Genomic DNA, 205,401 nt, shown 5'->3' with positions numbered 1-205,401 from the left:
ATCCGCGATGCAATGGACTGGAGAGACGCTTCCCTGACCAGATGCACGGTCTACTCCAAAGCCATCATGGCCATACTTCAAGCTGCGACTCCAGCTGCACCATACACGCTCGCAGCTGCTTCGGATTCAATTCTGGCATGGGCCTCCTTGGATACTGCATGCTGGTCCTTCGCACGCTGGCAGCTCGTGGATCTATTCGCCACGTATGGGCCGGAGGAAGTTGTGCAGCACTTGGTTGACCGTTACGTGACCGGGCCATTTACGATCGCGCCCCCGGATAGCCGATTGATTGGTCTTGTGGCCGCTCAACTCAAGGTGGCGATCGGTTCAAGCGCCCCCAATGTGGAGCTGCCCTCCCCTATCCATGGCCACACGGATGAACTTTCCGCGCTGGTGCAGCCCTACCCCTGCACGGCGCTTTTCTTCTACTCAAGCACTTGCGACCATTGCCACGAGCAGATGCCATTGCTCAATGAGCTCTTCACCCGCTTCAATGGCAAAGGGCTGAACATCATCGGCATAGCCATCGACGATGATGAGGCTGAATTCCGCTCGAACATAGCCGAGCGAGGCCTGCTCTTCCCTTGCTATTCAGAGCTGCGCGGATGGGGATCTCCGGCTGCCAAGGCTTTCGCCGTGCGCGCTACCCCCTGGTTCGTGGTGCTCAGCCGCGAGGGGCGCATCCAAGCGAAGCCGCACGATGCGCGTGAACTGCAAGACCTCCTGCCCGGATTACTCCCCTAGAGATAGCACCCACGCGCTGAAATTGACCGGCCATTCCAACAAAGCCGGCCGGTTGCCGAAAATGCCGAATACTGTAGAGCCAGAGCCGCTCATGGCCGCATGCATCGCACCTGCCCTGAGCAGGCGATCGATGGCGAAGGCGATCTCCGGATGCTTGCGGCTTACAACCTCCTCCATGGTGTTCGGAGCTGAGGAACGCCACTCGCTCATCGGCCTGTTCTGAATCGCTTCATCGAGGTGCGCAGATTTCCCGGTGGGTGTGATCATCGAGAACGCTTCGCCAGTTGGAACGTGGATGCCAGGATTCACCAAGTAGATCCAGTGCCGCCGGAATTCGACTGAGACCGGGGTCAGCAGCTCGCCCCGGCCCATGGCCAATTGCGCTCGATTGTTCAAGAAGAATGGGCAGTCGCTGCCCAGGGCTGTGGCCATTTCCAGCATCTCTTCGCCCGTAAGGGCAAGACCGAGAAGCTTGTCCATCAACAACAGCGCATTGGTTCCATCGCTGCTGCCGCCTCCCAAGCCTGCACCAGCCGGAATCCGTTTATGCAGATGCATCCTGAGCCCGGGCAACGAACGGCGCTCAGCCACCAACGCATGTGCACGAACAACAAGATCATTCCGTGCATCACCTGCTAAAGGCACACCTGAGCGCCCGAAACGAAGACCTCCAGGACCGACGCTCTTGTCGGCGATTGCCTCCAAGGCATCGCAGAGCGGAATCGGCACAAGCACGCTCTCGATGTCGTGATAGCCATCCGGGCGCTTACGAACCACGTTCAGGCCCAGGTTCACCTTAGCTTGAGGGAAAACGATCATGCCTTGCTGGAAGTCGGTCCGAAGGTACCCGTGGCGCATGAGCCCCATCCGACCATCCTTCTACCTTCGTCCGCCCAAAGCCTGAGCGCATGGAGACATTCCTCGAATTCGAGAAACCCATTCAGCATATCATCGAGCAGATGGATAAGCTGAGAGAGGTATCCGCACAAGGCAATGTGGATGTGACCGCCACGCTGAAGGACCTGGAGAAGAAGCTGCGGGAGACGCAACAGTCGATCTACGCCAAACTCACGCCATGGGAGCGCGTGCAGGTCAGCCGGCACCCGGATCGGCCGTACACGTTGAAATACATCGACCACCTTTCCGACGGCAGTTTCATTGAGCTGCACGGGGACCGCACCGTGAAGGATGACAAGGCCATGGTCGGCGGCTTCGGGCTCATGAACGGCCGGACGGTGATGTTCATCGGCCAACAGAAGGGCATCAATACCAAGATGCGGCAGTACCGGAACTTCGGCATGGCCAACCCGGAGGGCTACCGGAAAGCGCTTCGCCTGATGAAGCTCGCAGAGAAGTTCAACAAACCAGTGGTCACGTTCATTGATACCCCAGGCGCCTTCCCTGGGCTGGAGGCCGAAGAGCGAGGGCAGGGAGAAGCCATCGCCCGCAACCTCTTCGAGATGGTGCAGCTGCGCGTGCCGGTGATCTGCGTGATCATCGGTGAAGGCGCGAGCGGCGGCGCGCTGGGCATTGGTGTAGGGGACAAGGTGCTCATGCTCGAGAACACCTGGTACAGCGTGATCTCACCTGAATCGTGCAGCTCGATCCTCTGGCGGAGCTGGGATTTCAAGGAGCAAGCGGCCCGAGCGTTGAAACTCACAGCGGAGGACATGCTCGCGAACAAGCTTATTGATGGCATCGTGAAAGAGCCTCTTGGGGGCGCTCACGCCGATATTGATGAGGCCTGCCGCTTGGTGAAAGCCGAGGTGAACAAGCAGCTCGACAAGCTCCTGAAAGTCTCACCCGAGAAGCTCGTTGAACGGCGCATCGCCAAGTTCTGCAACATGGGCGTTGTGCTGAAGGCCAAAGGCCAGAAAAAGGCCAAGGCCTAGCGGTTCAACTGCAGCAGCACTTGGCTGATGGGGTGCGGGGCCGGCAGTGTGCTCACAATGGTGCCGAGCAATGGATCAAACGCGATGGCGGTGTTCCCGGTTGCGGCGAGCACCGCACCGCTAACGGGGTCGAAGGTTAGCCCATGCGCCGGGAGTCCTGGCAGGATGGGCGTTGCCGCTGCTGATGGATAATCGAAGCGATGAATGCCACTGGCGAGGCCGACCGCATAGAGCCCGCCATCCACGCGCGCTGCACAACGCATCTCGTCACCGGGGAAGACTCTCATGGTGAAGGCTCCGCCGAGCGTTGCGCTCACCTCCTGGATCACACCGCCCGCAGCCGTGTTTCCGAAGAGCAGGAAGCGCTGGGCATCGACCGCGAAGAGCGCTACAGCCCGCGCATCGGAACTGAACTGGGCGAGCACCGCGCCCGATGAGCCGCCCATGCGCACCAACGAGCTCTGCTGAGCGACCTGGTCGAATGCAGCGCAAACCACAGCATCACCGATGGTCGCAACCGCATCGCCTGCGCATCCAACTGGAAGTGCGGCCGTGAAAGCCGCCGCACCATCCAATGTGAAGCCGCGCACCACGCCATCAGCGCCGCAGGCGAAAATCCGGTCAGCTTGCATATCGCGGGACAAACAGGTGAAGTACTGCGGCCAGAGCCCTGGATTGGGCATGATCGGACTCATGGCACCCGTGGAGATCCGCCTGCGCTCCAACGGGGCGGCCGCAGTGCCCGCCGTGAAGAGGTGGTCGAGGCCGACGGCGGCACCTGAGAATTCCGAAAGGCCGGCGAAAACAGAAGCTCCGCCGATGCTGTCGATCCGAGTGATGATGCACGGTGGTGGGCCTGTGGCAAGCGGCACCAGGAACATGGACCGCACGCGCAATGGTGCGGCCTGCACGGTGATGCTCACGAAATCGCGTGCATCGTTCGTGCCGTCGCTGGCGATGGCGGTAATGATGCAGGGGCCCGACTCAATCCGCTCGCTGAGCAGCGGTAGATCGATGCTGAACTCACGGGATAGCGCACCGATGGTGACCGTGACGGAAGGGGTCACGGGCACTCCGTCCACATCTGCCAGCAGCACGGAGACGCTTTGCACACCAATGTCATCGCTCACTGACAGGCCCACTGTGAGCGTATCCGGAATGCCCACGCTGAAACCGGCACCAGGGCTGGTGATGCGAACGGTCGGCGGGCTGGAGTCCTTGTCCTTGCGGCATCCTGATGCCAGTACCGCTGCGCAAGCCGCCAGCACCATGCATTGTTGATAGCGCATGCCCGCAAGATACCGGCTGGCTGCGCGGAGCGGATGCGTGAAAGAAATTCTCAACAGCCTGGAATGTTGATCCAATGGCGGATCAGTGTTGATACTTCACCCGCCAAGGGTGGTCACCGCGGCTACTTTTGACGCCCTTCCGCCCAGGCGTGGGACGCGACCTCGACGGCGCGGCTCCTCTCCCAAGCGTCAACATACAGGACCATGGCCGACCTCTCACCTTCGCGCACGCAAGGCCGATTGCGTGGTGGCCCAAGACGCGATTCGTCCTCCGCCCTGCTGGCCTCCGCGCTGGAAGCTGGCAAACTGCCGCCACAGGCACCCGAGCTTGAGCAGGCCGTACTCGGCGCGCTCATGCTGGAGCGCAACGCGGTGAATGAGGCCATTGACATCCTGCAGGCGGAGAGCTTCTATGTGGAAGCGCACAAGCGCATCTTCAACGCGATCCTGGAACTGTTCCGGAACGATCAGCCCATAGACATCCTCACGGTCACCGAAGAGCTCAAGAAGCGCGGGGAGCTCGATGCGGTGGGCGGCGCTTTCTACATCAGCCAGCTCACCAGCAAGGTGGCCAGCAGCGCCAATGTCGAGTATCACGCGCGCATCATCAGCCAGAAGCACATCCTGCGCGAGCTCATCCGCATCAGTGCCGATACCACGCGCGATGCCTACGACGACAGCGCCGATGTCTTCGACCTGCTCGACAAGGCCGAACAGGACCTCTACGCCATCACCAGCGGCAACCTCAAGCGGAACTATGAGCCGATGAGCGACCTGATCCAGGACGCCATCGCGAACATTGAGAATGCCAAGAGCAAGACCGGGGGCGTGAGCGGCGTGCCCACCGGTTTCACCAACCTCGACAAGCTCACCGCCGGCTGGCAGCGCAGCGACATGGTGATCGTGGCGGCCAGGCCGGCCATGGGAAAAACCGCTTTCGTCCTCAGCATGGCGCGCAACATCGCTGTGGAGCATAAGAAGGCCGTGGCCGTGTTCAGCCTGGAGATGAGCAGCACGCAGCTCGTCACCCGTCTGATCGCCAGCGAAGCCGGCATCAGCAGCGAGAAGCTCCGCAAAGGCGAGCTGAACGATCAGGAATTCGCCATCCTTCACCAGCACATCGCGCGCCTCACCAACGCGCCGATCTACATCGACGACACGCCTGCCCTCAACATCTTCGAGCTGCGCGCCAAGGCACGCCGCCTCAAGAGCCAGCACAATGTCGACCTCATCATCATCGACTACCTGCAGCTCATGACCGGCGGGGGCGACAACCGTGGCGGCAACCGTGAGCAGGAGATCAGCAGCATCAGCCGCAGCATCAAGAGCATCGCCAAGGAGCTTGATATCCCCATCATCGCCCTCTCGCAGCTGAGCAGGGCGGTTGAAACACGGGGCGGCGACAAGCGCCCCATGCTCAGCGACCTGCGCGAATCGGGCGCCATTGAGCAGGACGCCGACATCGTGTGCTTCCTGTACCGCCCCGAGTACTACAAGATCTATGAGGATGAGCACGGCAGCACCATGGGCATCGGCGAGGTGATCGTGGCCAAGCACCGCAATGGCGCGCTCGATACCGTGCGCCTGCGCTTCATCCCTGAACTCGCCAAGTTCGCCGACTTGGACACCATGCCGGGTAACTTCGCCGTTGATGGCACGGGATCGGACGGCGGCGCATTCCGCACCGTTACCCGGCCCAGCCGCATGAACGATGATTTCGGCAACGACGATCAGGACGCTCCTTTCTAGCAGGCCAACCGCGCTCCTGCTCGCCTTGGCCCTTGCGCTTCCGGCGCTGGCCACCAAGCTTCTCATCCCTATGGATGACTCGCAGCGCGACCACTTGAAGGCCTATGGTGTCGCGTATTGGACCCTCCAACGCGATGTGCCGGTGGAATGGCTGCTCAACTACCGCGGAGGCAGCTTCCTCATCGAGCATTTCCAGGTGATCGAGCAAGAGCTCAAGGTGCGGGGCGTCACCTTCCAGGTGATCGCCGACGCCCAAGCCATCGCGATCCTCAATGAGATCGCCGACCCTGAGGTGAACATGGAGGCCGTGAAGCTCGAGAAGGCGCCCAAGATCGCCGTGTATGCTCCGGAGGGCTTTCAGCCGTGGGACGACGTTGTGGCGTTAGTGATGAAGTATGCCGAGATCCCTTACGAGCGCATCTACGATCCGCAGGTTATCGCTGGCGTCCTGCCGAAATATGATTGGCTGCACCTGCATCACGAGGACTTCACCGGCCAGTACGGCAAGTTCTACGGCAGCTACAGCAACGCGCCCTGGTACCGGGCGCAAGTGGAGGAGAGCGAGGCCATGGCTGCCCAGCTCGGCTTCGCGAAGGTGAGCCAGATGAAGCTCGGCGTGGCCCTGAAGATCCGCGACTACGTTGCCGGAGGCGGCTACCTCTTCACCATGTGCTCCGGCACCGACAGCTACGATATCGCCCTTGCCGCGGAAGGCGTCGATATATGCGCCTCAGAGTTCGATCACGACCCCATCGACCCCGCCTGCCAGAGCAAGATCGATTTCCATCGGAGCCTCGCCTTCCGCGACTTCAAGCTCATCACAGACCCGATGATCTATGAGTTCAGCGACATAGACGCCACCGATATCCACGGGCGAATCGGCCAGCCCCGCGATTTCTTCACCCTCTTCGACTTCAGCGCCAAGTGGGACATCGTCCCCACCATGCTCTGCCAGAGCCATGAGCAGGTGGTGCGCGGTTTCATGGGACAGACCACGGCCTTCCGCAAGGATCTCGTGAAGCCAGGCATCACCGTGATGGGTGAGAACAAGGCGCAAGGCACCGTGAAGTACATCCACGGTGAATTCGCGTTGGGGCAATGGACGTATTACGGAGGCCATGACCCGGAGGATTATCAGCACATGGTCGGCGACCCGCCCACCGACCTGAGCCTGCACCCGAACTCCTCGGGCTATCGGCTCATCCTGAACAACATCCTCTTCCCTGCGGCGCGAAAGCGCAAGCAGAAGACCTGAGCGGCTGAGCACCGGCGCTACCTTCGGGACCTTTTCCATGGAACTGGACCCTCTCACCGCCATCTCCCCCATCGATGGCCGCTACCGCGACCGCACCCGCCAACTGGCGCAATGGTTCAGCGAGCAAGCCCTGATGCGCTACCGATTGCGCGTCGAACTCGAGTACTTCGCCTTCCTGTGCGAGCTTCCCTTGCCCGAATTGGCAGGCACCTCACTCGCCAAATTGAAGCCCGTGCAGGAGCGCGTGGCCAACCTGAGCACCAGCGATGCCCAGCGCATCAAGGACATCGAGAAGGTGACCAACCACGATGTGAAAGCAGTGGAGTACTTCCTGAAGGAACGGATCGACGAAGCCGGCCTCGGCGCACAGAAGGAGTTCGTTCACTTCGCCCTCACCAGCCAGGACATCAACAACACGGCCCTGCCGATGATGCTGATGGACTTCCTCCGGCAGGGATACCTGCCGGCGATCACCGCTGTGCGCGATGCGCTGCATGGCCTCGCGCTCGAATGGTCGCAGGTGCCCATGCTCGCACGCACCCATGGCCAGCCTGCATCCCCGACCCGGCTGGGAAAAGAGCTGCAAGTCTTCGTGGAGCGCATCGATCATCAGCTGCGCTTGTTGAACGATGTCCCCTTCAGCGGGAAATTCGGTGGCGCCACCGGCAACTTCAACGCGCATCACGCAGCCTATCCGGAGATCGATTGGGTGGCGCGCGCCGATGAATTCCTGGAGAAGCGGTTGAGCCTGAAGCGCCAGCAGTTCACCACGCAGATCGAGCACTACGACCACCTCGCAGCGCTCTTCGACGCGATGCGCCGCGTGAACACCATCCTTACGGACCTCTGCCGCGACGTGTGGCAGTACGTGAGCCTCGATTACTTCCGTCAGCGCACGAAGGCAGGGGAGATCGGAAGCAGCGCCATGCCGCACAAGGTGAATCCCATCGACTTCGAGAATGCTGAAGGGAACCTAGGCCTGGCCAATGCGCTCTTCGGGCACCTCAGTGAGAAGCTGCCCATCAGCCGCCTGCAGCGAGACCTTACCGATAGCACGGTGACACGGAACATCGGTGTGCCCATGGCCCATACCATGCTCGCCATCGACAGCATCCGCAAGGGACTCGGCAAACTGCTCCTGAACGAAGAAGCCATCGCGCGCGACCTCGATGCCCAATGGCCGGTCATCGCCGAAGGCGTGCAGACCATCCTGCGGCGAGCCGGCTACCCCCAACCCTACGAGCGCCTAAAGGAACTCACTCGGGGCAAGGAGCGGGTCACCGCAGCGGACATGCGCGCCTTCATTGACGGCCTCGATGCGGCAGAAGACGTGAAGGCGCGACTGCGCGCGCTCACTCCCCGCAACTACACCGGCATCGACTTGCTGGGCCGTGTGATGCCGTGATGCAATCCGTGCTGCGCCTGGAGCGTTGGACCCACATGCCGTTCCGCCGAGCAAGGATTCCGCGTCGCTGGCCGTTCACCATCCTCGTGATCATCGGCCTGGGCGTTGCGCTCCTTGCGGTATGCGACCGCGTGGTGCGCGGCGAAGCCCGAGGGCATCTGTTCGATTCCGTTGATCACGTTCCCTTGAACGAGGTGGGCCTCGTGCTGGGCACCACGCACCGCGGGCGCGGAGGCGGCGGCAATCCCTATTTCAACCACCGCATCACCGCAGCAGCCGATCTCTTCCGCGCGGGCAAGGTGCGCTACCTGCTCGTGAGCGGCGACAACGGCACGCTCAGCTACAACGAGCCGCGCGAGATGCGTCGCGCCTTGATGGCCGCCGGCATCGATAGCTCCCGCATCGTGCTCGACTTCGCCGGATTCCGCACCCTCGATTCGGTGGTTCGCGCGAGAGAGGTCTTCGGTCAGCAGCGCTTCACCGTGATCAGCCAGCGCTTCCATAACGAACGCGCGGTCTATCTCGCCAGGCGCATGGGCATTGAGGCCGTGGGCTACAACGCCAAAGACCCGGGCACGCCGCGCGGCGTGCGCGTTTGGATCAGGGAGCGTCTTGCCCGCGTGAAGGTCTTCATCGACCTGATGGCCGGGACCGGTCCGCGCTATCTTGGAGATCCGGTGCCTTTGGAACAGCCGATGAACAGTGATTCAGCAGCTGTTCGGGCGAACGACTCGACCTTCACCCTTCAACCAGCACCGTGAAGCGCGGATCGAGCGGGTCGAGGGCATTCATCCACTCATCCAGAACAACAGGGCCGCGCTGCGCGATGAACGGCAGCGCGCTCAACCGGCGCTCCTGCAATGCGCCTGCGGGGAAGAGCTCCGCTAGGATGCGATCGAGCCGCTGCAGCTGAATCGCCTCCTTGCGCCTGAGCGCACGGTCGATCCTGGCCTGCAACCCCTCAAGCGCCCGTTGCATGCGCACATGCGCGGATCCAGCGCTCTTCCTGAGCGTTGGATCCGCCTGCATCGCCTTGCGATGCATGGCATCGGCGATCAATTGGAGCGAAGCGGCCTCTGGCGTGAGCAGGGCATCCGCTCCAGCGGCTGCCCTGGCCAGGGCCGTGCGCAACTCATGGTCCGGCTGGAACAATCCGCCGAGATCGAGTTCGAGATCAGCCCTGAGCCGATCCGCTTTCGCGGAGAGCAAAGCGGCACTCGTGCGCAGCAGCACGGCCGGCATGGGCACGCGCACGGCGTGGAAGAGCCATTTCAATTGCATCCAATACGCTACCTCACCGCCACCACCGATATATGCGATGTTCGGGAGCACGGTCTCCTGATAAACAGGCCGCAACAGCACATTGGGCGAGTAGTCCTGCGGGCGGAGCTCAAGGTCGAGCATGAGCTCTTCCGCGGTGAAGCGCGGTCCTCCATCGAGCACCTGGAAAGCATCGGCAGCTGCTTCGATCCGCGAACGATGGCCCGGCCGGAGATGGAAAAGGTTGATGTCCCGTGCATGGGCCTGCGGCGCATAGCGCTCCTTCAGTTGCGCGTCAGCGTAGTCCACCGAGCGCTTGGCGATCCCGTTCAGGATCTCTTCCCGCATCACCGGCACGAAGAGCTGCTTGAGCGCACGGTCATCGCCATCGATGATCACCAGCCCGAAACGGCCGAAGAGCGCATGCGCGAAGCGCCTCGTCGCTTCGGTCAAGGTGCGGCCTTCGCGGTAACAGGTGCGCAGCAACTCGCACAACGAACCGGCTTCAGGACCTGAGCCCAGCAACAAGCAGGCTTCATCCACAACAGGCCCGATGCCCTTCAATTCCAACCGGCCGACAGCGCCGTGCGCAGGCCCCGGCCAGTGCAGCTTCCGCTCTCCGAACCAGGCATGATCGATCTCCGCACGGTCGTGATCCTCGCTCGCCATCCAGAAGATGGGCACGACCGCCCTGCCTAGCATTGATTCCGCCTCTTGGGCAAGGCGAATCGCGTTCAGCAGTTTGAATGGGACATAGAGCGGACCGAGGAAGAGGCAGAGTTGATGGCCGGTGGTGATGGTGAGGGTATCCGCTTGCGCGAGCCGGTCGATATTCGTGGAGACCAGGCCGCTGATGTCGATGCCCGCGTACTGCTTGCGCAGCGCGGCCACGAGCGCCGAACGCGCAGCGGGATCGAAGCGACGGGCCTTCGCCGCGGCCGAAAGGCCCTCGCGCGTGGCAGGGAACTCCTGGAAAGCGCGAAGGAATCCATCACCTGCCGCGTGATCCAGCACGAGTGGCGCGAAGCGTTGCGTGGCTGCATAGGGCAGTCGATGGATCGTCATCGCGGTAAAAGTAGATGCGCATCGCCCGGCTACTTTCGGCGGATCAAACGCCCTTGCCCCCCATGCCCATCCGCATGACCCCCGACCGTCCCAGCGGCGGCAACTCGCGCAGCAACATACCCAGTTACGGCCCTCGCAGGGGCGGTGGCGGTGGAACTGGCGGGATCGGCGGCGGATTGATCGGCGCCCTGCTGCCCTTGCTTTTCCGCAACCCCAAGCTGCTTCTCATCGGCGCGGTGATCATGGGGATACTCTGGCTCGTGGGCGGCCTCGATGGCTGCGGCGGAATGATGCAGCAGCAAGGCAGCGGCGACCTGCTCTCCCAGCTCACGCGCGGCGCCACGCTCGATCCCGCCGAGTACGACAAGGCGGAAGTGCATGAGCCGCTCGCGGACAATGTGAAGAACCCGCTGCCGGAGCGCGTCTCGCTCGAGCGCTTCGCACCGCCGCGCCTGAACCAAGGGCAGCAAGGGAGCTGTGTGGCATGGGCCAGTGCCTACGCCGCGCGCAGCATCATCCACAATCAGGCTACGGAAGCGGCGCCGAGCAAGGCATCAGCCTTCAGCCCGAGCTTCATGTACAACCGCATCAAGATCGAGAACAGCGATTGCCAGGGCAGCTATCTCAACCGCGCCATGGACGATATGCTGAAGCGCGGCGCCGTGCCTTACAGCGCCTTCGCTTACACGGATCAGAGCTGCAACGAGCGGCCGGACCAAGGGCTGGAGCAGCAAGCCGCTCGCTACCGGATCAAGGGCTCCCAGCGCCTCAGCCGCAGCGCGGATCCGCAGAGCGGCGTGGACCTGCTGGCCATGAAGCAGTACCTCGCCCAGGGCTCTCCCATCGTGATCGGCATGATGGTGGGCGGCAGTTTCATGCAAGGCATGGAGGGCCGCGACCTGTGGCAACCCACGCAGCAGGACACGCGCATGCAGGGCTTCGGCGGCCATGCCATGTGCGTGATCGGCTACGACGATTTCAAGCAAGGCCCCAACGCACCGGGCGCCTTCCAGATCATGAACAGCTGGGGGCCTGAATGGGGCAAGAACGGCATCGCGTGGGTGCCCTACGATGCCTTCGACTACTTCACCAAAGAGGCCTTTGCGGTCTATCCCATGGGCGAGAGCGCGGAGGCGAAGCCTGACCGATTCGACATCCGCTTCGGTCTGGCCGTTGTGAATGACGAAGGGATCGCCACCGGTGCATACATCGCGCTGGAGCATCGTGGCGGGCGCGTTTTCCGCACCAGCTCACCTATCCCGAAGGGCACTCGATTCAAGATCGAAGTGACCAACAACCAGGAGTGCTACACCTACCTCTTCGGCGAAGAGACCGACGGCAGCACCTACACGCTCTTCCCCTATACGCCCAAGCACAGCCCTTATTGCGGCACCACCGGCATGCGCCAGTTCCCCAAGGACCATAGCCTCACCGCCGATGAGGCGGGCAGCATGGACGTCATGGCGATTTTAGTGAGCAACCAGCCGTTCGATTACCCGGCGATCACCAAGCGCATGAATGAGAACGGCGCCAGCGGCCTTGATGCACGGCTTGTTGATGTGCTCGCCAGTGAACTGCTCAGCGCGGACCAGCCGGCTTATGCCGATGGGGAAACGATCGGTGCCAAGGCGGATGCAAGTTCGAACGCGCTGGCCATCGTACTGGAGATCGAGAAGCGCTGATGCCCCACGGCTAACTTGCCGCGTGCGCTTCCTGCTCCTATTCATCGGCCTGATCCTTTTCCGCACACCGGGATCGGCGCAGTTCGCCGGTCCATTCCAGATTCCGGCACAAGGCGATGCCACTCTGATCGCCCACTACAGCGGATATATGCAGATGCGCACCACGGAGCGTGGCATGCCTCTGAATGTGAACGCCATGGCCTTTGATCGGAACCGCACGCTCTGGCTGGCCCTTGAGGATGGCTTGCTGCGCTGTGAAGGCGATCGGCACACCCTGTACCAGCACGCGCGCGCTGACAGCACAAGCCTGCCCAACAACTCCGTGACCGATGTGCGCGAGGCGCCCGACGGCGGCATCTGGGTGGGCACGCAATCCGGCATGGCCCGGCTCGATCCGGCCACAGGCCGATTCAGGCGCTTCCGCATCGGAAGTGACTCACTGAATCCTGTGCTGGCGAACCGGTTCTGGCAAGTGGCGCCCATGCCCAACGGCAGCGCCATCGCACTGACCGAGGAAGGCGTGTTCAGGGCCTTTGCCAGCGGCGCGTTGGAACCGATCGCCGATCACCCGTCCTATGCGCGCCGATCGGAATCGCACAACCGTCTCCTTCCGGACCGGCAGCCCGATGCCGTGCTCGTTGCCGCACGCGAAGGCATCTTCCGGATCAGCTCAAGCGGGGCGGTAGAGCCGGTGTTGCTCCTCAAAGACCTGTTCGATGGTGCGCCCCAGCAGATCATCTGCCTCACCTGGACCAGTGACAGCACCTTGGCCTGGTTCGACAACCGGTCCCGGTCATTCATGGAACGCGACCCGCGCGGCGGCACCCGACGCTTCGATGCTGGAGAACTGCTGCGTGAAGGGGAGGCTTTGCGTGGTTTCCGGAAAGGTCCGCACGGGGAGTGGTGGGTGTGGAACTGGAGCGGCTTGCTCCGCGTGGGCAGCGCGGACCACACCCGAACCGTTGCCGTGTTCAGTGATCGGAGCACGGCTTTAGGAACACCGGGCTCCCTCGCCATCCGATCAGCTGCCATGGATGATGAGGGCCGGTTCTGGTTGGTCGGTTCTCATGGCGCGCTGGCCTTGGTACCCGCCGATCCCCGTATCGAACGATTCATGAACGACGCATGGGACCAGGACCACACCACCCTCTGCGCGCTGGAATCACCCGATGGTGGCCAATTGGTAGGCACATACAGGGCTGGTGCGTTCTTGCACGGAGAGGGCTCCGAATGGCGCCAACTCCTCCAGCGCCGACCTCGGCGCGGACCGCAGCACATCCACGGGGAGAACACGGTTACAGCGATCAAGCCATCTGAGAATGGCGGCTACCTCTTCGCCACCTACCATGGCATACATGCAACGGATGCCTCACTGAGCCGATGGGTCCACCGCGATGACCTCGAAGCGCTGAATCCCTTGCTCACCCGCGCGCACTTCATGGACCTGGTTCAGGACCGCGATGGCTGGTGGTGGGCAGCCTCGTGGCGCAAGGGCCTGTTCCGGTTCAACCCTTCGCTCGGCGTTTGCGAGCAGCTTGTGCATGACCCTTCGGATCCTTCGAGCCTACCCATAGACCGATTGCTCTGCCTGCTTGCCGATCGGGAAGGGAATATCTGGATCGGCTGCAACGATGGAGGAGGGCTCTGCCGCTACCGCCGCGCCACCAACGACTTCGAGCGGATCGCCTTGGATCCCGGCGATGCCTTGGGCGAAGCTTTCGGCGTGGTGCGCGCGCTTGCCCAGGATCAAGACGGAGCCATTTGGGTAGGCACGCATAAAGGAGGACTCGCCCGCTATGATCCAGCCACGCGCCGCACCGAGGTGTTCGACCGGGAGCGAGGCGTCCCCGGTGATCTCGTGCGGGCCATCGTGGCCGATGAACGGCTGGGCCTCTGGATCGGAGGCACCGGGGGGATCGCCAAATGGAACCCGGAGCAGCGCGTCTTCCAGCGGCTCGACTTCGGGGTGCAATGGAGCGATGAGATCAATGGCATGCTGCTGTCGCGGGCCGCACGCTCACTGCTGGTGCTCAATGGTCCCGAAGTGGTGCGGGTGAAGATGCTTGACCCGGCACCGGCCAAGCCGCTGACCGAGCCCCGGCTCACCGCAGCGCATGTGAATGGGCAGTCCGTTGCAAGCGCCATGAGGCTGCGGCTCATCGAGGGCCGCGACCGGATCGCGGTCGAATTCGCGCTGAATGACCCGATCCGCGCGCAAGGAGCGCGGGTGTCATGGCGGCTCACCGGCCGCGATTCTGCCTGGACCGATTGCCTCGGCTGCCGCAGCGCCACCTTCGGGGATCTGCCCAGCGGTGAATACGGCTTCACGGTCCGGGTGCTCGCTGATGATGGTGCGTGGTCCGCTCCAGTGACCCTCCTTCAATTCGAGGTGCACCCGCCGTGGTGGTCCACGTGGTGGTTCAGGCTAAGCGCCCTCATCGCGCTCGCCATGGCATCAACGGCCGGGTTCCGCGCTTACATGCAGCAACGTCTGCGCAAGGAGCGCGAGCGCTTCGAACGCGAGCAGGCGGTGCTGCGCGAACGGGAGCGCATCGCCAGCGACATGCACGACGATCTGGGTGCCGGCCTGAGCGGCTTGAAGCTCCGCAGCGAGATGGCCTTGCGCACCGAGAAGGATCCCGCCAAGCGCGAGCAGCTGGCATCGCTGGCCAACAGCGCCGGCGAGATCATCACCAGCATGCGCCAGATGATCTGGGCCATGGATCAGGACCAGGGCAGCGTGCAGGACCTGCTCGTTTACGCCACCAATTACGCGCGCGGCTACTGCGACCAGAACGGGCTCCGTTTCCGATACGAGGCCCATGGCCGACTGCCGGATGCCGCCCTCACCACACAGCAGCGGCGCAACCTCTTCCTTGTGCTGAAGGAAGCGCTGCACAACGTGGTGAAGCACGCCCATGCGAGCAGCGTGAGCCTATCAGCCGAATGGGACGCCGGTCTCCGCATCACGATCATTGACGATGGCATCGGCCTGCCCAACGCCGCCGATCAGGGCACCGGAAACGGCATGCGCAACATGCGCAAACGAATGACCGACCTCGGCGGCAGCATCGACATGCAATCCGGGCAAGGCACCACCATAAGGCTGCATGCACCGCTCGCCCCCACCCCTAACCTTCGTTCTATTGTTGGCCGCTCCTGAGGCCAAGAGATTTGCAGCATGACCGAGACCGCATCCATCCGGGTGAGCATCGTTGAAGATGACAGCACCATCCGAGAGACGCTGCGCTCCCTTTTCCTATTCGAGGAGGGCATGGAGCCCTTCACCTTCCACAGCACCGCTGAGGATGCCCTGCTGCGCATGAAGGACCAATGCCCCGATGTGGTGCTCATGGACATCAACCTGCCCGTCCAGAGCGGCATCGACTGCGTGAAGCAGCTCAGCCAGCGCTGCACGCGCACGCAGTTCCTCATGTACACGGTCCACGACGATGACCAGCGCGTCTTCGAGGCACTGAAAGCGGGTGCCAACGGCTACATCCTCAAGAGCAGCACGCCGGATGAGATCATCGCTGCCGTGCGCGAGCTGCAGGCAGGCGGCGCACCCATGAGCGCGCATGTCGCCCGGCGCGTGGTGCAGCAATTCAGGCCGGCCGTCGCGGGCGGCGCAACCGACGACGCCCTGAGCGACCGCGAACGCAAGGTGCTGGAACTGCTTGCTGAGGGCCTGCTCTACAAGGAGATCGGAGAGCGCATGGGCATCACCACCGGCACGGTGAAGCAGCACATCCACCGCATCTATGGCAAGCTTCACGTGCAGAACCGCACCGAGGCGGTGAACCGGTATTTCGGGCGATGAATCCGCTTCGCTGCGCGATCCTGCCTGCGCTGCTCCATCTGATCCCAGCGGCTTCGGCCGAGCAGGCCCCCTCCCGGAGCATGCGTGCGCTGCCGCCTTTCGCCGATGCGGTGATCGACCGGCAGATGCAGCGCATCCTCCATCAGATGGATGCCTTCCATGGCGACAGCGCCATCATGCTGATCAATGGCGCTCTGGCCCAAGTGAAAGCGGCCGAGCATCCTGAAGTCGCGCATTACCTGCTCGCCTACCGCGCCGAAGTGCTTTACTACGAGGGCCTCTTCAACGAGGCCATGCGCGACCTGAACGAGGCCGAGCGCCTCGCGCACCAGCTCCAGGACAGCACATTGATCTCGAATGCCTACAACCTGAAAGGCCTGCTTCACGAGAACATCCAGGACAGCCAGGAAGCCCTGCCCTACCTGCGCCTGGCGCTCCGGTGGTTCCCGCAAGCGCCGGCTGCGCGCTATCCGGTGTCCGAGCTGCACCACATCCACGGTAATCTCGGCAGTTACCTGAACACGCTGGGCCATCGCGACAGCGCCCGGTACCATGCGCGATTGAGCCTACGGCTGGCCGAAGAAGCAGGGGCGGCGCGCGCCACGGCCGTGGCCTGGTGGGCATTAGGCAACATCGCCTTGAAAGCGGATGAGCCGGATTCAGCGCTGGCCTTTCACGACCGCGCATGGTCCATCGCCGATTCAGCGCGCGATCACGACATCGGCGTGGATGCGCTCGTGGGGCGATGCATGGCGCTCGCCGAGGCTGGCCGAGCCAAAGAAGCACGAGCAGCGTTGGACCTCGCGCGCAGCTACCTCGATGCGCATAGGCATCAGATAGGCCTGGTGACCCAGCGCAATTTCGAGCGCCAAGCGGCGCGCGCCTTTGAGCGCATCGGCGAGCTCGCCCAAGCCTTGGGCCATCTGGACGAATGGCACCGGATCGACAGCACGATCGCCGCCAACAACATCCGGTCAGCGCTCTCCACCCAAGCCGAGCTCCTGCGCGCCGACAACGACCTTGAGGTGGAGCGCATCGAGCGGGAGCGCGTAGCGGCCCTTCTCGTGGGCGAAACGCGCAACCGGCAACTCGCGATCATCGTCAGCGCACTCGCCCTGCTGGCCATCACCAGCGTCTATCTCATCCTGAACGCGAGGCTGCGCCACCGCAGACGCATGGCCGAACTGCGCGCGGAACGGGAGCATCAGGAGCGCACCATCGCGGAGCTCCGCGTGCGCGAGCAGGTGAGCCGCGACTTGCACGACGACCTGGGCGTGGGGCTCAGCGCGCTGAAGCTCCGGAGCGAGATGGCCCTGCAGCAAGGCCGTGCCGATGGGATGGCGCCGCTGCTTCGCGAACAGGCCAGCTCGGCGGAGGAGCTCATCGCCAGCATGCGCCATATCATCTGGGCCTTGCAGGATGACCAAGGCAGCCTCGACGACCTCGTGGCCTATATCGCAGCGCATGCGCGGGCCTACCTCGATGCCCACGGCATCGCGATCGAGGTGCACGCGCGCACCATGCCCGACCGCATGCTCACCACCCAAGAGCGCCGCAACCTCTTCCTCATCGTGAAGGAAGCCCTGCACAACGTGGTGAAGCATGCCGAGGCGAGCCGCGTCCAGTTGCATCTCGAATGGCGCGATGGGCTCACGATCGACGTGGCCGATGACGGCCGGGGCATGCAACCGCAGCGTGAGCATGGGCACGGCCTGATCAACATGAGGAAGCGCGCGGAGATGATCGGGGCTTCCATCGGTTTCTCGGCGGGCCTCGATGGCCGGGGCACCTCGCTTCGGATGCAGGCACCGCTGGCTGAACGAAAGTTAGCTTGATAGGCACGACGCATTCAGCCACCTTCGCCTCGTGGACGACACCATCACCCTCCGGATCGTCGAGGACGACGAGCGAATCCGGGAGCTGCTCACCGCAGTGTTCCTGGCCACGCCCGGCATCGCCATCAAAGGCGCGCATGGCTCGGTGGAAGAGACGCTCGCGCTGAACGGCACTGGAGCCACCGATGTGGTGCTCATGGATATCAATCTGCCGGGCCTGGACGGCATCGAGGGCGTGCGCGAGTTGAGCCAGCGGTGGCCGAGCACCCAGTTCCTCATGTACACCGTGAACGACACCGATGACAAGGTCTATGAGGCCTTGAAGGCCGGCGCGAACGGCTACCTGCTGAAGAACTCATCGCCCGACCAGATCGTGCAGGCGATCCGTGAGGTGAGCTCCGGTGGGTCGCCCATGAGCATGAGCGTGGCCCGGCGCGTGGTGAAGCACTTCAGGCCCGCTCCAGCGGAAATGCATCCGTTGAACGCGGAACTGAGCGCGCGCGAATTCGAGGTGCTGGAACTGCTTGCCCAAGGGCTGCTCTACAAGGAGATCGCCGCAAGGATCGGCATCACGGAAGGCTCCGTGAAACAGAACATCCACCGCATCTACGGCAAGCTGCATGTGGTCAACCGCACGGAGGCCGTGAATCGCTTCTTCGCGCGGTGAAGGATTCCTCTACTTTTCGGCCATGCGCCGCGTTCTGCTCATTCTGCTCACTGTTTGCGCTGCAGCCCAGTTCATTCGTCCCGATACGAAGGCCCCGGACACGGACTCCTCGCAGGACTTGATCTCCCTTACTCAGCCGAATGAAGAGATCGCTGGCCTTCTGCGCACCGCTTGCTACGACTGCCACAGCAACGAGACGCGATACCCATGGTACGACCGGATCACCCCGGTGAATTGGTGGGTGCAGCATCACGTGAACGAGGGACGCGAAGAGGGCAACCTCTCCGTGTGGGCCACCTTGAGCGAAAAGCACCGCGCGCACTTCGTGGACGAGGCCGCCGAGCTGATTGAAGCAGCTGAGATGCCCCTCCCCTCCTACACGTGGATGCACGGCCACGCCCGCCTCGACCAGCGGCAGCGCAAGCTGCTCATCGATTTCTTCCAATCACTGCCCGAAGCCGCGATCGAATGGCGCAAGGGCAAGCGGAAGCCCGAAGCGGAGGAGGCTCACTGAACCACCTCGGCGCGCAAGTCGTGCTCGTTCGCTTCCGTGATCCGCACCTCGGCGAAATCACCGATGCGCAAATGCCCGGCGCTCGTGGGTATCAGCACCTCGTTGTCCACCTCGGGTGAATCGAATTCGGTGCGGGCGATGTAGTGGCCGCCCTCGGCCTTGTCCACCAGCACGCGGAAGGCCTTGCCCACCTTGGCCTGATTGAGCTCCAGGCTGATGCCGCCCTGCAGCTCCATGATCTCCTGCGCGCGATGCTCCTTCACGTCCTTGGGCACATCGTCCTCGAAGGTGTGCGCGTGCGTGTCCTCCTCATGGCTGTATGTGAATGCGCCCAGGCGGTCGAAGCGCATGCGTTCGACCCAGCGCAGGTTGTCGTCGTGATCGGCCTGCGTCTCGCCGGGGAAGCCCGCGATGAGCGTGGTGCGGATCGCGATGCCGGGCACTTTCTCCCGGATGGTATCGACTAGCGCTTCCGTCTTCTCCTGCGTGATGCCACGCCGCATACGGGTCAGCATCCGCGTGCTGCCGTGCTGCAGCGGCATGTCGAGGTACTTGCACACGTTGGAACGATCGCGCATCACATCCAGCACGTCCATCGGGAAGCCCGAAGGGAACGCATAGTGCAGGCGGATCCAGTCGATGCCGTCCACATCGCTCAACCGGGCGAGGAGCTCATCGAGGTTGCGCTTCTTGTACAGGTCGAGGCCGTAGTACGTGAGGTCCTGCCCGATGAGGATCAGCTCCTTCACGCCTATCGCCGCCAGTCCCTTCGCGTTCGCCACCAATTGCTCTACGGGCGTGCTGATGTGCTTCCCGCGCATGAGCGGGATGGCGCAGAAGGAGCACTTGCGGTCGCAGCCCTCGCTGATCTTGAAGTAGGCGAAGTGGGCAGGCGTGGTGAGCAGCCGCTCCCCTACCAGCTCATGCTTGTAATCGGCTTTCAGGGTCTTGAGCAGCCGGGGCAGGTCGCGCGTGCCGAACCAGGCGTCCACCTGAGGGATGCCATCCTTCAACTCTGTTCCATAGCGCTGGCTGAGGCAGCCGGTCACGTACACCTTTTCCACCAGCCCTTCATCCTTGGCTTTGGCGTAGCTCAGGATGGTATCGATGCTCTCTTGCTTCGCATTGTCGATGAAGCCGCAGGTGTTGATCACCACCACGTTGTGGTCGCCGGCATCGCTCTCATGATCCACCGCGATGCCACTGGCCTTGAGCTGCGCCATCATCACCTCGCTGTCGAAGGTGTTCTTCGAGCAGCCGAGGGTAATGACGTTGACCTTGGTGCGCTTGAGTGTGCGGGCCTTCATGGGCGCGCGAAGCTACCCCATGGGCTGTTCAGCACGGATGGCTCAGACGAAGGCCGTCTTGAACCACTCCTGGAATTTCGCACCTAGCACGGGGGCGGGCTTCATCTCGCCATTGGCGGCAGCAATGATGCCCATGATCCACATGACGAGCACGAGGATGAGACCCAAGCAACCCACGATCCAACCCAGGATCGGGATGATGGAAATGATGCTCATGGCCACGGAGCTGATCAGGATGCCCAGCCCTTGGCGCAGATGGAAGGCACCAAGCTCTGTCTTCTTGCCTTCCTGGTTGTGCAGGATCAGGGCAATCACGAAACCGACCAAGGAGAGGTAGGCCACGATGGCCACGGTCTTATCACCGCCGGCGGGAGGAGTTGCAGGACTGGCTTGATTGCTTTCCATTTGAACGCGTTAAGGGTTGGGCCGAAGATAGGTGCGCTTTCCTATCAAGGTGAGCCGTTCAGGTTGCCTCCCGTGATGCTGAGCCATCCGGCTCCTCATCGGGCTCTATCTTGGAACCCGAACCAAACCATCAACTCTAGAATGGACAATGTGAATGCACCAGGCAAGGACTGGCTCACTTCATTGCTGCTCTGCCTCTTTCTGGGCGGCCTCGGGGTGCACCGCTTCTACACGGGCCATACCGTGATCGGCATCGTTCAATTGCTCACGCTCGGCGGCTGCGGCATCTGGTCGCTCGTAGACCTGATCATGATCGCCGTCGGCAGTTACAAGGATGCCAACGGCAACGCCCTCATCAAGAAGTAGCCGCCTTATCCGCGCGCTTACCATCGCGGCGCTCATCGGAATCCCGATCGCGCTCGCGTTGGTGCCGTTGGATCTCATCAGTTCAGGCCCGACGCTCTGCCTGTACAAGCGATTCACCGGCGCGGACTGCATGGGCTGCGGAATGACCCGCAGCGTGGTATCGCTGTTCCATTTGGAACCCGGCGCCGCTTATGAATTCAACCGCGGGATCATTGGCGTGGCGCCGCTGCTCCTTTGGCTCTGGGCCAAGGAGCTATTGAGGAACCTGCGCTTGCTGAGCGCCGATATGCGCCTCCCTGCCAAAGCCGCAACAGCGCGACTCAATCCTTGAACAGCGCCTCTACGAAGGCCCGCTTCTCGAAGACCTGCAGATGGTCGATGCCCTCGCCTACGCCGAGGTACTTGATGGGGATGCTGAACTGGTCGCTGATGCCGATGGCCACGCCACCTTTGGCGGTGCCATCGATCTTCGTGAGCGCCAACGCCGTGACATCCGTGGCCCTGGTGAATTCCCTGGCCTGCTCGATGGCGTTCTGACCTGTGCTGGCATCGAGCACGAGCAGCACTTCGTGCGGGGCATCGGGCACCACCTTGCGCATCACGTTGCGCACCTTGGTGAGCTCGTTCATCAGGCCCGCTTTGTTGTGCAATCGGCCGGCGGTATCGATGATGACGACATCCGCACCCTTGGCCCTGGCGCTCTCCACGGCATCGTAGGCCACGGCGGCAGGGTCAGCGTTCATGCCTTGTTGCACCAGCGCTGCGCCCACGCGCTCACTCCAGATGCGCAACTGGTCCACAGCCGCCGCGCGGAAAGTGTCCGCAGCCCCCAGCACCACGCTCTTGCCCTCCTTCTTGAAGGCGTTGGCCAGCTTGCCGATGGTGGTGGTCTTGCCCACGCCGTTCACCCCCACCACCATGATCACGTAAGGCTTGATCGCGTCATCCACCGGTGCCGGGTCCTTCATGAGCGCGGCGATCTCTTCGCGAAGCAGGGCATTCAGCTCACCAGCGCCCACGTACTTGTCGCGCTTCACGCGCTCCTCAATGCGCCTGATGATCCGCAGGGTGGTGTCCACGCCCACATCGCTGCCCACGAGCACCTCCTCGAGCCGATCGAGCACCTCATCATCCACGGTGCTCTTGCCAGCGATGGCGCGCGTGATCTTGCCGAGGAAACCTTCGCGAGAGCGCCGCAGCCCGCTATCAAGCGCTTGCTTCTCCGCGGCTTGTTCCGCAGCCTCCTTCTTCTTCCCGAACAATCCGAATAGCGCCATCGTGGTGGTCCTGAACTCAGAAGGGCCTCGCAAGCGGAGGCCCTTCAGGCAATGGGTTCGGTGAGGATTACTTCGTGCTGGCGAGCTTGTCGGCCTCGTCGCTGGGCACCACCTGCTCCACGAAGGAGTATCCGCCTGTTTCCTTTTTCACCATGCGGATGACCTTGGTGAAGGTCTTGGCATCCGCTTTCTTCAGGGTAGCAACGGTCTTCTTAGCCATGATTCACGCGCCGCAGCGCTGGTTTGGGTAGATTGTGTAAGGCGAAGGAGCGGCTTACTTGATCTCTTTATGAACGGTCACTTTCCGGAGGATCGGGTTGTACTTCTTCAACTCGATCCGCTCGGAGGTGTTCTTCCTGTTCTTGGTGGTGATGTAGCGGCTGGTGCCGGGCAGGCCGGACGTCTTATGCTCGGTGCACTCGAGGATCACCTGCACGCGGTTGCCTTTCGATTTCTTGGCCATGGCTCAGTGGTGTTCTTGGTTCAAGCGGCGAGATAACCCTTCGCCTTGGCGCGCTTAAGGGCCTCGGCCAAGCCGATCTTGTTGATGGTGCGCATGCCCGAGGTGCTTACGCGAAGGCTCACCCACTTCTTCTCTTCAGGCAGGAAGAACTTCCGATCCTGGAGGTTGGGCGCGAAGGTGCGCTTGGTCTTGATGTTCGAGTGCGACACCTTGTGCCCAACGGTGACCTTCTTCCCGGTGATTTGGCAGACTTTCGACATGGCGTTCTGAATTGCGGGGCGCAAATCTAGGAGGATTGTTGGAAGATGCGGGCAGTGGGTTGAAGGTTGTTGTGTTGTCTACAAATCGCTCGGCTGGTTGAAGGTTGAAGGCAGCAAGAAAGGTGGGGGGTTGCACGGGCCAAATCAACCCTGAACCTACCCGCAATCAACCTGCACCCGAGCCATTAGGATTAATCTAAAACCCTCTTCAACAGGAACTTACGAAGCAAGTTCAGGGCAGCCAAGGCACTGCGCTTAATGACAAGGTCGCGGGTGCCAGGGAGATAGACTTTGGCCGCTTGCACGCCATCTGGGCCTGCCACCGCCATCCAAACGGTGCCCACTGGCTTCTCCTCAGTGCCACCATCCGGCCCGGCCACCCCGCTCAGGGCGATGCTCCAATCGGTCTTCAGTGCCTCGCGGACTCCTTGGGCCATGCGCTCCACTACGGGTTGGCTCACTGCCCCGTTGAGCTCCAGCATGTCGCTGGGAATGCCGAGCTCCTCCATTTTCACGGCATTGGCATAGCTCACCACCCCGCCGATGAAATAGGCTGAGCTGCCGGGGACGCTGGTGATCAGATGGCTCACATATCCACCGGTGCAGCTCTCTGCGGTCGACAAGGTGTGCCCATTCTCCTTCAGCATGCGCCCCACTACTTGCTCGAGGCGCTCCTCGCCCTCGCCGAAGATCAGCTCGGGGATGAGGCGGTAGAGCTGGTCGGCCTTTTGCGCGACACGGTCGCGGGCGCCGGAGGGATCGTTGTTCGCGTAGGTGCTCAGGCGCAGCTTCACCAAGCCGGGGCTTGGGAGGTAGGCCAGCTTGATGCCCTCATCGGCCAGGCTGTCCTCCCAGGCGGAAATGCGCTGCGCGAGATGGCTTTCACCCAAACCCGTCGTGAGTATGGTCCGATGCACGATGGATGGGGGATCGAAGACCCGGCGCAGTTCGGGCAATACGTGCTTCTCCATCATGGCCTTCATCTCGTAGGGCACACCGGGCATGCTTACGAAGACACGGCCTTCCTTGCCGAACCACATGCCGCTGGCTGTGCCGCGATCGTTCGGCACCACCGTGCAAGACTCCGGCAGGTCGGCCTGGGCCAGGTTCACCTCCAAGGGCTCTCGGCCGATGCTCCGGAAAAAGCCAGCGATGGCCGCCTCGATGTGCGGGTGCCGGACAAGCCGCGTGTCGAAGTACTCGCAGAGCACCTGCTTGGTGATGTCGTCCTTGGTGGGGCCCAGGCCGCCAGTAAGGAGCACCACATCGGCGTTGGAGGTGGCCAGCGCCATGAGGATCGCCTCCCTATCATCTCCGATTACGCGCACGCGCACCGGACGGATACCGATGAGCGAGAGCTGCTCGCCCATCCAGCCGGCGTTGGTGTTCATCGTCTGGCCGATGAGCAGCTCATCGCCGATGGAGATGATCTCAGCGGTGATCTCCAAGGAAGGACTCATCGCTGCGCCTCCGGATAGCCGAACAGCACCTGTTTATCCAGCCGGGTCACCGGGCCCAGCCTCTCCAGCACCTTGAGGTCCACGGCGCCTTCTTTTCCGATGACGCAATACGTGAACGGCCGGCCCTTGATCTCCTTGTCAAAGAAGCCCTTCATGTCCTCGATGGTGATTGAAGGGATGCGCTCATAGGAGAGCTTCCGGATGTCGATATCGATCCCGCGGCGCCGAGCCGCATCCCAGCTCCAATAGATGTTCTCCTTCGTGATCCGGGTGCTGGCGATCACCTTGAGCGCGCTTGCCTTGGCTCCTTCGAATTGCTCGATCGCCATGGGCATCTCGTTCATAAGCGCAAGCATGGCGTCCACGGCATCATCGAGCTTATCCGCCTGTGTGCCGATGAAGGCACGGACATAGTGCGCCTCCTCTTTCTTCGCTGGCGACGTATAGCTGGCGCTGGCGCCGTAGGCCAGTGCCTTGGCCTCGCGGATCTCCTGGAACACGATGCTGCTGAGGCCGCTGCCGAAATACTCGTTGAAGAGGGAGGCGTAGGGCATCTTCGCTGCATCGAAGGGTCCGGCCTTGCTCACGAGGAACATCTCCGCCTGGATCATATCATGCTCCGCGAAGAGAACCTTGCTCTTGGTGGTGGGCAGTTCCGGAAAGGCGCGCGGCTTGGGGATCTCCTTCACAGCACCGATGGCATGAACGCCTTCGATCAGACGCGCCGCTTCATCGGCACCCATGCGGCCGTAGTAGAACACGCTGTGCTGGAACCCGCACAGGCCCCGGATGCGCTGGATGAGTTCATCGCTCGTGAGTCGCGCCAATCGCTCATCGGGCACGACGGTGTTGAACGGTGAATGCTCCCCGACGCGGGCGTGGTTCACCAGCGCGCTGGTGATGCTGCCCTTGTTCTTCAGTTCATCCTGCCTGGCCTTGCGGATGTCCGACACGAGATTGCGCAGGGCTTCATCATTCGGCTGCGCATCGGCGAGCAGGTTCTCCAGGATTCCGAGCCCCTTGGGCAGATTGCGCTCCGAGCCGGTCAAGGTCACGTAGCAACGATCATCGCCGACGAACACATCGATGGCGAGGCCGAGCCTGAACAGGTCCTTCTTGAAGTCCGAGGGTGAGCGACCGGAGGTGCCCAGATAGGGCAAGTACTCCAAGGCCACTTCCAGGAGCGGATCGTGGTTGGTGCCCATCTCCAGGATGTACCTCAGGCTGAACAAGTCGTTGGTGGGGTTCTTCACCACGGCCAACGGGATCTTCCCGCGCAGCTGCCGATGCTCGATGGCCTTGGTGTAATCGATGAACTCCGGTTCGAGCGTGGCGCTCGGCATCTTCTCCCACTCCTTCCTCCATGCGCTCATTCCATCGCGCTTGATGTCAATGGGCGTGATCTTCGGCTTCGCCACATGGTGGGCGTCGCGCCGCTCGCCGGTGCGCTTGTACACGCCCACGTAATTGTCGATCAGGCGGGTCCTTGCGAAATCCATGACCTGCTGCTTCGTGATCCCGCGCATCCGCGCATGAAGGCCCACTTCATCCTTCCAATCCTTGCGCAGGATGAAGGCATCGGTCATGGCCGAGGCCCGCCTGCTGTTGCTCTCGTTCCAGTAGCGCACCTGCCGCTGCTCAAGGTCGGTCACCACGGCATCGATCAACCAATCGTCGAAATCACCGCGCTTCAGCCGTTCGATCTGCAAGAGCAGCAGGTTGCTCACCTCATCGAGCGACTGGCCAGCCTTCGCCTTGCCGAAGAGCCCGAACTCCGAGTAATCCGTTTGCACGGTCGATGTCGCTGAGGCCTCCAGCACCTGCTGGCTTTGCACGAGGCCCAGGTCGATCAGGCCAGCCTGACCATTGCTCAGGATGCCTTCGATCAGCGTGATCATTATCGGGTCAGCGGAATCATATCCATCAAAGCGCCACGCGAGCTGCACCCATTCCGCATCCGGCCCATGGACCTCGGCCATCTCAGGCCGCTGGCGCGGAGCGTCCACCTTGAAGGTGAATTCCGGCGTCTTGCCCCGCTCCCATCCTCCGAAGTGCTTATCCACCATGGCGATGGTGCGGTCGTAATCGATGTCGCCGGCCAGGATCACAGCCATGTTATTGGGCACGTACCATGCATCGAAGAAGGCATGGATCTTCTCCATGCTGGGGTTCTTCAGGTGCTCTCCCCTGCCAATGGTGGTCTGGGTGCCGTACGGATGCAAGGGATAGAGCAGCTCGTTCTTCTTGGCATAGGCCTGGCGCGCATCGTTGTCCTGCCCTTTATTGAACTCCTCGTACACGGTCTCCAATTCGGTGTGGAAGAGGCGCAGCACGCACTCCTGCATCCGTTCGCTCTCGATCGCCATCCACCGCTCCAGCTCGTCGCTCGGGATGTCGTTGATGTACACCGTGCGTTCCGTGCTGGTGTATGCATTGGTGCCGCGCGCGCCGAGCTTCTTGATCATCTTGTCGTACTCGTTGGGCACGGCGTAGGCCGCGGCGAGCGTGCTGAGGCTGTCGATGGCGCGGTAGATCCGCTCGCGCTCGCCCTCATCCCGCGACCAGCGCCTGCGCTCGTACGCATCGCTGATCTGCTTCAGCAACGCGCTCTCCTTGGCCCAATCGCTGGTGCCGATCCGGCTTGTTCCCTTGAAGAGCATATGCTCCAGGTAATGCGCGAGGCCCGTGGCATCCCCTGGATCGTTCTTGCTTCCGGCGCGCACGGCGATGTTGGTCTGCACGCGCGGCGCATCGGTATTGCGGCTCAGCCACACCTGGAGGCCGTTGTCGAGGGTGTAGATGCGCGCCTCGAGCGGATCGCCGGGGACACTCGTGTAGGCATACTTCTTCTGGGCGCTGGCGCCGAAGCCGATCAACGACGCGAGAAGCAGGTGACGGAATCGCATGAAGGGGAAGTTGGGGCGGTGAAGTTGTCGAAAAGGGCGGACCGCTGGCGCCCTACCCGTGCATGGTGGGCGCTTTCCCATAGCGGCGCACCACAGCAGCCTCGTAGGCGAGGAATTCCTTCCAGCGCAGGTCCACGTCCACGCGGCCGCCGTACTGCCGCGCGAAACCGATGAACGTTGCATAGTGGCCGGCCTCGCTTTCCATCAGCGCACGGTAGAATGCACGGAGCTCTTCATCCGGGCACTCCTCGGCGAGCAGCTTGAATCGCTCGCAGCTGCGCGCCTCGATCATGGCGCTGAAGAGCAAGCGATCCACCAGGCGCTCCTCACGCGAGCCGTCCTTGCGCACGAAGGCCATCAACTCATTCACGTAATCGTCCTTGCGCTCAGGGCCGAGCACCCAGCCGCGCGCATGGATGCGCTCCACGACTTGGCGGAAGTGGTCCAACTCCTCCTGCGCGATCCGCATCAGCTCAGCCACCAGAGCGCTGTTCTCCGGGTAGCGTGTGATCATGCTGATCGCATTGCTCGCTGCCTTTTGCTCGCACCAAGCGTGATCGATGAGCAACTGCGCGAGGTCGTTCTTCACGAGTTCCGCCCAGCGCGGGTCGGTGGGGAGTTGGAGGCCGAGCATGGCGCGAAGTAAGGGCGGGGGATGAAAGCGCGGAGCCCCGCATGCCGTGCGGGGCTCCGATCCCAGGGCGGCTACTTCGTGGTATCGCGGTGGCGGCGCTGCTTGCCGCGCTCTTCGCGCTGCGCATTCAGCGCTTCCCACTTCGCGAATTGCTCCGCGGTGAGGATGGCCTTCATCTCCGCTTGGTGCCTTTCGCGCTTGGCTTTCATCTCCGCGCGCATGGCTTCGCGCTTCGCTTCCTGCTGCGCGCGGCGTGCCTCTGCATCCTGGGCATGGGCCAGGTGGAGCGCATTCACCTTCGCCGCCTGCTCCGGGGTGAGTTCGAGCACCGTGGTCAGGCGCTCTGTACGAACCTTGGCCATTTCCTCAGGGTTCCTCTTCACCTTGTCCTGTGCTGAAAGCGATGCCGAGAAGAGCAGCACCGCAGCGATGATCGTGGTCCGCATGATCGTGTTGGTTTGCGGCTGTGACGCCTTCGCGTCAGCTTGGTTCAAACACCGGAGCGGCCGTTAACAGCGATTGGCATTCAGCCCTTCCAAACGAACTCTGCATCCGGGACATCCCAGGATTTCCCCGATCGGTCGCTAACGACCACCCCCACGCGGAACCGGGTGCCGACCGGCAGATTCGAGACCATCGCCTTCATCGATTCCGTCAGCGCGGGCTCCTTGCCAGTCAGCCCGGCATCTTTCCCCTGGCAATCCCTCACACAGAGGCGCAGCGAGACGATGCGGGCGCCGGGCACGCAGCCCACGAGGTCCACGGTCTTCACCGTGCTCCATTGCGCCGCAGTGATGTCACCGCCGGATTTGCCAGCGATGCGGATGGCGGGCGGGCCGCCATCGAGTGCAAGGGCGCGCGGCTGAGAAGGCGTTGCGAGGAGCACAGAAGCAAGAGCGAGCATGAGCGTGTTCATGGGATTGGGTTTGCCAGGAAATGCGAGCGCCGCGTTGAGGTAACGCGGCGCTCGGAGCGAAGGGCTGCAACGTTCAATCCCGCTTGCAGCGGATGCTCATGCCCACGTTGTTTCCGTGCTCACCGGGAGACACCCAAGCGCTGTCAGCATGGATCATGCGCCAATAAGAGAAGCTCTCATCGACCGATTCACTGGTCCAGAAGCTGGCCTCATTGCCCATGTTGAAGCTGCCGTTGGTGAAGTGCGCACCGCCCGGGCGTGCCGAGAATCCGATCTGATCGGTCGCGCCAAAGTTGGGCGCATTCCACAGGCCAGTGCCCTCTTGCAAGGTGCCCATCTCCTTCAATTTACCACCCGCCACTTCGGCCCCGCCGAGCACGGACTCGAGTCCATCCCAATCAGCCTGAGTGGGCACGTGCCAGCCGGCAGGGCACACGTTCCGGGGATCGCTCACCGTGTAGTGGTTATAGAGCTTCCCGAAGTTCGCCTCGTGCGCCGAGTTGTTATCGTAGTGCCGCCATGCGCCGGTGCTGAGGTTGTACCACTGCATGTTGTCCTGCACGTTGGGAATCGGATCGCCGTTGCGGTACCTGCTGGTGCGAAGATTGGAGCTCATCCATTCCTGACCTCCGAAACTGATGGTGCCATAGATATTGCCGTCCACATCCGTCACTGTGCCCGTTGCGACCTGGAAATCGCAGGCCTGCACCATTCCGAGGTTCATGTTCGGTGCTGTTATGGCAACCGTGATGGGATCCGCCCAGCTCACGCCGCCCAAATCTGCCGCAGCGATGGTGGCCGAACCTTGGCACGTGACGAAGCTGAAAAGGCCATTGTTGCAGAAGATCGGGCTGCCATTCACGAGCACATAGGCCGTAGCGGCCGGCAGGCCCTGGCAGTTGATCACGGTGCCAGTAACGGTGGATAGCACAGGTGAACTGATCGCCACGGGCGGTATCACGCCACCATTCGGGAATGGCCCGACTGTTTGGGTATGCACTACCTCCGAGCTGCCAGCGCACTGGAGAGAAACGGTCATGGTGAGCGGGGTGCTATTGATCACCATGCCGCCATAGTGCCCAGTGGTGCTTGTTTCGAAATCCGCGTAGCCATTCGAGTTCGCGAAGCGGACAACCGCGCCTTGCACCGGATTACCCTGGGTGTCGATTACTTGGCCTTGGATCGCGCTGCCACTGCCGGGCACGTCGAAGTTCCATATGCTGAAGTGCGGCACATCGGCCTCGTACTGTCCATTCACCAGATTCGCTTGGCCCTCGAAGGTCCAGTAGCCCAAGGCCAGATCGTAATGCCAGAGATCGATCGCAGGCGCGGCTGAAGCGGATTGCGACGGGGCCATCGGAAGGCGCACATTCGCCATGGCGCCGGGCGCCAGATCGAGTTTCGTGCCGCTGCCATCGGCAAGCTCAACGGCCACCATGCCGAAGGTGACCAAGGGCATGGCTTCACCGGACTTGGCGCCCAGCAGCATGCCGGGCATCTCATAGGAAACACCTTCGCTGGTAGGGTCGATGTAGTTGAGGAAGACCTGCACCGGTCCGGAGTAAGGCTGGCCATATCGCGTGAAACCGCCTGTGCCGAAGGCGATGCGCGCGCCTTCAAGCTCTACCGTGCCTCCTGTGCTGCTCTGCACCGTGCCGGCGAGGTTGCGCGCGAGCAGATGGATGCGCACCACGTTGCCGCCAGGCACAGGCAAGAAGGATCGTGAGCCGGTAAAGAAGCCTTGCTTGGAGACCCGCACGGAGCCCATCCGCTGATAGGCCCGGATGCCTTGCAGCACGAAGGCACCGTTCTCATCGGTCAAGGTGCTCTCATTCCCATAGCCCGCCTGGACCAGGGCATTCGCAACAGGAATGCCTCCTTCGTCCAGCACTTGGCCATATACCGTTACCGAGGTGGTGCCACCCATGTCGATGTGGTGCCGCGGCATCCCTGGCATCGCTGCATCCGGGCCTTCGCCGGTGAGGTCCTTGCGGCATGAGACCAGCGCGACAACTGCGATCAAGGCGAGGCTGAAAGCCTGTTTCATGGCAATGGGGGGTTTGGCGGAACGAATCTATCCATCTGGAACACGCAGAGGACGCGCCTCTGGTTGGGTGCGCTGCCCAGTTAATGAACGGCGGAGATGGTACAGGCTGGGGAAGGCGCGCCTATCCAACGAGTCGCCAACAGCTCTGACGAACATAACGGGCAGCGGATGCCTCAGGCGGCGCGTCAGGGCATGGATGCACCATCTTTCGAGCGAAACCGAACATCATGCTCAACGCCTTACGACCCCACTTGCTTTTGGCCACCCTTTGCCTCATCATCCCGCCTGCCGCAAGCGCCCAGCTCGCCGATCACCTCTACGGATTGCACAATCCGAGCAGCGGTGTGTTCCGCTTCGCGCGAATGGAGCTGGCCACCGGTGAGGTCACGGAACTGGAGCCGTTGCAGATCACAGGAGTTGGCAGCGCAGCCAGCAGTTGCGTCGATGTTGCGGCCGGGCGCTACCTCTTCAACACGGGGCAGCAGCTCTTCACGCTGGACCCGCTTAACCAGGCGCCAATGGTCTCGGTCAGCTACCCGTTGCCATCGAGCACCCGCTTCTATGGCATGGCGCACAACCCATGCGACGATGCGCTCTACGGCGTGCTGAATGCGGGCGTCGGCTACAACGTCTTCGCGCGTTACGATCGCGCCAGCAACACGTTCACGGAGCTGGTCGACCTCGGCGACGACTTCGGGTACAGCCTGGGTGGCATGAGCTACATCGACCCACAGGAGCAGCTTTACGGCCTTGAGCATGGAGGACGGATCCTCGGCATCGACATCATTGGCTCGGAGCTCATCTACGACACGCCCATCGTTAACCTATCCGGTGAGGTCTTCGGACATATCGCCTTCGATTGCGCGCTTGGCCGCGTCATCGGCACCTCGTACGGACAGACGCCGAAATCAGGCGCTGCGAAATGGGTGAGCATGGTCGACCCGCTCACGGGCATCGTCACGCACCTTGCGAGCATGTACACGCAGGACGCGCTGATGAAGCCTGCCCTCACAGGATCGTGCATCGACCAGAACGGCGGCGTCTTCTACTGGGGCGGCATGGATGCACAGTGGGTGGGCGCGAGCACGAGCAATGGCGAGATCACGTACAGCGCTACGGCCACCAGCCCGCAGACGCTTTACGCGGTGGAGCATTTCTCTGAATGCGAATGCACGACCACCGGGGTGGAAGAAGCGAACGAGCATTCTGGCCTCGCATACCCGAACCCTGCCGCACGCGCGATCACCTTGCTCGGCGCGCCTCCAGGCTCAGACCTGTCATGGTCAGATGCCTGCGGGCGAATCGTCCGAGTGCCGATGCGACGTACAGCGGACCGCGTCGACTGCGATGTTGCCGCACTAGCGCCAGGAGGCTACGTGGTGCGAGCCACGGCTGGACAATGGTGGCGCGTTCAGGTTATGGATGAGCACTAACTCAACCCGCTGATCACTCCGTTCGCGTCGATGGCTTCCAGCAGTTGTGGTCCAGACCAACATAGGCAGGATGCCGGTGCGACCGTCAGCTCAGGCCGCTGATCACGCCGTTGGCGTCGATGTCCATATGCTCGGCGGCGGGCACCTCGGGCAGACCGGGCATGCGCACGCAAGGGATCGTCCTTAGCTTCGTAATGTCCAATCCCCACGGTCATGCGCAGACGATCGGTGATACTGGCATTGCTGCTCAATGCATCAACCCAAGCCCAATCCCCCACGCTCGACTGGACGGAGACCATTCCCAATGTGACGACGCCCGGCGATTACCCATCCGTGGGATCGGCTGACGGATCCTCGGATGGCACGCTGTACATCAGCGGCGGATCGAACGGAGCCTTCAACATCGTAGGCGATACCCTCGTGGGGCAACACTACGTGGCTCGCTTCGATACATCTGGAACATTGCTGTGGGCGAGGACCGCGCTCACAGGCAAGGTCGCCGCCGCGGGGTCAGACGGGGTGTACGTGGCAAGCAAGTTCACCGGCACCCTGAACTTCGGCGGCACCACGCTCACGGCCACAGGATCGGATGCGATCATCGCTCGCTTAGATGTGAACGGCCAGCCGCTGTGGATCCGGCAGATGGGCGGCGCCGGCAGCGATGGTGCGACGGACATCGCCGTGGACGGTCTTGGGCGCGTGCATGTCAGCGGTTATTTCCAGGGCACTGCCGCCTTCGGCGCCACGAACCTCATCGCCACGCATGACAGCACCGGCTTCCTCGCCACCCTCGATGCGAACGGCAATTTCCTCTGGGCGGCGCGGGTGGGCGGCGTGAGCAATCCCCTGCCCTGGCAATCGAAGGCCGTCGCGATAGCGTGCGATGCCACCGGGAACACCTACGCGGCCGGTGTATTCGATGGCACGGGCACCTTTGGCTCATTGAACCTCACTGCCTTGCAGGCGGACGATGTGTTCCTGGCCCGTTTCGATGCGAGCGGCACCTGCACCTGGGTGCAGCAGATGGGCGGCGACGCCAATGCAGTGACCGGCTTGGGCCTGAACTCCGGCAGTGGCATTTACCTGTGCGGCATGTACACCAGTGCCACGGCCACCTTCGGGAGCACCACACTGCCGAACGCGAACACCGGGAATACGGACATCTTCCTCACCTACTGCGATGCCAGCGGTGCTCCGCAATGGGCCCAAAGGCTTGCCGTGAATACCCTTGGTGAAACTGCCTCCAGCCTCTCGGTGGACGCAGCTGGCAACGCATGGATCTGCGGAGATCAACTCGCGACTTCCGATTACGGCAGCATCACATTGGTAGGCAGCGGAATGTTCCTCACGGAAGTTGATCAGACCGGCGCGTTCCTGCAGGCCGCACGGCTCACATCGGCCTACGTAGCGACGCACACGCTCGGGCCGGAAGGCGGGCACTACGTGTTCGGACAATTCTTCACTGACTGGTTCGATGCCACGGATTCGACCTTGGTTGGTGGGCTGACACCGGCCTATGAAGGCTACCTGGCCCGTTACCATGAGAGCATCTCATTCCAGTGGCTCGCACGTTGCGGCGTTCATCGAGCCACGTACGATGGAATGTCGGACATCGCAGTGGATGATCTTGGCAACAGTTATGTCGGCGGTCACTTAAGCACCAGCGCGATCGTGTGCGACGATACACTCGTGGTGGGGATCGACAAAGTCGCGCTGATCGTGGGCGAGCGCGATCCATCGGGCGCATGCGTATGGACCCGTCTTATCCGGACCACCCAACCGTTCGGATTGAACACCGAAGCGCGCATCACCGGCATCGCTCGCGCGGCGAACGGCGACGTCGTGATCGCTGGCCATTTCCAAGGCATGCTCGACTTCGGTGGGGCCAGCCTGCAGACCCAAGACGGCAAGGACCTTTTCGTAGCTCGATACGACATGAACGGCAATCTGCTTTGGGCACATAGCGAGGGCAGCAGCGGGAATCAGGAAGCGACCAGCGTGGAGGTGGATGCCGCAGGGAACGTGATCGTGGTCGGCACGTTCACCGATGCGTTCACCATCGGCGGAACCACGCTCACCAGTGCTGGTCTGAGCGATGGCTTCATCGCGAAATACAACCCAGCGGGCACCAGCTTGTGGGCCCAGGCCTTCGGCGGAACCAGCTGGGATGCGGCCGGACGCGTGGCTTGTGACGCTGCGGGCAACATCCATGTCACCGGCCAGTACACCACCGCCTGCAGCTTCGGCCCCATCACGGTGAACGGCACCAGCGATCGCGACCTGTTCGTGGCGAAATACAATGGCGCCGGCACGCCTCAATGGGCACTGGGCAGCACCGGGTCAGCGTGGAAGGAAGGCGTGGATGTCGCCGTGGCTGCCTCGGGTCAGGTGATCTTCTGCGGATGGCATACAGGCATCACCACCGTGGGCGGCAGCACGCTCACAGGTGACCCTTCCAGCAATTACGCGGTGGTGGGCAGCATCAACTCCAACGGCAGCCTTCAATGGCTCAAGCAGTTCACTTCAACCCTGGGCAGCACGGGCGGCAGCCTGTCGATCCGTCCCGGTGGAGAATTGGTGCTGGCAGGTACGTTCTCCACCGACATCAACCTGGATGGCACCGTCGTAGCCGGTGGGATCGGCGTCATGGACCTGTTCATTGCCGGTCTGGAACCCACGGGTGACGTGGTCTGGTCGCAAACAGCCATCGCCACGAACGCGCTGGACGTGGTAGGTGGCGCGGTGGCCGCTGATGCTCAACACGTCTTTGTCGCAGGGGGCTTCGGCACTTATTCATTCGACCCCTCCTTCCCCGTGCCCGGCACGGTCACCTTCATGCCCGGCGACCCGTCTTCGCTGCGTTCGGCGCCGAACGCACTCGACGGCTTCATCGCGAAGTACACGATCCCCCAGTCCGTGGGCATCGCATCGCCCGATATGGGCTTCGCACTGGCCCTCTTCCCCAATCCGGTGGAGGATCTCCTCACCATCGCCTCTCCGATGCCGACCGACGGGAACGCCCCTATCGTCGTGCGCGACCTGTCAGGAAGGGAGGTGAAGGTGACGACCGAACGATCGGGCCGCATGATCAACGTGGATGCCGCTGGATTGGCGGATGGGGTCTATTCCATCACATTGCACACTGCACAGGGAACAGGCACGACCCGCTTCGTGAAGCGTTGAGCACCCGATCCCGCGTGCCCGTCCCTCTCAGCTCAACCCGCTGATCACGCCGTTGGCATCGATGTCCATGTGCTCGGCGGCGGGCACTTCCGGCAGACCGGGCATGCGCATGATCTCGCCGCAGATGGGCACTACGAAGCCGGCGCCGGCACTGATCTCGATGTCGCGCACGGTGATGCGGAAGCCGGTGGGCGCGGCGCGCAGCTCCTTGTTGTCGCTGAAGCTGTACTGCGTCTTGGCCATGCAGATGGGCACGTTGTTAAGCCCGAGCTTGTCGATGCGGCGCAATGCGGTCTCGGCATCGCCGCTGTAATCCACGCCATCGGCGCGGTAGATCTCCTTCGCGATGGTCGCGATCTTGTCCTTGATCGAGAGGTTCAGGTCATACAACGGCTTGAAGTCGCTCTTGCCTTCCTCGATCACGCGGAGCACAGCGGTCGCGAGATCGGTCATGCCGTCTCCGCCCTTCGCGAAGCCCTGCGCGAGCATCGCCTCGGCGCCACGTTCGGTGCAGTACGCCTTGACCATGTCGATCTCCTCGGGCGTGTCCGTGGGGAAGTGGTTGATGGCCACCACCGCCTTCACGCCGAACTTGGCGATGTTCTCGATGTGGCGGCCCAGGTTGGCGAGACCGGTCTTCAGCTTGTCGGGCGCGGCGGTGTTCACCTCCTTCACGTCAACCCCGCCGTGATAGCGCAGGGCGCGCACCGTGGCCACGATCACTGCGGCAGCCGGCTTCAGGCCCGCAGCGCGGCACTTGATGTCGAAGAACTTCTCGGCGCCCAGGTCAGCCCCGAAGCCCGCTTCAGTGACCACGTAGTCCCCGAGGCTCAGGCCCATCTTTGTGGCGAGGACGCTGTTCACCCCTTGCGCGATGTTGGCGAAGGGACCTCCATGCAGGATCGCCGGATTGCCTTCGAGCGTCTGCACCAGGTTCGGCTTGATGGCGTCCTTCAGCAGGATGGCCATGGCGGCCTCGGCCTTCAGGTCGCGGGCATACACCGGCGTGCGGTCCCAGCGCTGGCCCACATAGATGTCGCCGAGGCGCTTCTTAAGGTCCTCGAAAGAGGTGGCCAGGCACAGGATCGCCATCACCTCGCTCGCAGGCGTGATGTTGAATCCATCCTCGCGCGGCACTCCGCCGTTCACGCCGCCAAGCCCGATGGTGATCTTCCGCAGGGCGCGGTCGTTCATGTCCATCACGCGTTTCCAGGCGATGGTGCGCGGGTCGATGCCCAGGGATCGCTTGCGGTTCTGCAGGTTGTTGTCGATGAGCGCCGCGAGAAGGTTGTTGGCCTTCTCGATGGCGCTGAAGTCTCCGGTGAAGTGGAGGTTGATGTCCTCCATGGGCACCACTTGCGCATAACCGCCGCCGGCGGCGCCGCCCTTCATGCCGAAGACCGGACCGAGCGAAGGCTCGCGCAGCACCACCACGCTCTTCTTGCCGAGCTTGCTCAGCCCTTCGTGCAGGCCGATGCTGGTGGTGGTCTTTCCCTCTCCTGCGGGTGTCGGGCTCACCGCGGTGACGAGGATGAGCTTGCTCTTCGCGAGCCTCTTCTCGTCGATGAGGTTGATGGGGAGCTTCGCCTTGGTGCGGCCGTAGGGCTCGATCACTTCCGGGTCGATCCCGAGGTTCTTCGCGATCTCAGCGATTGGCTTCATCCGCGCGGCTTGCGCGATCTCGAGGTCGGTGGGGAAGGGCATGGGGAAGACTGGAAGTTGCTCCTTCGTTCCGCTCGGAGTGACCGTGTGAAGGAGGTATGAAATGAATCGGGACCGGTCGAAGATCGCAATCGCCCTCACTCGTGCAACTGCACCCCGAATCCCGCGCTCTGAAGATCTACCCAGAAGCCCGGATAGCTCTTGGTCACCACCTGCGGATCACTGATGATGATGGTGCCGAGTTTCAACGCCAAAGGCGCAAGAGCCAACGCCATGCGGTGATCGTGGTCGGGGTCGAAAGGCGCGTCCACCGGATGTGTGATGCCCTCCTTCACCGCGAACGCGCCATCGGCGAAGGCGGCGTCACCTCCCATGCGTTGGATCGCATCGGCCACGGCTTGCAGGCGATCGGTCTCCTTCACGCGAAGGTTGTCGAGGCCGGTGAGCACCGCAGGCTGGCCCAGCGCGGCCAAGGTGAAGGCCAGCGGCTGGAAAAGATCGGGCACCTGCTTCAGGTTGCGCGGGAGCTCCTCCCATGTGCCGGGTGATGCGCGATGGCTGATTCGCGCGCCTGCATCGGTGAATTGGGTTTCCACCCACGGCGCCCAGAGCTGTTGCGCCTCGCGATCGCCTTGCATGGTGTCGTCGGTGAGGCCTTGCAGCACGAGCTCGCTGCCGGGACAGAGCGAGACGATCTCGCACCAGAATGCAGCGCTGCTCCAATCCGGCGGCACGGTGATCGGCGCGGGGATGTAATCACCGGGGTCCACGCGCACGCCATCGAGCTCCAGCCGCGGATAGACGCCGAAGTGCGCGAGCATCTTGAGCGTCATGTGCACGAAGGGCTCGCTCAGCCGCGTACCGGTCCAGCGCAGGGTGAGGCCCTCGTGCATGCGCGGCGCGATCATGAGCAGGGCGCTCAGGTATTGGCTGCTGATGGGGGAGTCGAAGCGCACCTCTCCGCCTTTCAATGCCCGGCCGCGCACGCGGAAACCCTCGGGCACGCGCTCGATGTCGGCGCCGAGCCGCTGCAGCGCATGTACCAGATCATCGTGCGGCCGTTCGAGCAATCGCGGGATGCCGGTGAGCACGTGCTCTTCCCCTTCGCGCACGCTGGCCCAAGCGAGCAGGAAGCGGAAGGTGGTTCCGCCTGCCCCGCAGTCCATCACTACGGGTCCCTCGCTGAGCAATTCGCGCATCACCCGCGTGTCGTCGCCGTCACTTAAGCCGCTCACCAGGTCCAGGTCTCCGCAAAGCGAAGCCATGAGCAAAGCGCGGTTGCTGATGCTCTTGCTGCGGGGCAGGGCGATGCGGGCGCGGATGGTCGCGGATGGGCTTGTGATGGTAATGGAAGGCATCGGCGGCAAAGTTGGACCTCAGCCCCGGACCAGCAGCCGGTAGTGCTCCAGCGCTTCGTGCACCTGCGCGGCAGTGATCGCCGCATCGACCTGCGCGCTGCCTATGCCCGTGAGCAGCGTGAAGTGGAACTGACCGCCGGAGTTCTTCTTGTCGTTGCGCATGAGCTCGATGATGCGGTGGTGCTCATCGCCCTGCAAGGCGAAAGGCCTGTAAAGCGAGAGCAGGTGCGCGGCGATCCGGTCGTTGTCCGCGCGCGGCAGCAGGCCCTGCCGCCAGCTGAGCCAGGCCTCGCAGATCATGCCCATGGCAACGGCTTCGCCGTGCAGCAGCGCACGCTGCGGGCTCTCCCAGGAGTATGCCTCGATCCCGTGCCCGATGGTATGCCCGAAGTTCAACAGCTTGCGCATTCCGCCCTCGCGGGGATCCTCTTTCACCACTTCGGCCTTGATGGCCGCGCTGCGCTCCACCAGCGGCGTGAGCGCATGCAGGTCGTGCAACGGCGCTTCGCGCAGCGCTTCGTAGTGGGATGCATCGCGCACGAGGCCGTGCTTGATCATCTCGGCCACGCCATTGAGCAGCTCGCGTTTGCCCAAGCTCTTCAGGAAGGGCACGTGCACATACACGCCCATGGGATCATGGAACACGCCCACCACGTTCTTCACGCCGCCGAGGTCGATGCCCGCCTTGCCGCCGATGGCCGCGTCGACCATGCCCATGAGCGTGGTGGGCACATGCATGCATCGGATGCCGCGCTTGTACGCGCCAGCGATGAAGCCACCGAGATCGGTGACCACGCCGCCGCCCAGGCAGATCAGCAACGCCTCGCGATCGGCAGCGCGCGCGGTGAGGTGCTGCCAGATGTCCTGGCACACGGCCAAGCCCTTGCTCGCTTCCCCTGCCGGCACGCCGATGGTCTCCGCTTCGCGCAGGCGCGGCGAATGGGCCAGCAGTTCCGGCAAGCAGTGCCGAAGGGTGTTCTCATCGCCCAGGATGAAATGCGCGCTGGCCTCAGCCTCCTTCACATCTTGGTCGAGGGCGCGCAAGGCACCAGCGCCAAGCGCCACCGGATGGCGCCCGGCATCCATGACAATTGCTTCCACGCGCTTCGGGACCATCTCTACTTTTGGCCGCCCTTCAGCAAAGCCTTCCGGCCAAAGGAACGAAGGAAGCCCTCATGCCGTCCACGGCCCCTGCGCCTCCCATCTCGGTCCCCGATCTCGGCGATACGCGCATCGCGTTCCGTCAGTACACCGATCGCGGCCTGCTTCGCGCCTACTGGCTCTTCCGCATCATCGGCATCCCCTGGCTCAACGCCACCGGACGCGTGCTCACGCAAGCAGCCCTTGCGCTGCGCCTTCCGATCGGTTGGGCGGTGAAGGCCACGCTCTTCAAGCACTTCTGCGGTGGGGAGACCATCGATGAGAGCCTGCTCACCGCGCAGAAGCTCGGCGATGTGGGCGTCGGCACCATCCTCGATTACAGCGTGGAAGGCCAGGAGGACGACGATTCATTGGATCATACTTGCGACGAGATCCTGCTCACCATCGCGGCGGCCAAGCAGCGCACGGACATTCCCTTCAGCGTATTCAAGGTCACAGGCCTATCGCCCACGGCGCTGTTGGAGAAGATCAGCAGAAACGACGCGCTCAGTGCGGATGATGCGCACGAATGGCAGCTGGTGCAAGGACGGGTGGAACGGATCTGCCAAGCCGCGCACGATGCGGGCATCCCCGTGCTCATCGATGCCGAGGACAGCTGGTACCAGCCCGCGATTGATGCACTGGCCACGCGCATGATGGAGCGCTTCAATAAGGAGAGCGCCATCGTGTTCAACACCATCCAGCTCTACCGCCACGACCGGCTCGCCTTCCTGAAAGCCTCCTTCGCCGCTGCCGAGAAAGGCGACTACCACCTCGGCGTTAAACTGGTGCGCGGCGCCTACATGGAGAAGGAGCGTGACCGCGCGGCGGAAAAGGGCTACCCCTCTCCCATCCATGCCGACAGGGCCGCAGTGGACCGCGACTACGATGAGGCCTTGCGCTTCTGCGTGGCGCACATCGATCGCATGGCCGTGATGGCCGGCACCCACAATGAGCAGAGTTCCCTGTTGCTCGCGCGGCTCCTTGAAGAGCATGGCATCGCGCGCCACGACCGCCGCGTATGGTTCGCGCAGCTGCTAGGCATGAGCGACAACATCAGCTACAACCTGGCCGAAGCCGGCTACAAGGTGGCCAAGTACGTTCCCTACGGTCCGGTGCGCGCCGTGCTGCCCTACCTGATCCGCCGCGCGCAGGAGAACACCAGCGTGGCCGGGCAGATGGGAAGAGAGCTGAGGCTGATCGTGGCCGAAAGGAAGCGCAGGATGAAGGGCTGATGCCCGCCCTGTTCGCTCTCATCTGAACTGCAGCTCATACAGCTTCCTGTACGCGCCTTCCTGCGCCAGCAGCTCCTGGTGCGTGCCCTGCTCGATGATGCGGCCCTTATCGAGCACAAGGATGCGGTCAGCGTGCTGCACCGTGCTGAGCCGATGGGCGATCACGATGCTGGTGCGACCGCTGGTGATGCGCTCGGTGGCCTGCTGGATCAATTGCTCGCTGAGGCTGTCCACGCTGCTCGTGGCTTCATCGAGCACGAGCACGGCGGGCTTATGCACCGCCGCGCGGATGAAGGCGAGCAACTGGCGCTGGCCGGTGCTGAGGATGCCGCCGCGCTCGCCCACTTCGGTGTCGTAGCCCTTGGGCAGTTTCAGGATGAAGTCGTGCGCGCCCACTTCCTGCGCGGCCATGATCACCTCCGCACGGGTGATGGCCGGATCGCTCAGCGTGATGTTGTTGTGGATGGTATCGCTGAAGAGGAAGACATCCTGCAGCACCACGCTGATGGCGCGCCGCAATTCGCTCAGCTTGTATTCGCGGATGTCAGCGCCATCGAGATAAACGGCGCCCTTCTGATAATCGTAGGCACGGCTCAGCACGTTCACGATGCTGCTCTTTCCGCTGCCGGTGGCGCCCACGAGCGCGATCATCTGGCCCGCCTTCGCCTCGAAGCTGATATCGCGCAGCGCCCAATGCTCTTCTTCAGCCGAAGCCTCATCGGTGTAGGCGAACCACATCCCATCGAAGCGGATGTCGCCGCGCAGTCCGTCGACGCTCAAGGCCCCCTCGTCCGATAGGCCGGCATCCGTATCGAGCACCTTCATCACGCGCTCGCTGCCCACCATGCCCATCTGGAGCACATTGAAGCGGTCGGCCAGCTGGCGGATGGGCCGGAAGAGCATGTTGATGAAGAGGATATAGGCGAAGACATCACCAAGCGTGGCGAAGCCAGCCAGCACATCCTTCACGCCCCACCACACGAGGAAGCCGAGCGAGATGGCGCTGAGGATCTCGACAACCGGGAAGAAGATGCTGTAGGCGAGCACGCTGCGGATATGCGCCGCACGGTGCTCTTTGTTGATGGCCTTGAACTTCTCGTACTCCTGCTGCTCTCGCCCGAAGACCTGCACCACCGCCATGCCCTGTATGTGCTCCTGCACGAAGGTGTTGAGCCGCGCCACCTGCGTACGCACATCCTGGAAGCTCTTCTGGATGCTGTTCTTGAAGATGTTGGTGCTCCAGAGCAGCAAAGGGATGGGCACCATGCTGAGCAGCGCGAGCTTCCAGTTCACCACGAACATCACGGCCACCACCACGACGAGCTTCAGGATATCGCCCATGATCATGAGCAGCCCCTGGGAGAAGATGTCGTCGATGGTCTCGATGTCGCTGATCACGCGCGTCACCAGCTGGCCGATGGGCGTGCGGTCGAACCAGCGGAGCTTGTTTCCGATGATGCGGGCATAGAGCTTCTGCCGAAGATCGAAGGTGACGGCCTGCCCCAGCCAGGCGGTCCAGTAGGCCTGGTAGAACTGCACGATGGTCTCGATCACGAGCAGGGCCATCACCACGAGGGTCACGATCCACAGGCCGCGTGCATCGCCGGTAAGGGCGTAGTCATCGATCATGTCGCCCATGAGGAGCGGGCGCACCACGCCGAGCACCGCCAGGAAGATGGTGAGGGCGAACGTGGTCCAGAACAGCGCGCGGTAGGGCTGCGTGAACGCGAACACGCGCCCGAAGAGCTTGCGGTCGAATGCCTTGCCTTGTGCGGTGGAGCTCATCCCTGAAGTGGGCCGCGAAGATGGCTCGGCAGGAAGGGATACACGACATGCTCGAGGTAAAGCCCGCAGGCCGGCGCGCTCCGCCCGGCCTCATGCCTGTCCTTGGCGGCAAGCACCTCGGCCATGTGGCTGGCTGGCTGCTGGCCCTTGCCGATGCGCATGCTGGTGCCCACGATGGCGCGCACCATGTTGCGCAGGAAGCGATCGGCCTTGATGCGGAACACGTACCCGTTCGGTGCTTCGGCCCACACGGCTTCACGCACGTCGCAGATGCTGGTCCTCACATCGGTGCCCACCTTCTGGAAGCTGCTGAAGTCGCGCGTGCCGATGAGGGCCTTGCATCCTTCGTTCATCGCCGCCACATCAAGGGCGGGCCTCAGCTGGTGCGAAAGGTCCGTGAGGAAGGGATCCTTCTCCCGGTGGATCCGGTAGCAATAGCCGCGCTCCGTGGCGCTGAAGCGGGCATGCGCATCGTCGGGCACGGCGATCACGCGCTTCACGGCGATGTCGTCCGGCAGCAAGCTGTTCAGGCTGTACATGAAGCGATCATCCAGCGGCGCGTCGCTGGGCCCGTCGAAGTGCAGGAAGAACTGCGTGGCATGCACGCCGGTGTCGGTGCGGCCGCAACCGACCGCGTTCACCTTGTGCCGATGCAGCGCGAATTGCAGCGCGCGCTCAACTTCCGCCTGCACGCTGGGCGCGTCGGGCTGCCGTTGCCATCCGCGATAGGCCGTGCCGCAGAAAGCGATCTCGAGGAAATAGCGCGGGAGGATCTCCATGCAGGGCGGGGCGAAGGTATTTTCACGCTACTGCTTGAATGAGTCGAGGGTGGAGGGTTGAAGGTTGAGCTCGCCCACGTCAACCCTCAACCTGCCTTCGCTTCAACCTCCAACCTTCAGCCATCTTCGCCCCATGCCCCGCATCGGCCTGCTCTCCGACACCCACGGCTGGCTCGATCCGCGACTTCAGGATCACTTCGCCGAATGCGATGAGATCTGGCACGCCGGCGATATCGGCGATCTCAGCGTGACCGATGAACTGGCGAAGCGGAAGCCCCTGCGCGCGGTATGGGGCAACATCGACGATGTGAAGGCGCGTTCGACGTTTCCAGAGCACCAACGTTTCACGCTGGGCGGCGCGCGCGTCTGGATCACGCACATCGGCGGGCGCCCGCCGCGCTACGACCGTGCGGTGATCGACGAGCTGCGCCGCGACCCGCCGGACCTCTTCATCTGCGGGCATTCGCACATCCTGCTCGTGCAATTCGACCCCAAGCTGAATTGCCTTTACATGAACCCCGGTGCCGCTGGCCGGCATGGATGGCATACCATGAGAACGGCCATGCGCTTCACCCTCGAAGGCGGGAAACCGAAGGACCTGGAAGTGATCGAATTGGGGAAGCGCGGCGCAGCTTGATGTTCAGCGCAGCATGCTGAAGTGCCCACGGTACTCCTTCGCGTAGGCGCCCCACTCCTTCACGCGCGCCCAGAAAACGAACACGCTCGAGCTATACCCCGAGCCATCCCAGCCCTGCTCAGGATCATTGGTGCGGAAGACCTCGTTGCCCCAGCGGTCCCATATGGCCAGCTCATACTCGCGCGCACCCACCACGCTCGGGCGCCAGGCCTCGTTCTTCCCGTCGCCATCGGGCGTGAAGGCGGTCGGCGCATAGAAGAAATGGCCGCTCACGATCACCAGGCGCGCGGTGCTGTCCATGCAGCCATGCTCGGTGGTCACGATCTGCGTGATGGTGTACTGGCCGGGATCGGCGAAGGAGTGCGCGAAGGCTGAATCCGTCACTTCTTCACCTTCAATGGCGTAGAGCCACTCTGCAGCGAGCGAGCTGTAATCGGCGACCTCGATGCGGGGATCCATGATGCTCACCTCATCGGGCAGCGCCGTGAAGGCCGCAACGGGCTTCGGGAACACCTCGACCGCACCGGGCTTGTTGCGCGTAACGGTGGCCACGCAGCCGGTGCTGGTGCTGGCCGTGAGCGAGACCGAATAGCGCCCGGGATCCTGATAGATGTGCACGAGGGCTTCTGCCGTGGCGGTCGTTCCATCGCCGAGGTTCCAGAGCAAGGAATACGGTGTGGCGGCGGTGACCAATGCGTTGAACGGGAATTCCGCGCCCACGCAGGCCAGCGATCCATTGGTGAAATCGACCGTAGGCATCGGGAATACCGTCACCGAATCGGTGTAGCTCGCGGTGCAGCCGAACTCGGTCATGGTCAGCGTCACCGGGTAAGTGCCCACCTCCGGGAAGATGCCTTGCACGTTGAGGCTCGTTGATGCGTTCGGGAATCCGCTCAGGCCAAGATCCCAAGCAACGGTCGCGCTGCCTTGCGATCCGCTGGCATTCAGCAATGCCACTTCACCGGGACACCGGATCGGCGGGCGCAGGAAGAAGACCGGCGGTGGCAAATGGGCATCGAAGACACGGATGGCCGTATCGGCGCAAACGGGGCCATTCTGCGCGATCAGCGTCACGGCGTGGTAGCCAGGCACCCCATAGATCCAGGATGGCGACTCCTGCGAGCTGACATCCGCCGCAGTCCCTGGCTCACCGAAGTCCCATTGGTAGCTCGCGGCATCGACGCTCTCGTTGGCGAACGTGAAGCCGAGCGTATCGCAGAAGCTGTCCTGCTCAGCGAAGGCGGCGACCGGTTGCGGGTGCACTTGCAGGTTGGCGCTGAAGGTGCCGCTGCAGCCGAACTCGCTCACGGTAACGGTGACCTGTTGCGCGCCGATGGGCTCGAACTGCACGGTCGGCGCAATGCTCTGCGCGGTCTGGGGTGATGCGCCTGGGCCGAAGCTCCATTCGATGGTGGGCGCTATGCCGATGTTGCCCGCAAGGAGGAAATAGATTTCCTGCGGCCCGCACAATGGGGGCGGCACCGTGAAGGTGGGCTGAAGCGAAGGTGCTACGAGATAGTCGGCAACCGTGGTATCGGCGCAGGGAGCGCCCGGATTCGCGATCAACGTGACCGAGTAGGTGCCTGGCGCCGGATAGGTATAGCTCGGTTGCTGCGCGGTGCTCACATCAAGGGTGGTCGAGGGATCGCCGAAATCCCAAAGCCAGAACTGCCCGCCGATGCTCTGGTTGCTGAACGCCTGCGTGAGCGAGCAGGCTTGTCCAGGGCCTTGCGCAGCGATGATCGCGCTCACCGCCGCATTGCAAGGCACCACGCGGAACATGAAGTCGCGGCGGGAAATGCCCAAGAGGCTGCCATCGCGGAATTCGCTCACGCATACGCCGACCGTGAAGGTTCCTTGCAGCGTCGGGTGCACCGTTAGGACCCCGGTGGCGGGATCGATGGCGATGGGCGGCGCGCTGTTGATCGGATTGGCGCCGGAGTAACCGGCAGCCCAACTCACCGGATCGTAGGGCGGTGGTCCGGCCAGAGGAGCGGGATTGATATTATCGGCGCCTTGGAAAGGTGAGCAGAGCCCGTACACGAGCTGATCCCCATCGGGGTCGGTGGCGCTGTGGTCGAAGCTCATGTCCTGATCGAGGCACAGCGCGATGGGCGGATAGTCGTTGAAGCGCGGTGAGCTGTTCACATTGCTCGGCGGACCTGGGATCGAAATGGTGCAGGTAAGGCCCTGCTGGCCCGACAGGTTCACCATGGCCGGCGTGCGGCAGCAGCGCTGATAGCTGATCGTGTAGCCCCCTGGCGTAGGAGGAAGCGTGAATGTGTGGATGTAAACGGTGGTGCGGACGCATACGCTCGGGGGCGCCGTGAGGCAGGGGTCGTTGAGCGTGACCGGCACTACGGTCTCCCCCGGATCCGAAACGACGACATCGGTGAACAAGGCCCCATTGGCCGTGAACACCGCGATCTGCGCGCTGGCATCGAATGCCGTGTTATTGGTGTTGTCGGGGCCGCAATCGCGATAGAGCCGCAAGGTGACCTGATACTGGTTCCCGCCGAGGTGGTCGTAGTACATATCCCCGCCGATGATGTGCGTTGCCCATGCTGAACCGGCCATAGCGCATGCCAGAGCGCTGGTAGCGAATCGGTGCAGGGTGCGCATCATGGGATTCAGTTCACCATCAACGCAAAATCGTCACATGGCCGCTGTACTCGCGATCGTCGCTCAGGTACAGGACGTAGTAGTAGGTGCCATCTGGAACACCATCACCGCGCCATGTGTTCTTGTAGTTCAGCGTATCGTAAACCTTGTTGCCCCAGCGGGAATAGATGGTGAGCTCATTCGGGTAGTACTGCACATTGCTGATCTCGAAGAACTCATTGGCGCCATCGCCATTCGGGCTGAAGACGTTCGGGATCACGATGGGCCCGCCGAGCACCTCGTACATCATGCTAGCCTGGTCGCTGCATCCATCGGCTGTGGTGATGGTGAGCACCACCTCATAGTTGCCGGGCCAGCCGCCATTCCAATTCGCGATGGGGTCGGATGGCGCGAACACGCTGCCTTGCATGGCCCAATTCCAGTTGGTGATCACACCGCCATTGGGCGAGCTGGTATCGGTGAACACCACCGAGGTGCCGATCTGCTGGGGAGGCAACGGGTCGGCGATGAAGCTCGCGTCCGGGAGGCCATAATTCACCACATTGTCCGTGTAGAAGCCCGTGCATCCGTTCTGGGCCACGATCACCGTGACCTCGTGCGTTCCGGGCCCTGGGAACTGAACGGTAACGATGCTGTCCGTACTGGTCTCCGGCACGCTTCCGCTGCCCAGCTGCCAAAGGATGCTGGCACCCGCGTTGAAATCGCCTTCCGCCACCAGTGTTACGGGGTCATTGCCGCAGAAGGGCGGCGGCGGAATGATCACCGGCGATGGCGCCAAGTACAAGTCGTAGTTCACCACGATGGTATCAGCGCAAGTGGTTCCCGGATTCGCGATCAGGGTCACCGCATAGGTCCCTGGCCCGCTATAGCTCCAAACCGGATTCTGTTCCGTGCTGGTATCGAGGTCGCTGTTCGGATCGCCGAAGTCCCATTGGAATTCAGTGGCGCCAACACTGTTGTTCACGAACTGCACGCTCAAGCCTTGGCAGAACTCTGTCTGCTCCTGGATCGCAGACACCACCGTAGCATCGCAGGCCACCACTTTGAAAAGGAAATCGCGCCTGGTCTCGGTGAGCAGCTCACCGTTCCTGAACTCCTGCACGCGCACCCCAACGTTGAAGACGCCCTGCAGCGTAGGCGTAAGAGTGAGCAAGCCTGTAACCGGATCGATGGTGATGGCCGGGTCCGAATCGATCTGGTAGTTCTCATCGTAGCCCGCATCCCAAGGCACCGGATCGTAGGGCGGCGGGGCAGGCGGATTGGGTTGAGGTGCCCCGGCGGTTGCGCCATTCAATGGGTTGGCCAGCGAATACACGAGCGAATCGCCATCGGGATCGCTGGCGCTGTGGTCGAACGCGAGCGGCAGGTTGAGGCACAAGGCCACGGGAGGCAGCTGGTTGAAGCGCGGTGAACTGTTCACCGGCACGCTCGATCCGGGTATCCGGGTGGTCACGGTGATGCCGAGATCACCGGGACCGATCAGGTTCTCGATGATGCCCGTCCGGCAGCACCGCTGGTACGTGAGTATGTATCCGTTATCCGTCAGCGGCAGGTTGAAGGTCCCCGTGTACGAGGTGGACTCGATGCAGACATTCGGGGGCAAGGTGAGGCACGGAGATTCCAAGACAACGGGCACGACGGTGGCGCCCGGGAAAGAAAGCTGTTGGACTTGGAGCAACGAGAAATTCACCCCGTCGAACACCCCGATCGCGGCCTGCGCATCAAAGTCAACGGTCGCATCGCAATTGCGGTAGAGCTTCAGCGTCACGTTGTAGAGCCCACCGCCAAGATGGTCGTAGTACAATTCGCCGCCGATGATGTGGGTGGCGTTCACAGTGGGAGCTGCGAATAAGGCTAAGACCAGAACGCTAAGGAATCGATTCATGTTCATTCGACAGGTTCAGGGCCGCCGGGGTTGCCTGCCGGAGCTTGACCGGTGGTGAAGGTAGCGGAAGCCGTCCAAAGCTCAGCCCACGCATCCTCATCGAGCGGCTCAAAACGGCCATCGGTGCACGAAAGCATCTCAGCGATGCGAAGCTGCTCCGGATAAGGGGCCTGGTTCACCGCATGCCGCACCAGTCGACTGCCCACTCGCTGGACCTCCACGAAGTCCCGTGGCCCGTCGATCCGGTAGTAGTGCGCACCGCCCACCAGCTTCCTGAAGGCGGGGAAGCCCCAGAGGCCGATCCTATCTTCCGCCGCCATGGAGCATTTCCTTGATCGTTTAGCAGGCTTGCTCCTGGAGCACCATCACCGCGAATTGGATAGGGTGCTGGTCGTGCTTCCCAGCCGAAGGTCCGCCTTGCACCTGCGAAAGTACCTGGCCAAAAGGTCCGGCCACGCCCTTTGGAGCCCCGAAATGCTCGATCCGGGCGCTTTCCTGGAGCGCGTATCGGGCTGGCGGAAGGGCAAACCGGCTGACCTGCTGCTGGCGTTGCATCGTTGCCATCAGGAACTGGCCGGACCTTCTGCCCAGTCCTTGGTCGAATTCCTGGAGTGGGCGCCCACTACCCTGCGAGACTTCAGCGAGATCGATAACCACTTGCTCGACCTGGGAGACTTCTACCGCGATCTGCGCAACTATCATGAAATCGAGGAATGGAGCCTGCGCACAACTGAACCACTCTCCGAATCGCAGCAGCAAGCGGTGCAGCGCTGGGCCGAGACCAGAGAACTGCATCTGCGATTCGCCGAAGCCATGGCCGAACGCGGCTTGGGTACCGCAGGAACCATCGGGCGCGAAGCCGAGCGCAAGGCCAACATGCCCGATTGGCAATCGCCATGGGACATGGTGTGGGCCGCCGGCCTGAATGCCTTGGAGCCATCGCTGAAGTCGGTGCTCCGATCACTTCGAGAACGCAGCAAGCTTCGCGTCTGCTGGGATGCGGACACCTTCTATCTCGACAATAGCGACCATGAAGCGGGGCGATTCCTGCGTGAATCGATCAAGGCCTTGGGCCAAGGCGAAATCAGCGTTTCCGAAACGATCACAGGCGGAAACCGGAACGTGCAGCTCGTGTCCCTGCCGGATCGCATGGCCATGTGCCGATATGCGGCGCATTGGGCCGCGCAACTGCCGCCCCATGAACGAGACCAAGCCGCGGTCGTGCTCGCCGATGAGCAACTGCTGCTCCCCTTGCTTCAAGCGATGCCCAGCGACATCGGCCCCATGAACGTCTCCATGGGCGTGCCCGTGCAAGCACTCCCCTTGCACGGCCTTGCCGATCGATTCCTCCGGTACCACTTGCAAGCCGGTGGCCGTGTGCGAACCGATGAACTTACAGCCCTGCTCAACCATCCGTTGCTTCACCAAGGTGAAGCAACCAGCCGATTGGCGGCAGCGTTGACCAAGGACGGATGGCCGAGCCTGGATGCCTCACAAGCCCATGCCACGCTGCAAGAGTCCAGGCTCCCGGAAGCGGCGCTTGCTGCACTCAGTCCCACTTCGAAGGATCCTGATGCGCTTCTTCAGGCGTTATTCCGCTGGGTTGCCGCTGTCCGGCCAGATGACGCCTTGGCACGTGAGCAGGCCTACCACATGGCGGTGCTCCAGCGCGAGCTGCGCCTGGCCATGCAGCGCAACGAGGCGAATACCGCCACGCCAAGGGACATCATCACGGCCCGGGAAAGATTGATCGGTCAGGCGCGCATCAGCTTCTTCGGCGAGCCGTTGCGCGGCCTGCAAGTCCTAGGTGTGCTTGAGACTCGCGCGCTGTCATTCAAGCACGTGCTGCTCGTCGGAGCATCGGAGGGCATCCTGATCGGCCAGGACGGAACCCAGAGCTGGATTCCCTTTGACCTCAGGCGCCATTTCAAGCTCCCTTTGCGCGCGGATTCCGAAGCGGTCTCCTCGTATCATGTGCATCGGCTGCTGCAAGGTTCGGAGCATTTCATCATGGCCCATGCCCCGGCACCCGATGGCAGCGGATCCCCAGCGCGCTTCATGGAGCAATGGGAGCATGAATTCGGTGCTTCTTCGCGTATAAGCCTTTCCCGCAGGGTCGCCGCTGCGGGAACGCGATCGCATGCGAGGCCTGAACCCATCATCCGGAAGGATGCCAGGGTCATCGAACGCATCCAAGCGCTGATCGCCAGAGGTATCTCGCCCACGGCAATGGCCACCTGGCTGAGGTGCCCCATGGATTTCCACGCGAAGTACATCCTTGGGATCAACGAGCAGAAAGAAGTCGACATCGGGTTCGGTGATGATGTACTGGGCACAGCCGTTCATCATGCTGCCGAACGCATCTACAGTGGCTGGCTGGGTATCCCGTTGAGCCGGGAGCGGCTATTGGAGGCCGCACAGGGCGCTGATGAGCATGTGCGCACTGCCCTGGCCCGGTATTACCCGTTGGAAATGATCGAATCCGGCAGCTCGATGCTCCGCAGTTCCATGGCCGCTGCAGCCTTGCGCAGGGTGCTGCGTGCAGAAGCCGACCGGGCAGCGCTCGAAAGGACAATCCCTGTGGCGGTGGAGCACGAGATGAGCGCGGAACTGAGACCTGGCACCCGCATCAGGGGCATGGCCGACCGATTGGAGCGACGGGACGGCGTCCTCTGCGTGCTAGACATCAAGACTGGATCCTTTCATCATTCGAAAATACAGATGAAGGAACTGAGCCGAGGGCAGCTCTCGGCAGGGAAGCAACAAGCACTGCAGCTAATGATCTACGCTTCCTTGGCGCTTCATGGCGATGAATCGATCGACTCGGTGCAAGCGGGCATCATCCCATTGCGCCACAGTTCCCTGACCGATGCCGCTTGGCTGGACCTCGAAGGCAGCACCCTCATCAATCGAGCTCAGCTGACCAGGATCGATGACCTGCTCCTTGAACTGATCAAGGAGATGCTCGACCCGGACATACCCATCTCGCATGACCCCTCCAGCTCCTACTGCCACTGCTGCATAACCTGAGCAAAGAAACAGGGGGCCGAAGCCCCCTGTTCCCTCAGAATCCGATTGAGCGGACTACCGGTAAACGATCTTGTGCGTCGAGGTTTCCCCGTTGCGCTTAATCTTCAGATAGTAGACGCCGTTGCTCATGCTGGTGAGGTCCATCTCCTTACGGTAGGTTCCCTCGAAGTTGCGAAGCATGTCGTTGAAGACAACCTGGCCCAAGGCATTGACCACCTCAATCGTCACATCCGTCGCCGAGCCGACCGAGAAGGAGAAGGTGAACTGGCCATTGTTGGGGTTAGGGAGGATGCTCACGCTGCCATCCTCTTCGGCCGTGGCCAAGCCCTTATAGATGCTGCCGGTTACATCGCGGCCACCGAGCGAGATGTAATAGTCCGCGTTGTTCACTGCTTCCGCGGTGAATGCATCGTTCACGATCTCGAACTCACCCTTGCCGGTCACAGGCAGCGTAGCGATCACGGTTTCACTGCCCGCAGCCAAGGATGTCTCCAGTTCCATGAGCGGGAGCATTCCAAAGCCAGCATAGACCTGATAGTTGAACGCGCCGTGCTCGCGCACGGCCCCGCTCTTCGCCAGCGGCAGGAACTGCGCAGGAGCTCCTGCTTGGGTCAGCGTGCCCAAGCTCGCACCGGAATTGCGGTCCCAGCGCACGGCGAACACGATGCTGGAAACGATGCCATTGAAATTCTCCGTTGGGCGAATGCGCACTTCGAGCTTATCGCCGTTGCGGAAAAGGCCGATGTCGACCGTGCCTTGCGATGCGGCCGGTGCGATGGTGGCAGCGGCGATCATCGCGGTGAGTGCGGAGCGTAGTTTCATTTGGGAACGGATGAGTGTGTTGGCTGTCAAGTGGTAAAGCCGCCGCAAGATAGGTGAGTGCTTCATAGGCTGCAAGCTCTTGATGAAGCCGAAATGCTGACAGATTATGAAACCCCTTGGAAACCGAACAGGGGCCCTTTGGAAAGGACCCCTGCGCGGTAAACCTGCAAGGAATGATTGGAACCAGCCCAAAGTCAGGAAGAACGACCTTGGTTGGGAAGAAGACGGTGCCCGGCCGAATGGGTTGCCGGTGCGCCTGGAAAATTCAGGGTACGAACTTGTAGCCCACCCCTCTTACGGAGTGGAAGTGCCTGGGAATCCGGGAGTCCGGCTCGAAGTACTTCCTGAAGGCTACAATGAAATTGTCGATTGTCCGAGTGGTCGGGAAGACATTATAGCCCCAAACTTTCCGCAGGATCTCCTCCCGAGAGACCACCTCACCCGCCTTTTCAACGAGCAGTCGCAAGAGCAAGGCTTCACGATAGGTGAGCTGATAGGTGGTCCCATTCGTGCCCACAGCTTCGAACGCCGTGAAATTGATGCTGCCGCCACCGAATGTGAAAGTGTCCAGACCTTCCTTCTGATGAGCGCCCGTTCGGGCAACAAGCTTCCCCAATCGGAGCAGCAGTTCGGTCAGGTCGAAAGGTTTGCCCAGATGATCATCCCCGACGCGAAGTCCGCGGATCCTATCATCAGTCGCCGTGCGGGCAGTAAGGAAGAGCACGGGCACCTTATTCCCTTCCAACCTGATCGTCTCGATCACATTGAAACCATCGATTCCAGGCAGCATCACATCCATGATCACGGCATCGAAATGCGCCCCGCGCAGGCGCTCCAGTGCCTCTGGGCCTGTTTGCGCCGCTGTGACCGCGTAGCCCTCCAATTCCAGGTTCAGCCTGAGCGTGCTCCTGAGCGTGGGCTCGTCCTCAACCAACAGGATGCGCGCATTGGCCATGCCGCAAAGATGGTCCGGCACGGCCTACCGGAAGGCAGGTACTTTTGGCGCATGGCGTTCACCGTGCAACAAGCCGAGCAAGCGAATTCTCTCGGCGGAAAGACCCTCGTATCACACTTGGGCATTCGCTTCAGCGTGGACATGAGCGGCCACCTTTGCGCCACCATGCCTGTTGACTGGCGCACGGTGCAGCCCATGGGCCTGTTGCATGGCGGTGCCACTGCTGCCCTGGCCGAGACCTTAGGAAGCGTTGGCTCTGCGCTGATCGTAGGCGTGGAAGGCAAGGACACCGTTGGCATAGAATTGAACGTGAATCATCTGAAGGGCGTCCGCTCGGGCATGGTGACCGCCACCGGCGATCTGCTGCATAAGGGCCGGACCACGCATGTGTGGGACATCAAGGTAAGGAATGAGGCCGGAGAACTTTGTGCTGCATGCCGTCTCACCAACCTGATCATCGAACGGCATTGACCGGTACCGCGCTGATCGATGAGCTGATTCGCCGCAAGGCCACGTTCGCTGCTTTCCGGCTGCCCGGGGAAGATGCGCGCGCCTACGTGCAGCACAGCGCGGAATTGCAGACACCGCATCCAGGCCAGCAGTGCTTCGTGCTTGCTCCGTTCGACCCGGCCGAAGGACCCGTGCTCTGCATCAATCCGGACATAGTCCTTGCGATCGATGAAGACCGTGCGACTCTGAGCGGAATCGCGGAACGAACCGACGGACGAGAGCATACGCTGGTCCGCGGCCTTGATCGCGCAGGATACCGCAACGCGGTAGCGCAGTCCATCAACGCGATCCGAACCGGTCACCTGCAGAAAGTGGTGCTAGCCAGGACCATCGCAACAGAATTGGGCCACGTGACGACAGGGGCCTTGTTCCAAGCCGCATGCGCCGCTTACCCATCGACCTTCGTTGCCTTGGCGCGCACCAACCGCTTCGGAAAATGGCTCGGCGCCACACCGGAACGCTTGATCAGCGCTGAAAGGAACCGGATAGAAGCGGACTCCCTTGCCGGCACCTTGCCCGCTTCCCTCGCTCCAGGAACCGCGGAGGCTTGGGGCGAAAAGGAGCGCGAGGAGCAGCGGATCGTCACCGCAGAGATCGCCGATTGCCTGCTGGCTAACGGGGCCCGCGAAGTGCGGGTGGATGAACCGGCTGTGAAACGCTCTGCGAACCTGGCGCACCTTCATACACGGATCACGGCGATCAGTGAACAGCAAGACGCGCTTCGCCTCGCTGCGGCCCTGCACCCCACACCAGCAGTTGGCGGCAAGCCCGCTTCCGAGGCCTTTGAGCAGATCCGTGCACTGGAACCAAGGCCCCGATCGCTGTACGCTGGCTATTGGGGTCCGGTGGAGGCGGAACAGGCTCACCTCTTCGTGAACATCAGATGCATGGAGATCGCCGGACAGAGCGCATTGGTTCATGTCGGCGCAGGCATCACCGGCTCTTCGGACCCCGAAGCCGAGTGCAACGAAGTGGAGCTGAAGGCACGATCCTGGCTCAGCTTGATCGAAGAGCTCGGCAACCGCCGGTAGCTTAGGCGCCACAATCAGCATGACGACATCTGATCACCCAGCCGCTGCGGAACTCGCGCGGCTCTGCTTGGCCAAGGGCATCCGCCACGCGGTGATCAGCCCTGGATCGCGCAGCGCCCCGCTGGTAGTCGCCTTCAGCAAGCTTGAGGGCATGCAGTGCCTGCAGGTCATCGATGAGCGCAGCGCGGCCTTCTTCGCTCTGGGCATGGCGCAGCAGCTCCACGCTCCGGTCGCGATGATCTGCACCAGCGGCAGCGCCGTCTTGGATTATGGTCCCGCGATCGCTGAGGCTTTCTATCAGCGCGTGCCGTTGCTGGTGATCACAGCCGATCGACCGGAGGAATGGGTGGATCAGGGCGAAGGGCAGGCCATCCGCCAACAAGGCGTGCTTGCGCTGCACATGAAGAAGAGCGTGCAGCTGCCGAGGCTCGCAAGCGATGATCTGGCTCGCTGGCATTGCGGTCGCTTGATCAACGAAGCCATCGACGCCACGCTCCTCCCCGTTCCCGGTCCGGTGCATGTGAACGTGCCCTTCGCAGAACCGCTGTACAACACTGTCGATCACGTCGGGGATACGAAAGTCATCGCACAGGTGATGACCGAGCCCTTCATCCTGCCTGAGCATGCGCGCTGGCTCGTCGGCCAATTGAGCTCCTGCAAGAAGGTGATGGTGCTGGCGGGCCAGGGCATCTGGAGCGAAGGCTTGAAGAAGCAGCTCATGCAGCTCGCCTCCTTGCCGCAGGTGACCGTGATGACCGAGGCCACCAGCAACCTGGACGATGCCGCCTTCATCACCTGCATCGACCGCGCGATAGAAGGCGTCAATGCCGCGAATGAACCTGACCTTAAGCCGGACTTGCTGATCACGTTCGGCGGGGCCGTGGTGAGCAAACGCATCAAAGGCCTCCTGCGCGCATGGAAGACCGCTCAGCATTGGAACATCGACCTCGGGCAGCGCCATTACGACACCTATCAGAGCCTCACGCACGATATCGCGGTCTCTCCCGAGGTTTTCTTCGCGCAGCTGACCGGAAGCGTGATCGGCGGCGAGAGCATCTATGGCGAGGCGTGGCGCATGGTGGATGACCGGGAAAGAAGGAAGCACGATGCCATCCTCAGTGATACGCCTTGGTGCGACCTGAAAGCCTTCGAGGCCATCCTTGCGCGGATCCCCGAGGGCAGCGATGTGCACCTGGCCAACAGCACGCCGGCGCGTTACGCGCAGCTGTTCGACCGAAAGCCTGGGCTGCGCTGGTTCAGTAACCGCGGCACCAGCGGCATCGATGGCTGCACGAGCACGGCGGTGGGCAGCGCCTTCGCTTCGCAGCGGCCCACCACGCTGATCACGGGCGACACGGCCTTCCTCTACGACAGCAATGCCTTCTGGAACGCGCACATCTCCCCTGCCTTGCGCATCATCATCATCGACAACGGCGGCGGCAACATCTTCCGATACATCGAAGGGCCGGACACGCATCCCGAATTGCTGAAATGGTTCGAGGCGCCGCACGGCCGCGATCCGCTCGCGCTGGTGAAGAGTTACGAGCTGCCGTGGATGGAAGCGAAGGATGAAGGCGCGTTGCAGAGAGCGTTGGAATGGCTCTATGGCGAGCACATTAAGCCTGGAGTGCTTGTGGTGCGCACGGATGCGGAGCTGAGCCCGAAGGTGCTTCGGGAGTATTTCAAGAAGCTGCGCGCTTGAGATGGCTGACCTGAAGCACTGGCTCTCCGCCTTCCGCCTGCGCACGCTGCCCTTGGCGGTGAGCAGCATCATCGTGGGCAGCGTATTGGCCTTCGACTTCGAGTATCGGACAGGGCCGGGGCACTTCTCGGAATCCGTGCTCACCCTCGCCCTCCTCACCGCCATACTCCTGCAGATCCTGAGCAACCTTGCCAACGACCTCGGCGATCATCAGCACGGCACTGATAATGCCGAACGAGTCGGGCCACAGCGCGCGGTGCAGAGCGGCGCGATAACGCCCGCGCAGATGAAGCGCGCGATGATCGTCTGCGGCGCGCTCGCGTTCACTTCCGGCATAACGCTCATCGTCACGGCTCTCGGCTTCTCCGTCACCACGCTAGCCTTCCTGCTGCTGGGACTGCTCGCCATCAGCGCTGCGGTGAAGTACACTTTCGGCAGGAATCCGTACGGCTATGCCGGCCTAGGGGATCTGAGCGTCTTCCTCTTCTTCGGCATCGTGGGCGTGTGCGGCACCGTGTTCCTGCACGCGAGGCATATTGAGCCCATCATCCTGTTGCCCGCCATCGCTTTCGGCTGCTTCAGCGCAGGCGTGCTCAACGTGAACAACCTGCGCGACATCAAGAACGACAAGGCCAGCGGGAAGATCACCATGGCCGTGCGCCTCGGTTTCGATGCCGCCAAGGGCTACCACGGAATCCTCATCGCCAGCGGCCTGATCGCCCTGATCGCATTCACCGCGCTCACTTTCCGCGCGATGCCGCAATGGGGCTGGTTGATCACCCTGCCTGCACTCGGCACCCACCTGCGCAGCGTCCTGCGCGCGCATGATCCCGCCTCGCTCGACCCGCAGTTGAAGAAGCTCGCGCTCACCACCTTCTTCATGGCGCTCGCCTTCAGCGCCGGGCTTATCCTTGCGGCATGATCAAGGCGCGCTGGATCGAACGCACGCTGAACCCGCGCTTCGAGCTCGGCACGTCGAAAGGCCCCATCCATGCGCGCACGGTCTGGTACCTGATCGCTTGGAATGAAGAAGCCCCGGAGCTGAAAGGCATTGGCGAGGCCGCACTCTTCCCAGGCCACAGCAAGGAATTCCCTGCCGACGTGAAACTGAAGCTCACCGAGCTCTGTGAGCGCACCGACAACTGGGCACGACGCACGATGACCGACCTCGTGGATGCTCCGAGCGTCCGCTTCGCCGTGGAGCAATGCCTGCGCGACCTGGAAGCGGGCGGCACCAAGACGCTCTTCCCCTCCGAATTCACGCTGGGCCGAAGCGGCATCCCCATCAATGGCCTCGTCTGGATGGGCGACAGATCCACCATGAAGCAGCGCATCCGCGAGCAGATCGAGAGCGGTTGCACCACGGTGAAGATGAAGATCGGCGCCATCGGCATCGACGATGAACTCGCTTTGCTGAAAGGAGTCCGGCAAGAATTCAGCGCCAGCGACATCACCTTGCGCGTGGATGCCAACGGCGCCTTCAATGCCCGGCAGGCCCCTGAAGTGCTCAAGCGGCTGGCCGAGCTCGAGGTGCACAGCATTGAGCAACCAGTGCCTCCAGGGCTCTATGAAGTGATGGAGGAATTGTGCGCCACCACACCGGTCCCCATCGCCCTTGACGAGGACCTGATCGGCCTGAACACGCGCGACGCCAAGGTGGATCTGCTGGACCATGTGAAGCCGCAGTGGATCGTGATCAAGCCGAGCCTGGTCGGCGGCTGGGGCGCGGCACGTGAATGGATCGAATTGGCGCAGGCACGCGGCATCGGCTGGTGGATTACATCAGCCCTCGAGAGCAGCATCGGTCTGAATGCGATCGCGCAATTCACCGCAACCTTGAACGTGAGCTCTGCGCAAGGACTAGGGACTGGCAAGGTGTACACGAACAACATCCCTTCGCCCTTGATCGCTGAGAAGGGCTTCCTGCGCTACCGTCCAGAAGAGGCCTGGGACCTATCGATGCTCGACTGATGGCCGCGCGCGCATCTTATCCTTCCATCGTCAAGGCTTTCGAGCGCATCACCGTCGATGGCATGAACCTATCGGGCCTCGACTACTACCGCATCGTGGACAAGCTGCGCGAGAAACGCCGGACAGACTGGCACAGTGAGGTGCTCAACACCTTGCTCCACCTCGTGCTGAAGCGCGGAGGGCTGCCAGCAACAACGAGCGGCACCACCGGTCCGCCGAAGCGATTCAACATTCCCCGCCGCGACCTGGTGCTGAGCGCGCGGCTAACAGGCGCCACCTTCGACCTGCGGCCTGGCGACCGTGTGCTCCATTGCCTTCCGAGCGAGTTCATCGCTGGCAAGATGATGCTCGTTCGGGCCTTCGCGCTGGGACTCGACATCCACCTCATCGACCCGCGCGGTAGCGTCCTTGACAATCTGGAAGTCCAGGACCAATTCCGTTTCGTTGCGATGGTGCCGCTGCAATTGCACCGCGCAATCCAGCAGGACCGTGCGCGCGTGGAACGGCAGTTCGGGACGATCCTGCTCGGCGGAGGCCCTGTGAGCGAGGCATTGATGGAAGACACCCGCACGCTCGATGCACGGGTTTTCCAGAGCTACGGCAGCACCGAGACCGTGACGCACGTGGCCTTGCGCCCATTGAACGGGCCGGCGCAGGAGGACCATTTCACGGCGCTCGGCGCATGCCACTTCGCCCGCGACCCGCGCGGCTGCCTCGTGGTGTACACCCCGCATCTCACCACTGAACAGCACGTTACGAATGACCTGGTGGAGCTGATCGACGACACCCGTTTCCGCTGGCTCGGACGCATCGACAACGTTATCCTGAGCGGTGGCAAGAAGATCTTCCCCGAGCAGCTCGAGGCGAAGACGGCGGGCGCCATCCCCTACCCGCACTACTTCACCCATGTGCCAGACCCCGTGCTCGGCCAAGCCGTGATGCTCGTGCTCGAGACCGAACGGCCACAGGAGGAAGTGATGCCCGAAGTTCTTGAGAAGGTCATGGAAGTGCTCCATCCGCACGAATGGCCCCGTCGCGTGCAGGCCCTGCGGCGCATCGCAAGGACGGAGAGCGGGAAGGTCATTCGTGCTCGGTAGTCGATCTTGCCAGCGAAATCGAGAGCAGCATGATCGTCCGCATCGTGAAAATGACCTTCGCACCATCGAACGCCGAGCGTTTCCTGGAGCTTTTCGATTCGTGGAAGCCCCGCATCCGGGCCTTCCCCGGCTGCACGCACCTCGAGCTGCTTCGCGACACCAGCGACCCGCGCATCTTTTTCACCTACAGCCACTGGGAGAGCCCGGAAGACTTGGAGCGCTACCGCACCAGCGATGTTTTCAGCGAAGTATGGCCCACCGTGAAGCCGCTCTTCGCCGCGCCCACCGCAGCCTGGACCGTTGACCGGATCGCCCACCTGCCCTGAGTCGCCTTGCTTTTGCACGATCTTCGCCCGGCCCCGACCCAAATGCACCGCATGACCCGCATCGGCACCCTGCCCCTGCTCTTTCTGCTCAACGCACCGCTCATTGCGCAGCGCAGCGCCGAGGACCACCTCCTCGCCGCCCGCGCCGCCTATGAGATCGATTCGCTCGACATCGCCCTGGCGCATGCGGATAGCGCTTTGAAGCAGGATGCGTCGCTGGATGGCGGCCTTAAATTCCGCGGCGACATCAAGCAGCGTCAGCGCAATTTCCACGGGGCGCTTATGGACTACGCCAAAGCCGAGAAGCTCGACCCCGACAACCCACGCCTGTATGTGAGCCGCTCGGCCGTTCACATCACGCAAGGCAACCTGAAAGAAGCCGTCCGCGATTGCGACCGCGCCATCGACCTCGCCCCCCGAAGCTGAAGGCCGAGCATGCCGAGGCGCTCTTCCTGCGCGGCGTGGTGCGGGGCGAGCAATTCAAGGAAGAAGCGGGGATCGCCGACCTCGAGCTAGCCATGCGGCTGAACCCGGACATCCCCGGCGGCTGGATGAGCCTGGGCGTGCTGCAGTTCGAGAACAAGCAATACGATGCGGCCATCGCCACCTTCACGCGCGTGATCGAATCCGACGACCCAGAGAAGCGCACGGCTTACTTCTACCGTGCCGACTGCCATTATGCCAAGCGCGACAAGAACGCCGCATGCCCTGATTTCAGGCGCTGCGCAGAGATGGGCGACAAGGATGCGCAATTCGTGGTGCGCAACTATTGCATGACGGATGCGGAGGAGATCCGAAGAAGCCGCGCAAGCAGCGCAAGTCGGTCATCGAATTCTGACCCTTCGGTAATGAAGGAGCGCCGGGAGCAATTGCTCCCGGCGCTCCCGTTTCTTGTCCTTCCTCAGGCGGCCTTCGCCTCCCAAACTTCCTCGGATACGCGCTTCAGGCCCACCAGATGCTCCACCCAATTGCGTCCGGCCTCGCGGGCACGTCGGGCGGCATCGGGCAATCCCGCGAAGTCACCCTGCCAAAGCTCAACGCGTGTTCCATCGCCATCGGGGATCAGATGAAGATCCACTGTGGTATGGCTCGCAGGCTCATCGGGCAATTTGCTCGCCGGGCTGTATGTGGTGTAGCGAAGGCGCTCAGTCGGCTGCACGGCCATGATCGTGCCCTTGGCCACCAGCGTCTGGTCGCCGCTCTCCTCACGCACGAACCACTGCACCGGCATTCCGGGACGCAGTTCGCAGCAAGGCATCGCGCCCATGTACAGACGGGCCAATTTCGGATCGGTCAGTGCCTTCCACACCGCTGCCGGAGGAGCATCGACCAGCAAGGTGCGCAACACATTGGTTTCGGGGTCTTGGATGTTCATGATGCGGGCGGCGCGGCAGGTACCGTGCCATAAGGAGAACGCCGGGCACCCCGGTTAGTTTCATGCTCACTCTGTTAACGAAGCTCAACAAGGGCTGACAGGTTGGCGCGCGCATGGTTGAACCCAGGGACCGGTGCCTTGTAACCAGGGACCGGGCAGCTATCTTGATTCACTCGCGTGACTGTTCCTGACCCGACAATCTCGAGCGGACAGCTGCCATTCCGCGGAGCAGGTCCGTTGAACGGACAGTGGACCATGCCATGGATCTTTGCCGCATGGCCGAGCGGCTCAAGGAGATGTTCAATGCCGTCTATTTCGCGAGGCTAGCGAAGGAGGCAGAAGCGGTGTATCCGCCGTTCAAGCGGGCCACCTTCTTGAAAGAGGCTCAGCAAGGCAACGAAGCGCGCGAGCTGAACGCCAGGATGCGCCACGCGAGTATCACGCTGCGCACCCATCTCCCCACTGACTTCCGCAAGGCGGTGAAAGTGCTCAAGGACTTGGCACCGCGCATGCCCAAAGGCTACACCGCGCTGCTCTATCCGGACTTCGTCGGTCAGTTCGGCCAGGAAGATCCTACGTTCTCGCTTGATGCCCTGAAGTACTTCACCTCGTTCGGATCCTCCGAATTCGCCGTGCGCGAGTTCATCCGCCGCGATGTGAAGGGTACGTTGAAGGTGATGCGCACCTGGGCCGAGGATGAGAACGAGCACGTGCGGCGTTTGGCCTCCGAGGGAAGCCGGCCGAGGTTGCCATGGTCGTTCCGGCTGGATGCCGTGCTGAAGGACCCGAAGCTCACCACGCCCATCCTTGAACGACTGCGTGCCGATGATTCGCTGTACGTGCGCAAGTCCGTGGCCAACCACCTGAACGACTTCAGCAAGGATCACCCGGCCTACATGGTCGATGTGCTCCGGTCGTGGGACCTGAAGCACCCGCATACCGCCTGGATCGCCAAGCACGCCAGCCGCACGCTCATCAAGGCCGGCGACCCTGCAGCGCTCGCGCTCTTCGCGTTCGACACCAAGGTGAAGGTCCGCGTGGAGGATCTCACGCTTTCATCGAAGCGCATCATGCTCGGCGATGCACTCGAATTCTCCTTCACCGTGATCTCCGAAGCCGCACGGGCGCAGCAACTCATCATCGATTACGCTATCCACTACCGCAAAGCAAGTGGCGGCACCTCGAAGAAGGTCTTCAAGCTGAAGGAGGTCGAACTTGGACCACGCGCCTCGCACAGGTTCACCAAACGCCAGCGCATCGTGGACTTCAGCACACGGAAGCACTACCCGGGAGAGCATGTGGTGGAGATACTGGTGAACGGAAGGGAACGTGTGAGCGCTGCTTTCTCCCTGTCTTGCTGAACGGCCGCTCAAAAGCAGCAACTATGAGGCGCCATTCCCCCGAGCTTTACGCACCATCATCGATACCATGAAGTATCCGATCCTGCTGCTCATCGTGGCGCTCACGGCCTGCCAGACACCCCACCGCACCGACGACCCCGCCGAGTTCCTCCGCCGCCATGTGGAGACCGGGCTCTGCAACCCGGTGTTCATCGAGGGCGACAGCTTGTGGACCATCGAGGAGCGCATGAAGCACTACGGCGTGCACGGCGTCAGCATCGCGGTGATCGACAGCTTCAAGATCGCCTGGGTGAAGAGCTACGGCGTGATGGACACCATCACGAAGCAGCCGGTCACGGACAGCACGCTCTTCCAGGCCGCGTCCATCAGCAAGCCGGTATTCGCCATGGCCGCGTTGAAGCTGGTGGAGCAAGGCGCACTGCAACTTGATGCCGATGTGAACACCCAGCTCACCTCGTGGAAAGTCCCGGAGAACGCATTCACCGCCACGGAGAAGGTGACCTTGAAGCGCCTGCTGGGCCATGTGGCGGGGACAACGGTGCATGGCTTCGCTGGGTATCGCAACGGGGACCCACTGCCCACGTTGGTCAACATCTTGAATGGTGAAGCACCCGCGAACTCACCGCCTGTGGTCGTTGATCAAATACCTGGAACAGCATGGCGCTACTCCGGCGGCGGCTATTGCGTGGCTTCGCAACTGATCCTCGATGTGAAGGGCGGGGCGATCCCTCAACACATGCACGACCTGGTGCTCGCCCCGCTAGGCATGTCGCGCAGCACCTTCGAGCAGCCCTTACCGGAGCGCAAGGCACATAACGCGGCTAGCGGCTACGTGCCCGATGGCTCCATGACCGTGGGCAAGTGGCACGTGTATCCGGAGATCTCGCCCGATGGCCTGTGGACCACAGCGACGGACCTCGCGCACTTCGTCATCGACATGCAGAAGACCCTCGCGACCGACAGCGGCAAGGTGCTGCTCCGCGCGACCGCCCTGCAGATGGTCGAACCACTGCTGGAACCACATGGCGGTGTCGGGTTGATGATCGATGAGCGGAACGGTGAGCGCTACTTCGAGCATGGCGGTTGGAACGAAGGCTTTTGCGGCCAGATCGTCGGGCATCTGAAGAACGGCAAGGGCGCGGTGATCCTCATCAACGCCAACCAACCGGCCTTCATGGGCGAGGTGATGCGGTCCATCGCACGCGCCTATGACTGGCCGGAGTACATTCCGCAATACAAGGAGGTGCCGATGGACGCCGCAGCGCTGACGGCCCTGACCGGGCGTTACAAAGGCGGCAACGACAACATGGTCACCATCGCGCTGCGAAATGGAAAGCTGTTCCGCGAGCCGCTGCGCGAAGCGCCCACCGAGCTGGTGCACATCGGTGAAGGTGTGTTCGTGAGCCGGATGGACGAGCGTCGCCGCCGATTCGTGGCGGACTCCACCGGCAGCATGACGCTGCGTGTGAGCGATGGAGAGGACGGCGAAGTCCTGTCGACGCTTCCGCGCATGAAGGACAACGAGTTCGTGCCATTCGAACTGGTACAACGCGGCCAACGCGATGCGGCCCTGAAAGCTTACGCCGATCTGCTGGCCGCGGACCCCAACGACGAAGCCGTGAACGAACAGCGATTGAACGTATTCGGCTACGAGCTGATGAACACCGGCAAGGTCGAACAGGCGCGGGATCTCTTCTTCATCAACATGAAGCTCTACCCGAAGAGCTCCAACGTGTACGACAGCTACGCCGAGGCCTGCCTGAAGCTCGGCGACAAGCGCGAGGCGCTGATCCACTACAAGCGTGCGGCGCAGATGGACCCGAACAACGCGAATGCGGCGATCATCGTCGCGGACTTGGAGCGCGAAGGGATTATAATCGAATAGACCCGCCGGTCAGACCGTAGGCTTCAGGTCGTACACCTTGCGGATGGCCATGAATTCCTTCTCCATGTCCAGGCCAAGGTCCTTCAACTGACCGGTGCGCACGTCGAAGACCCAGCCGTGGATCATGGGCAGGCGTTCCTTGTACCAGCGCTTCTGCACGTGGTCCAGCTTGATCACGTTCATACACTGCTCCAACACGTTCAGTTCCACCAAGCGGTCGAAGCGTGCACGCTCATCCGTGATGGCATCCAGCTCGGCCATGTGCAGGCGGTACACGTCGCGCAAGGTCTGCAGCCAGTTGTTCAGCTGGCCCATGTCGCTCGGCTCCAACGCGGCCTTCACCCCGCCGCAGTTGTAGTGGCCGCAGATCACGATGTGCTTCACCTTGAGGTGCTCAACGGCGTATTGCACCACCGCGTTCACATTGCCATCCAGCGGCACCACCTGGTTGGCGATGTTGCGGTGGATGAAGACCTCGCCGGGCTTCAGGCCCATGAGGTCTTCTGCGGTCACCCGGCTATCGCTGCAGCCGATGTAGAGGAACTCCGGATGTTGCCCTTGGGCCAGCTTTTCGAAATAGGCCGGATCAACGGACAGCTTGTCGGCCACCCATTGCTTGTTGTTCTCGAAGACTTGCTTGTAGAGGTCCGTGGTCATGCGTTCATGAATTGCGTTCGTGCTGGCTGGTGGTCGTGGCGGCATGCTGGCTGAACGCGCGCTCCATGCGCTTGTCGGGTATCAACCAGAGGAAGGCCACGAGACCAAAGGCCGAGAAACCGATCCAGGGCGAGACCCACCACGCCGCGGCCAGTCCGATGGCGTACACGACCAACGAGGCCTTGCCTTTCACATCGCGCCCCAAGGCTTGCGTGAAGGCGCTCTGCGGACCGTGGTGCACGGCGAGTTGGAGTTGCAGGATGTAGTAGGCCATGGCACAGAGCAAGAGGTTGGTGCCATAGAGCATCATGGGGATCCGCGCGAATTCGTTCTCGCCCATCCACGCGGTGGTGAATGGCAGGATGGAAAGCCAGAACAAGAGGTGCAGATTGGCCCAGAGCACACCACCCGTGACCGAGCGCGCCGCTTGGAAGAGGTGGTGATGGTTGTTCCAATAGATGCCCACGTACAGGAAGCTCAGCACGTAGCTGAGGAAGACGGGCCATAGGGCCATGATCGCTTGCCACGTGGGCTCCTTGGGCACTTGCAGCGCCAACACCATGATGGTGATGATGATGGCCAGCACACCATCACTGAAGGCCTCCAATCGGCTCTTGTGCATGACGCCAAGGTATTCTTCAGGATCCGATTTTCAGCGGCGGAGCAACTTGAACGCGATCGCGCGGCCAATCTTCTGAAAGATCGCCAGGTCGATCCACACCAACGCGAAGCCTTCGAGGATGGATCGGATCGTCCCTTGCGCTCAATCGTTCACCAGCACGGTCTTGCCCACGCTGCGCTCACCAAGCTCCATGGCTGTGAGCAGTTGCACAGCGCTATGCATGGGCGCCACACGACCGATCAACGGTCGAAGGGCACCACGGGTCGCGAGGTCGGCGAGTGCCAGCAGGTCGGCGCGGCGCACAGCGGTGATCAGAGGGCGGTGCTTCCGGTTGCGGAACGGGTTCAAGAGAAAGGCGCCGAGCAGGTTGGCGGGTTTCGGGTTCAGGTCGAGGAAGACACCCTTATCGGAGAGCATCGCCATGGCTTGCGCGGTTCGCAGTGCTCCCGGTGTGTCGAAGATCACGTCGTATCCGTTCGGAGCACGGTGCTTCGCTTCGTCCGTGGAATGGATGATGCGGTCGCAACCGAGCTTGGCCGCGCTGTCTGTTTGCTCGGCGCGGCATATGCCGGTCACCTGCGCACCCAGCGCCTTGGCCACCATCACCACGAACTGACCCACGCCGCCGGTGCAGCCCACCACCAGAACATGCTGGCCGGTGCGCAGATGTGCCTTGTCCTTCAGCGCTTGCAAGGCGGCTACACCGGCTTGGGGAAGGCAGGAGGCTTCTTCGAACGTGATGCCTTCGGGCTTCTTCACCAGCAGGTCGGCTTTGGCGATGGCGAGCTCGCCGAAGCTGTTCGCGGAACTGAAGCCGATGTAGCCGAAGACCGCATCGCCCGCTTTCAGCTCGGAGACGCCGGGGCCAACGCGCTCCACGATGCCAGCCACATCGGAGCCCATGCCCTTCGGCATCCGCCGACCGGTCATGATCTTCATCTCCCCCTGACGCACCTTGATGTCCACCGGATTGATGGATGCGGCCTTCACGCGGACGCTCACCTCACCATCGGCAGGGATCGGTTCTGGCAGCGTACGCCACTCCATCACCTCTGGACCGCCATAACGGTCGTAACGTAGTGCGTGCATGGTTCAGAAGTGGGGGTGCGTATTGCCAGCCTGTTCCAAGGGCACAATGTCCTGGCTCACATCCCAATGCTCCACGATTCGGCTTTGCGCATCCAGGCGGAAGATGTCGATGGTGACGTTGGTGAATCCCTCCTGCTGGTAGTGCACATGGGCGAAGACGAGATCCCCGCTGGCGATGGTGCGTTTCACCACGTTGCGCAGGCCGCCCAAGTGCTGCAGGAAGCCGTGCAATGCCTCGCGACCGTCAGGTACTCCATGGTGGTGTTGGATGTAGGTATCGCCGATCAGATCGCTCAGCAGTGCCGTGTTACCCCCGTTGAACACCTCGTCGTAGAGGCGGCGGACGTTACGGACGTTGGCTTCCACGCGTTCGGCCGTCACATCCAGTTCGCCCTGGCCACCTCCGTTGGTCATGTGGCGGGCCACCTCGATGGGCACCTGTTGCAGGGCATCCCAGTGCTCCTTGATCTTGCCGTTCTCGATGCGCCAGATATCGGCACCCACGAGCGGCAGGTTGCCTAACGGATTGGGGGCGGTGTACACGCAGTGATGGGCCACGAGGTCGCCCTGTGCCACCCAGCGGATGGGCTTCCATGCGAAGCTGAAGTCGCACATCTCCTCCACATGCGCGCGGCCGTCCTTGGCCCATGGGTTGTGCTGGATGAAATCGTCGTGGAAGCTCTTGGCCACGGCGGGCTTGTCCTTCCAGATCAGGATGTCGTCCATGGCGTCGAGCGCCAGGTGCAGGTTCTTCGTTTCGTTGGGTGTCATGGTGATCGTTTTCGGTGGTGCGAAACTTCTACCTTGGTCCGATCCACACAAGTAGTCACTGGATCGTGATATAGTCATGAAAACAGGAGTAATAACGCCTACAAAGGGAAAGAAGAGTGCAGCCATTCCAGAAAAAAGTTCCGCACTCGGTCCGGACCAGTGCCCGGTGACCTTCACGGTGGGCTTCATCGGGGGTAAATGGAAGCCGGTGATCATCCATCTGATCCGCAAAGGCGCGAACCGTTTCGGCGTGCTTCAGCGAGCGATCGATGGCATCAGCAAGCAGATGCTGACGGCCCAACTGCGCGAGTTGGAGAACGATGGCCTCCTTTCGCGGACGATCTTCCCGGAGATACCGCCGCGTGTGGAATACGCCATCACGCCGCTGGGGGAGAGCTTGCTACCCGTGATCGATGCCATGAGCAAGTGGGGGCTCAAGCAGATGCAAGAGCCGCGCGGAAACAAGCGGAAACGATGAAACGCTTGTGATCAGGCGATCTCCAGATAGTGGACAGCTTCCCCATTCCTGTCCAAGTTGTCGTACAGGCCCATTTGCGGGAAGAAGCGACGATCCGGTTCGGGTCCTCTTCAAGAGAGACCAGATAAGTGTACCCTGCCAATATTTCCACAGAGCGCTTACCTGCTGAGAGGTCCATGCCTCCGGTTCGTGGTGTTCTGCAATGAGCGGCTGGGGTTCGTCCGGCGCCAATTCCCGGGCTTGAACAGCGCAAATCTGGGAGGCGAGCTTCCATGATCTGGGCCGTCGACCCAAGCACAGGATCGCGCTCATAGCCGCATAGGTCATGATCTCGAAGGCCAAAGGCCTCCGATGTTCACCGCCGCAGCAATTTGAACGCAATTCCGCGGCCCATCTTTTGAAAGATCGCCAGATCGATCCACACCAACGCGAAGCCTTCGAGGATGTGGACCTTGTCGTCGCCGCCCAGATCGATGGCGTCGGCGAAGCCCACCGCCTTCACCAGCTCACGCACGGTGGCCTTGGCCGCATCGCTGCCCCCCGCCATGAACATATCGGCCACCTTATCGCCGTAGCGCACATCGGCGAGGTTCTCCCAGCCCGTGCAATTGAAGACCTTCACCACATCACCGCCTGCGCGTTTCAGTGCATCGAAACCGGGACTGGTCCCAGGCGCACCGGCCATGTTGGTGGCGTCCATCACCAGCTTGCCGGTAAGCACCGAACCAAGCGATGCGGCGAGGTCCACCACGACTTTGCCCGGCGTGGCGATTAGCACGGCATCACCGGCTTTCACCGCATCCGCGATCGGCATCACGCGGGCGCCGATGCCTTGGGCCCACACACGTGTCTCTTCGTCGTTCGGGTTGCGGGCGCCGATCAGGATGTCATGCCCGGCGGATTTCCATTTCTCCGCAAGCGTGCCGCCGATGTTGCCGGCGCCGATGATGGTGATGTTCATGGGTGCTGTAGTTCGTTGACGGTTGTTCGTTGTCAGTGGGCCTTCGATCGGCCTTCGTAGCTGACCCCAAAGGTCCACAACAGATCCTCGTACGTGTTGCGCTGCTGCACCACGCTTTCGTAGCTCCAGTTCACGGCCTGGCGCAGGGCGAAGCCCTTCTTCAGTGGGATGCTGAGTGCCGCTTCCACGTGGGCACGCAGGTTGTTGGCATCGCTTACGGACGGCTGCACCCACGCTTCGTATTGCAGGCGCATGACACCTTCCAGCAATTTTTGTTCGCCATAAACGCGGCCGGTGATGCGCCAAGTCTCCAGTTCGGCACTGGTCAGCTCCGGCCGCTCGCGGAAGAAGGCCGTACGGAAGCGGTTCGACTCGTAGGTGCCCGTGGCCGAAAGCTTCAGGAGCTGTGCGTTCTTCCGTAGCAACACGTACGTGATGCCCGGGCCCACCTGTGTGCGGTGGTCGATGCCGCGCTGATAGCTCTGCTGATACCACAACATGAGATAGGGATAGAGCCGGGCCCGCGGGTTCGCGTAAACGAAGTTGCGCCAGATGCCCTCGCCCAGTGTCTGCCTGTAGAAGAAGGTGCCGTACTGGTAGTTGAGCGCGCTCTTGAAGCCCCAGCGCTCCTTCACATGGGCCAGCTCACCCGTCCCCAACAGCATGAACTGCTCCACGTTGCCGCGCAGCCAATTGCCGGTGGCGCTTACCCGATACTGCCAGCGCAGCGTGTCCACTTCGCTGAGCTGGGCGCGTCCGGCACTGCTGAGCGTGAGAAAGCCGATGACAAAGAGCACGCGCATGGATCAATCCAGGTAACCATCCACGGGTTGGAGCTTCGCGGGTAGTTCCGTTTCCCCAAGCAGCTCGCGCAGGTCGCGCTCAATGGTGTTGCACAACGCGGTCAATGGCACGTCGGTGATGCGCCCCTCAAAGGGATCCTCGTTCACTTCCCCCACCTTGCCGATGATGGCGAAGACGAAGCTGATGATGAGCGCCACGGGGACCACCACCCAGCCGATGCCCATGCGCTCCAGATCGGCCACCAGGCAGAAGGGCAGCAGAATGACAAAGACCTGTAGGAAGAGCCGCGTGAAGAAGTGGTACTGGCGCAGCAGTGGCGTGTTCTTGATGCGCTCGCAGCCGCCCTGGTAGTTGGCCAGCGCGAGCAGCTGCCCCTCCATCTGGAAGCTGTCGAAGCCGCCGAGCGTACCGTCCGCCATCGCGCGGTAGATCCGCTGTCCGATCAGCTGCATCACCACATTCGGCTTGTTGGCCGCCGCGTCCACCGTGGCACGCTCCTCTGCTGGCATCAGCGCCATTACGGGCGACCAGTCGCTCTGCCCCCGCAGGTGTAGGCGCAAGGCATGGCTCCAAGCGATCACCTTCCACACCATCTCCCGCTTGAAGGCTTCGCTGCGCGCGCGATCGAAGTTGGGTTGGTGGGCGTGGCTGTCCGTGAAGGTGATGATGAGCCGCCCCAGCACCCGTGTGCTGTTCACGATGCCGCCCCACAGCGTGCGCGCCTCCCACCACCGGCCGTACGCGCTGTTGTTGCGGAAGCCGATGAAGATGGCCAGCGCACCGCCCAGCGTGGCGGCGATGCTGAAGGGCAGTGCCACCAGCGGCTCCCACCGGTGCAACACGTAGGCCGCCGCCGCCGCGATCAGCGCCAGCAGCAGTTCGCCCTGCACGTAGGACAGCACCTTCAGCGGATCGAAGCGACGTTTGATGATCATGGTCGGAACATTCACCACAGAGACACAGAGGACACGGAGAAATGCGACGGCCTCACTGGCCTGCGCCCTCTGTGTCCTCTGTGCCTCTGTGGTAATTGCATTTCAGGCCCCGAGCGCCTCAATCACCATGCGGGCCGTGGCCGAGCCGCTGAACTGCTGCTGGCCGGTGATCAGGCGACCATCGCGCACGGCGAAGGCCTTGAACATCCCGCCGGTGATGAAGTTGGTGTTGGGCAGCTTCCGCGCCTCGGTCTCGATCCAGAAGGGCTGGATGCGCTGGCCCACGAAGTTGTCCGCGAACTGCTCCTCGGCATCGGCGAAGCCGGTCCAGGTCTTGCCGTCCACCAGCAGCTTGCCATCGGCGGTCTTCGCCTTCAGCAGGATGCAGGTGGCGTGGCACACGATGCCCACCACCTTCTTCGCCTCGTGGAAGTCGACCACCAGCTTGTGCAGCGGCGCGTTGTCGATGAAGGTGTACATGGGGCTCTGGCCGCCGGTGAGGAACACCGCATCGTAGTCAGCCACCTTGATGGCGCTGATGGGGCGGGTATTCTTCACCAGTTCGGCGTGCTTCGCGCTCTTCTTGAAGCCGAGGCTGAGGATGTCGGCTGCGCTGTAGCCGCTCTCGTGCTCGGGGTCGCTGAAGCCGTCGGCCTCCAGATCGCCGCCGTCGGGGCTGAAGATGTCCACCTGATAGCCCTTCTCCACGAACTCCCAATAAGGGTGTGTGAGCTCGGCCCACCAAAAGCCGATGGGCCACCCGGTCTGCTTGCTGGTGGATGCGTTGGCGGCGATGAGGGCGATGCGCTTGGGCTTCGCGGGGTCGATGAGGTTGAGTGCTGCGCTCATGGTCTTCGTTGGATTTCGGATGCAAACCTCCGGCGCGTACATGCACATATCGCCGTTAAGACATATTCGTAGGGTACTTACGTTCTGGTTAGTATGCGTCGTTCGCGGGCTGTGGACGACATTCGCAGCGGCAAGGCGATCATCCTGATCGTCTCATCATCTGATCATCTGATCAACCATGCCCGACTTCACCCACGACGGCCACGTGTACTACAACCCGTTGGAGTTCGCCATGGCGCACATCGGTGGCACGTGGAAGAGTCCGATCCTCTACCGCCTGAAGAAGGAGAAGCAGCGCTTCAGCGAGTTGAAGAAGAGCATGGCGCATATCAGCGACCGTCAACTGGCCGCGGCACTGCGTGAGTTGGAGCAGCACGGGCTCGTCTCCCGCAAGGTGTACGCGGAAGTACCCCCGCGCACCGAGTACGCACTCACGCCGCTCGGCGAACAGGCCATACCCGTGATCGAAACGCTTCGGCTGTACGGCCTTGACCTGATGAAGGCGGCGGGGATCAAGAGCGAGTTCTACTTCCCGAAGAAGAAGGGGGTATTGAGGAAACGGTGATCGTCGCAAGCCGATCCGGAACGATACCTTGCTGCATGCTCCTCCTTTTCCGTCAACCCACCGGCGCCCTTGCCCACGCCGTGGAGCACGTCACTTTCCACCAGGGCTATCGCCCCCCGCACGCGCGCGAGGTCTTCGTGCCCGACGGAGGCTGCGAGGTGGTGATCGACCTGAGCAATGCGCCCAAGCAGCGTTGGCACGATGAGCACGGCGAGCGCTTCGACTTGCACAAGCGCGGATGGGTGAGCGGCATGCGCACCTCGCGAATCGTGATCGGTGTGGGAAGCGGCGAACCTATGCTCGTCCTGCGCCTGCGTCAGGGCGTGTTGCCTGCTTTGATCGGCATCCCGGCGGTCGAATTGAATGACAAGGTGGTGGACCTCGACCTGTTGCTCGGTGCGGCATTCAGCTCCGTGCGCGACCAACTTGGTGAAGCCCTGGAGCAACGCGGTGCACAAGCGATGCTGAATGAGGCCGAGGATGTGCTGGCGCCTCTCTTTCCCGCGAGCACGGTTGAGCGACGCGTGGGCATCGCGTTGCGCGCACTGCAGCAACGCAACGGCATCGGGACCGTTGGCGCGATCAGCGATCAGCTCGGCTGCTCGCAGAAGCACTTGAACGACCTTTTCCAGCGCCATTGCGGGTTGGGGCCGAAGCGCTACGCAGGCCTGGTGCGCTTCCAAACGCTGGTGCGACGATTGGAGTGTGAGACGGATCCCGATTGGGCGCAACTTGCGTTGGAGCATGGCTTCTACGACCAGTCGCACATGGTGAACCAGTTCCTGGAGATGACCGGCCACACGCCGACGCGCTACATGCAGGTGAAAGGCCCCTTCCTCAACTGGCTACCGGTGGAGATCAGGTGAAATTTTTCCAAGCGGATCCGTTCCACGGTCGATTCCTTCGCGGCAATCTCCTCATCCCATGGACGTTCACCTGAACCACCTCGCCATCATCGTTGCCGCATTGAGCGACCTGCTCGTGGGCGCTCTCTGGTACTCGCCTCTGCTCTTCTACAAGCCTTGGCGCGATGCGAACGGCTTCACGGATGAAGGCCTGAAGAAGGCCATGAACCCCGCGAAGACCTACGGGCTCACCTGCCTCTTCGCTCTCATCATCAGCTACAACCTCGCGTTCTTCCTCGGCTCGCCGGATATGAACGCTTCGCAAGGCGCGCTCTACGGCCTGCTCACCGGCGTCTGGGCCGCGCTGGCCTTCATGATCGTCGGGCTCTTCGAGCAACGGAAATGGGGCTACATGCTCATCAATGCAGGCTACATGCTCGTAGCCTTCACGCTGAAAGGGCTTATCATCGGGGCATGGCGATGATCGGAACGCGACTGGTCGCACCCATCGGTCCGTTCGTGGCCCTGATGGCGCTCGGTCAATCCGGTGAGATCGCCTGGTTCAGCAGGCCCGACAGCTTTCCGGATATTCACCTGATGCAATTGGGCGATGCTCCGACGACGCGGCGGCTCACGCACAGCGCCGACACTGAATACGGTTACGCGTGGTCGCCCGACGGCCGCTTGCTCGCCTTCAACCACTACGTGAAGGACAGCCTGCGCATGGAGGTGCTCGACATCGCGAAGGACAGCGTGATCCATTCTGGTCCGTGGCACCTCCGCGTGGCGAGCTGGGCACCCGATGGTTCCTCCTTGCTCATGGTGGCCAAGGACTCCTTGAAGAAGGACCAGGTGTACCGCATGGCGTGGCCCGGAGGCGAGATGGAGCCGCTCACGCACGATCGCTATGCGTCCTCTTCGCCGCGCTTTTCGCCGGATGGCACGCACATGGTGTACCTGCGCATCTTCCCGGCCCGTGACACCGCAGTGCATCAGGCGGATGGCGAGCTGATGATCATGGACCTGCGCACGCGTGAGGAGACACGGCTGGAAGGAACGGCCCGCTTCGACGGACTGGCCGACTGGTCGCCGGACGGGGCGTGGATCGCATACCACAGCTGCGACCGCGCCGGTTGTCACCTGCGGATGATCCGACCTGATGGCACCGACGACCACGTGCTGGTCGATGATGGCTTCGACAACCGATGGCCGGCCTGGTCGCCGGATGGCCAATGGATCGCGTACACGAGCGTTCGGCCTCGCAGCACGGAGCTGGTCCTGGTGCGGCCCGATGGAACGGGCATACGCCCCCTCACCGATAATGACGGTCGCGATGAAGCTGGGGCGTGGCGGCCGATGCATCCTCGGAAACAATGAGAACGGCGATCCTCTTCACCGTTCTCCTTGCGGTGGCTTGCGGCGCTCCCACGCCTGTGGAGCAGCACGAACAAGCACCGGATCTCCGCATCGCCTTCAACGTGTACACGAACACGCCGGAGGACAACTACGAGATCTTCGTGATGGACCTCGATGGCAAGAACCGGCGCAACATCACCAATACGCCCGGCGTGGAGTGGGTGTACGCGGCCTACGGCGATCGCCTTCTCTTCCTCAGCGACCGCGACACCTGCCACCGCTGCTACTTCCTCTACGAGATGGACGCGAACGGTGACCACGTACGCCGCATCAGCGACCGGCAATTGCAGGACAGCTGGATGGGCTCGCGCTTCAACGGCGCCGAGTTCATCGTTGACCCGAAAGGCATCAACCCCGGCTCAGGGCCGGGGCAGGCTGATACGGCCTTCTTCCGCATCAGCAAGGAGGGCGCGATCCTCGACACGCTCTACCACGGCCTGGCCTACGCCAACGACCCATGCTTCTCACCGGATGGCGAACAGGTCGTCTTCCGGGGCGCGAAAGAGAAAGTGAAGCACGGCTATCCCGCCGAACTGCACATCATCCACACCGATGGCAGCGGCCTGCGGCAGCTCACGCACTACCCGGCCACCGACACGACCGCCGAGTGGTGGGCCTATCACGCCGGTCCGCCGACCTGGCTGAAGAGCGGGCGCATCACCTATTGCTCCAAGCGCAAGGGCAACCTCAGCATCTTCTCGATCAACCCCAATGGAACCGACGAGCAGCAGCTCACGCCTGATGGCTTCGACGAGGACTGGCACAGCTGGAGCCCGGATGAGAACCTGCTCGTGCACAGCGGCACGCCGCTCGTGAGCGACGAGGAACGCCCGATCTACGACATCTATCTCATGGACATGCGCACCAAGCAGGCGAAGCAGCTCACCACGGATACGCTGAGCGAGCAGGCGCCGGTGTTCGTGCTGGCGACCGTTGCCACGCGATCCGGTCCGAAACCATGAGCATGCGATTCCTGGTTCTTCCCGCGGTGGTCGCAGCATTGGCTTGCTGCAGGCCAAGCGGTATCGCACTTGAACTGGACGCGCCAGACCTGGTGATCCGTCACGTCAACTTGGTGGATGTTCTGGGTGGTCGCGTGGTACCTGATCAACTCATCGCGATCAAGGATGGCCGCTTCACAGCGGTAATGGCTGACGAAGCTTCCTGGCAGCCCGGTCCGGAGGTGCGCGTGATCGATGGTACCGGCAAGTACGCCATGCCCGGCCTGTGGGACATGCATGTGCATGTGTGCTGGAGCGACACGAACGCCACACTTCTACTGCCGGCCCTCTTGCGGCATGGCATCACCGGCGTGCGCGACATGGGCGGAGACCTAGGAATAGCCAAGGCCTTCAAGCAACGCGTGCAAGCCGATCCCCGGCTTGGTCCGGACATCATGGCTTGCGGCCCCATCCTGGATGGAGATCCACCGGTGTTCCTTGACTTCACGCTGCCGCTGAACAGCTCCTCGGATATCGCAGCCGTGATCGACAGCCTTGTTGCCAACGGCGCGGACTTCATCAAAGTGTACTCACTGCTCGACGGCCCGGAATTCCAGCGCATAGCCGATCACTGCACGGCACGAGGCATACCCTTCGCCGGCCATCTCTCCGAGTTCGTTGATCCTGAGCGTGCCATTCGTTCCGGCCAGCGCAGCGTGGAGCACCTGAACCGGCTTGATGAGTTATGGAATGCCGATCCCGCGCGTTTGGACAGCATCGCGTCGCTCTTGGAAATGAACGCGGCCTGGTCGTGTCCGACATTGGTCGTATACGACCGCAAGGCTCGCGCCCATGAGCCCTCTTTGCGCGACACCACACTCGACGCTCTCGTTCCCGGGTTGCGAGGTGAATGGCGACAATGGCTCAGCGGTCGGACCGAGCGATATTCTTCCGCGCGAGCGAGGGACAGCCTGCATCAAGCCTTCGAGCGACAACTGGCACTGGTGAAGCACATGCACGAGCGAGGAGTTCCCTTGCTGGCCGGAAGTGATCTATGCGGACAGGCGTTCGTTTACCCCGGCATCGGCCTTCATGAGGAACTGGAGCTATTGGTGGGCGCGGGCCTGGCGACCGCAGAGGTCTTACGCTCGGCAACGATCAGGCCAGCGGAATTCTTCGGAACGCAAACGGAGAACGGCTCGATAGCTACCGGCAAGCATGCCGACCTGTTGCTCTTGACCGGCGATCCGCTGCAATCGATCAAGAACACCCGAGCGATCAAGACCGTGGTCCATCGTGGGGCCGTGATCGACCTGCCCTGAGCGCGCGACATGTTACACGGGAACGCCTTCCGTGAATCACCTAACGGCATCGCAACCTTCATCTCCGTAAGCCCGAGCCCTTGGATGAGTTCCAGCAACTCCTTCGCAGGTCCGCCGCCGGGCAGCAACTAACGCCCGATGGCTTCGATGAGGACTGGCCTGCGTGGAGCCCCGAAGAGAACTTGCTCGGCTATGGCGGCAAGCCGCACGTGAACGAAGAGGAGCGACCCGTCTACGACATCTTTCTCATGGACGTGCGCATGAAGCAGACGAAACAGATCACCGCGGATTTGCTGAGCGAGCAGGCGCCGGTCTTCGTGCAGGTGGCGCGGGAATAGTCCGGTGGGGGTGCGTGCAGGGCTGATGGGCGCGGATAGGAACAGCGCTCCGCAACGACATTTATTTTAGCTCCTCATTCCGAGATCGATGCGAATCCTCTCCGCCCTCCTGCTCCTTACTTCCACCGCCGTTACCGCCCAAACGCCCCAGCACCTCTGGAGCACGAGCATGCCCAACGTGCCCAATGTGGGCTGGGAGGCAGGCTTTAGCGGCATGACCGTGACCGACGACTACAACGTGTACGCCTACGCATTGAGCAATCCCGGACAGCCGCAGCAGACCTTCTTCGTTCACGACCGCCTGGTGAGCAACCCCAGCCTGGTGCGTTTCGACAGCATCGGGCAAGTGGCCTGGACACGGCCCGTGAGCGGTTGGGGACAACACATGGACAGCGAGGGAAGCAATGCCATCTACGTGGCTGGCTTCTTCAACGGCACGCAGGATTTCGATGGCAACCCGCTCACAGCGCAGGGCACCGATGCCTTCCTGGCACGCTACGATGCGCAGGGCAACATGGTGTGGGTGCGGCAGATGGGCGGGCCGGGCGAAGAGAGCACTTGGGGCGTAAGCGTCGATGGCCTCGGCAACATCCATGTGGCCGGCGACTTCAGCGGGGCCAGCATCACCTTGGGCGGCACCACCCTCAACGCCACGCACGACAGCGCCACCGGTTACCTGGCCACCTACGACCCCAGCGGCAACCTGCAATGGGCCGTGCGCGCGGGTGGTTCGGACGAACCTCAAGTATTCACCATGACTTCTAGCTATACCGCTAAGATCCATAGCGACCAGAGCGGGAACAGCTATGTCTTCGGGCGCTTCAGCGGCACCGGTGACTTCGGCGGCGTGTCGCTCAGTACGGTCGGACCCGACGACCTGTTCCTCGCGCGTTTCGAGCCGAACGGGACCTGTGCCTGGGCCAAGCGATTCGGCGACGTATCGGACCGCTCCTTCGTGGGAAGCGTGGGCACGAACGGTAGCGGCGTCTTCGTGCATGGAGCGCATGATACTACGTTGGAGATCGACGGGACCAATCTCATCACCAGCGTAGGCACGGATTGTTTCCTCGCGTACTTCAATGCGGCCGGTTCGCTGCAGTGGGCGCAAGGGCTGGCTCCAAGCTCTGTGGGAACTGACGTTGGGACGCCGGGAGACATGGCCATAACCACGAACGGCAACGCATGGGTGGATTTCAACTACGACTGTGCCACACCTTGCGCCGTTGGCCCATTCGATCTGGTCAATGGTGGACTCGGCAACGATGCCATCGCCTTGTTCAACACGAGTGGGACATGCCTTGCCCTTGATTCGTTGATGGGAGGCAGCGGTCCGTCACGACTCTTCCTGCAGCCGAACGACGAACTCACTCTATTGGGCGGCAGCCTCATTGGCTGGGGAATTATCACCGTGGATTATGAACCAGGAATAGTGACCGGTGGAGATCCTGCCGGCAGCGGCCTGGCAGCGATCGCGCACTACAACAACCAACGCAACCCGAAATGGTACCGCACGGCCACGGTGCATCGTGGCGCAAGTGATGCTGTTTCGAACGTGATCCTGAACGTCGACGGGACCATGATCCATGCCGGGCAGTTCGAAGGAAGCCTCGTGGTCTGCGATGACACGTTACTCGCGTACACCAGCGCTCGCGCGGCCTACCTGGGCAAGCGCGATGCGAGCGGGGATTGCGCGTGGACCTTGATGCTGAAGAGCCGCAACGCATTGAGCCCCGATCCGGAAACGGGGATCAACAACCTGACCGGCGTTGCGATAGCCCCGAACGGCGATGTGCTGGCAAGCGGTTCCTTTTCCGACACAACCGGGTTCGGTGCGATCGATCGCGTGAGCCAGGGCGGCATCGATGCATTCGTAGCCCGGTTCGACACCAACGGACAATGCATCTGGTCGAGTAGTGCGGGTGGATCGGGTGCCGACGCGTTCAGCAAAGTGCGAATAGCCATCAATGGCGACGTCATTGTTACCGGTTCCTTCAGCGGCGCAGCGACGATCGGCATTAACTCGCACACAAGTCTTGGCAACACGGATGGCATATTGGTACGATACGGTGCAAACGGCAACGTTCTTTGGACGCGGCAATTGGGCGGACCGAACGCCGATGCCGGTCGCGACCTGGGCCTGGACGCATCAGGCAACATCTATGTGCTGGGTGAGTTCCGCGCCACCGCTTCGTTCGATGGCTTCACCTTGACGGGCACTGGCGGCCTCACAGCGGACATCTTCCTCGCCAAGTATGACGGGACCGGCGTTTTCCAATGGGCAAAGGCCTTCACCGGGGCTGGGTACAAAGTCAGTCCCGGCCTGCTGGTGCTGCCTGACGGTTCCACCATCATCACGGGATCATTCACCCAGGAGGTGGACTTTGGATCGACCACACTGAGCGGGGCCAACTTCAATTATCGCATGTTCCTCGCTGCCTTCGATCCGCTCGGCAACGACCAATGGGTCCAGCAATTCCAAACCACAGGAAGCAGCAATGGTTATGCGTTGGCCCATCGCCCGGGGGGCGATATCGTCCTGGCGGGCACCTTCAGCGGCAGCATCACATTCGGGGGCACAATCCTTAATAGCACTGGGGCCTCGGATATGCTGGTGGCCGCATTCGACCCTTCGGGGTTGCCATTATGGGCGGTGAACGGTACGCACCCGAGCAGCACCATGATCAGTTCAGCCACAGCGATCAGTGCGGATTGGAACACGGTGCTAGTGGGCGGGAACTTCGGGTCGAGCCTGTACTCATTCGTTGAGTACGAGGCGGGCATCGTTACGCTCGACCCGAATGACGGCACCAGTACGCATGCTGCGATCAACACGAACGACGCCGTCCTGGTGAAGTTCGGCATCCCTCAAAGCACCTCCATAGCCGAAGAGGAAAGTCCCGAGCTCATCATCGCACCCAATCCGGTCCATGACCTTCTCAGGGTCTCTTGTCCGATCGGTGGTGGCGATGTTTCGATGCATGTGCTGGACATGAGCGGGCGCGTGCTCAAGACCGCGCTCGTCAACACGAGCGGAAACGCGATGCTCAGCGTTGCTGAACTCGCACCGGGCAGCTACCTCGTGCGTTCCTCAGCCGGTCGGGTGGCGCGCTTCGTGAAGCAGTAACGACACACTTGTTCAAGGCATCGGGAGCTTCATGTCAGTGAGCCCGAGACCTTGGATGTGCTCCAGCAACTCCTTCGCCGGCTCGCCGCCACGTGTCGCGTGATGCAGCAGCGTGAGCCCGTGCGGGCCCTTGGAGCGAAGCTGTTGCGGATTGAGCGCGAGCAGCCCTTTCACGATCGCCGTTTGCCCGAGCATGGTGAGCACGAAGATGTTGGCGCGCGCACCTTGGCCGATCAGGTACTCCGCGATCTCGCGGTCGCCGACATGGCCAGCGCCTTCCAGTGCCGTCTCGAAGTCGCCACCGCCCACATCCCAACTCGCGTTGAGCAAGCCGGGATGTTCCTTCAACATACGCTGCACCTCCGGCAGGCTGTTGTGTCCCACCCGCACGAACTCTTTCACCAGCTCTGGAGCGAGCTGCGCGGGCTTGGCGGGGTTCATGGTGTCCTGGGCGAAAAGGGCACTGCTGCCCAGCAGCGGGAGGCTGAGGGTTGTTGTGGCGAGGAAGTGTCTGCGGTGCATATTCTTGATCATTTACCTTGAGGATTCGCCTTGGCGTTAGGGATCACCCACGTGTCCCAAGTTGCCATTCCCGGCAGGTTATGCGCTTCCCATCGGATGCCCCAAATGCCACTACTGAGGATCTTCACCTGTGTGTAACCCAGATCAGTGAGCGTGCGAGCCGCCGAGAACAGGTCTTCCTCCATCGTTCGGCCCACCAGCACCAGCGGCGTCTCCTTCGCGATCCCCAACGACCCCATCCGGTCCTTCATTTCCGCAGCTGGCAGATGCCTCGCGATCCGGAAGTGGCCCAGGTTCGCCCAACCCGTCTTCGCGATGCCATCGTATTCATCCGTCGGCCGGATGTCGATCACGACCATCGTGCCTGCAAGGATCGCGCTGCTGTCCAGCTGATCCAAGCCAATCGTTGAATAGGGTGCGTCGCTCTTCCAGATCCTGTCCTTGCACGGGCAGCGCTCCGCTGAGAGGTCGATCAGGCTCTCCAATCCCTCGAAGAGGATGTGAACGTCCCTGAAGCCGAGCTTCTGCAACTCCAGCGCGGCCAAGGTCTCGTCCACTGTTTCGTTCGCCACCACCACGATAGGGCGATCGCTCGGGATCCGGTCTTTGGCTTCGCTCAAACGCTCCCCCGGGATGCGCGTGCTGCCAGTGATCGAGCCGAAGGCGTTCATCCACTCCGGTCGCCGGACATCCTCGAAGAGCGAATCCGGTCGCACGTCCAGAAAGAAGGCAGGCTGTTGTGCTGTCCATTCACAAAGCCGGTTCGGGTTCACGATACCATAACCCACTGACTGCTCGATCAGCCCGTCCATCATGGGCAGGCGATCCTGCTCGTTCCAGTACCGGCTCATGCCGCCGTTCACGTTGATCACATTGGTGTAGCCACTGTCCGCAAGCAAGTTGCCCACACGGCGGCTGCGCTGGCTGTGCGAGCAATACAGGTAGATCGGGCGGTTCCGATCGGGCAACTCGCTCAAGCGCCTGCCCACCTCGCGGTCATCGATGTTCGCCGCGCCTTTCAAGTGGCCGATGTTCAAGCTGGTCCAATGCGATGTATCGCTGAACTCTCCCGGCGTGCGCACGTCGAGCAATAGCGCCTCGGGTGACTTCGCCAGCGCCGCCGGAAGCTCCTCAAGCGAGATGGTGCGATAGCGGGTGTTGTCACCGTCGTATTTCGATTGGGCATGCAGGGCGAATGCGCAACCAAGCGCGGTGATCAAGAAGGCAAGGCGGAAATACAATACGCGAAGGTCAATTTCTTTCAGAAGGACAGCGCAACGGTTCATCACTTGTGTTTAGTGACCCAATGCACACTCACTCATGACGTAACGCCCGCACCGGACCATGCCTTCGGCAGGCAGGTCCGTCAACTACTCATGCCGCAACGCCCGAACAGGATCGGTCTGCGCTGCCTTGATCGCCCGGAAGCTCACCGTGAACGTAGCGATGAGCAGCACGACCAGTCCCGCGCCCACGAACACCAGCGGCTCGATGTGCGTGCGGAACGCGAAGTTCTCCAGCCAGCGGCCTACACCGAGCCACGCGAGGGGCACGGCCACGAGGGCGCCCACGAGCACCAGCAGCAGGAAATCGCGGGTGACCACCCAGGTGATACGCAGCGTGTCCGCACCCATGACTTTCCGGATGCCGATCTCACGCGTGCGTTTCTCGGCGGTCCAACTGGCGAGCGCGAAGAGGCCGAGGCAGGCGATGAAGACCGCGAGCAAGGAGAAGATGCCGACGAGTGAGGCGAGGCGGCCTTGCGCTTCGTACTGCATGTTGAGCTGATCATCGAGGAACTGGTACTCGAAGGGGAAGTTGGTGGTGCGGCTGTTCCACTCCTTGCGCGCGGCTTCGATCACCGGGGTGGGATCCCCGCCTTCGGTGCGGATGTAGATGTAGCGCAGCCACTGGCCGATGTCGGTGGTCATGTCGAACACGAAGGGTTGCACGGCTTTGAAGAGCGGATCGAACGCGAAGTCCTTTGTGACGGCGATGATGCGCTCCTCGCCGTGCGGCGTGTCCATGCGATCACCGATGGACTTGGTGGGATCGTCAGGGTGCAGCTGTTTGGCGAAGGTCTCGTTGACGATCACGCTGAGCGAATCATCGCCGGGGAACTCGCGCGAGAACCAGCGGCCGGCCAGGAGTTCGATGTCCATGGCCTGTTGGAATTCGGGGTTCACGTAGAGGCAGGGCAGGTAGGTCCACTTGCCCTGTTCCATGGTGCCCCAGTTGAACTCGTGCGTGTTGTGCTTCTTGCCGATGATGTCGTTGGCCCAGCTCACGGCCTTCACGCCGCTGATCTTCTTCAGCTCGGGGAACACGGCGAGGTACACGTCGCTCATGGGCGCGCGCACGGGGATCAGGATCACCTGCTCCTTGTTGAAGCCGAGGTCGACGCTGCGCAGGTGGTCGTGCTGGCGCTTCACGAAGACGGTACCGATGATGAGCACCAGCGCGATGGCGAACTGCACCACCACCAATGCTTTGCGCAAGGCCTGCCCGCGTGAGGTGCCGCCGCTGTTGCCCTTCAGCACCACCGCCGGTTGGAAATTGCTGAGGAAGAAGGCCGGGTAGATGCCGCTGAGCAGACCGAGCAGCACCGCAATGCCAAGGACTCCGGGCACAAGCATCGAGGGCAGGGGAATGGTTTCGCCTGCCAGCGAATTGAACGCGGGCATCAGCAGCTTGATCAGCAACAGCGCGAGCAACGCCGCGATCAAACTCATCAGCACGCTCTCCAGCAGGAACTGCGTGATCAGCTGACCACGCGCCGCGCCCGCCGCCTTGCGCACACCCACTTCCCGTGCGCGGTACGCACTGCGCGCCGTGGCGAGGTTCATGAAGTTCACGCCCGCGAGCACGATGATGAAGAAGCCGATCGCCCACAGGATGTTCACGCTGCCCTTGTCGCCGTTCTGGTGCATCTCGAAATCGAGCTTGCTGGTTAGGTGGATGTCGGCAAGCGGCTGTAGCTCGTGGCCGATCTGGTTCTTGAGGAAGTCGGGGTAGTACTTCTGGATGAAGTCGGGGAACACGCGGTCCACCTCGGCTTTGGTGATGCCCTCCTTCAGCCGCACGTAGGTCCAACAAGGGTTCCACACCCAGTTGTTCTTCTCGATGTTCCGCCAGAATTGCGTGATGGTGTAGAACGAGACCAGTCCCTCGAACTGGATGTGCGAATTGCGCGGGATCTCGCCAAGGATGCCCGTCACCTGAACGTCCATCGCGTTGTCCCACTTCATCAACTGGCCCATGGGGTCGGCGTCGCCGAAGTACTTCTTCGCCAACTCCTGCGAAAGCACGATGCTGCCGGGCTTGGTGAGCGCCGTATTAGGATCGCCTTTGATGAGCGGATAGTTGAACATGTCGAACACGGTACTGTCCACGAGGTAGAGTCCGCTCTCGGTGAACATCTTGTCGGTGCTGAGACTATCACCTACCTTCAGCGTGTGCTGCGGATCCTGGAAATCGAACCAGCGGCACTGGCGTTCGATCAGCTCGGGGTGGTCGCCCAGCAGCGTGGGACCCAAGCCGAAGACCATGCTGCTGCTGTGCTCGCCCTGGCCCTCCATCTCGATCTCGCCCACCACGCGGTACACGCGCTCAGTGTGCGGCACGAAGCGATCGAAGCTGCGCTGGTACTGCACGTACAGCCCGATGAGCACGAAGCACGCGATGCCCGTGGCCAGGCCCAGCAGGTTGATGAGGGTATAGAGCTTCTGCTTCCAGAGGTTGCGGAAGCCGGTGAGGAGGAGGTTCTTGAGCATGCGACGAGGGGTGACGCAAGGTGCTGCGCCTTCATCGCCCTCGCCTTGGAAGTGTGCGCTGGGGTTGCGGGAGTGACGGATGGTTCATGCGCACCGCCATTCGACCTTTGCAGTGCCCGGTCGTCTCACCTGCATTCCCTTCGCATGCGCCACCTCAACTCCATCCTCTTCGTCCTGCTCACCATCTCCATTCACGCCCAGACGGACACGATCACCGTGGGCGCGCTGGAACGGACCTACACCTTGCGCCTGCCTTCAAACTACGATGGCAGCACGGCGCTCCCGTTGGTCATCGCCATGCACGGCGGATTCGGAAGCGGCACGCAACTCGAGAACCAATCCCAGCTCAGCGTGAAGGCCGAGCAGGAAGGCTTCATCGTGGTCTACCCCGACGGCGCCCCCAGCCCGATCAACATCCGCACTTGGAACGCCGGCGGCTGCTGCGGCTACGCCATGAACCAGGGCATCGACGATGTCGGCTTCATCGACGCGCTGCTCGACACGCTCATCGACGCATACAGCATCGACACGCTGCGCATCCATGCCACCGGCATGAGCAACGGCGGCTTCATGAGCTACCGGTTGGCCTGCGAGCTCAGCGAGCGCATCGCCGCCATCGCTCCCGTGAGCGCCAGCATGACCATCGCGGCGTGCGAGCCCGTGCGACCGGTGCCCGTGATCGGCATCCACTCCTACCTCGATACCAGCGTGCCTTACCTCGGCGGCATCGGCGATGGCGTGAGCAACCATTACAACTCGCCCCAGGACAGCGTGCAGACCGCCTTTGCCCTGCATGCCGATTGCGCGGTGCTCAACGACACCATCCAGCACGATGCGCAACTGACCGTGGTCCGTTGGCACGATTGCGATTGCCAGCAGGAGATGCTGCTCTACATGACCCAGGACGGCGGCCACAGCTGGCCCGGCGGCAACGGCACGGGCATCGGCGACCCGCCGTCACAGACCGTGAGCGCGAACGACCTCATGTGGGACTTCTTCCAGCAGCACTCGCTCGATTGCCTGAGCACGCCGGTCGTCACCGCCCCAGCGCCGGCATCAGGCATCACGATCGGTCCGCAGCCGACCGATGGCTTCGTGCGCATCAACGGAGATGCGCTCATCGGTGTGGCGGTTCACGATCCGGCCGGAAGAGCGGTGGAACGATTGCATGTGTCGCCAGCACCCTCCATCACCATCGATTTGAGCGGCATGCCCGCCGGAACCTATACGCTCTTGATCACCGATGCGCGTCAGGAAGTGGCGATCCGGAAGCTCATCCTGCTCCGCTGAAGCCTGATACTCGTGGGTCCATCGGGCACGAACGAGGGGAGTTTGAATTCACCTCCGCTACCGTGCTCGAGCGCGTTCACCGCCGAGAGTCCGGCTTGATGCGCTGAGACATGCTCCAACGAAAGAGCCCCGGCAAATGCCAGGGCTCCCATCTTGATCGTTGATGGCCTTAGGCCTTCTCTACGTTCACTGCATTCGCACCTTTCGGGCTCTGCTCCACTTCAAAGGTGACCTTGTCTCCTTCGTAGAGTTGCGCACGGGTGCCGGTCTTGTGGACGAACACGTCCTTGCCGCCCTCATCGGGGGTTATGAAACCAAAGCCTTTCTCCGTGTTGAAGAACTTCACTGTACCACTTGACATTGTACTGACTGTAATGCGTCCCGGTCGAAGCAGGACTTGTTGCAACCCGGCAATAGCGCCGGAGTGTTGGGGGCAAGGTAGGCCCTGAGCGCTCGTCAGCCCGGCGATCGCAGGAATAAATGCCGCATCGCGCACAAAACATCACAATTCAGCTCGCCCGCGACGGCATGGCCTACATTGTTCCCATGCCCGGCGACGCAACCGGGCACCCGAGGATCCCTGGATGATCCAATCCCGGTCAAGGTGCCGGGCCGCACGGGCTGGTTGGCCCGGCGCTGTTCATCCAATGCTAGACGGTTCGTGCCATCCGAAACGGCGAAGAGACCATGCGCCCTCAAGCACCTCAACAAACCCATCCGATGGACGACCTCAATCCGACGCAAGGGAAAAACTCGCTCTTCATCCCTCCGAATCGCTGGGGCCATAAGAAGATCAAGCTGAAGAACCGGTTCAAGCAGCTGAATGACGCGGACCTTGATTTCAGCCCGGGCGAAGAGCACGAGCTCAGCGTGCGCCTGCAACAGCGCCTGGGCATGCAGGCCGACGAACTCCACTCCTTGATCGATTCCCTATGAGCCGCACCGCAGGAGCCCCCCGATATGCAGGCCCGCCGGGGAGCCGGGCCTTCGCCGTGAACGTGCGGTCCCGCGTGCATGCCTACTTCTCGGAGACCGGCACGCCCCTGAAGGCCGACGGCCGGCTGGCCATCAAGGTGGCTGCCATGCTCACGGTCTTCCTGGCGCCGCTCATTGTCGTGCTCGTCGTCCCCTTCACGGCATGGGCCGCCCTGCTCATGGCGTTGGTCATGGGCATCGGAATGGCGGGCATCGGAATGGGCGTGATGCACGACGGGCTGCACGGCGCGAGTTCCAGCAAGCCCTGGGTGAACGAGCTCCTTGGCGGCACCATGTACCTGCTCGGAAGCGATGCCTTCACCTGGAAGCTCCAGCACAATGGGGCGCACCATACCCATACGAACGTGGATGAGATCGATCAGGACATCGACCCTCCGGATCTGCTGCGCTTCAGCGAGCACGCGCCGCGCTGGCGCATCCACCGCTTCCAGCATATCTACTCCTTCTTCTTCTACGGGCTGCTCACTCTGGTGAAACTGGGCAACGATTTCTTCTCGCTGGCCAGGGCATCCCGCGATCCAGGCAATCGTAGCCACAACTTCCCCTTGCACTTCGCGGGAATGGTGTCCGTGAAGCTCATCCATCTCTTCCTCTTCGTGGGGTTGCCGTGGCTGCTCACTCCGTTCGCGCTCTGGCAGGTGCTCATTGGTTTCCTGGCCATGCACTTCACTTGCGGCCTGATCCTGGGCACCGTGTTCCAGCTGGCGCATGTGGTCGAAGGCGCCCAGCAGCCGCTGCCCGATCCACAGGGCGTGATCAACAACGACTGGGCCGTGCATGAGCTGCTCACCACCGCTGATTTCGCGCCGCGCAGCAAACTCCTGGCATGGTACACCGGCGGGCTCAATTTCCAGATCGAGCACCACCTCTTCCCCTACATCTCGCATCTGCACTACCCCGCCATCGCGCCAATCGTCGCCCAAGTGGCGGCCGAGCATGGCCTCGCCTACAACGTGAAGCCCACGCTCGCATCCGCGATCCGGTCGCATGTGCGGCGATTGCGGCAATTGGGCGGAAGTGCATCCTGAACGACCTCAAGCTCCAGCGATCCCGAGGCGATCCGAACGACCGCGCGCTCTGCACGGGTTTCCTCATTCATGCCGCAGCGCCTTGACCGGATCCGCCACCGCGGCACGGTACGCCTGAACGGTGACCGTGAGCACAGTGACGGACAAGGTGATCAGCACCGCTGCCGCGTACAGCATGGGAGAGATCTCCGTGTGGTAAGCGAAGGTCTCCAGCCAACGCCCGATGGCATAGAAAGCCAACGGGAAGGCCACGAGCAATGCGAAACCGAGAAGCACCACGAACTCGCGGTTCATGCGCTTCACGATGTCGGCGAGCGGTGCGCCCATCACGCGGCGGATGCCGATCTCGCGCGTGCGCTGCTTGGCGGTGAAGTACGCCAGTCCATAGAGGCCCATGATGGTGAGCAGGATGGTGAGCACGGCGAACGATGTGAACACCCGGAATAACTTGTCCTCTGCCTGGTAGAGCTGCGCGATGCTGTCCGTGAGGAAGCTGGCCTCCCAGGCATCGTTGGGCCGCAATTCCTTCCAGCGCGCCTGAAGGGCTTCAAGCTGCGCTGCCGGATCACCTGGGGCAAGCCGCAGCACCAGGTTGGACACGCCGTAGCGGCGATCGCTCTGGAAAAGGCACATCGGCTCGATGGGCGTGTGCAAACTGGCATAATGGAAGTCCTTCACCACGCCGATCACGGAAAGCTCCTGCTCGCTGCTGTCCCCGGGGACGTAGATCTTCTCCGCGAGCGGGTCCTTCCAACCGAAGCTGCGCACTGCGCTCTCGTTCACCACCACCGCGCGGTCGTTGTCGCTGGCGATGGATGGATCGAACATGCGGCCGGCCACCAGTTCCAGGCCCAGCACCCCCGGGAAATCGGGGTCAACGTTCATGGTGGGCATGGGCTTGTCCACCTTGCCATCCGGCGTTACCACACGCAGCACCCATCGGCCCCCGCTATTGCCGGGCAGGCTTTGCGTGAAGGCCGCGCCGGTAACGAAGCTCTCGCGCATGAGTTCCTGCTTCACCGGGCGAAGGGCGTCCCACGCCAGCGTATCCGGCCCCGGCGGCTGAGGCATGGTGATGGTGAGCAGGTTCTCCTTGCGGAAGCCCATGTCGGTGCTGCGCAACCAGTGCAGCTGGGCGAACACCGCGAGCGTGCCCACGACCATGAATAGCGCGATGGCGAATTGCGCGCCCATCAGCACCTTGCGCACGCGCTGCCTCCCCGCTCCGCTCGCGATGCCTTCCTTCAGAAGCAGCTGCGGCGAAAAGCGCGAGAGGAAGAACGCGGGATAGCTTCCGGCCACGACGCCGATGGCCAGCACGATGAGCCCCACGACCGCGAAGAAGCTGCCGCGCAGCAGGTAGCCCATGCCGATCTCCTTCCCGGTGATGGAGTTGAACGCGGGCAGGCAGAGCCACAGCAATCCCAGCGCGACCACGATGCCGATGACCGCGATGAGCACGCTGCCGCCGATGAACTGCGCCACCAGTTGCCCTCGCTGCGCGCCGCTCACTTTCCGCAGCGCCACTTCCTTGGCGCGGCGCGTGGCGTCGGCGGTGCTCATGTTGATGTAGTTGATGCAAGCGATGGCGAGGATCAGCACGGCCACGATGGCGAAGAGCGTGACGTAGGCCTTGTTGCCCTTCTTCGGCGTATCGTAGATCAGCTCGTTGTTGAAGTGCACGTCGCGCAGCGGCTCCAGGTTGAAGCGGATATCGCCCTTGAAGCCCCAGCCCTCCCAGCGCGGGAGGATGTGCTTCGCCACGAAGGCATCCATCTTGCCCTGGAATCCGCTCGCGCTCGTTCCAGGCGCAAGCACCAGGTAATTGAAGCAGCTGTTGTTGCCCCAGCTCTGCGCGAGCTGCTCCTTCGCCTCCGGCGGCAATCCCAGGCGGCTCATGAAAACGCCCATGGGGATGTGCGTGTTCCCGGCCTTCTCATCGATCACGCCCGCCACCTTCAGGGTGCGGCCGTTGCGCGCCACGAGCTTGCCGATGGGATGCTGCGCGCCGAACATGCGCGTGGCCATCTCCTGCATGATCACGATGTTGTCCGGCTCATCGAGCGCATCGCGCCCGCCGTGCGTGAAGGTGAAATCGAAAGCGCGGAAGGTGCTGGTGTCGGCGTTGTAGCCGTTCTCCGCACTGAAGCGTTGGCCGTTGTATTCGAGCGTGGTCTCGCCAAGCTGGAAAAGCGATACGCCTGCTTCTATCTCGGGATACTCCTGCAGGAGCACCTCCATGATCGGGAACGGGGTGATGCCGAAGTCATCCTTCGTATCGCCGAAGTGGTAATGCGCCTGGATGCGGAAGATGCGGTCGGCCTTCCGGTGGTGCGCATCGAAGCTCAGCTCATCCTGCACGTAGATGTAGATGAGCAAGCAGGCCACCACGCCAATGGCCAGTCCGATGATGTTGAGCGCGGCGAAGAGCTTGTCGCGCTTGAGGGTGCGCCAGGCGATCAACAGGTAGTTGGCGAACATGCTGGCAAGGTGGCGCGCGCAGCCTTGAGGAAAGGCGTCGGAGTGCGATGGCGTTGGAGGCGTGACGGGCGGTTGAGCAGCAATCCTGGTCAGCCGTTGATCCGCAAGGGCGAAGCCTGTAGCGTCTGAGACTGGCAAGTGGATGCTACGATGCATCGGACCTGGGCGACATCGTGCCGCGCCCCCTGCAGCCAAGAACCGGGCATGACATTCATCATGCGAGCAGCGAAGGTGCCAGGTACTTTTGCTTGGTGATGCCCCGCATCTTGCTCCTATTGCCCATTCTTTGGGTGCAGGGGTTCTTGGTGAGCCCAGACCTGATGAGGATGCCGCTCCTCTTCGTGCACTTCATGGAACACAAGGCCGCTTCAGAGGACCTCGATCTGGCTTCGTTCATCGTGCTGCACTATGCGGACGATGAGCACCGGGCACAGGATCACAGCGACCACGAGAACCTCCCGTTTCACCACCATCATGGGGCTGGAATGGACCAGGCATCGGCCAAAGTGCTCGCCAACGAGCCTTTGCGACGAGTGAGTTTCCCCGCGCTTTCCGCACTATCACCGATAGCGCTGCCCTTTGACCAGGATGTGCTTGCCGGACACCATCCGGAGCTCCTGCGTCCGCCCCGAACCCTGGCCTGATCCCAGGCCGGTCACAGCACTGCTTCCTGTTCCGGTCGAGCCGATGAGCCGCCCCGCGCGGTTCGCGGTGCATTCAACCGCTAACGGAACTCATCCATGCTGGACCGCATCATCGCCTTTTCCATCCAACAGAAGCTCATCGTGGGGCTTCTTGTCCTGGGCCTCATCGGGTATGGCGCCTACAACGTCACCCGGTTGCCGATCGACGCCGTGCCGGACATCACCAACAACCAGGTGCAGGTGATCACCGTGAGCCCGTCGCTGGGCGCCGGCGACATCGAGCGGCTCATCACCTTCCCCATCGAGCAGGCCACGCGCAACGTGCCCGGCATCATCGAGCAGCGCAGCTTCAGCCGCTTCGGCTTGTCGCTCGTCACCATCGTGTTCGACGACGCCACGGATGTGTACTGGGCCCGTCAGCAGGTCACCGAGCGCCTCACCCAGCTCACCATCCCCGAGGGCTTGGGGCGACCGGAGCTTGGGCCGGTATCGAGCGGACTGGGCGAGATCTTCCAATACGTGGTAAGGCCCAAGCCCGGCTACGAAGGCCGATACGACGCCACCGAACTGCGCACCATCCAGGACTGGATCGTGCGGCGTCAGCTCATCGGCACCGAAGGGGTCGCCGACGTGAGCAGTTTCGGCGGCAAGCTGAAGCAGGTCGAGATCGCCGTGGACCCTGAGCGGCTCGGTGCCATGGGCATCACCATCGCGAATGTGTTCGATGCCGTGGCCCGCAACAACGCCAACACCGGCGGGGCGTACATCGAGACCGGTCCATCCATGCTCTTCATCCGGACGGAGGGCCTGCTGGAGGACATGGAGGCCATCCGCACCATCCCGGTGAAGGTGCTCCCCGATCGCACCCCGGTGCTGCTGCACGATGTGGCCGAAGTACGCCTGGGCACCGCCACCCGCTACGGTGCGATGGTCTACAACAACGAAGGCGAAGCGGCCGGCGCCGTGGTGATGATGCTGAAGGGGGCCAACTCCAGCGAGGTCATCAAGAAGGTGAAGGAGCGTATCGCGCAGATCGAAAAGACACTGCCTGAAGGTGTGATGATCGAGCCCTTCCTGGACCGCACCAAGATGGTGAACAACGCCATCCACACGGTGCGGACGAACCTGATGGAAGGCGCGCTGATCGTGGTGCTCATCCTCGTGTTCTTCCTTGCCAACCTGCGTGCCGGGCTGGTGGTGGCCTCCGTGATCCCGCTGGCCATGCTCTTCGCCATCATCCTGATGAACCTGTTCGGTGTGAGCGGCAACCTGATGAGCCTGGGCGCGCTCGACTTCGGGCTGATCGTGGACGGCGCGGTGATCATCGTCGAGGCCGTGCTGCACCGGCTCCATGGCCACGGGCATGGCTTGGGAACGGGCAGGCTCGATCAGCAGCGGATGGATGAGGTGGTGCGCGGTTCCGCAAGCCGCATGATGAACTCGGCGATGTTCGGTCAGGTGATCATCTTTATCGTGTACCTGCCGATCCTCTCCCTGTCGGGCATCGAAGGCAAGATGTTCAAGCCCATGGCGCAGACCGTGGCCTTCGCCGTGCTGGGTGCCGCGATCCTCTCGCTGACCTACGTGCCGATGATGAGCGCGCTCTTCCTCAGCAAGAAGCTGGACCCGCCCGCCACATGGACCGATCGCATGATGGAGCGCCTCGGGAACGCCTACCGCACCTGGCTCAACAAGGCCATCGGGAAGCCCATGCGGCTAATAGTGGCTGCGGTGATGCTGCTCGTGTTAGCTGGGGGCATCATGGCCTCCTTGGGTGGTGAGTTCATCCCCGAGCTGGAGGAGGGCGACTTCGCGATCGACACGCGCCTGCTCACCGGCAGCTCGCTCACCAACACCGTGGAGACCTGCCAGAAGGCGGCGGGCATGCTTAAGGCACAGTATCCCGAAGTGGAGAAGGTGGTGACCAAGATCGGCAGCGGCGAGATCCCCACCGATCCCATGCCCATCGAAGCGGCGGACATGATGGTGATCCTGAAACCCAAAAAGGACTGGACCAGCGCGAAGACCTTCGATGAACTGGCCGAGAAGATGGGAAGCACCCTGAGCGTGTTGCCCGGTGTCACCTTCGGATTCCAATACCCTGTGCAGATGCGCTTCAATGAACTGATGACCGGCGCACGCCAGGACGTGGTGTGCAAGATCTACGGCGAGGACCTTGATACGCTCGCGGCGTATGCCCACAAGCTGGGTGAACTGGTGAGCAGCGTGGACGGCGCCAAGGACCTCTACGTGGAAAGCGTGGGCGGGCTGCCACAGATCATCGTGACCCACGACCGTGCCGCGCTGGCCCGTTTCGGGCTCGATGTGGAAGCGGTGAACGATGTGGTGCGTACGGCCTTCGCGGGAAGCGTGGCCGGACAAGTGTTCGAAGGCGAACGCCGTTTCGACCTGGTGGTGCGCGCGCGTTCGCAGAGCCGGTCGGACCTGAGCGATGTGCAACGCCTGCTGGTTCCCACGCCCATGGGCAAGCCCGTGCCGCTCTCCCTGCTCGCCCATGTGCGGATCGAGGACGGACCCAACCAGGTGCAACGCGAGGATGCCAAGCGCCGGATCACCGTCGGCTTCAACGTGCGCGGGCGCGATGTGCAATCGATCGTGGAAGAGCTGCAGGGCAAGGTGGATGCCCGGTTGAACTTGCCTGTAGGCTATTACACCACCTACGGCGGAGCCTTCGAGAACCTGGTGGAGGCCAAGCAACGGCTGAGCGTGGTGGTACCGCTGGCGCTGCTGCTGATTCTGCTGCTGTTGTACTTCGCCTTCGGCTCCTTGAAGTTGAGCCTGCTGGTGTTCAGCGCCGTACCGCTATCCGCGATCGGTGGCGTGTTCGCCTTGGCCGGACGTGGCATGCCGTTCAGCATCTCAGCGGGCGTGGGCTTCATCGCGCTCTTTGGGGTGGCGGTGCTCAACGGCATCGTGCTCATCAGCGAGTTCGAGCACCTGCGGAAGGAGGGCCTCGCCGACCTGGCCGAACGCATCCGCACCGGCACCGCCAACCGCCTGCGCCCCGTGCTGATGACCGCGAGCGTGGCCTCGCTCGGCTTCCTGCCCATGGCCCTGAGCAACGGCGCCGGTGCGGAAGTGCAACGCCCGCTGGCCACCGTGGTCATCGGCGGCCTCATCACCGCCACCCTGCTCACGCTTTTCGTGCTGCCCTCCTTGTACATGCTCGCGTACCGCAAGCCGAGCATGCAAGGACCGAAGCGACCTTCCTCTTTGGTAGCCGCAGTGCTGCTGGCACTGGTGCTCCTTCCCACGTCTGCCTTCGCACAAGATGCACCGCGCATGATCACCCTGGAGCAAGCGGTGGAAAGCGCCATGCGCAAGAACCTCAGTTTGAAGAGCGCGGTGCTGCTCAGTGAAGCCGAGGAAGCACTCGTCGGCGCCGCTTGGGACCTGCCCCGCACCAACCTCGACTTCGAGTATGGCCAGATCAACACCAACGTGAACGACGATCGCATCAGCCTTTCGCAGAGCCTCGCCTTCCCCACGGTATACATGCAACGGCGGAAGATGCTGAAGCACGGTGCAGCCGGTGTCCGCTGGGAACAAGCGATGCGCGAACGAGATGTGCGTGTGCAGGTGGAGCAGACCTACCACGAAGTGCTGGTGCTTGGTGAGCAGTTGCGCTTGTTGCAGGAGGCAGACAGCGTATTCGCCCTTGCCGTTCCCGGAGAAGAACATCGCTTCGACCTAGGCTCCAGCAATGTGCTGCAACGTGCCACCGCGCGGACGCAAGCCATGCTGTTGCGTGCCCGCGCGCAGCAGGTCAGCGCTGAATTGGGGCAGGCGCGCACCCGCCTTGCGCAATTGATGAACAGCGATGGCAATGTGACCGCTTCGCCCCTTCCGCTGAAACGGACCGTTGCCGTGATGCCCGATGAGAGTGCGGTACTGAAGCATCCCATCGTGCGGTCGGCCACGGAACAGGAAGCGGCTGCAGATGCCCGCTGGCGCATGGAACGATCCAACCTGCTGCCCAACCTTACGCTCGGGGTATCATCCATGACGCTGTACCAATCGCCCTCCGTGCCCGATGGATCGTTGATCTACGGCCGCGACGACCGCTTCACCATGGTACGCGCCGGCATCGGGGTGCCCTTGTTCTTCGGTGCACAGTCCGCGCGCAACAAGGCCGCACGACTGGATACAGAACGTGCGACCAACGAGACAGAGTCTCTGGAACAGGAGGTCCGCACACGACTGCATCAGGCGCAACAACGCTATACCGCCCATCTCGCACGTGTGGAGGCTTTTGAGCAAGGAGCCACGCAGGAAGCCGAACTGTTGAGGCGCTCAGCGGAGGAAGCGTACCGCAACGGCCAGATCGATCGCATGGAATGGAGTCTTCTGATCGGCCAGTCCATCACCCTTTCCATGGAGTACCTCGATGCGCTCCGGGCACTCGGCCGCGCCAGCATCGAGCTCAACGCCTTCAACGGATTCTAACCACCCGCAGATCATGCGTCAACACATTCCAATTTCAAGCGGTCGGATCATCCTGAGCGGAGTCGAAGTGGGCTCAACCCTAAGGCTGCCCTTGATCGGTGCCATCGCCATCCTGATGGCCTTTGCGTCCTGCTCAACGACCGAGGCACCTGCCGAAACCCCTGCTTCACCAGCTTCTGGAACCACGGTGACCCTGACTCCCGAGCAACTGAAGAACGCCGGCATCGTGACCGGCAAGGCCGAACGCCGCTCGCTGGGCGTGCTGATTCCCGTGCAGGGCGTGGTGGACGTTCCGCCCCAGAACCTCGTGAGCATTAGTGCTCCGCTCGGCGGTTACCTGCGTTCCACGGACCTGCTGCCCGGCATGGAGGTCCAGAAGGGGCAGACGCTCGCGGTGATGCAGGACCCGCGCTTCATCCAATTGCAGCAGGACTACCTGATCGCTGAAGGAAGGGTGGCCATGCTCGCACAGGACTTCGAGCGCCAGAAGGCCTTGAACGCCACGAAGACCAGCAGTGACAAGGTGTTGCAGGAGGTCACCGCCGAGCTCAACACACAGAAGGTCACCCTTCGTTCACTGGGCGAACAGCTGCGGCTGATCGGTGTGGACCCGACAGCGCTGACCTCGGAGAGCATCTCGCGCAGCGTGGCCCTGCGTTCGCCCATCCACGGCTGGGTATCGAAGGTGAATGTGAACGTCGGGCGCTACGTGCAGCCAACGGACGTGCTCTTCGAGCTGGTCGATCCCAAGGACATCCACTTGGCGTTGACGGTCTTCGAGAAAGACCTTCCCAGTGTCAGGACTGGTCAGGAAGTGCATGCTCGTCCCACCGCCCACCCCAACGACGAGTACGAGGCAGAGGTGATCCTGGTGGGCCGCAGCCTCGATGCCGATCGCAGTGCCATCGTCCACTGCCATTTCACCAAGGCACCGAAGGACCTCGTGCCGGGCATGGCCATGAGCGCCACCCTCGAAAGCCGAACCGATACCGTGTGGTGCGTGCCCGAAGCGGCCGTGGTGCGCAGCGGCAGTGGCCAGGCCGTGTTCACAGCGAACGCGGACGGCAGCTACACGATGGTGCCTGTGACCACCGGAGCCAACGAGTATGGCTACTTCGAGCTGGTGGGATCCTCCGCCGAGCTGCGCGAACGGCCAGTGGTCGTGCAGGGGGCGTACAGCCTCCTATCCACGCTCAAGAACAGCGGGGAGGAGTGAATCCGCCAACCAAGCCTCCACCCATCGGTACGCTGCACTCGACCATGACGCGGACTGCATGGCGTCGGACGCATCATATCGCCTGCTCAGGAGTGCATCACCCGCACTGACCGCTGCGCACAACAGATAGATGCAAGAGCCGATGCGGGTCAGAGCAGCGTCTGCACCGGCACATTGCCCTCCACCACCTTGCCATCGAGCAATTTGATCGTGCGCTGCGCGTAGCCCGCATCGCGCATGCTGTGCGTGACGATGATGACCGTGGTTCCTGCCTTGTTCAACTCGGTGAGCAGGCCCATCACCTCCTCGCCCATGGCGCTGTCCAGATTGCCAGTGGGCTCATCCGCGAGGATCAGCTTGGGGCTGTTCACCACCGCACGCGCGATGGCTACGCGCTGCTGCTGCCCGCCGCTCAGCTGCTGCGGGAAATGCTTGGCGCGCGCAATGATGCTCATGCGTTCCATGGCTTCCTGCACACGCTGCTTGCGCTCGCCCTTCGGCATGCTCGTGTAGATCAAAGGCAGCTCGATGTTCTCGGCGACCGTCAATTCATCGATCAGGTTGAAGCTCTGGAACACGAAGCCGATGGTGCTCTTTCGGACCTCCGCGCGCCTGCGCTCGTTGTAGCCGCTCACGTCCTCGCCGTTCACGAAGTACTGTCCGCTGGTGGGCGAGTCGAGCAGGCCGATGATGTTGAGCAGCGTGGACTTGCCGCAGCCGCTGGGGCCCATGATGGCCACGAACTCGCCTTGGCCGATATCGATGCTCACCTCGTTCAGCGCGGTGGTCTCCACCGTGTCGGTGCGGTAGATCTTCGAGAGGTTCCGGGTCTTCAGGAGGCTCATGGTTCTGGGGTTTATCGGGGCCGGGGAGATCCTGCCCTTACTGGATCAAGAGTTCATCCGCGTCATTGAAGGCGCTGTACCGGCTGGTCACTACGCGGTCGCCGGGTGCGAGCCCTTCGAGCACTTCGTACATCTCCGGGTTCTGGCGGCCGAGCTTCACTCCGCGCTTGGTGGCCGTGCCCTCGGCATCCACCACGTACACCCATTGCCCGCCCGTGTCCTGGAAGAAGGGACCGCGCGGCAGCATCACGGCTTGCATATCCTCACTGAGCTGCAAGCGCACCTGGAAGGTCTGGCCGCGCCGAACGTCAGGCTTATCGCCCACGAAGCGCAGGTCCACATCGAACTCACCGCTGCTCACCTCAGGGTACACCTTGAAGATCTCGATGTCGTGCTCCCGGCCGGCATGCGTGAACGTCCCGTGCAGCCCGATGCCCACCCGGCTCACGTAGTGCTCAGGGATCCGCGCTCGCACCTTGAAGCTCTCCAGGACGTCGATCTGCGCGATGCGCTCACCGCGCTGCTTCGTCTGCCCCAGCTCCGCGCTCAATCCGCTTAGCTGGCCATCGATGGGCGCCTTGATCACCAGGTTCTGCAGGTTGTCGCGCAGGAAGCGCAGGTTCTGCTGGATCAGCTCCAGGTTGCTGGTGATGGAGCCCACCTGGCTGAGGCGGAAGAGCGAATCGCTGCGCACATTGGCCGCCACGAGCTTCCGCTTCTCGCGAATGTACTGCAGGTTCTCCAAGTTGCTCAGGTAGGCGTTGCGCGCGAGGAGCGAGTCCTTCACCAAGCGGTCATCCACGCGCTGGTCGCGCTCCAAGCGCTTCAGGTCCTTCTCGAGGTTGAGCAGCTCATCGCGCAGCCGCGTGGTCTGCTGATCCATGGCCAGCCGCGTGTTGCGCAGGTTGTTCTGCTGATCGAGCAGCTGCGCCTCGCGGTTGATGGCATCCATGTGCAGCTGCGGATTGCTCAGCTCGATGATGGGCTGGCCGGACTCCACCATGCTGCCGTCCTCCACGAAGCGGTGCTTCACCGTGCCGCCTTCGAGCGCATCGAGGAAGACGGTCTGGATCGGCTGCACCGTGCCAGTGACCGGAATGAACTCCTTGAAGAGGCCCTGGCTCACGGTCCCGATCGTGACCTTGGCCGCCTCCACCCGCACGCGCGATCGTCCCAGCCCGCTGGCCAGCGCCACCACCGCGAACAGCACCAACAGTCCGATGCCGGCAGCGTAGAGCATGCGGCGCCGTCTGGCGGGCCGGGTATCAATGGCGCGATCCATGAACGAGGGGCCACAAGGTTCCCGAACCCGCGCTCAGGGCAGAAGAACTATGTGCGGGGCGGATAGCCCTGTGACGAATGGTTATGCCCTACCAGACGAAGGGCAGCAAGCGCTTCACGCCCTGCATGCGCCGCGGATAATCGGGGTGCTGTTGGGTGAGCAGCGCTTCCTCGTGCTTGATCTTCAGGATGAGCACCACCGCGCAGATCGTCAATGACCACCAACGAATCGCGCTCGGCGCACCGAAGGCCAACCCCGCACCGCAGAGCAGCACCGCCGAGTACATCGGGTGGCGCACAAAACGGTAGATGCCTTGAACGCTCAATGCACTCGAGGCGCGCGGGTCGGGCATCACCGTGAGGTTATGGCCGCCGAGTGAAACAACGGCCCAAGCGAGGACGAGAAGGCCGCTCGCGAACAGCGCCCATGCCCACCATGGCAGCACCCACGAGCCGCCCAGCGCGAGCGCGCCGATGCACGTGAACTGGGCGATGACGAGTGGAATCGATCGCATGCGCGATCAGATCGCCCCAGCCCCCAACAGCAGCGCCGGTTCTTCCAGCAACCCTTTGAAGGTGTTGAGGAAGGCCGCACCGGTGGCGCCATCCACCACGCGGTGGTCGCAGCTCAGGGTCACCTTCATGGTGTGGCCCGGCACGATCCGGCCATTCTTCACCACAGGCTTCTCCATGATGCCGCCCACGGCCAGGATGCACGCATCGGGCGGGTTGATGATGGCGGTGAATTCCTCGATGCCGAACATGCCAAGGTTCGAGATGGTGAAGGTGTTGCCCTCCCAATCGGCAGGCTGCAGCTTCTTCTCCTTGGCCTTCTTCGCATAGTCGCGCACCTCAGCGCCGATGGTGCGCAGCGGCTTGCCATCCGCGAAGCGCACCACGGGCACGAGCAAGCCCTCTTCCACCGCGACGGCCACGCCGATATGCACATGCTGGTTGAAGCGGATGCGGTCACCGAGCCACGAGCTGTTCACCTTCGGGTGCTGCTTCAAGGCAACAGCGACGCCCTTGATCACCAGGTCGTTGAAGGAGATCTTATCGGGCGCGATGCTCTTGTTGATGGCCTCTCGAACGGCCATGGCGCGCTCCATGTCGATCTCGAGCGTGAGGTAGAAGTGCGGCGCCGTGAATTTGCTCTCGGCCAGGCGGCGCGCGATGGTCTTGCGCATCTGGCTCACCTCCACCTCGGTGAAGGCCTCCACCTGCGGCGCGCTGAACGCTGCGCCACCGCCGCGATGGTTCTCGATGTCGCTCTTGGTCACGCGTCCATCGGGGCCGCTGCCGCGCACGCGGCTGATGTCGATGCCCTTCTCCTCAGCCAAGTGCTTGGCGAGCGGACTGGCTTTGATGCGGCCGTTGGAGAATGCTTGTGCTGGAGGTGAAGGAGGCATGGAAGGTGATGGAGGAGCGGAATCGCGCGCCTTCACCTCCATCACCTTCTTCTCTTCCCTCACTTCCTTCACCTCCTTCGAGTCAGCAACCACGGCCGCTTTCGGAGCCTCCGCAGCCGCACTCGCCAGCAGAGCCGTGATGTCCTCCCCTTCCTTGCCGAAGACCGCAAGGATGCTATCGACCGCGGCGCTCTTGCCAGCAGGCACGCCGATGTGCAGCAGAACGCCATCCACCGGGCTCTCGAAGTCCATGGTGGCCTTGTCGGTCTCGATCTCGGCGAGCAGGTCGCCGGTCTTCAGCTTGTCGCCCACTTTCTTGTGCCACTTGCTGAGACCGCCTTCGGTCATGGTATCGCTCAGCTTCGGCATGCGGATGATCTCGGCCATGATTGCGCGGTCGTTAGTTTAACCTTCTGCCTCGGAAGGTCTTATCCCGTGAGTGCTGGTCCGATGGCAAAGAGGAGAAGCCATGATAGACCAATATCAACGAATCGGGGTCTGTGTCGAGAAGGAAGCGGCAGCTCCTCCAGCCTCCTCCTCCCATCCCGCCGAAGTGGTAATAATAGTACCCGGCACTGTCGAGCTCGTAATCACCCACGAACTCACTGCTTGATAGCGTGACTTGATTCGAGCCCGTTCCGAAAGGAGTCACGATGACCGTATAAAGGAAGGAAGTGTCCCAGCTCATGCTCGGGGTCCATTCAGCTTCTGTGTACAGGCCGACGTAGGTCCCGGCATACGGGTGCGGGGGCACGGCTTCATCCGCCTCATGCCTGCAAGCCACCAGAAGGGTGCAGCAGCAAATGATGAAGCCCGACTCACGCATGCTCAATCCTTCTCGAACGGGTAATCGGCCTGCATGTACACATCGGTGTACAGTTCGCTGGGATCGGGTACGGGCTCTCCTCCGCGAACTTCACTGATTCCTCCACTTCCTTCTTCGCGGCTTCGTCAATGGCCTCCAGCTCGGCCTCGGTGGCCCACTTGTTCGCGATCAAGGTGGCGCGCACGCTCTCGATGGGATCCTGCTGCTTGTAGGCTTCCACCTCCTCCTTGGTGCGGTACTTCTGAGGGTCGCTCATGCTGTGGCCCTTGTACCGATAGGTCTGGATATCGAGCAGGATAGGGCCGTTGCCGCCGCGCACGTGCTCGCAGGCCTTCGCGATGGCCTCATGCACGGCTTCGCAGCGCATGCCATCGACCGCCACGCCGGGCATGTCGTAGCTCTCGCCGAGGCGATGCAGGTCATGCACATTGCTGGTGCGCGCCACGCTGGTGCCCATGGCGTACTGGTTGTTCTCCACGATGAAGATCACCGGGAGCTTCCAGGTCATGGCCATGTTGAAGGTCTCGTGCAAGATGCCCTGCCGCGCGGCGCCATCGCCGAACATGCAGAGCGTGACATGGTCCTCGCCGCGGTACCAATCGGCGAAGGCGATGCCGGCGCCGAGGCCGATCTGCCCGCCCACGATGCCGTGCCCCCCGAAGAGGTTGCGGCTCTTATCGAAGAAGTGCATGCTGCCGCCCTTGCCCTTGCTGGTGCCGGTGGTGCGGCCGTAGAGCTCGGCCATGACGCGCTTGGGCGAATCGCCGAGGGCGAGCGGATGGCAATGGTCGCGGTAGCCGGTGATGATGCGGTCGGTCTTGCGGATGGCGGTGACCATGCCCGCGAGCACGGCCTCTTGACCGATGTAGAGGTGGCAGAACCCGCCGAACTTCTGCATGGTGTAGAGGTGGCCGCACTTCTCCTCGAAGCGGCGCATGAGCACCATGTCCTTGAACCAGCGCTGATAGGTCTCCTTCGGGAAGGCGGTGGAATCGGCCTTGGCGCGGCTGGCCTTGGCGGCGGTCTTGGTGGTCATGGGATGCGATGGATCGCGTGCAGTGCGTGGCGGGCAAATATACCTGCCCGCATTCCGGCGGCACCGGTCACTTACCGCTCACTTCGGCAGGAAGGAAGCGTCGAAATGCAAGGGCAGCAGATCAGCGGCCCGCGCCACTTCGATCACCGCTCCAGAGGACGCTGCCAGCAGCACGCGCATGGGCGAGCCCTGCCGGGCTTCCTGCTCCAGCAGCGCTTGCCGGCAGACGCCGCACGGCGAAACGGGCGCATCACCCGCCACTTGCGGCACAGCCACGGCGATGGTGACCACCACGGCCGAGGGATCCATGGCCAAGGCATGGTGCAAGGCGGTGCGCTCAGCGCAGATTCCTGCCGGAAAGGAGGCATTCTCCTGATTGTTCCCTTCTGTCACCGAGCCATCGCTCAAACGCAGCGCGGCCCCAACGAGGAAGCGCGAATACGGGGCATAGGCGCGCTGCGACGCCTTGATCGCATGCGCCACCAGCTCCTGATCGGCGGTTGGCAGCTCCGCGAGCGGCATCCGTCGGTACATGAAGATGTGCTGGTGCTGCTCGGCCATGCGGCGGTCGAAAGGAGGGCGAATGTACTTGAACGCTGCGCGGGCGCGAGGGTCGAATGGCGCCACTCGGTTAGTTTTGGCGGCCTTGCGGGAACCCGTGGATAACAGCTTCATCCTTCAGCGCTTCGAGCCGATCACCCTCGCGGAGATGGATGGCGTGAAGCTGCAGGACCGCGTGGACACCAAGTACGTGATCGGCGCCGACTCCCTGCCCAAGCTGCTGGAACAGATGCTCCCGCACTACCGCCTGCTCGAGGTGGATGGCAAGCGCGGCACGGCGTACCGCAGCCTCTACTTCGACACGCCCGACCTGAAGCATTACCGCGACCACCACAACAAGCGCACGTTCCGCAGCAAGGTGCGCTTCCGCGAATACATCGGCAGCGGCCTCGCCTTCCTGGAGGTGAAGCGCAAGACGGGTCGCGGCCGCACGGACAAGGCACGCATCCGCGTGGATAGCATCCCGGAGCAGCTTACTGGCGAACAGCTCCGCTTCGCGCAGGAGGCCGCGCACGATGCGAGCCCCTTGGTGCCCACCCTCTGGAACCACTTCACGCGCTACACCTTCGTGGCGAAGGACAGGCCCGAGCGCCTCACCATGGATGTGGACCTCCGCTTCTCCATGCCCGATGGCAGCGGGGAGCTCGATGGCATCGTGGTGGCCGAGCTCAAGCAGGAACGCGCCGACCGCAGCTCACCCTTCGTGAAGCTGGTGCGCGCCATGGGCGAGCGGCCCAGCGGCATGAGCAAGTATTGCATCGGCATGCTCACCTTGCGCCGCCCTGTGAAGCACAACGCCTTCAAGGAAGTGCTCCTCCGCCTCAACCGCCTGCGCAACGCCGCGTGAACACCTAAACGAACCGCATGAAATTCCTCGGCTGGGAGATCTTCCACGACGACTTCTGGGAACTCCTCTTCAAGTTCGGCCTCGACCTGCTGGTGGTGTATGTCCTCATCCGGTTGATCTACTACCCGATCCACCGCAAGAAGGACTTCCTCTTCACCTACTTCCTCTTCAACGTCCTCATCTTCTTCCTCTGCGGCCTGCTCAACAGCGTGAAGCTGAGCACGGGCTTCGCCTTCGGCCTCTTCGCGATCTTCAGCATCCTGCGCTACCGCACCGAGCAGATCAGCATCAAGGACATGACCTACCTGCTCGCGGTGATCGCCGTGGCGGTGATGAACGCGCTCTTCGGCAAGAAGGTGAGCCTGGTGGAATTGCTGTTCACCAACGCGCTGATCCTGATCACCACCTACGTGCTGGAGCACCTCTGGCTCACGCGCCACGAAGCCATGCGCCAGATCACCTACGAGCGCATCGACCTGATCAAGCCGGAGAACCGCGACAAGCTCATGGACGACCTGCGCGAGCGCCTGGGCGTGCGCCCGTCACGCATCGAGGTGGGCCGCATCGACCTGTTGCGCGACACGGCCCAATTGCGCGTGTTCTACTACGACGATGAGCAGGAGCTCGGCAGCTTCAACGAGCTGCCGCGCGATGATGGCGACGATTAGGCGTCGACTCATCTCAAGGTTGACCGCAGCAACTGCTGCCCGATGCCGCAATGCAAGCAGCGGCGCTTGTCGCAGTACTCGTTCTTGAGCTCGATGAGCGCTTGTCCTCGGCCGGCGTCCTGTGCGCTGAGCCCTGCAGCCTCCCATCCCTTCAGCACCGCATTCGATTCGGCCGGGAGCCGCTCGAGCAAGCGCATGGCACGGTCCGCATGGTCGGTGCGGCCCAGCACGCGGCCCAGGGCGAAGAGCGCCGGGACGACGGCGTTGATGATCAGGTGATCGGCGCCGACACGGCCCAGGCGCTTCGGCTTCGGCGCGCTCGGCTTGTCGAAGACCCAGTGATCGGTCCAATAGCCATCGGCTTCCACATCGAGCAGTTCGCGGATCACGGCGGGATCGTCTGATGCGATCAACGGACTCAGGTCGCCATCGCAGCGCATGATCAAGCGCGCGAACTGCGCCATGCGGATGGTGGGCAGGTTGATCGGCCGCATGCGCGCGAACTTCCAGGCGGCGAGCGGGGCCGGATGGAGGTCGTGCATGCGGGCGAGCAGCGCATGCTCGCGTTGCAGCACGCGCGGGTGCTCGTTCAAGAGATCGACTTGCAGCAGGCCCGCCTGACCGAAGAGCAGGGCCTCGGTGCGCAGCGCATCATCGCGGTACTTGTGCAGCACGCGCAGCGGCAGCGCGCGGGCCAGCATGCCGAAGGGCTCGGCATTCACCTTCAGGCCGAAGCCGCGCGCGAGCAAGTGGTAGAGGGTCTCCGACGCATCGCCGTTCAACTCACGGAAGAGCGATTCCACATGCGCCGTCCTGCGCTCCAACCGCTCCACCAGCACGCGCTCGAGCCAGGAGCTGGTGCGCAAGGGATCAGCGCGGTGCAATTGCGCAGCGCACGGCACGAAGCCCTTGCCGCGCATGAGGGCTTGGTACAGACCGATGCTCTCCGTGGAGACGCGCGGCAGCAGCTCAACCGTGGGCAAGGTGCGGCCGCTCAAAGTGCAAGCCTCGGCATCGTGCTCATGCACCACATGCAGCACCACGTTCTCATAGGCCGGGTCGTGGTGGTGGCCGTGCGCCCTCCACTCGCTCGATCGCAGGTGCACCTCCACCGTGCCCGCCCAGAGCTGTCCATCAATCCGCACTTTCGCGTCGGCCAGATCGGGCCCGCTATCGCGCTGGATGCGGCCCGCCTTCACCACTTCCACGGTGCGTCCATCCGTGGTGCGTAATCCTCGGCGCTCATACAGCCCTTGCTCCCAGATGAATTGCAGCAGGTCCTCGCCGTAGGGGAAGGCTGGGTCGAGGAGGATGGAGGAGGCGGGCGACGCTGGATACACAAGGTGAAAGTAGGCAGCGGGAATATCACCTCATGCCCGTAAACGCTTTGCCATCGCCTGCTGCATCTGCATCGCCGCCTTGCGCGCCATGGGGATGGCCTCTTCGCCCGCACCCGCATAGAGCACACCTCGGCTGCTGTTGATGAGCAGGCCGCCGTCGCGCGTCATGCCTGCATCGAGCACGGCGTCGAGGTCGCCGCCTTGCGCGCCCACGCCAGGCACGAGGAAGAAATGATCGGGCGCCAGTGCGCGCGCTTGCTGCAGCACTTCGGGTCGCGTGGCACCGGTGACGAACATGAGCTCATCGGGGCTTCCCCATTGCGCGCACTTCGCGATCACCGCCTCGAAGAGCCGCTGGCCATGCGCATCGGCGATGAACTGGAAATCGTCGGCGCCGGCGTTGCTGGTGATGCCGAGCACGATGGCCCACTTGCCGGGACGGTGCAGGAAGGGCTCGATGCTGTCGCGTCCCATGTAGGGCGATAGCGTGACGGCGTCCACATCGAGCACGTCGAAGAAGGCTTCGGCGTACTTGCGCGCGGTGTTGCCGATGTCGCCGCGCTTGGCGTCGGCGATGATGAAGCAATCGCCCTTGCTGCGGATGTAGCCGATGGTGGCCTCGAGGTCGAGCCAGCCCTGATCGCCGAGCGCCTCATAGAAGGCGAGGTTGAGCTTGTAGGCCACGGCGAGGTCGTGCGTGACTTCGACGATCGCTTCGTTGAAGGCGCGAACAGGATGGCTCTCCGCGCGGAAGTGCTCGGGCACCAGGTGCTCCTCGGTATCGAGGCCCACGCAGAGCAGGCTGCGCTTCCGCTTGATGGTGCTGATGAGTCGCTGGCGCGTCACGGCCGCGAAGATGGCGTCAGCGGCCCGATCACCACACGATCCCTACCGGGCAATGATCGCTGCCCATCACCTCGTTGAGGATGAAGGCCTCCTTCACCTGCTTCTCGAAGCCCTTGCTCACCAGCACGTAATCGATGCGCCAGCCCACGTTCTTGGCGCGCGCGCCGAAACGCTGGCTCCACCAGCTGTACTTCACCGCGTCCGGATGGAAATGCCGGAAGGTGTCCACGAAGCCTGCCGCTTGCAGCGCGTCCATGCCGTCGATCTCCTGCTGGGTGTAGCCGCTGGTCTTGTTGTAGTTGTCCTTGGGCCGCGCGAGGTCGATGGGCCGGTGCGCCACGTTCAGGTCGCCGGTGATGATGACCGGCAATTTGCCCTTGGCCAGCTTGGTGACATAGGCCTTGAACGCCGCATCCCATTCCGCGCGATAGCCGAGCCGTTTCATGCCCTCGCCGCTGTTGGGCGTATAGACGCAGACCACCACATGGTCCTTGAAGGTGCAGGTGACCACGCGGCCCTCGTCATCGTGCCCTTTCATGCCGATGCCGAAATCGACCTTGACGGGCTTCTCCTTGCTGGCGATGGCCGTGCCGCTGTAGCCGAGCTTCTCCGCGCCATAGGCGTTCACGTGATAGCCGTTGGCGTCCTTCAGTGCAGCGGCTACTTGTTCCGGCGTAGCCTTGGTCTCCTGGAAACAGATGATGTCGGCATCGAGGGTGCGCAGGGTGTCGTGCAGGCCCTTGCCTACGCTGGCACGGATGCCATTCACATTGAAGGAGATGAGCTTCATGGGTGCCCGTTGGGGGTTGAAGGTTGCGCCGGGTCAAGCCCGGGATGACGGGGTTGCGGATTGCTGAAGGGCGGCGCAGCGCCCGGGCGAAGGTGGGCATCTGCCATGAATGCTGTGTTTCCGTCAGGGCAATCCACGCCTTCACCAGCGGTTTGGTGAGAACTGGTCCAAAACTTCTAGGAAATGATATGGGGGGCCGATCTAACTTTCCCCGACTTCGAGCGTCAACGCATCAATCTTCCCCCGCATGCCACTGACTCCGTACACCGGGCCTTTCGGTCGCCCGCAACTGCAGCACCTGCTGCGCCGCACGCTCTTCGGTTGCTCCAACGCCGACCTCGCCCATTTCCAAGGGCAGAGCCTCAGTCAGGTGGTGAATGCGCTGCTCACCGTCACCAACGACACCACGCCGCCCACCAAAGCGTATTGGGGGCTCAACGGCGGCAACCCGGACCCGAATGCGCTCGATCCGCAGGTGCCCTTCGGACAGACTTGGGTGGATACCGTGCGGTACGGCGCCAATGACACGGAACTCACGGAGCTCACCAGTGCGCGCCTGCAGAGCTTCCTCTGGTGGCGGACGGGGCTCATGGTGCACCAGGACCGAAACATCCGCGAGCGCATGACGCTCTTCTGGCACAACCACCTGCCAACGGAATTCGGCGCGATCTTCAATCCACGGCTCACCTATGTGTACGACCAGTTGCTGCGCACCCAATGCCTGGGGAACTTCCGCACGCTGATCCACGACATCACGATCGATGGCGCGATGCTGGTGTACCTGAACGGCTACCTGAACACCGCCGCAGCGCCCGATGAGAACTACGCGCGGGAGCTGATGGAGCTCTTCACGCTGGGCGAAGGCAGCGGCTATACGGAAGAGGATGTGCAGGCTGCCGCGCGTGTGCTGACGGGCTGGACCGTTCGCGAGACCGATGCCTTAGGCGACATCGTTCTGCCCTATGTGGCCTATCGACCGAGCCAGCACGTCACCGCTGACAAGCAGTTCAGCGCCTTCTTCAACAACACGGTGATCCAAGGCGTTGCCGGAGATCCCGGCGGCGAGGCCGAGCTGAACGCCTTGCTCAACATGATCATGGCGAAGGAGGAAGTCTCGAGATTCATCTGCCGGGAGCTCTACCGCTTCTTCGTGCATGGCGAGATCGATGCTTCCGCAGAGACCAGCGTCATTGAACCGCTGGCCGAGATCTTCCGCGACAACGCGGCGGCTCCCGATCAGATGCGCATCGTGATGGAAGCCCTGCTCACGAGCGACCATTTCTTCAGCGCGAACGTGCAGGCCTGCATGATCATGAGCCCCGCCGACTGGGTGGTCGGCGCGGTGCGCAAGCTGGAAGTGCCCATGCCTGCGCCCACGCAGCTCGAAGCGCAGCACATGGTCTGGCGCGATGTGTACTATCTGATGGCCTATTGCGGCCAGCAACTGCACCAACCGCCCAACGTGGCAGGCTGGTCAGCCTACTACCAGTACCCAGCCTACGACGACCTCTGGCTCGATACCGCCACGTACCCGGCGCGCACCAACACGATCCAAGGGATCATGTACGCCGGCTTCTCCACACCGGCTGGCACCTACCAGCCGCAGAGCGCGAACCTGGAGTTCAAGGTCGATTTCGTTTCGCTGGTGGGGCAATTCACGGATCCTTACAACCCGAATACCCTGGTGTCGGATGCCGCTGAGCTGCTCTTTGCCATACCGGTGAGCCTCTTGGTGCGCACCCAATTGAAGATCAGTTACCTGCTGCTCGGCCAGATCACGGACAGCTACTGGACCGATGCCTATGAGCTCTATGTGCAGGACCCGAATACCACCGACATGACCGCCCAGCTGGTGCCCACCCTGCTGCAGCTGCTCTTCATCGACATGGCCAAGGCCGCAGAGACCCAGATGCACTGAACCGCCGCAACACCAACCGCATGAACCGCAGGCAATTCCTCCGCACCTCTTCCGCAGCCACCGTGGGCGGATTCACCGTGCAGGGCTTCAGCAGCCCTTTGATGCAGGCCCTCTGGAAGAACCGCGCGGCCGATGACCGCGTGCTGGTGATCATCCAGCTCTTCGGCGGCAACGACGGCCTGAACACCGTGATCCCGCTCGACCAGTACAGCGTGCTCTCGGTGAAGCGCCCCTATGTGCTGATCCCGCAACCGCAGGTGCTGCCGCTGGCCGGCCTCGGCGGCACGGGCCTGCACCCGGCCATGACCGGCATGCAGGATCTCTGGCAGGATGGCAAGCTCGCCATTGTGCAGGGCGTGGGTTACCCGGAGCCCAACTTCTCGCACTTCCGGGCCACGGATATCTATGAGACCGGCGCCAATGCCGATCAACTGCTGAATTCGGGCTGGACGGGACGCTACCTCAATCAGGAGTACCCGAACTATCCGGCAGGCTACCCCAACGACGACATGCCTGATCCGCTCGCGATCCGGGTGGGCGGAGCAGTGGGCCTTGGCCTGCAGTTCCAAGGGCTGAGCATGGGCGTTTCCATCAACAGCACCGATGATCCGCTCAACCTCACCAACTACATCTACCAGGACCCGCCAAGCGCAGCGTGCAATGGCGGCAAGCTCGACTTCGTTCGCCAGGTGCAGCGCCAAACGGACCTCTATGGCGATGTGATCGAAGCCGCGGCTTCGGCGAACTGCGTGCAGAGCACCTTGTACCCGACCGGGAATGCGCCCGGCGCGCGGCTCGCACAAGCGCTTAAAGTGGTAGCCAAGCTGATCTGCGGGGGATTGAAGACCAAGATCTACTGGGTGAGCCTCGGCGGGTTCGACACCCATGCCCAGCAAGTGGAGCAGGATGACCATAGCATCGGCAATCACGCGAACCTGCTCCAAGGCCTGAGCGATTCGATCCACGCCTTCCAGGACGACCTCGGCCTGTTGGGCCTCGAGGACCGCGTGCTGGGAATGACCTTCAGTGAGTTCGGCCGCCGCATCGTGGACAACGCCTCGCTCGGCACGGACCACGGCAGCACGCAGCCCATGTTCCTCTTCGGCACCAAGGTGCTCCCGGGCATGCTGGGCACCAATCCGGAGATCCACAGCAACGCGACTTACCAGACCAACCTAGCCATGCAGTACGACTTCCGCAGCGTGTATGCGAGCGTGCTCAAGGACTGGTTCTGCCTGGAGCCGAATGATATCGACGCGGTGCTGCTCAACACCTACCAACCCTTGGCGTTGATCGATCCCGATGGGTGCTTGGGCACCAGCGTGCATGAAGCCAACCAGCGCGCCGGTGATCAACTGCTGAACGCCTATCCGAATCCCTTCACCGAGCGCACCACGCTCGATTACGTGAGCAACGGCGGCCGGGTCATGATCCAGGTCTTCAATGAGCAAGGCCAGGTGGTGCAGACCGTGATGAACCAGCTCATGCCCCAAGGCAGCTACCGCATCGACGTGGACCTGGGCGACATGCCGGCCGGTGTGTATTACGCGCGATTGCAGAACGAAGGGAACCAGCAAGTGCGAAACCTGCTGAAGGTGCGCTGAGCCGGTGCCGATGCATGCCCTGTTAATGTCCTGTTAAGCAGGAAGAAGGTCGGGAAAGGCCCCTCACTTTTGGCGTACCAACGTCGAAACAAAACATCTTTCAACCCGATGAAGCAGCTCCTACTCTCTCTCGGATTCGGCCTCGCAGTGCTCACTGCAGCAGCGCAACCCAATGCCAAGCCTGTTGGCGGCAGCGGTCCCATGATCAGCTTGGACAAGGAAAGCCACGACTACGGCACCATCCCGCAAGGCGCCAATGGAACCTGCGAATTCACCGTGACCAACACCGGCGATGCGCCCTTGATCATCACCCAATGCCAGGGCAGTTGCGGCTGCACGGTTCCCAAGTGCGAGACGGCACCGATCAAGCCCGGTGAGAAGAGCGCCATCACGGTGAAGTACGACACCAACCGTCAGGGACCCATCAACAAGAGCGTCACTATCACCAGCAACGCCACCAATGCCCCGAGCAAGATCGTGACGATCCGTGGCACGGTGGAGGCCACCGCAGCGTCGCCCACCTCTCCGGTGAAGGAGGCCAGCCCGATGGCGCCTGTCGAGAAGCATTGATCCGCAAGCACGCCCGCACCCATGATGAAGCTCCTGACACTCGCCTTCGCAGCCATGCTGGGCGCCACGGCGATCGCCCAGAACGGGCCCATGATCCAAGTGGACAAGGAAGTGCATGACTACGGCACCATCGCGCAAGGCGCCAACGGCGAATGCTCGTTCGTGGTGACCAATACGGGCGATGCCCCACTGATCATCACCAACTGCAAGGGCTCCTGCGGCTGCACGGTCCCCAAGTGCGACAACACGCCGATCCCTCCGGGGCAGAAGAGCACGGTATCCGTGCGCTACGACACCAAGCGCACCGGGCCGATCAACAAGAGCGTCACCATCACCAGCAACGCCGTGAACGAACCCGATAAGATCGTGCGCGTGAAAGGCATGGTCTCGGGCGGCGCGGAGGACGGTGCAACGCCGCACTGAGTCCGATCCATCAGCAAGGCGAGGCCCTTCCGCAAGGAGGGGCCTCGTGCTTTGCGGCGCATGACGAACTTCGCCCGCGCAACCAACGCCACGCCCATGCCCGCCATTTCGTCCAAAGGCCGATTGATGCCGCCCTCCCCCATCCGCAAGCTCGTGCCCTACGCCGAGGCGGCCAAGAAGCGCGGCGTCCAGGTCATCCACCTCAACATCGGGCAGCCCGATATCGCAACGCCGGATGTGGCCCTGGATGCCATGCGCAAGCTGGACCGCAAGGTGATCGAGTACAGCCACAGCGCCGGATTCGAGAGCTATCGGAAAGGATTGGCGGCCTACTACGCCGAGCACGGCATCGCGATCACGCACGAGCAGATCATCGTGACCAATGGCGGCAGTGAAGCGCTGCTCTTCGGCATGATGAGCTGTTTCGAGCCGGGCGACGAGGTGATCATCCCCGAGCCCTACTACGCCAACTACAACAGCTTCGCGGTGAGCGCAGGCGTGAAGGTCGTTCCTGTGCGATGCACCATTGCCGATGGCTTCGCGCTGCCGCCGATCCAGGCTTTCGAGGCGCTGATCACCCCGCGCACCAAGGGCATCCTGATCTGCAACCCGGGCAATCCCACCGGCTACCTCTACAGCCGGGCCGAGCTCGAGACCCTGCGGAGCATCGTGCTCAAGCACGACCTCTTCCTCTTCGCCGACGAGGTGTACCGCGAGTTCTGCTACGATGGCGCCGTCCACGTGAGCGCGCTCGCCCTCGATGGCCTCGATCAGCACGCGGTGCTCATCGACAGCGTGAGCAAGCGCTACAGCATGTGCGGCGCGCGCGTGGGCGCCTTCATCACGCGCAACAACGAGCTGCTGCAGACCGCGATGAAATTCGCGCAGGCCCGCTTGAGCCCGCCCACCTTCGGGCAATTGGCCAGTGAAGCAGCGCTGCGCACACCGAAACCGTATTTCGATGACGTGGTGGCCGAGTACGTGCAGCGGCGCGACATCCTGGTCGATGGCCTGAACACGATCACTGGCGTGACCTGCCCCAAGCCGAAGGGAGCATTCTATTGCGTAGCCGAACTCCCCATCGACGACAGTGATTCCTTCTGCCAATGGCTGCTCGAATCCTTCAGCCATGAAGGCCACACCGTGATGATGGCCCCGGCCACCGGCTTCTACGCCGAGCCGGCCACTGGGCGCACGCAGGTACGTTTGGCTTACGTGCTGGAACAGCCGCAGCTGAAACTGGCCGTGGAATGCCTGCGCGAAGCATTGGCCGTATATCCCGGCCGTATCGCACCAGCCAACGCGGCCGTGGCTGAATCGAGGTAGCCGATCCGATCCGTTCGGCATTTCCTTGCGCAATCCGTTGGTCTGTCTGTAACCGCATTTCGTCGGATCCGTTGAAGCGGCCCGGCTTGGCCTACTCCGCCATGCCCAAAACGGACCAACATGAGCACATGGAACCCTTGGAAAGGGCTGGCGCCGATGGCGTTCGCCCTCCTGATCTCTGCCAACGCCAAGGCGCAGGGAAGCACCCCGATCATCGAAGAGGAGCACCGCTATCAGTTCAGCCTCACCGCTGAGCTGAGCGCGTATGATGAGAAGCTCTTCACGGAGGCCGTCTCGGGCTTCGACCCGCGCATGAAGGTGAGCATCGACAGGCCATCGCGGCTGATGAAGGTCCTGGCCTACCAGCCGATCGATCCGGCACAGGTGATCAACCTCGCGGCGGGCATGGGTGTAGGCCTCGCCCCTCGCGCGAATCGCATCGACCCCAAATCCGAGAATCAATGAGCACCTCGATCACACGACCCACAGTGCTGCGCGGAGCCCTCATCGGCCTGGCCTTCGCCGTGTCGGCCACAAGCGGAGCGCAGACCGCCACGAACACCTGCGGCTACAACGCCGGGAGTGAGTACCCGGTGGGCACTTCATGCACCTTCTCCAACTTCGACAAACCGGGCTCCTTCTCCGCCACCTATACGGCATCCGGTTGCACCGGAGGGAACTACGATGATGCATGGGGCTGGTTCACGGCCACCTACGCAACCACGAACATCACATTCGACCCGGACAACAGCCACCGGCCGATCATGCACGTGTACACGGGGACCTGCACCGCTGGCCTCACGCAGGTCGCCTGCGTGAATTCCGGTGGCAACGGAAACAACGCGGTGATCACCAGCCTGGCCACTACGCCCGGAACGGACTACATGATCCGGATCCAGCGCCACAACGACAACAGCGGCATGGATGGCCGGATCTGCATCTGGAGCCCTGTGCCCCCAACGAACGACGAACCATGCGCGGCAACGGCTCTCAGCGTGGGACAGAGCTGCACCCTCACCGCCACCAACAACATCAACAGCACGGCCACCGCCGGCATCCCGGCCCCAGGGTGCGCCAACTTCACCGGAAATGATGTTTGGTACTCCTTCGTGGCGCCATCCAACGGCATCGCCAATATCGAGACCACGGCGGGATCATTGACCGACTCGGGCATGGCCCTTTACAGTGCGACCGCATGCAGCGGCACGTTCACACTGATTGAGTGCGATGCCAATGGTGGCCCGGGCAGCATGAGCGAGATCAATCGCACCGGCCTTAACCCGGGCGAGACCTATTATGTGCGCATGTGGGGCGAGAGCGGAGCCAGCGGCACCTTCAACATCTGCGTGTGGTCTCCCCCAGCCAATGACGATCCCTGCGGAGCGATCTCCATCTCGTTGGGCTCAAGCTGCTCGTACACCACGTATTCCAACGTGAACGCCAGCGCGACGGCCGGCATCCCCACTCCCGGTTGCAGCACCTATTCCGGCGGCGACATCTGGTTCAGCTTCGTGGCGCCGGCCTCTGGATTGGTCGCGATCCGCACCACGGCCGGGAGCCTGACCAACGCAGCCATGGCGCTCTATCAAGCCACGGCATGCAATGGCACCTTCACGCTGATCTCCTGCGACAACACGAGCGGGACGGGCAACATGCCCTTCCTTTCCTACACCCCCCTGGAACTGATAGCAGGAACCACCTACTACTTGCGCGTCTGGGGCAACAACGGGAACAGCGGGACCTTCAATCTGTGCCTGAATACCGCTCCAGCGACCGGGGATTGCACCTATGCCTTGCACATGTACGATTCGCAGGGCGATGGCTGGGGCGGCAGCAACGTGAGCATCCAGATCGGCGCCGGACCGGCAGTGAGCTACACCAACACCAACGCTGATCGCGAGGTGGCCTACATCACGGCTTCCATCGGCCAATCGATCCAACTCACGTACAATTCAGTCGGTGGGAACCAGGGCGAGATCCGGTATGTGCTGCAATTGATCTACGGCCCTGTCTACTCCGATGGCCCAACACCAGGCACCGGCCTTCGCTACGTGGGCACCGTCGATTGCCAATCCGCCGCGCCTACCACGAGCGACTGCTACGGGCGCACGGCTATCTGCGGCGCCCAGCAGGTCAGTGACAACCCCACGAGCACCGGACTCACGGCCGACCTGCATCTGCACTCACGCGGCTGCCTCGGCTCGAATGAGCGACAAGGCTCCTGGTACAGCTTCTCGCCTTCCGCGGGCGGCACGCTCGGGTTCACGATCTCGCCGAACAACCCGGCCGACGATTACGACTTCGCCATTTGGGGACCCTACGCTTCGCTGAGCTGCCCGCCCATGGCGGCGCCGCTGCGCTGCAATTACAGCGGGGATCCCGGTGATACCGGCCTCTCCTCCGCAGGTACCAATCCATCAGAGAATGCATCCGGATTCAAGTGGTCCACCTTGATGCCCGTGAGCACCGACGAATACTACCTGCTCTACATCAGCAATTGGAGCCAGAGCGGCCTGGCCTTCGACCTCACCTGGCAGCTCACCGATGGGGCCAGCCTCGACTGCAACCTGCTTCCGGTGCAGCTCATCAGCCTCAACGGCGCTCCGGTTCCCGAGGGCATCCGCTTGGAGTGGAATACCGCCACCGAGACCAACACCGCCTTCTTCGCGGTGGAGCGGCAGGATGAGACCGGTGCATTCCAGCAGATCGGGCAAGTGGCCGCTGCGGGAAACTCAACCAGCACCACCGCCTACGAATTCCTGGATGCGCAACCGCTGCCCGGATTCAACTACTACCGGCTGAAGATGATCGACCTCGATGGCAGCGACGAACTGAGCGAAGTGGTGGCCGTGGCCAACCGCTATGGATCATTCGTCGGCGGCCTCTTCCCGAACCCGGCCGAGGACCAGATTAGCGTGGTGATCGACGCCGATGCGGAGATGCTCGCCTACCTGCGCGTGCTCGACGCGAGCGGCCGGCTCGTCGGAGAGCACCGATCAACCGTGGCTGCAGGTCAGCAAACCGTGACCATGCCGCTGAACGGCCTCGAAAGCGGGCATTACGTGCTCATCGCATCGTTCGGCGAAGGCCGATCGCAGAACATCGGAAGATTCGTTGTCCGCTGAGCGAGCATCCGAACCATCATCAAGCAAGGCCGGGCCAAAGACCCGGCCTTGTTGAATTCTGACACCGGCTGGAATGTTGCCCGTTCGCGCCCAGCGACTACTTTCGTCCGTGACGCGGCGGGGTTGAGACAACTTGGCGGTTCGGAAAGCGTCTTCCATCTAAACGGATCACAAGGCCATGAAGCTGAAGCTTACCGAATCCGGATCACGTCTGTTGCGGATGTCCTGCATGGCCATCGCGTTCACGGCCTTGGCCCATGGCGCATGGGCGCAGGCGCAGGCCGTGTACCATTTCCGCTGCGATGGCCTCCTGGATGGCATCACCTTCAAGCACGCCGCCGAGAACCTGAATGGCTTGGATGCACAGGCGTTGCTTTCCTCCGACGCCGAATTCCTGAAAGTGCGGATCGATGCGTCCATCCCGTACGAACGGATCCTGCGCGCGCTCAATGCCGGTGCAAGGCAATTCCAACCGGCCGTGGGAGCCACCGCGCAGGGTTTCCCCACCCGCGTGGATACCGGCGATCCCGCTGGCGACGACCTGCGGTACACGATTGCCAAGGAGGCCTGGATCGCTGCGCATCCGCAGCAGTACCAGCAGATGATCGGCGATTCACCACAACGTTAATCCCGAGCAGACATGGTTCGACACTACGCACGCACCGCCTTCGCGGCCGCCTTGCTCTTAAGCGGACCTGCAGCCCACAGCCAGTGCCCGAACGACAATACCTATTGGCAGACCACCACCCCGACCTGCCCGGGATCAACCGTGGCCAGCACTTGCCTGTTTGGCGGTGAGTACCAGCTCATCAACGTGGTGGCCGGCAACACCTACACCTTCAGCACGTGCGGCACCACGCTGTGGGATACGCAGATCACCCTGTACAACAACGCGGGTGGGGGCTCGCTCGGCTTCAATGACGATGCATGCGGCCTTCAGTCCAGTATTACCTGGGTCGCCACCTTCACTGGGCAGTTGCGCGTGCTGATCGATGCCTTCCCGTGCATCAACCTGAGTTCCTGCGCGACCTTGACGGTGAACTGCTCCACCCCGGTGGTTCCGCCGCCCGGCGGGTGCATCTACATGCTCAACATGTTCGACTCCTTCGGCGATGGCTGGGGGGCATCGAGTGTCGGCGTGAGCATCAACGGTGGCCCGTTCCAGTACTACACGGTAACCGGAACGAACAACTCGGTGGCCCTTCCGGTGATGCCGGGCAACAGCATCGTGCTCACCTACAACAACGCCGGGCCTTGGCAGGGAGAGAACAGCTACAGCCTGACCTTGGGTGGCGGCGCGGTATTCACGTCTGGCACACCGCCTGTCGCGGGCGTGGTGTACGCCGGCAGCGTGACCTGCGTGCCGCCTCCAGCGCCACCAGAGGACTGCGTCGGCAGCATCACCATCTGCAACGGCCAGAGCTTCAACAACACCACCAACAACACCGGGCAGGTGGCCGACCTGAACCTGACCAGCGCCGGCTGCCTCAGCGCGCTGGAACGGCAGGGTACCTGGTACAATTTCACCCCCAGCGCCAGCGGCCAGATCGGCTTCACCATCAACCCGGCCAACCCGGCCGATGATTACGACTTCGCCATCTATGGCCCCTTCCCCCCGGGCAGCACCCCTGGCACCATCTGCCCACCGCTCAGCGCCCCCTTGCGCTGCTCCTTCGCCGCCCCCAGCGGCGCCACCGGGCTCAACTTCACCGCCACCGACCTTACCGAAGGCGCCGCCGGCGATAAGTGGGTGCGCTACCTGGATGTGACCGTGGGCCAGGTGTACCTGCTCTACATCAGCAACTTCTCCCAGAGCGGTCTCGCCTTCAGCCTCGGTTGGGACCTGCAGGGCGGCGCCTCCTTGGATTGCAATGTCCTGAACGCCTCACTTGTGGGCCCGGAAGCGCAGAGCGCCAGCAACCAGGTCCTTGTGGGCTGGACCACGTTGGAAGAGCACGGCACCGCCACCTTCGGGGTGGAACGTGCCGAAGCGGGCGACGACTCTTTCGTGGCCATCGGTTCCGTGAACGCGGTGGGTGGACCTGGCCTGACGAAGCGGTATGAATTCCTGGACCCCAACCCGCGCGTCGGCCTGAACCGCTACCGGTTGAAAGTGCAGGACAGCGGCGGCGCTTGGGAGTACTCCCGCACGGTGGATGTGATGCACGGCCAACTCATCGCCGAGCCCGTGATCAGCCCGAATCCGACGCAGGACCTGGCCACGATCCGCTTCGAAGGCAAGGCGGAAGGCGCGCTGCTGATTGAGCTCTTCGACGGCACCGGCAGGACACGCATGCAGGTGCGGGCCAATGTGAACCTGGGCTGGAATGCCTTGGACCTGCCGCTGGCCGGATTGGCCGAAGGCCACTACCTGGTGCGCATTCAGCCTGAAGGCGGGGCCCCGGAGCATCTTCGGCTGGCCATTGCCCGTTGAACGGCCCTAAGCAACCATTCCCCGCGCATTCGTCTTCGAATGTCGGGGCGAATTGGGCGTCGATCCATAGATCTTGGTTAACAACCTGCTGAAGGCCCCTATTCCCTTGGAAGTCAGTTTCGTCTAATTTGGCAGCGCCGAAAACTACCGTTCACGCATGATGCTCCGAAACACCTTGCTCCTTGCGCTGCTGATCACCGGTATCAGTGCCCGCGCACAGCAGTCCCAGTTCCACTATTTCGAAGCGGCCCAACCAGTGGCTGTTGCGCAGCTGAAGCACCTCACCGAGGCGCTGGCCAGCGTTGATGCGAATGCCGAGATCTTCCACTCCGACGACATGCGGATCCTGCAGCTGAAGAGCAGCACCCTGCAGCCCGAGGCCCATTACCGCGCCGTGATCCAGGCGCGCGGCATCGTGCTGCTGCCCGGCACCCGCAACGCCGACGAGCTCGGGATCAACAACCAGCCAGCGGTGCCCGTGTTCCAGCCCACAGGCGATGAGCCTGCCGACATGGCCCGCTACCGCGCCGCCGTGGAGCAATGGAATGCCCTGCATCCCGAAGCGCCCCTCAGCACCACCCCGATCCACCACCGCTAATCAGGCACCATGAAGAAGCATTACGCACTCGCGCTCTGCGCCGGCCTGATCGGGTTCTCGCTGCAAGCGCAGCCGCCTTGCCTAGCGAACACGTGGCTATTACCAGCTGGGCAATCTGCTGTGAGCACTTGGAACGCACCGGCATTGCCACCCACAACCAGCGGCAATGTGGCCACCACCTCAACGGCAGGCAGCCCAACGGTCACGGTTCTTTCCGCTGCCGGCTTGGTGGTGGGCATGGCCGTAACGGGCCCGAACATCCCGGCAGGCACCACCATCACAGGCATCGGGGTCCCCACCGCCACCAGCATCACCTTGAGCCAGGCCGCCACAGGCACGGGCACGAACGTGCTGCACAACTACGCTACGACCGCGCCTTGGCCGAACAGCTTCCCCCCCAACAACCCGGTCTCACCAGGCACCGGCAGCAATGGCGCTGCCTGCTCCGTTTGCCCGGCCGTGTTCAGCGCGAACATGTGCTCCGGACAGTATTTCCAGTACTACATGTGTGTGGGCAACGTGTACACCATTTCCATGTGCGGTGCCGCCACCGCATGGAATTCTTCGCTGGCCATCACCACGACTGCGGGCACGGCGCTGGCCACGGTCACACCACCCTCCTGGAACGATGACGGCTGCGGCACCGCCGGAGGCCATGCCACGATCACCTACGCTCCGTCGGTCACCGGCAATTTCCGGATTCGCCTCTGGAACAACACCTGCTCGGTGAGCGCGCAATGCGGCACGGTGCAGATCGCCTGCAACCCGGTGCCTCCACCGCCTTTGAATGATGAGCCTGCGAACGCCACCAGCTTGGGTTCGCCGGCACCCACCACCTGCACCATGGTGGGTGGCAGCGTGGCATGGGCCACGCAATCGGCAGGCACGCCCAGCGGTTGCACCACGGGAGGCTGCGCCACTGCATCGGGTTCCTACAGCGGCTACGATGTGTGGTACAGCGTGGGTGTTCCGGCCAGCGGCAACCTCTCGGTGATCCTGCAGGAGATCAGCGCACAGAACATCGCCTTCGCTGTGTACACCGGCGTACCGGGCGCGCTCACCATCGTTGCGAACAGCTGCAATTGCAACGACTTCGTCTCGCTCAGCGGCCTCGCCGGAGGCACCACGGTCTATATCCGCGTTTGGCCGCAGACCGGCGCGCCCAACATGGGCAGTTTCCAGCTCTGCGCCTACGAGCCCATCCCACCGCCCAACGACAGCCCGTGCGGAGCCACCGGACCCTATGCCTTGCCTGTGCCCACGTCTTGTGGTCTTACGCCATTCAGCACGCAGAACGCAACAGCACTGCCCCCGCTCTACACCGCTCCCGCTCCAAGCTGCGGCACCCCGCTGGCCGGCGGCGATGTCTGGTTCGCAGCGGTGATGCCCGCCACGGGATCCATGACGATCAACACCCAGGCCGGCACGCTCAGCGACATGGCCATGTCGGTGTACACCGTCAGTTCCGGCACGATGACCACCAATTGCGCCACGCAAGGCGCGGTGACACTCGCTGAAGTAGGCTGCAACGACAACTTCGGGGCGAGCACCATGCCCAACCTGACGATCGGCGGCACCCCAGGCTTGACCTATTACATCCGGATGTGGAACAAGACCACCGCCTTCGGAACAGCCAGCATCTGCGCGGTGCAGAACGTGCCGCCGCCGAACGACAACCCGTGCGGCGCGCTCGCGCTCCAGGTGAACAGCGGCTGCTACTTCCAGGCGCCCTACTCCACGCAGTTCGCCACCATCACCGGCGGCACCGCGCCCAGCGTGCTCAGCATCCCGAACCCGAGCTGCAATGGCGGCCCCTACAACAGCGACGTGTGGTTCACGGCCACCGTTCCCGCCAGCGGCCAATTGGTGCTCGACACCGATGACATGCAGATGACCGATGGCGGCTATGCCGTGTACACAGGCACCGGCACATGCGCCGGCAACAACCTGAGCCTGACGCAGGTCCCGGCCGGCAATGGCGGCTGCTCAGTGGGTGGCAGCACCAATGGCGGCGCCATGCCCACCAGCACGGTCACGGGCCTTACGCCGGGCGCAACGGTTTACATCCGCGTGTGGCGCCAGTCCGGCAACGACGGCAACTTCCTGCTCTGTGCCCGCAACCCGGCCACCCCTGCGCCATGCGCCTACACGCTGCGCTTGCAGGACAGTGCCGGTGATGGCTGGAACGGCGGCTTCGTGACCGTGTGCATCAACGCCTCCTGCACCAACTACACGGTGTTCGGCTCCCTGAGCACCGTGGTCTTCAGCGCGCCGCTCGGTGCGAACGTCACGATCTCGTACACGCCCGCCGGTGGCTTCCAGAACCAGGTGTCCTACAGCCTGCTCGCGAACAACGGCTTCACCATGTTCGCCAGTGCCAACCCGCCGGCCAGCGGCCTGAACCATGTGTTCACGGTGAACAGCACCTGCAATGTGCCACCAGCGCCCATCTCGGACTGCATCGGCGCGCAGCAGATCTGCAACGCGCAGGCCTTCACCTTCGCGCCGGGCAACTTCGGCAACTCACAGGACCTGAATCCCGCGAACCGCGGGTGCATGCTGGCCAACGAGCGGCAGGGCGTCTGGCTGCGCTTCACCACCAATGCCGCGGGCACCATCGCCTTCAACGTGTCAGTGACCCCCGGAACGGACTACGACTTCGCCCTGTGGGGTCCCTACGCAGGCACCCCGCCTTGCCCGCCTGCCACCCCGCCTATCCGTTGCAACTGGTCGGCTGTGGCGAATACCACCGGACTGAGCACCACGGCGCTGAACGCAACCGAAGGAGCCGGCGGCCCGCCGTTCTCCAGCGCAGTGCCTGTGCTGGCCAACCAGACCTATCTCCTGTACATCGACAACTACTCGATGAACGGCCTCTCGTTCACCTTGAACTGGAACAACACGCCGAACACGATCCTCGATTGCAACCTGCTGCCGGTGGAATGGCTGGATCTGAAGGCCGAGGCTCAAGGCCCTGAGGTGCTGGTGAGCTGGCTCACCGCCAGCGAGCAGCACAGCGATTATTTCCGCGTGGACCGCTCGGAGGATGGCACGGCCTTCCGCCCCATCGGCACGGTTCAGGCCGCAGGCACGAGCAGCGCACCGACGGGATACGCCTTCGTGGACAAGCAGCCCGTGAACGGCTTGAATTATTACCGCGTGGAGCAGATCGCCACCAATGGCGATGGCCAGCTCTCGCCTGTGGTTTCGGTGATGATGCGGGCCGGCGGCACACTCATGGTGTACCCCAACCCGGCCGGTGAGAGCCTGTGGGCCAGCTTCGAGTCGCCGAACGAAAGTCAAGCCAGTTGGCGGATCGTGGATGCCAGCGGGCGCGCAGTGGCATGGGGCCGCACCAGCACCACCGCTGGCATGAACCAGGTGGAATTGCCCTTGACCATGGATGCGGGCAGCTACCTAATCGAGCTCATGGATGAGCGTGGCGGCATGCTTGGCCACGCACGCTTCGTGAAACGGTAGGCTCCCAAGCCTGATCCACGGCAAAGCCCGGCTGCAGATGCAGCCGGGCTTTGTTCATTTCGGCTCGAGCGTGAATGGAAGGACGTAGCCCGGATACCCCATCCCACTTGGGCCAGCACAGGGAGATGGCGTTCGTTCGCCATGGCCAGTTATCCACCAGAGGGCAACCGCGAACGCCCCTCTCCGTCCCTTGGCTGGGAACACCAGACTCGCCTCCAGGCCGTTGGCGCTCAAAGCCCCCCGCAGAATTGGCGCGAACCGAACACAGCGCTCGACGGTTGTTAACATTAGACCGCTGGTATATTCACCCCCGAATGTTCCGACGCGATTCAGGAACCCCTTCAGACTCATCCGCATGACCCAACCCTACTCTCTCCGTAGCAGGTCGTTCATCTCGCGCTTGGCACCCTTGGCCATGACCCTCGTGCTGGGAATCGCGTGGGCGGCCGCACCGACCACAACGGCTCAGGCGCAATGCACGGGCACGGCCATGGGCGCCACCGCACCTGTGGCCAATGGGGCCTGGCTGCCAGCGGTGGTGCCACCTGGTCCACCAATGTATCCCAATAACTATCCACCCACGGGTAGCTTCGGAGTTCCCATCACCAGTGCCTGCGCCGTCTGCCCAGCCACTTTCACGGTCCCGATTTGCGGCAATAACTATTCGCAGATCTACATGTGCTCCGGCAACCTGTACACATTCAGCCTCTGCACCAGCGCCCCCGCGAACAACTTCTCACTGAGCATCACCAGCACCGCCTTCGCAGCGGTCGCAGTCGGCTATTTCGGGCCCGCCTTCGACAACGACGGCTGCGGCACGCCCAACGGCCCTGCGCAGCTCACGTTCAGCCCGCAGACCGCTGGCATTTACCGGTTCCGCGTGTTCCAGAATCCCTGTGTAGTGAATGCGGCTCTGTGCGGCACGCTCAACATCACCTGCAGCCTTCCCACTCCTCCACCGAACGATACGCCCTGCACGGCCATCGCCTTTGGAGGTCCCTTGCCAATCAGCTGCAACTTCCAAGCGGGTTCGGCGGTTTGGGGCAGCACTGAGGCCGGCATTCCGAACCCAGGTTGCGGCGCTTACTTCGGGCGCGATGTCTGGTACAGCGTTGTGGTGCCTGCCAGCGGGAACCTGCGCATTCAGACGGCTCTGGTCAGCGCTACCAGCTTGGGCATGGCGGTTTACAATACACCTGCCTGCAACGCTCCCTTGGCAAGCTGGAGCGTAGTGGCGTGCAGCGCCGGACCAACACCGCTGCTGGATGTGAGCGGCCTGGTGGTTCCCGGCAGCACGGTATACATCCGCCTCTGGCCGAACAGTTTCGTCGGCAACATGGGCACCTTCAACATCTGCGCATTCGAGCCCACGCCGCCGTTCAATGATCTGCCGTGCGGCGCCTTCAACCTTCCCACGCCGGCGGTGTGCGCGTCGCAGACCTACAACACGGAGTTCGCTACCAACACCACGCCTCCCGGCGTAACCGTGGGCGCACCCACCTGCGGCGGCGCCATCAACAACGATGTCTGGTTCGCCGTAACGGTGCCCGCCACCGGCGCCTTCACCGTGAACACCTTCTCGGGCACGCTCACGGATATGGCCATGGCCTGGTACCGCCTCAGCGTGGGCGGGTCGGTGTGCAATCCACCGGGATTCAGTGGCACCATGACCCCGATTGCGTGCAACGACAACCAGTTCGCTCCGGTGAACAACATGCCCCGGATCAACAGCCAGACCACGATTCCGGCCATCGCTCCGCCCTTGGTGCCGGGCGAGACGATCTACATCCGCGTTTGGCCGCAGGGGGCGAACGTGAGCGGCACCTTCAGCATCTGCGCCACGGAGAATTTGCCGCCGCCCAACGACGATCCATGCGGCGCAATCCCCTTGCCCACGAGCCTCAGCTGCAACCTGATCCCAACGACCAACGAAGGCGCTGGCCTCACCGCTGGCGTGGCCGTGCCGCCTTGTGGCGGGCCTGTGCAGAATGATGTGTGGTTCACGGTGGTGGTGCCGCCGAACGGCCAGGTCGAGATCAACACGCAGGGCGTGAGCATGACCGATGGCGCGCTGGCGCTGTACACCACCAGCGGTGGTTGCGCCCCGGCGAACCTCTCCTTGGTGCCGCCGATCAACTGCCAGGTGGGCGGCAGTTCCTTTGGCGCTGCCATGCCGCAACAGCTCTTCGCGGGCCTTGCGCCGGGCAGCACGGTGTATGTGCGCGTCTGGCGCCAGACCGGCAACGTGGGCCAGTTCAACATCTGCGCACGCCAGACCGCAGCTGCGCCCATTTTCGGATGCGACCTGAACAGCGCGGATAGCGGTGGCCCCTTGGGCAACTATGGCAACAACGAAGTATTCGAGCAAACCTTCTGCCCGGTGAACCCTGGTGATGTGGTCGCCATTGACTTCACCTCCTTCAGCACGCAGCTGAACGCCGACTTCCTCACGGTCTACAACGGCCCGTCCATCGCATCGCCGGTGTTGGGCGCCTTTTCCGGCGGGGCCTTGCCACCGGGCTTGGTATCGTCTGCCGCAGGTGGCTGCCTCACCATCCGCTTCACCTCGAACGGCAGCGTGGTGAGCACGGGCTGGGTGATCAGCGTGAGCTGTGGACCGCCCATTCAGCCTGCACCCGGGCCTTGCCACACCACTACCCCTGCGGGCACCCCACTGGTGATCTCGGGCAGCAACTTCTTCGACAGCGGTGGCGCCGCCGGGCAATACGTGAACAACGAGTTCAGCACCTACACCTTCTGCCCTTCTACCCCAGGCGAGGTGATCACGCTCACCTTCACCTCCTTCCAGACTGAAGCCAACTTCGACTTCCTAACTGTGTTCAATGGCCCAACGATCGCTTCACCGATCATCGGCGGTCCGTTCAGTGGTGCGGTGGCGCCGGGCACCTTCTCTGGCACCTTGATCAACGGAGGTTGCCTCACCATCCGCTGGACCTCAGACTTCAGCGTGCTTGGCAACGGATGGTCGGCCATCATCCGATGCGGGCTTCCGCAACCGCCACCGCCACCGCCGCCGCCGCCAAGCGGCATTTGCGGCACCACGGTCTATGACCCCGGTGGGCCGAACGGGAACTATGCGGACGCCATCAACCAGAACCCGAACAACTTCGGTGGCAACAATTGCTGGCCCTACACCTGCATCGGCGGTGGTGGGACCATCCCGCCTGGATCACCGAATTTCGGCGGAACACCCGGGGTGAATGCGTGGTGGCAGACCTATTGCCCGCAGATCGCCGGTGACGCGGTGACCATCAATTTCCTCACATTCAACCTGGAGCTCGGCTGGGACAACATGTACCTCTACAACGGGCCGGTGGTCTCGCCGAACAATGCCAACGGCACGCAATGGCTCAGCGGAAATGGACTGCCCTTCTGTGGCGCGCCCGCTGGATGGTGTAATTGGACCCTCGGCGCTGGCGGCTTCACGGGCAACGCCAATCCGGGATCGTTCACCAGCACGCACCCCAGCGGCTGCCTGACGATTGCCATGACCAGCGACGACATCTTCAACAATCCGGGCTGGTCGGCATTGATCTCCTGCCAGACCTCCTTCAACCCGAGTGCGGCATGCATCTTCGCCTTGCGGATGTATGACATCTTCGGCGACGGCTGGGGCGGATCGTCGATCACGGTGACCATCAACGGCGGAACACCGACCACGTACACGGTGCCGACCGGACAGTTCCAGCAGGTGCTCATCAGCGCCAACAACGGCGACAACATCACCATCACGTACAACGGTGCGGGTTACTTCCCGCAGGACAACTACTGGACCTTCGATCTGGTGGGCCAGTCGTACTCGATGTACGCGAGCGCGATGCCCGCCGTGCCGGGCACGATCAATCTCACCGGCGTGAACTGCTCCAACGTGATCCCTCCGCCGAATGAGGACTGCCCCGGCGCCACGATCCTGTGCGACAACGCGGTCGTGCAGATGACGCCGACGAACAACGGCAGCGTGGGCAACCTGACGCCGGCGAACAGCGGCTGCGTGGGCATCTACGAGCGTCCGGGCGAATGGTACACCTTCCGCGCAGGCGCCACGCCGAGCATCGGCTTCAGCATCGCGCCGAGCATCGCCAACACCGATGTGAACTTCGCGGTGTGGGGGCCCTTCAGTCCCAGTCAGACCGTGCCGCAGATGTGCGACCTGATGACCACGGCGCCGAAGCGCTGCTCCTTCGCCAGCGCCGCGAACACCTTCGCGGCCACGGGCAGCTACGCCACGGGCATCGGCCACCCGGTGTATTCACCGCCGCAATTCCAGGCCACCGCTACCATCGGCACCGAGACCGTGGCGGGCGATGGCTGGGTGCCCGGCATCACCGCGACAGCGGGCGACATCTTCGTGCTCTTCGTGAGCAACTACACGCAGAACCAAGCGCTGCTCACGCTCACGTGGACCAGCGGCACCATCGATTGCTGGCTGCCGGTTGAGTTCCTCGACTTCAATGCCTACGCCCGCGAGGCGCAGGTGGACGTGAAGTGGAGCACGGCGAGCGAGCTGAATGCCGCCTGGTTCGATGTGCAGCGCTCCAGCGACAACTCGAACTTCGAGACCATCGGGCGCGTGCAGGCCAGTGGCACGGCATCGACCACCACGGAGTACGCCTTCGTGGACCCGAAGCCGCTCATGGGCTACTCCTACTACCGCCTCCTGCAGGTGGATGATGATGGCACCAGCGAGCTGACGCATTCCGTTCCGGTGTACTTCAAGCCAAAGGATGCGCTGCTGCAAGTGTTCCCGAATCCGGTGCGCGACGAGCTCTTCATCGCGCTCGATGGCGCCGGCGAGGGCACGATCACCTGGCGCATGCTCGATGCCTCTGGCCGTATCGCGATGGCCGGGACATTAGCCTCTGCCGGCGGCACGCAGCAATTGCAGATCGGCACCGGTGCGCTGGAGAGCGGCGCATACATGCTCGTGCTGCAGCAAGGCGCGGAGGAGATCGGCCGCAAGCGATTCGTGAAGCACTGATCGGAAGGAAAGAAGCATCCGCCGCCGCCGCCGTACCTTTTCACGCCTGAACAACGCGTGATGAGAACGGCAGCGGCGGCGCTCCTTTTCCCCCTGCTCGCAGGAAGTGCTGGGCCAGCGCCCACGCCGGTGGCCACTTACTCCTTCGGCATGAGCCTGATGACGGGCATGAACAGCGAGCTCTTCACGCTCTTCGTGGTGAAGGAGTTCGAGGGCAAGGTGATCGAGGTGCAGCCGATCTCGCGCGGGCAGTTCATGATGGAGGCGCAAGGGGCGGTGCCGAGCAAGGCCAATCCGAGCCGCATCAACCTGTTCCGCAAGTACGGCGTCGATGGCTGCCTGCTGCCGCCGGAGCTGGACGACGGCACCCGCACGGTGAGCGACTGCGGCGTATTCGATGAGCTCTGGAAACTGCGCTTCTGGGAATACCCCTTCAAGGATCCGAGCGGTGCGCAGCACGGGCAAGGCTGGGCCGAGAGCCGCACGCAGCCCAGCCCGCGCCAGATGCTGCTGCTCTCCGGCTATGGACTGCATCGGCTCACGGACCTGGCCTGCGGCGAGGACCTTTTCCGGCTGCTGCACGACATCGGCGACCCGGAGTGGGTGGACAATTATCAGAAGGGCTATTGACGATGCCGGGGCAACTTGAGCTCCTGAACGCGCTGCGCCTCGGCGATCGCGCGGCACTGGCCAGGGCCATCACCTTGATCGAGAGCAGCCGCTCAACGGATGCGGAGGCCGCGCAGCAACTGATCGAAGCCTGCCTCCCTTCGGGCGGCAAGGCGCTGCGGGTGGGCATCACCGGCATACCCGGCGTGGGCAAGAGCACCTTGATCGATGCGCTGGGCATGCGGCTCATCGGGCAGGGCCATCGCGTTGCGGTGCTGGCCATCGACCCGAGCAGCGCGCGCAGCGGCGGGAGCATACTGGGCGACAAGACGCGCATGGAGAACCTAGCGCAGCATGAAGCCGCCTTCATACGCCCGACACCGGCCAGCGGCATGCTCGGGGGCGTGGCCCGGCGAACGCGCGAGGCCATCGTGCTATGCGAAGCCGCAGGCTACGACCGCATCCTGATCGAGACCGTGGGCGCGGGGCAGAACGAACTCGAAGTGGACCAGCTCGCCGACCTCAACGTGCTGCTCCTGATCGCAGGCGCCGGTGATGAGCTGCAAGGCATCAAGCGCGGCATCATGGAATCGGCCGATGCCATCGCCTTCACCAAATGCGATGGCGAGGCACGGCCCAGGGCCGAGGCGGCACGTCGCGAATTGCTCGGCGCGATCCAGCTTCTCCCGCCGCGCCCCAGCGGCCGCCGGGCCGAACTGCTGCTCACCAGCGCGGTCTCCGGCATGGGCATCGATGAATTGGGTGAGCGGATCGAAGCGCTCCACGCAGCAGACCTAGCGAGCGGATATGTTGACGCGAAGCGGCGCGAGCAGGCCTTGCATTGGCTCGATCAAGCGGTCGCCCAGGGCTTGCAGCAGGCCTTCGCCGGGGATCGCGACGTGCAGGCCGCGCTGCCGGATCTGCGTGAGGCGGTGCGCAATGGGACGATGACGCCCTTCGCCGCAGCGGCCGAATTGCTCGCGCGATTCAGAAAAGGCGGCGCACCTCGTCCTTGAGCGCCACAATGCCTTCTTGCGAAGGGGCGTGCGTGAGGCGGGCCACGTTCTCGAACACCTTCCGGCTCAGGTCTCCGCCACTGGCTCCATCGCCCACCTGCTCGAAACTCATGTTCACCAGGCGGATCGTCTCCTCCTTGGCCTGCTTGACCTTCTGCCAAGCGCGGTCGCTCACGTAGATCTGCTGCGTGACGTTGTGCTCGAACTCCTCGCGGATGGTGGAGGACAAGGCCGATTGCAGGTCGCGTGCATCCATGCTGGCGCGGTGGATCCGCAGCACCAGCGGCCCCGGCTGGATGCGCTCCAGGAAGAGCGTGAGCCGCTCATAGGCCTGGAGCCGGAGGGGCAGCACCTGCTTATGGTCGTCGATGCGCATACTGGCCAGGTGCTCCGCGTTCCGCTCTGCGGTGCGCGCGCCCAGGAAATGCCGGATGGAATAGAAAGCCGTGAGGAAGACCACCAGGCTGGGCAGGATGGCCACCAAGACGAGGACTACGGGATCGTTCATCGTGGGAAAAGCGGTGGACGAATATCGGCTAAAGCACCGGGAAGCTCCTCTTCGTCGGTGGTTAGCTTCGCGCCTTGCCCGCCGACAGCGGGGCCAGCGCATGCACCTATCGCCCGTCGTTCAGTCCATCATCGAGCCCGCCACGCTGCTGATGGCCCGCCGAAGCCGTGAATTGCGGGCGCAGGGCCGCGACATCGTCGACCTCAGCCTCGGTGAGCCCGACCATGCCCCGCCAGCCTTCGCGCTGGAGGCTGCTCATGAAGCCTTGCGCGGCCCGTGGCACAAGTACACGCCGGTGAACGGCTACCTCGACGTGCGCGAGGCCATCGCCGCCAAGCTGCAGCGCGACAATGGCCTGGCGTATTCGCCTGAGCAGATCGTGATCAGCACCGGCGCCAAGCACAGCATCATGAACGCGGTGATGGCCTTGTGCGGGCCGGGGGATGAAGTGGTGATCCCCGCGCCGTACTGGGTGAGCTACTCCGAGCAAGTGAAGCTCGCCGGCGCCACGCCGGTGATCGTGGGCAGCAGCCTCGACGAGGATTGGAAGGCACCGGTGGAGCGCATCGCTGCGGCCATCACCCCGCGCACGCGCCTGCTGATGTTCAGCTCTCCGTGCAATCCGAGCGGATCGGTGCTCACACGCAGCGAGCTCGAAGCGCTGGCCAACGTGGTGGCCCGGCATCACGGGCTGTACGTGATCGCCGACGAGATCTACGAGCACATCGTCTTCCAGGGCGAGCACGTGAGCTTCGCCTCGCTGCCCGGCATGGCCGAGCGCACCATCACCGTGAATGGGCTGAGCAAGGCCTTCGCGCTCACCGGCTGGCGCATCGGCTACATCGGCGCACCGCTGTGGATCGCGCAAGCGTGCACCAAGGTGCAGGGCCAATTCACCAGCGGCGCGAACAGCATCGCTCAACGAGTCACCAAGGCGTGCATGGAGGCCGACCCCGCGCTGCTAGCGCCCATGCGCGCCGATTTCCTTCGCCGCCGCGACCTTACGCTCAAGGCCATGATGGCGATCCCCGGCTGGCGCTGCAATGTGCCGCAGGGCGCCTTCTACCTGCTGCCCGATGTGAGCGCATCCATCAACGGGAGCAGCATCAAGGGCGCGGTGGACCTGAGCCTCTACCTGCTCGATGCCGCCGGCGTGAGCCTGGTTGAAGGCGCCTCGTTCGGTGCCGAGGGCACCTTGCGCATCAGCTACGCGACCAGCGACGATAAGCTCATCGAGGCCATGGCGCGCGTGGCCAAGGCCGTCGCACAGTTGGCAGCCGCATGAGCGCGATCGACGCTTTCCTGGGCAAGGCCGAAGGCAGCACCGTGCTCGTCGTGGGCGATGTGATGGTGGACGCCTACCTCTGGGGTCGCGTGGACCGCATCAGCCCCGAGGCCCCGGTGCCCGTGGTGCAGGTCACGCACCGCAGCGCGCGCTTGGGCGGCGCAGCGAACGTGGCGCTCAATGCGAAGGCGCTCGGCGCCAGGGCCGTCATCGCCAGCGTGGCGGGCGACGATGAGCATGCCGATCGCGTGGATCGCCTGCTCGCCGAACAGGGACTATCGCCCGATGGATTGGTGCGGTCGCCGCTGAGGCGCACCACCGTGAAGACGCGCGTGATCAGCGCCCAGCAGCATGTGGTGCGCGTGGATGAAGAGCAGGAGGACGACCTCAGCGAAACCGATGGGCGCGCGCTGCTCGACCGCATCGCCCTGATCCTAAGCAACGACCGTCCCAACGTGATCGTGCTGGAGGACTACAACAAAGGCGTGCTCACCGCTGGCGTGATCGAAGGCATCGTGGCCCTAGCGCGCGCGCAGGGCATCCCGGTAGCCGTCGATCCGAAGAAGAAGAACTTCCTCGCTTATCGGGGCGTTACCCTCTTCAAGCCGAACCTGAAGGAATTGCGCGAAGGCCTGAAGATGGACATCGACCCCACCGACGACAAGAGCCTCGAACGCGCCGTGCGACAGCTCGAAGAGCGATTGGGCAATGCCATCTCGCTGGTGACCCTGAGCGAGCACGGCGCCTTCGTGCACGATGCGCGCGGCGGGCAGCGCATTGCCGCGCACAAGCGCAAGATCATCGACGTGAGCGGCGCGGGCGACACGGTGATCGCGGTGGCGGCATTGGCTCTCGCGCAAGGCCTGGCGCCAGCGGACATCGCCGCCCTCAGCAACCTGGCCGGCGGGCTGGTCTGCGAGGAAGTCGGCGTGGCGCCCATCGACCGTGAGCGCTTCCGGTCGGAATGCGAGAGATTGCGCCTGCTCGCATGACCGTGAAGCCCTACACCGATGAAGGCAGCAAGCGTGAGCAGGTCGAGCACATGTTCGACGCCATCGCGCCGAAATACGACCTGCTGAACCGGCTCTTCTCCCTGGGCATCGACCAAGGCTGGCGGCGGAAAGTGATCCGCATGGTGAAAGAGCGGCCCGTGGCGCACCTGCTCGATGTGGCCACCGGCACCGCCGACCTCGCGATCATGGCCGCGCGCAAGGGCGCAGCACCGAAAGTGACCGGCGTGGACATCAGTGAAGGCATGCTGAGCCACGGCCGCATGAAGGTGAAGGCCGATGGCCTCGACGGGCGCGTGGTGCTGCTCCGCGCGGACAGCGCTGCACTGCCCTTCGCCGATGGGAGCTTCGATGCGGCCACAGTGGCCTTCGGCGCGCGCAACTTCGAGGACCTCGAGCTCGGCCTGCGCGAGATGCTGCGCGTGCTCAAGCCGGATGGCCGCCTCTTCGTGCTCGAGTTCAGCAAGCCCCGAGGCACCATCATGGGCGTGCTCTTCCGCTTCTACTTCCACCGCGTGATGCCCGCGATCGGCCGACTCGTGAGCCGCGACAGCGCCGCATACACCTACCTGCCTCAGAGCGTCGATGCATTCCCCAGCGGCACCGGCTTCGTGCGCGTGCTCGAGCGCTGCGGCGCGCGCGATGCGAAGGCGGAAACCGTGACCGGCGGCATCGCGACGATCTACAGCGCGCGCGCATGAACCGCCCGCGCGCGCAAGGATCGCTGCCTACTTTCGTTGCCGCATCCATGATCCTCCGCGCGCGCCACTTCACCATCGCCAGCATCCTCCTGCTCTCGCTGCCATCGGCTGCGCAGCGCGATCGTCGCATCGTGCAGGAGAACCTGCCCACCTTCGACCTGCGCCCCTTCCATTTCGGCTTCCTGCTCAGCTACAACACCAGCGACCTGAACGTGAGGATGAAGCCCGGGATCCTCACCGACACCCTGCTCGCCCTCGACCACATCCGCCAGCCGGGCTTCAACCTCGGCATCGTGGCCAGTTACAACCTGAACAAGAATTTCAGCATCCGGCTGCTGCCCACGCTGTCCTTCCAGGAGCGCAAGCTGCAGTACACCTTCCTGCGCTCCGATGGCCGCGAGGTCATCTTCCAGAAGCCCGTGGAGAGCACCTATCTCGAGTTCCCCGTGCTCGCCAAGTTCCGGAGCGACCGCATCAACAACTTCGCGGTGTACCTGATCGGCGGCGGCAAGTTCGCGATCGACATGGCGAGCCAGAAGGATGTGGACAATGCGCTCGACGACGAGATCGTGGTGAAGCTGGCGAAGTACGACTACGCCGCAGAGGTCGGCGGCGGCTTCGACATGTTCCTGCCCTATTTCAAATTCGGGATCGAGCTCAAGACCAGCTTCGGCTTCCCGAACCTGCTCATCGACGACGATACGCGCTTCAGCCGACCGATCGACAGCATCCGCTCGAAGGCGTGGGTGCTCACCTTCACCTTCGAGGGTTGAGCGCGAGGCGGGCTCCTGGCCTGTGCGCAGTTGCCCCGGTTCACCGGGATCCCGCGCTTGACCGCATCTTGCGGGCCGATGCAGCGCACCGTCGAGATAGCCCTATCGCCGCGAGAGGCCGCAGACCCGGTGCTGGTGCGCGATGCCGCTGAAGAGGCAGCGGCCATGGCGCGGGGAACGGCCATGGCCTCGCGGGTGCTCAAGCGCTCGGTGGATGCGCGGAGCAAGCAGCCGCTCATCCGCATGCGCGTGCTGGTGAGCGATGCGCCCATCGCCGATGAGCCCGCGGCAGCACCTGACCTGCACGACGTGAGTGGATCCCCGGCGGTGGTCATCGTTGGCGCGGGGCCGGCCGGGCTCTTCTGCGCCTTGCGCTGCATCGAGCGCGGGCTGCGGCCGGTGGTCCTCGAGCGCGGAAAGGATGTGCGCGCGCGCCGCCGCGACCTTGCCGCGATCAACAAGCTGCACGTGGTGGACCCTGACAGCAACTACTGCTTCGGCGAAGGGGGCGCCGGCACCTACAGCGATGGCAAGCTCTACACGCGCAGCCACAAGCGGGGCGATGTGGAAGGCGTGCTGCGGGCGCTGGTGGCCTTCGGCGCCAGTGCCGACATACTCGTGGATGCGCATCCGCACATCGGCACCAACAAGCTGCCGGGCATCATCACCGCCATCCGCGAGGCCATCGTGCGCGCAGGGGGCGAGGTGCGCTTCAACTGCAAGGTGACGGGGCTGCTGCGCGACGGGAGCGCGGTGCGCGGCGTGCGCCTCGCCGATGGAACAGCTCTGACCGCGGCCGCTACCGTGCTGGCCACGGGCCATTCCGCGCGCGACATCTTCCGCATGCTCGCGGCCGAAGGGATCCGCATCGAACGCAAGGACTTCGCACTCGGCGTGCGCGTGGAGCATCCGCAGGCGATCATCGATCAAGCGCAATACCATTGTGCGGTGCGCGACCCCTACCTGCCGCCCGCCAGCTACAGCCTGGTGCAGCAGGTCGAAGGCCTGGGCGTTTACAGCTTCTGCATGTGCCCCGGAGGGATCATCGCGCCTTGCGCCACTGCGCCCGATGAAGTGGTCACCAATGGCTGGAGCCCGAGCAAGCGCAACAATCCCTTCGCCAACTCGGGCGTGGTGGTGACCATTGCCCCCGAGCATGCGCGAGGGATCCGGCGCGATCCGTCGGACCCGCTCTGGGGCATGCACTACCAGCGGGATGCTGAGCACGCCGCGTGGAGAGCGGGCGGCATGCGGCAGAGCGCGCCCGCCCAGCGCCTCGAAGATTTCATACAAGGCCGAGCCTCCCTCGATCTGCCCGAATGCAGTTATCCGCCGGGCATCGTTCCATGGCGCGTGGATGAGCTTCTGCCGCACGAGGTCTCGCTGCGCTTGCGCGAGGGCTTCAAGGCCTTCGGCCTGAAGATGCGCGGCTACCGCACCAATGACGCGGTGGTAGTGGCGGTGGAGAGCCGCACCAGCTCACCGGTGCGCGTGCCCCGCGACGGGATCACGCTCGAGCATGCTGGAGCACCGGGCCTGTACCCCTGCGGCGAAGGCGCCGGCCATGCAGGCGGGATCGTGAGCGCCGCGATGGATGGCCAGCGCGTGGCCGAGGCGATCGCTGCGCGCTACGGCGTTCGCGCCTGACGCAGGAACTCCATGCAGAGCGCGCTGGCAGCCATGGCCACATTGAGCGATTCGGCGGCACCCGCGCGCGGCACGGCGATGGTGCGCGCGCCGATCCCGCGCACCGCAGGCGACGGCCCATGCGATTCACTTCCGAGGATCAGTATGGCCGGCCGCTGCAATCGCGTGGTGAAGACATCATCGCCTTCCATGCTTGCGAGGTAGAGCGCGGCCCCCTCGGCTCGGAGCCGGTCGAGCTCGCGCGGCAGATCGCAGCGCTGCACCGCCACGCGGAAGAGCGAGCCCATGCTGGCCTGCACGCATTTCGGGTTGAATTCCTCCACGCCATCGGGGCTGCACAGCACACGGCGCGCACCGAACCAATCGGCGATGCGCAGCAGCGTGCCCATGTTGCCCGGGTCCGCGATGCCATCGAGGGCGAGCACGAGCTCACCTTCCGCAAGCGGCGCTATGGGCATGGGTGCGGGCATCGCGGCCACGGCGATCATGGTATTCCCGCTCTCGAGCGTGCCCATGCGCTCGAGCTCATGCGGCGGATGCACGTGCACCAGTTCCCGGGGGAAATCATGGGCCTCTCCGTCGGCTAAATGGATGGAGCGCACCCGCCATGATGATGCGAGGAGCTCCGCGATGAGCTTCGGTCCTTGCACCAGGAACGATCCTTGCTCCTGCCGGATCTTCTTCTGGTGCAGCGCCCTGACGGCGCGCCATTCCAACCGGGTGCTCAACGTGCGGATATATTTGGCCATGCCTGCGCTGCGCGCGCCAAGCCGGTCGCGCAAAGTAGGCAGCACCATCTGCTCCTTGGGGCGCACCTCGCGGCATATCCTGTCAGGGCTCACGGCATTGGTCCTGCTCAATGGCTGCGACCCCACGCGCCGGTTGGCCGAGGATCAGGTGCTGGTCTCGCGCACCCGGATGCGGGTGATCGGCGCGAGCGAGGTGCCAGGCTCCGAGCTGGAGACCATCATCAAGCAGAAGCCCAACAAGCGCGTGCTGGCCATCCCCTTCTACCTGAACATGCACAACCTGCCCGACCCGCAGCGCATGAAGCAGTGGCAGGCGAAGAAGGATGCGCGCATCGACCGGATCAACGTGCGGCGGCGCGCGAAGGGACGCGAAACCCTGGCCTACCGTCGCACGCGCGCGCAATGGCTGCGCGAAACGGTGGGCGAGCCTCCGGTGATCCTGGACAGCGTGCTCACCGGGCGCACCACGGACCAGATGGAGCTCTACCTCTCGAAGGAAGGCTACTTCCATGCCCGCGTATCGAGCGAGGTTGCGCTGCGCGATAGGGCCTGGTGGGGACGGAAGCTGCACCGGCCGAAAGCCAGGGTCACCTACACGGCCGAGCCGGGCATGCCCTATCGATTGCGAGGGGTCCGCTTCGATGTGGATGATGAGCGCATCCGTTCCCTGGTGCAGGCCGAATGGGACAAGCGCCTGCTCCGCGAAGGGCTGCGCTTCGATGGAGACCTGCTCGATCAGGAGCGCGAGCGCATCACCGATGCCCTGCGCGGCAACGGCTACCTCTATTTCACGCGCGACCTGATCCAGTATCGCGCCGACACCACCGTGGGCAGCCACCAAGCGGACCTCGTGCTCAGCCTCGAGCGGCCCGGAGCGCCCAAGGAGCGGGGCCTTGCCGGTACCGCCGAAGGCACCTCCTTCGATCTGCGCGACGTGTACATCAGCACCTTCAGGCCTGTGCGCGGAAGCGTGGCCCCGGTTGACACCCTGCGCGAAGGCGGCGCCATCTTCCTGTTCCAAGGGCGCATGCGATTCAAGCCCAAGGCCCTGCTGCACCCGGTGTTCCTGCATCCGAATGACCGGTTCGACCAGGGAAAGGTCGCCGGCACCTACCGCAGGCTCGTGAGCACCGGCGCTTTCGATCGCGTAGACATCAGCTTCGACACCACCGGCATCGGCAAGCGCGGCTTGACCGATGCGCGGATCACGCTGCTGCCCGGCAAGCACCAGACCGTGAGCACCGAAGGATTCGTGACCAACCGGGGCGGCGCCTTGGGCACCTCGATCAACGTGGGCTACCGGCATCGCAACATCTTCCGCACGCTGGCCTCCTTGCAAGCCCAAATGACCGTGGGCTTCGAGGCGCAACAGCGCATCGCGGGCTCTGGCGGCACCGAGGAATCGACCGGGGACGTGGGCGCCCTCACCGCCTTCAACACCTTGAGCATCGGGCCGGAGGTCACCTTTTCATTGCCGCGCCCCTTCGCAGGCCTCTTCAGCAAGAACAGCAGCAGCCAATTGCTGCTGACCGCGCTGTACAACTTCCAGCAACGGCCGGATTTCACGCGCAACCTGGTGAAGATGAGCATCGGCCTGCAGTGGCAGGAATCGCGAGCCAACACCATCGGGCTCTTCCCCTTGGAGGTGAACACCATCAAGATCCCGCGCATCTCGCCGGGCTTCCGCAACTACCTCGAGCAAGCGCGCAACCCGGTGCTGCTCAACAGCTACACCGACCACTTGATCGCCAGCATGCGCGCAACGCTGGTGCACAGCACGCCCGATGCGGCCAAGGCGCGCAACGCCTTCTACCTGCGCGCGGTGGCCGAGTGGGCGGGCCATCCGTTGCTGTTGCTCATGGCCGAGAGCGCCACCGACAGCACCGGGCAATCATTCAAGACGGTGGCCGGCGTGCGCTACGCGGAGTTCATCAAAGGGGAGCTCGATGCCCGGTGGCGGAGGAAATTGCATGACCGCAGCAGCGTGGCGTTCCGTGTGGCCGGCGGCGCGGCGCTGCCATACGGCAACCTGGGCGTGCTGCCTTTCGAGAGCAGCTTCTTCGTGGGCGGCGCCAACGGCCTCCGTGCATGGCGGGCGCGATCGGTGGGCCCGGGTTCCTTCAGCGAGCCGCTCTCGGCCTACGACCGTATCGGCGAGATGCGCCTTGAAGCCAATGCCGAGTACCGTTTCAAGCTGATCGGATTCCTCGAGGGCGCCTTCTTCACCGATGTGGGCAACGTGTGGAACCTGAAGCCCAACGCGCAGCGGCCGGGCTCGGCGATCAGCAGCGATTTCCTGAGTGAACTGGCCGTGGGCACCGGTGCAGGCGCGCGCTTCAACTTCGATTTCTTCATCGTCCGCATCGATGTGGGATTGCAGACCAAGGACCCCTCCTTGCCGAAAGGCGAGCGCTGGCTCTTCGAACCGAAAGAGCAGCACGAGGCGCGCGTGAGCGATCTGCTCGGCAGCGCCTACCGCTACCGGCCCGAGGTGAATTTCAATCTGGGCATCGGCTATCCTTTCTGAGGGAGAAGGCCCCTTGGCCCCGGTACCTTCGCCGCATGGCATGGCTCCTGAGCGCGCTGGGCATCGCACTGCTCGCATGGTGCGGCGCGCTGGCCTTCTATTGGATCCTCCAGGAACGGTTCATCTTCCTGCGCTACGACACGGCGCTGCACTATCGCTACCGCTTCGGCGGGCGCTATCAGCAATGCTGGCTCGACCGGCCTGATGGCGCCCGGCTCCATGCATTGTGGTTCAAGGCGCGTGCTCCTCGGGGCGTCATCCTCTACTTCCACGGGCACTCCGGCAACCTCAAGCGCTGGGGGCGCAGCGCCTCGCGCTTCGTTGCCCTGGGCCACGATGTGCTGATGCCCGACCCGCGCGGATACGGCAAGAGCAAGGGGCGCATCAGCGAGCGTGCGCTCATCGACGACGCCGTGGCCTGGCACGATTGGCTCGCCGATCAAGCAGGGCCTGAGCGCATCACGCTTTACGGGCGCTCGCTCGGCAGCGCGCTGGCCACGCCCATCGCTGCGCATCGCCGTGCCCGCATGCTGCTGCTCGAAACGCCGTTCAACAACCTGATCGATGTGTGCTGGTCGCAGCTCCCGCTCTTCCCCTACCGATGGATCCTGCGCTACCCGTTCCGGAATGAAGAAGCCATACGCGGCGTCCTGTGCCCTGTGCGCATCTTCCATGGCACCAACGACCCGATGGTGCCGCTCTCCTGCGCACTCAAATTGTACGCCGCCGTTCCCGGCCACGTGGATCGCGAAGCCATCATCGTGGAAGGGGCGCACCACAACGACCTCTGGAGATTCCCGAGGTTCCGCGAGGCGCTGCGCGACTCGCTGAAGTGATCGGATCCGCGCCCGTTACTTTCGCCGCCGATGGAGACCGTCCGTGTGAGCAGCTGGTTCGCGCACCTGGTGAAGGCGCGCAATCGGCATGGCGTGCACAGTCCTTTCGTGTTCGACCTGATCGAGCATGTGCTGCGCGCACGCCCCGCTTTGCCCGAGCATGCTGCGATCGAAGCGCTCCGCCAGGACCTGTTGGACAGCGATCAGGAGATTACCGTGAACGACCTGGGCGCCGGCTCGCGGGTCTCGGACAAGGCCGTGCGCAGGGTGGCCGAAATGGCGCGTGCCTGCATGAAACCCGCCCGTCAGGCGCAGTTGCTCCAGCGATTGGCGCGCATGACCGGCGCGCGCCAGGTGCTTGAGCTCGGCACCAGCTTCGGGCTCACCACGCTGTACCTGGCCCAGGGTGCAGAGAACGGCACCGTGACCACCATCGAAGGCTGCCCGCAGGTTCAGCGGATCGCACTGCATCATTTCGAGCAATTGAAGCAGCGAAACATCGTGCCCGTGCTGGGCAGTTTCCACCGCACTTTGCCCGAAGCCCTTCATCGCATGGGCCGGATCGATCTGGCCTTCATCGACGGGCATCATGCCGAAGAACCCACCATGGCCTACTTCGAGCAATGCCTGACCAAGTCGCATGACGCCACAGTGATCGTGATCGACGACATCCACTGGAGCCGCGGCATGGAAGCCGCTTGGGCACGGATCAAGGAGCACCACCGGGTCACCGTCACCATCGACCTGTACGGCATGGGGCTGGTATTCCTGCGCGGCGGGCAGGCGAAGGAGCACTTCCGCCTCCGCTACTGACCGGGCCACGATCCGCTGTTCATTCCACGCCCTGCAGGCCTTCCCACGCCGAGGCGCATCCTCTACATTCGCATACCGAAATGGCCCGTGCCCACCATAGGCGGCTCGTCGCGATCGCTGCGTTGCTCGGCGTTGCCGATGTGCAGGCGCAATTGAGCAAATGGCCGATCCGCACGGGATCGGGTGAAGTACGGTTGATCGACCTCTCCGCTCCTGAGCCCGTCCTCGGATCGCTGATCCCTTCCTTCGGATTGGGCGGCACTGAAGATGTGAACCTGATGACCGACGCGCAGGGCGATGTGCTCTTCATCACCGCTGTCGATAGCGATGGGAAGATCGCCGTGCGCAAGCAGAACGGCGAATTGCTCGCCAACGGCGCCGGCCTTTGGGGCAACAGCAGCAGTCAGGCCAGCGCGATCGTGCCGCGGCCCTGCCATCCGGGACAGTATTTCTTCATCCATCACGACGCGGACCTGCATCGGCACTACTTCAGCATCATCGATGCCGCTGCGAACGGAGGCCAGGGAGCGGTGATCGAGAAGAACCGGCTCCTGCTCAACGACGTGGGCGAAGGCATCGCGGTCTCGCACCAGTTGATCGGCGGCTGCCGTTGGCTCTACACCTTCCGCGTGGATGAAGGCGGATACCGGATCCTGCGCGCGCGGATCTCGGCAACGGGGATCGATGATGCGACCATGATCGGCACTTGCGCACCCAACGGCGCAGCGCACTGGTGGAGCACGTTGAAGGTCTCCCCGGCTAACGATCGGCTGGCCGTGAGCCTGCCGGGCAGTGCGCCGAGCAGCGCAGGCGACATCGCGCTGTGGGACCTCGATCCCGAGTCCGGTGAGCTCTCAGGCCTGCAGCAGCTCGCCGTGAGCGCGCGCACCGTGAGCGGCATCGAGTTCTCCCCGCTCGGCCGGTTCCTGTACTTCGTGAGCAACGGCGATGCCTTGAACAACGATTTCGGCCGCGTGGACCTGGCCACGCATTCCGCCCACATCATCGACCCGGCGATCGGCTGGTGGATCATGCACATCGAAAGCGCCGCCAACGGCAGGCTCTACGTGGGATCGCGCGGCTTAGGCACAACCACCATCGCTGAAGTGGCCCAGCCCGATGCCGATGCGGCGAGTGATGTAGCCTACGACCCCGGCGCCATCACCTTCCTGGGCTGGGGCATCATACCCTCTTTCCCTAACAGCATCGAAGGGGAACCGCCCGGCACGGCCCCAGCGCCCCAGCATGCCGCGTTCGAGGCCGTGGCGCAGCCCGATTGCCAAGGGCACCGCTTCGTGCCCAAGAGTTGCAATGGCACCGCATGGCTCTGGGATTTCGGCGATGGATGGACCAGCCAGGCCCAAGAGCCCGTGCACCATTACGGGGTGGGAACCTTCAGCGTCCGCTTGCGCGTCACCGCTTGCGGACACGCGCACGAGCTGCTCCAGCCGGACCTGATCACCGTCGATGGCATCCAGCCGACCGCTTCCTTCGCGCACCCCGATACCGTATGCCAGCGCGCGCCGGTGCAATTCGTGAATGCATCGGAACTCTCCACAGCGTCAACGTGGTTCTTCGGTGATGGCGGAACGAGCAGCGCAATGGACCCCGCGTACGCCTATCCGCAGCATGGATCAAGGACGATCACGCTTGTCGCGCGCAACGGCTGCATCATGGATACCGCGCGTTCGATCATCACCGTGCTTCCCGCCGGGGTCCCGTCCTTCCACACGAACAGCGATCCCTGCGATGAACGAACCTACTTCGTGAACACCACGGACGGTGGCGAGCGCTTCCATTGGGAATTCGGAGATGGTGACAGCACCAGCTCGTGGTACCACCCCGTGCACATCTTCCAGAGCGAAGGAGCCTTTGATGTGCGACTCACCACCGATCCCGGCGACCGGTGCGAGAACACCTTCGTGCTCACGCTGCATGCGGGCTATGGCATCATCCCGGTGGCGTGGTACGTGCCGAACGCTTTCAGCCCCAACGCCGATGGGGTGAACGACGTGCTTCGCGTCAAAGGCCCTGAACCTTGCGAGTCACCGGTGATGAGCATCCATAACAAGTGGGGGCAACTGGTGTGGGAAGGGAACGCCGAGGACGGCTGGGATGGTCGCCATGGCGGAGCGCCTGCGCCTGAAGGCGTGTACGCATACATCATGAGACCGCGCCTCGGCGATGCGAAGCATGGCTGGGTGGTGCTGGTGCGGTAGCTCCCGATGAGGCATCATTCCCCGCATGCATTCGTCTTGCTACCGAACATGCTCATGAGAAGCCTCCACGGATTGCTCCTGTGCGCCTGGGCGCTCATGGCAAGCGGCCAGCTGCAGCGCTGGCCTGTCCGCGGCGTTGATGGCGTGCGCATGATGGACCTCACGACTCCGGTCCCAACAGTAGGACCGTTGATCACAGGCTTCGGCACCGGGGGCGAAGAGGACGTGAACGCCATGACCGATGCCGCCGGGAACCTCCTTTTCTGCAACGCAGTCTCCAGCGCCAACGAGATCAGGGTCCTTGATGCCAACCTGAACCAGATGCCGAACGGGTTCGGGCTGAATGGGCATAGCAGCACGCTCCAATCCGCCATCTGCCCCATTCCCTGCCACCCCGATCGCTACTACGTGTTCCATTTGCTCACGGGAGCGGGTGACCTGTTCTACTCCATCGTGGACATGTCCTTGAACGGCGGGCTCGGCGATGTGACCCAGAAGAATGTCCTCATCGGCACCGGCTTCACCGAAGGCATGGCCATCAGCCACCAGCTGAACAACGGCTGCCGATGGCTATTCAGCAGCGTGCGCAACGGACCAGCGTATGAGGTGGTGCGCTGCCTCATCTCGCAAACCGGCATCGGGCCTCCTACTGTCATCGCCAGTGTGTCGCCTAACGGCACGGTTTACAACTTCAACGAGATCGAACTCTCGCCTGACAACACGCGCCTAGCCATGAGCGTGTTCACCACCGCCCCGACGGAGCCGGACATCGTGGTCTGGGACCTCGCGCTCCAAACCGGAACGCTCACCAACCAGCAGGGCCACTCGGTGAGCAGCGACCCGATCAACGGCATCCAATTCTCGCCGGCAGGAGGCTATGTGTACTTCGTGGGCAACGGCAACAACGATGCGATGGACTTCGGGCGGGTGCAAGTTCCCGGCGGGGCGGTGGACATCATCGACGCGAACATGGGACGCTACCTGACCATGACCGAGCTTGCGGGCAACGGCCGCATCTACGTAGCCATGAACTACAACCATGACTACATGGCCGAGGTGGCCTTCCCTGATGCTCCGGCCTTGGCGGGCATCGGATACAACCATGATGCGGTCTTCATCACGGCCGCGGGCTGCAGGCCCCCCTTGCCAAACGCCATCGAAGGCGAGCCTCCGGGCTCCACCACCACGCCCGGCTTCATCGAGTTCACTGCCATCCCGCAAGGCTCCTGCGATACCTACCTGTTCGTTGACAGCACCTGCCTGGGCACCTGGTGGGAATGGGATCTCGGCGACGGCACGGTGACCAACGACCCCACGCCCTTGCACACCTATTCGGCCGGCGTGTATGATGTGACCTTGCGCGTGGTGGCCTGCGGTGATACGCTGACCCTGATCAAGCCTGCGTACATAACAGCCAACTCCGCACCGATTGATGCGATGTTCTCCATGCCGCCCGCCGTGTGCGTGGGCGATGCGATAAGCTTCATCAATACGAGCATCGGTGCGACGGCCTATGAGTGGAGCTTCGGCGATGGAGGAACATCAACGGATGCAGAGCCATCCCATGCGTTCACCGCCTCCGGCCAGTACACCGTGACGCTCGTTGCCGGATCCACGTGCCTGTCGGACACCATGAGCGCGACCATTACCATTGAGGATGGCGCCGATGCGTCGTTCGAGGTGGATGGTGATCCCTGCACCGGGCTCATCCAATTCAACAATACCTCAACGGCCGGCTCTTCGTGGAGCTGGGATTTCGGTGACGGGACGACCTCCGCTCTGCCGAGCCCGACTCATCTTTTCGCTCCGGGCTCATATGATGTCATGCTGATCGGGGCTCCTGGATCGGCCTGCGCGGATACGGCCATGACCGTGGTGACGGTGGATGAGGCGCCGATCGCCGTGTTCTCGACCACCACCGGATGCGATCAGACCGTGGTGCTCACCGACCTGAGCACCGGTGCCGTATCGTGGATCTGGGACTTCGGGGATGGTTCCTTCGGCAACACGCCGGACACGACCCATGCGTTCGCATCGCCCGGTGATTACGACATTACCCTCACGGTCACCAGCGCGTCCGGATGCCAAGTCAGCGCGGTCCAGAGCGTTTCCGTTGAGCCGGCGCCGTTGGCCTCGATCAGCGTGCTCGGAGATTCCTGCCAAACCACCTTCACCTTCGATGCCTCTGCCTCCAGCGCATCCACGGTGACCTGGCAGTTCGGTGACGGGAGCTCGGCGACCGGCTTCAACCCAACACACACCTATGCATCCTTCGGTGCGTACGTGGTGACCCTGATCGCTGACCCGGGCTCGGCTTGCGCGGACACTTTAACCGCGGCCGTGAATGCGCTCCAGCCGCCTGAAGCTGAATTCACTGCCGTGACCGATTGCGGCATGCAGGTGAACCTCACCAGCCAAAGCATCCTCGCCAACACGCTCAATTGGAACCTCGGCGATGGCACGTTCGCTGCGGACCCAAGCCTTACCCACGGATATGCTGATCCCGGTGATTACATCATCACCCTAGTGGCATACGGCCCCAATGGCTGCTCCGATACTGCTGCGTTCAACATCAGCATCGGAGCGGATCCCATCGCATCATTCGAGATCCTTGGCGACAGCTGCTCCAACGAACGCACGTTCATGAGCACCAGCGTTTGGACGAGCGGGTACTCTTGGCAATTCGGCGATGGCGGCACGTCCGTGCTGGAATCCCCGACCCACGCCTTCGGCATCGGGAGCTTCACTGTCCTGCTGATCGCTGACCCCGGATCGCCCTGCGCCGACTCCGCTTGGGCCGTGGTCGAGATCTCCCAACCGCCGCTGGCAGCCTTCAGCGATTCAACCGGCTGCCATCTCGATGTCCACCTCGAGGACCAGAGCCAATTCTCCAGCAGCGTGCTCTGGAATTATGGCGATGGGGAAGCGGGGACAAGTGCGGTGCATGATTTCGCGTCGCCCGGGACCTACGAGATCCTCCTGGTGGCCACGAATGAACTCGGCTGCACCGACACGGCAAGTGCTATCATCACGATACAGGCACCGGCGACCGCTTCTTTCTCTGCATCCATGGAACCCTGCACCCAAGAGCTCCGGATCAACAATTCAAGCACCGGGGCCGCTTCTTTCAATTGGTCGTTCGGCGATGGCGCGGTTTCCGTTGAGCGGGACCCGGACCACGATTACATCGAGGGCGGCAGCTATATCATCACGCTCATCGCAGGCGATGCCAATGGTTGCGCCGATACGGCTTCGGTTGAAGTGGACGCGAGCTTCGCCGGGATCGCCGCCGGATACTTCGTCCCGAATGTCTTCACGCCGAATGGCGACGAGATCAACGATGTTTTCCAAGTGGTCGGTCCGGCTGAATGCCAAGGGCCATCCATCCGCATCTTCAATCGCTGGGGTGAACAGGTCTTTGAATCCGCAGGCAATGAGCCTTGGGATGGCACCGTTGCCGGACAGATGGCTCCGGATGGCATCTACGTGTACATCCTGGAATTCGCGCAGGAGGAAGTGCACGGCCATGTCGCCTTGTTGCGCTGACAGGTACCTTGCTCGCCTCGAACGCATGAAGATCTATACCCGCACCGGCGACCAAGGCCAGACCGGATTGCTCGGCGGCGCGCGCGTGTCCAAGGACGATGCCCGCATTGAAGCATACGGCACCGTGGATGAGCTGAACAGTCATGTGGGCATGCTGCGCGACCTCGCGGCGCCGCATCATGCAGAGCGTTTGATCACGATCCAGGAAACGCTCTTCACCATCGGCTCGCACTTGGCCAGCGGCAGCAACGAAGAGCGCAAGCGCTTCAACGTTCCCGCCATCGGTGACAAGAATATCTCCGAGCTCGAGCGCGCCATGGACGAAATGGACAAGGAATTGGAGCCGATGCGCAGCTTCATCCTGCCCGGCGGCCACCCTGCTGCATCGCAGGCGCACATCTGCCGCACCGTGTGCCGCAGGGCCGAGCGCCGCGTGGTGCTCCTCGCGGCAAGCAGCGATGTCGACCCTGCCCTGGTGCGCTTCCTCAACCGCCTCTCGGATTACTTCTTCGTGCTCGCCCGGCACCTCGGGAAACTGCATGGCATAGCCGACACCCCGTGGAGGCCTCAGGGCTGAGTCGTTCGGAAAGCCTTGTCTGGCAAGGGATTGAGTGTCATGAACACCGGTTGAAAAGAAGCCGTGGCACGGAAGGCCATCCGTCTATATTTGCGCCCGTTTTAAGGTAACCCCCAACAGGACCGCAGCATGTATTGGACCCTCGAACTCGCCTCTTACCTGGAGGATGCGCCCTGGCCTGCCACCAAGGAAGAACTCATCGACTTCGCCATGCGCACCGGCGCTCCGCTTGAAGTGGTGGAGAACCTGCAGGCCATCGAAGATGAAGAAGAGGTCTTCGAGAGCATCGAGGAGATCTGGCCGGATTACCCATCGAAGGAGGATTTCTTCTTCAACGAGGACGAATACTGACAACCTCAGCACAACGCCAGAAGCCCCGCCATCAGCGGGGCTTCTTCTTTCCCCCGACAGCCTGTCAGGCCAAGGGCCGTGGCCCGGTCCGTGCCTTCGCCCGGGCAGGTACATTTGCCAGCCTTTGCCGGGCAGCCCGCCCGGAATCAATCACACCGCATCATGATCGGCTCACTCGCCAAAGCCTTCAAGTCCGTATTCGGGGACAAGTACCAACGCGACCTCAAAGAGGTGACCCCGCTCGTAGAGCGCACCAAGGAGGAATTCGCCAAGCTCGGCGCACTGAGCCACAACGAGCTGCGCCAACGCACCAACGACCTGCGCGCGCGCATCACGGAGCGCACCAAGGCCAACGATGATCGGGTGGCCCAGCTCCGCGCTGAGATCGATGCCGACCCCCGCATGGCCATCCACGAGCGCGAGACGCGGTACGAGGAGATCGACAAGCTCGAGGAGAAGAGCGTGGAGCAGATCGAAGAAGTGCTGCTCGAGATCCTGCCCGAGGCCTTCGCCATCGTGAAAGAGACCGCGCGCCGGTTCTCGGAGAACAAGGAGCTGCGCGTGCGGGCCACGGAGCTCGACCGCGAGCTCGCCATCAAACGGCCCGATGCCATCCGGATCGAGGGCGATGAGGCCATCTGGAGCAATTCATGGGTCGCGGCCGGAAACCGAATCACCTGGGAGATGGTGCATTACGATGTGCAGCTCATCGGCGGCGTCGCGCTGCACAAGGGCCGCATCGCCGAGATGGGAACGGGTGAGGGCAAGACCTTGGTCAGCACCTTGCCGGTGTTCCTCAACGCGCTGCCCGGCCGCGGCGTGCACCTGGTCACCGTGAACGACTACCTGGCCAAGCGCGATGCCGAGTGGATGGGCCCCATCCACGAGTTCCACGGCCTTCGCGTGGACTGCATCGACAAGCACCAGCCCAACAGCCCTGAGCGCCGCAACGCCTACCTGGCCGACATCACCTACGGCACCAACAACGAATTCGGCTTCGACTACCTGCGCGATAACATGGCGCATGCGCCGAACGCCCTGGTGCAGCGCAAGCACAACTTCGCCATCGTCGATGAGGTGGACAGCGTGCTCGTGGACGACGCGCGCACGCCGCTCATCATCAGCGGCCCCACGCCGAAGGGCGAGATCCACCAATTCGATGAGTACAAGCCGCGCGTGGAACGCCTCTACAGCGCGCAGCGACAGCTCGTCACCAAGCTGCTCACCGAAGCGAAGGAGAACCTCAAGGGCCTGGCCGATGGCAGCGCCACCAAGGAGCAGCTCGAGAAGGGCGGCATGGCCTTGCTGCGAGCCTACCGCGGGCTACCGAAGAACAGCGCGCTGATCAAGTACCTGAGCGAGACCGGCGTGCGCGCGCACCTGCAGAAGACCGAGAACAACTACCTGCAGGACCAGGGCAAGGACATGCCCAAAGTGGATGCGGAGCTGTACTTCACCATCGACGAGAAGCAGCACGGCATCGAGCTGTGCGAGAAGGGCGTTGACCTCATCAGCGGCGATGTGAACGATCCGAACTTCTTCGTGATGCCCGACGTGGGCAGCACCATCGCCGAGATCGAGAAGAGCGGCTCGGCCATCGATGAGAAGGCGCGCCGGAAGGACGAGCTGCTGCGCGACTTCGGCGTGAAGAGCGAGCGCATACACACCGTGAACCAGCTGATCCGCGCGTACGCCCTGTATGAGAAGGACGTGGAGTACGTGGTGATGGACGGCAAGGTGAAGATCGTGGACGAGCAGACGGGCCGCATCCTGGAGGGCCGGCGCTACAGCGATGGCCTGCACCAGGCCATCGAGAGCAAGGAGAAGGTGAAGGTGGAGGCCGCCACGCAGACCTACGCCACCATCACCCTGCAGAACTACTTCCGCATGTACCACAAGCTCGCCGGCATGACCGGCACCGCCGAGACCGAGGCGCAGGAGCTGTGGGACATCTACAAGCTGGATGTGATGGTGATCCCCACCAACCGCCCGGTGATCCGCAAGGACAATGAGGACATGGTCTTCAAGACCAAGCGCGAGAAATACAATGCGGTGATCGAGGAAATCGACGCGCTGCGCAACGCCAACCGGCCCGTGCTCGTGGGCACCACCAGCGTGGAGGTGAGCGAGCTGATGAGCAAGATGCTCACTATGCGCAAGATCCCGCACCAGGTGCTCAACGCCAAGCAGCACCAGCGCGAAGCCGAGATCGTGGCCAACGCGGGCATGGCCGGCACGGTGACCATCGCCACCAACATGGCGGGCCGCGGCACCGACATCAAGCTCGGGCCCGGCGTGAAGGAAGCGGGCGGCCTGGCCATCATCGGCACGGAGAAGCACGAGAGCCGCCGCGTGGACCGCCAGCTGCGCGGCCGCGCCGGCCGCCAGGGCGATCCCGGCAGCTCGCAGTTCTACGTGAGCCTCGAGGACGACCTCATGCGCCTCTTCAACAGCGAGCGCATCGCCAAGATCATGGACACCATGGGCCTCAAGGAAGGCGAGGTGATCCAGGCAGGGATGGTCACGCGCAGCATCGAGCGCGCGCAGAAGAAGGTGGAGGAGAACAACTTCGGCATCCGCAAGCGCCTGCTGGAGTACGACGATGTGATGAACAGCCAGCGCACGGTGATCTACAAGCGCCGGCACAACGCGCTCTTCGGCGAACGGCTGAAGCTCGACATCCTCAACATGTTCCACGATGTGGTGAGCGGCACCGTGGCCGAGTTCCACCCCACCGGCGACTTCGAGGGCTTCCAGTTCGAGCTCTTCCGGAAGTTCAGCGCCGAGAGCGCGGTGGATGCGGACGGATTCAAGCGATTAAAGGCCGACGATGTGGTGGACAGGACCTTCGAAGGGGTGATGGCCACCTACGAACGCCACATGGCGCGCACCGCAGCGCAGGCCATGCCCGTGATCACCGATGTGTTCCTGAACCAAGGCGCCCAGTACGAGAACATCGTAGTGCCCATCACCGACGGCATCAGGACCATGCAAGTGGTGGCGCACCTGCAGAAGTGCTACAAGAGCGAAGGGCGCGAGCTGGGCAACAGCATCGAGAAGTACATCACCTTGGCCATCATCGACAACGAGTGGAAGGAGCACCTGCGCGAGATGGACGAGCTGCGCCGCAGCGTGCAGAACGCCGCATTGGAGCAGAAGGACCCGCTGCTGATCTACAAGCTGGAGAGCTTCAACCTCTTCAAGGCCATGATGGAGCGCATCAACGGCGAGGTGATCGGCTTCCTCGCCCGCGCCGGCCTGCCCAGCGCCCAGCCGAACGTGCAGCAGGCACAGGCTCCACGTGAGCCGCAGCAGCGGCTGCAGACCAGCAGGACCGATGTGGCGCAGTCCGGCCCGTCACGCGCCGCTGCACCGGCGCCCGGCGGCAGCGCTGGGCCGCGCGGCCCCATGCCTCCGCAAGGACCACGACAGCCCATTGCGCCCGTCCGCGTGGAGAAGGAGCCGGGGCGCAACGATCCCTGCCCATGCGGAAGCGGCAAGAAGTACAAGCAGTGCCACGGGAAGGGGGCGTGATCCCAACTTCACGAAACGCCGAGCGCCGGCCTTACGGGGCCGGCGCCTGACTATGGTGTATGGAACGTGGTTCTAGAACTGGACGGGCACGCGCATCTGCACGCGCACCGGTTGGCCCTTCTCGGCGCCGGGGCTCCACGGCGTGGTGCTCTTGATGGCATCCACCACCTGCTGGCCGATCTTCTCATCCTGCCCCTCCACCACCTTCACTTCGGTGAGCGAGCCATCCTTCTCCACGATGAATGAGCTGGTGTAGGTGCCGCGCACGCGCTTGTCGCTGGCCGACTCCACCTTCGACTTCACGTACCGCACCAGGGCTCTATCATCGCCGCCATTGAATTGAGGCATGGTCTGCGCGCGCGTGTAGATGATGTTGGCCAAGGGCTCGGGGTTGTAGATCTTCTCCGCCAGCGGCTCGCCCCACGCGTCGTAGCGCAGCCAGATGCCGGTCTTGTTGCCGTTGATGTACTCTCCCTTGCTCTCCACGCGTCCGTTCGGATGGTAGAAGGTGAACTCGCCGTGAGGCAAGGTCATATCGGCATCGCGGTAGGTGCCCTCCGCCTTCAATTTGCCCTCGATGGTGAAGGTCTTCCCGATGTAGAGCTCCCCGTCCATGCCGGCGGTGGTGCGGTAGTACGCGGCTTTCTTCTGCACGATCGGCTCCATCGCGGCACTGAGGTATTGACGCGATTCATCGCCGCCTTGGGCATAGGCGCCGAGCGCGGGTGCCGTGGTCAGCGTGGCGGCCAAGAGGAGGATGGAAAGGGTCTTCACCGGGGATCAGGTCTTGGAGTCGGACCACTCCAACGCGACGTGCCCGGCACTGGTTACACCGGCTCTACCCCGCCCACCCCTCCCGGTCCAAGCTGCGGTACTGGATGGCCTCGGCCAGGTGCTCCGTGCGGATGTCCGGACTGGAGGCCATGTCGGCGATGGTGCGCGCCACCTTCAGGATGCGGTCGTAGGCGCGGGCGCTGAGGCCGAGGCGCTCCATGGCCTTCTCGAGCAGCGCCTTGCCGGCAGCGTCGATGCGGCAGATCTCGCGCAGCTCCTTGCTGCCCATCTGCGCGTTGCAATGGATCTTCTTGCCCGCATAGCGCTGCTGCTGCACCTGGCGTGCGGCGATGACGCGTTCGCGCATGTCGACGCTCTTCTCGCTGGGCCGTTCGGCGCTGAGCTCCGCGAAGGGGACCGGAGTCACCTCGATATGGATATCGATGCGGTCGAGCAGCGGACCGCTCACCTTGTTGAGATACTTCTGCACAACGCCGGGCGCGCACACGCACTCCTTTTCCGGATGGTTGTAATAGCCGCAGGGGCACGGATTCATCGCCGCCACGAGCATGAAGCTGGCCGGGTACTCCACCGAGAAGCGCGCGCGGCTGATGGTGACCACGCGATCCTCCAACGGTTGCCGCAGCACTTCGAGCACTTGCCGCTTGAACTCCGGAAGCTCATCCAGGAAGAGCACGCCATTGTGCGCCAGGCTGATCTCGCCGGGCTGCGGGAAGGAGCCGCCTCCCACGAGCGCCACATCGCTGATGGTGTGGTGCGGGCTGCGGTACGGACGCACGCTGAGCAGGCTGTCCTCTTTGCGCAGCTTGCCTGCCACGCTGTGGATCTTGGTGGTCTCCAGCGCCTCGTCGATGGTGAGCGGCGGCAGGATGGTGGGCAGGCGCTTGGCGAGCATGGTCTTGCCGGCGCCGGGCGGTCCGATCAGGATGATGTTGTGACCGCCGGCCGCGGCGATCTCGAACGCGCGCTTGATGTTCTCCTGCCCTTTCACATCGGCGATGTCCACCGGATAGCTGCGGCTGCTGTTGGCGAACTCCTCTTCGATGTTCACCACCGTGGGTTGCACGCTGCTGCGGCCATGCAAGAGGTCCACCACTTCGCGCAGGTGCTCCACGCCATAGACCTCGAGGCCGGTAACGATGGCCGCTTCCCTGGCATTGGCTGCGGGCAGGATGAGGCCCTTGAAACCGTTCTTCTTCGCTTCGAGCGCGATCGGCAACGCGCCCTTGATCGGACGAACGCCGCCATCGAGGCTCAGCTCGCCCATCACCATATGCGTCTCCAGCAATTCGGCGGGCGCTTGCTCCGTGGCGCACAAGAGGCCCATCGCGAGCGGCAGGTCATAAGCGGTGCCCTCCTTGCGGATGTCGGCGGGCGCGAGGTTGATGGTGACGCCCTTGCCGCGCGGCGCATAGAGGCCATTGTTGCGCAGCGCGGCGTCCATGCGTTGCTGGCTCTCCTTCACCGCGCTATCGGGCAATCCTACGAGCTGGAAGAAGGCACCTGTCTCCACGTTCACCTCGGCGGTGACGATGGTGGCGTTGATGCCGAAGACGGCGGCTCCGTAGACTTTGACGAGCATGGATCAATAGCGGTCCTTGCGCGCCGGCTCAGCCATGTCGCGCTCGATGTGATCGATGAAGGCGTGGATGACCTTGATGTGCACCTCCTGGATGCGATCGGCATAACCATCGTGGGGCACGCGCACCTCCACGGTGCTGAGCGCTGCGAGCTTGCCGCCATCCTTGCCTGTGAGGCTGATCACGTGCATGCCCTTCTCGCGGGCCGCTTCGGCGGCGCGAAGCACGTTGGGGCTGTTGCCGCTGGTGCTGATAGCGAGCAGCACATCGCCCTCTTTGCCGTGGGCCTGCACGAAACGCGCGAACACCTGCTCGAAGCCATGATCGTTGCCCACGCAGGTGAGATGGCTGGGGTCGCTGATGCTGAGTGCGGCGATGGGTGGACGATCGCCGCGGTAGCGGCCGGTGAGCTCCTCGGCGAAGTGCATCGCATCGCACATGCTGCCGCCATTGCCGCAGCTGATCACCTTGGCGCCCTGCTTCAGGCAATAGCTCATGAAGGCGGCGGCCTGCTCCACCGCGGCGATGTTGGCGGGGTCGGCCACGAAGCGCGCGAGCACGTCGGTGGCCTCGGCGAAATGGGAACGGATGCGATCGGCGGTCATCACGGCGAAGATGCGTCAAACATCGTCGCCGCGCTTGAAGCCGAGCCGCTTGCGGTCCTGAGCGGGTCTCGCCATGAGCTGCTTCACGGCCTCGAAGAGTTCGGCCAAAGCATCCTCACTGGTGGTCTGGCGCTCTTCCATCTGCGCCATTCGCCGCTGCAAATCGCGATCGCTCTGAAGCAATCGGCTCAGGCGCACGAAGACCCGGACGATCCTGATGTTAACGGCGATCGCGCGCTCACCATTGAGCACGCTGGAAAGCATGAGGACACCGTGCTCGGTGAAGGCATAGGGCGGTCGGCGTCGGCCACCCCATTCTCTTGACATCGCAAATTGCGATGTCAAGTTCGACCACTCTTCTGTTGTCAACTGAAGCATGAAATCCTCAGGGAAACGCGCCAGATTACGCTTCACGGCCTCATTGAGTCGGTACGTGGGCACTTCGTACAGCTGGGCCAGGTCATGGGCCAGCATCACCTTTTCCCCTCGGATCCAATGGATACGAGCAGCTATGGCCTCATCAGGTAAAACCAGTTCTCCTTTCATGGCTTCCCGCATTGACGGCTATTTCGTCAATGCGCGAACCCACAATATGGTAAGCGTTTTACGCAGAACCAAGCAACGCGTGAGCCAACGCGGACCTACCTCCCCGCCTGCTGCCCCAGCACTTGCATGCCTTGCAGCCCACGATCCAAAAAGGCCTTGTACTCATCCACCGCCGGCGTGTAGCCCACGGGATCGGTGAGCAGCTTGCCATCGGGGCTCAGCAGCGCATAAAGCGGCTGCGTGGCGCTCTTGAAGTTCTCGGTCTGCAACGTGGCCCACTTGTTCCCCACGGTGAGGATGGGCTTCTTGGTGCCATTGCTGGTCTCGAAGATGAACTGTTCATCCTTTGGCAGCTCGGCTTTCTCGTCCACGTACAGGGAGACCAGGACGTAACGCTCATTGATCGTGCGGTTGATCTCCGCCACGGGCCACACGTAGTCCTCCATCTTCCGGCAATTCGCGCAGCCATGACCGGTGAAGTCGATCAGGAGCGGCTTGCCCGACTTCCTGGCTTCAGCCATACCGGTTTCGAGGTCGTGGTAGCAAGTGAGGCCGGCCGGGCATTCCGTCGCGAATATCCAGCTATAGCCGGGCGATGGCGAAATGCCGCTGAGCAGGCCAACAGGCGCCCAGGTATGCGACTTATCGTCGTAGCGGAAGCCCATGGCCATGTACAAGGTGAAGAGGCCGAAGGCGCTGATGAAGAAGATGCGCATGGGCGAATACCCCTTCACGGGGCTGTCGTGCGGGAAGCGGATCCTGCCGAAGAGGTAGAGCACGATGCCGATGCCGCAGATGACCCAGATCGCAAGGAAAAGCTCGTAGGGGATGAGGCCCCACTTCATCACGAGATCGGCCATGCTGAGGAACTTGAAGGCGAGCGCCACCTCCACGAAGCCGAGCACCACCTTCACGCTGTTGAGCCAACTGCCGCTTCGGGGCAGGCTATTGAGCCAGCCGGGGAAGAGGGCGAATAGCCCGAAGGGCAATGCGAGTGCGAAGCCGAAACCGCCCATGCCCACGGTGAGCTGCCATGCGCCCCCATCGGCCGTGAGCGCGCCTGCGAGCAAGGAGCCGAGGATCGGTCCCGTGCAGCTGAAGGAGACGAGCGCGAGGGTAAGCGCCATGAAGAAGGTGCCGATGAGCCCGCCGAACTTGCTGGCGTTGCTGTCCATCTTGTTCACCCAGCTGCTCGGCAGGGTGATCTCGAAGTAGCCGAAGAAGGAGATGGCGAAGACGATGAAGATGACGAAGAATCCGATGTTGAGCCAGGGGTTGGTGCTGATCTCGTTGAAGATCTCCGGGTTCACGCTGCCCAGCAGATGGAAAGGCACGCTGAAGAGCAGGTAGATCAGGAAGGTGAAGCCGCCATAAGTGAGCGCGTTCTTCAATCCGGTGGCGCGATCGCTGCTGCTCTTGGTGAAGAAGCTCACCGTGAGGGGGATCATGGGGAATACACAGGGCGTGAGCAGCGCCACGAGACCGCCGATGAAGCCGAGCATGAAGATCCACAGCAGCGAATTCTTCTCTTCGACCCTCGCTGCTGCATCGCGCACCACGGGGTTGGCGAGGTCCACATTGGGCAGTTTCAGGTCTGCGGCGTCGCTGCGCGTGGCGAGCCCGGCGAACTTGGGATCGTTGGGGTCGAAGGAGACATCGCCGAGCTCATAGGTGCCCGTTGCAAGGCCGATGATGAAGTACCGGACGATCGGCGGGGTGCAGCGCACATCGTTGCAGGCCATGTACTCGAAGTACCCCGTCACCGGTTTCTCCGCATCGCTGGCCGCAACGCGCTGGAGGAAGGTGGCGCCCTGCTTGAACTTCTTCACCGGCACGCCGAAGACCGGATCCATGCCATCGACCACCTCAGGGCCGTCTTCATCGGCCTTGCCCAGCGGCTTCACGCCTCCGACAGAATCCACGACGATGAGGGTCGGCAAGGGCCCCATGTCACCCGCGTCCTGCGAATAGATCCACGAACCTTTGGCGACCGTGGCATGGAATCCGATCTGCCACTCGCCATTACCGAGCTCCTTCGAGCTCATGGTCCATTGCACGGGATCGAACTCGGCTTCTTCGTTCAACTGCGCTGCGACGGGCCCTGCCATCAGTACAGCAAGCAGCACGAGCACGTATCCGGTAATCGTTCTCATCGTCACATCGTTTCAACATTCAGCCTGAATGGCACCACTACGGGAGGCAAACAGGTCTTGTCGTTGCACACCATGTACTCCACTTCACCCTCCACCAGGAGCGCACCCGGTCGGGCGGGCTTGATCACCTGTTCAAAGACGGGTGAACCGTCGTGGTAGCGCACCACCATCCCGAAGTTTGGGTCGAACACTTCGATCGGCTTCGGTTCGGAAAGCTCACCGTGAAACGTGAACTCGCTCGAAGGCTTGAACCGGATGCTGGTGGCCACGGGGCCTTGGTCGCTGGGCAGGGTGGTGGCGTAGATGTGCCAGCCATCCTCTACAACGGTGCGCAGCTCGATGTGAACCAAACCATCGCCCCCTGCCGTAGCCGCGAACTTCCATTTCACCGGACCCGATGGCTCGCTGGGGAAGAATAGGCTGAGCAGCAGAAGGAGCGTGATCATGCGAGCAGGCGGGCAAAACTAACCGGGGCCACGCACCGTGCGGCACGGCCTTCCGGCCGGATCATAGGGATCCTGCCCTCCTGGAGATCCGTTAATGATCGTTCACGAAGGGAACTCGATGCTCACCACGCGCGATACCGGGATGGTCATGCCGTACTTGAGCACGATGTTCTGCGCGTCGTAGGCCCAGATGGTGGTCTCCACCGCCTTGAGGCCCTCATCGTCCTGGAATACGATGCGGCATTTCCCGTGCTCGCCATTCCCGAGGCGCGTGGCCCGCTCCATCTTATGCCGGATCTCCGAATGCTCTTCGGCGCTCAACGGCAAGGCCTGGCGCGGGAATCGGAGCGATGGTATGCGCTCCTTCGGGATCATGGTATGCTGGGGCATGGCACCGGGGTTTTGGGAAGGGTGAAGTTAATGGCGTCCACGAGGGAAGCAAATCGACCTTGCGCCCCAGCCGGGTTATCGAACCGCGCCAATGCGCAGGGTCCACCGGGTGGTTGCCGTGGCCTGATAGCCCTCTCCGATGCGATGGCCCACGAGCCATGCGATCTCGCCATTGCCATTCACCAGCACGTGGACAGAATCCTTCTCGGTCCTTGGAACCTTGGCGTCGATGAGGATGTCGCTGACGAGCTTGCTGCCTCCCAATCCGATGGGCCGCATGCGGTCTCCGGGCCTCCAGGGTCTCAGGATCAGAGGATCACCCAGGCGGTCGGCATCGAGCAAGGCCACGAGCATGTCGGCTGGTGTTTCAGCCGGTGGACCGCTCTCCATGCCCCAGCAGAATCCATTGCCCGTGCCGTTCCCCGCTTGCAGATCGATCCGAATCCATGCGGCATTCGTTGGCTCCAACGGCTTCACGATGAGTGCCTCGCGATCCACGAGCACCTGGCATTCGTGACTCTCGAAGATGGCGCCCGTCACGCGTTCCGCGATGGCATCCTGCACCCGGTCAACGATGTCCGGATGGAAACCGAACCCGCGCAGGGTCGAGTAGAGGTAGATCCAGCCATGCTCATCGCCTTCAATCGAGGTGAATGGGATGCGTTGCACGAGATCGGTGCCAAGCGGCATCCCCTCAGTGTAGCGTTGAACAGCCTCATTGCCCAATTGCGTGAGGTGACGCAGGAGGCGCGCCGAGCGGGCGATGGTGCGCTGCGATCCAGGCCGGATGGACTCGAGCAGCGGCAGGAGCTCATGGCGTATGCGGTTGCGCTGGTACTGCTCGCTGGTGTTGCTCGAATCCTCCCGCCACCGGATGCCCTGCTCGCGGGCATAAGCCTCGATGTCGGAACGATGGACGAGCAGCAGCGGCCTGATGTAATCGCCCCGTCGCGGGCCCATGGCACCCCAGCCCCAGCGGCCCGTGCCGCGGAGCAGATTGATGAAGAGGGTCTCCACCACATCGTCCGCATGATGGCCGAGGGCGCAGCGCGCAGCCCCGACAGGGCCCATCATCTCATCGATCCACTCATAGCGCAGCAGGCGCGCTGCCATCTGGGTGGAGACCGGCTCTTCCGCCTTGAGCGCGCTTACATCCACGCGCGCCGAGCGGAACGCGATGCCCTCCTGCTCGCAATACGCGCGCACGAAGCCCTCATCCCCATCGCTCTCCGCGCCACGCAGTCCGTGGTTCACATGCAGGGCGGTGCACGCGTGGCCCAGCCTGCGCAGCACGTGCAGCAGCACCATGCTGTCGATGCCGCCGCTCACGGCAACGAACAAGGCCTCGCGCGGCGCCAGCAACCGTTCGCGACGGATGAAGCGCTCCACGGCATCGATCAGGTCAAATGCCATCGGCGATGCTGTTGAATTTCACGAGGCACTCCTCCCATTCCGCGGCAGGGTCGCATTTCGCGGTGAGTGCGCTGCCCGTGGGCACCGCGAGTTTCCCCGTGGACCGATCGAAGAGCACGGTGCGGATCACCACATTCAGGTCTGCCTTGCCGTCGGGGGCGAAGAAGCCCATGGTTCCGCTGTAGAGGCTGCGCGCGCGCGCCTCGTGCGCATCGATCAGCTGCATGGCGCGGATCTTCGGGGCGCCGGTCATGCTGGCCGGAGGGAAGGCGGCCTTCACCGCGTCGAATGGCGTGAATACGGGAGCGCGCTGCGCCTCGACCACGCTCACGAGTTGATGCACCCTGGGATGCGTGCGCACGCCGAAGAGCTCCGGCACCCGTACCGTGCCAGGCACCGACACGCGCGAGAAATCGTTGCGCATCACGTCTAGCGCCATCACGTTCTCGCTGCGTTCCTTGGGGTCGTTGGCCAGCTCATCGCGGAGCCTGATGTCCTGTTCAGCATCCGCTCCGCGCGGACGCGTGCCCTTCATCGGCTCACCGCGCATATGAAGGCCGTCGAAGGCGATGAAGCGCTCTGGTGAGCAGCACAAGGCGAACCGGTGGCCCATGCGATAGAAGCCCGCGAAGGGAGCATCGGTGCGCGCGAGCAGGGCGTCGAAGGCAGTGAAGGGGTCGAAGGCGTGATCGATGGCTTCGTGGGCGATGCAGTAGTTGACCTCGTAGATGTCGCCGCGCTGGATATGCCTCAGCAGGGCCTCCGCATGGAAGAGGTGGTCAGCCTTGCTCGTCGGCGATTCCCACGCGACCCGCTGTGAACCGTCTATAGCATCCGCGCGTGCCAGCAGCTCCTCGGCGAAGTCGAGACCCTTCGCGCGGTCTTCCGCATGAACGTGCAGCGACACTCCATCAGCGTCCCATTCAAGCACCCAACGCGGCACGAACCAGCTGGTCAACGGCCAATTGAAGCCATCCGCGCAGCGGCTCGTCAAGGCCTCCAGGCGATCCTTGTACCCGTAGGCCATGTGACCGAACCACCAATCTCCTGCACGGCCTGCGGCATCGAAGCGCGGCTCTTCACCCGCCTCACGCACGCCCACGGCCAGCAGCGCACGGCGCTGGTCGGCAACCCGCCGGTACTGGAACACGTCATGCCCACGTAAGGCGGTCGGATGGAAGCGGACATCGGCAGGCAAAGGGACGCGTTCGCGCATGCTTCTTTCGCCGCCGCGCCATGCTCAGGCGACGGGGCCAAGGTATCCGCGCACCGCTCACTCGATCCGCGCTCCGGCGGGTCGCGCACCGGTCCGGGCGAATCTGGATCCACCTACCTTGCGACTATCAATCGCCGGACCGCATGAACGCCAACGCTTGCCACCGAACGGCCGCCCTGCTGTGGGCTGCCTTGGCAAGCGCGACCCTTGTCCTCGGCCAAGCGCGCATCGTCTTCAACAACAACGCGTGGCTGCGAATCGACAATGGCGCATGGGTGGTGGTGGAAGAGCCCACCAACGTGGGCGTACAGACCTTGGGCACCGGCGGCAACCTCCGCAGCGAAGGGGAATTCAACCGGCTGCGTTGGCAGATCCGCAATACCGCTGGCGTTTACACCATCCCCTTCACCACGGCGAATGGCGTGAAGATGCCCTTCACGTACGAAGCCGTTGGAGGCGGGTCGAATGAGGCCCAGGCGAGCATCTGCTTCAGCACCTACAACTACGGCGGGATCGCGGGGAACAACTGGGACAACAACACCTACCGCCCTAGCGACGTCACCCACATGCACAACTACTATGTGGGCCCGCCGTCTAACAATTCCGATAACGTGGTGGACCGCTTCTGGCTGGTAGACCCCTATGCGGCGCCAGCGTTCACCTATTCCTCGAAGCCGAGCATCCGCCTCGGCTTCACGGTGGATCCCGGAGCCGCCACTGGCGATGTGCGCACCGGCAATGCGATCACCGGCGCGAGCCCGGTCGGGGCGCAACGCTTCAACCCCGGCCCGCAATGGTGGGGCGATTACTGGCCGGCCGGCACCTTCGCCACCGGCGCGGTGAACTCGGTGACGAATGTGAATGTGCCTGCTGCCGATTTCTTCCGCTCGTGGACGCTCAGCAACGTCCTTCAACCCCTGCCCGTGGAACTGCTCCGCTTCGAGGCGAACTGCGATGATGGCCGCGTCCGCCTCTATTGGAACACGGCCAGTGAGCAAGGCAGCAGCCACTTCGTCATTGAGCGCAGCGGCGATGGCGAATCGTACAGCACCATCGGACAGGTGCAGGCCGCCGGACAGAGCGTGAGCTTGGTTGATTACGCCTTCGTGGATGAGCGCCCGCTGGGCTCCGCGTACTACCGCCTTCAACTGGTTGACCTCGATGGCTCGCAGGCCGAGAGCCCTGCTGCATTCGTCCGCTGCGGCCATGGGACCATCGCATTGGTGAACGCTTGGGACAGCGACGGCCTGCTTAACCTCCTGATCGATTCGCCGCTGGAACAGACGGCATCGCTCCGCTTGCTGGACATGGCAGGCAAGCTCATCGCGCAACAGGATGGCGTTGTGCTATCCAGCGGGATCAACGCGATCGCCTTGCCGCACGACGCCGCGCATGGCCTCTACACGGTGAGCGTTCAAGCTCGCGAAGCGCTGCTCACGCGCAAGGTGCTTCTATGCCGCCCGTGAGCGCAGCCGCGGTGCGATCAGTGCGAAGGCCAACAGCGCGAAGAAGATGAGCACCGCAGCGCGGCCGATAAGGTCGCCATGGCGCACGAAGAAGGTGATCTCGGCATTGGGCTGCACCCGAGCGCTGAAGGCGGCGGGCACCCACCAGTCCGTTGCGTGAGCGATGCGGCCGCGCTCATCGACGATGCAGGAGATGCCCGTGTTCGCTGAACGCACGATGGTGCGGCGCGTCTCGATCGCGCGGAGCGAAGAGAAGGCCAAGTGCTGCCTGTAACCCGGCGATGTGCCCCACCAGCCATCGTTGGTCATCACGGCGATCAGCTCACCGCCGTTGCGCACATGCGCCGCGATGTGCTCGCCGAAGACCGATTCATAGCAGATGGCGGGCACCATGGCAAGGCCGGAAGAGGCATCGCGCAGCACGCTCCGCTCGGCTTGCTGACCGAGGCTCCCGGTAGTGCCGCCAAGGTCCAGCGCGAATTCGCCCAGCGGGCCGAGCACCTCCTCGAAAGGCATCAGCTCCACGCCGGCCACGAGCTTGCTCTTGTGATAGCTCTCGATCGCGCCTTGCGCAGGCATCCAAAGCGCCGCGTTGTACGCTTCGTACCAGTGGTTGCTTCCGCGAATGGGCCTGGCTGTGCTCGGCCGCTCGTCCCGCGGCGCGAACCACCGGTCGCTGCTCATGCCCACGAGCATGGCCGCTTGCGGGTGCGCGCGCTGGAACGCCCTGATGCGCCGCACGCTGCGAGCGCCTTCGAGATCGTTCTCCCAGAGCCCGTTGAACTCGATGCCCTGATCGGTGAAGTGCATGGTGGCGCTCTCCTGCAGGGCCGTTTCGGGGAACACCACCAAGCGCGTCTGATCGGTGATGCGCTCTTCGGCTTGCGCGAGCATGCGGTCCAATTGCTCCAGCGGATCCACCCCGCCGAACTTCTCCTTGTACGGGTCGATGTTGGGCTGCACCACAACGACCTCAATGCCGCCACCCTTGCGGAACTGCATGCGCGCGAAATCCAGCCAGGCAGAGATGGCGGATGGAACAGCGAGCAGTCCGAACGCCGGGATGCCAAAGCGCATGGCACTGCGACGCATGCTGCCCCATCGCTGGACGACGGCGTTGATCGCCAAGCACACGAGCCAGACCCAGAGTGTTCCGCCGAAGATGCCCGTGTATTCATACCACTGCACCCACGAGGGTTGCGTTCCGAACACATTGCCGATGGAGAGCCACGGCCATTGCAGGTCCCAGCCGTGATGCAGGCGCTCATAAGCGAGCCAGGCCGCAACGAGCATGAGCCTGCCCAAATCCGTACCGAGCCGTCGCTTCACCGCACGGCTCAGCCACCAGGGGATGCCCATGAGCAGCGTGTTGCCAACGACCGGGATGCCAACGCTGATCAGCTTGGTGGCCATCGGCTCGCTCACCAGATAGAACCAGTAGGTGGTGAGCGCATTCCACACGAAGAGGCCGAGCAACGCGTACGGGAGGAATGCGCGCTTTCGATCAGCTGAGCGCAGATCATGCAGGCGCTCGGCATGCAGCATGGGCAGCCAGGCTACGAAGGCAAGGGCCGACAGGCCGCCCACCGCAGGCCACGCCAACGCCCAGAGCAATCCGCTCAGCGCGGACCAGAGCAGCACTTGAGATCGCGTCGGCATCGGCGCGGGCGAAAGTACCCGCCTCAGCGCAACAGGTACATCTTGCCGAAGCCCTTGGTGAAGTACTGCGAGGCCTGTGTCTCGCGCACCTCGATGTCCTCGCCGTTGAGGCGGGCCATCACGCGGTACAGATAGACGCCGCGCGCGAGCCGGTCGCCGAACTGGTCGGTGCCGTCCCAAGCGAACTCGGTGATGTTCCGGCCCACGTACAACGGGCCGATCTCGGCCATGCTCACCTCGCGCACCACCTTGCCTGTCACCGTCATGATCTGGATCCTCAACTGCGTAGGGGGCTGCTGCCCGGTCACGGTGAACACGAAGCGCGTGCTGGTGGTGAAGGGGTTCGGGTAGTTGAGCACCTCGGTGATGGTGGGCCGGTTGATCACCTCGAAGTTCACTTGGTAGTCATTGTCGCCGCTGCGATTGCCGGAGAGGTCGTTGGCGAACACCGTGATGTTGTGCTTGCCATCGAGATTGAAGATGGGCCTGTAGTCGATGCGCGCGATGTTGTCCGGGCCGTTGGCTGGGGTGAAGCGCATGACCTCATTGCCCGCGCCATCGCGGAAGCGGATCTGCTCCTGACTGCCATCAGGCTTGGTAAGGAAGACCTTGAAGTTCGCCGTATCGGCGGGCGATTCGAGCAAGCGGATCATGTTCTCGTCGTCGAGGGTGATGCGGATCTCCGGCCTGGCGGAGACGATGTCGCCGTTGAGGATGTGGCGGCCATCGAAGGTGATGTCGAGGATCGGGTTCTCCACGTCCTGCTCCACCTCGAAGCGCCAGTAAGCGATGTTGTTGAAGTGGTACTGCTCGGCCTGGTGCGCGCGGCCGGAGCTGGAGGTCAGCGGATTCGCTTCCACCAACAGCGTGTTCCACCCACCCAGGTCCAAGGTGCTGAATCGCATGGTGTCCACCACCCACGCGCCCGCAGGCAAGGGAGGGTTCACGCGGCTGTGCACCAAGCGGCGATTGTTCGCGGCGTCGATCACCCAGCCTTCGATCAGCAGGCTATCCATGCCGAAGGCACTGATGTTCTGCACGGCAACGGCAGCGCCTGCGAGCTGTCCTTCGGCGTAGCCTTCGAGATCGTTGTACAGTCCCAAGGGCGGATGGATCGCGCATTCGGGCACCGGGTCGAAGAGCAATTGCCAGCGCTCCAGCTGCGCGGGCACGGCATCGCTCGCATTGCTGTCGTGGAAGGTGCCGCGCAGGCGCAGGATCGGGTATTGCTGCGCATCGATCACCGCGCCGAAGTCAGGCAGGGAATCCAGCGGGCTCTCGAGGTCGAGCAAAGGCACGCCGATGCTGCTGCCCGGAGGGAAGCCGATCACCTTGATGCGCGTGCTGTCGGTAGGCGAGGCCGGCACCTCATCCCAATAGAGCCCATGCCAACTGGCTGCGGGCCCGGCATTCATGGTGGTGATGTTGCCCTGCGCGAATGCGGTCTGCACCGCAATGCTGTAAACCAGTTCCTCTGTGAGCGATGTCGCGATGGTGTCGCGGAAGGTGCTGGGATCGCCCTTGCGGAAGTAGCAGATGTAAGGCACGCTGTCCTGCAAGGCATCGAAGGAGGGCAGGCCAGCGAGTTCGAGCACGCCTGCAAGTCCGGGTGCGTTCGAATTCGTCCCGAACTTGTCCAGGTGGCGCCAGGTGTAGATCAGCACGTGATGCCCGTCGGGGATCGCGCTGGTGAGCATGTTCTGCAGACCCGCCAGTTGCACGCCATCGCTGGTGTGGAAGCCGAAGTAGCCTTCGGGGCGGTTGCGGCAGCCACCATTGTTATTGTAGTTGCCGAACTGGTTCTGCGGGTTGTAAACCTGACCGGTGGCACCATTCACCCAGTAGGTGTTCCAAGGCTCCATGGTGGCCGGATCCACGACCGCCACATGATAGGCCGCCGCCCCGCAGCCTCCATAATCGACTTGGGCGAGCTCGATGCCCCAACCCGTGGCTGGGCTAGGCTGATTGCCGAGCACGTTCGCCCGCAGCGTGCGCACGCCCTCTTCGAAATCGAAGTCGCGTTCGGGCCGGTCATAGTTGATCCCTGCGTACGTGTCGTTCTTGAACTGGAAATAATGCGCCTGGCCCCAGCCCCACTTCTCAGGGATGTATTGGAAGGAGCGCTCGTACCAATTGTACTGGCCCGTGCCCGTGGCGCTGCTATCGAGGCTGCACCGCCAATAGAACACGGTGCTGTCCTGAATGCTGTTGATGCTGAAGATCGCCGAGGGGTCCCAAGACACCACGCCGCCCGGTGCCTGCAACGACGCGCTCTGCATGATGGGACTGTTGTACAGGTCCGTGGTGTCGATCTGGAACACATAGGTCCGCAACGGCGCGAACGGGTCGCCGGTGCTGGCCTTGAGGGTCATCTGCGGATCGGGCACGATCGCGTATTCGTATGGCCACACGGGGACCAGATCGCCGCTGCTGATGAAGACCGAGGTATTGGTCTGGTTGTTCGCGACATCCTCCAGCTCCGGAACGAGGTCGGGCTCCAGGTCCACGCGCACGCTCAACTGGTTGGGCCCCTGCCCGCCGGCGAAGCCGAGCACCGGCACGCGGAACACCGCCGTATCGCGCAGGTACACATTGGTAAGGGACTTATAGTACTGCGTGGCCACGCCGTTGCTGCGCGTACGCGTGAGCTCCACGCTGATGGAATTCTGCAAGGCTCGCCCCTGGTTCTCCACGATCACGCGCACGGTGAAGCTGTCGAGGTCGGCCGTGATGGTAGCGGGCTCGATCAGGATCCGGCTTGGCGCTACCGTGTAATCGGGCAGCTTGTGCTGATTGAGCGTGAGCGTGGGATCGCCCTGCAAGGCGAAGTTCTGGACGTTCCACGCGACGAGGCTCGTGGGCTGCAGCTGCTGCGAATAAAGCCCCGCATGCTTCATGTGCTCGCCGATGGACCCGCCCTGGTTCAAGCGTGAAAGGCTCTCGTACCAGGGGTTCGCGTACGACAACAAGTACTGCGTGTAGCCCTGCTCCGAAGCCGCCAAGAATGCGATGGGTCCGGCGTTCGGCGTGAGCACCCACTTCTCGCTGGCGCTGGGCGGACCGTTGCCATGGAGGTAGCCGATGTAGCAGGAATTGCCGAACACCATCGGGTGCTTGCCCGCCCACTGGTAGTTCTGCGGCTCATCGATCGTGATGTCGAAGCTGGCGCTGTAGGCGTGCGCGAGGAAGGTGAGCAAGGAGGTGCCCTTGTCGGGATCCTCGATGAAGCTGCGCACGCTATCGGCGCTGGCCTGGCTGATCACAGCCGAGCTCTGCTTCTTGAAGGGCACCACATTCGCGCCCATCAATGAATCGGCCGCGATGTTGCCGAGCCATTGCAGGCTCTGCGCATGGTTGTTGATCTCCCCTGGGCTGAATCCCCCCGCGAAGTGCAGCACGTTCTTCTGCCAGATGGCCACCGGCTGCTGTTCCGTGGCCTGAACCTTCGCCAGGTAGTTGAAGACCTCGGTGCTGGTGTTGGCGCTCAAGCGGCCAACGGGGATATCCATGCGCCGTGAATCGAAGAGCAACCCTGTGGTGAAGGCCTGGTCGGAGCTCGGGTAACCGTAGGAAGGCACCAGGCATCGCGCGTAGTTGGTGCCCACATTGGGCCGGATGCCAGGCAGGCTGGTGAAGAAGGACTGCCATGAATTGATGGACTTGCCGATGAGGAAGAGCGCACGCGGCTGCGTGCTCCAATTGTCCAGCAGGTACTTGCAGAATGCACGGATGCTGTAGGCGTGCTTGGGCACTCCGCCGCCGAACTGGTCGTAGAGCTCATCCACATCGGCCACAAGCGTGCTGTATGGATTGCGGGTGCTGCCTTCGCGATAGTTCGCATAGGCCAGGGCGCCGTCCATCAAGCTGCCATGCGTCACGATCAGGCATGGCGCTGTCCACATCCAGCGAGCCGAAATCGGTGAAGTAGCCGTTGGTGCCCACGGGGCGCAGCGCCGTCACGGACTGGATGTTCTCGAGCGCGAACACGCGCACCTTCGTGTCAGCATTACCCGGCATGCGCGGGAAAAGGCTGCGCCAGTTGCCAGCGTTGAGCGAAGGCAGCACGCGTCGAACGCTGTCGCCGAAAGCATAAACCACCGGCGTGCCCGTGAAGGCGCTGAAGTCGATCCGCATCAGCGGGTCGCTGATGGCAGGCACCTCGAAGAGCACGGGGCCCGGCCCTCCGACGCTGAAGGTGCGCGCGTAACGGATGCGCACATTGCTCACGGCCTGCCAGTCGAGGTAATTCGGCTCAGTTGCACCGATCTGGTTGAGGGAGCCGTTGTTGAGGTCGTGCGGAACGTTGTACCGGATGGTGGTGCTGGCGCCGAGCAGGCTGGCAGGCATCGTGAAGCTGCCGCGCATGGTGCGCGACCCGTTATACACTGTGTCCTTGCCCATGATGCTCAGCCCTGGGCCATAGAGCCATTGCGTGTGGTGGTTGATGTAGAAGCCGTTGCCGACGTTGTTCTGGGAGGAGGTGGTGGCCAGGACCTGTGCATCGGGCGCTCCGGCCCCGGTGTAGGCTGAAGGCGTCGCCACCGCAACATCCTGGGGCGTCACGTTATTGCCAGCACCATCCACGAAGAGCGGAAGGCCGCCGAAGCCCTCGGCCTCCAGCATGGGGCTCAGGCTGGTGCCGATGCCTGCTTGCTGAAGCTCATAGATGGAAAGACCTGACCAATAGAAGAGGTTGTACGTCTGCACGGCATTGTGCCATCCCCAGGGCTGAGCCGCATGCGAATCGTAATCGCTGTTCGCATACGCGGGCATGTGCTTCGCATCGGCAGCTGCATCCCAGGTGAGGTAGTAGCGCGCGGTATCGTTGTAGAGGCTGTAGTAGGGATTCGGATTCGCGTCCGGGTACGGGTACATCCGCTTGTCCACTTCGCCATCGGCCTTCTCCGCCCAGAACTCGATGTAGTCGCCACTGTTGAGCACGCCATCGGCTTCGCCATGCACATAAACAGGAACTTGCTGCTCCTTCCCGAAGAGCATCAGATGGCGCGCGTCCACCGTGCCGATGGGGAAGCCGCTCTGCGCAAGGGTGGCGGAATCGATACGGTAAACGCCATCGGCCCAGATGTCGAAGCGGAAATGCCTCCTGCCGTAGTCGATCCATTCGTTGCCGTGCTGCTGAGCGAAGGCAGCAGCGAGATGAAAGAGGACGACCGAGAGGAGCAGGCTTCTTCTCATGAGGAGGGCCGCTTGAAGAGATCGAAGCGCAAGGAGAAGACGTTGCTGTAGAGCGCAACGCTGTTATCGCCGATGTCGGTGAGGGCGTAGTCGATGGAGACGCTCTTGATCTTCAGGCCCACGCCGATGTTGGGCTGCAGGCTGAGCTTCTTCTTGTCGTCGATGTCGGTGACCTGCTGGAAGTTGCCCACGCCCATGCGCACGAAGATCACGCCCGCATAACCGAGCTCGAGGCCCACGCGCGGATCGGTGCTGATGGCCTTGCTCTTGATCAAGGTGTTGCGCTTGCCATCGAAGGTGTTCTCCAGATCGAGCGCCGCCACCAGGCCGAACTTGGGACCGAAGTTGAATTGGCGCGCGCCGCCCAGCACCAGCCGCGGCACCGTTACCTCCACGCTGTTCACGGGCAGTTCATTGCCGGTCTGCGTGAACACGTCGATGGTGCGCTCATCGAGCGTGTAGCTCCATGCGTTGAAGGTGCCGGTGACATCGCGCAGCACAGCGCTCAGGCGCCAAGCGTCCACCTCGTAGCGGGCGGCGGCATCGAGGCCGAAGCCCCAGGCCTTGCCGAACTCGCCCACCCGGCGGTAGATCACCTTGGCGTTGCCGCCCAAGCGCAATCCGGTGATCCGCGTCTTGCGCGCATAGCTGAGGATGAAGGCGTGATCGGCGCTGCTGAAGGTGGTGATGCGGTTGTAGTCGATGTTGCCGCTGGGGTCGATCAGCTCGATGGTGTTGGGGATGTTGTCGATGCCGAAGCGGATGAAGCTGAAGCCGATGGCGCTCACCGAATCGATGGGCTTGGCCAGCCCGATGTAGTCGTACTTGGCGATGCCCGCGAAGTATTCGCTGTGCATGGCGCCCACCTGCAGGTCGCCGCGCACGCCTAAGAGGCCTGCCGGGTTCCAATAACCGCTGGTAACATCATTCACGGCGCTCACATAGGCGCCGCCCATGCCCAAGGCCCGTGCACCTACGCCGACGGCGAGGAACTCATTGCTGTACTTCGGCGCGTCGGTCTGCGCACTGGCCCCTAGGGCGCACGCGGTGGCAAGCATCGCGGCAGCGCTGCGCATCCCCTTCATCTTCACGGTGTTCATTCAGCTTGGTATTGACGCAGCCTCCAACGGGGGGTGGCCCGGATCATTGCCCCGAAATTATCCTTCCTTCGGCCTCGATTGACATGCGGCTGCCCCGGATCCCCGATTTGCTCACCACGGCGAACCTATCCTGCGGGGTCGCCAGCATCCTCCTGGCCTCTCAAGGACAGTTAACAGCCGCGTGTGGGCTGGTGTTCATCGGGGCGCTCTTTGATGTTCTGGATGGCTTGGCGGCACGTGCGCTAGGCGGGGGAAGCGAACTGGGCAAGCAGCTGGATAGCCTGGCGGATATGGTGACGTTCGGGGTGGCGCCAGCTTTCATCTCGGCCATTGTCCCATGGAAAGCGCTGCAATTCGCGATAGATGCGCATCGCGATTTCGGTCCGCCGGCTGTTAGGCCTGGAGACTTGTTCGCAGAGCCTATCTGGGCTACCGCGCTGTGTGCCATGATGATCGCGATCGCCTCGATGTGGCGCTTGGCCAAGTTCAATAGCGATACCCGGCAAACCACAGGCTTCCTCGGACTGGCAACTCCAGCGAACGCCTTGTTGTGGGCCTCCTTCGGCATCGCCTCATGGGGAATTGGTGTTCGTTATGGCCCCGGCGCGAATGAACTGCAAAGCCATGTAGGCGCATTCATGGCCGACCCGATCCAAAAGCTCATCCTCGCCACCGCTTTGGCTGCTCTGATGCTCTCCTCCATCCCCCTCCCTTCCCTCAAATTCAAGCATATGCGGTGGAAAGGCAACGAGGTCATCTACTTGCTCTTGGGCATAGGCGCGGTGCTGGTGCTGCTGTATGGCATCCTCGCCGTTCCTTTGATCCTGATCGTGTACCTGCTCAGCCCGCTTTGGGGCAAACTCTTCCCGAAAACACAATGAAGCATCAAGCTTCAAGGCTTAAGTCTCAAGCATCAAGAGCGCCCCGATGTACTCGAAGCCTGCAGTATGAAGCTTGGTCCTTGAAGCTTGAAGCTTGAATCCTGGACCTTCCACAACTCACCTCCCCATGAAGACCTTCCGCGCCTCCATCGATGTGATGCCCCACGACAACCTGCTCGACCCGCAAGGCAAGGCCGTTACCGGCGCCATGGGCAACCTGGGCCTGCCCGAGATCACCGGCGTGCGCATCGGCAAGCACATCACCCTGCATGTTGAAGCCGCCGACAAGAAGACCGCCGAGGCCAAGGTGGATGAGGCGTGCAAGAAGCTCCTGGCCAACCAGATCATGGAGCGATTCAGTTTCCAGGTAGAAGAGGTTGGGGGTTGAAGGTTGGCCGAGGTTGAAGGTTGAGCAACCTGCATGCCTTACCAGACGGTCGTGGCCCGTGCGCCCCGGAGAACACCGGGAGCTGCAAGCACCAACCTGAATGAAGCGCAGCCTCCTCCTCGGCCTCGCCTTCGTGGCGCTCACGCTGGCGCTGCACTTCGCGCCAATCTGGGAGAACATGCTGAACCGGGGCGCCGAGACCTGGGATGAGAAGCACGCGCCGCGCGACTACATCGAGTCCGTGATAGCCGCGCACAGCGATGGCAGCGATCCCGCTTTCGCGCGAAGGCCGCTGACCACGTGGAGCATCGACCTGCTCTCGCGCTTCGGACCTGCACCGAGATCCGCATTCATCACCATCGGCTTGCTCGGCTTCTTCCTAGCCGGTCTGCTCGTGTTCCGCATTGCGCTGCAACTCGGCGCTGATCAGCGAACTGCCCTATGGTCGCAAGCGCTCTTCCTGCTGTCGCCAACAGTGATCATGGCGTGGTTCGACCCGCTCTACACCTACGACGAACCGATCCAGTATGCGCTGTTGCTCGCGGCCGTATCGCTGCTCCTTCAGCAGCGTTGGATGCTCTTCGTGCCGGTTCTGTTCATCGCGCTCATGGCCCGAGAAACGTCCTTGCTCCTGCTGCCGGCCCTCATCCTGATCGCTCGTCGCCGCCGACTGGCCTTCTTCGCTGCCCTAGTGGCAACAGTGGTGTTCGCGGCTTGGCTCGCAATCGCTCCGCAAGGCACATCCGCAGCAGAGCTAAGTGCTGATCTGGCCCGCCGCACCGGTTACCTCGCCGTCAATTTCAGCGCGGAGCGCATCGGCGAGACCATCGGCTTCCTGGTGCTCGTCCTCGCGCTTCCGCTGTTCCTGGTCCTCCGGCACCGGACCGCTGCGCCACCGGCTTGGTTCCGTGGATTCATCGTGGTGCTCGCGCTCAATGTCCCGCTCGTGCTGGTTGGCGGCTACGCGCGAGAGGCCCGGCTCTTCGCGCTGCCGCTGATCCTCGCGTGGCCATGGATCGGCATCGCGTTGCGTGAAGAAGTGAATCTGCATGGCGGATGGACCGGCCTCCTGGGCGTCTTCCGATCACCGGGTAAGGCCATCGCGCTGATCGGCATCACGGTCATCGTCGCGATCTGCGCCTACCGATCCTTCGTCCTCACTGCGACATGGCAGCAGGACAACCTCTTCCACGAATACCTGATCGCACAGCTCGCCTTCATTGCCGCGTGCGCGATGGCATCGCGGCGGCGCGTGGCCTAGATGATCAGCGCTTCCGGCGCAATTCGAAGTTCTTGCCCAGGTAGCGCAGCCGCACCTGCTCATCGCCGGCCAGCTCCTCGGCGGTGCCTTGGCGGAAGATGTTTCCCTCGATGAGCAAGTAGGCGCGGTCGGTGATGGAGAGGGTCTCGTTCACGTTGTGGTCGGTGATGAGCACGCCGATGTTGCGCTCCTTCAGCTGCCACACGATGCTCTGGATGTCCTCCACGGCAATGGGGTCCACGCCCGCGAAGGGCTCATCGAGCAGGATGAAGCGCGGCTCGATGGCCAGCGCGCGCGCGATCTCGGTGCGCCGCCGCTCGCCGCCGCTGAGCACGTCGCCCATGCTCTTGCGCACGTGCTTCAGGCTGAACTCCTCGAGCAGCTGCTCCAGTTTCATCTCCTGCTCGCGGCGGGTCTTGCCCGTCATCTCCAGGATCGCGCGGATGTTGTCCTCCACGCTGAGCTTGCGGAACACGCTGGCCTCCTGCGGCAGGTATCCGATGCCGAGCTTGGCTCGCTTGTACATGGCCAGGTCGGTGATCTCGGTATCATCGAGCATCACGCGGCCGCTGTTGGGCTTCACCAGCCCCACGATCATGTAGAAGGTGGTGGTCTTGCCCGCGCCATTGGGGCCGAGAAGGCCCACGATCTCGCCCTGGCGCACCTCAACGCTGGCGCCGCCCACCACGGTGCGGCCCTTGTAGCGCTTGACGACGTTCTCGGTGCGCAGCATCAGAAGGTGACGTTCATGCGCACCCGGAAGGCCCAGGGCTTGGTGTTCGCGTGATCCATGTAGGTGAGGCGCCGCACCATGTCGAAGCGCAGCATCTTGAAGACGTTCTCCACGCCCACGCTCACCTCAGCGAAGGGCCCGTCGCTCAGGTCGAAGGAGAACGGCAGCAGCGCCATCTCACCGAGATGCTTGCGGTCCAAGGCGCCAACGACGGCCTTGCCGCCCACCACCTCGCGCCATTTCAGCCTGCGGAAGAGCGGGATGCGGTTGAGGAAGAGGCCATCGAAATGGTGATCGATGTACACGCTGGCGTAGCGGTCGCTAACGAACTCGAAGAAGTTCATGGTGTTGAAGGCGAGCTCATCGAAGTAGAAGGTCTCGTTGCCCGCGTGGATGATGAGCAGCGGATAAGGCAGCGGCTCGCTGTACACCTGCCCGGCTTGCAGCCAATAGCGCAGGAAGCCGAAGGTGCCCATGGGAACGCGGTGGTAAAGGCGCGCACTGAGCTTGGTATAGTCGTAATCGCCGCCGAGCACGCCTTGCAGGCCCTTGGCCACCATCACTTCCAGGGAAGGGTAGCGGGTACCGAGGCTCACGCGCGTGAAATCGCCGGCCACGAACTTCTCCTTGTAGGCGAAGCGCGTGCTGAAGATGGCCTCCGTGGTGGTGATGCTGTTGAGCGCGAACGGCTCGTTGGCATCGGAGAAGGTGATGTATTCCAGCGTCCCGCGCGGGAAGAGCTCCCGGCGGCGCAGCATGAGCAGGCTGTTGAAGCCCATGAACCACTCGCGATCGAGGTAAGCGCGCCACTCATCGACCAGCGTGAGCTTGTTGTTGGGCGTTCTGCGGAAGGTGCTGGAGAGGATGTTGTCCTGACGGAAAGCATCGGTGCTCTGGCCAAGCTGCTCGAGGTCGAGCCGGTAGTAAAGGCCGCCGATCAGCCGCGGCTCCTTGGTGATGAACCCGCGTCCGCCGAAGCCGTACTTGAACACGCCATCGGTGGTGCCATAAGCGGTGTAGCCCTCGAGTTCCACACGCCTGCTCCATTGGCTGCTGGTGCGCAGGCCGAGCCGGAATCGATTGCCTTCGACCGGGTTGAAGCTGTAGGTGGTGAAATACGGGCCCAGCTCCACGTCGCCCAACGGGTAGTAGCCCGTGATCGCTGTGTTCACGATGTCAATGTAGGTGCGGAAGCGCGGGATCTGCTTCATCGTGTCCACCATGTGGTAGATGTCGCTCTCCTTCTTCGAGAGCTGCTCATGGCGATGCGTGTCCCAGAAGTCGGCGCCCAGGCTCAGAGGCTCGATGGCCATCACCACTTCCTCCGCGCCCTCGTACACCGCGGCGTCCTTCAGCTCGTTGATGGTGAAATCGCGATAGCTCGCGGTGCGCCGGCCATAGAGGCCCTGCACGGGATGCTTGTTGGGCTTGCCCGCATCGCGCACGATGTTGAGGTCCACCACCAGTTCATCCTTGGAGAGCATCCACACCTCGGGCTTCACCTGATCGTACTCCTGCTTCACCCAGAATCCCTGGACGAAGTTGAGGTTCGCCTTCTCAGGGATGCCGGCCTCGATGCGGCGAACGGCATACGTGGTGTCATTGATCCACATGGTGCCAGCGAAAGCGAGCTCTTGCGGGCGCTTGGGCTTGAAGTCGAGGCGGTAGCACCAGAACCTGCCCACGAAGGCGCTATCGGTGAGGTAGTAGTCGTAGTAGCCCTTGCCGCCGTCGGCGATGGGGCTTATGAAGTTCCTGCCGAAGATGACCAGGAAGTTGTCGTAGATGTTCACGTTCTGGTACATGTCGCCCATGAACTGCGAGATGCTCTCGTTCTCCATGCCGCTCACCTTGGTGCCACGGATGAATTCCTTGCGGGCACGGGGCTTCTGGCGGTACACCACCTCGCTGAGGCTCTCGGTCATGAAGATCGGCAGGTAAGGCTTCGCGCCAGTGCTGTCGATGTTGTCGAAGATGAAGGCGAAGGGCCTGAAGATCCTCTTCTCGGTGAACTCCTTGCTGATGTTGTTCAGGTCGAACTCCACTTTGTTGTAGGCCTCGAAGCTGTACGCCTCGAGCTTCTCACGGTTGTTCGCGGGCTTGCTGCGCACCACCCGTCGCAGGATCTCGAAGGCGGGGTTCTCGCCGCTGGGCTTGATCACCACTTCACCCAGCGCGGTGGCGCTGGGATCGAGCTTCACATCGATCACCTGCGCCTTGTCGCGCCGCACGGCCATCATGCGCGGAACGTAGCCGATGAAGGAGAAGAGCAGGCTGTCGGTGGCATAGTACGTATCGATGCTGTACGCGCCGTTGATGTCGGTGGTGGTGCCCACACGGCTGTCGCGGAACAGGATGTTCACGGATGGAAGGGTCTCCCCCGTGACCGCATCAGTGACGATGCCGCTCACGCGCGTGCTCTGCGCACCGGCAATGTTGCCGGCGAAAGCCATGAGCGCGACAGCCGCGCTGCGGATCAACGCACGGATCATGCGCCGTGGAGTTTTGCCGCAGCGGAGGCCCGCAACCGCTGGCGCTCGGTCCGCGCGCTGATGAGGATGCCCACTTCATAGAGCAGCATGAGCGGCCCGGCCACAAGGATCTGGCTGATGACGTCGGGCGGAGTGAGGATGGCGGCGAGCACAAGAAGCCCTACGAAGGCATGCTTCCGGTACTTGCGCAGCAAGGCTGGGCCCACGAGCCCCAGCTTGGAGAGCACATGCACCAGCAGGGGCAGCTCGAAGACCAGGCCCGTCCAGACGGTGACTTGTGTCACGATCCCGATGAAGCTCTCCAGCGCGAAATTGTTCGCCACGGTCGGGCTCACCTGATAAGTGCCGAAGAACTGCACCGTGAGCGGCGCCAGGAGGAAATACCCGAAGAGAACGCCCAGCGTGAAGAGCACGGAGCCCACGCCAACGAACATGCTTGATGCCCTCCGCTCCTTCTCGCTGAGGCCAGGCGCGATGAATCGCCACAACTCCCATAGAATGTAGGGGAAGGCCAGGATGAAGCCGCCTACGAATGCCACCGCGAGGTGCGTCATGAACTGGCCGCTCACCGGGAGGTTCTGCAGCGTGAAGCCCAGGTCGTTGATGCATAGCTCGGGCATGCCCACCCATTCGCCGACGCGGCAAAAGGCCCGGTACGTGATGAAGCCGGGGTCGCGAGCAGCGAGCACGATCTCCTCGAACATGAATCGCTTGAAGATGAAGGCCAGCACGAATCCTACGGCAACGGCGATGGCCGAGCGCACCAGGGTCCAACGGAGCTCCTCCAGGTGCTCCAGGAATGTCATTTCGTTGCCAGCCCTTGCCAATCGCGGGGAAAACGGCCTTAGCGGCCCGGCCAAAGATAGACGCGGCCCATCGCGCGGGCCTTCGCCGGCGGAGCACTTTTCAACGCGCCTCTTCGATCATTGCGCTTAACGAACGTTGGGATGGGGCTAATTGTTGAACGGAGCCGCCGCCATACATTCGAGCGTTCAATCTCAAGGCCGAGGCACCGGCCATTCATATCATGATGATCAACATCGACCTGACGCCCAAAGCGGCGCTCGAGCAGTTCTTCGGCTTCAAGAAGTTCAAAGGTGAGCAGGAGGCCATCGTCCAGAGCGTCCTCGATGGGCGCGACACCTTCGTGATCATGCCCACAGGCGGCGGCAAGAGCCTCTGCTACCAGCTGCCCGCCATCATGATGGAGGGCACCGCCATCGTGGTGAGCCCCCTTATCGCCTTGATGAATAACCAGGTGGACGCCTTGCGCGGCTTCAGCGACGTGGAGGGCGTGGCGCACTTCCTCAACAGCTCGCTCACCCGCAACGAGACCTTGCGCGTGCGCGAGGACATCGCCGCCGGGCGCACCAAGATCCTGTACGTGGCGCCCGAGAGCCTCACCAAGAAGGAGAACACGGAGTTCCTGCGCGACATCAAGATCAGCTTCTTCGCCATCGACGAAGCGCACTGCATCAGCGAATGGGGCCACGACTTCCGCCCGGAGTACCGCCGCCTGCGCACCATCTTCAACGAGATCCAGGGCGTTCCGGTCATCGCCCTCACGGCAACCGCCACGGAGAAGGTGCAAGAGGACATCCTCAAGAACCTCGACATCCCCGATGCCGTGGTTTACAAGGACAGCTTCAACCGGCCGAACCTCAACTACGAGATCCGCCCCAAGAAGGACGTGCAGCGCGAGATCATCCGCTTCATCAAGCAGCACGCCGGCAAGAGCGGCATCGTCTATTGCCTCAGCCGGAAGAAAGTGGAGGAGACCGCCCAGATGCTCAACGTCAATGGCATCAAGGCCCTGCCCTACCACGCCGGCATGGACGCCAGCCAGCGCGCCAGCCATCAGGATCAATTCCTCATGGAGGATGTGGACGTGATCGTGGCCACCATCGCCTTCGGCATGGGCATCGACAAGCCCGATGTGCGCTTCGTCATCCACCACGACATCCCCAAGAGCCTGGAGAGCTATTACCAGGAGACCGGGCGCGCCGGGCGCGATGGCGGTGAGGGCAAGTGCGTGGCCTTCTACAGCTACAAGGACATCGAGAAGCTCGAGAAGTTCCTGCAAGGCAAGCCCGTGGCCGAGCAGGAGATTGGCCGACAGCTGCTGGCCGATACCGTGAGCTTCGCCGAGACCAGCATGTGCCGCCGCCGATTCCTGCTCTACTACTTCGGCGAGGTGTACGGCAAGGACAACTGCAAGAGCTGCGACAACTGCCTGAACCCGCGCGAGCAATTCGAGGCCAAGGATGACCTGGCCCTGGTGCTGCGCGCCGTGAAGGAGAGCAAGGAGCGCCACCGCTCCAAGTTCATCTGCGACCTGCTCACCGGCACGGAGACCAGCGAGATCAAGAACTACAAGGGCGACAAGCTCAAGGTCTATGGCGAAGGTGAGGGCGAGGGCAAGGACAACCACTACTGGATGGCGATCGTGCGCCAGGCCGTGGTGGGCGGCTTCCTGCACAAGGACATCGAGACCTATGGCAACCTCAGCCTCACCGAAGCCGGCAAGAAGTTCCTGGCCAAGCCCGTGTCCATCAAGTTCGTGAAGGAGCGCGACTACAGCGACTTCGAGGGCGGCGTGGACGACGAGCCGATCGTGCGTGCGGGCGCTGCTGCCGATGAGAAGCTCATGGCCATGCTCAAGGACCTGCGCAAGCAGCAGGCGCACAAACTGAAGCTGCAGCCCTGGGTGCTCTTCCAGGACCCCTCGCTCGAGGAGATGACCATGCGCTACCCTATCACCATCGACGAGCTCACGCAGATCACCGGCGTCGGGCCCGGCAAGGCGCAGAAATTCGGGAAGCCTTTCGTGGACCTGATCGCCAAGTACGTCGAAGAGAACGACATCGAGCGCGAGGCCGAGGTCACCGTGCGGAACGTGGTGAACAAGAGCATGAACAAGGTGCACATCATCCAGAACATCGATAAGCGCATCCCGCTCGAATCCATCGCCCGCAGCAAGAACCTGAGCATGCCCGCTTTCCTCACCGAGCTCGAGAGCATCGTGATGAGCGGCACCAAGCTCGATATCAATTACCAGCTCAACGACATCCTGGAGGCCGACTCGCAGCAGGATATCATGGACTACTTCCGCAATGCAGAGACGGACGACATCGAGGCCGCGCACCAGGAGTTCGATGGCGACTACAGTGAGGAGGAGCTGCGCATGATGCGCCTGAAGTTCATGAGCGAGGTGGCCAATTGAAGAAGGTTGAGCAGGTTGAAGGTTCAGTGCCTTTCGAGTTGCAGCGACGCATCAATGAGCCCCGATGATCTCGGCCTGGTTGCCAAGCATGTGATGAAGCTGCTCGTGGAGCGCCGCTTCGAGGAACTGGAAGAAGCTTCTGGCGGCGCCGGCCTCAGCGCCGACGACATGGAAGGCGCCCTTGACGATATCGGCGCAGCCCTGGTGATGCCGGCAGAGACCGTCTGGCGCGAGATCAGGCCACGAGCAGTGCGCAACGTGCCCGATGCCTTCGAGCTGAGCTTAGACCTATGGACCAAGGGTGGCCGCTCCGGAAGCAGCGTGGAGCTGATGGTTCAGCTGCGCGGCGGAAGGCCGGTGGTGATGGTTGAGGATATCATCGTGAATTAGGCGTTGGATGATCGGCGATGCCTTCATCGTGATCGCCTTCTGGATCCTGTTCCTCGGATGGCTGGCCATCATGCGCATCCAGCATAGGAATCTGAAGCAGCATCGACATGCGATCAGCACGGCTGCTTTCTTCCTCGTCGTGATGACCGCGGTTCATGGGGCGCTATTGGGCTGAATCGCCTAGCCCAGCTCGCTCAACGCTCCCGCCACCATCATCCTTGCCCCCACCATCAGCGCGTCCTCATCAATGTCGAAGGCCGCCGTGTGCAGGCCGCTCTGCGTTCCGGGCTTCGCCGGATTGCCGGTGCCCAGGCGGAAGAAGCAGCCAGGCATGACATGGGTGTAATAAGCGAAGTCCTCCGCGCCCATGCGGATGTCCATGTCCACCACGTTCTCGGCGCCGACCAAGCCAACGGCAACAGCTCGCAAGCGCGCGGTCAATTCCGGGTCGTTCTTCACCACCGGTGATCCCTTGACCAGCCGGAACTCGCAATCGCCGTTCATTCCGTGCGCCACCTCGCTCGCCACGCGCGGCAGCATCTGGTGCAGGCGCGCGCGCAGGTCCTCGTTGAAGGTGCGCAAGGTGCCATCGATGCTCACGGTATCCGGGACGATGTTCGTCGCGCCGTTCGCGATCAGCTTGCCGAAGCTGATCACCATGGGTTCGCCGTTGGGCACGATGGCTCGAGCCTCCTCGTAGAGCCTTGGCAGCAATGCAGCTGCGATGAGGATCGGATCCACGAGCTTGTCGCGCTGCGCGGCATGGCCTCCCCTACCCTTCACGGTGAGATAGAGCTCATCGGCGGCCGCCATGAATGGTCCACTGCGGAAGCCGAGCTTGCCCACGGGCAATTCGGGCGTGACGTGCTGCCCGATGATGCCTTGCGGCTCAGGGTCCGCCAGCGCGCCTTCCTTCACCAGGAGCGATGCGCCGCCCGGCTCTTTCTCTTCGCCCGGCTGGAACACGAGCATCACGGTGCCGCTCCATTCGCTCCGCATCCGGTGCAATGCGATGCCCGCACCGAGCACCATGGCGGTGTGCGCATCATGGCCGCAAGCGTGCATCACGCCGGGATCCAACGAACAGTAATCAGGTTTGCCCAGCTCGGTGATCGGCAGGGCATCAAGGTCCGCGCGCAGAGCGATGCAACGATCGCTGGCGGTCTTCTCCCCGCGCACCACGGCGATCACGCCGGTTCCGTCCGCATCGGGCGCGAGCCTCGCAGCACCCTCGCGCACCTCCATGCCTTCCTTCTTCAGCACCCCGGCCACGAAGGCTGCCGTGCCATGCTCCTGGAAAGAGAGCTCCGGATGCCGGTGCAGGTGCCGGCGCCAGGCGATCATGTCCGCATGCAAAGCGGCAATGGCCTTATTGACGTAGGGCATCACTTGCCGAGGATGAGCTTGATGGCGACGAACAGCATCACCACGCCGAAGATGCGCTTCACCATGTCAGCCGGCAGCGCCAATGCGCCCTTGCTTCCGAAATAGCCGCCCGCAACGAAGGCCGCAGCGATGATGCCCACCACCTTCCAGTCGATCATGCCTTCCTTCCAGTAGTTGCGCACGGCGAGGAAGACCACGGGCAGCATGAGCACCGCGAGGCTGGTGCCCTGCGCCTGGTGCTGGTTGTAATGCAAGAGCCAGATGAGCGCGGGCACCATGATGATGCCGCCTCCCACGCCCACGAATCCGCTCAGGATGCCCGCGAGCAGGCCTACGATGATGAGCAGGCCGATGGTCTGCGCGTCGAGCTGCATCAGATGTCGAGGCTGAGCGAGAAATGGAACACCTGCGGGAGGGTCACGCCATCGTCGATGCCCCAGGCCCAATCGGCGCGGATGAAGTAGCCGAGCAGGCGCGTGCGCAGGCCGAAGCCGTAGCTGGCGAGGATCGGCTCACGCGTGCTGTTGAGCGTGATGGTGAGCGGATTGCGGCTAATGACCAGGCGATTGAAGCTGTTGTCGTCAGCGTACGGGTCGCTGCCGGTCCACGCCGCGCCGATGTCCCCGAAGGCAGCCACCTGCAAGTGGTTGATGAAGTCGGACTTGATGGGACGGTTGAGCAGGTAACGGAAGATGGGCACGCGCACCTCATTGTTGATCACGGCGAAGCTGGTCCCGTTGCGCGCGTTGTAGAAGAAGCCGCGCATGGGCGTGCTCAATGTCTGGTACTGGTAGTTCTGCGTGAAGTCGATGGGGATGCTCGGATCGAACTTGGCGAACATCCAATTGTCCACGCCGCCCAGGAAGTGCAGGATCCGGCGGCTCCCCAGCGAAGTCGCGCCCGCGATGCGCGAGACCCAGATCAGGTCGCGGTGAAGCCGCATGGAATGCCGCAGGTCAGTGCCGAGCACCTGCATGTCGCCCTTGCGCTCCGGGTTCTGATAGTACTCACCGAAGACCTTCAGCTTCCAGCCCGTCCACAGATTGAGGCCGCGCGGCATGCTGCTATCATAGACCCATTCGAGCTTGGCCCCGGCCATGTGGTCCACATTGTTGGGCGTGGCCAGGCTGAGTGGATCGATGCTCTGCTGCACGAAGCGGTCGTGGCGGTACATGATCGAGGCGCGCACGCTGGCCAGCTCGCTGAAGGGATAACTGAGCTGGTAGCGCACGTTGTGCGAATGCACTTTCACGATGCCTGCGCTGTTGATCCCTTGGAAGGCTTGCCGCTGGAAGGAGATGCGCTTGTCGACCCGGTGCTTGAGGTTCTCGTAGGCGAGCAGATAGTCGTTGTTGTTGAGGTCGAGGGCCAGGCGGAACCCGCCCACCACCCGGTGGTCCTCGAAGAGGTCGTGCGCGGCCATGCGCGTAAGCCCGCTCAGGCCGGGATTGATGCCGGCCTGGCCCGAGAAGGGCTGGTAGAACTGGTTGCTGTAGCTGTTGTCCACCTGCGTCACCACACGGTCGATGGTGAAGTTGAGGTTGTAATTGCGCTGCTCAGGGTAAACGAACGGCTGCCGCGAGCTATCCGCTTGGGCTTCTGCCGGACGGGGCCTTGCTGGCTGCGGTGCCTGATTGGGCTGGGGCGCCCCGGGCTTCTCGTCGCTGAAAATATAGCGGCGCACATCGAAACCGCCTTCGCCCGCACCGCGCGGATGCTGGGGCCGCACCTTGACCACGTTGCCCGAATCCTCGCTCACGGTGTCCTGCAAAGGAGCGCCAGGATCGGATGGAGCAGCGGGGGGCAGGCCCAATGCGCCCGTCGGACCGGCATCGGCGGTTCGGCCTTGGTAGAAGCGGTAGCGGCCGCCCCGGAGTTGCAGCGCGGTGTATCGGCCACGATCGCTGCGCACATGATGCTCGAGCAGGCCGCGCTTAAGGTCGGTAAGGCGGTCCTCAACGGTGAAGTAGCGGTAATGCACCGTGGTGTCGATGAAGCTGATGGTGCTGTCGTAACGGACGCTGAATCGATTGGCCACGCCATCAAGGTCACTGAGGAAGGTGTAGCCGACGCTGTCGAGTTGGAACGGTTGCGCCTCGCTAAGGTCTGGCGTGTCGGTAAGGCGGGTGAGCACCCTTCCACGGCGCTCGAGGTCGAGCAGGAAGATGTCCTTGTGGCCGCGCTGCGCTACGATGTCCTTCATCACGCGCAGGGTATCGTCCGTGCGATCGCTGCTGAATATCACGCGGCGACCGCCATCCACGAAGCGCGGTTCAAGGTCGTCCCACGGGTCATCGGTCAGCGGATCGCTGCGATTGGCCAACACGTTGAAGATGTAGAGGTCCGTGCGGCCCTCGCGCACGCCGCTGAGCACCATGGTGCGGCCATCGGGCGCGTAATCCATGCTCAGCACCTTCTCCAGCATCAGCATGTCGCGCTCGCTGGTCTTGCGGTCGTCGAGGGTGTAGGTGCGGAATCGCAATTCGCCCTTTCGCTCCACCACGTAGCTCAGGGCCTTGCTGCTGGGATGCCAGGCCAGCACCGGGTAGCTGCGGTCGATGATCCGGTCTATCTTCTTCTCGCCCTTGATGATGCGGCGTGTCTTGCCTGTGGCGATCTCACGGACCCACACCTTGTACTGTCCCAGCTCATTGCTGGTCCACGCGAGCCATCGGCCATCGGGGCTCTGCTGGAACTGCGCGTAATGGCGCTGCCGCTTGGTCTTGATCGGCAGCGGCTCAAGGCTGAAGTCCTGGCGGTAGCGGTCCTCCTCGCCGAAACGGCTGCGGTAATGCTCGAGGCATTCGGCAAGAAGGGTCTTGAGCGATACGCCGAGCACATAGAGGAACCCGCTCTCGGCGTTGCGGCTCACGCGGGTCATGTACAGGATGTTGGGGATCACGGCAGGACCGTACACCTCGGCCACGTAGCGCCAGAGCATGTGCCCGGCCATGCGCGCATCCTCGCCCTCGAGGCGATTGAAGCGATCGTAGCGCCCGCTCATCACGGCATCGCGCACGCGGTTGGCGGTGGCCGCATCCCAACGGCGGCCATGATAGCTGATGATGCCCTGCGTGTACCATTCGGGCAGGGAAAGGAAGGTGCTGCTGCGCAGGATCTCCCGCCAGTTGCCGCCGAACATCATCTGATCGATGATCACGTGCGCGATGCCCGATCGGATCTGCTGGTCAAGCAAGGCGTGGTCGCCCTCGAAGTACACGAAGATCTTGGTGCCCACGATCCGCGTGAGGCCGCCGATGTTGGTCTGGTCGGTCATGCCTTCGAGACCGATGTTGCTCTGGCGGAAATCGGTGAGCGAGTTGTATACGATGAACTGCAGGCGCTCGTCGATCGCGAAGTCAAAGGCCGTTTGAAGCTCGCTCAGGTGCCGCTTCGCTGCTTGCGCCGTGAAGCGCGCCAAGTCACGGCCCTCGGTGTAGAAATACACCTCCATGCCCTGGAAGCGGTACTGCTGCCAGAAGAACTCCTGGTACTGCACGCGGTTCTTTCCGTACTCCTGCTGCGTGCCCTGATAGAACTGCGCGCGCGCGCCGGTCGGCAGCAAGGCCAAAAGGAGGAGGGCAATGACGCTTCGCACGTGGATCGAACGGGCGGCTGAAGGTAGCACCTTTGCACGCCTCGGCCCGTCCGCTCCTTGTCGCAGGCCGCACCGCTCTGCCGCCCCATCATCCGATGCTCAAAGTCGAGTCGTTCACCTTCAATCCGTTCCAAGAGAACAGCTACGTCATCCACGATGGTGAGCGCGCCATGCTCATCGACCCCGGATGCTGGAACACGGCCGAGGAGCGGGAGCTGGATGACTGGCTCTCAGCGAACGAACTCACCCCCGAGCGCCTGGTCCTCACGCATGCCCACATCGACCACGTGCTGGGTTGCGCATGGGCGCATGACCGCTTCGGGCTGATGCCGGAACTGCACATGGCCGACCTGGAGCTGCTGCGCAATGCCCCGCGCCAAGGCCAGCTCTATGGGGTGCCCTGCCAGCCTTCGCCCGACCCGGTGCGCTTCATCGAAGAGGGCGAATTGATCCGTTTGGGCGACGATGAGCTGCGCGTGCTCTTCGTGCCGGGCCATGCACCGGGGCACATCGCTCTTCATGCCGAGGCAGAGCGCTTCGTTATCGCCGGTGACACGCTCTTCCAAGGCAGCATTGGCCGCACCGACCTGCCCGGCGGCGACTACGAAACGCTCATCCGAAGCATCAAGGAGCAATTGCTCGTCCTCGACGATGATGTCGTGGTGCATTGCGGCCACGGTCCCGATACCACGATCGGCAGGGAGCGGAGGATGAATCCGTTCTTGCGGTAAGCGAGTGATGGCGGCGAGTCCAACGTGCCGCTTGCAACTCAAGGCTTGCCGCTTCAACTAAGGGTGATAGCCATCAGGCTTGTACACCTTCCGTCCGCGTTCCAGCTCGTTGTGCTTGATGGGCGGCGGGCAATCGAAACCGTTCCGGGCGCGCAGGAAGAGGAAGCGCACGCTGAGGATGAGCGGCCGGTACCGGCTGCTGAACCATTGCAACTGGCCGAAGCCCTGATCCTGCGGCACCACGCTGAAGAACGGCGTCTCGATGGCGGGGATCACGAGCATGCGGCCGGTGACCTTGAAACCGTAGCCCACCTTCACATGCGCTTGGGCGATCACATCCGGAGGGAACGCGTGCTTGTTGAGGAAGGGATCGCCAGTGTGCGAATACTCGCTGCCCAAGCGCAGGTCGGCATTCGCGCCTAGGCTCAGCTGAACGAACTGGAAATCGCCCGTAGGGAAGAATTTATTGGCGTTGAAGGCAACGGTGAGTAATCGCTCCGCGAAGTAGCCTTCGCCAGCAAGCGGCGCCACGGTATCGCCGCGAAGCAGTGTCCCTATGTATGATTCAGCGCCTCGGAGATTCTTGTAGGCCACGCCGAGATCGAAGTAGTCGAGTATGACGGGATCTCGCGTGTACCACGTGGCACCGGCCTCGAGGTAGATGCCCGGCTTGCCGCTCGGGTCGTAGGTGGTCAGGTAGCGCAGGCTGTCGTTCCGGAAGACCTCTTCTTCCTCATTCTTGAAACGGGGCAGCGTGTACGTGACGCCCGGGGCGATGAACCAGCCGATCCGCTTGGCCTGGCCATTGAGCGGGATGAGGTCCGGGCGGCGGCGGCTCATGGGCTGGGCGAGCAGCTCCAGCCCGGTGGCCATTGAGAGCAGGATGAGGAGCGCGATGCGAAGCATGGACGAAGGTGGCACGGAGCGCAGGTGGAGAACGCGCGACAAGGGCTGAAAGTGTGAACGCGGGGGTGTGGGGATCAACCCTTCATCCTGCGAGGATGCTGACGCGCATCGAAGAAATCCGACACGCGAAGTTCATCCCCCTTGATGTAATACACGACCTTGACCTTGCCGACCACCCAGCGCCGGTACTGGCGCCCCCTATGCTCAAGGAGGACCTCCACAGCACCGGCTCCCGGCCATTCGCTCAACCACAGCAATTCCGATAGTAACTCATCTATGCGCGCCTCGACCTTGTCATCCGAATTGAACTGCGCCCAATAAGCCTGCAGATCAGCCAGGCTGTCCCACGCCGAATCGGCGATGACCAGCTTCATGCTCGCTTGGCCTGTGCGGCACGCAGCTTCTTCAATCCGGCGTGCAAACGCTTCCGACCCGACTCGACATCGGTCACCCGCCCCGCCTTGAAGTCCGCCTCAGCCCGATTCAATCGCTCGAGCAACGATGCCTGGGGTCCAGATTCCAGAGCAGGGTCGTTCAGCTGCTCAAAGATGCGCCGCAACGATTTCGCATCGCGCTTCTCATCCACGAGGGCTTTGATCTTCCGCTTAAGCGTGGCGGTGGTCATGGCAACCTAATTCGCACAAATGTATGGATGGACCAGCAGGTCTTCAGATACGTCGCATCACCGGCCAGAAGGCGATGCAGATAAGCACAAGGAAAGCAGGCGCAAGCCAAGCAATGACCTTCCAATTGCGCTTGACGTTCTCCCGGATCTCGCGAAGCTCTACGAACGAGTACACGTCAGACCTTGTTACCGGATCTGGAAAGCGGTAGAACCACGCTGGCAAGATGAACAACCCATACCTCATCTCTCCCCATGTCACTTGCTTACTGATGCGTCCTTCACCTTCCAACTGCTTCATATACCTCCGGAACATGCGCTTCTGCACTTCAGTATCGCGCACCATCAAGTATAGAACCACTCCAACAAAGAGCGCCAACACCAACGACAGACCATGAATCCAATTCACTTCACCAAGGTCAGTCTTCGAGGTTCAGCAACCCCAACGCCTTCCGCTCCACCTCCTCGCTCTCCCACTTCTCCTCGAGGCCCGGAACGGCCAGCACCTGCTCCATAATGCGGTCGTGGCGCAAGCCCTCGTCCCAAGCAGTCTTGTAGCCGATGTCGCTGAACTTCACTTGGCTGTAGAGCGGCAGCCACTTGTCCGGGTGCTTCGCTTGCAGGCGGCCCTCGATCTTCTTGCGGAGGATGAACTTCGGATCGGCCACCAGGTCGCGCATCTCCACGAAGTTGCGGAGGGACAGGTCGGCGATGGCGTCGCCGTTGGGCTTACGGGCCTTGTGGTAAGCGTCGAGCACGGTGCCCCAATTATCGTCGCCGTGCTGATTGAGAAGGTCGTTGAGCACCTTGCAATCCTCATAGCCCGCGTTCATGCCTTCGCCATAGAAGGGCACGATGGCATGGGCCGCATCGCCGATCAGCGCCACCTTGTCCTTGTAGGTCCACGGCGAGCAGCGGATGATCGCCAGGTTGCTCTGCGGGTTGCGGAAGTACTGCTCGGCGAGGTCGGGCAGCATGGGGATGGCATCGCGGAAGTGCTCCTCGAAGAAGCGCTTCAGGTCATCCTCATCCTTGATTCGATCGAAGCTGAACTCGCCTTCGTGGGGCATGAAGAGCGTGCCGGTGAAGCCAGCATCGGTGTTGGCGAGGCCCATCATCATGAACCAGCGGCGCGGCCAGATGTGCAGGCAATGCGGATCCATCTGCGGCGTGCCGTCAGCCTTGGGCGCGAAGGCGATCTCCTTGTAGTCGTGCTCGATGTAGGTCTGGCTGAAGGTGAAGCGGTGCTTCATGAACTCCTGCCGCACGGCGCTCGGGGCGCCATCGCTGCCGAAGACCACATCGGCGGGCACGGCGCTGGCTTCATCAGTCGCCTCGTTGTGGAACATGCACGTGCCCGTGTCGAGGTGAACGCCCGTGCAGCGATGCTCGAAATGCAGCTTCACGTTCGGGAACTTCTCCGCTTCGGAGAGCATCACCTTGTTCAGCTCGCCGCGGCTCACGCTGTGGATGGCGCGCTCGTCGATGCTGTAAGGCAATCGCGTGAGCTTGCCGTCGCGGTCGTGCGTCATGCGCGCATGCACGGGCACCACGATGCGCTCCACGGACTCATGCACGCCGGCGGCCTTCAAGGCGGTCCATCCGCGGTGGCTCACGACCAGGTTGATGCTGCGTCCCGCGTAAACGTTGGCCTTGCGCGGATCGGCCCTCCGCTCGAACACGTTGACCTTATGCCCGCGCTTGGCCAGGAACACGGCCAGGAGGCTGCCGACCAATCCGCCGCCGACGATGGTGATATTCTTCATGAAAGCGCCGATTTGAGGATCTGTCCGAAGCGCCATGCGTCCTCGAACGAATTGTACATCGGCACTGGTGCAACGCGGATGACATTGGGCTCGCGCCAATCGGCTACCACGCCCTTCGCGCTGATCGCATGGAACAGATCCTTGCCCTTGCCGTGCGCCACGATGCTCAATTGGCACCCGCGCTGCGCGGGATCGCTCGGGGTGATCACTTCCAGGTTCGCACCGGTCGCCTTCGCCACTTCAGCGATGATGAACGCCAGGTACCCGGTGAGCCGTTCGCTCTTCATCCGCAGGTTCGCGATGCCCGCGCGATCGAACTGCTCCAGCGCAACGCGATGCACCGCCATGCTGAACACCGGCGCGTTGCTCACCTGCCAGGCCTCAGCGGTGCTCATCGGCTTGAAGGTCCTCTCCATCCTGAAGCGCTCGTGCTTGTCGTGGCCCCACCAACCGGCGAAGAGCGGAAGGCTCTTGCCGTGATGCGCTTCATGCACGAACGCGCCACCGACGCTGCCCGGACCGCTGTTCAGGTATTTGTAGGTGCACCATGCAGCGAAGTCCACGTTCCATTCATGCAGCTTCAGGTGCAGGTTGCCAGCAGCATGCGCGAGGTCGTATCCAGCGAACGCACCAACAGCGTGAGCGGCCTTGGCGATCGCCGCCATGTCGAAGGCTTGGCCAGTATAGAAGTTGACGCCGCCGAAGCAAACGAGCGCGAGTTCATCGCCCAACTCGTTGATGCGCGCAATGATGTCCTCGGTTCGCAATGCGTATTCACCTGGCCGCGGCTGCACTTCGACCAGATCGGTCCCGGGATCACCGCCGTGGAAGGCGATCTGCGATGCGAATGCGTAGGTGTCGCTCGGAAAGGGTCGCTGCTCGGTGAGGATCTTCTTCCGTTTCCCCTTGGGCTGGTAGAAGCTCACCAGAAGGAAGTGCAGGTTGCTGGTGAGCTGGTTCATCACCACCACTTCGCTATCCCTCGCACCGACGAGCCGAGCGGTGAAAGCCGTGAGCTCTTCGTGGTAGCTGTACCACGGGTGCTTGGCCTTTAGGTGTCCTTCAACACCGAGCGCAGCCCAATCATCGAGCTCCTGCTTCAACGCGGCTGCAGCGCCCATGGGCTGAAGGCCGAGCGAATTGCCTGTGAAGTAGATCACGGGCTGGCCGTCCTTCTGCGGGAAATGGAACTCATCGCGGAAGGATCGAAGCGGATCGGCGGCATCCTGCGCGCGGGCGAATTCGAGGGTGTCCTGGTGATCGTTCATGAAGGCTGCCAAATTAGGATCAGAGCGCGCGCGGCTGCTGATGCGCGTCAGAGCATGCCTCCGAGCAGGGCCAGCAGCGGGATGAGGGCGATGGATGCATCCAACAGGAGCCAATGGGTCCAATGACGCGCGGTCGTCGATCGCATGATCAGGAAGGCGGGCATGACAAGGCCGATGAGCGGGAGCACCAAGGACCAATCCGCTTCGGGCCGTGCACCGACGGAGTGCGGGTAACCGGAGAATGACAGGCTCACCAAGAGCATCATGGCCAGCGGCATCAGCAACAGCAGCGCGAGCACTCGCGAAGCGCGAGCCCCGAGCAACTGCGGCAGCGTGCGAAGGCTAGGGGAATCAACTGCCGCATCGCGGCAATCGAAGGTGATGGCGATGGCCCAATAGAAACCGAGGAAAACCGGGATGAGGATCGGCTCCAAGTTGAACTTGTGGCTGGTGGAGGCCAGCAGCACCGTGCCCGCCGCCCACACCCAAGCCACGACCAAGGATTTCAAGCCGGGCACGGAGCGCAGGCCGATGGCGCGGCCTCCCATGCGAAGCGGGGTGACATAGAGAAGCGCCGGCAGGATCACCGGGCACAAGCGGATGAGCACTTCGATCAACTCATCATGCAAGGAGATCAGCGCCAGCAAGGCGCCCACCGCTGACAGGGTGCCCATTGCTTTCGCATTGCTCCGGTACCAAACGAACAGCAGGACCTCATTCAGCGCATCATCCTTCGCCCGGAACAAACGCGTGAAGCCGTACAAGGCCATTGTCGCGAAGAAGGCTGCGGCGCTTCGGTTCCATGAGCCGCCTCCGAACCAATCCTCTCCGATCCACCACACCTGGAGCGCGGCGCCCAGCGCCAGCACCACATGCCCATAGACCACGAACCGAAGCACCGGGTTCTTGATCTCGTGGCCCATGCTTAATCGTATCCCTCGAGGCTGGGATTGATGATGAATTGCCGCACGCTCACACCAACGGCAATACCAGCTGCGGTGCTCAGCAAAGAGCGCAGCACGCGCTTGGTGCGGCCCACCTTGGCATAGCCATAGGCGTAGTTCGGCTCGCCCTCGAGGTAGGGGTCGGTGAGCGAGCCTTTGGTGACATGCACCCGAGGCAAGGCCATGGCTCCAGCGTAGATCGGCGGCAGGAAGAGCGCATTCACCTCCAGGTTCAGCGCGATGCTGGCACCCGCGCCCACCAGGAAGCCACCCCAAGTGGCGAAGCGCGGCCTGTACCCTTTGCGGGCATCCTGCTCGCCCTTGATGAACCAGCGCATCTCCTGGATGGAGAGCTCGTTGCCGAAGACCGTGTCCTGGAAGTACCAGATCTTCTCTTTGCCAAGGGTGTCGGTCACGCTGAAGACGCTCTCGGTCGGTTCAGCGCGCTCCTTCCGCTTGCCATTGCGCCCGAGCTCCTCATAGCGCACCTCGAAGGTGCTCTGCCCGAGCACGCGCGCCTCGATGATCTGCCCGTTCATGAGCAGGATGCGATCCGGTCGGAAAGGTCCGAGCTGCGCGCGGCTGAATGAGGCGCTGGCGAGGACCAGCGAGAGGATCAGGAGCCGCATCATGGGTGGCCAAATGTATCTGCCATTCGGCAGGGAGGTCCGAAAGCCGCCACATGCTCCGGGTATATTCGCCCCGCTTTTCAGCATACTCACCATGAACGTTGTCAGCTACCAGGAGCGCCACATCGGACCGAACGCCGAAGAGACCACGGCCATGCTCAAGGCCATCGGCGTGTCGTCGTTGGATGAACTCATTGACCGCACGGTGCCCAAGGGCATCCGCGCGAAGAATGCGCTCGACGTGGGCCCGGCCATGACCGAGCTGGAATACCTCGAGCACATGCGCGACCTGGGCCGCGGCAACAAGCAGTTCCGCAGCTACATCGGACTGGGCTACAACGGCACCATCGTGCCGCAGCCCATCCTGCGCAACATCATGGAGAATCCCGGATGGTACACGGCCTACACCCCCTACCAGGCAGAGATCTCGCAGGGACGCTTGGAAGCCCTGCTGAATTTCCAGACGATGTGCAGCGACCTCACCGGACTGCCTATCGCCAATGCATCGCTCCTGGATGAGGCCACGGCCATCGCCGAGGCCATGCACATGCTCTACGCCGCGCGGCCGAAGGAGCTGGCCAATGCCCACAAGTTCTTCGCGGACAAGGGCCTCTATCCGCAGAACATCGATGTGCTGAAGACCCGTTGCGCGCCCATCGGCGTGGAACTCGTGGTCGGCGATGCCAAGGACCTCGACCCCGCCGACGGCTACTTCGGCCTCGCGTTGCAATACCCCGCTATCGACGGCAGCGTGAACGACTACCGCGCATTGGTGGGCATGGCGAAAGCGGCTGGCGTGAAGACGGCGGTCTGCGCCGACCTGCTCTCGCTCGTGCTGCTCGCGCCGCCGGGCGAATGGGGCGCCGATGTGTGCGTGGGCAACAGCCAGCGCTTCGGCGTTCCCATGGGATACGGCGGTCCGCACGCGGCCTTCTTCTGCTGCAGCGACGAATACAAGCGCCTGATCCCGGGCCGCATCATCGGCGTGAGCCAGGATCGTCGGGGCAAGCAGGGCCTGCGCATGGCACTGCAAACGCGCGAGCAGCACATCCGCCGCGACAAGGCTACCAGCAACATCTGCACGGCACAGGCGCTGCTCGCAGTGATGGCCGGCATGTACGCCGTTTATCACGGCCCGGAAGGCCTGAAGCGCATCGCCCGCAATGTTCACGCGCACTCGCGCTCAGTGGCCGAGGCGGCGAAGTCCATCGGCTACACCGTGGTGAACGGCTCGTACTTCGATACCATCACGCTCACTGGCGTGAAGGATGTGAAGAAGCTGCGTGATGCGATGGAGGCGAAGGGCATCAACCTGCGATACGAGGGCAGCAGCGCGAGCATCACTTTTGACGAAACGGTGCGCCCAGCGGATGTGGGCGACGTGATCGCCGCCCTGGCCGAGGCCGCTGGCGTGAAAGCGCCTGCAAGCGCAGGCAATGGAGCCAGCATGAGCGTTCCCGCCGATCTGCAGCGCAAGAGCGATTTCCTCACGCACCCGGTCTTCAACTCGCACCATTCCGAGACCGAGCTCATGCGCTACATGAAGCGCTTGGAGAACAAGGATTTCTCGCTCGTTCATGGCATGATCCCGCTCGGCTCATGCACCATGAAACTGAATGCAGCCGCCACCTTGTGGCCCATCACGAGGCCTGAATGGGCCTACATCCATCCTTTCGCTCCCGTGGAGCAGGTGAAGGGCTACCAGCAGGTCTTCGCGGAGCTCAGCGAGCAGCTCGCCAAGGCCACCGGCTTCACTGCTGTTTCGCTGCAGCCAAACAGCGGCGCCCAAGGCGAATACGCAGGCCTTCTTGTGATCCGCGCCTACCACGAGGCCCGCGGGGACAAGCACCGCAACATCGCGCTGATCCCCAGCAGCGCGCACGGCACCAACCCGGCCAGCGCCGTCATGGCTGGCATGCAGGTGGTGGTGGTGAAGGCTGATGGTGAAGGACATGTGGATGTGGCCGACCTGAAGGCGAAAGCAGAGCAGTACAAGGACACGCTGAGCTGCTTGATGGTGACCTACCCCAGCACGCACGGCGTTTATGAGGAGAGCATCAAGGAGATCACGAGCACCATACATGCCAACGGCGGTCTGGTTTACATGGATGGCGCGAACATGAACGCGCAAGTGGGACTGACCAGTCCCGGCGAGATCGGCGCTGATGTATGCCACCTGAACCTGCACAAGACCTTTGCGATCCCGCATGGCGGAGGCGGCCCTGGCATGGGCCCCATCTGCGTGAACGACAAGCTGAAGCCCTTCCTGCCAGGCCATCCGGTGATCAAGACCGGCGGGGAGTCAGCTGTTCCGGCCGTGAGCGCCGCTCCTTGGGGCAGCTCGCTCATCCTGCTCATCAGCTACGGCTATATCAAGATGCTAGGCGGCGAGGGCCTCACCGATGCCACGCGCTACGCCATCCTGAACGCGAACTACCTCCGCGCGAAATTGGAGAAGCACTACCCCATCCTCTACGTAGGCAGCCAGGGCATGGTGGCGCATGAGATGATCCTCGATTGCCGCGACTTCAAGCGCGCGGCCGGCGTGGATGTGAGCGATGTGGCCAAGCGGCTGATGGATTACGGCTTCCATGCGCCCACGGTGAGCTTCCCGGTGGCTGAGACGCTGATGGTGGAACCCACCGAGAGCGAGAGCAAGGCCGAACTGGATCGGTTCATCGAGGCCATGATCAGCATCCGTCAGGAGGTCGCTGCCATTGAGCAAGGCAAGGCCGACAAGGCCGATAACGTGCTGAAGAACGCGCCGCACACCAGCGAAGAAGTGTGCGCCAATGAATGGAGCCACCTCTACTCGCGCGAGCAAGCCGCATTCCCGGCGCAGGTGAACCGGGAGTGGAAATACTGGCCCACCGTGAGCCGGGTTGACAATGCCTTCGGCGACCGTAACCTGATCTGCACCTGTCCGCCAGTGGAGGAATACATGACCGTGGAAGCCTGATGCGGAACCTGATCATTCTGCCCTTCGCGGCGCTGGTGCTCGGGCAAACCGCTTTCGCGCAATCGCGCCAATCCACCTGCTTCTGGGGCGAGGATTTCGAGCTGGGCATTCCTGCGGATTGGAGCACGAATCAGGTCGAGCGGCAGACTTCCACCGGCAGCGGCCTCGGCGAATTCGTCCCGGCCTTCATCGCGGGCACGTCGACTGACGCGGATGCGAATGGCTATTTCGATGTGGCGGACATGCCCGTGGGCAATCGCTTCGCCATGGCCAACGACGATGCGCCACCCTGCAATTGCGACCTCGACAGCGCGGTGCTGGCCACGCCCGTGATCGACCTCTCCGGCATCTTCAATGCAGCACTGGACCTCCGTGTGCACCACACGCAAGCCCTCGGCGGCGGCGAAGCATGGATCGACTTCAGCATCAACGGCACGGATTGGCAGCCTTTCGAGCTGATTCCCGCCGGTCCAGGCTGGCAGCGGCTCACCTTCAGCATGAACCTGCTCGGAGGCATCAGCACCCTTCAGCTGCGCTTCCGCTGGAGCGATAGCGGCGCTTGGGCAAGCGGCTTCGCAGTGGACGACCTCTGCATCCGGGAAACCCTTGTCCATGACTTGGCAGTGACGAAAGTCCGCATCGGCGATGAATCCGTTTCGCCCTTCACGACAGGCGGGAACGGGGTCGGTTACCGCTTGCTCCCCTTGGAGCAATCCAGGCCACTGTCCGTTTCTGCTGACCTGCATAACGTAGGGAGCGCCCCGCTGTACAACGCTTTGGTCACCGTGACGGCGCAGCAGAATGGCACAGACCATGGCCCGTTCCAGTCCGCAACCATCGACACCTTGCTGAGCGGGGAACGCATCACGGTGTTCGTTCAAACCGATTGGGCGCCGGATGCATTGGGTGAAGTGACTTATACGGCCGTCGCGAATTCGCCTACTGGCGAGGAGGACCCGAACGACAATCAGTCCGTGGCAACCATCACGATCACCGGCCCGGGCTGGGACGATGGCTACGGCGCCATGGCGATTGATGCTGGTGTCGTGGAAGGTGCAGCGCGCAGCAACGAGGGCTTCATAGCGGCCTTGCGCTTCGAATTGGTGAACGAAGGCAGCACCGCCCGTGGAATCAGCGCTGTGATCGATCCGAATTCTCAGGTGGGCCAGGAGGTGCGCGGCATCCTCATGGACGGCAACTTCTCCTTCATCGACACCACATTGAGGCACGCCATAAGCCCGGCAGACATCGAGGCCGCATTGCTAGGACTGCCTTTGTACCTGCCGTTCCCAACGCCCCCAGTGCTTTCTGCTGCCGATCACTTCGCTGGTCTGCAACGCCTCGTAGGCTCCGGATCCGTGGGCGTGCTCACCAGTGGCACCGGACCAATCGGGGCAGCCGCCTTCATGGAGGGCCTCACCTTCGATATCGATTGGCTCACCGCCATGCCCATGGTGCGATTGCACCTCAGCGATTATGGCGTGGGGGTGGCGTACAGGCCTTCGACGGCGCCCGGATCGCGCATCTACCCCATGCCCGTTCATGACCGCGCCGTTGTTGAGCATGCCTTCAGTGGTTCTGGCCAGGCCCGCGTGGTTGTTCGCGATGCTGCGGGCCGCGAGCTGCTCCGGGAGGAATTGGGCGCTATTCAGAAAGGAGCGCAGTCCATTGGGCTCGACCTTTCGCCCTTGGCCAACGGCGCCTACATGCTCCAGATTGAGGAAGGCCAGCTGGTCACCGGCCTGAAAATGGTCGTTGCCCGCTAAGCCGCGCGTCCGTCGCTTCCAGCCGGTCCTTGCGCCATACCTGCCGTAACTCGGCCATGACGATTCATCGAACAACGCAACACGCCCCTATCGTGTCTTTTGCCGACAGTCCTTAGCTTCGTGCCCCTTCGGACCAGAAAACCCAACAAAATCATGAACCAACGTTACTTCCTGCTCCCTGCCTTGCTGGTTGCTGGCGGCGCTATGGCCCAATGGGCGAACAGCGTACCGGCCCGCAAGGATTTCCGCGCCGCGACGCCCTCTCGCGATCACATTCAATCCATTCCTGCCCAGGAGAACGACAGCCGCGACGGCGGTGACGTGATCTGGAGCGAGGACTTCGCCAACGGGCTGGACGGCAATAATGGAGTCGGCGCCTGGACCGTTAGCGGCCCCAACGGCGCGATCTGGCGCCGCAAGACCACGGGTCCGCTGGGCGCTTACACTGGGGTCACGCAGATCATCCAGAGCACCACGGCTGCCAACGGCTTCATGATGTTCAACAGCGACAGCGCCAACTGCACTTGGGTGGGTAACACCCCAACCGCGCTGCCAACAGACCAGTTCACCGCATGGGAAGGCAGCTTGGAATCGCCCGTTCTCGATCTGAGCGCCACGCCTTACGTGGAACTCCAATTCCAGCAGCGCCTGCGTTACTGCTGCGATAATGCACCGCATTATGTGGAAGTGAGCACGGATGGCGGCGCCACCTGGCCCAATCGGTTCGCGGTGAGCGCTGATATCGCCGTGAACGCGGTGAGCCCCACCCAGACTCGCAAGGTGAACCTGAGCTGCGCCATCGAAGGCAACCCGAGCAGCGTGAAGATCCGCTTCCGCCACGACGGCGATATGGGCACCAGCCATTACCAGTGGCAGGTGGACGACGTGAAGATCGTGGAGCTCTACGACGCCGACCTTCGCGTGGTAAGCGCCTCTGCCAGCGCTTTTGACCTCGACCTGGCCGCGACCTACGATTCGCTCCGCTATTCCCTGTTCCCCTTCAACCAGCTTCGCCCTGTGCCTTTGAACATGACCGTGCTCAACAACAGCACCATCCCGCAGGACGGCACCGTGGCGAACTTCACGGTGACGCGCAGCGGCACTACGGTGCTCAACCAGGACCAGAGCCTCGGCACTTTCCCGCTCTGCCCTGCCGAGCAGAAGGTCTGGGTGAATCCTTCATTCACTCCGCCCGCTGAGGTCGGCACTTACGACGTGGCCTTCGCCATCTCCGCCACCAACCCGGACCTGACCCCTGCTGACAACACCGGTTCTGCCAGCTTCGGCGTGAGCCAGTACGATTACGCGCGTGACCTTGGGACCATCACCAGCTTCGAGGATGGCGCTGGCGACGGCAGCGTGCTGATCCTGGGCAACACCTTCTACATTGCCAATGCAACCAACCTGTACGCCGCCCGTGTGGCCCTGAACACGGGTTCCGAGATCGGCGCCATCATCACGGCCGAGCTTCGTGACGTGAGCCAGGCCGACTTCCCGATCATCGCTACCAGCGAGGAGGTCGTGGTAGCGCAGTCGATGCTCGGCGGCAACGGCAGCAGCAACTTCACCAACATCAATTTCAACCCGCCCGTGGCACTCGATGCCCAGATGGATTACATGCTCACCGTGCACTGCTACGGCAACATCCGCATCGGGAACAACGGCAACAGCGAGGAGCAGACCAGCTTCATCTACTACATCAGCCCCACCCAGGGCGAGGATTGGTTCTACACCACCACCACCCCGATGGTGCGCATGAGCTTCGATCCGACCGCCAGCGTGGGTGATTTCACTTCCTCTGCGGGCGTTGGACTGGGTCAGAACATCCCGAACCCCAGCCGCAACAGCACGGTGATCCCTTACACCTTGGATAAAGGCGCCAGCGTGGTCATCGAGCTGCACGATGTGAGCGGAAAGCTGGTGAAGCGCATTGCAGAGGGTTTCCGCCCTGCAGGCAGCTACCGCAGCCAGTTGAGCACGCAGGACCTCACCGAGGGCCTGTACCTCTACACCCTGCGCGCCGGCGATGTGACCCTGACCAAGCGCCTGAGCGTAGAGCGCTAGGCCTTCGGATCTGATTCCACGAGAGGGGCGCCTTGCGGCGCCCCTCTTCATTTCATCCCTCCTTGAACCGCACACCACAACCTTCGGGATGCGAGCGCCTTGATCCGCCGCTGGTCACACAAGGCTTCGTAGCCCTGAAACCCGCCTTGCTCGGCCTAGCAAGATTGGCAGGCGAAGTGACCCGTTCCATCCCTTGGAAATGAGGTGACGCGTGGTTTCTTTGCACCCTAACCCCTCGTGGATCCCGAAAACCTAAAACGATGAAGAAGATCTACTCGACCCTGCTGCTCAGCGTAGCCGTTGCCGGCACCGTGAGCGCGCAGAAAACGGCCTACCAAGGCCCTCGCTTCACCGCCAAGCCCTCTCTTGATCCTGCCGTGCAGGTGGGACCGCTTCTGGGTGGCGCGCGCAGTACCATCCTTTGGGAGAGCGATTTCTCCAACGCCAGCGATTGGGCAACCAGCACCAATCACGCGGGCACGATTCCAAGCCCGGTAGAATGGCAGATCGGCACCGGCCTGGTCTCAACGGGCCAATACGGTACCCCGGCGATCCAAAGCCCCACTGCAGACAATGGCTACGCCATGGTGAACTCCGATGGCGGCAACAACAACACCGCGAATCTGGAGCGTGCGAACCTGACCACAGCCAACTCCTTCAGCACCGTCGGTTACCCCAACGTGATCGTGGAGTTCCAAACGCAGTACCGCCGCTTCAATAATGAGCAGACCTATCTGGTTGTGAGCACCAACAACACCGATTGGCCAACCACGCTCGAGCCGACCACGGACATCAGCGCCTTCAACAACGTGTTCTACGTGTTCGAGCCTGGTGAACTCACGCAGGGCGTTTCTCCGGGCAATCCTACGCTGCGCCGCATCAACATCTCCGACGCCGCTGGCGATCAGCCGCAGGTATGGGTGCGCCTGCTCTTTGTCGGCATCTGGGGTTACGCATGGTACGTCGATGACTTCAAGGTGATGGACCAGCCCCCTTACGATTTGGTGATGGAGAGCGGTTTCTTGAGCCACACCGGCAACGGCGAGGAGTATGGCCGCATCCCGCAGAACCAGTTGAACCCCACGATGCAGATCGGTGGCGAGTACTTCAACTTCGGTGTGAATGCCGTGACCAACGCCACCGTGGCAATGAACGTCACCGGCCCGACACCCTTCCTGAGCACCAGCAGCCCTGTGAACCTTGCAAGCGGTGAGGCTGGGCTTTGGGATGAGAGCTTCACGTTGCCGGGCGCCATGGGTGTCGGCACTTACAACGCGACCTTCGGGCTTGCCGCTACGGAGACCCCGCAGGAGGACGACACGGACAACAACACCTATCTGCGCAACTTCGAAGTGAACAACGATTGGTACTCGCTGGATGGCATCGGCAACCACCCTGCCGGCTACCAATCGCTGACCTCCGTTGGCACCAACAGCTTCGAGGATGCCGCTGATGGCCTGGTGGTCTTCAACTACTATGAGATCGCCACGGCCACCACCGTCTATGGTTTGGAGATCGGCATCACCAACGCTTCACAAGAGGGCGCTTACTTCTTCCCTGCTGTTTGGGACACGTTGCTCAACGCTTCCGGCCAATTGGAGGCACCCCTCTACGAGAACCAGGATGTGACCGAGATCACTGCCGCGCACATCGCCGATGGCAAGGTGACGGTGATTTTCGACAGCCCGTACAATATCCAGCCCGGAGGTTACTTCGTCGGCATCAAGATGTACAGCAGCGGTGGGGCCACCAACATGCGCGTCATTGATGACCTCACTGTTCCCCAGCCCGGCCTGGCCGCTGGCATCGAGATTCCGCAGGATCAGGTGTACACCAACGGTAATGCTTACCACATCCGCTTGGCCATGAACTCCTCGATCGGCATCGACGAAGCCGACGAGCTCGCTGGCATCAGCATCTTCCCGAACCCCAGCACCGATGGCTTGCTGCAGTTCCGTGCGGAGCAGGGCGGCAGCTTCACCATCCAGGTCACGGACATGCTGGGCCGCGAGGTGCTGAATACCCGCACCACCGGCAGCTCCACCCTTGACCTTCGTGGAGAAGCCGCTGGCGTGTACACCGTGCGCGTGAGCGACGGCAAGGCCAGCACTGCGCAGCGCGTGACGCTGAAGTAAGGGATAGTCCAGTACAGGGAAGCCCCCGATGCGATCGCATCGGGGGCTTCTTCTTCTCATTGGGGCGATCAGGCCACCCAGGATCAGCCGCCCATTGCCTTCTTCACCTGCCGCATGAGGCTGCCCGCGAAGACGAACTCGTTGAGTTCCTTGTTGTCGCTGTTCAGAAGCTCTTCCCGGCTGCCCTCCCACCATTTGCGCCCCTTGTGGATGAAGAGGATGTGCTCCCCGGTCTCCATCACGCTGTTCATGTCGTGCGTGATCACCACGGTGGTGATGCCGGTCTCCTCGGTGATGGCCTTGATCAGGTCGTCGATGACGATGCTGGTCTGCGGGTCAAGACCGCTGTTGGGCTCGTCGCAGAAGAGGTATTGCGGCTCCATGGCGATGGCCCGGGCGATGCCCACGCGCTTCTGCATGCCGCCGCTCAGCTCCGCCGGGTAGAGCGCATCCTTGTCGATGATGCTCACGCGCTTCAGGCAGCTGTGGGCGCGATCCTCCATCTCTCCCTTCGGCATGGTGCCGAACATGCGCAGCGGGAACATCACGTTCTCGATCACTGAAAGGCTATCGAAGAGCGCGGAGCCCTGGAAGAGCATGCCGATGCGCTGGCGGATCAGGCGCTTCTCCTCGGGCTCCATGTCGTGGAAGGACCGCCCTTCATAGAGCACGCGTCCTTCTTCAGGCCTGTGCAGCCCCACCATGCACTTTGCCAGCACGCTCTTACCCGAGCCACTGCGGCCAATGACCTGGTTGACCTTCCCTTTCCGGAACTCCGCATCGATGCCCTCGAGCACCTGCACGCTGCCGAACCGCTTGCCGAGTCCTTCGACCGTGATCATAGCAGCAGCATCTGCGTGAGGATGAGGTTGGCCAACAGGATGGCCATGCTGCTGAACACCACCGCGCGCGTGCTGCTAACCCCCACCTCGCGGGTGCCGCCGCGAGTATAGTAGCCCTGGTAGGCGCTCACCGTGGCGATGAGGAAGGCGAACACGACGGTCTTGATGAGAGCGTACACCACATGGTAGACCTTGAAATCGAGCTGGATGCCGGTGAGGAAATCGTCGCTCTGGACGATGCCCGTCAGCACCCCAGCGAACCAGCCGCTGAATATCCCCAGGAACATGCTGATCATGATCAGGAAAGGGTTGATGACCATGGTGGCCACGATCTTCGGCAGGATGAGGTAGCCGGCGGAATTCACGCCCATGATGTCGAGCGCGTCAATCTGCTCTTTCACGCGCATGCTGCCGATCTCGGCGGCTATGCTGCTGCCCACCTTGCCCGCCAGGATCAGCGAGATCACCGTGGGGCTGAACTCCAGGATAGTGCTCTGGCGCGTAGCGAAGCCCACCACCCAGGCCTGGATCAGCGGGCTGTCCATGTTGGTCTTGGTCTGGATGGTGATCACTGCACCCATGAATGATGATAGCAGCGCCACGATGCCAAGGCTCTTCACTCCGAGCAGGTCCATCTCCTCCAAGGTGCGGGACCAGTAAAGGCTGAGGCGCTCAGGCCGCATGAAGGTCTCGCGCAGCAGCAGCAGGTACTGGCCGATATGGAAGAGGATGCGCAAGGCTGGATCGGGTGCGGGGCGAAAGTAGCCCGCACGCCCGCGCGCTTACCTTGGCGCCGCATGGGATTGCGCACGATGAGCCGTTGGTTGCCGATGCTGCTGTTGGCCTTGATGGCCATGGGCTGCGGGTCCCAGAAGCCGAAGAAATACCGGAAGAAGCGCGGCTGCGATTGCCCGCATTTCAATCACCTGCCGCCCAGATCAGGAGATGGCGCTCGTGCCAGCTCGATGCCGCCATCGGTCCCGGGTGCTGAAGCGGCGCGGGAAATCTGATACCCACGCTCATGCGCGCATCGTCACTGGATGCCTTGCGTGGCCATCTGCCCGAAGCCGCTTGGCCACCAGTGCTCGAATGGCTTCGCGCTCACCCCATTCAGGTGCGGGTCACCAGGCCGAGACGCTCGAAGCTGGGCGATTACCGCAACGACTTCAGGGGCTCCTCACCTCGCATCACGGTGAACGGCGACCTCAATCCGTACGCCTTCCTCGTCACCCTGGTCCACGAATTCGCGCACCACGCTGTATTCCTTGAATCGCCTCGCGCTGAACCGCATGGGGCGGAATGGAAGCGCGCCTATCAACGGCTGCTCCGACCCATGCTCAGCCCAGCTGTGGTGCCTCCTGACGTGCTGCTCGCCCTTACCCTTCACCTCCGACGGCCCGCAGCCAGCAGCTGCGCCGACCCCCAACTCATGCGCGCGCTCCACCGGCACGATCCCAGGCCCGGGCTATTGCTGGAACGATTGCCCGAACGGGCGGTCTTCGGGTACCACAAAGCCCTGTACGTGAAGGGACAGCGCCAGCGCACCCGGTACCGCTGCCTGTGCCTGAACGACTGCCGCACCTTCCTGATGCCGCCGCTGATTGAGGTTCGGGCGGCACAACCGCTGCCCCTGCCTGCAGCCGAGCCAATACCTTGCGGCCCGCATGACTCCTGAGCATTCCTGGTGCGTGATCATGGCCGGCGGCGTCGGAAGCCGCTTCTGGCCCATGAGCCGCACGGCCTATCCCAAGCAGTTCCTCGATTTCCTCGGATTGGGGCGCACGCTCCTCCAGCAGACCTACGACCGATTCCTGCCGCTTTGCGGAAGCGAGCGGATCCTGGTAGTGACCAACGCCCGCTACGCCGCCATCGTGCGCGAGCAATTGCCCGACCTGAATGCATGGCAGATCCTGGAGGAGCCGCAGCGGCGAAATACGGCACCTTGCGTGGCCTATGCCAATGCCGTGATCGGCGCTCGTGACCCCGATGCGCGGATCATCGTAGCGCCCAGTGACCACTTGGTATTGAAGGAAGAAGCCTTCCACGACACCATACGCTTGGCCGTGCGGCAGGCCGGTGCAAGCGATTGCCTCGTCACCCTTGGCATCATGCCCAGCCGGCCCGATACCGGCTACGGTTACATCCAGTTCACCGAGGGTGCGTCCACCGTGCATCCACGCGTGAAATCCGTGAAGACCTTTTCAGAGAAACCCGACCATGCCACCGCCCAGCGCTTCGTTGAGAGCGGCGATTTCCTCTGGAACGCGGGCATCTTCATCTGGAGCCTCAGGAGCATCAACAAGGCCTTCCATGACCACCTGCCTGAGATGAGCGCGCTTTTCGAGGCTCGCCGCAAAGACTTCGGCACGCCGCGAGAACCAGAGGCGATCGCATCGATCTATGCGGAGTGCGCCAGCGAGAGCATCGACTACGGCATCATGGAGAAGGCGGGCAATGTGCTCACTGTGGCCAGCGAGTTCGGATGGAGCGACCTGGGCACCTGGGGCAGCCTGTACACGCACCTCCCGAAGGATGAAGCCGGCAACGCCGCAATCGGGAGCGCGGTGAAGCTCTATGGATGCAGCGGCAATGTGGTGCATGCGCACGACGACCGCCTGCTGGTGCTGCAAGGCCTCGAGGATTGCATCGTGGTGAGCACGAACGACGCGCTCCTGGTATGCCGCAAGCGCGACGAGCAGCAGATCAAGCAATTCGTGAACGAGCTCACGGCCGAGAGCGGCGAACGCTACATCTGACCATTTCGAAACGCCTCGCACACGCCCGTGGCCAGCTACGAACTCATCACCGCGCAAGCTGCACTGGCCGCCCGCGCCGCGGAACTGGGCCGCGCTGAGATCATCGCCCTGGATACGGAAGCGAGCAGTTTCCACCGCTTCAAGGAGCAGGTTTGCCTGGTGCAACTCAGCACCCGCGACCGCACCTTCCTCGTTGACCCCTTGGTGCTCCCGGACCTGCGGCCATTGGCCCACCTGTTATCGGACAAGGCCATGGAAGTCGTGATCCACGACGCTGACTACGACCTGCGGATCCTGGCCAGGTACCATGGCATCCGGGTCGAGAACGTGTTCGACACGCTTGTGGCCGCTGAGCTGATCAACGAGCCGGAGATCGGCCTGGCCTCACTGCTGATGAAGTACCAGGGCGTGCAGGTGGACAAGAAGTTCCAGAAGGCCGATTGGAGCAAGCGCCCGCTCCCGGCAGACATGCTCAGCTATGCAGCCGGCGATACCAGCCACTTGATCGCGCTGCGCGATATCCTCAAGGAAAAGCTGATCGCCAAGAACCGATGGGATTGGGCCGTAGAGGAGTTCGGCCTGCTCACCGATGCGCCGTTCAATCTGCCTGTGGACGACGAGCCCGGCTTCCTGCGGATCAAGACCGCCAAACTGCTGAAGCCCCAGCAGCTGGCGATCCTCCGGGAGGTGCATGCCTTGCGCGAGCGAATTGCCGAGCGGATGGACCGCGCACCATTCATGGTGATGGGCAACGAGGCTTTGCTTTCCTTGGCCACCGATCCACCGAAATCAATGAAGGAGCTGAGCGCCCGCAAAGGCATCGGCGATCGGTTGCTGCAGCGCCACGGGAAGGATCTCCTGGAGGCCGTGAAGCGCGCGCAAGAATCGCCGAAGGACCAATGGCCTCAGGTGCCCCGAGGCAAGCGCTGGCCCCGGGATCCGGATTACGATGATCGACTCAAGCGCCTGAAACAAGTGCGCGATCGGCTCACCCAGGAGCACGACCTGCGCATGGGCATCGTGGCCAGCAACCAGATGCTCGCTGAAATGGCCCGGACCTTACCAGGTGACATCGCCGCGCTGGCAGCGGTGCCCGGCATGCGGCGCTATCAGGTGCAGCACTTCGGAGCGGACCTGCTCAAGGCGCTATAGGTCAGGCGCGTTCGCATTGGTGAGCAAACTCACCGATTCACATAGAGGCATAGCTATACGTTTGCGCCGTCCATGACCGCAATCACCACCACCGAGAGCCTGCACGAGCGGGTCGGACCTGAGAAGCTCGTCCGCGCCAGCGAATTGCTGCGGGCATCGGCCCATCCACAGCGGCTCGACATCCTCGATGCCCTTAGCCAGCACGCCCGGCTGTGCAACCGGGAGCTTGAGGGAATCCTCGGCATTGAGCAAGCCATCCTCAGCCAGCACCTCACCCTGATGCGCGATAAAGGCCTGCTCACCTGCGAGAAGGAAGGCAAGTACACCTACTGGAGCCTGAAGCGCACCGAGTTCATGAATATCGTCTCGTGCCTGGAGAACTGCTGCGAGCAACTATGAGCATGGAGATCCTCGGCTACATCGGCGCGATCATCATGGGCCTGTCCCTCGGCCTCATCGGCGGTGGCGGCAGCATCCTCACCGTGCCCATACTCGTGTACCTCTTCCATATCGATGCGGTGCTCGCCACGGCCTACTCGCTCTTCATCGTGGGCTTAACGAGCCTGATCGGCAGCCTCAGCCACATGCGCCTCGGCAACATCCACTGGCGCACAGCGGTGGTGTTCGGCATACCCAGCATCGCGGCGGTCTTCGCCACGAGGGCATGGCTGGTGCCAGCTTTGCCCGACCCGCTCTTCAACGCGGGCGGCGTTGCCGTGAGCAAGGCGCTGGGCATGCTCATCTTCTTCGCGCTGCTCATGGTGGCCGCAGCCTACAGCATGATCCGCAAGCCGAAGGCACCGAGCGGCGTCTCCGGCGAAGCAAAGTTCAACTATCCGCTGATCCTTGGGGAAGGTGCTGTTGTCGGCACCATCACGGGCCTGGTGGGCGCAGGCGGGGGCTTCCTCATCATCCCGGCGCTGGTGCTGCTGGCGAAGCTTCCCATGAAGCAGGCGGTAGGCACCTCGCTCATCATCATCGCGGCCAAATCGCTCATCGGCTTCACAGGCGACCTGCGGGGCGATGAGCTCATCGATTGGCGCTTCCTCGGCCTCTTCAGCGCAGTAGCGGTGCTCGGCATCCTTGCAGGATCCATGCTCAGTAAACGCATCCCCAACGAGAAGCTCAAACCCGCCTTCGGATGGTTCGTGCTCGTCATGGGCGTGTACATCATCGGAAGG

Annotated in this window: 170 protein-coding genes and 1 pseudogene (2 of these 171 cut by a window edge); 90 read left to right on the top strand and 81 right to left on the bottom strand. The window is 62.8% G+C overall.

Features of this window, described 5'->3' with window-relative positions; genetic code table 11:
- Nucleotides 1-744, top strand: the 3' portion of a protein-coding gene (locus tag IPK70_11270) for a TlpA family protein disulfide reductase (protein MBK8227743.1). It extends 630 nt beyond the left edge of the window; only the last 744 of its 1,374 coding nucleotides appear in the window; its start codon lies off the left edge, out of view; it ends in the stop codon at nucleotides 742-744.
- On the opposite strand, the gene ispE is transcribed toward IPK70_11270, so the two are convergent.
- Nucleotides 733-1,602 carry a 4-(cytidine 5'-diphospho)-2-C-methyl-D-erythritol kinase gene (ispE, locus tag IPK70_11265; protein ID MBK8227742.1) on the bottom strand — a complete coding sequence of 290 codons (870 nt, stop codon included), beginning with the start codon at nucleotides 1,600-1,602 and terminating at the stop codon, nucleotides 733-735. The two genes, IPK70_11270 and ispE, sit on opposite strands and share 12 nt — an antisense overlap.
- 50 nt (nucleotides 1,603-1,652) lie before the next feature.
- Between ispE and IPK70_11260 the strand changes: the two genes are divergently transcribed.
- Nucleotides 1,653-2,636: an acetyl-CoA carboxylase carboxyltransferase subunit alpha gene (locus IPK70_11260; protein MBK8227741.1), complete on the top strand. Its 984-nt coding sequence runs from the start codon at nucleotides 1,653-1,655 to the stop codon at nucleotides 2,634-2,636.
- Here the strand turns inward: IPK70_11260 and IPK70_11255 are convergent.
- On the bottom strand, nucleotides 2,633-3,925 hold the full coding sequence (locus tag IPK70_11255) for a hypothetical protein (GenBank protein MBK8227740.1): 1,293 nt from the start codon (nucleotides 3,923-3,925) through the stop codon (nucleotides 2,633-2,635). The two genes, IPK70_11260 and IPK70_11255, sit on opposite strands and share 4 nt — an antisense overlap.
- A gap of 204 nt (nucleotides 3,926-4,129) precedes the next feature.
- Between IPK70_11255 and dnaB the strand changes: the two genes are divergently transcribed.
- The 4 genes from dnaB to IPK70_11235 are packed head-to-tail and all read left to right on the top strand — an operon-like array spanning nucleotide 4,130 to nucleotide 9,095.
- Nucleotides 4,130-5,674, top strand: coding sequence for a replicative DNA helicase (dnaB, locus tag IPK70_11250; protein MBK8227739.1), 1,545 nt, complete (start codon nucleotides 4,130-4,132; stop codon nucleotides 5,672-5,674).
- A gap of 16 nt (nucleotides 5,675-5,690) precedes the next feature.
- Nucleotides 5,691-6,929, top strand: a complete 1,239-nt coding sequence (locus IPK70_11245) for an asparagine synthetase B (protein MBK8227738.1) — start codon at nucleotides 5,691-5,693, stop codon at nucleotides 6,927-6,929.
- A gap of 37 nt (nucleotides 6,930-6,966) precedes the next feature.
- Complete coding sequence (gene purB / locus IPK70_11240) at nucleotides 6,967-8,334, top strand: adenylosuccinate lyase (protein MBK8227737.1); 1,368 nt, start codon at nucleotides 6,967-6,969, stop codon at nucleotides 8,332-8,334.
- Between the two features lie 56 nt (nucleotides 8,335-8,390).
- Nucleotides 8,391-9,095 (top strand): YdcF family protein, encoded by a 705-nt coding sequence (locus tag IPK70_11235; protein ID MBK8227736.1) that lies wholly within the window; start codon nucleotides 8,391-8,393, stop codon nucleotides 9,093-9,095.
- Here IPK70_11235 and bshC read toward each other — a convergent pair.
- A complete protein-coding gene (bshC, locus tag IPK70_11230) occupies nucleotides 9,073-10,659 on the bottom strand; it encodes a bacillithiol biosynthesis cysteine-adding enzyme BshC (GenBank protein MBK8227735.1) in 1,587 nt (528 codons plus the stop codon). The genes IPK70_11235 and bshC overlap by 23 nt on opposite strands.
- A gap of 62 nt (nucleotides 10,660-10,721) precedes the next feature.
- On the opposite strand from bshC, the gene IPK70_11225 reads away from it, so the two are divergent.
- The 6 genes from IPK70_11225 to IPK70_11200 are packed head-to-tail and all read left to right on the top strand — an operon-like array spanning nucleotide 10,722 to nucleotide 19,177.
- Nucleotides 10,722-12,341 (top strand): peptidase C1, encoded by a 1,620-nt coding sequence (locus tag IPK70_11225; GenBank protein ID MBK8227734.1) that lies wholly within the window; start codon nucleotides 10,722-10,724, stop codon nucleotides 12,339-12,341.
- Between the two features lie 22 nt (nucleotides 12,342-12,363).
- Entirely contained in the window at nucleotides 12,364-15,504 is a 3,141-nt protein-coding gene (locus IPK70_11220; GenBank protein MBK8227733.1) for a hypothetical protein, read from the top strand.
- Nucleotides 15,505-15,522: 18 nt separating this feature from the next.
- Nucleotides 15,523-16,161, top strand: a complete 639-nt coding sequence (locus IPK70_11215) for a response regulator transcription factor (protein MBK8227732.1) — start codon at nucleotides 15,523-15,525, stop codon at nucleotides 16,159-16,161.
- Entirely contained in the window at nucleotides 16,158-17,996 is a 1,839-nt protein-coding gene (locus tag IPK70_11210; protein MBK8227731.1) for a hypothetical protein, read from the top strand. Before IPK70_11215 ends, IPK70_11210 begins: the two co-directional genes overlap by 4 nt.
- 31 nt (nucleotides 17,997-18,027) lie before the next feature.
- Nucleotides 18,028-18,663: a response regulator transcription factor gene (locus tag IPK70_11205; GenBank protein ID MBK8227730.1), complete on the top strand. Its 636-nt coding sequence runs from the start codon at nucleotides 18,028-18,030 to the stop codon at nucleotides 18,661-18,663.
- Between the two features lie 22 nt (nucleotides 18,664-18,685).
- Nucleotides 18,686-19,177: a heme-binding domain-containing protein gene (locus IPK70_11200; GenBank protein MBK8227729.1), complete on the top strand. Its 492-nt coding sequence runs from the start codon at nucleotides 18,686-18,688 to the stop codon at nucleotides 19,175-19,177.
- On the opposite strand, the gene rimO is transcribed toward IPK70_11200, so the two are convergent.
- Together rimO and IPK70_11190 are read right to left on the bottom strand one after the other, a co-directional pair.
- Nucleotides 19,171-20,484 (bottom strand): 30S ribosomal protein S12 methylthiotransferase RimO, encoded by a 1,314-nt coding sequence (rimO, locus tag IPK70_11195; GenBank protein ID MBK8227728.1) that lies wholly within the window; start codon nucleotides 20,482-20,484, stop codon nucleotides 19,171-19,173. The genes IPK70_11200 and rimO overlap by 7 nt on opposite strands.
- 42 nt (nucleotides 20,485-20,526) lie before the next feature.
- Nucleotides 20,527-20,889, bottom strand: coding sequence for a hypothetical protein (locus IPK70_11190; protein MBK8227727.1), 363 nt, complete (start codon nucleotides 20,887-20,889; stop codon nucleotides 20,527-20,529).
- A gap of 75 nt (nucleotides 20,890-20,964) precedes the next feature.
- Here IPK70_11190 and IPK70_11185 point away from each other — a divergent pair, with 75 nt between their 5' ends.
- Both IPK70_11185 and IPK70_11180 read left to right on the top strand, forming a co-directional pair.
- Nucleotides 20,965-21,255, top strand: a complete 291-nt coding sequence (locus IPK70_11185; protein ID MBK8227726.1) for a TM2 domain-containing protein — start codon at nucleotides 20,965-20,967, stop codon at nucleotides 21,253-21,255.
- 61 nt (nucleotides 21,256-21,316) lie between these two features.
- Nucleotides 21,317-21,586, top strand: a complete 270-nt coding sequence (locus IPK70_11180) for a DUF2752 domain-containing protein (GenBank protein MBK8227725.1) — start codon at nucleotides 21,317-21,319, stop codon at nucleotides 21,584-21,586.
- On the opposite strand, the gene ftsY is transcribed toward IPK70_11180, so the two are convergent.
- The 10 genes from ftsY to IPK70_11130 all read right to left on the bottom strand — a co-directional run bounded on the left by ftsY (nucleotide 21,576) and on the right by IPK70_11130 (nucleotide 31,218).
- Nucleotides 21,576-22,532: a signal recognition particle-docking protein FtsY gene (gene ftsY, locus IPK70_11175; GenBank protein MBK8227724.1), complete on the bottom strand. Its 957-nt coding sequence runs from the start codon at nucleotides 22,530-22,532 to the stop codon at nucleotides 21,576-21,578. The genes IPK70_11180 and ftsY overlap by 11 nt on opposite strands.
- A gap of 67 nt (nucleotides 22,533-22,599) precedes the next feature.
- Nucleotides 22,600-22,752, bottom strand: coding sequence for a DUF4295 family protein (locus IPK70_11170; GenBank protein ID MBK8227723.1), 153 nt, complete (start codon nucleotides 22,750-22,752; stop codon nucleotides 22,600-22,602).
- Nucleotides 22,753-22,806: 54 nt separating this feature from the next.
- Nucleotides 22,807-22,995, bottom strand: a complete 189-nt coding sequence (rpmG, locus tag IPK70_11165) for a 50S ribosomal protein L33 (protein ID MBK8227722.1) — start codon at nucleotides 22,993-22,995, stop codon at nucleotides 22,807-22,809.
- Between the two features lie 20 nt (nucleotides 22,996-23,015).
- A complete protein-coding gene (rpmB, locus tag IPK70_11160; GenBank protein ID MBK8227721.1) occupies nucleotides 23,016-23,255 on the bottom strand; it encodes a 50S ribosomal protein L28 in 240 nt (79 codons plus the stop codon).
- Nucleotides 23,256-23,446: 191 nt separating this feature from the next.
- Nucleotides 23,447-24,715, bottom strand: a complete 1,269-nt coding sequence (locus IPK70_11155; protein MBK8227720.1) for a competence/damage-inducible protein A — start codon at nucleotides 24,713-24,715, stop codon at nucleotides 23,447-23,449.
- Entirely contained in the window at nucleotides 24,712-27,621 is a 2,910-nt protein-coding gene (locus IPK70_11150; protein MBK8227719.1) for an insulinase family protein, read from the bottom strand. Before IPK70_11150 ends, IPK70_11155 begins: the two co-directional genes overlap by 4 nt.
- Before the next feature lie 52 nt (nucleotides 27,622-27,673).
- Nucleotides 27,674-28,255 (bottom strand): tRNA-(ms[2]io[6]A)-hydroxylase, encoded by a 582-nt coding sequence (locus tag IPK70_11145; protein MBK8227718.1) that lies wholly within the window; start codon nucleotides 28,253-28,255, stop codon nucleotides 27,674-27,676.
- 71 nt (nucleotides 28,256-28,326) lie between these two features.
- Nucleotides 28,327-28,701, bottom strand: a complete 375-nt coding sequence (locus tag IPK70_11140) for a periplasmic heavy metal sensor (protein MBK8227717.1) — start codon at nucleotides 28,699-28,701, stop codon at nucleotides 28,327-28,329.
- Between the two features lie 80 nt (nucleotides 28,702-28,781).
- Nucleotides 28,782-29,171 carry a hypothetical protein gene (locus tag IPK70_11135; GenBank protein ID MBK8227716.1) on the bottom strand — a complete coding sequence of 130 codons (390 nt, stop codon included), beginning with the start codon at nucleotides 29,169-29,171 and terminating at the stop codon, nucleotides 28,782-28,784.
- A gap of 73 nt (nucleotides 29,172-29,244) precedes the next feature.
- Complete coding sequence (locus IPK70_11130; protein MBK8227715.1) at nucleotides 29,245-31,218, bottom strand: carboxypeptidase regulatory-like domain-containing protein; 1,974 nt, start codon at nucleotides 31,216-31,218, stop codon at nucleotides 29,245-29,247.
- Nucleotides 31,219-31,445: 227 nt separating this feature from the next.
- On the opposite strand from IPK70_11130, the gene IPK70_11125 reads away from it, so the two are divergent.
- The gene (locus IPK70_11125) at nucleotides 31,446-32,651 is read left to right on the top strand and encodes a hypothetical protein (GenBank protein ID MBK8227714.1); all 1,206 of its coding nucleotides are present in this window, start codon (nucleotides 31,446-31,448) and stop codon (nucleotides 32,649-32,651) included.
- Nucleotides 32,652-32,736: 85 nt separating this feature from the next.
- Here the strand turns inward: IPK70_11125 and IPK70_11120 are convergent, their stop codons facing one another.
- Nucleotides 32,737-32,853: a formate--tetrahydrofolate ligase gene (locus IPK70_11120; GenBank protein MBK8227713.1), complete on the bottom strand. Its 117-nt coding sequence runs from the start codon at nucleotides 32,851-32,853 to the stop codon at nucleotides 32,737-32,739.
- A gap of 11 nt (nucleotides 32,854-32,864) precedes the next feature.
- Here IPK70_11120 and IPK70_11115 point away from each other — a divergent pair, with 11 nt between their 5' ends.
- The gene (locus IPK70_11115) at nucleotides 32,865-35,834 is read left to right on the top strand and encodes a T9SS type A sorting domain-containing protein (protein ID MBK8227712.1); all 2,970 of its coding nucleotides are present in this window, start codon (nucleotides 32,865-32,867) and stop codon (nucleotides 35,832-35,834) included.
- A gap of 27 nt (nucleotides 35,835-35,861) precedes the next feature.
- On the opposite strand, the gene IPK70_11110 is transcribed toward IPK70_11115, so the two are convergent.
- From IPK70_11110 to aroB, 3 genes are all read right to left on the bottom strand, one after another.
- Nucleotides 35,862-37,538, bottom strand: coding sequence for a formate--tetrahydrofolate ligase (locus IPK70_11110; protein ID MBK8227711.1), 1,677 nt, complete (start codon nucleotides 37,536-37,538; stop codon nucleotides 35,862-35,864).
- A 95-nt stretch (nucleotides 37,539-37,633) separates the two neighbouring features.
- The gene (locus tag IPK70_11105) at nucleotides 37,634-38,854 is read right to left on the bottom strand and encodes a 3-phosphoshikimate 1-carboxyvinyltransferase (protein ID MBK8227710.1); all 1,221 of its coding nucleotides are present in this window, start codon (nucleotides 38,852-38,854) and stop codon (nucleotides 37,634-37,636) included.
- A gap of 18 nt (nucleotides 38,855-38,872) precedes the next feature.
- Nucleotides 38,873-39,955 (bottom strand): 3-dehydroquinate synthase, encoded by a 1,083-nt coding sequence (gene aroB / locus IPK70_11100; GenBank protein MBK8227709.1) that lies wholly within the window; start codon nucleotides 39,953-39,955, stop codon nucleotides 38,873-38,875.
- A gap of 74 nt (nucleotides 39,956-40,029) precedes the next feature.
- Here aroB and IPK70_11095 point away from each other — a divergent pair, with 74 nt between their 5' ends.
- Nucleotides 40,030-41,229, top strand: a complete 1,200-nt coding sequence (locus tag IPK70_11095) for a proline dehydrogenase family protein (GenBank protein MBK8227708.1) — start codon at nucleotides 40,030-40,032, stop codon at nucleotides 41,227-41,229.
- Between the two features lie 18 nt (nucleotides 41,230-41,247).
- Here IPK70_11095 and IPK70_11090 read toward each other — a convergent pair whose 3' ends face one another.
- Together IPK70_11090 and truA are read right to left on the bottom strand one after the other, a co-directional pair.
- Nucleotides 41,248-43,014, bottom strand: coding sequence for an ABC transporter ATP-binding protein (locus IPK70_11090; protein ID MBK8227707.1), 1,767 nt, complete (start codon nucleotides 43,012-43,014; stop codon nucleotides 41,248-41,250).
- Entirely contained in the window at nucleotides 43,011-43,793 is a 783-nt protein-coding gene (gene truA, locus IPK70_11085; protein ID MBK8227706.1) for a tRNA pseudouridine(38-40) synthase TruA, read from the bottom strand. Before truA ends, IPK70_11090 begins: the two co-directional genes overlap by 4 nt.
- Before the next feature lie 133 nt (nucleotides 43,794-43,926).
- On the opposite strand from truA, the gene IPK70_11080 reads away from it, so the two are divergent.
- Complete coding sequence (locus tag IPK70_11080; GenBank protein ID MBK8227705.1) at nucleotides 43,927-44,430, top strand: metallophosphoesterase family protein; 504 nt, start codon at nucleotides 43,927-43,929, stop codon at nucleotides 44,428-44,430.
- Nucleotides 44,431-44,433: 3 nt separating this feature from the next.
- Here the strand turns inward: IPK70_11080 and IPK70_11075 are convergent, their stop codons facing one another.
- The 3 genes from IPK70_11075 to IPK70_11065 are packed head-to-tail and all read right to left on the bottom strand — an operon-like array spanning nucleotide 44,434 to nucleotide 49,257.
- Nucleotides 44,434-47,055, bottom strand: coding sequence for a PKD domain-containing protein (locus tag IPK70_11075; GenBank protein MBK8227704.1), 2,622 nt, complete (start codon nucleotides 47,053-47,055; stop codon nucleotides 44,434-44,436).
- A 16-nt stretch (nucleotides 47,056-47,071) separates the two neighbouring features.
- The gene (locus IPK70_11070) at nucleotides 47,072-48,937 is read right to left on the bottom strand and encodes a gliding motility-associated C-terminal domain-containing protein (protein ID MBK8227703.1); all 1,866 of its coding nucleotides are present in this window, start codon (nucleotides 48,935-48,937) and stop codon (nucleotides 47,072-47,074) included.
- Nucleotides 48,938-48,939: 2 nt separating this feature from the next.
- The gene (locus IPK70_11065; GenBank protein ID MBK8227702.1) at nucleotides 48,940-49,257 is read right to left on the bottom strand and encodes a hypothetical protein; all 318 of its coding nucleotides are present in this window, start codon (nucleotides 49,255-49,257) and stop codon (nucleotides 48,940-48,942) included.
- Here IPK70_11065 and IPK70_11060 point away from each other — a divergent pair.
- On the top strand, nucleotides 49,256-51,967 hold the full coding sequence (locus tag IPK70_11060) for a PD-(D/E)XK nuclease family protein (GenBank protein MBK8227701.1): 2,712 nt from the start codon (nucleotides 49,256-49,258) through the stop codon (nucleotides 51,965-51,967). The genes IPK70_11065 and IPK70_11060 overlap by 2 nt on opposite strands.
- 54 nt (nucleotides 51,968-52,021) lie before the next feature.
- Here the strand turns inward: IPK70_11060 and IPK70_11055 are convergent, their stop codons facing one another.
- Nucleotides 52,022-52,789, bottom strand: a complete 768-nt coding sequence (locus IPK70_11055) for a T9SS type A sorting domain-containing protein (GenBank protein ID MBK8227700.1) — start codon at nucleotides 52,787-52,789, stop codon at nucleotides 52,022-52,024.
- 265 nt (nucleotides 52,790-53,054) lie between these two features.
- A complete protein-coding gene (locus IPK70_11050) occupies nucleotides 53,055-53,744 on the bottom strand; it encodes a response regulator transcription factor (GenBank protein MBK8227699.1) in 690 nt (229 codons plus the stop codon).
- 51 nt (nucleotides 53,745-53,795) lie between these two features.
- Here IPK70_11050 and IPK70_11045 point away from each other — a divergent pair, with 51 nt between their 5' ends.
- From IPK70_11045 to IPK70_11010, 8 genes are read left to right on the top strand one after another with little or no spacing between them, the layout of a single operon-like run.
- On the top strand, nucleotides 53,796-54,215 hold the full coding sequence (locus IPK70_11045) for a hotdog fold thioesterase (GenBank protein MBK8227698.1): 420 nt from the start codon (nucleotides 53,796-53,798) through the stop codon (nucleotides 54,213-54,215).
- Entirely contained in the window at nucleotides 54,179-55,285 is a 1,107-nt protein-coding gene (locus IPK70_11040; protein MBK8227697.1) for a chorismate-binding protein, read from the top strand. The genes IPK70_11045 and IPK70_11040 overlap by 37 nt, the downstream gene beginning before the upstream one ends.
- Before the next feature lie 19 nt (nucleotides 55,286-55,304).
- Nucleotides 55,305-56,987, top strand: coding sequence for a 2-succinyl-5-enolpyruvyl-6-hydroxy-3-cyclohexene-1-carboxylic-acid synthase (menD, locus tag IPK70_11035; GenBank protein ID MBK8227696.1), 1,683 nt, complete (start codon nucleotides 55,305-55,307; stop codon nucleotides 56,985-56,987).
- Between the two features lies 1 nt (nucleotide 56,988).
- A complete protein-coding gene (locus IPK70_11030) occupies nucleotides 56,989-57,909 on the top strand; it encodes a 1,4-dihydroxy-2-naphthoate polyprenyltransferase (GenBank protein MBK8227695.1) in 921 nt (306 codons plus the stop codon).
- On the top strand, nucleotides 57,906-58,958 hold the full coding sequence (locus IPK70_11025) for an o-succinylbenzoate synthase (GenBank protein MBK8227694.1): 1,053 nt from the start codon (nucleotides 57,906-57,908) through the stop codon (nucleotides 58,956-58,958). Before IPK70_11030 ends, IPK70_11025 begins: the two co-directional genes overlap by 4 nt.
- Entirely contained in the window at nucleotides 58,958-60,055 is a 1,098-nt protein-coding gene (locus IPK70_11020; GenBank protein ID MBK8227693.1) for an AMP-binding protein, read from the top strand. The genes IPK70_11025 and IPK70_11020 overlap by 1 nt, the downstream gene beginning before the upstream one ends.
- Nucleotides 60,056-60,084: 29 nt before the next feature.
- The gene (locus tag IPK70_11015) at nucleotides 60,085-60,381 is read left to right on the top strand and encodes an antibiotic biosynthesis monooxygenase (GenBank protein MBK8227692.1); all 297 of its coding nucleotides are present in this window, start codon (nucleotides 60,085-60,087) and stop codon (nucleotides 60,379-60,381) included.
- A gap of 51 nt (nucleotides 60,382-60,432) precedes the next feature.
- A complete protein-coding gene (locus IPK70_11010) occupies nucleotides 60,433-60,807 on the top strand; it encodes a hypothetical protein (GenBank protein ID MBK8227691.1) in 375 nt (124 codons plus the stop codon).
- A gap of 475 nt (nucleotides 60,808-61,282) precedes the next feature.
- Here the strand turns inward: IPK70_11010 and IPK70_11005 are convergent, their stop codons facing one another.
- Nucleotides 61,283-61,756 carry an SRPBCC domain-containing protein gene (locus IPK70_11005; protein ID MBK8227690.1) on the bottom strand — a complete coding sequence of 158 codons (474 nt, stop codon included), beginning with the start codon at nucleotides 61,754-61,756 and terminating at the stop codon, nucleotides 61,283-61,285.
- A gap of 260 nt (nucleotides 61,757-62,016) precedes the next feature.
- On the opposite strand from IPK70_11005, the gene IPK70_11000 reads away from it, so the two are divergent.
- Nucleotides 62,017-63,117, top strand: a complete 1,101-nt coding sequence (locus IPK70_11000; GenBank protein ID MBK8227689.1) for a DNA alkylation repair protein — start codon at nucleotides 62,017-62,019, stop codon at nucleotides 63,115-63,117.
- A gap of 67 nt (nucleotides 63,118-63,184) precedes the next feature.
- Nucleotides 63,185-65,002 (top strand): class A beta-lactamase-related serine hydrolase, encoded by a 1,818-nt coding sequence (locus tag IPK70_10995; protein MBK8227688.1) that lies wholly within the window; start codon nucleotides 63,185-63,187, stop codon nucleotides 65,000-65,002.
- 9 nt (nucleotides 65,003-65,011) lie between these two features.
- Here the strand turns inward: IPK70_10995 and IPK70_10990 are convergent, their stop codons facing one another.
- The 4 genes from IPK70_10990 to IPK70_10975 form a co-directional block, all read right to left on the bottom strand.
- Nucleotides 65,012-65,659 carry a carbonic anhydrase gene (locus tag IPK70_10990; GenBank protein ID MBK8227687.1) on the bottom strand — a complete coding sequence of 216 codons (648 nt, stop codon included), beginning with the start codon at nucleotides 65,657-65,659 and terminating at the stop codon, nucleotides 65,012-65,014.
- Between the two features lie 4 nt (nucleotides 65,660-65,663).
- Nucleotides 65,664-66,281, bottom strand: coding sequence for a DUF1211 domain-containing protein (locus tag IPK70_10985; protein MBK8227686.1), 618 nt, complete (start codon nucleotides 66,279-66,281; stop codon nucleotides 65,664-65,666).
- A gap of 141 nt (nucleotides 66,282-66,422) precedes the next feature.
- The gene (locus IPK70_10980) at nucleotides 66,423-67,370 is read right to left on the bottom strand and encodes an NAD(P)-dependent alcohol dehydrogenase (GenBank protein MBK8227685.1); all 948 of its coding nucleotides are present in this window, start codon (nucleotides 67,368-67,370) and stop codon (nucleotides 66,423-66,425) included.
- A gap of 3 nt (nucleotides 67,371-67,373) precedes the next feature.
- The gene (locus IPK70_10975) at nucleotides 67,374-68,141 is read right to left on the bottom strand and encodes a nuclear transport factor 2 family protein (GenBank protein ID MBK8227684.1); all 768 of its coding nucleotides are present in this window, start codon (nucleotides 68,139-68,141) and stop codon (nucleotides 67,374-67,376) included.
- A 76-nt stretch (nucleotides 68,142-68,217) separates the two neighbouring features.
- Here IPK70_10975 and IPK70_10970 point away from each other — a divergent pair, with 76 nt between their 5' ends.
- Nucleotides 68,218-68,619 (top strand): helix-turn-helix transcriptional regulator, encoded by a 402-nt coding sequence (locus tag IPK70_10970; protein ID MBK8227683.1) that lies wholly within the window; start codon nucleotides 68,218-68,220, stop codon nucleotides 68,617-68,619.
- A gap of 355 nt (nucleotides 68,620-68,974) precedes the next feature.
- Here the strand turns inward: IPK70_10970 and IPK70_10965 are convergent, their stop codons facing one another.
- The 4 genes from IPK70_10965 to IPK70_10950 all read right to left on the bottom strand — a co-directional run bounded on the left by IPK70_10965 (nucleotide 68,975) and on the right by IPK70_10950 (nucleotide 72,168).
- Nucleotides 68,975-69,580, bottom strand: coding sequence for an NAD(P)-binding domain-containing protein (locus tag IPK70_10965; GenBank protein MBK8227682.1), 606 nt, complete (start codon nucleotides 69,578-69,580; stop codon nucleotides 68,975-68,977).
- A gap of 32 nt (nucleotides 69,581-69,612) precedes the next feature.
- The gene (locus IPK70_10960) at nucleotides 69,613-70,383 is read right to left on the bottom strand and encodes a DUF481 domain-containing protein (GenBank protein MBK8227681.1); all 771 of its coding nucleotides are present in this window, start codon (nucleotides 70,381-70,383) and stop codon (nucleotides 69,613-69,615) included.
- A gap of 3 nt (nucleotides 70,384-70,386) precedes the next feature.
- Nucleotides 70,387-71,319 carry a hydrogenase gene (locus IPK70_10955; GenBank protein ID MBK8227680.1) on the bottom strand — a complete coding sequence of 311 codons (933 nt, stop codon included), beginning with the start codon at nucleotides 71,317-71,319 and terminating at the stop codon, nucleotides 70,387-70,389.
- Between the two features lie 102 nt (nucleotides 71,320-71,421).
- Complete coding sequence (locus IPK70_10950; protein ID MBK8227679.1) at nucleotides 71,422-72,168, bottom strand: type 1 glutamine amidotransferase domain-containing protein; 747 nt, start codon at nucleotides 72,166-72,168, stop codon at nucleotides 71,422-71,424.
- Between the two features lie 178 nt (nucleotides 72,169-72,346).
- Here IPK70_10950 and IPK70_10945 point away from each other — a divergent pair, with 178 nt between their 5' ends.
- From IPK70_10945 to IPK70_10910, 8 genes are all read left to right on the top strand, one after another.
- A complete protein-coding gene (locus IPK70_10945) occupies nucleotides 72,347-72,733 on the top strand; it encodes a helix-turn-helix transcriptional regulator (protein MBK8227678.1) in 387 nt (128 codons plus the stop codon).
- Between the two features lie 35 nt (nucleotides 72,734-72,768).
- A complete protein-coding gene (locus tag IPK70_10940) occupies nucleotides 72,769-73,599 on the top strand; it encodes an AraC family transcriptional regulator (protein MBK8227677.1) in 831 nt (276 codons plus the stop codon).
- 58 nt (nucleotides 73,600-73,657) lie between these two features.
- Nucleotides 73,658-74,062 (top strand): DUF1761 domain-containing protein, encoded by a 405-nt coding sequence (locus IPK70_10935; GenBank protein ID MBK8227676.1) that lies wholly within the window; start codon nucleotides 73,658-73,660, stop codon nucleotides 74,060-74,062.
- On the top strand, nucleotides 74,053-74,955 hold the full coding sequence (locus IPK70_10930) for a PD40 domain-containing protein (protein MBK8227675.1): 903 nt from the start codon (nucleotides 74,053-74,055) through the stop codon (nucleotides 74,953-74,955). Before IPK70_10935 ends, IPK70_10930 begins: the two co-directional genes overlap by 10 nt.
- The gene (locus tag IPK70_10925) at nucleotides 74,952-75,956 is read left to right on the top strand and encodes a hypothetical protein (protein MBK8227674.1); all 1,005 of its coding nucleotides are present in this window, start codon (nucleotides 74,952-74,954) and stop codon (nucleotides 75,954-75,956) included. The genes IPK70_10930 and IPK70_10925 overlap by 4 nt, the downstream gene beginning before the upstream one ends.
- 2 nt (nucleotides 75,957-75,958) lie before the next feature.
- Nucleotides 75,959-77,257, top strand: coding sequence for an amidohydrolase family protein (locus IPK70_10920; protein ID MBK8227673.1), 1,299 nt, complete (start codon nucleotides 75,959-75,961; stop codon nucleotides 77,255-77,257).
- An 80-nt stretch (nucleotides 77,258-77,337) separates the two neighbouring features.
- Nucleotides 77,338-77,595 carry a hypothetical protein gene (locus tag IPK70_10915; GenBank protein MBK8227672.1) on the top strand — a complete coding sequence of 86 codons (258 nt, stop codon included), beginning with the start codon at nucleotides 77,338-77,340 and terminating at the stop codon, nucleotides 77,593-77,595.
- Between the two features lie 88 nt (nucleotides 77,596-77,683).
- Nucleotides 77,684-80,719, top strand: a complete 3,036-nt coding sequence (locus IPK70_10910) for an SBBP repeat-containing protein (protein ID MBK8227671.1) — start codon at nucleotides 77,684-77,686, stop codon at nucleotides 80,717-80,719.
- A 12-nt stretch (nucleotides 80,720-80,731) separates the two neighbouring features.
- Here IPK70_10910 and IPK70_10905 read toward each other — a convergent pair whose 3' ends face one another.
- From IPK70_10905 to IPK70_10895, 3 genes are all read right to left on the bottom strand, one after another.
- Nucleotides 80,732-81,160 (bottom strand): ankyrin repeat domain-containing protein, encoded by a 429-nt coding sequence (locus IPK70_10905; GenBank protein ID MBK8227670.1) that lies wholly within the window; start codon nucleotides 81,158-81,160, stop codon nucleotides 80,732-80,734.
- An 89-nt stretch (nucleotides 81,161-81,249) separates the two neighbouring features.
- Complete coding sequence (locus IPK70_10900) at nucleotides 81,250-82,482, bottom strand: rhodanese-like domain-containing protein (GenBank protein MBK8227669.1); 1,233 nt, start codon at nucleotides 82,480-82,482, stop codon at nucleotides 81,250-81,252.
- A gap of 129 nt (nucleotides 82,483-82,611) precedes the next feature.
- Entirely contained in the window at nucleotides 82,612-85,014 is a 2,403-nt protein-coding gene (locus IPK70_10895; protein MBK8227668.1) for an ABC transporter permease, read from the bottom strand.
- Between the two features lie 144 nt (nucleotides 85,015-85,158).
- Between IPK70_10895 and IPK70_10890 the strand changes: the two genes are divergently transcribed.
- Nucleotides 85,159-86,304, top strand: coding sequence for a phospholipase (locus IPK70_10890; protein ID MBK8227667.1), 1,146 nt, complete (start codon nucleotides 85,159-85,161; stop codon nucleotides 86,302-86,304).
- A gap of 169 nt (nucleotides 86,305-86,473) precedes the next feature.
- On the opposite strand, the gene IPK70_10885 is transcribed toward IPK70_10890, so the two are convergent.
- Entirely contained in the window at nucleotides 86,474-86,665 is a 192-nt protein-coding gene (locus IPK70_10885) for a cold-shock protein (GenBank protein ID MBK8227666.1), read from the bottom strand.
- A 359-nt stretch (nucleotides 86,666-87,024) separates the two neighbouring features.
- Between IPK70_10885 and IPK70_10880 the strand changes: the two genes are divergently transcribed.
- Together IPK70_10880 and IPK70_10875 are read left to right on the top strand one after the other, a co-directional pair.
- Nucleotides 87,025-87,240: a general stress protein CsbD gene (locus IPK70_10880; GenBank protein MBK8227665.1), complete on the top strand. Its 216-nt coding sequence runs from the start codon at nucleotides 87,025-87,027 to the stop codon at nucleotides 87,238-87,240.
- The gene (locus tag IPK70_10875; protein MBK8227664.1) at nucleotides 87,237-88,328 is read left to right on the top strand and encodes an acyl-CoA desaturase; all 1,092 of its coding nucleotides are present in this window, start codon (nucleotides 87,237-87,239) and stop codon (nucleotides 88,326-88,328) included. Before IPK70_10880 ends, IPK70_10875 begins: the two co-directional genes overlap by 4 nt.
- Before the next feature lie 63 nt (nucleotides 88,329-88,391).
- Here the strand turns inward: IPK70_10875 and IPK70_10870 are convergent, their stop codons facing one another.
- Complete coding sequence (locus IPK70_10870; protein ID MBK8227663.1) at nucleotides 88,392-90,809, bottom strand: ABC transporter permease; 2,418 nt, start codon at nucleotides 90,807-90,809, stop codon at nucleotides 88,392-88,394.
- Nucleotides 90,810-91,063: 254 nt separating this feature from the next.
- Here IPK70_10870 and IPK70_10865 point away from each other — a divergent pair, with 254 nt between their 5' ends.
- The 3 genes from IPK70_10865 (at nucleotide 91,064) to IPK70_10855 (ending at nucleotide 97,136) form a co-directional block, all read left to right on the top strand.
- Nucleotides 91,064-91,453, top strand: coding sequence for a hypothetical protein (locus IPK70_10865; protein MBK8227662.1), 390 nt, complete (start codon nucleotides 91,064-91,066; stop codon nucleotides 91,451-91,453).
- A 96-nt stretch (nucleotides 91,454-91,549) separates the two neighbouring features.
- On the top strand, nucleotides 91,550-95,920 hold the full coding sequence (locus IPK70_10860) for a CusA/CzcA family heavy metal efflux RND transporter (protein MBK8227661.1): 4,371 nt from the start codon (nucleotides 91,550-91,552) through the stop codon (nucleotides 95,918-95,920).
- Between the two features lie 13 nt (nucleotides 95,921-95,933).
- A complete protein-coding gene (locus IPK70_10855) occupies nucleotides 95,934-97,136 on the top strand; it encodes an efflux RND transporter periplasmic adaptor subunit (GenBank protein ID MBK8227660.1) in 1,203 nt (400 codons plus the stop codon).
- 149 nt (nucleotides 97,137-97,285) lie between these two features.
- Here the strand turns inward: IPK70_10855 and IPK70_10850 are convergent, their stop codons facing one another.
- The 7 genes and pseudogenes from IPK70_10850 to IPK70_10820 all read right to left on the bottom strand — a co-directional run bounded on the left by IPK70_10850 (nucleotide 97,286) and on the right by IPK70_10820 (nucleotide 103,094).
- Nucleotides 97,286-97,981 carry an ABC transporter ATP-binding protein gene (locus IPK70_10850; protein ID MBK8227659.1) on the bottom strand — a complete coding sequence of 232 codons (696 nt, stop codon included), beginning with the start codon at nucleotides 97,979-97,981 and terminating at the stop codon, nucleotides 97,286-97,288.
- 37 nt (nucleotides 97,982-98,018) lie between these two features.
- Entirely contained in the window at nucleotides 98,019-99,263 is a 1,245-nt protein-coding gene (locus IPK70_10845) for an efflux RND transporter periplasmic adaptor subunit (protein MBK8227658.1), read from the bottom strand.
- Between the two features lie 88 nt (nucleotides 99,264-99,351).
- A complete protein-coding gene (locus IPK70_10840) occupies nucleotides 99,352-99,777 on the bottom strand; it encodes an isoprenylcysteine carboxylmethyltransferase family protein (GenBank protein ID MBK8227657.1) in 426 nt (141 codons plus the stop codon).
- A 6-nt stretch (nucleotides 99,778-99,783) separates the two neighbouring features.
- A complete protein-coding gene (locus IPK70_10835; GenBank protein MBK8227656.1) occupies nucleotides 99,784-101,058 on the bottom strand; it encodes a pyruvate dehydrogenase complex dihydrolipoamide acetyltransferase in 1,275 nt (424 codons plus the stop codon).
- Nucleotides 101,059-101,071: 13 nt separating this feature from the next.
- Nucleotides 101,072-101,497, bottom strand: coding sequence for a hypothetical protein (locus IPK70_10830; GenBank protein ID MBK8227655.1), 426 nt, complete (start codon nucleotides 101,495-101,497; stop codon nucleotides 101,072-101,074).
- Nucleotides 101,498-101,499: 2 nt separating this feature from the next.
- Nucleotides 101,500-102,533: pseudogene (gene pdhA, locus IPK70_10825) on the bottom strand (pyruvate dehydrogenase (acetyl-transferring) E1 component subunit alpha).
- A 78-nt stretch (nucleotides 102,534-102,611) separates the two neighbouring features.
- A complete protein-coding gene (locus IPK70_10820; protein ID MBK8227654.1) occupies nucleotides 102,612-103,094 on the bottom strand; it encodes a cytidine deaminase in 483 nt (160 codons plus the stop codon).
- An 85-nt stretch (nucleotides 103,095-103,179) separates the two neighbouring features.
- Here IPK70_10820 and IPK70_10815 point away from each other — a divergent pair, with 85 nt between their 5' ends.
- Nucleotides 103,180-103,941, top strand: a complete 762-nt coding sequence (locus IPK70_10815) for a polyphosphate polymerase domain-containing protein (GenBank protein MBK8227653.1) — start codon at nucleotides 103,180-103,182, stop codon at nucleotides 103,939-103,941.
- Between the two features lie 17 nt (nucleotides 103,942-103,958).
- The gene (locus tag IPK70_10810) at nucleotides 103,959-104,609 is read left to right on the top strand and encodes a DUF4956 domain-containing protein (protein ID MBK8227652.1); all 651 of its coding nucleotides are present in this window, start codon (nucleotides 103,959-103,961) and stop codon (nucleotides 104,607-104,609) included.
- An 8-nt stretch (nucleotides 104,610-104,617) separates the two neighbouring features.
- On the opposite strand, the gene IPK70_10805 is transcribed toward IPK70_10810, so the two are convergent.
- Genes IPK70_10805 through xth form a run of 3 tightly spaced genes read right to left on the bottom strand, consistent with a single transcriptional unit; the run spans nucleotide 104,618 to nucleotide 107,585 of the window.
- The gene (locus tag IPK70_10805; protein ID MBK8227651.1) at nucleotides 104,618-105,949 is read right to left on the bottom strand and encodes a DUF2851 family protein; all 1,332 of its coding nucleotides are present in this window, start codon (nucleotides 105,947-105,949) and stop codon (nucleotides 104,618-104,620) included.
- Nucleotides 105,950-105,979: 30 nt separating this feature from the next.
- On the bottom strand, nucleotides 105,980-106,795 hold the full coding sequence (gene pyrF, locus IPK70_10800; protein MBK8227650.1) for an orotidine-5'-phosphate decarboxylase: 816 nt from the start codon (nucleotides 106,793-106,795) through the stop codon (nucleotides 105,980-105,982).
- A 28-nt stretch (nucleotides 106,796-106,823) separates the two neighbouring features.
- Nucleotides 106,824-107,585, bottom strand: coding sequence for an exodeoxyribonuclease III (gene xth / locus IPK70_10795; protein ID MBK8227649.1), 762 nt, complete (start codon nucleotides 107,583-107,585; stop codon nucleotides 106,824-106,826).
- A 247-nt stretch (nucleotides 107,586-107,832) separates the two neighbouring features.
- On the opposite strand from xth, the gene IPK70_10790 reads away from it, so the two are divergent.
- The 14 genes from IPK70_10790 (at nucleotide 107,833) to meaB (ending at nucleotide 129,687) form a co-directional block, all read left to right on the top strand.
- Nucleotides 107,833-109,503, top strand: a complete 1,671-nt coding sequence (locus tag IPK70_10790) for a DUF1800 domain-containing protein (protein MBK8227648.1) — start codon at nucleotides 107,833-107,835, stop codon at nucleotides 109,501-109,503.
- Nucleotides 109,504-109,523: 20 nt separating this feature from the next.
- Nucleotides 109,524-111,107, top strand: coding sequence for a DUF1501 domain-containing protein (locus tag IPK70_10785; protein ID MBK8227647.1), 1,584 nt, complete (start codon nucleotides 109,524-109,526; stop codon nucleotides 111,105-111,107).
- A 108-nt stretch (nucleotides 111,108-111,215) separates the two neighbouring features.
- A complete protein-coding gene (locus tag IPK70_10780) occupies nucleotides 111,216-111,677 on the top strand; it encodes a DUF1573 domain-containing protein (GenBank protein MBK8227646.1) in 462 nt (153 codons plus the stop codon).
- A gap of 21 nt (nucleotides 111,678-111,698) precedes the next feature.
- Nucleotides 111,699-112,100, top strand: a complete 402-nt coding sequence (locus tag IPK70_10775; GenBank protein ID MBK8227645.1) for a DUF1573 domain-containing protein — start codon at nucleotides 111,699-111,701, stop codon at nucleotides 112,098-112,100.
- Between the two features lie 96 nt (nucleotides 112,101-112,196).
- A complete protein-coding gene (locus IPK70_10770; protein ID MBK8227644.1) occupies nucleotides 112,197-113,426 on the top strand; it encodes a pyridoxal phosphate-dependent aminotransferase in 1,230 nt (409 codons plus the stop codon).
- 120 nt (nucleotides 113,427-113,546) lie between these two features.
- Complete coding sequence (locus IPK70_10765; protein ID MBK8227643.1) at nucleotides 113,547-113,891, top strand: hypothetical protein; 345 nt, start codon at nucleotides 113,547-113,549, stop codon at nucleotides 113,889-113,891.
- Entirely contained in the window at nucleotides 113,888-116,551 is a 2,664-nt protein-coding gene (locus IPK70_10760) for a hypothetical protein (GenBank protein ID MBK8227642.1), read from the top strand. Before IPK70_10765 ends, IPK70_10760 begins: the two co-directional genes overlap by 4 nt.
- A gap of 178 nt (nucleotides 116,552-116,729) precedes the next feature.
- Entirely contained in the window at nucleotides 116,730-117,179 is a 450-nt protein-coding gene (locus IPK70_10755) for a hypothetical protein (protein MBK8227641.1), read from the top strand.
- 12 nt (nucleotides 117,180-117,191) lie between these two features.
- Nucleotides 117,192-118,985, top strand: a complete 1,794-nt coding sequence (locus IPK70_10750) for a T9SS type A sorting domain-containing protein (protein MBK8227640.1) — start codon at nucleotides 117,192-117,194, stop codon at nucleotides 118,983-118,985.
- Nucleotides 118,986-119,142: 157 nt separating this feature from the next.
- On the top strand, nucleotides 119,143-119,583 hold the full coding sequence (locus IPK70_10745) for a hypothetical protein (protein MBK8227639.1): 441 nt from the start codon (nucleotides 119,143-119,145) through the stop codon (nucleotides 119,581-119,583).
- 9 nt (nucleotides 119,584-119,592) lie between these two features.
- A complete protein-coding gene (locus IPK70_10740) occupies nucleotides 119,593-123,063 on the top strand; it encodes a T9SS type A sorting domain-containing protein (GenBank protein ID MBK8227638.1) in 3,471 nt (1,156 codons plus the stop codon).
- Between the two features lie 415 nt (nucleotides 123,064-123,478).
- Nucleotides 123,479-128,062 carry a hypothetical protein gene (locus IPK70_10735; GenBank protein MBK8227637.1) on the top strand — a complete coding sequence of 1,528 codons (4,584 nt, stop codon included), beginning with the start codon at nucleotides 123,479-123,481 and terminating at the stop codon, nucleotides 128,060-128,062.
- Nucleotides 128,063-128,122: 60 nt separating this feature from the next.
- Complete coding sequence (locus IPK70_10730) at nucleotides 128,123-128,692, top strand: hypothetical protein (GenBank protein MBK8227636.1); 570 nt, start codon at nucleotides 128,123-128,125, stop codon at nucleotides 128,690-128,692.
- Nucleotides 128,693-128,694: 2 nt separating this feature from the next.
- Nucleotides 128,695-129,687 (top strand): methylmalonyl Co-A mutase-associated GTPase MeaB, encoded by a 993-nt coding sequence (gene meaB, locus IPK70_10725; GenBank protein ID MBK8227635.1) that lies wholly within the window; start codon nucleotides 128,695-128,697, stop codon nucleotides 129,685-129,687.
- On the opposite strand, the gene IPK70_10720 is transcribed toward meaB, so the two are convergent.
- A complete protein-coding gene (locus IPK70_10720; GenBank protein ID MBK8227634.1) occupies nucleotides 129,659-130,195 on the bottom strand; it encodes a hypothetical protein in 537 nt (178 codons plus the stop codon). The genes meaB and IPK70_10720 overlap by 29 nt on opposite strands.
- Nucleotides 130,196-130,295: 100 nt before the next feature.
- Between IPK70_10720 and IPK70_10715 the strand changes: the two genes are divergently transcribed.
- The 5 genes from IPK70_10715 (at nucleotide 130,296) to IPK70_10695 (ending at nucleotide 135,611) form a co-directional block, all read left to right on the top strand.
- The gene (locus IPK70_10715) at nucleotides 130,296-131,480 is read left to right on the top strand and encodes a pyridoxal phosphate-dependent aminotransferase (GenBank protein MBK8227633.1); all 1,185 of its coding nucleotides are present in this window, start codon (nucleotides 130,296-130,298) and stop codon (nucleotides 131,478-131,480) included.
- The gene (locus tag IPK70_10710) at nucleotides 131,477-132,472 is read left to right on the top strand and encodes a D-glycero-beta-D-manno-heptose-7-phosphate kinase (protein ID MBK8227632.1); all 996 of its coding nucleotides are present in this window, start codon (nucleotides 131,477-131,479) and stop codon (nucleotides 132,470-132,472) included. Before IPK70_10715 ends, IPK70_10710 begins: the two co-directional genes overlap by 4 nt.
- Nucleotides 132,469-133,191, top strand: a complete 723-nt coding sequence (gene ubiE / locus IPK70_10705) for a bifunctional demethylmenaquinone methyltransferase/2-methoxy-6-polyprenyl-1,4-benzoquinol methylase UbiE (GenBank protein MBK8227631.1) — start codon at nucleotides 132,469-132,471, stop codon at nucleotides 133,189-133,191. Before IPK70_10710 ends, ubiE begins: the two co-directional genes overlap by 4 nt.
- A 47-nt stretch (nucleotides 133,192-133,238) precedes the next feature.
- The gene (locus IPK70_10700) at nucleotides 133,239-133,964 is read left to right on the top strand and encodes a PorT family protein (GenBank protein ID MBK8227630.1); all 726 of its coding nucleotides are present in this window, start codon (nucleotides 133,239-133,241) and stop codon (nucleotides 133,962-133,964) included.
- Nucleotides 133,965-134,042: 78 nt separating this feature from the next.
- On the top strand, nucleotides 134,043-135,611 hold the full coding sequence (locus IPK70_10695) for an NAD(P)/FAD-dependent oxidoreductase (GenBank protein ID MBK8227629.1): 1,569 nt from the start codon (nucleotides 134,043-134,045) through the stop codon (nucleotides 135,609-135,611).
- Here IPK70_10695 and IPK70_10690 read toward each other — a convergent pair.
- Nucleotides 135,593-136,360 (bottom strand): RNA methyltransferase, encoded by a 768-nt coding sequence (locus IPK70_10690; GenBank protein MBK8227628.1) that lies wholly within the window; start codon nucleotides 136,358-136,360, stop codon nucleotides 135,593-135,595. The genes IPK70_10695 and IPK70_10690 overlap by 19 nt on opposite strands.
- Between IPK70_10690 and IPK70_10685 the strand changes: the two genes are divergently transcribed.
- From IPK70_10685 to secA, 8 genes are all read left to right on the top strand, one after another.
- A complete protein-coding gene (locus IPK70_10685) occupies nucleotides 136,359-138,887 on the top strand; it encodes a BamA/TamA family outer membrane protein (protein ID MBK8227627.1) in 2,529 nt (842 codons plus the stop codon). The genes IPK70_10690 and IPK70_10685 overlap by 2 nt on opposite strands.
- Nucleotides 138,888-138,922: 35 nt before the next feature.
- A complete protein-coding gene (locus IPK70_10680; GenBank protein ID MBK8227626.1) occupies nucleotides 138,923-139,723 on the top strand; it encodes an alpha/beta hydrolase in 801 nt (266 codons plus the stop codon).
- 30 nt (nucleotides 139,724-139,753) lie between these two features.
- Nucleotides 139,754-140,536, top strand: coding sequence for a class I SAM-dependent methyltransferase (locus IPK70_10675; GenBank protein MBK8227625.1), 783 nt, complete (start codon nucleotides 139,754-139,756; stop codon nucleotides 140,534-140,536).
- Between the two features lie 80 nt (nucleotides 140,537-140,616).
- Nucleotides 140,617-142,755: a gliding motility-associated C-terminal domain-containing protein gene (locus IPK70_10670; GenBank protein ID MBK8227624.1), complete on the top strand. Its 2,139-nt coding sequence runs from the start codon at nucleotides 140,617-140,619 to the stop codon at nucleotides 142,753-142,755.
- Between the two features lie 54 nt (nucleotides 142,756-142,809).
- Nucleotides 142,810-146,301 carry a PKD domain-containing protein gene (locus IPK70_10665; protein ID MBK8227623.1) on the top strand — a complete coding sequence of 1,164 codons (3,492 nt, stop codon included), beginning with the start codon at nucleotides 142,810-142,812 and terminating at the stop codon, nucleotides 146,299-146,301.
- 25 nt (nucleotides 146,302-146,326) lie between these two features.
- A complete protein-coding gene (locus tag IPK70_10660; protein MBK8227622.1) occupies nucleotides 146,327-146,878 on the top strand; it encodes a cob(I)yrinic acid a,c-diamide adenosyltransferase in 552 nt (183 codons plus the stop codon).
- A gap of 129 nt (nucleotides 146,879-147,007) precedes the next feature.
- Nucleotides 147,008-147,229: a DUF2795 domain-containing protein gene (locus IPK70_10655; protein MBK8227621.1), complete on the top strand. Its 222-nt coding sequence runs from the start codon at nucleotides 147,008-147,010 to the stop codon at nucleotides 147,227-147,229.
- Nucleotides 147,230-147,391: 162 nt separating this feature from the next.
- Nucleotides 147,392-150,763: a preprotein translocase subunit SecA gene (gene secA / locus IPK70_10650; GenBank protein ID MBK8227620.1), complete on the top strand. Its 3,372-nt coding sequence runs from the start codon at nucleotides 147,392-147,394 to the stop codon at nucleotides 150,761-150,763.
- A 72-nt stretch (nucleotides 150,764-150,835) separates the two neighbouring features.
- Here secA and IPK70_10645 read toward each other — a convergent pair whose 3' ends face one another.
- The 9 genes from IPK70_10645 to IPK70_10605 all read right to left on the bottom strand — a co-directional run bounded on the left by IPK70_10645 (nucleotide 150,836) and on the right by IPK70_10605 (nucleotide 159,907).
- Complete coding sequence (locus tag IPK70_10645) at nucleotides 150,836-151,537, bottom strand: energy transducer TonB (protein ID MBK8227619.1); 702 nt, start codon at nucleotides 151,535-151,537, stop codon at nucleotides 150,836-150,838.
- 64 nt (nucleotides 151,538-151,601) lie between these two features.
- On the bottom strand, nucleotides 151,602-153,140 hold the full coding sequence (locus tag IPK70_10640) for a YifB family Mg chelatase-like AAA ATPase (protein MBK8227618.1): 1,539 nt from the start codon (nucleotides 153,138-153,140) through the stop codon (nucleotides 151,602-151,604).
- A gap of 3 nt (nucleotides 153,141-153,143) precedes the next feature.
- Nucleotides 153,144-153,743: a D-sedoheptulose 7-phosphate isomerase gene (gene lpcA, locus IPK70_10635; GenBank protein ID MBK8227617.1), complete on the bottom strand. Its 600-nt coding sequence runs from the start codon at nucleotides 153,741-153,743 to the stop codon at nucleotides 153,144-153,146.
- 15 nt (nucleotides 153,744-153,758) lie between these two features.
- Complete coding sequence (locus tag IPK70_10630; protein MBK8227616.1) at nucleotides 153,759-154,289, bottom strand: ORF6N domain-containing protein; 531 nt, start codon at nucleotides 154,287-154,289, stop codon at nucleotides 153,759-153,761.
- A 95-nt stretch (nucleotides 154,290-154,384) separates the two neighbouring features.
- Nucleotides 154,385-156,442, bottom strand: coding sequence for a thioredoxin family protein (locus IPK70_10625; protein MBK8227615.1), 2,058 nt, complete (start codon nucleotides 156,440-156,442; stop codon nucleotides 154,385-154,387).
- A gap of 2 nt (nucleotides 156,443-156,444) precedes the next feature.
- Nucleotides 156,445-156,888: a sugar transporter gene (locus IPK70_10620; GenBank protein ID MBK8227614.1), complete on the bottom strand. Its 444-nt coding sequence runs from the start codon at nucleotides 156,886-156,888 to the stop codon at nucleotides 156,445-156,447.
- Between the two features lie 102 nt (nucleotides 156,889-156,990).
- Entirely contained in the window at nucleotides 156,991-157,278 is a 288-nt protein-coding gene (locus IPK70_10615; protein MBK8227613.1) for a hypothetical protein, read from the bottom strand.
- A gap of 75 nt (nucleotides 157,279-157,353) precedes the next feature.
- Nucleotides 157,354-158,691 (bottom strand): tRNA lysidine(34) synthetase TilS, encoded by a 1,338-nt coding sequence (gene tilS, locus IPK70_10610; protein MBK8227612.1) that lies wholly within the window; start codon nucleotides 158,689-158,691, stop codon nucleotides 157,354-157,356.
- Nucleotides 158,681-159,907 carry an anthranilate synthase component I family protein gene (locus tag IPK70_10605; protein MBK8227611.1) on the bottom strand — a complete coding sequence of 409 codons (1,227 nt, stop codon included), beginning with the start codon at nucleotides 159,905-159,907 and terminating at the stop codon, nucleotides 158,681-158,683. Before IPK70_10605 ends, tilS begins: the two co-directional genes overlap by 11 nt.
- Before the next feature lie 143 nt (nucleotides 159,908-160,050).
- Here IPK70_10605 and IPK70_10600 point away from each other — a divergent pair, with 143 nt between their 5' ends.
- Nucleotides 160,051-161,373 (top strand): hypothetical protein, encoded by a 1,323-nt coding sequence (locus IPK70_10600; protein ID MBK8227610.1) that lies wholly within the window; start codon nucleotides 160,051-160,053, stop codon nucleotides 161,371-161,373.
- Here IPK70_10600 and lnt read toward each other — a convergent pair.
- From lnt to IPK70_10580, 4 genes are read right to left on the bottom strand one after another with little or no spacing between them, the layout of a single operon-like run.
- Nucleotides 161,359-163,032, bottom strand: coding sequence for an apolipoprotein N-acyltransferase (gene lnt, locus IPK70_10595; GenBank protein ID MBK8227609.1), 1,674 nt, complete (start codon nucleotides 163,030-163,032; stop codon nucleotides 161,359-161,361). The genes IPK70_10600 and lnt overlap by 15 nt on opposite strands.
- Nucleotides 163,033-163,055: 23 nt before the next feature.
- The gene (locus tag IPK70_10590) at nucleotides 163,056-166,892 is read right to left on the bottom strand and encodes a hypothetical protein (protein MBK8227608.1); all 3,837 of its coding nucleotides are present in this window, start codon (nucleotides 166,890-166,892) and stop codon (nucleotides 163,056-163,058) included.
- Nucleotides 166,810-168,228, bottom strand: coding sequence for a hypothetical protein (locus tag IPK70_10585; GenBank protein ID MBK8227607.1), 1,419 nt, complete (start codon nucleotides 168,226-168,228; stop codon nucleotides 166,810-166,812). The genes IPK70_10590 and IPK70_10585 overlap by 83 nt, the downstream gene beginning before the upstream one ends.
- Nucleotides 168,225-169,304 (bottom strand): PorV/PorQ family protein, encoded by a 1,080-nt coding sequence (locus IPK70_10580; GenBank protein ID MBK8227606.1) that lies wholly within the window; start codon nucleotides 169,302-169,304, stop codon nucleotides 168,225-168,227. The genes IPK70_10585 and IPK70_10580 overlap by 4 nt, the downstream gene beginning before the upstream one ends.
- Before the next feature lie 29 nt (nucleotides 169,305-169,333).
- Here IPK70_10580 and IPK70_10575 point away from each other — a divergent pair, with 29 nt between their 5' ends.
- The 3 genes from IPK70_10575 to IPK70_10565 all read left to right on the top strand — a co-directional run bounded on the left by IPK70_10575 (nucleotide 169,334) and on the right by IPK70_10565 (nucleotide 171,858).
- Nucleotides 169,334-170,209 carry a CDP-alcohol phosphatidyltransferase family protein gene (locus tag IPK70_10575; protein ID MBK8227605.1) on the top strand — a complete coding sequence of 292 codons (876 nt, stop codon included), beginning with the start codon at nucleotides 169,334-169,336 and terminating at the stop codon, nucleotides 170,207-170,209.
- Nucleotides 170,210-170,336: 127 nt separating this feature from the next.
- Entirely contained in the window at nucleotides 170,337-170,597 is a 261-nt protein-coding gene (purS, locus tag IPK70_10570; GenBank protein ID MBK8227604.1) for a phosphoribosylformylglycinamidine synthase subunit PurS, read from the top strand.
- A 100-nt stretch (nucleotides 170,598-170,697) separates the two neighbouring features.
- Nucleotides 170,698-171,858 carry a hypothetical protein gene (locus tag IPK70_10565; protein ID MBK8227603.1) on the top strand — a complete coding sequence of 387 codons (1,161 nt, stop codon included), beginning with the start codon at nucleotides 170,698-170,700 and terminating at the stop codon, nucleotides 171,856-171,858.
- A 4-nt stretch (nucleotides 171,859-171,862) separates the two neighbouring features.
- Here IPK70_10565 and lptB read toward each other — a convergent pair whose 3' ends face one another.
- From lptB to tatC, 3 genes are read right to left on the bottom strand one after another with little or no spacing between them, the layout of a single operon-like run.
- Nucleotides 171,863-172,594 (bottom strand): LPS export ABC transporter ATP-binding protein, encoded by a 732-nt coding sequence (lptB, locus tag IPK70_10560; GenBank protein MBK8227602.1) that lies wholly within the window; start codon nucleotides 172,592-172,594, stop codon nucleotides 171,863-171,865.
- Nucleotides 172,591-175,083 carry a carboxypeptidase-like regulatory domain-containing protein gene (locus tag IPK70_10555; GenBank protein ID MBK8227601.1) on the bottom strand — a complete coding sequence of 831 codons (2,493 nt, stop codon included), beginning with the start codon at nucleotides 175,081-175,083 and terminating at the stop codon, nucleotides 172,591-172,593. The genes lptB and IPK70_10555 overlap by 4 nt, the downstream gene beginning before the upstream one ends.
- Entirely contained in the window at nucleotides 175,080-175,889 is an 810-nt protein-coding gene (gene tatC / locus IPK70_10550; protein ID MBK8227600.1) for a twin-arginine translocase subunit TatC, read from the bottom strand. Before tatC ends, IPK70_10555 begins: the two co-directional genes overlap by 4 nt.
- A 221-nt stretch (nucleotides 175,890-176,110) precedes the next feature.
- Here tatC and recQ point away from each other — a divergent pair, with 221 nt between their 5' ends.
- Genes recQ through IPK70_10535 form a run of 3 tightly spaced genes read left to right on the top strand, consistent with a single transcriptional unit; the run spans nucleotide 176,111 to nucleotide 178,871 of the window.
- The gene (gene recQ, locus IPK70_10545; protein ID MBK8227599.1) at nucleotides 176,111-178,306 is read left to right on the top strand and encodes a DNA helicase RecQ; all 2,196 of its coding nucleotides are present in this window, start codon (nucleotides 176,111-176,113) and stop codon (nucleotides 178,304-178,306) included.
- 54 nt (nucleotides 178,307-178,360) lie between these two features.
- Complete coding sequence (locus IPK70_10540) at nucleotides 178,361-178,696, top strand: hypothetical protein (protein ID MBK8227598.1); 336 nt, start codon at nucleotides 178,361-178,363, stop codon at nucleotides 178,694-178,696.
- 7 nt (nucleotides 178,697-178,703) lie between these two features.
- Nucleotides 178,704-178,871 carry a hypothetical protein gene (locus tag IPK70_10535; GenBank protein MBK8227597.1) on the top strand — a complete coding sequence of 56 codons (168 nt, stop codon included), beginning with the start codon at nucleotides 178,704-178,706 and terminating at the stop codon, nucleotides 178,869-178,871.
- Between the two features lie 5 nt (nucleotides 178,872-178,876).
- Here the strand turns inward: IPK70_10535 and IPK70_10530 are convergent, their stop codons facing one another.
- From IPK70_10530 to IPK70_10520, 3 genes are read right to left on the bottom strand one after another with little or no spacing between them, the layout of a single operon-like run.
- A complete protein-coding gene (locus IPK70_10530; protein ID MBK8227596.1) occupies nucleotides 178,877-180,082 on the bottom strand; it encodes an amidohydrolase in 1,206 nt (401 codons plus the stop codon).
- Nucleotides 180,082-180,456, bottom strand: coding sequence for a sulfite exporter TauE/SafE family protein (locus tag IPK70_10525; protein ID MBK8227595.1), 375 nt, complete (start codon nucleotides 180,454-180,456; stop codon nucleotides 180,082-180,084). Before IPK70_10525 ends, IPK70_10530 begins: the two co-directional genes overlap by 1 nt.
- Nucleotides 180,456-183,680: a PD40 domain-containing protein gene (locus IPK70_10520; GenBank protein MBK8227594.1), complete on the bottom strand. Its 3,225-nt coding sequence runs from the start codon at nucleotides 183,678-183,680 to the stop codon at nucleotides 180,456-180,458. Before IPK70_10520 ends, IPK70_10525 begins: the two co-directional genes overlap by 1 nt.
- Before the next feature lie 95 nt (nucleotides 183,681-183,775).
- On the opposite strand from IPK70_10520, the gene IPK70_10515 reads away from it, so the two are divergent.
- The gene (locus IPK70_10515) at nucleotides 183,776-184,411 is read left to right on the top strand and encodes an MBL fold metallo-hydrolase (GenBank protein ID MBK8227593.1); all 636 of its coding nucleotides are present in this window, start codon (nucleotides 183,776-183,778) and stop codon (nucleotides 184,409-184,411) included.
- Between the two features lie 57 nt (nucleotides 184,412-184,468).
- Here the strand turns inward: IPK70_10515 and IPK70_10510 are convergent, their stop codons facing one another.
- The 8 genes from IPK70_10510 to IPK70_10475 form a co-directional block, all read right to left on the bottom strand.
- A complete protein-coding gene (locus IPK70_10510; protein MBK8227592.1) occupies nucleotides 184,469-185,317 on the bottom strand; it encodes a hypothetical protein in 849 nt (282 codons plus the stop codon).
- Nucleotides 185,318-185,391: 74 nt separating this feature from the next.
- Nucleotides 185,392-185,691: a hypothetical protein gene (locus tag IPK70_10505; GenBank protein ID MBK8227591.1), complete on the bottom strand. Its 300-nt coding sequence runs from the start codon at nucleotides 185,689-185,691 to the stop codon at nucleotides 185,392-185,394.
- On the bottom strand, nucleotides 185,688-185,903 hold the full coding sequence (locus IPK70_10500; GenBank protein ID MBK8227590.1) for a hypothetical protein: 216 nt from the start codon (nucleotides 185,901-185,903) through the stop codon (nucleotides 185,688-185,690). Before IPK70_10500 ends, IPK70_10505 begins: the two co-directional genes overlap by 4 nt.
- A gap of 82 nt (nucleotides 185,904-185,985) precedes the next feature.
- Nucleotides 185,986-186,285, bottom strand: a complete 300-nt coding sequence (locus IPK70_10495) for a hypothetical protein (protein MBK8227589.1) — start codon at nucleotides 186,283-186,285, stop codon at nucleotides 185,986-185,988.
- A gap of 73 nt (nucleotides 186,286-186,358) precedes the next feature.
- Nucleotides 186,359-187,705 (bottom strand): FAD-dependent monooxygenase, encoded by a 1,347-nt coding sequence (locus IPK70_10490; GenBank protein ID MBK8227588.1) that lies wholly within the window; start codon nucleotides 187,703-187,705, stop codon nucleotides 186,359-186,361.
- The gene (gene kynU, locus IPK70_10485; GenBank protein MBK8227587.1) at nucleotides 187,702-188,973 is read right to left on the bottom strand and encodes a kynureninase; all 1,272 of its coding nucleotides are present in this window, start codon (nucleotides 188,971-188,973) and stop codon (nucleotides 187,702-187,704) included. Before kynU ends, IPK70_10490 begins: the two co-directional genes overlap by 4 nt.
- 47 nt (nucleotides 188,974-189,020) lie before the next feature.
- Entirely contained in the window at nucleotides 189,021-189,896 is an 876-nt protein-coding gene (locus IPK70_10480) for a hypothetical protein (protein ID MBK8227586.1), read from the bottom strand.
- Nucleotides 189,897-189,898: 2 nt separating this feature from the next.
- Nucleotides 189,899-190,549: a hypothetical protein gene (locus tag IPK70_10475; GenBank protein ID MBK8227585.1), complete on the bottom strand. Its 651-nt coding sequence runs from the start codon at nucleotides 190,547-190,549 to the stop codon at nucleotides 189,899-189,901.
- Nucleotides 190,550-190,640: 91 nt separating this feature from the next.
- Here IPK70_10475 and gcvP point away from each other — a divergent pair, with 91 nt between their 5' ends.
- From gcvP to IPK70_10455, 4 genes are all read left to right on the top strand, one after another.
- Nucleotides 190,641-193,505 (top strand): aminomethyl-transferring glycine dehydrogenase, encoded by a 2,865-nt coding sequence (gcvP, locus tag IPK70_10470; GenBank protein ID MBK8227584.1) that lies wholly within the window; start codon nucleotides 190,641-190,643, stop codon nucleotides 193,503-193,505.
- Nucleotides 193,505-195,271 carry a T9SS type A sorting domain-containing protein gene (locus tag IPK70_10465; protein MBK8227583.1) on the top strand — a complete coding sequence of 589 codons (1,767 nt, stop codon included), beginning with the start codon at nucleotides 193,505-193,507 and terminating at the stop codon, nucleotides 195,269-195,271. Before gcvP ends, IPK70_10465 begins: the two co-directional genes overlap by 1 nt.
- A 153-nt stretch (nucleotides 195,272-195,424) precedes the next feature.
- Complete coding sequence (locus IPK70_10460) at nucleotides 195,425-197,335, top strand: T9SS type A sorting domain-containing protein (GenBank protein ID MBK8227582.1); 1,911 nt, start codon at nucleotides 195,425-195,427, stop codon at nucleotides 197,333-197,335.
- A 260-nt stretch (nucleotides 197,336-197,595) separates the two neighbouring features.
- A complete protein-coding gene (locus IPK70_10455) occupies nucleotides 197,596-199,470 on the top strand; it encodes a T9SS type A sorting domain-containing protein (protein MBK8227581.1) in 1,875 nt (624 codons plus the stop codon).
- An 83-nt stretch (nucleotides 199,471-199,553) separates the two neighbouring features.
- Here IPK70_10455 and IPK70_10450 read toward each other — a convergent pair whose 3' ends face one another.
- Together IPK70_10450 and IPK70_10445 are read right to left on the bottom strand one after the other, a co-directional pair.
- Nucleotides 199,554-200,312, bottom strand: a complete 759-nt coding sequence (locus tag IPK70_10450; protein ID MBK8227580.1) for an ATP-binding cassette domain-containing protein — start codon at nucleotides 200,310-200,312, stop codon at nucleotides 199,554-199,556.
- Nucleotides 200,309-201,049: an ABC transporter permease gene (locus tag IPK70_10445; protein ID MBK8227579.1), complete on the bottom strand. Its 741-nt coding sequence runs from the start codon at nucleotides 201,047-201,049 to the stop codon at nucleotides 200,309-200,311. The genes IPK70_10450 and IPK70_10445 overlap by 4 nt, the downstream gene beginning before the upstream one ends.
- A gap of 284 nt (nucleotides 201,050-201,333) precedes the next feature.
- Between IPK70_10445 and IPK70_10440 the strand changes: the two genes are divergently transcribed.
- From IPK70_10440 to IPK70_10420, 5 genes are all read left to right on the top strand, one after another.
- Complete coding sequence (locus IPK70_10440; protein MBK8227578.1) at nucleotides 201,334-201,987, top strand: SprT-like domain-containing protein; 654 nt, start codon at nucleotides 201,334-201,336, stop codon at nucleotides 201,985-201,987.
- Nucleotides 201,977-203,068, top strand: a complete 1,092-nt coding sequence (locus tag IPK70_10435; GenBank protein MBK8227577.1) for an NTP transferase domain-containing protein — start codon at nucleotides 201,977-201,979, stop codon at nucleotides 203,066-203,068. The genes IPK70_10440 and IPK70_10435 overlap by 11 nt, the downstream gene beginning before the upstream one ends.
- Before the next feature lie 27 nt (nucleotides 203,069-203,095).
- Nucleotides 203,096-204,220 carry a ribonuclease D gene (locus IPK70_10430; GenBank protein MBK8227576.1) on the top strand — a complete coding sequence of 375 codons (1,125 nt, stop codon included), beginning with the start codon at nucleotides 203,096-203,098 and terminating at the stop codon, nucleotides 204,218-204,220.
- Between the two features lie 72 nt (nucleotides 204,221-204,292).
- On the top strand, nucleotides 204,293-204,619 hold the full coding sequence (locus IPK70_10425) for a winged helix-turn-helix transcriptional regulator (protein ID MBK8227575.1): 327 nt from the start codon (nucleotides 204,293-204,295) through the stop codon (nucleotides 204,617-204,619).
- A 2-nt stretch (nucleotides 204,620-204,621) separates the two neighbouring features.
- Nucleotides 204,622-205,401 carry the 5' portion of a sulfite exporter TauE/SafE family protein gene (locus tag IPK70_10420; protein MBK8227574.1) on the top strand. It continues 21 nt past the right edge of the window, so only the first 780 of its 801 coding nucleotides appear in the window; its start codon is at nucleotides 204,622-204,624; its stop codon lies off the right edge, out of view.

Source organism: Flavobacteriales bacterium (assembly GCA_016712535.1).
GTDB lineage: Bacteria > Bacteroidota > Bacteroidia > Flavobacteriales_F > PHOS-HE28 > PHOS-HE28.
This window is presented reverse-complemented; position numbering and strand designations above follow the sequence as displayed.

Bases quoted from the DNA above. Each gene is read 5' to 3' on its own strand.
- ispE (MBK8227742.1), bottom strand. From the start codon at position 1,602: ATGCGCCACGGGTACCTTCGGACCGACTTCCAGCAAGGCATGATCGTT.
- IPK70_11260 (MBK8227741.1), top strand. From the start codon at position 1,653: ATGGAGACATTCCTCGAATTCGAGAAACCCATTCAGCATATCATCGAG.
- IPK70_11255 (MBK8227740.1), bottom strand. From the start codon at position 3,925: ATGCGCTATCAACAATGCATGGTGCTGGCGGCTTGCGCAGCGGTACTG.
- dnaB (MBK8227739.1), top strand. From the start codon at position 4,130: ATGGCCGACCTCTCACCTTCGCGCACGCAAGGCCGATTGCGTGGTGGC.
- purB (MBK8227737.1), top strand. From the start codon at position 6,967: ATGGAACTGGACCCTCTCACCGCCATCTCCCCCATCGATGGCCGCTAC.
- bshC (MBK8227735.1), bottom strand. From the start codon at position 10,659: ATGACGATCCATCGACTGCCCTATGCAGCCACGCAACGCTTCGCGCCA.
- IPK70_11225 (MBK8227734.1), top strand. From the start codon at position 10,722: ATGCCCATCCGCATGACCCCCGACCGTCCCAGCGGCGGCAACTCGCGC.
- IPK70_11215 (MBK8227732.1), top strand. From the start codon at position 15,523: ATGACCGAGACCGCATCCATCCGGGTGAGCATCGTTGAAGATGACAGC.
- IPK70_11210 (MBK8227731.1), top strand. From the start codon at position 16,158: ATGAATCCGCTTCGCTGCGCGATCCTGCCTGCGCTGCTCCATCTGATC.
- IPK70_11200 (MBK8227729.1), top strand. From the start codon at position 18,686: ATGCGCCGCGTTCTGCTCATTCTGCTCACTGTTTGCGCTGCAGCCCAG.
- rimO (MBK8227728.1), bottom strand. From the start codon at position 20,484: ATGAAGGCCCGCACACTCAAGCGCACCAAGGTCAACGTCATTACCCTC.
- IPK70_11190 (MBK8227727.1), bottom strand. From the start codon at position 20,889: ATGGAAAGCAATCAAGCCAGTCCTGCAACTCCTCCCGCCGGCGGTGAT.
- IPK70_11185 (MBK8227726.1), top strand. From the start codon at position 20,965: ATGCTGAGCCATCCGGCTCCTCATCGGGCTCTATCTTGGAACCCGAAC.
- ftsY (MBK8227724.1), bottom strand. From the start codon at position 22,532: ATGGCGCTATTCGGATTGTTCGGGAAGAAGAAGGAGGCTGCGGAACAA.
- IPK70_11170 (MBK8227723.1), bottom strand. From the start codon at position 22,752: ATGGCTAAGAAGACCGTTGCTACCCTGAAGAAAGCGGATGCCAAGACC.
- rpmG (MBK8227722.1), bottom strand. From the start codon at position 22,995: ATGGCCAAGAAATCGAAAGGCAACCGCGTGCAGGTGATCCTCGAGTGC.
- rpmB (MBK8227721.1), bottom strand. From the start codon at position 23,255: ATGTCGAAAGTCTGCCAAATCACCGGGAAGAAGGTCACCGTTGGGCAC.
- IPK70_11155 (MBK8227720.1), bottom strand. From the start codon at position 24,715: ATGAGTCCTTCCTTGGAGATCACCGCTGAGATCATCTCCATCGGCGAT.
- IPK70_11150 (MBK8227719.1), bottom strand. From the start codon at position 27,621: ATGCGATTCCGTCACCTGCTTCTCGCGTCGTTGATCGGCTTCGGCGCC.
- IPK70_11145 (MBK8227718.1), bottom strand. From the start codon at position 28,255: ATGCTCGGCCTCCAACTCCCCACCGACCCGCGCTGGGCGGAACTCGTG.
- IPK70_11140 (MBK8227717.1), bottom strand. From the start codon at position 28,701: ATGCGGACCACGATCATCGCTGCGGTGCTGCTCTTCTCGGCATCGCTT.
- IPK70_11135 (MBK8227716.1), bottom strand. From the start codon at position 29,171: ATGAACACGCTCATGCTCGCTCTTGCTTCTGTGCTCCTCGCAACGCCT.
- IPK70_11130 (MBK8227715.1), bottom strand. From the start codon at position 31,218: ATGAAACAGGCTTTCAGCCTCGCCTTGATCGCAGTTGTCGCGCTGGTC.
- IPK70_11125 (MBK8227714.1), top strand. From the start codon at position 31,446: ATGCTCAACGCCTTACGACCCCACTTGCTTTTGGCCACCCTTTGCCTC.
- IPK70_11115 (MBK8227712.1), top strand. From the start codon at position 32,865: ATGCGCAGACGATCGGTGATACTGGCATTGCTGCTCAATGCATCAACC.
- IPK70_11110 (MBK8227711.1), bottom strand. From the start codon at position 37,538: ATGCCCTTCCCCACCGACCTCGAGATCGCGCAAGCCGCGCGGATGAAG.
- IPK70_11105 (MBK8227710.1), bottom strand. From the start codon at position 38,854: ATGCCTTCCATTACCATCACAAGCCCATCCGCGACCATCCGCGCCCGC.
- IPK70_11095 (MBK8227708.1), top strand. From the start codon at position 40,030: ATGCCGTCCACGGCCCCTGCGCCTCCCATCTCGGTCCCCGATCTCGGC.
- IPK70_11090 (MBK8227707.1), bottom strand. From the start codon at position 43,014: ATGAGCTCCACCGCACAAGGCAAGGCATTCGACCGCAAGCTCTTCGGG.
- truA (MBK8227706.1), bottom strand. From the start codon at position 43,793: ATGGAGATCCTCCCGCGCTATTTCCTCGAGATCGCTTTCTGCGGCACG.
- IPK70_11080 (MBK8227705.1), top strand. From the start codon at position 43,927: ATGCCCCGCATCGGCCTGCTCTCCGACACCCACGGCTGGCTCGATCCG.
- IPK70_11075 (MBK8227704.1), bottom strand. From the start codon at position 47,055: ATGATGCGCACCCTGCACCGATTCGCTACCAGCGCTCTGGCATGCGCT.
- IPK70_11070 (MBK8227703.1), bottom strand. From the start codon at position 48,937: ATGAATCGATTCCTTAGCGTTCTGGTCTTAGCCTTATTCGCAGCTCCC.
- IPK70_11060 (MBK8227701.1), top strand. From the start codon at position 49,256: ATGGAGCATTTCCTTGATCGTTTAGCAGGCTTGCTCCTGGAGCACCAT.
- IPK70_11065 (MBK8227702.1), bottom strand. From the start codon at position 49,257: ATGGCGGCGGAAGATAGGATCGGCCTCTGGGGCTTCCCCGCCTTCAGG.
- IPK70_11055 (MBK8227700.1), bottom strand. From the start codon at position 52,789: ATGAAACTACGCTCCGCACTCACCGCGATGATCGCCGCTGCCACCATC.
- IPK70_11050 (MBK8227699.1), bottom strand. From the start codon at position 53,744: ATGGCCAATGCGCGCATCCTGTTGGTTGAGGACGAGCCCACGCTCAGG.
- IPK70_11045 (MBK8227698.1), top strand. From the start codon at position 53,796: ATGGCGTTCACCGTGCAACAAGCCGAGCAAGCGAATTCTCTCGGCGGA.
- IPK70_11040 (MBK8227697.1), top strand. From the start codon at position 54,179: ATGCCGTCTCACCAACCTGATCATCGAACGGCATTGACCGGTACCGCG.
- menD (MBK8227696.1), top strand. From the start codon at position 55,305: ATGACGACATCTGATCACCCAGCCGCTGCGGAACTCGCGCGGCTCTGC.
- IPK70_11030 (MBK8227695.1), top strand. From the start codon at position 56,989: ATGGCTGACCTGAAGCACTGGCTCTCCGCCTTCCGCCTGCGCACGCTG.
- IPK70_11025 (MBK8227694.1), top strand. From the start codon at position 57,906: ATGATCAAGGCGCGCTGGATCGAACGCACGCTGAACCCGCGCTTCGAG.
- IPK70_11020 (MBK8227693.1), top strand. From the start codon at position 58,958: ATGGCCGCGCGCGCATCTTATCCTTCCATCGTCAAGGCTTTCGAGCGC.
- IPK70_11015 (MBK8227692.1), top strand. From the start codon at position 60,085: ATGATCGTCCGCATCGTGAAAATGACCTTCGCACCATCGAACGCCGAG.
- IPK70_11010 (MBK8227691.1), top strand. From the start codon at position 60,433: ATGACCCGCATCGGCACCCTGCCCCTGCTCTTTCTGCTCAACGCACCG.
- IPK70_11005 (MBK8227690.1), bottom strand. From the start codon at position 61,756: ATGAACATCCAAGACCCCGAAACCAATGTGTTGCGCACCTTGCTGGTC.
- IPK70_11000 (MBK8227689.1), top strand. From the start codon at position 62,017: ATGGATCTTTGCCGCATGGCCGAGCGGCTCAAGGAGATGTTCAATGCC.
- IPK70_10995 (MBK8227688.1), top strand. From the start codon at position 63,185: ATGAAGTATCCGATCCTGCTGCTCATCGTGGCGCTCACGGCCTGCCAG.
- IPK70_10990 (MBK8227687.1), bottom strand. From the start codon at position 65,659: ATGACCACGGACCTCTACAAGCAAGTCTTCGAGAACAACAAGCAATGG.
- IPK70_10985 (MBK8227686.1), bottom strand. From the start codon at position 66,281: ATGCACAAGAGCCGATTGGAGGCCTTCAGTGATGGTGTGCTGGCCATC.
- IPK70_10980 (MBK8227685.1), bottom strand. From the start codon at position 67,370: ATGCACGCACTACGTTACGACCGTTATGGCGGTCCAGAGGTGATGGAG.
- IPK70_10975 (MBK8227684.1), bottom strand. From the start codon at position 68,141: ATGACACCCAACGAAACGAAGAACCTGCACCTGGCGCTCGACGCCATG.
- IPK70_10970 (MBK8227683.1), top strand. From the start codon at position 68,218: ATGAAAACAGGAGTAATAACGCCTACAAAGGGAAAGAAGAGTGCAGCC.
- IPK70_10965 (MBK8227682.1), bottom strand. From the start codon at position 69,580: ATGAACATCACCATCATCGGCGCCGGCAACATCGGCGGCACGCTTGCG.
- IPK70_10960 (MBK8227681.1), bottom strand. From the start codon at position 70,383: ATGCGCGTGCTCTTTGTCATCGGCTTTCTCACGCTCAGCAGTGCCGGA.
- IPK70_10955 (MBK8227680.1), bottom strand. From the start codon at position 71,319: ATGATCATCAAACGTCGCTTCGATCCGCTGAAGGTGCTGTCCTACGTG.
- IPK70_10950 (MBK8227679.1), bottom strand. From the start codon at position 72,168: ATGAGCGCAGCACTCAACCTCATCGACCCCGCGAAGCCCAAGCGCATC.
- IPK70_10945 (MBK8227678.1), top strand. From the start codon at position 72,347: ATGCCCGACTTCACCCACGACGGCCACGTGTACTACAACCCGTTGGAG.
- IPK70_10940 (MBK8227677.1), top strand. From the start codon at position 72,769: ATGCTCCTCCTTTTCCGTCAACCCACCGGCGCCCTTGCCCACGCCGTG.
- IPK70_10935 (MBK8227676.1), top strand. From the start codon at position 73,658: ATGGACGTTCACCTGAACCACCTCGCCATCATCGTTGCCGCATTGAGC.
- IPK70_10930 (MBK8227675.1), top strand. From the start codon at position 74,053: ATGGCGATGATCGGAACGCGACTGGTCGCACCCATCGGTCCGTTCGTG.
- IPK70_10925 (MBK8227674.1), top strand. From the start codon at position 74,952: ATGAGAACGGCGATCCTCTTCACCGTTCTCCTTGCGGTGGCTTGCGGC.
- IPK70_10920 (MBK8227673.1), top strand. From the start codon at position 75,959: ATGCGATTCCTGGTTCTTCCCGCGGTGGTCGCAGCATTGGCTTGCTGC.
- IPK70_10910 (MBK8227671.1), top strand. From the start codon at position 77,684: ATGCGAATCCTCTCCGCCCTCCTGCTCCTTACTTCCACCGCCGTTACC.
- IPK70_10905 (MBK8227670.1), bottom strand. From the start codon at position 81,160: ATGAACCCCGCCAAGCCCGCGCAGCTCGCTCCAGAGCTGGTGAAAGAG.
- IPK70_10895 (MBK8227668.1), bottom strand. From the start codon at position 85,014: ATGCTCAAGAACCTCCTCCTCACCGGCTTCCGCAACCTCTGGAAGCAG.
- IPK70_10890 (MBK8227667.1), top strand. From the start codon at position 85,159: ATGCGCCACCTCAACTCCATCCTCTTCGTCCTGCTCACCATCTCCATT.
- IPK70_10885 (MBK8227666.1), bottom strand. From the start codon at position 86,665: ATGTCAAGTGGTACAGTGAAGTTCTTCAACACGGAGAAAGGCTTTGGT.
- IPK70_10880 (MBK8227665.1), top strand. From the start codon at position 87,025: ATGGACGACCTCAATCCGACGCAAGGGAAAAACTCGCTCTTCATCCCT.
- IPK70_10875 (MBK8227664.1), top strand. From the start codon at position 87,237: ATGAGCCGCACCGCAGGAGCCCCCCGATATGCAGGCCCGCCGGGGAGC.
- IPK70_10870 (MBK8227663.1), bottom strand. From the start codon at position 90,809: ATGTTCGCCAACTACCTGTTGATCGCCTGGCGCACCCTCAAGCGCGAC.
- IPK70_10865 (MBK8227662.1), top strand. From the start codon at position 91,064: ATGCCCCGCATCTTGCTCCTATTGCCCATTCTTTGGGTGCAGGGGTTC.
- IPK70_10860 (MBK8227661.1), top strand. From the start codon at position 91,550: ATGCTGGACCGCATCATCGCCTTTTCCATCCAACAGAAGCTCATCGTG.
- IPK70_10855 (MBK8227660.1), top strand. From the start codon at position 95,934: ATGCGTCAACACATTCCAATTTCAAGCGGTCGGATCATCCTGAGCGGA.
- IPK70_10850 (MBK8227659.1), bottom strand. From the start codon at position 97,981: ATGAGCCTCCTGAAGACCCGGAACCTCTCGAAGATCTACCGCACCGAC.
- IPK70_10845 (MBK8227658.1), bottom strand. From the start codon at position 99,263: ATGGATCGCGCCATTGATACCCGGCCCGCCAGACGGCGCCGCATGCTC.
- IPK70_10840 (MBK8227657.1), bottom strand. From the start codon at position 99,777: ATGCGATCGATTCCACTCGTCATCGCCCAGTTCACGTGCATCGGCGCG.
- IPK70_10835 (MBK8227656.1), bottom strand. From the start codon at position 101,058: ATGGCCGAGATCATCCGCATGCCGAAGCTGAGCGATACCATGACCGAA.
- IPK70_10830 (MBK8227655.1), bottom strand. From the start codon at position 101,497: ATGCGTGAGTCGGGCTTCATCATTTGCTGCTGCACCCTTCTGGTGGCT.
- IPK70_10820 (MBK8227654.1), bottom strand. From the start codon at position 103,094: ATGGCCGAGCAGCACCAGCACATCTTCATGTACCGACGGATGCCGCTC.
- IPK70_10810 (MBK8227652.1), top strand. From the start codon at position 103,959: ATGAAATTCCTCGGCTGGGAGATCTTCCACGACGACTTCTGGGAACTC.
- xth (MBK8227649.1), bottom strand. From the start codon at position 107,585: ATGAAGCTCATCTCCTTCAATGTGAATGGCATCCGTGCCAGCGTAGGC.
- IPK70_10790 (MBK8227648.1), top strand. From the start codon at position 107,833: ATGCCACTGACTCCGTACACCGGGCCTTTCGGTCGCCCGCAACTGCAG.
- IPK70_10785 (MBK8227647.1), top strand. From the start codon at position 109,524: ATGAACCGCAGGCAATTCCTCCGCACCTCTTCCGCAGCCACCGTGGGC.
- IPK70_10780 (MBK8227646.1), top strand. From the start codon at position 111,216: ATGAAGCAGCTCCTACTCTCTCTCGGATTCGGCCTCGCAGTGCTCACT.
- IPK70_10775 (MBK8227645.1), top strand. From the start codon at position 111,699: ATGATGAAGCTCCTGACACTCGCCTTCGCAGCCATGCTGGGCGCCACG.
- IPK70_10770 (MBK8227644.1), top strand. From the start codon at position 112,197: ATGCCCGCCATTTCGTCCAAAGGCCGATTGATGCCGCCCTCCCCCATC.
- IPK70_10765 (MBK8227643.1), top strand. From the start codon at position 113,547: ATGAGCACATGGAACCCTTGGAAAGGGCTGGCGCCGATGGCGTTCGCC.
- IPK70_10760 (MBK8227642.1), top strand. From the start codon at position 113,888: ATGAGCACCTCGATCACACGACCCACAGTGCTGCGCGGAGCCCTCATC.
- IPK70_10755 (MBK8227641.1), top strand. From the start codon at position 116,730: ATGAAGCTGAAGCTTACCGAATCCGGATCACGTCTGTTGCGGATGTCC.
- IPK70_10750 (MBK8227640.1), top strand. From the start codon at position 117,192: ATGGTTCGACACTACGCACGCACCGCCTTCGCGGCCGCCTTGCTCTTA.
- IPK70_10745 (MBK8227639.1), top strand. From the start codon at position 119,143: ATGATGCTCCGAAACACCTTGCTCCTTGCGCTGCTGATCACCGGTATC.
- IPK70_10740 (MBK8227638.1), top strand. From the start codon at position 119,593: ATGAAGAAGCATTACGCACTCGCGCTCTGCGCCGGCCTGATCGGGTTC.
- IPK70_10735 (MBK8227637.1), top strand. From the start codon at position 123,479: ATGACCCTCGTGCTGGGAATCGCGTGGGCGGCCGCACCGACCACAACG.
- IPK70_10730 (MBK8227636.1), top strand. From the start codon at position 128,123: ATGAGAACGGCAGCGGCGGCGCTCCTTTTCCCCCTGCTCGCAGGAAGT.
- meaB (MBK8227635.1), top strand. From the start codon at position 128,695: ATGCCGGGGCAACTTGAGCTCCTGAACGCGCTGCGCCTCGGCGATCGC.
- IPK70_10720 (MBK8227634.1), bottom strand. From the start codon at position 130,195: ATGAACGATCCCGTAGTCCTCGTCTTGGTGGCCATCCTGCCCAGCCTG.
- IPK70_10715 (MBK8227633.1), top strand. From the start codon at position 130,296: ATGCACCTATCGCCCGTCGTTCAGTCCATCATCGAGCCCGCCACGCTG.
- IPK70_10710 (MBK8227632.1), top strand. From the start codon at position 131,477: ATGAGCGCGATCGACGCTTTCCTGGGCAAGGCCGAAGGCAGCACCGTG.
- ubiE (MBK8227631.1), top strand. From the start codon at position 132,469: ATGACCGTGAAGCCCTACACCGATGAAGGCAGCAAGCGTGAGCAGGTC.
- IPK70_10700 (MBK8227630.1), top strand. From the start codon at position 133,239: ATGATCCTCCGCGCGCGCCACTTCACCATCGCCAGCATCCTCCTGCTC.
- IPK70_10695 (MBK8227629.1), top strand. From the start codon at position 134,043: ATGCAGCGCACCGTCGAGATAGCCCTATCGCCGCGAGAGGCCGCAGAC.
- IPK70_10685 (MBK8227627.1), top strand. From the start codon at position 136,359: ATGCCTGCGCTGCGCGCGCCAAGCCGGTCGCGCAAAGTAGGCAGCACC.
- IPK70_10690 (MBK8227628.1), bottom strand. From the start codon at position 136,360: ATGGCCAAATATATCCGCACGTTGAGCACCCGGTTGGAATGGCGCGCC.
- IPK70_10680 (MBK8227626.1), top strand. From the start codon at position 138,923: ATGGCATGGCTCCTGAGCGCGCTGGGCATCGCACTGCTCGCATGGTGC.
- IPK70_10675 (MBK8227625.1), top strand. From the start codon at position 139,754: ATGGAGACCGTCCGTGTGAGCAGCTGGTTCGCGCACCTGGTGAAGGCG.
- IPK70_10670 (MBK8227624.1), top strand. From the start codon at position 140,617: ATGGCCCGTGCCCACCATAGGCGGCTCGTCGCGATCGCTGCGTTGCTC.
- IPK70_10665 (MBK8227623.1), top strand. From the start codon at position 142,810: ATGAGAAGCCTCCACGGATTGCTCCTGTGCGCCTGGGCGCTCATGGCA.
- IPK70_10660 (MBK8227622.1), top strand. From the start codon at position 146,327: ATGAAGATCTATACCCGCACCGGCGACCAAGGCCAGACCGGATTGCTC.
- IPK70_10655 (MBK8227621.1), top strand. From the start codon at position 147,008: ATGTATTGGACCCTCGAACTCGCCTCTTACCTGGAGGATGCGCCCTGG.
- secA (MBK8227620.1), top strand. From the start codon at position 147,392: ATGATCGGCTCACTCGCCAAAGCCTTCAAGTCCGTATTCGGGGACAAG.
- IPK70_10640 (MBK8227618.1), bottom strand. From the start codon at position 153,140: ATGCTCGTCAAAGTCTACGGAGCCGCCGTCTTCGGCATCAACGCCACC.
- lpcA (MBK8227617.1), bottom strand. From the start codon at position 153,743: ATGACCGCCGATCGCATCCGTTCCCATTTCGCCGAGGCCACCGACGTG.
- IPK70_10630 (MBK8227616.1), bottom strand. From the start codon at position 154,289: ATGAAAGGAGAACTGGTTTTACCTGATGAGGCCATAGCTGCTCGTATC.
- IPK70_10625 (MBK8227615.1), bottom strand. From the start codon at position 156,442: ATGAGAACGATTACCGGATACGTGCTCGTGCTGCTTGCTGTACTGATG.
- IPK70_10620 (MBK8227614.1), bottom strand. From the start codon at position 156,888: ATGATCACGCTCCTTCTGCTGCTCAGCCTATTCTTCCCCAGCGAGCCA.
- IPK70_10615 (MBK8227613.1), bottom strand. From the start codon at position 157,278: ATGCCCCAGCATACCATGATCCCGAAGGAGCGCATACCATCGCTCCGA.
- tilS (MBK8227612.1), bottom strand. From the start codon at position 158,691: ATGGCATTTGACCTGATCGATGCCGTGGAGCGCTTCATCCGTCGCGAA.
- IPK70_10605 (MBK8227611.1), bottom strand. From the start codon at position 159,907: ATGCGCGAACGCGTCCCTTTGCCTGCCGATGTCCGCTTCCATCCGACC.
- IPK70_10600 (MBK8227610.1), top strand. From the start codon at position 160,051: ATGAACGCCAACGCTTGCCACCGAACGGCCGCCCTGCTGTGGGCTGCC.
- lnt (MBK8227609.1), bottom strand. From the start codon at position 163,032: ATGCCGACGCGATCTCAAGTGCTGCTCTGGTCCGCGCTGAGCGGATTG.
- IPK70_10590 (MBK8227608.1), bottom strand. From the start codon at position 166,892: ATGGACGGCGCCCTGGCCTATGCGAACTATCGCGAAGGCAGCACCCGC.
- IPK70_10585 (MBK8227607.1), bottom strand. From the start codon at position 168,228: ATGAGAAGAAGCCTGCTCCTCTCGGTCGTCCTCTTTCATCTCGCTGCT.
- IPK70_10580 (MBK8227606.1), bottom strand. From the start codon at position 169,304: ATGCGCAGCGCTGCCGCGATGCTTGCCACCGCGTGCGCCCTAGGGGCC.
- purS (MBK8227604.1), top strand. From the start codon at position 170,337: ATGAAGACCTTCCGCGCCTCCATCGATGTGATGCCCCACGACAACCTG.
- IPK70_10565 (MBK8227603.1), top strand. From the start codon at position 170,698: ATGAAGCGCAGCCTCCTCCTCGGCCTCGCCTTCGTGGCGCTCACGCTG.
- IPK70_10555 (MBK8227601.1), bottom strand. From the start codon at position 175,083: ATGATCCGTGCGTTGATCCGCAGCGCGGCTGTCGCGCTCATGGCTTTC.
- tatC (MBK8227600.1), bottom strand. From the start codon at position 175,889: ATGACATTCCTGGAGCACCTGGAGGAGCTCCGTTGGACCCTGGTGCGC.
- recQ (MBK8227599.1), top strand. From the start codon at position 176,111: ATGATGATCAACATCGACCTGACGCCCAAAGCGGCGCTCGAGCAGTTC.
- IPK70_10540 (MBK8227598.1), top strand. From the start codon at position 178,361: ATGAGCCCCGATGATCTCGGCCTGGTTGCCAAGCATGTGATGAAGCTG.
- IPK70_10535 (MBK8227597.1), top strand. From the start codon at position 178,704: ATGATCGGCGATGCCTTCATCGTGATCGCCTTCTGGATCCTGTTCCTC.
- IPK70_10530 (MBK8227596.1), bottom strand. From the start codon at position 180,082: ATGCCCTACGTCAATAAGGCCATTGCCGCTTTGCATGCGGACATGATC.
- IPK70_10525 (MBK8227595.1), bottom strand. From the start codon at position 180,456: ATGCAGCTCGACGCGCAGACCATCGGCCTGCTCATCATCGTAGGCCTG.
- IPK70_10515 (MBK8227593.1), top strand. From the start codon at position 183,776: ATGCTCAAAGTCGAGTCGTTCACCTTCAATCCGTTCCAAGAGAACAGC.
- IPK70_10510 (MBK8227592.1), bottom strand. From the start codon at position 185,317: ATGCTTCGCATCGCGCTCCTCATCCTGCTCTCAATGGCCACCGGGCTG.
- IPK70_10505 (MBK8227591.1), bottom strand. From the start codon at position 185,691: ATGAAGCTGGTCATCGCCGATTCGGCGTGGGACAGCCTGGCTGATCTG.
- IPK70_10495 (MBK8227589.1), bottom strand. From the start codon at position 186,285: ATGGTGCGCGATACTGAAGTGCAGAAGCGCATGTTCCGGAGGTATATG.
- IPK70_10490 (MBK8227588.1), bottom strand. From the start codon at position 187,705: ATGAAGAATATCACCATCGTCGGCGGCGGATTGGTCGGCAGCCTCCTG.
- kynU (MBK8227587.1), bottom strand. From the start codon at position 188,973: ATGAACGATCACCAGGACACCCTCGAATTCGCCCGCGCGCAGGATGCC.
- IPK70_10480 (MBK8227586.1), bottom strand. From the start codon at position 189,896: ATGGGCCACGAGATCAAGAACCCGGTGCTTCGGTTCGTGGTCTATGGG.
- IPK70_10475 (MBK8227585.1), bottom strand. From the start codon at position 190,549: ATGATGCGGCTCCTGATCCTCTCGCTGGTCCTCGCCAGCGCCTCATTC.
- gcvP (MBK8227584.1), top strand. From the start codon at position 190,641: ATGAACGTTGTCAGCTACCAGGAGCGCCACATCGGACCGAACGCCGAA.
- IPK70_10465 (MBK8227583.1), top strand. From the start codon at position 193,505: ATGCGGAACCTGATCATTCTGCCCTTCGCGGCGCTGGTGCTCGGGCAA.
- IPK70_10460 (MBK8227582.1), top strand. From the start codon at position 195,425: ATGAACCAACGTTACTTCCTGCTCCCTGCCTTGCTGGTTGCTGGCGGC.
- IPK70_10455 (MBK8227581.1), top strand. From the start codon at position 197,596: ATGAAGAAGATCTACTCGACCCTGCTGCTCAGCGTAGCCGTTGCCGGC.
- IPK70_10450 (MBK8227580.1), bottom strand. From the start codon at position 200,312: ATGATCACGGTCGAAGGACTCGGCAAGCGGTTCGGCAGCGTGCAGGTG.
- IPK70_10440 (MBK8227578.1), top strand. From the start codon at position 201,334: ATGCGCGCATCGTCACTGGATGCCTTGCGTGGCCATCTGCCCGAAGCC.
- IPK70_10435 (MBK8227577.1), top strand. From the start codon at position 201,977: ATGACTCCTGAGCATTCCTGGTGCGTGATCATGGCCGGCGGCGTCGGA.
- IPK70_10425 (MBK8227575.1), top strand. From the start codon at position 204,293: ATGACCGCAATCACCACCACCGAGAGCCTGCACGAGCGGGTCGGACCT.